This window comes from Rhodanobacter sp. UC4438_H5, from assembly GCF_052978405.1.
In genome coordinates, this window is record NZ_CM129672.1 from 226,080 (window position 1) to 453,329 (window position 227,250).

The 227,250-nt window shown below is 66.6% G+C and carries 206 protein-coding genes and 5 tRNA genes (2 of these 211 running past the window's edge); 133 read left to right on the forward strand and 78 right to left on the reverse strand.

All coding sequences use genetic code 11. The annotated features are described in order from the left end of the window. From ACVCL9_RS01010 to ACVCL9_RS01020, 3 genes are all read right to left on the reverse strand, one after another. Positions 1–37: the beginning of an H-NS histone family protein gene (locus ACVCL9_RS01010; protein ID WP_395116976.1), read on the reverse strand. It extends 284 nt beyond the left edge of the window; the window shows 37 of its 321 coding nt (coding positions 1–37); the start codon lies at positions 35–37; its stop codon lies beyond the left edge, outside the window. A gap of 212 nt (positions 38–249) precedes the next feature. Continuing rightward, complete coding sequence (locus tag ACVCL9_RS01015; RefSeq protein ID WP_395116978.1) at positions 250–1,950, reverse strand: proline--tRNA ligase; 1,701 nt, start codon at positions 1,948–1,950, stop codon at positions 250–252. A gap of 69 nt (positions 1,951–2,019) precedes the next feature. Beyond that, positions 2,020–2,451 carry a DUF4124 domain-containing protein gene (locus ACVCL9_RS01020; protein ID WP_395116980.1) on the reverse strand — a complete coding sequence of 144 codons (432 nt, stop codon included), beginning with the start codon at positions 2,449–2,451 and terminating at the stop codon, positions 2,020–2,022. A gap of 109 nt (positions 2,452–2,560) precedes the next feature. Here ACVCL9_RS01020 and ACVCL9_RS01025 point away from each other — a divergent pair, with 109 nt between their 5' ends. The 3 genes from ACVCL9_RS01025 to rimI are packed head-to-tail and all read left to right on the forward strand — an operon-like array spanning position 2,561 to position 4,293. Further along, complete coding sequence (locus tag ACVCL9_RS01025) at positions 2,561–3,343, forward strand: CDP-alcohol phosphatidyltransferase family protein (RefSeq protein ID WP_395116982.1); 783 nt, start codon at positions 2,561–2,563, stop codon at positions 3,341–3,343. Positions 3,344–3,351: 8 nt separating this feature from the next. Beyond that, the gene (locus ACVCL9_RS01030; protein WP_447099431.1) at positions 3,352–3,807 is read left to right on the forward strand and encodes a hypothetical protein; all 456 of its coding nucleotides are present in this window, start codon (positions 3,352–3,354) and stop codon (positions 3,805–3,807) included. A gap of 3 nt (positions 3,808–3,810) precedes the next feature. After that, complete coding sequence (rimI, locus tag ACVCL9_RS01035) at positions 3,811–4,293, forward strand: ribosomal protein S18-alanine N-acetyltransferase (protein WP_395116986.1); 483 nt, start codon at positions 3,811–3,813, stop codon at positions 4,291–4,293. 51 nt (positions 4,294–4,344) lie between these two features. Here rimI and ACVCL9_RS01040 read toward each other — a convergent pair whose 3' ends face one another. The 3 genes from ACVCL9_RS01040 to proC all read right to left on the reverse strand — a co-directional run bounded on the left by ACVCL9_RS01040 (position 4,345) and on the right by proC (position 8,812). Then, a complete protein-coding gene (locus ACVCL9_RS01040) occupies positions 4,345–7,179 on the reverse strand; it encodes a valine--tRNA ligase (RefSeq protein WP_447099430.1) in 2,835 nt (944 codons plus the stop codon). A 236-nt stretch (positions 7,180–7,415) separates the two neighbouring features. Further along, positions 7,416–7,991, reverse strand: coding sequence for a YggT family protein (locus tag ACVCL9_RS01045; RefSeq protein ID WP_447099429.1), 576 nt, complete (start codon positions 7,989–7,991; stop codon positions 7,416–7,418). Continuing rightward, positions 7,988–8,812 carry a pyrroline-5-carboxylate reductase gene (gene proC / locus ACVCL9_RS01050; protein ID WP_395116991.1) on the reverse strand — a complete coding sequence of 275 codons (825 nt, stop codon included), beginning with the start codon at positions 8,810–8,812 and terminating at the stop codon, positions 7,988–7,990. The genes ACVCL9_RS01045 and proC overlap by 4 nt, the downstream gene beginning before the upstream one ends. Before the next feature lie 348 nt (positions 8,813–9,160). Between proC and ACVCL9_RS01055 the strand changes: the two genes are divergently transcribed. Further along, positions 9,161–10,198, forward strand: coding sequence for a type IV pilus twitching motility protein PilT (locus tag ACVCL9_RS01055; protein WP_395135988.1), 1,038 nt, complete (start codon positions 9,161–9,163; stop codon positions 10,196–10,198). A 147-nt stretch (positions 10,199–10,345) separates the two neighbouring features. Next, positions 10,346–11,515 (forward strand): PilT/PilU family type 4a pilus ATPase, encoded by a 1,170-nt coding sequence (locus tag ACVCL9_RS01060; RefSeq protein ID WP_136256917.1) that lies wholly within the window; start codon positions 10,346–10,348, stop codon positions 11,513–11,515. A 68-nt stretch (positions 11,516–11,583) separates the two neighbouring features. On the opposite strand, the gene ACVCL9_RS01065 is transcribed toward ACVCL9_RS01060, so the two are convergent. The 7 genes from ACVCL9_RS01065 to gshB all read right to left on the reverse strand — a co-directional run bounded on the left by ACVCL9_RS01065 (position 11,584) and on the right by gshB (position 18,154). Continuing rightward, positions 11,584–11,994: a BON domain-containing protein gene (locus ACVCL9_RS01065; protein ID WP_395116995.1), complete on the reverse strand. Its 411-nt coding sequence runs from the start codon at positions 11,992–11,994 to the stop codon at positions 11,584–11,586. A gap of 249 nt (positions 11,995–12,243) precedes the next feature. Then, positions 12,244–14,028: a hypothetical protein gene (locus tag ACVCL9_RS01070; RefSeq protein ID WP_447099428.1), complete on the reverse strand. Its 1,785-nt coding sequence runs from the start codon at positions 14,026–14,028 to the stop codon at positions 12,244–12,246. 272 nt (positions 14,029–14,300) lie between these two features. Further along, on the reverse strand, positions 14,301–15,227 hold the full coding sequence (locus ACVCL9_RS01075) for an aspartate carbamoyltransferase catalytic subunit (protein WP_447099427.1): 927 nt from the start codon (positions 15,225–15,227) through the stop codon (positions 14,301–14,303). 32 nt (positions 15,228–15,259) lie between these two features. After that, positions 15,260–15,709 (reverse strand): Holliday junction resolvase RuvX, encoded by a 450-nt coding sequence (ruvX, locus tag ACVCL9_RS01080; RefSeq protein ID WP_447099426.1) that lies wholly within the window; start codon positions 15,707–15,709, stop codon positions 15,260–15,262. After that, complete coding sequence (locus tag ACVCL9_RS01085; RefSeq protein WP_395117003.1) at positions 15,706–16,275, reverse strand: YqgE/AlgH family protein; 570 nt, start codon at positions 16,273–16,275, stop codon at positions 15,706–15,708. The genes ruvX and ACVCL9_RS01085 overlap by 4 nt, the downstream gene beginning before the upstream one ends. Positions 16,276–16,310: 35 nt before the next feature. Beyond that, positions 16,311–17,180 carry a TonB family protein gene (locus tag ACVCL9_RS01090; protein ID WP_447099425.1) on the reverse strand — a complete coding sequence of 290 codons (870 nt, stop codon included), beginning with the start codon at positions 17,178–17,180 and terminating at the stop codon, positions 16,311–16,313. Next, positions 17,177–18,154: a glutathione synthase gene (gene gshB, locus ACVCL9_RS01095; protein ID WP_447099424.1), complete on the reverse strand. Its 978-nt coding sequence runs from the start codon at positions 18,152–18,154 to the stop codon at positions 17,177–17,179. Before gshB ends, ACVCL9_RS01090 begins: the two co-directional genes overlap by 4 nt. Positions 18,155–18,540: 386 nt before the next feature. Here gshB and pilG point away from each other — a divergent pair, with 386 nt between their 5' ends. From pilG to ACVCL9_RS01135, 8 genes are all read left to right on the forward strand, one after another. Next, positions 18,541–18,906 (forward strand): twitching motility response regulator PilG, encoded by a 366-nt coding sequence (pilG, locus tag ACVCL9_RS01100; protein WP_395121350.1) that lies wholly within the window; start codon positions 18,541–18,543, stop codon positions 18,904–18,906. Between the two features lie 22 nt (positions 18,907–18,928). Then, positions 18,929–19,300 carry a response regulator gene (locus ACVCL9_RS01105; protein ID WP_395117009.1) on the forward strand — a complete coding sequence of 124 codons (372 nt, stop codon included), beginning with the start codon at positions 18,929–18,931 and terminating at the stop codon, positions 19,298–19,300. Next, positions 19,297–19,836, forward strand: coding sequence for a chemotaxis protein CheW (locus tag ACVCL9_RS01110; protein WP_395117011.1), 540 nt, complete (start codon positions 19,297–19,299; stop codon positions 19,834–19,836). The genes ACVCL9_RS01105 and ACVCL9_RS01110 overlap by 4 nt, the downstream gene beginning before the upstream one ends. Positions 19,837–19,970: 134 nt before the next feature. After that, complete coding sequence (locus ACVCL9_RS01115; protein WP_395117013.1) at positions 19,971–22,001, forward strand: methyl-accepting chemotaxis protein; 2,031 nt, start codon at positions 19,971–19,973, stop codon at positions 21,999–22,001. A 103-nt stretch (positions 22,002–22,104) separates the two neighbouring features. Then, positions 22,105–28,035, forward strand: a complete 5,931-nt coding sequence (locus tag ACVCL9_RS01120) for an Hpt domain-containing protein (protein WP_447099423.1) — start codon at positions 22,105–22,107, stop codon at positions 28,033–28,035. After that, positions 28,028–29,818, forward strand: coding sequence for a chemotaxis protein CheB (locus tag ACVCL9_RS01125; RefSeq protein ID WP_447099422.1), 1,791 nt, complete (start codon positions 28,028–28,030; stop codon positions 29,816–29,818). The genes ACVCL9_RS01120 and ACVCL9_RS01125 overlap by 8 nt, the downstream gene beginning before the upstream one ends. Further along, positions 29,815–30,348 (forward strand): chemotaxis protein CheW, encoded by a 534-nt coding sequence (locus tag ACVCL9_RS01130; protein WP_395117019.1) that lies wholly within the window; start codon positions 29,815–29,817, stop codon positions 30,346–30,348. The genes ACVCL9_RS01125 and ACVCL9_RS01130 overlap by 4 nt, the downstream gene beginning before the upstream one ends. Before the next feature lie 182 nt (positions 30,349–30,530). Continuing rightward, a complete protein-coding gene (locus ACVCL9_RS01135; RefSeq protein ID WP_447099421.1) occupies positions 30,531–33,428 on the forward strand; it encodes a TonB-dependent receptor in 2,898 nt (965 codons plus the stop codon). Positions 33,429–33,434: 6 nt separating this feature from the next. Here ACVCL9_RS01135 and ACVCL9_RS01140 read toward each other — a convergent pair whose 3' ends face one another. Both ACVCL9_RS01140 and ACVCL9_RS01145 read right to left on the reverse strand, forming a co-directional pair. Next, a complete protein-coding gene (locus ACVCL9_RS01140; protein ID WP_447099420.1) occupies positions 33,435–34,184 on the reverse strand; it encodes a 16S rRNA (uracil(1498)-N(3))-methyltransferase in 750 nt (249 codons plus the stop codon). A 51-nt stretch (positions 34,185–34,235) separates the two neighbouring features. Next, positions 34,236–35,606, reverse strand: a complete 1,371-nt coding sequence (locus tag ACVCL9_RS01145) for an adenosylmethionine--8-amino-7-oxononanoate transaminase (RefSeq protein ID WP_447099419.1) — start codon at positions 35,604–35,606, stop codon at positions 34,236–34,238. A 65-nt stretch (positions 35,607–35,671) separates the two neighbouring features. Here ACVCL9_RS01145 and ACVCL9_RS01150 point away from each other — a divergent pair, with 65 nt between their 5' ends. From ACVCL9_RS01150 to mazG, 5 genes are all read left to right on the forward strand, one after another. Then, positions 35,672–36,469, forward strand: coding sequence for a type II secretion system protein N (locus ACVCL9_RS01150; RefSeq protein ID WP_395117027.1), 798 nt, complete (start codon positions 35,672–35,674; stop codon positions 36,467–36,469). Beyond that, positions 36,466–37,242: an inositol monophosphatase family protein gene (locus ACVCL9_RS01155; protein WP_447099418.1), complete on the forward strand. Its 777-nt coding sequence runs from the start codon at positions 36,466–36,468 to the stop codon at positions 37,240–37,242. The genes ACVCL9_RS01150 and ACVCL9_RS01155 overlap by 4 nt, the downstream gene beginning before the upstream one ends. A gap of 23 nt (positions 37,243–37,265) precedes the next feature. Beyond that, positions 37,266–37,823, forward strand: coding sequence for an ADP compounds hydrolase NudE (gene nudE, locus ACVCL9_RS01160; RefSeq protein ID WP_395117031.1), 558 nt, complete (start codon positions 37,266–37,268; stop codon positions 37,821–37,823). 2 nt (positions 37,824–37,825) lie between these two features. Further along, positions 37,826–38,632, forward strand: a complete 807-nt coding sequence (gene cysQ / locus ACVCL9_RS01165; RefSeq protein WP_447099417.1) for a 3'(2'),5'-bisphosphate nucleotidase CysQ — start codon at positions 37,826–37,828, stop codon at positions 38,630–38,632. A gap of 94 nt (positions 38,633–38,726) precedes the next feature. Next, positions 38,727–39,530 carry a nucleoside triphosphate pyrophosphohydrolase gene (gene mazG, locus ACVCL9_RS01170; protein ID WP_447099416.1) on the forward strand — a complete coding sequence of 268 codons (804 nt, stop codon included), beginning with the start codon at positions 38,727–38,729 and terminating at the stop codon, positions 39,528–39,530. 49 nt (positions 39,531–39,579) lie between these two features. On the opposite strand, the gene ACVCL9_RS01175 is transcribed toward mazG, so the two are convergent. After that, entirely contained in the window at positions 39,580–40,074 is a 495-nt protein-coding gene (locus ACVCL9_RS01175; protein WP_395117037.1) for a hypothetical protein, read from the reverse strand. A gap of 138 nt (positions 40,075–40,212) precedes the next feature. Between ACVCL9_RS01175 and ACVCL9_RS01180 the strand changes: the two genes are divergently transcribed. Then, entirely contained in the window at positions 40,213–40,992 is a 780-nt protein-coding gene (locus tag ACVCL9_RS01180) for a DUF4097 family beta strand repeat-containing protein (RefSeq protein WP_395117038.1), read from the forward strand. A gap of 132 nt (positions 40,993–41,124) precedes the next feature. Here ACVCL9_RS01180 and ACVCL9_RS01185 read toward each other — a convergent pair whose 3' ends face one another. Genes ACVCL9_RS01185 through ACVCL9_RS01195 form a run of 3 tightly spaced genes read right to left on the reverse strand, consistent with a single transcriptional unit; the run spans position 41,125 to position 45,455 of the window. Beyond that, positions 41,125–42,264, reverse strand: a complete 1,140-nt coding sequence (locus tag ACVCL9_RS01185) for an SLC13 family permease (RefSeq protein WP_447099415.1) — start codon at positions 42,262–42,264, stop codon at positions 41,125–41,127. Positions 42,265–42,270: 6 nt separating this feature from the next. Then, positions 42,271–44,757 carry an ABC transporter permease gene (locus ACVCL9_RS01190; protein WP_447099414.1) on the reverse strand — a complete coding sequence of 829 codons (2,487 nt, stop codon included), beginning with the start codon at positions 44,755–44,757 and terminating at the stop codon, positions 42,271–42,273. Next, positions 44,754–45,455: an ABC transporter ATP-binding protein gene (locus ACVCL9_RS01195; RefSeq protein ID WP_447099413.1), complete on the reverse strand. Its 702-nt coding sequence runs from the start codon at positions 45,453–45,455 to the stop codon at positions 44,754–44,756. Before ACVCL9_RS01195 ends, ACVCL9_RS01190 begins: the two co-directional genes overlap by 4 nt. On the opposite strand from ACVCL9_RS01195, the gene ACVCL9_RS01200 reads away from it, so the two are divergent. From ACVCL9_RS01200 to ACVCL9_RS01210, 3 genes are all read left to right on the forward strand, one after another. Next, the gene (locus tag ACVCL9_RS01200; protein ID WP_395117046.1) at positions 45,454–46,080 is read left to right on the forward strand and encodes an arylesterase; all 627 of its coding nucleotides are present in this window, start codon (positions 45,454–45,456) and stop codon (positions 46,078–46,080) included. The two genes, ACVCL9_RS01195 and ACVCL9_RS01200, sit on opposite strands and share 2 nt — an antisense overlap. A gap of 87 nt (positions 46,081–46,167) precedes the next feature. Continuing rightward, positions 46,168–46,899 (forward strand): response regulator transcription factor, encoded by a 732-nt coding sequence (locus tag ACVCL9_RS01205; RefSeq protein WP_395117047.1) that lies wholly within the window; start codon positions 46,168–46,170, stop codon positions 46,897–46,899. A gap of 31 nt (positions 46,900–46,930) precedes the next feature. Further along, a complete protein-coding gene (locus ACVCL9_RS01210; protein ID WP_447099412.1) occupies positions 46,931–47,953 on the forward strand; it encodes a sensor histidine kinase in 1,023 nt (340 codons plus the stop codon). 69 nt (positions 47,954–48,022) lie between these two features. Here the strand turns inward: ACVCL9_RS01210 and ACVCL9_RS01215 are convergent, their stop codons facing one another. Next, positions 48,023–49,384, reverse strand: a complete 1,362-nt coding sequence (locus tag ACVCL9_RS01215; RefSeq protein WP_447099411.1) for a 3-oxoacid CoA-transferase subunit B — start codon at positions 49,382–49,384, stop codon at positions 48,023–48,025. Between the two features lie 155 nt (positions 49,385–49,539). Here ACVCL9_RS01215 and ACVCL9_RS01220 point away from each other — a divergent pair, with 155 nt between their 5' ends. From ACVCL9_RS01220 to ACVCL9_RS01230, 3 genes are all read left to right on the forward strand, one after another. Then, positions 49,540–49,911: a BlaI/MecI/CopY family transcriptional regulator gene (locus tag ACVCL9_RS01220; RefSeq protein WP_447099410.1), complete on the forward strand. Its 372-nt coding sequence runs from the start codon at positions 49,540–49,542 to the stop codon at positions 49,909–49,911. Beyond that, the gene (locus ACVCL9_RS01225) at positions 49,898–51,484 is read left to right on the forward strand and encodes a M56 family metallopeptidase (protein WP_447099409.1); all 1,587 of its coding nucleotides are present in this window, start codon (positions 49,898–49,900) and stop codon (positions 51,482–51,484) included. The genes ACVCL9_RS01220 and ACVCL9_RS01225 overlap by 14 nt, the downstream gene beginning before the upstream one ends. 98 nt (positions 51,485–51,582) lie before the next feature. Continuing rightward, on the forward strand, positions 51,583–52,584 hold the full coding sequence (locus ACVCL9_RS01230; RefSeq protein ID WP_447099408.1) for an isoaspartyl peptidase/L-asparaginase family protein: 1,002 nt from the start codon (positions 51,583–51,585) through the stop codon (positions 52,582–52,584). A 69-nt stretch (positions 52,585–52,653) separates the two neighbouring features. Here the strand turns inward: ACVCL9_RS01230 and ACVCL9_RS01235 are convergent, their stop codons facing one another. The 6 genes from ACVCL9_RS01235 to ACVCL9_RS01260 all read right to left on the reverse strand — a co-directional run bounded on the left by ACVCL9_RS01235 (position 52,654) and on the right by ACVCL9_RS01260 (position 60,270). Next, complete coding sequence (locus tag ACVCL9_RS01235; RefSeq protein ID WP_447099407.1) at positions 52,654–53,112, reverse strand: hypothetical protein; 459 nt, start codon at positions 53,110–53,112, stop codon at positions 52,654–52,656. Next, positions 53,109–54,275, reverse strand: coding sequence for a sialidase family protein (locus ACVCL9_RS01240; RefSeq protein WP_447099406.1), 1,167 nt, complete (start codon positions 54,273–54,275; stop codon positions 53,109–53,111). The genes ACVCL9_RS01235 and ACVCL9_RS01240 overlap by 4 nt, the downstream gene beginning before the upstream one ends. 63 nt (positions 54,276–54,338) lie before the next feature. Beyond that, positions 54,339–56,627: a TonB-dependent receptor gene (locus tag ACVCL9_RS01245; RefSeq protein WP_447099405.1), complete on the reverse strand. Its 2,289-nt coding sequence runs from the start codon at positions 56,625–56,627 to the stop codon at positions 54,339–54,341. A 93-nt stretch (positions 56,628–56,720) separates the two neighbouring features. After that, complete coding sequence (locus tag ACVCL9_RS01250) at positions 56,721–57,305, reverse strand: response regulator transcription factor (protein WP_395117065.1); 585 nt, start codon at positions 57,303–57,305, stop codon at positions 56,721–56,723. A gap of 70 nt (positions 57,306–57,375) precedes the next feature. Beyond that, positions 57,376–58,668: an ATP-binding protein gene (locus tag ACVCL9_RS01255; RefSeq protein ID WP_395117067.1), complete on the reverse strand. Its 1,293-nt coding sequence runs from the start codon at positions 58,666–58,668 to the stop codon at positions 57,376–57,378. A 66-nt stretch (positions 58,669–58,734) separates the two neighbouring features. Then, positions 58,735–60,270, reverse strand: a complete 1,536-nt coding sequence (locus tag ACVCL9_RS01260; protein WP_395117069.1) for a peptide MFS transporter — start codon at positions 60,268–60,270, stop codon at positions 58,735–58,737. Positions 60,271–60,602: 332 nt separating this feature from the next. Here ACVCL9_RS01260 and ACVCL9_RS01265 point away from each other — a divergent pair, with 332 nt between their 5' ends. The 5 genes from ACVCL9_RS01265 to lgt all read left to right on the forward strand — a co-directional run bounded on the left by ACVCL9_RS01265 (position 60,603) and on the right by lgt (position 64,108). Then, on the forward strand, positions 60,603–60,974 hold the full coding sequence (locus tag ACVCL9_RS01265) for a diacylglycerol kinase (RefSeq protein WP_395117071.1): 372 nt from the start codon (positions 60,603–60,605) through the stop codon (positions 60,972–60,974). Positions 60,975–61,047: 73 nt separating this feature from the next. Next, on the forward strand, positions 61,048–61,668 hold the full coding sequence (locus tag ACVCL9_RS01270) for a LemA family protein (protein WP_447099404.1): 621 nt from the start codon (positions 61,048–61,050) through the stop codon (positions 61,666–61,668). A 1-nt stretch (position 61,669) separates the two neighbouring features. Next, positions 61,670–62,530 (forward strand): TPM domain-containing protein, encoded by an 861-nt coding sequence (locus tag ACVCL9_RS01275; RefSeq protein ID WP_447099403.1) that lies wholly within the window; start codon positions 61,670–61,672, stop codon positions 62,528–62,530. 1 nt (position 62,531) lies between these two features. After that, positions 62,532–63,035: a TPM domain-containing protein gene (locus tag ACVCL9_RS01280; protein WP_447099402.1), complete on the forward strand. Its 504-nt coding sequence runs from the start codon at positions 62,532–62,534 to the stop codon at positions 63,033–63,035. Between the two features lie 188 nt (positions 63,036–63,223). Then, complete coding sequence (gene lgt, locus ACVCL9_RS01285; protein WP_447099401.1) at positions 63,224–64,108, forward strand: prolipoprotein diacylglyceryl transferase; 885 nt, start codon at positions 63,224–63,226, stop codon at positions 64,106–64,108. Positions 64,109–64,252: 144 nt separating this feature from the next. On the opposite strand, the gene ACVCL9_RS01290 is transcribed toward lgt, so the two are convergent. Next, positions 64,253–65,263: a TIGR00266 family protein gene (locus ACVCL9_RS01290; protein ID WP_395117079.1), complete on the reverse strand. Its 1,011-nt coding sequence runs from the start codon at positions 65,261–65,263 to the stop codon at positions 64,253–64,255. A gap of 129 nt (positions 65,264–65,392) precedes the next feature. Here ACVCL9_RS01290 and ACVCL9_RS01295 point away from each other — a divergent pair, with 129 nt between their 5' ends. The 3 genes from ACVCL9_RS01295 to ACVCL9_RS01305 all read left to right on the forward strand — a co-directional run bounded on the left by ACVCL9_RS01295 (position 65,393) and on the right by ACVCL9_RS01305 (position 67,177). Beyond that, positions 65,393–66,208: a thymidylate synthase gene (locus tag ACVCL9_RS01295; RefSeq protein ID WP_447099400.1), complete on the forward strand. Its 816-nt coding sequence runs from the start codon at positions 65,393–65,395 to the stop codon at positions 66,206–66,208. A 91-nt stretch (positions 66,209–66,299) separates the two neighbouring features. Next, complete coding sequence (locus tag ACVCL9_RS01300) at positions 66,300–66,788, forward strand: dihydrofolate reductase (protein WP_447099399.1); 489 nt, start codon at positions 66,300–66,302, stop codon at positions 66,786–66,788. Continuing rightward, positions 66,788–67,177, forward strand: coding sequence for an NUDIX domain-containing protein (locus ACVCL9_RS01305; RefSeq protein ID WP_447099398.1), 390 nt, complete (start codon positions 66,788–66,790; stop codon positions 67,175–67,177). The genes ACVCL9_RS01300 and ACVCL9_RS01305 overlap by 1 nt, the downstream gene beginning before the upstream one ends. A gap of 53 nt (positions 67,178–67,230) precedes the next feature. Here the strand turns inward: ACVCL9_RS01305 and ACVCL9_RS01310 are convergent, their stop codons facing one another. The 6 genes from ACVCL9_RS01310 to ACVCL9_RS01335 all read right to left on the reverse strand — a co-directional run bounded on the left by ACVCL9_RS01310 (position 67,231) and on the right by ACVCL9_RS01335 (position 74,287). Then, positions 67,231–67,764 carry an REP-associated tyrosine transposase gene (locus tag ACVCL9_RS01310; RefSeq protein WP_447099397.1) on the reverse strand — a complete coding sequence of 178 codons (534 nt, stop codon included), beginning with the start codon at positions 67,762–67,764 and terminating at the stop codon, positions 67,231–67,233. Positions 67,765–67,927: 163 nt separating this feature from the next. Continuing rightward, positions 67,928–68,542, reverse strand: coding sequence for a dephospho-CoA kinase (coaE, locus tag ACVCL9_RS01315; protein ID WP_447099396.1), 615 nt, complete (start codon positions 68,540–68,542; stop codon positions 67,928–67,930). Beyond that, a complete protein-coding gene (locus tag ACVCL9_RS01320) occupies positions 68,539–69,396 on the reverse strand; it encodes a prepilin peptidase (protein ID WP_447099395.1) in 858 nt (285 codons plus the stop codon). Before ACVCL9_RS01320 ends, coaE begins: the two co-directional genes overlap by 4 nt. A 156-nt stretch (positions 69,397–69,552) precedes the next feature. Continuing rightward, complete coding sequence (locus tag ACVCL9_RS01325) at positions 69,553–70,833, reverse strand: type II secretion system F family protein (RefSeq protein ID WP_395117093.1); 1,281 nt, start codon at positions 70,831–70,833, stop codon at positions 69,553–69,555. Positions 70,834–70,974: 141 nt separating this feature from the next. After that, positions 70,975–72,696, reverse strand: a complete 1,722-nt coding sequence (pilB, locus tag ACVCL9_RS01330; RefSeq protein ID WP_447099394.1) for a type IV-A pilus assembly ATPase PilB — start codon at positions 72,694–72,696, stop codon at positions 70,975–70,977. A 202-nt stretch (positions 72,697–72,898) separates the two neighbouring features. Then, a complete protein-coding gene (locus tag ACVCL9_RS01335; protein ID WP_447099393.1) occupies positions 72,899–74,287 on the reverse strand; it encodes a Fic family protein in 1,389 nt (462 codons plus the stop codon). 482 nt (positions 74,288–74,769) lie between these two features. On the opposite strand from ACVCL9_RS01335, the gene ACVCL9_RS01340 reads away from it, so the two are divergent. The 3 genes from ACVCL9_RS01340 to ACVCL9_RS01350 are packed head-to-tail and all read left to right on the forward strand — an operon-like array spanning position 74,770 to position 77,628. Continuing rightward, entirely contained in the window at positions 74,770–75,624 is an 855-nt protein-coding gene (locus tag ACVCL9_RS01340) for a glycosyltransferase family 2 protein (protein ID WP_447099392.1), read from the forward strand. Further along, positions 75,617–76,870 (forward strand): glycosyltransferase, encoded by a 1,254-nt coding sequence (locus ACVCL9_RS01345; RefSeq protein ID WP_447099391.1) that lies wholly within the window; start codon positions 75,617–75,619, stop codon positions 76,868–76,870. The genes ACVCL9_RS01340 and ACVCL9_RS01345 overlap by 8 nt, the downstream gene beginning before the upstream one ends. A 20-nt stretch (positions 76,871–76,890) precedes the next feature. After that, complete coding sequence (locus ACVCL9_RS01350) at positions 76,891–77,628, forward strand: methyltransferase domain-containing protein (protein ID WP_447099390.1); 738 nt, start codon at positions 76,891–76,893, stop codon at positions 77,626–77,628. Between the two features lie 21 nt (positions 77,629–77,649). Here ACVCL9_RS01350 and ACVCL9_RS01355 read toward each other — a convergent pair whose 3' ends face one another. From ACVCL9_RS01355 to ACVCL9_RS01375, 5 genes are read right to left on the reverse strand one after another with little or no spacing between them, the layout of a single operon-like run. Next, on the reverse strand, positions 77,650–78,789 hold the full coding sequence (locus tag ACVCL9_RS01355; protein ID WP_447099481.1) for a glycosyltransferase family 4 protein: 1,140 nt from the start codon (positions 78,787–78,789) through the stop codon (positions 77,650–77,652). Between the two features lie 2 nt (positions 78,790–78,791). Further along, positions 78,792–79,202, reverse strand: coding sequence for a type II toxin-antitoxin system VapC family toxin (locus ACVCL9_RS01360; RefSeq protein ID WP_447099389.1), 411 nt, complete (start codon positions 79,200–79,202; stop codon positions 78,792–78,794). Further along, a complete protein-coding gene (locus ACVCL9_RS01365; RefSeq protein WP_447099388.1) occupies positions 79,199–79,468 on the reverse strand; it encodes a hypothetical protein in 270 nt (89 codons plus the stop codon). Before ACVCL9_RS01365 ends, ACVCL9_RS01360 begins: the two co-directional genes overlap by 4 nt. Before the next feature lie 57 nt (positions 79,469–79,525). After that, positions 79,526–80,650 (reverse strand): UDP-galactopyranose mutase, encoded by a 1,125-nt coding sequence (glf, locus tag ACVCL9_RS01370; protein ID WP_447099387.1) that lies wholly within the window; start codon positions 80,648–80,650, stop codon positions 79,526–79,528. Further along, a complete protein-coding gene (locus tag ACVCL9_RS01375; protein WP_447099386.1) occupies positions 80,647–81,720 on the reverse strand; it encodes a glycosyltransferase family 2 protein in 1,074 nt (357 codons plus the stop codon). Before ACVCL9_RS01375 ends, glf begins: the two co-directional genes overlap by 4 nt. Positions 81,721–81,896: 176 nt before the next feature. Here ACVCL9_RS01375 and ACVCL9_RS01380 point away from each other — a divergent pair, with 176 nt between their 5' ends. After that, a complete protein-coding gene (locus ACVCL9_RS01380) occupies positions 81,897–82,832 on the forward strand; it encodes a glycosyltransferase (RefSeq protein WP_447099385.1) in 936 nt (311 codons plus the stop codon). Positions 82,833–83,038: 206 nt separating this feature from the next. Here ACVCL9_RS01380 and ACVCL9_RS01385 read toward each other — a convergent pair whose 3' ends face one another. The 15 genes from ACVCL9_RS01385 to ACVCL9_RS01455 all read right to left on the reverse strand — a co-directional run bounded on the left by ACVCL9_RS01385 (position 83,039) and on the right by ACVCL9_RS01455 (position 97,001). After that, a complete protein-coding gene (locus tag ACVCL9_RS01385; protein WP_447099384.1) occupies positions 83,039–83,857 on the reverse strand; it encodes a glycosyltransferase family 2 protein in 819 nt (272 codons plus the stop codon). Next, positions 83,854–84,756, reverse strand: a complete 903-nt coding sequence (locus tag ACVCL9_RS01390) for an NAD-dependent epimerase/dehydratase family protein (RefSeq protein ID WP_447110623.1) — start codon at positions 84,754–84,756, stop codon at positions 83,854–83,856. Before ACVCL9_RS01390 ends, ACVCL9_RS01385 begins: the two co-directional genes overlap by 4 nt. Then, positions 84,747–85,973: a DegT/DnrJ/EryC1/StrS family aminotransferase gene (locus tag ACVCL9_RS01395; RefSeq protein WP_447099382.1), complete on the reverse strand. Its 1,227-nt coding sequence runs from the start codon at positions 85,971–85,973 to the stop codon at positions 84,747–84,749. The genes ACVCL9_RS01390 and ACVCL9_RS01395 overlap by 10 nt, the downstream gene beginning before the upstream one ends. A gap of 42 nt (positions 85,974–86,015) precedes the next feature. Then, a complete protein-coding gene (locus ACVCL9_RS01400; protein WP_447099381.1) occupies positions 86,016–87,371 on the reverse strand; it encodes a lipopolysaccharide biosynthesis protein in 1,356 nt (451 codons plus the stop codon). Then, positions 87,368–88,297: a GDP-L-fucose synthase family protein gene (locus tag ACVCL9_RS01405; protein ID WP_447099380.1), complete on the reverse strand. Its 930-nt coding sequence runs from the start codon at positions 88,295–88,297 to the stop codon at positions 87,368–87,370. The genes ACVCL9_RS01400 and ACVCL9_RS01405 overlap by 4 nt, the downstream gene beginning before the upstream one ends. Before the next feature lie 4 nt (positions 88,298–88,301). Further along, positions 88,302–89,411: a GDP-mannose 4,6-dehydratase gene (gene gmd, locus ACVCL9_RS01410; protein WP_447099379.1), complete on the reverse strand. Its 1,110-nt coding sequence runs from the start codon at positions 89,409–89,411 to the stop codon at positions 88,302–88,304. 77 nt (positions 89,412–89,488) lie between these two features. Continuing rightward, positions 89,489–91,531, reverse strand: a complete 2,043-nt coding sequence (locus tag ACVCL9_RS01415; protein WP_447099378.1) for a hypothetical protein — start codon at positions 91,529–91,531, stop codon at positions 89,489–89,491. Beyond that, positions 91,509–93,731: a tetratricopeptide repeat protein gene (locus tag ACVCL9_RS01420; RefSeq protein ID WP_447099377.1), complete on the reverse strand. Its 2,223-nt coding sequence runs from the start codon at positions 93,729–93,731 to the stop codon at positions 91,509–91,511. Before ACVCL9_RS01420 ends, ACVCL9_RS01415 begins: the two co-directional genes overlap by 23 nt. Positions 93,732–93,795: 64 nt before the next feature. Then, on the reverse strand, positions 93,796–94,239 hold the full coding sequence (locus tag ACVCL9_RS01425; protein WP_447099376.1) for a pilin: 444 nt from the start codon (positions 94,237–94,239) through the stop codon (positions 93,796–93,798). Positions 94,240–94,578: 339 nt separating this feature from the next. Beyond that, the gene (locus ACVCL9_RS01430; protein WP_447099375.1) at positions 94,579–95,022 is read right to left on the reverse strand and encodes a pilin; all 444 of its coding nucleotides are present in this window, start codon (positions 95,020–95,022) and stop codon (positions 94,579–94,581) included. Between the two features lie 147 nt (positions 95,023–95,169). After that, positions 95,170–95,373, reverse strand: coding sequence for a HepT-like ribonuclease domain-containing protein (locus tag ACVCL9_RS01435; RefSeq protein WP_447099374.1), 204 nt, complete (start codon positions 95,371–95,373; stop codon positions 95,170–95,172). 52 nt (positions 95,374–95,425) lie between these two features. Next, positions 95,426–95,752 (reverse strand): type II toxin-antitoxin system HicB family antitoxin, encoded by a 327-nt coding sequence (locus ACVCL9_RS01440; protein WP_447099373.1) that lies wholly within the window; start codon positions 95,750–95,752, stop codon positions 95,426–95,428. Beyond that, on the reverse strand, positions 95,749–95,997 hold the full coding sequence (locus ACVCL9_RS01445) for a hypothetical protein (RefSeq protein ID WP_447099372.1): 249 nt from the start codon (positions 95,995–95,997) through the stop codon (positions 95,749–95,751). The genes ACVCL9_RS01440 and ACVCL9_RS01445 overlap by 4 nt, the downstream gene beginning before the upstream one ends. 352 nt (positions 95,998–96,349) lie before the next feature. After that, positions 96,350–96,760: a PIN domain-containing protein gene (locus tag ACVCL9_RS01450; protein ID WP_447099371.1), complete on the reverse strand. Its 411-nt coding sequence runs from the start codon at positions 96,758–96,760 to the stop codon at positions 96,350–96,352. A gap of 1 nt (position 96,761) precedes the next feature. Continuing rightward, complete coding sequence (locus ACVCL9_RS01455; RefSeq protein WP_447099370.1) at positions 96,762–97,001, reverse strand: antitoxin; 240 nt, start codon at positions 96,999–97,001, stop codon at positions 96,762–96,764. A 215-nt stretch (positions 97,002–97,216) separates the two neighbouring features. Here ACVCL9_RS01455 and ACVCL9_RS01460 point away from each other — a divergent pair, with 215 nt between their 5' ends. Continuing rightward, entirely contained in the window at positions 97,217–99,337 is a 2,121-nt protein-coding gene (locus ACVCL9_RS01460; RefSeq protein WP_447099369.1) for a prolyl oligopeptidase family serine peptidase, read from the forward strand. 311 nt (positions 99,338–99,648) lie between these two features. Here the strand turns inward: ACVCL9_RS01460 and mutY are convergent, their stop codons facing one another. Genes mutY through ftsY form a run of 3 tightly spaced genes read right to left on the reverse strand, consistent with a single transcriptional unit; the run spans position 99,649 to position 102,960 of the window. Continuing rightward, entirely contained in the window at positions 99,649–100,728 is a 1,080-nt protein-coding gene (mutY, locus tag ACVCL9_RS01465; protein ID WP_447099368.1) for an A/G-specific adenine glycosylase, read from the reverse strand. A 10-nt stretch (positions 100,729–100,738) separates the two neighbouring features. Further along, positions 100,739–101,794, reverse strand: coding sequence for an AsmA family protein (locus ACVCL9_RS01470; RefSeq protein WP_447099367.1), 1,056 nt, complete (start codon positions 101,792–101,794; stop codon positions 100,739–100,741). A 23-nt stretch (positions 101,795–101,817) separates the two neighbouring features. After that, complete coding sequence (gene ftsY / locus ACVCL9_RS01475; protein ID WP_447099366.1) at positions 101,818–102,960, reverse strand: signal recognition particle-docking protein FtsY; 1,143 nt, start codon at positions 102,958–102,960, stop codon at positions 101,818–101,820. Positions 102,961–103,067: 107 nt separating this feature from the next. Between ftsY and rsmD the strand changes: the two genes are divergently transcribed. The 6 genes from rsmD to ACVCL9_RS01505 all read left to right on the forward strand — a co-directional run bounded on the left by rsmD (position 103,068) and on the right by ACVCL9_RS01505 (position 107,880). Continuing rightward, positions 103,068–103,616 (forward strand): 16S rRNA (guanine(966)-N(2))-methyltransferase RsmD, encoded by a 549-nt coding sequence (gene rsmD, locus ACVCL9_RS01480; RefSeq protein ID WP_447099543.1) that lies wholly within the window; start codon positions 103,068–103,070, stop codon positions 103,614–103,616. 25 nt (positions 103,617–103,641) lie between these two features. Continuing rightward, positions 103,642–104,202 (forward strand): pantetheine-phosphate adenylyltransferase, encoded by a 561-nt coding sequence (gene coaD / locus ACVCL9_RS01485; protein ID WP_395117152.1) that lies wholly within the window; start codon positions 103,642–103,644, stop codon positions 104,200–104,202. Beyond that, complete coding sequence (locus tag ACVCL9_RS01490; RefSeq protein WP_395117154.1) at positions 104,195–104,695, forward strand: hypothetical protein; 501 nt, start codon at positions 104,195–104,197, stop codon at positions 104,693–104,695. The genes coaD and ACVCL9_RS01490 overlap by 8 nt, the downstream gene beginning before the upstream one ends. Before the next feature lie 104 nt (positions 104,696–104,799). Beyond that, entirely contained in the window at positions 104,800–105,060 is a 261-nt protein-coding gene (locus ACVCL9_RS01495) for a YfhL family 4Fe-4S dicluster ferredoxin (protein WP_395117156.1), read from the forward strand. Beyond that, positions 105,057–106,775: a gamma-glutamyltransferase gene (ggt, locus tag ACVCL9_RS01500; RefSeq protein ID WP_447099364.1), complete on the forward strand. Its 1,719-nt coding sequence runs from the start codon at positions 105,057–105,059 to the stop codon at positions 106,773–106,775. The genes ACVCL9_RS01495 and ggt overlap by 4 nt, the downstream gene beginning before the upstream one ends. A gap of 64 nt (positions 106,776–106,839) precedes the next feature. Next, complete coding sequence (locus tag ACVCL9_RS01505) at positions 106,840–107,880, forward strand: TMEM43 family protein (RefSeq protein ID WP_447099363.1); 1,041 nt, start codon at positions 106,840–106,842, stop codon at positions 107,878–107,880. Positions 107,881–108,035: 155 nt separating this feature from the next. Here ACVCL9_RS01505 and ACVCL9_RS01510 read toward each other — a convergent pair whose 3' ends face one another. The 4 genes from ACVCL9_RS01510 to cdd form a co-directional block, all read right to left on the reverse strand. Continuing rightward, entirely contained in the window at positions 108,036–108,632 is a 597-nt protein-coding gene (locus ACVCL9_RS01510; RefSeq protein ID WP_447099362.1) for an NUDIX hydrolase, read from the reverse strand. Positions 108,633–108,700: 68 nt separating this feature from the next. Continuing rightward, positions 108,701–109,630 (reverse strand): 5'-3' exonuclease, encoded by a 930-nt coding sequence (locus ACVCL9_RS01515; protein ID WP_447099361.1) that lies wholly within the window; start codon positions 109,628–109,630, stop codon positions 108,701–108,703. Continuing rightward, positions 109,618–110,187, reverse strand: coding sequence for a nitroreductase family protein (locus ACVCL9_RS01520; RefSeq protein ID WP_447099360.1), 570 nt, complete (start codon positions 110,185–110,187; stop codon positions 109,618–109,620). Before ACVCL9_RS01520 ends, ACVCL9_RS01515 begins: the two co-directional genes overlap by 13 nt. 161 nt (positions 110,188–110,348) lie before the next feature. Next, positions 110,349–110,765 carry a cytidine deaminase gene (gene cdd / locus ACVCL9_RS01525; RefSeq protein WP_447099359.1) on the reverse strand — a complete coding sequence of 139 codons (417 nt, stop codon included), beginning with the start codon at positions 110,763–110,765 and terminating at the stop codon, positions 110,349–110,351. Between the two features lie 129 nt (positions 110,766–110,894). Here cdd and ACVCL9_RS01530 point away from each other — a divergent pair, with 129 nt between their 5' ends. Then, entirely contained in the window at positions 110,895–111,995 is a 1,101-nt protein-coding gene (locus ACVCL9_RS01530; RefSeq protein WP_447099358.1) for an NAD(P) transhydrogenase subunit alpha, read from the forward strand. Between the two features lie 30 nt (positions 111,996–112,025). Here ACVCL9_RS01530 and ACVCL9_RS01535 read toward each other — a convergent pair whose 3' ends face one another. From ACVCL9_RS01535 to ACVCL9_RS01545, 3 genes are read right to left on the reverse strand one after another with little or no spacing between them, the layout of a single operon-like run. Next, positions 112,026–112,559: a DUF3106 domain-containing protein gene (locus tag ACVCL9_RS01535; RefSeq protein ID WP_395117172.1), complete on the reverse strand. Its 534-nt coding sequence runs from the start codon at positions 112,557–112,559 to the stop codon at positions 112,026–112,028. A 4-nt stretch (positions 112,560–112,563) separates the two neighbouring features. Then, positions 112,564–112,956, reverse strand: a complete 393-nt coding sequence (locus ACVCL9_RS01540) for a hypothetical protein (RefSeq protein WP_447099357.1) — start codon at positions 112,954–112,956, stop codon at positions 112,564–112,566. Next, the gene (locus ACVCL9_RS01545; protein WP_447099480.1) at positions 112,953–113,552 is read right to left on the reverse strand and encodes an RNA polymerase sigma factor; all 600 of its coding nucleotides are present in this window, start codon (positions 113,550–113,552) and stop codon (positions 112,953–112,955) included. Before ACVCL9_RS01545 ends, ACVCL9_RS01540 begins: the two co-directional genes overlap by 4 nt. Before the next feature lie 213 nt (positions 113,553–113,765). Here ACVCL9_RS01545 and ACVCL9_RS01550 point away from each other — a divergent pair, with 213 nt between their 5' ends. Both ACVCL9_RS01550 and ACVCL9_RS01555 read left to right on the forward strand, forming a co-directional pair. Beyond that, complete coding sequence (locus ACVCL9_RS01550) at positions 113,766–114,071, forward strand: NAD(P) transhydrogenase subunit alpha (protein ID WP_027493531.1); 306 nt, start codon at positions 113,766–113,768, stop codon at positions 114,069–114,071. Then, complete coding sequence (locus ACVCL9_RS01555; RefSeq protein ID WP_395117180.1) at positions 114,071–115,528, forward strand: NAD(P)(+) transhydrogenase (Re/Si-specific) subunit beta; 1,458 nt, start codon at positions 114,071–114,073, stop codon at positions 115,526–115,528. Before ACVCL9_RS01550 ends, ACVCL9_RS01555 begins: the two co-directional genes overlap by 1 nt. Before the next feature lie 81 nt (positions 115,529–115,609). On the opposite strand, the gene ACVCL9_RS01560 is transcribed toward ACVCL9_RS01555, so the two are convergent. Beyond that, a complete protein-coding gene (locus ACVCL9_RS01560) occupies positions 115,610–116,056 on the reverse strand; it encodes a hypothetical protein (RefSeq protein ID WP_447099356.1) in 447 nt (148 codons plus the stop codon). A 213-nt stretch (positions 116,057–116,269) separates the two neighbouring features. On the opposite strand from ACVCL9_RS01560, the gene sufT reads away from it, so the two are divergent. The 3 genes from sufT to ACVCL9_RS01575 all read left to right on the forward strand — a co-directional run bounded on the left by sufT (position 116,270) and on the right by ACVCL9_RS01575 (position 120,957). After that, positions 116,270–116,827, forward strand: a complete 558-nt coding sequence (gene sufT / locus ACVCL9_RS01565; RefSeq protein ID WP_395117184.1) for a putative Fe-S cluster assembly protein SufT — start codon at positions 116,270–116,272, stop codon at positions 116,825–116,827. Between the two features lie 499 nt (positions 116,828–117,326). After that, positions 117,327–119,477 carry a M4 family metallopeptidase gene (locus tag ACVCL9_RS01570; protein ID WP_447099355.1) on the forward strand — a complete coding sequence of 717 codons (2,151 nt, stop codon included), beginning with the start codon at positions 117,327–117,329 and terminating at the stop codon, positions 119,475–119,477. Positions 119,478–120,042: 565 nt separating this feature from the next. Beyond that, the gene (locus ACVCL9_RS01575) at positions 120,043–120,957 is read left to right on the forward strand and encodes a LysM peptidoglycan-binding domain-containing protein (protein ID WP_447099354.1); all 915 of its coding nucleotides are present in this window, start codon (positions 120,043–120,045) and stop codon (positions 120,955–120,957) included. A gap of 85 nt (positions 120,958–121,042) precedes the next feature. On the opposite strand, the gene ACVCL9_RS01580 is transcribed toward ACVCL9_RS01575, so the two are convergent. From ACVCL9_RS01580 to ACVCL9_RS01595, 4 genes are all read right to left on the reverse strand, one after another. Continuing rightward, positions 121,043–122,701 (reverse strand): protein kinase domain-containing protein, encoded by a 1,659-nt coding sequence (locus ACVCL9_RS01580; protein WP_447099353.1) that lies wholly within the window; start codon positions 122,699–122,701, stop codon positions 121,043–121,045. Further along, on the reverse strand, positions 122,698–123,231 hold the full coding sequence (locus ACVCL9_RS01585; protein ID WP_447099352.1) for an FHA domain-containing protein: 534 nt from the start codon (positions 123,229–123,231) through the stop codon (positions 122,698–122,700). The genes ACVCL9_RS01580 and ACVCL9_RS01585 overlap by 4 nt, the downstream gene beginning before the upstream one ends. 105 nt (positions 123,232–123,336) lie before the next feature. Beyond that, positions 123,337–123,831 (reverse strand): asparaginase domain-containing protein, encoded by a 495-nt coding sequence (locus ACVCL9_RS01590; RefSeq protein WP_395117194.1) that lies wholly within the window; start codon positions 123,829–123,831, stop codon positions 123,337–123,339. A gap of 280 nt (positions 123,832–124,111) precedes the next feature. Next, positions 124,112–125,752, reverse strand: coding sequence for an acyl-CoA dehydrogenase family protein (locus ACVCL9_RS01595; RefSeq protein WP_447099351.1), 1,641 nt, complete (start codon positions 125,750–125,752; stop codon positions 124,112–124,114). A 102-nt stretch (positions 125,753–125,854) separates the two neighbouring features. Here ACVCL9_RS01595 and ACVCL9_RS01600 point away from each other — a divergent pair, with 102 nt between their 5' ends. The 6 genes from ACVCL9_RS01600 (at position 125,855) to ACVCL9_RS01625 (ending at position 131,040) form a co-directional block, all read left to right on the forward strand. Beyond that, positions 125,855–126,640, forward strand: a complete 786-nt coding sequence (locus ACVCL9_RS01600) for an acyl-CoA thioesterase (protein WP_447099350.1) — start codon at positions 125,855–125,857, stop codon at positions 126,638–126,640. Between the two features lie 644 nt (positions 126,641–127,284). Beyond that, a complete protein-coding gene (locus ACVCL9_RS01605) occupies positions 127,285–127,650 on the forward strand; it encodes an Imm50 family immunity protein (protein WP_235645110.1) in 366 nt (121 codons plus the stop codon). 20 nt (positions 127,651–127,670) lie between these two features. Next, a complete protein-coding gene (locus ACVCL9_RS01610) occupies positions 127,671–128,006 on the forward strand; it encodes an immunity protein Imm33 domain-containing protein (protein ID WP_447099597.1) in 336 nt (111 codons plus the stop codon). 71 nt (positions 128,007–128,077) lie between these two features. Next, on the forward strand, positions 128,078–128,524 hold the full coding sequence (locus ACVCL9_RS01615) for a 4-fold beta flower protein (RefSeq protein WP_008212477.1): 447 nt from the start codon (positions 128,078–128,080) through the stop codon (positions 128,522–128,524). Between the two features lie 1,365 nt (positions 128,525–129,889). Then, positions 129,890–130,345, forward strand: a complete 456-nt coding sequence (locus ACVCL9_RS01620; protein ID WP_447099348.1) for a GNAT family N-acetyltransferase — start codon at positions 129,890–129,892, stop codon at positions 130,343–130,345. 17 nt (positions 130,346–130,362) lie between these two features. Beyond that, a complete protein-coding gene (locus ACVCL9_RS01625; protein WP_447099347.1) occupies positions 130,363–131,040 on the forward strand; it encodes a GNAT family N-acetyltransferase in 678 nt (225 codons plus the stop codon). 3 nt (positions 131,041–131,043) lie between these two features. Here the strand turns inward: ACVCL9_RS01625 and ACVCL9_RS01630 are convergent, their stop codons facing one another. Then, positions 131,044–131,406: a DUF2069 domain-containing protein gene (locus tag ACVCL9_RS01630; RefSeq protein WP_447099346.1), complete on the reverse strand. Its 363-nt coding sequence runs from the start codon at positions 131,404–131,406 to the stop codon at positions 131,044–131,046. After that, a complete protein-coding gene (wrbA, locus tag ACVCL9_RS01635; RefSeq protein WP_447099345.1) occupies positions 131,403–132,005 on the reverse strand; it encodes an NAD(P)H:quinone oxidoreductase in 603 nt (200 codons plus the stop codon). Before wrbA ends, ACVCL9_RS01630 begins: the two co-directional genes overlap by 4 nt. Positions 132,006–132,110: 105 nt before the next feature. Here wrbA and ACVCL9_RS01640 point away from each other — a divergent pair, with 105 nt between their 5' ends. From ACVCL9_RS01640 to ACVCL9_RS01650, 3 genes are read left to right on the forward strand one after another with little or no spacing between them, the layout of a single operon-like run. Further along, complete coding sequence (locus tag ACVCL9_RS01640; protein ID WP_395117224.1) at positions 132,111–133,388, forward strand: YihY family inner membrane protein; 1,278 nt, start codon at positions 132,111–132,113, stop codon at positions 133,386–133,388. Beyond that, on the forward strand, positions 133,385–133,858 hold the full coding sequence (locus ACVCL9_RS01645) for a TlpA family protein disulfide reductase (RefSeq protein ID WP_395117225.1): 474 nt from the start codon (positions 133,385–133,387) through the stop codon (positions 133,856–133,858). The genes ACVCL9_RS01640 and ACVCL9_RS01645 overlap by 4 nt, the downstream gene beginning before the upstream one ends. After that, a complete protein-coding gene (locus ACVCL9_RS01650) occupies positions 133,858–134,124 on the forward strand; it encodes an acylphosphatase (protein WP_447099344.1) in 267 nt (88 codons plus the stop codon). The genes ACVCL9_RS01645 and ACVCL9_RS01650 overlap by 1 nt, the downstream gene beginning before the upstream one ends. A gap of 113 nt (positions 134,125–134,237) precedes the next feature. Here ACVCL9_RS01650 and prfA read toward each other — a convergent pair whose 3' ends face one another. After that, the gene (prfA, locus tag ACVCL9_RS01655) at positions 134,238–135,320 is read right to left on the reverse strand and encodes a peptide chain release factor 1 (protein ID WP_447099343.1); all 1,083 of its coding nucleotides are present in this window, start codon (positions 135,318–135,320) and stop codon (positions 134,238–134,240) included. A 70-nt stretch (positions 135,321–135,390) separates the two neighbouring features. Beyond that, entirely contained in the window at positions 135,391–136,662 is a 1,272-nt protein-coding gene (gene hemA / locus ACVCL9_RS01660) for a glutamyl-tRNA reductase (protein WP_447099342.1), read from the reverse strand. Between the two features lie 165 nt (positions 136,663–136,827). Here hemA and ACVCL9_RS01665 point away from each other — a divergent pair, with 165 nt between their 5' ends. The 8 genes from ACVCL9_RS01665 to ychF all read left to right on the forward strand — a co-directional run bounded on the left by ACVCL9_RS01665 (position 136,828) and on the right by ychF (position 144,336). Beyond that, a complete protein-coding gene (locus tag ACVCL9_RS01665) occupies positions 136,828–138,519 on the forward strand; it encodes a tetratricopeptide repeat protein (RefSeq protein WP_447099341.1) in 1,692 nt (563 codons plus the stop codon). Beyond that, positions 138,516–139,121 carry a lipoprotein insertase outer membrane protein LolB gene (gene lolB / locus ACVCL9_RS01670; RefSeq protein ID WP_395117233.1) on the forward strand — a complete coding sequence of 202 codons (606 nt, stop codon included), beginning with the start codon at positions 138,516–138,518 and terminating at the stop codon, positions 139,119–139,121. Before ACVCL9_RS01665 ends, lolB begins: the two co-directional genes overlap by 4 nt. 55 nt (positions 139,122–139,176) lie before the next feature. Then, on the forward strand, positions 139,177–140,556 hold the full coding sequence (gene ispE / locus ACVCL9_RS01675) for a 4-(cytidine 5'-diphospho)-2-C-methyl-D-erythritol kinase (protein WP_447099340.1): 1,380 nt from the start codon (positions 139,177–139,179) through the stop codon (positions 140,554–140,556). A 40-nt stretch (positions 140,557–140,596) separates the two neighbouring features. Then, positions 140,597–140,673: transfer RNA gene (locus tag ACVCL9_RS01680), tRNA-Gln, on the forward strand. A gap of 51 nt (positions 140,674–140,724) precedes the next feature. Then, positions 140,725–141,666, forward strand: a complete 942-nt coding sequence (locus ACVCL9_RS01685) for a ribose-phosphate diphosphokinase (protein ID WP_395121353.1) — start codon at positions 140,725–140,727, stop codon at positions 141,664–141,666. A 162-nt stretch (positions 141,667–141,828) separates the two neighbouring features. Beyond that, the gene (locus tag ACVCL9_RS01690; protein ID WP_447099339.1) at positions 141,829–142,524 is read left to right on the forward strand and encodes a 50S ribosomal protein L25/general stress protein Ctc; all 696 of its coding nucleotides are present in this window, start codon (positions 141,829–141,831) and stop codon (positions 142,522–142,524) included. A 53-nt stretch (positions 142,525–142,577) separates the two neighbouring features. Then, the gene (pth, locus tag ACVCL9_RS01695) at positions 142,578–143,159 is read left to right on the forward strand and encodes an aminoacyl-tRNA hydrolase (RefSeq protein ID WP_447099338.1); all 582 of its coding nucleotides are present in this window, start codon (positions 142,578–142,580) and stop codon (positions 143,157–143,159) included. An 88-nt stretch (positions 143,160–143,247) separates the two neighbouring features. Further along, complete coding sequence (gene ychF / locus ACVCL9_RS01700) at positions 143,248–144,336, forward strand: redox-regulated ATPase YchF (RefSeq protein WP_447099337.1); 1,089 nt, start codon at positions 143,248–143,250, stop codon at positions 144,334–144,336. 93 nt (positions 144,337–144,429) lie between these two features. Here the strand turns inward: ychF and ACVCL9_RS01705 are convergent, their stop codons facing one another. The 3 genes from ACVCL9_RS01705 to ACVCL9_RS01715 all read right to left on the reverse strand — a co-directional run bounded on the left by ACVCL9_RS01705 (position 144,430) and on the right by ACVCL9_RS01715 (position 149,204). Then, positions 144,430–147,489 carry a TonB-dependent receptor domain-containing protein gene (locus tag ACVCL9_RS01705; RefSeq protein ID WP_447099336.1) on the reverse strand — a complete coding sequence of 1,020 codons (3,060 nt, stop codon included), beginning with the start codon at positions 147,487–147,489 and terminating at the stop codon, positions 144,430–144,432. A gap of 91 nt (positions 147,490–147,580) precedes the next feature. Beyond that, positions 147,581–148,639: a FecR family protein gene (locus ACVCL9_RS01710; RefSeq protein ID WP_447099335.1), complete on the reverse strand. Its 1,059-nt coding sequence runs from the start codon at positions 148,637–148,639 to the stop codon at positions 147,581–147,583. Next, positions 148,629–149,204, reverse strand: coding sequence for an RNA polymerase sigma factor (locus ACVCL9_RS01715; protein ID WP_395117244.1), 576 nt, complete (start codon positions 149,202–149,204; stop codon positions 148,629–148,631). Before ACVCL9_RS01715 ends, ACVCL9_RS01710 begins: the two co-directional genes overlap by 11 nt. A gap of 132 nt (positions 149,205–149,336) precedes the next feature. Between ACVCL9_RS01715 and ACVCL9_RS01720 the strand changes: the two genes are divergently transcribed. The 48 genes from ACVCL9_RS01720 (at position 149,337) to ACVCL9_RS01955 (ending at position 187,153) form a co-directional block, all read left to right on the forward strand. Further along, on the forward strand, positions 149,337–150,377 hold the full coding sequence (locus ACVCL9_RS01720) for a cyanophycinase (RefSeq protein WP_395117246.1): 1,041 nt from the start codon (positions 149,337–149,339) through the stop codon (positions 150,375–150,377). Between the two features lie 106 nt (positions 150,378–150,483). Further along, on the forward strand, positions 150,484–150,972 hold the full coding sequence (locus tag ACVCL9_RS01725) for an acyl-CoA thioesterase (protein ID WP_395117248.1): 489 nt from the start codon (positions 150,484–150,486) through the stop codon (positions 150,970–150,972). 93 nt (positions 150,973–151,065) lie between these two features. Further along, a tRNA-Tyr gene (locus tag ACVCL9_RS01730) sits at positions 151,066–151,151 on the forward strand. Between the two features lie 48 nt (positions 151,152–151,199). Continuing rightward, positions 151,200–151,273, forward strand: a tRNA-Gly gene (locus tag ACVCL9_RS01735). Between the two features lie 172 nt (positions 151,274–151,445). Beyond that, positions 151,446–151,521: transfer RNA gene (locus ACVCL9_RS01740), tRNA-Thr, on the forward strand. 78 nt (positions 151,522–151,599) lie between these two features. After that, positions 151,600–152,790 carry an elongation factor Tu gene (gene tuf, locus ACVCL9_RS01745; RefSeq protein WP_395117250.1) on the forward strand — a complete coding sequence of 397 codons (1,191 nt, stop codon included), beginning with the start codon at positions 151,600–151,602 and terminating at the stop codon, positions 152,788–152,790. A 106-nt stretch (positions 152,791–152,896) separates the two neighbouring features. Beyond that, a tRNA-Trp gene (locus ACVCL9_RS01750) sits at positions 152,897–152,972 on the forward strand. 81 nt (positions 152,973–153,053) lie between these two features. Beyond that, the gene (secE, locus tag ACVCL9_RS01755) at positions 153,054–153,449 is read left to right on the forward strand and encodes a preprotein translocase subunit SecE (RefSeq protein ID WP_395117252.1); all 396 of its coding nucleotides are present in this window, start codon (positions 153,054–153,056) and stop codon (positions 153,447–153,449) included. 7 nt (positions 153,450–153,456) lie between these two features. Further along, entirely contained in the window at positions 153,457–154,017 is a 561-nt protein-coding gene (nusG, locus tag ACVCL9_RS01760; protein WP_136258106.1) for a transcription termination/antitermination protein NusG, read from the forward strand. A gap of 299 nt (positions 154,018–154,316) precedes the next feature. Continuing rightward, entirely contained in the window at positions 154,317–154,745 is a 429-nt protein-coding gene (rplK, locus tag ACVCL9_RS01765; protein WP_027491701.1) for a 50S ribosomal protein L11, read from the forward strand. Positions 154,746–154,748: 3 nt separating this feature from the next. Further along, complete coding sequence (gene rplA / locus ACVCL9_RS01770; protein WP_395117254.1) at positions 154,749–155,456, forward strand: 50S ribosomal protein L1; 708 nt, start codon at positions 154,749–154,751, stop codon at positions 155,454–155,456. 349 nt (positions 155,457–155,805) lie between these two features. Then, a complete protein-coding gene (gene rplJ / locus ACVCL9_RS01775) occupies positions 155,806–156,339 on the forward strand; it encodes a 50S ribosomal protein L10 (protein WP_136258108.1) in 534 nt (177 codons plus the stop codon). A gap of 51 nt (positions 156,340–156,390) precedes the next feature. Next, positions 156,391–156,762, forward strand: a complete 372-nt coding sequence (rplL, locus tag ACVCL9_RS01780; protein WP_136258109.1) for a 50S ribosomal protein L7/L12 — start codon at positions 156,391–156,393, stop codon at positions 156,760–156,762. A gap of 256 nt (positions 156,763–157,018) precedes the next feature. Beyond that, on the forward strand, positions 157,019–161,182 hold the full coding sequence (gene rpoB, locus ACVCL9_RS01785) for a DNA-directed RNA polymerase subunit beta (protein ID WP_395121355.1): 4,164 nt from the start codon (positions 157,019–157,021) through the stop codon (positions 161,180–161,182). 154 nt (positions 161,183–161,336) lie between these two features. Further along, positions 161,337–165,548 carry a DNA-directed RNA polymerase subunit beta' gene (gene rpoC / locus ACVCL9_RS01790; RefSeq protein ID WP_395117258.1) on the forward strand — a complete coding sequence of 1,404 codons (4,212 nt, stop codon included), beginning with the start codon at positions 161,337–161,339 and terminating at the stop codon, positions 165,546–165,548. Between the two features lie 177 nt (positions 165,549–165,725). Beyond that, a complete protein-coding gene (rpsL, locus tag ACVCL9_RS01795; RefSeq protein WP_007083021.1) occupies positions 165,726–166,100 on the forward strand; it encodes a 30S ribosomal protein S12 in 375 nt (124 codons plus the stop codon). A gap of 203 nt (positions 166,101–166,303) precedes the next feature. Next, positions 166,304–166,771, forward strand: a complete 468-nt coding sequence (rpsG, locus tag ACVCL9_RS01800) for a 30S ribosomal protein S7 (RefSeq protein ID WP_007514548.1) — start codon at positions 166,304–166,306, stop codon at positions 166,769–166,771. A gap of 192 nt (positions 166,772–166,963) precedes the next feature. Beyond that, on the forward strand, positions 166,964–169,081 hold the full coding sequence (fusA, locus tag ACVCL9_RS01805; RefSeq protein WP_395117261.1) for an elongation factor G: 2,118 nt from the start codon (positions 166,964–166,966) through the stop codon (positions 169,079–169,081). A 158-nt stretch (positions 169,082–169,239) separates the two neighbouring features. Beyond that, positions 169,240–170,430 (forward strand): elongation factor Tu, encoded by a 1,191-nt coding sequence (tuf, locus tag ACVCL9_RS01810; RefSeq protein WP_395117250.1) that lies wholly within the window; start codon positions 169,240–169,242, stop codon positions 170,428–170,430. 535 nt (positions 170,431–170,965) lie between these two features. Then, positions 170,966–171,277: a 30S ribosomal protein S10 gene (gene rpsJ / locus ACVCL9_RS01815; RefSeq protein ID WP_007082173.1), complete on the forward strand. Its 312-nt coding sequence runs from the start codon at positions 170,966–170,968 to the stop codon at positions 171,275–171,277. A gap of 20 nt (positions 171,278–171,297) precedes the next feature. After that, complete coding sequence (rplC, locus tag ACVCL9_RS01820) at positions 171,298–171,939, forward strand: 50S ribosomal protein L3 (RefSeq protein ID WP_395117262.1); 642 nt, start codon at positions 171,298–171,300, stop codon at positions 171,937–171,939. 11 nt (positions 171,940–171,950) lie between these two features. After that, positions 171,951–172,553, forward strand: coding sequence for a 50S ribosomal protein L4 (gene rplD, locus ACVCL9_RS01825; RefSeq protein ID WP_395117264.1), 603 nt, complete (start codon positions 171,951–171,953; stop codon positions 172,551–172,553). Beyond that, positions 172,550–172,843, forward strand: coding sequence for a 50S ribosomal protein L23 (rplW, locus tag ACVCL9_RS01830; protein ID WP_395117266.1), 294 nt, complete (start codon positions 172,550–172,552; stop codon positions 172,841–172,843). Before rplD ends, rplW begins: the two co-directional genes overlap by 4 nt. Positions 172,844–172,860: 17 nt before the next feature. Beyond that, entirely contained in the window at positions 172,861–173,685 is an 825-nt protein-coding gene (gene rplB / locus ACVCL9_RS01835) for a 50S ribosomal protein L2 (protein ID WP_395117268.1), read from the forward strand. 12 nt (positions 173,686–173,697) lie between these two features. Beyond that, positions 173,698–173,970, forward strand: a complete 273-nt coding sequence (gene rpsS, locus ACVCL9_RS01840) for a 30S ribosomal protein S19 (RefSeq protein ID WP_108473256.1) — start codon at positions 173,698–173,700, stop codon at positions 173,968–173,970. After that, positions 173,970–174,305, forward strand: a complete 336-nt coding sequence (rplV, locus tag ACVCL9_RS01845) for a 50S ribosomal protein L22 (RefSeq protein ID WP_007082179.1) — start codon at positions 173,970–173,972, stop codon at positions 174,303–174,305. Before rpsS ends, rplV begins: the two co-directional genes overlap by 1 nt. Before the next feature lie 15 nt (positions 174,306–174,320). After that, on the forward strand, positions 174,321–175,073 hold the full coding sequence (gene rpsC, locus ACVCL9_RS01850) for a 30S ribosomal protein S3 (protein ID WP_136259089.1): 753 nt from the start codon (positions 174,321–174,323) through the stop codon (positions 175,071–175,073). Positions 175,074–175,085: 12 nt separating this feature from the next. Then, positions 175,086–175,499 (forward strand): 50S ribosomal protein L16, encoded by a 414-nt coding sequence (rplP, locus tag ACVCL9_RS01855; RefSeq protein ID WP_136259088.1) that lies wholly within the window; start codon positions 175,086–175,088, stop codon positions 175,497–175,499. Further along, positions 175,499–175,684, forward strand: a complete 186-nt coding sequence (rpmC, locus tag ACVCL9_RS01860; RefSeq protein WP_136259087.1) for a 50S ribosomal protein L29 — start codon at positions 175,499–175,501, stop codon at positions 175,682–175,684. Before rplP ends, rpmC begins: the two co-directional genes overlap by 1 nt. Positions 175,685–175,696: 12 nt before the next feature. Next, positions 175,697–175,957 carry a 30S ribosomal protein S17 gene (gene rpsQ / locus ACVCL9_RS01865; protein ID WP_136259086.1) on the forward strand — a complete coding sequence of 87 codons (261 nt, stop codon included), beginning with the start codon at positions 175,697–175,699 and terminating at the stop codon, positions 175,955–175,957. A 15-nt stretch (positions 175,958–175,972) separates the two neighbouring features. Further along, a complete protein-coding gene (gene rplN, locus ACVCL9_RS01870; RefSeq protein WP_395117270.1) occupies positions 175,973–176,341 on the forward strand; it encodes a 50S ribosomal protein L14 in 369 nt (122 codons plus the stop codon). Between the two features lie 15 nt (positions 176,342–176,356). After that, positions 176,357–176,671 carry a 50S ribosomal protein L24 gene (gene rplX, locus ACVCL9_RS01875; protein ID WP_136259084.1) on the forward strand — a complete coding sequence of 105 codons (315 nt, stop codon included), beginning with the start codon at positions 176,357–176,359 and terminating at the stop codon, positions 176,669–176,671. A gap of 8 nt (positions 176,672–176,679) precedes the next feature. Continuing rightward, positions 176,680–177,222, forward strand: coding sequence for a 50S ribosomal protein L5 (rplE, locus tag ACVCL9_RS01880; RefSeq protein WP_395121356.1), 543 nt, complete (start codon positions 176,680–176,682; stop codon positions 177,220–177,222). A gap of 63 nt (positions 177,223–177,285) precedes the next feature. Next, entirely contained in the window at positions 177,286–177,591 is a 306-nt protein-coding gene (gene rpsN / locus ACVCL9_RS01885; RefSeq protein ID WP_447099334.1) for a 30S ribosomal protein S14, read from the forward strand. Positions 177,592–177,815: 224 nt separating this feature from the next. Next, on the forward strand, positions 177,816–178,211 hold the full coding sequence (gene rpsH / locus ACVCL9_RS01890) for a 30S ribosomal protein S8 (protein ID WP_395117275.1): 396 nt from the start codon (positions 177,816–177,818) through the stop codon (positions 178,209–178,211). Positions 178,212–178,222: 11 nt separating this feature from the next. Continuing rightward, positions 178,223–178,750, forward strand: a complete 528-nt coding sequence (gene rplF, locus ACVCL9_RS01895) for a 50S ribosomal protein L6 (protein WP_447099333.1) — start codon at positions 178,223–178,225, stop codon at positions 178,748–178,750. A gap of 102 nt (positions 178,751–178,852) precedes the next feature. Next, positions 178,853–179,206 (forward strand): 50S ribosomal protein L18, encoded by a 354-nt coding sequence (gene rplR / locus ACVCL9_RS01900; RefSeq protein WP_136259079.1) that lies wholly within the window; start codon positions 178,853–178,855, stop codon positions 179,204–179,206. Between the two features lie 151 nt (positions 179,207–179,357). Next, positions 179,358–179,867, forward strand: a complete 510-nt coding sequence (rpsE, locus tag ACVCL9_RS01905) for a 30S ribosomal protein S5 (RefSeq protein WP_136259078.1) — start codon at positions 179,358–179,360, stop codon at positions 179,865–179,867. After that, positions 179,860–180,057 carry a 50S ribosomal protein L30 gene (gene rpmD / locus ACVCL9_RS01910; protein ID WP_136259077.1) on the forward strand — a complete coding sequence of 66 codons (198 nt, stop codon included), beginning with the start codon at positions 179,860–179,862 and terminating at the stop codon, positions 180,055–180,057. Before rpsE ends, rpmD begins: the two co-directional genes overlap by 8 nt. After that, positions 180,057–180,494, forward strand: coding sequence for a 50S ribosomal protein L15 (gene rplO / locus ACVCL9_RS01915; protein ID WP_447099479.1), 438 nt, complete (start codon positions 180,057–180,059; stop codon positions 180,492–180,494). The genes rpmD and rplO overlap by 1 nt, the downstream gene beginning before the upstream one ends. A gap of 4 nt (positions 180,495–180,498) precedes the next feature. Then, the gene (gene secY / locus ACVCL9_RS01920; protein WP_395117281.1) at positions 180,499–181,821 is read left to right on the forward strand and encodes a preprotein translocase subunit SecY; all 1,323 of its coding nucleotides are present in this window, start codon (positions 180,499–180,501) and stop codon (positions 181,819–181,821) included. Between the two features lie 125 nt (positions 181,822–181,946). After that, the gene (rpsM, locus tag ACVCL9_RS01925; protein ID WP_136259074.1) at positions 181,947–182,303 is read left to right on the forward strand and encodes a 30S ribosomal protein S13; all 357 of its coding nucleotides are present in this window, start codon (positions 181,947–181,949) and stop codon (positions 182,301–182,303) included. A 90-nt stretch (positions 182,304–182,393) separates the two neighbouring features. Further along, entirely contained in the window at positions 182,394–182,780 is a 387-nt protein-coding gene (gene rpsK / locus ACVCL9_RS01930; RefSeq protein WP_007513384.1) for a 30S ribosomal protein S11, read from the forward strand. Between the two features lie 67 nt (positions 182,781–182,847). Beyond that, positions 182,848–183,474, forward strand: coding sequence for a 30S ribosomal protein S4 (gene rpsD, locus ACVCL9_RS01935; protein WP_136259073.1), 627 nt, complete (start codon positions 182,848–182,850; stop codon positions 183,472–183,474). A 16-nt stretch (positions 183,475–183,490) separates the two neighbouring features. Then, positions 183,491–184,489: a DNA-directed RNA polymerase subunit alpha gene (locus tag ACVCL9_RS01940; RefSeq protein ID WP_395117283.1), complete on the forward strand. Its 999-nt coding sequence runs from the start codon at positions 183,491–183,493 to the stop codon at positions 184,487–184,489. Positions 184,490–184,693: 204 nt separating this feature from the next. After that, positions 184,694–185,077 (forward strand): 50S ribosomal protein L17, encoded by a 384-nt coding sequence (gene rplQ, locus ACVCL9_RS01945; RefSeq protein WP_395117285.1) that lies wholly within the window; start codon positions 184,694–184,696, stop codon positions 185,075–185,077. Positions 185,078–185,192: 115 nt separating this feature from the next. Beyond that, positions 185,193–185,756 (forward strand): disulfide bond formation protein B, encoded by a 564-nt coding sequence (locus ACVCL9_RS01950; RefSeq protein WP_447099544.1) that lies wholly within the window; start codon positions 185,193–185,195, stop codon positions 185,754–185,756. After that, the gene (locus ACVCL9_RS01955) at positions 185,753–187,153 is read left to right on the forward strand and encodes a class II 3-deoxy-7-phosphoheptulonate synthase (RefSeq protein WP_447099331.1); all 1,401 of its coding nucleotides are present in this window, start codon (positions 185,753–185,755) and stop codon (positions 187,151–187,153) included. Before ACVCL9_RS01950 ends, ACVCL9_RS01955 begins: the two co-directional genes overlap by 4 nt. A 12-nt stretch (positions 187,154–187,165) precedes the next feature. Here the strand turns inward: ACVCL9_RS01955 and ACVCL9_RS01960 are convergent, their stop codons facing one another. Further along, complete coding sequence (locus ACVCL9_RS01960) at positions 187,166–188,773, reverse strand: amidase (protein ID WP_447099330.1); 1,608 nt, start codon at positions 188,771–188,773, stop codon at positions 187,166–187,168. 95 nt (positions 188,774–188,868) lie between these two features. Here ACVCL9_RS01960 and ACVCL9_RS01965 point away from each other — a divergent pair, with 95 nt between their 5' ends. Then, positions 188,869–189,639 (forward strand): c-type cytochrome, encoded by a 771-nt coding sequence (locus ACVCL9_RS01965; protein ID WP_447099329.1) that lies wholly within the window; start codon positions 188,869–188,871, stop codon positions 189,637–189,639. Positions 189,640–189,652: 13 nt separating this feature from the next. On the opposite strand, the gene ACVCL9_RS01970 is transcribed toward ACVCL9_RS01965, so the two are convergent. Next, positions 189,653–190,174, reverse strand: coding sequence for a mismatch-specific DNA-glycosylase (locus ACVCL9_RS01970; RefSeq protein ID WP_447099328.1), 522 nt, complete (start codon positions 190,172–190,174; stop codon positions 189,653–189,655). After that, complete coding sequence (locus ACVCL9_RS01975) at positions 190,152–190,844, reverse strand: Dph6-related ATP pyrophosphatase (RefSeq protein WP_447099327.1); 693 nt, start codon at positions 190,842–190,844, stop codon at positions 190,152–190,154. The genes ACVCL9_RS01970 and ACVCL9_RS01975 overlap by 23 nt, the downstream gene beginning before the upstream one ends. A 163-nt stretch (positions 190,845–191,007) precedes the next feature. Here ACVCL9_RS01975 and rng point away from each other — a divergent pair, with 163 nt between their 5' ends. The 17 genes from rng to ACVCL9_RS02060 form a co-directional block, all read left to right on the forward strand. After that, a complete protein-coding gene (gene rng, locus ACVCL9_RS01980; protein ID WP_447099326.1) occupies positions 191,008–192,507 on the forward strand; it encodes a ribonuclease G in 1,500 nt (499 codons plus the stop codon). A gap of 21 nt (positions 192,508–192,528) precedes the next feature. After that, complete coding sequence (locus ACVCL9_RS01985) at positions 192,529–196,473, forward strand: YhdP family protein (protein WP_447099325.1); 3,945 nt, start codon at positions 192,529–192,531, stop codon at positions 196,471–196,473. Positions 196,474–196,540: 67 nt separating this feature from the next. Then, positions 196,541–197,980, forward strand: coding sequence for a metalloprotease TldD (gene tldD / locus ACVCL9_RS01990; RefSeq protein ID WP_447099324.1), 1,440 nt, complete (start codon positions 196,541–196,543; stop codon positions 197,978–197,980). Between the two features lie 82 nt (positions 197,981–198,062). Further along, a complete protein-coding gene (locus ACVCL9_RS01995) occupies positions 198,063–198,350 on the forward strand; it encodes a PAAR domain-containing protein (RefSeq protein ID WP_395117304.1) in 288 nt (95 codons plus the stop codon). Positions 198,351–198,494: 144 nt separating this feature from the next. Next, positions 198,495–199,808 (forward strand): tetratricopeptide repeat protein, encoded by a 1,314-nt coding sequence (locus ACVCL9_RS02000; protein WP_447099478.1) that lies wholly within the window; start codon positions 198,495–198,497, stop codon positions 199,806–199,808. 112 nt (positions 199,809–199,920) lie between these two features. Beyond that, on the forward strand, positions 199,921–201,882 hold the full coding sequence (locus tag ACVCL9_RS02005) for a type VI secretion system Vgr family protein (RefSeq protein ID WP_447099323.1): 1,962 nt from the start codon (positions 199,921–199,923) through the stop codon (positions 201,880–201,882). Between the two features lie 11 nt (positions 201,883–201,893). Continuing rightward, positions 201,894–202,436, forward strand: coding sequence for a DUF6931 family protein (locus ACVCL9_RS02010; RefSeq protein WP_395117308.1), 543 nt, complete (start codon positions 201,894–201,896; stop codon positions 202,434–202,436). 261 nt (positions 202,437–202,697) lie between these two features. Then, positions 202,698–204,038 carry a type VI secretion system-associated FHA domain protein TagH gene (gene tagH, locus ACVCL9_RS02015; protein WP_447099322.1) on the forward strand — a complete coding sequence of 447 codons (1,341 nt, stop codon included), beginning with the start codon at positions 202,698–202,700 and terminating at the stop codon, positions 204,036–204,038. Positions 204,039–204,239: 201 nt separating this feature from the next. Beyond that, positions 204,240–205,574, forward strand: a complete 1,335-nt coding sequence (tssK, locus tag ACVCL9_RS02020; RefSeq protein ID WP_395117312.1) for a type VI secretion system baseplate subunit TssK — start codon at positions 204,240–204,242, stop codon at positions 205,572–205,574. Positions 205,575–205,578: 4 nt separating this feature from the next. Then, positions 205,579–206,955 carry a type IVB secretion system protein IcmH/DotU gene (gene icmH, locus ACVCL9_RS02025; protein ID WP_447099321.1) on the forward strand — a complete coding sequence of 459 codons (1,377 nt, stop codon included), beginning with the start codon at positions 205,579–205,581 and terminating at the stop codon, positions 206,953–206,955. Between the two features lie 5 nt (positions 206,956–206,960). After that, entirely contained in the window at positions 206,961–210,488 is a 3,528-nt protein-coding gene (gene tssM, locus ACVCL9_RS02030; protein WP_447099320.1) for a type VI secretion system membrane subunit TssM, read from the forward strand. A 4-nt stretch (positions 210,489–210,492) separates the two neighbouring features. Next, the gene (gene tagF / locus ACVCL9_RS02035; RefSeq protein WP_447099319.1) at positions 210,493–212,064 is read left to right on the forward strand and encodes a type VI secretion system-associated protein TagF; all 1,572 of its coding nucleotides are present in this window, start codon (positions 210,493–210,495) and stop codon (positions 212,062–212,064) included. Next, on the forward strand, positions 212,061–212,777 hold the full coding sequence (locus tag ACVCL9_RS02040) for a PP2C family protein-serine/threonine phosphatase (RefSeq protein ID WP_395117320.1): 717 nt from the start codon (positions 212,061–212,063) through the stop codon (positions 212,775–212,777). The genes tagF and ACVCL9_RS02040 overlap by 4 nt, the downstream gene beginning before the upstream one ends. A gap of 16 nt (positions 212,778–212,793) precedes the next feature. After that, complete coding sequence (locus ACVCL9_RS02045) at positions 212,794–217,194, forward strand: protein kinase domain-containing protein (protein ID WP_447099318.1); 4,401 nt, start codon at positions 212,794–212,796, stop codon at positions 217,192–217,194. Beyond that, on the forward strand, positions 217,191–217,562 hold the full coding sequence (locus tag ACVCL9_RS02050) for a hypothetical protein (protein WP_395117324.1): 372 nt from the start codon (positions 217,191–217,193) through the stop codon (positions 217,560–217,562). The genes ACVCL9_RS02045 and ACVCL9_RS02050 overlap by 4 nt, the downstream gene beginning before the upstream one ends. 243 nt (positions 217,563–217,805) lie before the next feature. Continuing rightward, on the forward strand, positions 217,806–219,575 hold the full coding sequence (locus ACVCL9_RS02055) for a ShlB/FhaC/HecB family hemolysin secretion/activation protein (RefSeq protein ID WP_447099477.1): 1,770 nt from the start codon (positions 217,806–217,808) through the stop codon (positions 219,573–219,575). A gap of 14 nt (positions 219,576–219,589) precedes the next feature. Next, positions 219,590–227,250 carry the 5' portion of a filamentous hemagglutinin N-terminal domain-containing protein gene (locus ACVCL9_RS02060; RefSeq protein WP_447099476.1) on the forward strand. The gene runs 3,148 nt beyond the window's last position, so only the first 7,661 of its 10,809 coding nucleotides appear in the window; the start codon lies at positions 219,590–219,592; its stop codon lies off the right edge, out of view.

Consider the following 227,250-nt stretch of genomic DNA (forward strand, 5'->3'; position numbering starts at 1 on the left):
GCTGATTGTGGTTGAGATTCTTGATATCGACGGCCATGGACGGACTCCGGTGAGGGTGACGAATCATGCCCCATTATCGAGGCAATGCGGGCATGGTGAATGCCGGCCAGTGGGGATTCTCCATGATCGGACAAACATTTGTAAAGCGCCAAACTCCCCGACGCGCGTCACAGTTCATATTCGAAACGATTATGAAACAGGGTTGCAAGGGCAAATGTACCGATATTCGAAACCCGCCGGTTTCATTAATCAGGCCAGCAGTGCGAACAACTCATCCTGGCTCAACGTGCGGCTCTCGCTGTCCTCGCGGCCGCGATATTCCAGCGTGCCGGCGGCCAGCCCGCGTTCGCTCACCACCACGCGATGGGGGATGCCGATCAACTCCATGTCGGCGAACATGTTGCCGGGACGCAGGCCGCGATCGTCCAGCACGGTTTCGATGCCGCGCTGGACGAGTGCCTGGTACAGCGCCTCGGCGGCCTCGTTGACCGCGGCGGAGGCGTTCTTCGGGTTGATCACGCACACCGCCACCCGCCACGGCGCCATCGCCTCGGGCCAGATGATGCCCGCGTCGTCATGGCGCTGCTCGATGGCGGCGGCGACGATGCGGCTGATCCCGATGCCGTAGCAACCCATGGCCATCACCTGGGCCTTGCCGCCTTCGTCGATCACGGTGGCGCGCAGGGCGTCGGCATACTTCGTCCCCAGCTGGAACACGTGGCCCACTTCGATGCCGCGGGCCAGGTGCAGTTCGCCGTGGCCGTCGGGCGAGGCATCGCCCTCGACCACGTTGCGCAGGTCGGCGATGCGGCTGATGCGCGCGTCGCGCTCCCAGTTGGCGCCGGTGCAGTGCACGCCGTCGGCATTGCCGCCGCAGACGAAGTCGGCCAGTACGGCGGCGTCGCGATCGACGATCACGGGGATGGAATCGGGCAGGCCGACCGGGCCGATGAACCCGGGGCGCGTGCCGCAGGCGGCGCGGATTTCCTCTTCGCCGGCGAGCACCATCTCGCCCGGCAGCTCGGCCAGCTTGCCGGCCTTGACCTCGTTGAGTTCGTGGTCGCCGCGCAGGCACAGCGCGACCAGCCCTTCGACGCCGCGCACCAGCAGGGTCTTCACGCATTGCCGCGGTTCCACTTTCAGGAAGGCGGCGACGTCGGCGATGGTTTTCTGGGTCGGCGTGTCCGCGCGCTGCAGGCCGGCGGCGGGCGCAGGGCGTTCGACGGACGGGGGCAGCGCTTCGGCTTTCTCGAGGTTGGCGGCATAGTCGGAGCCGTCGGAAAACGCGATCGCGTCCTCGCCCGAATCGGCCAGCACCTGGAATTCATGGCTGGCATTGCCGCCGATGGCGCCGGTGTCGGCCTGCACCGCGCGGAAGCTCAGGCCGAGGCGGGTGAAAATGCGCACATAGGCCTGGTACATCGCGGCGTAGGTTTCCGCCAGCGACTCCTGCCCGAGATGGAATGAATAGGCATCCTTCATAAGGAATTCGCGCGCGCGCATCACGCCGAAACGCGGGCGGATCTCGTCGCGGAACTTGGTCTGGATCTGGTAGAAATTGACCGGCAGCTGCTTGTAGCTTTTCAGCTCGTTGCGGGCGTAATCGGTAATCACTTCCTCGGCGGTCGGCGCATAGCAGAATTCCTGCTCCTTGCGGTCGCGGATCTTCAGCAGCTGCGGGCCGAATTTCGCCCAGCGACCGGTTTCCTCCCAGAGTTCACGCGGCTGGATGGTCGGCATCAGCAATTCGATCGCGCCGGCGCGATCCATTTCCTCGCGCACGATGCGCTCGACCTTGCGCAACACGCGCAGGCCCAGCGGACTCCAGGTGTACAGGCCGGAAGCCAGCCGGCGGATCATGCCGGCGCGCAGCATCAGGCGATGGCTGGCGATCTCGGCGTCGGCAGGGACTTCCTTGACGGTGGCCAGGTGGAATTGGCTGAGGCGCATGCGGGCGATTCCGGCGTGTAAAGCGCCCATTGTAGCGGCGCCACCGCCGCCGGAGTGCGGCCCGGGGGCTTACTTGCCCTGGCAGTACTGGTCGTACTGGGCCTGGGCGGTGGCGATCTGTTGCTGGCGTTGCGAGGCGTCCAGTGCGTTGGGCTTGCCATCCTTCTCCATCACCACTGGACCGCTGCCCTGCAGGGTCGCCAGGTTGGACTGCAGCGAGGCGCACAGCGATTTGCGGTTCTCCGGGGTGTCGGCCATGGTCTTCGGCGCGACGGCGGGCTCGTTGCTGCCGCCCGCGACGTCCTCCGGATTGCTTCGTTCGGCCGGCTTGACCAGCGGCTCCACCGTGCCGGTCGTGGTGACCTTGCTGTACTTGACCCCCTGCGTCGGCGGCGCCTCGGAGTAGTGCACGGTGCCGCTGGCGTCGGTCCACTTGTAGACCTGCGCGGCACACAACGGGGCAAACAGCAGCAGTGCCACGACAATCAGCGAACGGCGCATGGGGGTCTCCGGACAGGGGAAAATCAGTCGTTCCTTGTTATCACTCCGGCGCCCCGGACTCAAGCAGGCAATGGTTTACACTGCGCCTACTCCGTCACGATCCTGCTTCATGAGTCCACCCATGCCCGTTCAACCGCCCCGGCACCGCGGCATTTACCTGTTGCCGAACCTGTTCACCACGGCGGCGATGTTCGCCGGGTTCTACGCGATCATTTCCAGCATCGGCGGCCATTACGTCGAGGCGGCCATCGCGGTGTTCCTGGCGGCGGTGCTCGACGGCATGGATGGGCGCGTGGCGCGCATGACCGGCACGCAGACCGAGTTCGGCGTGCAGTACGACTCCTTGTCGGACCTGGTCAGCTTCGGCCTCGCGCCGGCGCTGGTGATGTACACGTGGTCGCTGTCGGCGCTGCGCGACGTGGGGCCGCTGTGGGGCAAGCTGGGCTGGGCGTGCGCGTTCATCTATGCCGCCTGCGCCGCGCTGCGGCTGGCGCGCTTCAATACCCAGGCAGGGGTGGCCGACAAGCGCTATTTCCAGGGCCTGGCCAGTCCGGCCGCGGCGGCGGTGAACATGTCGTTCGTGTGGACCATGGAGAAGGCCGGCTGGAGCGGCGCCGAGCTGGCCTTCGCCAGCGCGGCGATCGTGGTGGTCACCGGCCTGCTGATGGTCAGCCGCTTCCGCTATTTCAGTTTCAAGTCGCTGCCGATGGGCGAGCGCGGCAACGTGCCGTTCGCCTGGATGGTGGTGGCGGTGCTGCTGCTTGCCTTGCTGTATCTGGCGCCGGCGCGGGTGCTGCTGGCGGGTTTCACCGTGTACCTGTTGTCCGGGCCGGTGTGGACCATCGCGGCGCGGATCGCGCATCGGCGCCGTGCACGGCACTCCGCCAGATGAACGCGCCCATGCCTGCCGCCCACCGCGCCCGCGTCCTGCACGCGCTGGGGCTGACGCCGTGGGTTCGCCGCGTGGCGAAAGTTGTGCCGGCCATGGCCGAGCCGGAGCTGGGCGACGCCGACGTGGCCTGCGTGGTGATCCTGCCGGCGTCGTGCAACGCCCGCGAGCTCGACCTGCTGGGCCGCGCGCTGCATGCCGGCGGTGCGGCGCTGGCGCGCGCGGCGCGCATCAGCGTGCAAGGTGGCCAACTGGCGTCATCGGTGCCGGCGGCGCGCGCCTACCTGGTGTTCGGCGATGCGCAGGCGCATGCACTCGGCCGCGCCTTGCCGGCGGCAGTGATGAGCCAGGCGCTGATTGTGCTTGCCGATGAGCCGAAGCTGGTGCTGGCCGACGCGACGGCCAAGCGTCGGCTGTGGAACGCGCTGCGCAGCGTGCGCCGTGCCCTGGCCAGCGCGGGAGCCTGAACGATGGTCGCCGTGCCGAAGGCGGCGATCCAGGTGCGCGGCATGTACCTGGATGATCTGGCCGCAGTCAGCGCGCTGGAGAACGCCTCGTACGAATTCCCGTGGTCGCCCGGCATCTTCGGCGATTGCGTGCGGGCAGGGCATTCGTGCTGGGTTCTGTGCGTGGATGGCAGCGTGGCCGGCTACGGCATTCTCTCGACCGGCGCCGGCGAGGCGCACTTGCTCAATTTGTGCATCGGCCCGGAGCATCGCGGCCGCGGTCTCGGCCGGCATCTGCTGATGCGCCTGCTCGACGTGGCGCGCTGGAACCGGGCCGAGCGACTCTTCCTCGAAGTGCGCCCGTCCAACCCGGGCGCGAAAGCCTTGTACGAGTCGGTGGGCTTCCACGAAATCGGAAGGCGCCCGCGCTATTACCCGGCACGCGACGGACGCGAGGACGCGATCGTGATGGCGCTCGATATGGCCGCAGGCCATATCGAGAAATAGGCAAGAACCCGATCGCCAAAAAGCCCGAGGCGGCGTGCGGCGGTGCCCGCGCTACAGCTTGCCGGCCTGCTCGCGCAGCGCGCCCAGCGTGGTGTTCCAGTCGGCGATGCGCTGGCGCTCTTGTGCCACGACCTCGGCCGGCGCATTGGCGACGAAGTTCGCGTTGCCGAGCTTGCCTTCGCATTTCCTGATCTCGACCTCGATGCGGCCGATTTCCTTGGCCAGGCGCGCTTTCTCGGCGGCCACGTCGATCAGCCCGGCCAGCGGGATCAGCACGCGCAACGTGCCGACCACGGCGGCCGCGGCGGCGGGTTCGTCGGCGCCAGCAGCGATCCACTGCGGAGTCTCGACGCGGGCGAGGAAGGCGATTTGTGCGGCAAACTTTGCCACCCGCGCACGATCGCCGGAGTCGCCGTCTGCGAGCAACAGCGGGATCGTCTTGCCGGGCGGGATATTCATCTCCGAACGGATCCGGCGGATGCCGGAGAGCACGTTCTTGAACCATTCGATCTCGGTCGTGGCCGCATCGTCGGCGGTGATGTCTTCGGCGCGTGGCCAGGGTCGTTGCAGCAGGCTGCTTTCGCTGAGGCCGAGCACCGGCGCCACTGACGCCCATATTTCCTCGGTGATGAACGGGATCACCGGATGCAGCGCACGCAGCACGCTTTCCAGCACCACCAGCAAGGTGTGGCGGGTGGACGCGGCAGCCGCCGCGTCGTCGCCGTTGAGCGCCGGCTTGGCCAGTTCCAGGAACCAGTCGCAGTACTCGTTCCAGACGAACTCGTACAGCGCTTGCGCCAGATGATCGAAACGATAGCTGACAAAGTGCCGCTCGACCTCGTCCAGCGTCTGCTTGAGCCGCGTCAGAATCCACCGCTCCGCCTCGGTCACCGGCTTTTGATCTCTCCGATTCCCGATTCCCGATTCCCCGTTCCCCGCGTTCAAAAGAACAAACCGCGCCGCATTCCACAGCTTGTTGCAGAACGCCTTGTAGCCCTCGGCCCGCTTGATGTCGAAGTTGATCGTGCGGCTGTAGCTGGCCAGCGCGGCGAAGGTGAAACGCAGCGCATCGGTGCCGATCGCCGGGATGCCGTCGGGGTAGTCCTTGCGGATGCGCTTCTCGACCTTGGCGCGCACCTGCGGAATCAGCAGTGACTTGGTGGATTTCTCCACCAGCGGTTCCAGCGCGATGCCGTCGATCAGGTCCAGCGGGTCCAGCGTGTTGCCCTTGGACTTGGACATCTTCTGGCCTTCCGCATCGCGCACGATGGCGTTGATGTAGACCTCGCGGAACGGTATCTGGCCGGTGAAGTACTTCGTGGTCATCACCATCCGGGCGACCCAGAAGAAGATGATGTCGAAGCCGGTGACCAGCACCGCGCTGGGCAGGAAGATCTTGTCCTGCGCCCAGTTCGCCACGACCTCGCCGCGCTCGTTCTTCACCGGGCCATCGGCCGGCCAGCCCAGCGTGGAGAACGGCCACAGCGCGGAGGAAAACCAGGTGTCCAGCACGTCGTCGTCCTGACGCAGGGCGCCGACCGGCACGGTCGCGGCATGTGCGCGTGCGTCGGCCTCGTCCTCGCCCACGAAGATGTTGCCGGCCTCGTCGTACCACGCCGGGATGCGATGGCCCCACCACAGCTGGCGGCTGATGCACCAGTCCTGGATGTTGTCCAGCCATTGTGTATACGTGTTCGCCCAGTTTTCCGGCACGAACCTGATATCGCCCGAACGCACGGCATCGAGCGCCGGCTCGGTGATCGCCTTGCGGCCGCCCGGGCGGCCATCCGCCTGGACGTCCGAAGTGAGGTCGACGAACCACTGGTCGGTCAGCATCGGCTCGATCACCGCGTCGGAACGCTGGCTCACCGGTACCTGCAGCTTGTGCGCCTTCGTTTCGACCAGCAGGCCGGCGGCTTCGAGATCGGCCAGCACGGCCTTGCGCGCGTCGTAGCGATCGAGTCCGCGATACTTCTCCGGCGCGTTGTCGCTGACCTTCGCGTCCAGCGTGAAGATGGTGATCGGCGGCAGCTTGTGCCGCTGGCCGATGGCGTAGTCGTTGAAGTCATGCGCCGGAGTGATTTTCACGCAGCCGGTGCCGAAATCCTTGTCGACGTAGTCGTCGGCGATTACCGGAATCTGCCGGCCGGTGAGCGGCAAATGCAGCGTCTGGCCGATCAGGTGCGCATAACGCTCGTCCTCCGGATGCACGGCCACGGCGACGTCGCCCAGCATGGTCTCCGGACGCGTGGTGGCGACCACCAGCGACGCGGCGCCGTCGGTGGTCATGTAGCGGATCGACCACATGTGGCCGTCGCGCTCGACGTTGTTCACTTCGAGATCCGACACCGCCGTGCCCAGCACCGGGTCCCAGTTCACCAGCCGGTTGCCGCGATAGATCAGGCCCGCGCGATACCAGTCGATGAACACCTTGCGCACCGCGGCCGACAGGCCTTCGTCCATGGTGAAGCGTTCGCGCGACCAGTCGGCCGCGGCGCCGATGCGGCGCATCTGGTGGGTGATGGTGGAGCCGGACTCCTCCTTCCACTGCCAGACCCGCTGGATGAACGCATCGCGGCCCAGGTCATGCCGGGTCTTTTCCTCGACGGCGAGCTGGTTCTCCACGATCTTCTGGGTCGCGATGCCGGCGTGATCGGTGCCGACCTGCCACAGCGTGTTCATGCCGCGCATGCGCTGGTAGCGCACCAGCATGTCCATCACCGTCTGCTGGAACGCATGCCCCATGTGCAGCGTGCCGGTGACGTTCGGCGGCGGCAGCAGGATGCAGTACGGCTCGCCCTGGCCGCTCGGCTTGAACGCGCCGCTGGCTTCCCAGCGCTCGTACCACTTCGACTCGATCCGGGCCGGCTCGAAACTCTTTTCCATCGGGAAACGCTCGCTGGCGCGCAGGGGCGCGCTTTTGTTGTGGGGTAAAGCCGTGATTGTACGGTGCCGGCAGGGGCCGGCCAAAGATGGTGGGGCCGCCTTGGGGCGTGATGTGTCGTGTGGCCGTTGCCCGCATGGACGAACAAGAGCCGGCGGGCAGTGCCCGCCCTACAGCCGAGGGGAACCCTTCGCGGACGACGGGCAGCGTAGGGCGGGCACTGCCCGCCGCCCTTGTCTCAGCCGCCCACGGCCAGCCCGGCGCCAAGATCCAGCAGCGGCGCGGCGATCAGCATGCGGGCGAGAAACAGCACGATGATCACCGCCATCGGCGCGAAGTCGATCTGGCCGAACACCAGCTTGTCGTCCAGCGGACGCAGCAGCGGGGCGACGATCTTCTCCACCAGTCGCAGCATCGGCTGGCGGCGATCGACGGAAAACATGCTCAGCAGCGACCAGCCGAAGATGAGCACGATGTAGAACAGCAGCACGAAGTCGAACAGCTCGGCAAGCGACAGCACCAGCAGACCGGCAAGGTTGGGCATCGCCCCGACCAGCGCGAACAGCAGCAGGCGCTTGAGCAGCATCGCCAGCCACGCCAGCAGCAGGCCGGCAAGGTTGATCCTGCCCCAGTTCGGCACCACGCGGCGGATCGGCGCCAGCACCGGGTTGGTGGTGCGGTAGATGAACTGGCTCAGCGGGTTGTTGAAATCGGCGCGGCAGGCTTCGGCAGTCACCCGCAGCAGGAACAGGATCACCACGGCGTCGAACGCCAGGCCGATCAGCATCGAGAGTGCGTTGAACAGATAGCTCACGGCTGCGCGTCCAGTTCGGCGGCGAGCTCGGCGCCGCGGCGGGTGGCCGCGGCCACGGCTCTGGCCACGATGCGCGGCAGTCCGTCCGCGCCGAAGCTCTCCAGCGCGGCCTGGGTGGTGCCGTGCGGCGAGGTGACGCGCTGGCGCAGCACGGCCGGGTCGTCGCCGCTCTCGGTGAGCATGCGGCCGGCGCCGAAACAGGTCTGCGCGGCCAGTGCGCGCGCGGTGTCGCGCGGCAGGCCCTGGGCCACGGCGGCTTCTTCCAGCGCTTCCACCAGGGCGAAAAAATAAGCCGGCGCCGAACCGGAGATCGCGGTGACGGTGTCCATCAGGGCTTCGTCGTCGATCCAGCGGGTGAGTCCGGCAGCGTCCAGAATGTGCTGCGCCTGCGCCTTCTGCGCGGGGCTGACGCGCGCGTTGGCGCACAGACCCGTGGCGCCGGCGCCGATCAGCGCAGGCGTGTTCGGCATGCAGCGCACGATCGGCAGGCTCGCGCCGAACCAGCGTTCGAGCTGGTCCAGCCGCACGCCGGCGGCGATCGAGATCAGCAACGGGCGCTGGCGCTGCAGGATGTCCTGCAACTCGCCATGGACGGAGGGCAGCACCTGCGGCTTGACCGCCAGCACGATCACCTCGGCCTCGGCCGCCGCCAGCCGGTTCTCCGCGTAGCAGGCGATGCCGAAATCGCGGCCCAGCTCCTGGCGCCCCTCGGCGCGGGGCTCGGCGACGCTGATCGTGGCGGAGGCGACGCCCGTCTTCAGCAGGCCGCCGATCAGGCTGCGCGCCATGTTGCCGCCGCCGATGAAGGCTAATCGTGTCATGCAGGACTCCTTGATCGTTGCAGCCGCCTACCTTACCGGAAGCCGGCGCGCCGGCGCGCGGACGACGCGCCGCCGCCGCCGCGACGAGGCCGACGGCGGGGCAACCTCGCGTTTTTCGACGGGATGCGCAAATCCCCGTTGCGGTTGCGGCATGATAGGCGGGAAAGGCTGGCCGCACAGCCGCTTGCGCGAGTAGTATCGACGCGGCTACAGGGGGATTCGGGTTGCCGGTCCGCAGGGTTCCAGGGGCAGCGGTTGCGTGCCCGGGCGGCGGCTGGCGGCGACGGTCCGGACCCCTGTGCATCCGCATTCATGCCACCAGACGATCGGTTGAGGGGAAACGACTTCATGGACATTGCCGAACTGCTTGCCTTCTCGGTAAAGAACAAGGCCTCGGATTTGCACCTGTCCGCCGGCCTGCCGCCGATGATCCGCGTCGACGGCGACGTCCGCCGGATCAACATCCCCGCGCTCGAGCACAAGCAGGTGCACTCGCTGATCTACGACATCATGTCGGACAAGCAGCGGCGCGACTACGAGGAGTTCTTCGAGACCGATTTCTCGTTCGAGATCCCCGGCCTGGCGCGCTTCCGCGTCAACGCGTTCACCCAGAACCGCGGCGCCGGCGCAGTGTTCCGCACGATTCCGTCCGAGGTGCTGACGCTGGAAGACCTGGGCGCGCCGCGCGTGTTCAAGGAGCTGATCGAGCAGCCGCAAGGCCTGATCCTGGTGACCGGCCCGACCGGCTCGGGCAAGTCGACCACGCTGGCGGCGATGGTCGACCACATCAACAAGAACGAATACGGGCACATGCTCACGATCGAGGACCCGATCGAGTTCGTGCACACCTCGCAGAAGTGCCTGGTCAACCAGCGCGAGGTGCATCGCGACACGCATGGTTTCAACGAGGCGCTGCGCTCGGCGCTGCGCGAGGACCCGGACTACATCCTGGTCGGCGAGCTGCGCGACCTGGAAACCATCCGCCTGGCGCTGACCGCCGCGGAAACCGGCCATCTGGTGTTCGCCACCGTGCATACAAGTTCGGCGGCCAAGACCATCGACCGCATCATCGACGTGTTCCCCGCCGGCGAGAAGCCGATGGTGCGCTCGATGCTGTCCGAAAGCCTGCGCGCGGTGATTTCGCAGTCGCTGCTGAAGAAGGTCGGCGGCGGCCGCATCGCGGCGCACGAGATCATGGTCGGCATCCCGGCCATCCGCAACCTGATCCGCGAGGACAAGGTGGCGCAGATGTACTCGTCGATCCAGACCGGCCAGCAGTTCGGCATGCAGACCCTGGACCAGTGCCTGCTGGACCTGGTCAAGCGTGGCGTCGTGACGCGCCAGCAGGCGCAGGGCTACGCCAAGAACAAGGACAGTTTCAAGTGAGGCCGGGAATCGGGAATCGGGAATGGTTGAGAAGCGCACAGCGGCACCGGCTCTCGGCTTGAACGTCTCGGCTTCCCGCGGCGGATTTGCAGCGTGCCTCAAACCCCTATTCCCTATTCCCCATTCCCTATTCCCGGACCCAAAGCCATGAGCGACTTCGATTTCACCTCGTTCCTGAAACTGATGGTGCACAAGAAGGCATCGGATCTTTTCATCACGGCCGGCGTGGCGCCGTCGATGAAGGTACAGGGGCGCATCGTGCCGATCACGCAGAGCCCGCTCAGCGTGCAGCAGGCGCGCGACATGGTGCTCAACGTGATGACGCCGGGCCAGCGCGAGGAGTTCGAGAAGACCCACGAGTGCCAGTTCGCGATTTCCGCGCAGGGCGTGGGCCGTTTCCGCGTGTCGTGCTTCTACCAGCGCAACTGCGTGGGCATGGTGTTGCGCCGGATCGAGTCGAAGATCCCCACCACCGAGGAGCTGAACCTGCCGCCGGTGATCAAGCAGCTGGCGATGACCAAGCGCGGCATCATCATCTTCGTCGGCGCCACCGGTTCGGGCAAATCGACCTCGCTGGCGGCGATGGTCGGCTACCGCAACCTCAACTCGACAGGGCACATCATCACGATCGAGGACCCGATCGAGTACGTGCACAAGCACGAGGGCTGCATCATCACCCAGCGCGAGGTCGGCATCGACACCGACAGCTGGGACGCTGCCCTGAAAAACACCCTGCGCCAGGCACCCGACGTGATCATGATCGGCGAAATCCGCACCCGCGAGGGCATGGACCACGCCATCGCGTTCGCCGAGACCGGCCACCTGGTGCTGTGCACGCTGCATGCGAACAACGCCAACCAGGCGATGGACCGCATCCTGCATTTCTTCCCGGAGGATCGCCGCCAGCAGTTGCTGATGGACCTGTCGCTGAACCTCAAGGGCATCGTGGCGCAGATGCTGATTCCGACGCCGGACGGCAAGGCGCGTCGGGTCGCGGTGGAAGTGCTGCTGGGCACGCCGCTGGCGCAGGACTACATCCGCCAGGGCGAGATCCACAAGCTGAAGGAGCTGATGAAGGAGTCGACCCTGCTCGGCATGAAGACCTTCGACCAGGCGCTGGTCGAGCTCTACCACGCCGGCGAGATCAGCTACGAGGATGCGCTGCGCTACGCGGACAGCTCCAACGAGGTGCGCCTGCGTATCAAGCTGGCCCAGGGTGGCGACGCGCACACCTTGTCGCAGGGGCTGGACGGCGTCGAACTGGAAGAAGACCCCAACGACAAGAGCTTCGGCGGCAGCAACCTGCTCAACCGCTGAGCAGATCCTGCGGCAAGGAAAAAGGAGCCTCGCGGCTCCTTTTTCCGTTCACGGGTTGTCGCGATCGATCAGTGGCTGCTCATGCTGGACGAGGGCCGGTCGTGGTGTTTCGTGGCGGCGGGGGTGATCGCCAGCGCGGAGGCGTCGACGCTCTTCACTCCCTTGACGCCCTGCGCCACGCGCACCGCGTTCATCTTCTCGCTGGCGCTGCCGACGTTGCCGGTCAGGGTTACCACGCCATCGTTGGTGGTCACGTTGATGTCGGTGGCGCTCACGCCCTTGGTGGTGCCGAATTCGGTCTTCACCTTGGTGGTGATCCATGCGTCGGCGGCCTTGTCCGGCACCGTCTGGTTGTCCGATGCCTGCGCGGCGGCCTCGCTGCTCTGCGCTGCCACGGCTTGGCTGAGTGGCACGGCGGCGAAGGCGAGCGTCAGGGCGGCGGCGATCATGCTGCGGCGAATCACGGGATGGTTGTGCATGGCAATCTCCTTGGAGAAGGGGTTGTCGGTGGTGACAACGGGGTCGCCGGGTTTGCGATCCTTGTGGCCATGACAGCAGCGGCGGAGTGAACGCCATGTGCGCAGGCGCCGCCGCGATTCAGGTGCCGCCACGGTTTGCGAAGGCGAGGTCACGAGCATGTTGGCGGTACGTTGCGTGCGCAAAAAAAGGCCGGGGTGCGCGCGGCGCCCCGGCCTGGAGTGGAACGACCTGCCCTGGCGTCGCTTATGTCACTTCAGCGTCGTCTGGCTGGTGATCACCATGCCGCCGGCCTCGACATGCATCTCGGCGTGGATGTCTTCCACGCGCTGCGCCTGCTGCTTCATCGCCTCGAACTGCGCCTTGGAACGCGCCGCCGCCTCTGCCGCCTGGGCGGCGCTGTCGTCGGGCTTGTCCGCCGATGCATCACCGCTGTTGTTCATCGCGCTGGCCGCGGCGGTGAGCGCGTCGACCTTGTCCTGCATCAGCTGCACCCAGGACAGGTACATCGCTCCGCTCAGGTGCATCCGCGCCATCTGGCCCGCGTTGCCGCCGGCTTCCTTCAGGGTGTCGGCCAGCTTGGCGTCCTCGCCGGCGCCCACGCCCAGCGCCAGCGCCTTGTCGCTCATCGCCACCCAGCCGGGCTGGCCGAGCATGCCGGCCATCTGCTGCGGCAGCGCCACCGGCTTGCCGTCATTGGTCAGCTTCAGCTGCGCCAGCGCGGGCACCATCATCTGGCCCATCGCCAGCAGGCCGGTCGGGTTGCTGGTGGCCAGCACCAGCCGGCCGCTGAAGGTGGGCAGGCTGGAGGTGGGGTTGTCAGTGAGCGTATCCAGCGCCAGGCGCACGCCCAGCAGGTCGCCGAACGGCGGGATCGCGGCTTTCTGCGTGGCCGGGCCGAGCTTGGCGAAGCCCTCGTTGAGATCGCTCAGCGCCGGGCAGGTGAACGGCTTGGCCGCCACTGCATCGGCCTGGGCCATCCAGAACGTGCGCAGGTTCGCGATCGGCAGCGCCAGGCTCACGTCGAATGGCGCGGTACCGGCCTGACCCAGCCCGGGCAGTTCGACCTTGAGCCCGGAGAACGCCTTGCTGATGTCCTCGGCCAGCGCGATGTCGAGGCGGCCGTCCTGATGACCGGCGTCGAGCCGGGTGTAGCCGAAGCTGATCGTCGGCACCCGTGCGGCGATGCGAGCGGCATCGGTGCTGCACGACGGCGGGACCTGCAACTGATTGGCCACCGGCTCGCCGGTCTTGGCCGACTCGGCTACCGCGTGCGCCTTGCGCATCGCATTGGCCAGTGCGTCCGTGCCGCCGATTGCCAGCGGCAGCACGCGGGTCAGGTCGAGTTCGCCGACCAGCCACTTCTTGTAACCGTTGGCCTTGGCCAGGTCGGCCAGGCGACCGTCGTCCTGCATGCTCTTCTGCGGCCGATCCAGTCCCAGCGCCTCGCGCAGCATGGTTTTCGGCGCGTCGATCGGCAGCAGCGCTGCCACCGCCTGCTTGTCCACCGTGGCCAGGATCACCTCGGCGCCCGATTCGGTGGACGCGTAGCGGCGGTAGCTCTGCTTGCCTTCGCTGGCCACCTCGAACTTCTTGCCGTAGGCGGTCTCCAGGCGGCCCACGAACGCGTCGAAGGCGGCCGCGTCGGCGAGCTGGAAGCGCAGCACGGGCGCCAGGCCCAGGCCGTAGAGGGCCGAGTAGCCCTTCAGGTCGAGGCCGGCGGACTGGGCGAAGCCCTCCACCGTCTTGCCGTTGAACTCGGCGCGCAGCGCGCGCAGCAGGCGGGCGCCGTCAGGGTCCTTCTCGGCGAGCCGGTCGGCCGCGGCGTCCATCTGTTCCAGTTGCGACGGCAACTGGGCGTCGGCCTGGGCCAGGAGAGCCTTGCGGGTGTCGTCGTCGAGCACGTCCAGGTTGGCCACGACGTACGGCGTATCGGCCGGCACGAACGCCAGCGGTGCATCCTTGTCCTTGTGCGAACAGGCAGCCAGCAGGACGCTGGCCAGTCCCATCGCGAGATAGCGGGTTGTCGCGCGCATGTTGATCCCCGTGGTGAGCAGCAGCGGCCATTATGCCCGCTGGGAGCGTGGGCGGCAGAAACTTCGGAGACGAAAAAAAGCTGCGCGAGGACGGGGTATCGACGGTTCGCCGACCCATGGTGGTTCCATGGCTCAAGAAGCGGCGAAGCGCTTTACAACAGCGAAGCTGGTCGAATGCGGACCGCGCAGCCGCTTTTGCAGCCCGGAAGATCTGCGCCGTCGCTCCCGGGTTGCGTCCGTGGCGGGCGCGGCGCCGGCGCTGCAGCGGGCATTCAGCGCGCAAGCACCTCGTTGAGCACGGCCATGCGCACGAACACCCCGTTGCCGACCTGTTCGAGGATGCGTGACTGCGCGCCGTCGGCCACCTCAGAGGCGATCTCGATGCCCCGGTTGATCGGCCCCGGATGCATGACCAGGCAACCCTTGGCCGCGCGCGCCAGGCGGCGACGGTCCAGCCCGTAGCGGGTGAAGTAGGCGGCCTCGTCGGGCAGTTCGATGCGCGCCATGCGCTCCTTCTGCAGGCGCAGCATCACCACCGCATCGGCGCCTTCGATGGCCTGGTCGAAGTCGGTGAAGCGCTGGCCTTCGACGACTTCGTCGGTGGCCGGCATCAGCTCGGGCGGGGCGCACAGGCGGATCTCCTTCACGCCCAGCGCGGTGAAGGCATTGACGTCCGAGCGGGCCACCCGCGAGTGGCTGATGTCGCCGCAGATCACCACCGTCAGATTCTCGAAATCGGGCCGGTGTTGGCGAATGGTGAGCGCATCCAGCAGGCCCTGGGTGGGATGCGCGTGGTTGCCGTCGCCGGCGTTGATCACCGACACGCCGCTCATTGCATGGCGTACCAGTTCGTCCGGCGTGCCGGACTGCTTGTGGCGCACGATGATCGCGTCCAGGTGCATCGCCTCGAGCGTATGCAGGGTGTCGAACAGCTCCTCGCCCTTGCTGGTGGAGGACAGCCCGATGTCGAAGTTGACCACGTCCGCACCGAGCCGCCGCGCCGCCAGTTCGAACGAGGTGCGGGTGCGCGTGGACGGTTCGAAGAACAGGTTCAGCACGGTGCGCCCGGCCAGCACGTCCAGCTTGCGGGTGCCGTGGGCGCAGGCATCGCGCAGCGCCTCGGCGCGGTCGAGCAGGCGCTCGATGGTCTCGCGCGGCAGGTTTTCCAGGGTGGTCAGGTGGCGCAGGCGAGGGCTCATGGGGGTTCGCGGATTGGGGAGGAAGGTGCTGATCAGTGCGGGGTGGCGTCGTGCGGGATCACGGCGGCCTCGAGCAGCCAGCGTTCGAGGATCACTGCCGCCGCCTCGGCGTCGATGGCGGCGCCTTCGCGGCGTCGCCGCAGGCCGGCGGCGCGTCCGGCGGCGAAACGTTCGGCAGCTTCGTGCGAGCTGTGGCGTTCGTCGACCAGCACCACCGGCAGGCGGTAGCGCTCGGTCAGCTTGCCGGCGAAGGCGCGTGCGCGCCGACTGGCGGGTTGTTCGGCGCCATCGAGGGTCAAGGGCAGGCCGACCACCAGGGTGTCGGGCTGCCACTCGCGCTGCAGGGCGTCGAGCCGGTCCCAGTCGGGCTGATCGTCGCGGACGGCGACCACGGCGAGCGCGCGCGCGGTGGCGGTCAGGCGGTTGCCGATGGCCACGCCGGTGAGGCGACTGCCGACATCGAAGCCGAGCACACAGCTCATGCGTGGCCCGCGTAGCCGGACAACTGGCGCGGGTCCACCCCGACCAGGCCGGCGGCGGCGCTCCAGCGCTCCTCCAGCGGCGTGTCGAAGACGACCCGGCCGTTGGCTTCGGCGGTGAGCCAGGCGTTGGCCATCAGTTCCTGTTCCAGCTGGCCGGCATCCCAGCCGGCGTAGCCGAGCACCATGATGGCCTGGCGCGGGCCTTCGCCGGCGGCCATTGCCACCAGGATGTCACGCGAGGTCGTCACCGACCACTCGGCGTTGATGCGGTAGGTCGATTCCCAGTCGCCCGGTTCGTGGTGCAGCACGAAGCCGCGCTCCTGCTGTACCGGGCCGCCGATCAGCACCGGTGCGTCAGCCAGGTCGGCGTCGGCGCATTCGAGCTTCATCTGCGCCAGCACGTCGCCGAAGCGGTATTCGGACAGCTGGTTCACCAGCAAGCCGACCGCGCCGTCCTCGTCGTGCTGGCACAGCAGCGCCACGCCGCGCGAGAACGGCGGCTCGGCCAGGCCCGGCATGGCGATCAGGAAGTGACCGGTGAGGGTCGCGGGTTGCATGGCAGCCATGGCGCCATTGTAGTCGCAGCCGAATCGCGGCGCTCCTAGCGCGTCTGCAGCACGTTGTTGGGCTGGAACTGCCAGGTGCGGGTGATGTTCAGCTCGTCGACGTGCTCGCCGGCCCGCGGTGCCGGCGGAAACGGTGCGGCCAGGCGCACGATGCGTTCGGCCGCGGCGTCGAGCACCGGCTGGCCGGAACTCTGGATCACGTCGATGCTCTTGATGCTGCCGTCGAGGTTGAGCACCACGGTGAGCAGCACGTTGCCGTGCAGGCCGCGGCGACGCGCCTCCTCGGGATAGTTCAGGTTGCCGACCCGCTCCACCCGATCCGACCATCCGCGCATGTAGGCGGCATAGGCGTATTCACGGGTGCTGGCGGTGAGGTATTTCACCTTCGGCCGCTTGGCGTAATCCACCTTCTTGCGGCGCAGTTCGGCGGCGAGCTGGGCGATCGCCTGCTGGCGCTTCAGTTCGGCCGCGGTGGGCGTGGCGTGTTGCGGGTCGACTTCGGTCTGCGCGGTATCGCTGGCGACGCTGAAATCGCTGCGGCCGCTGGTGGTGACCATGCGCGCGGGGGTGGCCGGGTGCGGCAGCGGCGTGGATTCCTGCACCGGTTGCGCCGCGACCCCGGGATCAGGTCGGGGCAACGCGCCGGAGAACAGCTGCGAGGGGCGCGCGGCACGGTCACTCTGGCCGCCGCCGCGGTTGTTGGCCTGGGCCAGGAAATCGGCCTTGTCCGGCGCCTCCTGGTTGGCCACGTTGACCAGCGCGACGTCGAGCGTGGGCAGGCTTGGATCAGGCTTGGCAAAGTGGAAGGTGATGCCCAGCAGCAGCACGCCGTGCAGCAGCAGCGAGAACAGCATGGTGGCGCCGATCGGCTCGGGTCGGGCGGTAACGGTTGCGGTTGCACTCACGCAGGACGATTTCCACTGGCGTGCCGCTCGATGACGTCGAACAGCTGGCCTGCAATGTTAAGCCCGAACTGTGCGTCGAGTTCACGGACGCAGGTCGGGGATGTGACGTTGATCTCGGTCAGGTAGTCGCCGATCACGTCCAGGCCGGTGAACAGCAGTCCGCGGCGACGCAGTTCCGGTGCCACCTGTGCCACGATCCAGCGGTCGCGGTCGGACAGCGGCACGCCCTCGCCGCGACCGCCGGCGGCGAGGTTGCCGCGAAAATCGCTGCCCTGCGGAATGCGCGCGAGCGCGTACGGCACCGGTTCGCCGTCCACGACGAGGATGCGCTTGTCGCCGGCGCTGATCTCCGGCAGGTATTTCTGGGCGATCGTCAGTTGCCGGTGCGCGCCATGGCCGTCGCCACCGAGCAGGGTTTCCAGCATCGAGTTCAGGTTGCTGTCGCCGTGGCGCACGCGGAAGATGCCGCGCCCGCCCATGCCGTCGAGCGGCTTGAGCACCACCTCGCCGTGTTCGGCGGCGAACCGGCGCAGTTCGGCCGGGTCGCGTGCCACCAGGGTGGGCGCGATGCACTGCGGAAACTCGAGCGCGAACAGCTTCTCGTTGCAGTCGCGCAGCGAACGCGGATCGTTCACCACCAGCACGCCGCCGCGCTGGGCCGCTTCCAGCACCATGGTGTCGTAGACGAACTGCGCGTCGACCGGCGGGTCCTTGCGCATCAGCACCATGTCCAGCTCGCGCAGGTCGTGCCAGCGCGGCTGGCCCAGCGTGTACCAGTCGCGCGGATCGTCGCGCACCTCAAGCGGGGCGCTGCGCACCCACGGCGCGCCGTCGCGCAGGGCGAGGTCGCCCTGTTCGAAATAATGCAGGGCGTGGCCGCGTCGGGCGGCCTCCAGCAGCATCGCCAGGGTGGTGTCCTTGGCCACTTTGATGGCGTCGATGGGGTCCATCAGGACGCCGACGGAGAAGGTCATGCGGGGTGCTCCGCGGATTGCCGGGTTTGTGCGGTCGCGCCGGCAGGGGCGCGACGACTGCCGGCTATACTAGCCGCGTCGTTCATGATTGTGCCGGTCGTGGTGCGCGCGGCATGAGGTGCCAATATGCGTCAATTAGTGCGATCGGCGGGCATCGCGTCGCGGCGGTCGCTTGACAGTTTCGACGGGCAGGCAGTAAACAGCAAAGCTTCGGGGATGCCGCCACGGTGCGGGTTTGCAGCAGCCGGATCACCGGGATTTCCACACGCGTACCATTGGGCACAACAGTTGCATGTCCTGATACTTGTCCTGAGCTCGTGGCGAGCCACAGGGGGGAGTGAGTGAATTTGAACGTGAGCGTTACCGATTTGGCGGGCCTCAAGGTCATGGTGATCGATGACTCCAAGACCATCCGCCGCACCGCCGAGACCCTGCTGAAGAAAGAGGGCTGCGAGGTGCTGACCGCGGTCGACGGGTTCGAGGCGCTGGCCAAGATTTCCGACCAGAAGCCGGCGATCATCTTCGTCGACATCATGATGCCCCGCCTCGACGGCTATCAGACCTGCGCCCTGATCAAGAACAACCCCGAGTTCCGCGCCACGCCCGTGATCATGCTCAGCTCCAAGGACGGACTCTTCGACAAGGCGCGCGGCCGCATCGTCGGCGCCGAACAATACCTGACCAAGCCGTTCACCCGTGACGAGCTGCTTGGCGCAATCCATCGACATGTCAGTACTGCAGCAAGTCACTGACTGCAGACCCTGAGGGGGAGCTGTGGCAAACATTCTCATCATCGACGACTCACCCACCGACGTACGCGTGTTCACCACGCTGCTGGAGCGGGCCGGGCACCACGTGGCAGCCGTGAGCACGGCCGAGGAGGGCATCGAGCGCGTGCGCGCCGAACAGCCTGACCTGGTCATCATGGACGTCATCATGCCCGGCATGAACGGCTTCCAGGCCACCCGTACGCTCACCCGCGACCCCAAGACCCAGCACGTGCCGGTGGTGATGATCACCACCAAGTCGATGGAAACCGATCGCGTCTGGGGCATGCGCCAGGGCGCGCGCGCCTTCATCACCAAGCCGGTGAACGAAAAAGACCTGCTGGCCTGCATCAACGATCTGCTGTCGAGCGGCTCATGAACCAGAGCGCCAACCGTACCCCGTTCGAGATTCTGGCGCGCTACGAGCGGCTGTCGCTGGCGCATGCCTCCGATACCCAGGACAAGTTCGAGGCACCGGGCCTGTGGCGCGGCATCGGTTTCCGGGTCGGTTCCAGGCTGCTGGTCAGCGGCATCGACGAGATCAACGAGCTGCTCGCCGTGCCGGTGCTGACCCCGGTGCCTGGCACCCAGCCATGGCTGCTCGGCGTGGCCAACGTGCGCGGCAACCTGGTGCCGGTGGTGGACATCGGGCGCTTCCTGTTCGGCGAACGCACCCAGCATTCCGATCGGAGCCGGTTGCTGGTGGTGCGCCAGGGCGGCGGCAGCGTCGCCTTGCTGGTGGACGAGGTGCTCGGCCAGCGCACGGTGGACGCGGAGCAGCGCCAGCAGGCGCAGGAAGAAGCCGATCCGCGGCTGGCGCGTTTCGTGGACAACCGGGTGGGCGAGCAGCAACTGGCGATTTTCAGCATGAACCGGCTCGTGCGTGCACCGGATTTCCGTCAGGCGGCTGCCTGACGACCGGGTGAAGCCGGCAGGGGATGCCGTGCGGTTGGAGCGGGGAGACCGGAAGGCCGGCACCCGCTTCGGGGCAGCGCGGCAGGGGCCGGTGCGTATGGGCGGCACATATCAGTTAGACCGATGAGGTGAACATGAGTACTACAGGGGGCGTCAGCCGGGAACGCGGATATACCGCACTCATTGTCCTGCTGCTGATCGCGATCGGTTTCGCGGCACTCGACTTCTTCATGCTCAACCAGAAGAACGGCGAGGATCGCCAGGCGGTCGCGCTGACCACGCAGATCCAGGTGCTGTCGCAGCAGACGGCGAAGTTCGCGCTGGAATCCGCCGACGGCAACGTGGACTCCTTCAAGGAACTCGAGTCCACCCGCAATGCCATCGACTCGGCGGTCAAGCGACTGGACAAGGGTGACCCCGACAGCGGCATGCAAGCCTATGCCGACGGCAACAAGTCGCCGGCCGGCCGTGCCGTGACCGCGCTGGACGCGGCCTGGGCGCAGCTCGACGCCGATATCGGCAAGATCCTTTCGAACAAGGCGGTGGTGCTCGACTCGGGCCAGCGCGCGGCGACGATTTCGCAGCAGATGCCGCTGCTCAACTCCAGCATGGAGCAGGTGGTCAACATCCTGCAGCAGCGCAACGGCAGTTCCGAACAGATGCTCGGTACCTCGCGCCAGATGCTGTCCGCCGACCGCATCATCCGCCGCGTGCAGGAGGTGCTGCAGGGCGGCGACAACGCCCAGTCCGCGGCCGACGGTCTGTCGCGCGACGCGCAGTTGTACGGCAGCGTGCTCAAGGGCCTGATCGAGGGCAACCCGGACAGCGGCGTGCGGCCGATCTCCGACGCCAATGCGCGCAAGATCCTTACCGAGATGGACGCCAGCTGGACGAAGCTGGCCGACCCGGTGGCCAAGCTGTCCGCCGCTGCCGCCAACATCGCCGACGTGAAGCGCGCCGGCAACCAGGCCTCGCTGGATTCGCAGACCGTCCTGCTGCGCGCCAACGACCTGTCCGACCAGATCGGCAAGCTGCCGCTGCGCCGGTTGTTCCCGAACGTGTGGTGGGGTCTGTTCGGCGCCATCGCCGCGGTCGCCTTCGCCCTGCTGCTGGTCATCGCCCTGGTCACCGACCAGCGCAAGCGTTTCGCCCAGAGTACCGAGCTGAACCAGCGCAACCAGGAGGCGATCATGCGCCTGCTGGACGAGATGGGGTCGCTGGCCGAAGGCGACCTGACCGTGAAGACCACGGTGTCGGAGGACATCACCGGCGCGATCGCCGACTCGGTGAACTACGCCATCGACGAGCTGCGATCGCTGGTGACCACCATCAACGAGACTTCCGAGCAGGTGTCGTCCTCGGCGCAGGAAACCCAGACCACCGCCCGTCACCTGGCCAACGCGGCCGAGCAGCAGGCGCAGCAGATCACCTCGGCGACCTCGGCGATCAACCAGATCGTGAGCTCGATGGACGTGGTGTCCAAGGATTCCGCCGAATCGGCCGACGTGGCCGAGCGCTCGGTGAAGATCGCCTCGCGCGGCGCCGAGGTGGTGCGCGAGACGATCTCCGGCATGGACTCCATCCGCGACCAGATCCAGGAGACCTCCAAGCGCATCAAGCGCCTGGGCGAATCCTCGCAGGAGATCGGCTCGATCGTGGAACTGATCAATGACATCGCCGAGCAGACCAACATCCTGGCCTTGAACGCGGCCATCCAGGCGGCCTCGGCCGGCGAGGCGGGTCGCGGTTTCGCGGTCGTGGCGGACGAAGTGCAGCGACTGGCCGAACGCTCCACCAGCGCGACCAAGCGCATCGAGACGCTGGTGCAGACGATTCAGTCCGATACCAACGAAGCGGTGAACTCGATGGAGCAGACCACCGCCGAGGTGGTCGCCGGTGCGCGACTGGCCGAGGACGCCGGCAGCGCGCTGGGCGACATCGAGCGCGTCTCGCACGATCTGTCCGCGCTGATTCAGAACATCTCCACCGCGGCGCGCGAGCAGTCCGCGGCGGCAACCGATATCTCGGTGTCGATGAACGCGATCCAGGAAATTACCTCGCAGACCTCGCAGGGCGCGAGCCAGACGGCCGACTCGATCGGTACCTTGGCGCAACTGGCAAGCGACCTGCGGCGTTCCGTGGCCCACTTCAAGCTGCCGGGATGATTTTGCTCGACGTGGGCAGCAGCCGGATGAATACACGCACAGTACGGGGGGCAGTCTCGCTGGTTTCGCAATGCCCGCATGGCGTGACCGCTGAGAGAGGCGCATGAGACTTCAAGACCACATCGATTTCACCACGCTGCAGTGGGTCAAGCCGGAACTCGACGACACCTTGTCGATCGCCCGCGAGGCACTGGAGTCGTACGTCGACAATCCGGGGAAGCGCGATTTCATGCGCACCTGCACGGATCATCTGCATCAGGTGCACGGCACGCTGAAGATGGTCGAGCTGTACGGCGCGGCGGCGGTCACCGCGGAGATGGAGGCCCTGGTCGGCGCGCTGTTGAACGACCAGGTGCTCCAGCGCGAGGAAGCCTACGCCGCCCTGATGCGTGGCTTGATGCAGCTGCCGGACTACCTGGAACGGCTGTCCAGCGGCCATCGCGACGTGCCGGTGGTGCTGCTGCCGCTGCTGAACGATCTGCGTGCCACCCGCGGGCTGGAGCCGCTGCCCGAGTCGTCGATGTTCCATCCGAACCTCGACGCCTTCCTGCCGGAGCAGGCTCCGGCGGCGATGAGCGAGGCTTATGCCGCGGCGCACCGCGTGGAGCTGGCCGGTTTGCGCCTGCGTTTCCAGCAGCAGTTGCTGGCGTGGTTCCGCGGCCAGGATGCGGCCCAGCAACTGGTCGCCATGCGCAAGACCCTGCTGGCGATCACTGCGCGTTGTTATCACGTGCATGGCCGGCGCCTGTGGTGGATCGCCGCCGGGGTGCTGGAAGGTCTCGAACAAGGCATGCTCAGGGGGCACGCCCCCGAAGTGCGCCAGCTGATCGGCAAGGTGGATCGTAACATCCGCCTGCTGATCGAACATGGCGAGAACAGCCTGCGCGCGAGCGATGCCGACGAGGTGGCCTGCAAGCTGCTCTACATCGTGGCCCAGGCCAAGCAGCGCAGCCCGCACATGGAGCTGTTGCGCAGCACCTACGCGCTGGACAGCCTGCTGCCCGATGCCGGTGAACTGGAACACGCCCGCGGCTCGATGGCCGGGCACAACCGCGCCCTGCTCGATTCGGTGTCGCGCGCGCTCAAGGACGACCTGCTGCGCGTCAAGGAAGCGCTGGACCTGTTCCTGCGCGAGCAGGACGGCGATCCGGCCCAGCTTGCCGCCCAGGGCGAAGTGCTCGAACGGGTCGGCGACACGCTGGGCATGCTGGCGCTGGCGGTGCCGCGCCGCGTGGTCGGCGAGCAGCGCCGCGTGCTCGACGAAATCGCCAACCGCCTGCGTCCTGCCGACGAGGAAACGCTGCTGGATGTCGCCGGCGCGCTGCTCTACGTGGAGGCGTCGTTGGACGACCACATCGAGAGCCTCGGCTCCGAAGGCGAACCTGCCGCTGCCGCCGACCCCACGCAGGGGCTGCCGCGCAGCGAAGCGCTCGGCGTGGTCTCCACCCTGATGCAGGAAGCGATCGGCAACACCGGCAAGGTGAAGGACGCGATCGTTGCCTTCGTGGAGTCGGGCTGGCAGCACGATCGCCTGGCCGGTGCGCCGCCGTTGATGGACGAGGTGGCCGGCGCCATGCGCATGCTGTCCTCGCCGCGCCCGGCCGAACTGGCCCAGGGCGTGGGCCGGTTCATCGACTACGAATTGCTGCAGGACCGTCGCGTGCCCAGCGGTGCGCAGATGGATCACCTGGCCGACGCGCTGGCCGCGCTGGAGTACTACCTGGAGGCGGCGCGCGAGCACCGTGGCGGCCTCGAACACATCCTCGACGTGGCCGAGCACAGCCTGGCCCAGCTTGGCTACTGGCCGGTCCCGGCGCAGCGCGCGGCCGTGGAGGAGCCCGCGCCGGTCGCCGAGGCACCGGCTTCCGTTTCGCTCGAAGCCGAGCAGCACCCCGACCTCTCCGAGTCCGTCAGCCTGCTGCCCGGCGCCGATCTCGGCAGCCTGTTCGTCGGCGACGCGCAGGCTTCGCCCGAACCCACGCATGACCTCGACGGGCTGCGACTGGCGGAGACCGGCGCACCGGCGAGCCCGGCCAGCGCCGTCGGCGAGGACTGGGTCGAGATCGAGGAGCAGGTCACCGAACAGGTGCCCGTCGCCGATCCGCTGGCGGCAAACACCCGCTTCAACGCCGATGCCGAAGGCATCGACGACGACATCCGCGACATCTTCCTGGAGGAAATGCAGGAGGAGATCGACAACCTCGCGGTGGCCCAGAAGGATTGGCTGGCCGACCCGGCGCAGACGCCGGCGCTGGTCGGCATCCGCCGCTCGTTCCACACCCTGAAGGGCTCCGGCCGCCTGGTCGGCGCCGGTGTGCTGGGCGAGTTCGCATGGAAGGTGGAGGACATGCTCAACCGCGTCCTCGACCACACCATCGAGCCGGACCAGAACGTGCAGGACGTGGTTCGCCACGCCATCGACGCGCTGCCGCAGCTGCTGGCCGCGCTCAAGGGCGAGGGCGATCCGCAGGCACCGCTCAGCGCGATCATGCAGGCCGCCGAACGGCTCGCGTCGGGCCAGCCGGCCCGCGTGGAAGACTTCATGTCGCGGGGTACCGAGACGGTGACCCGCACCGTGGTACGCCGGGTGCCGCGCGCCGCCGTCGAGGCGGCCGACGTGCCGCGGGCCAGCCTCACCGATGCCGACGTGGCCAGCGCTTCCGTGACGGCCGAGCCCGTGGCTGGCGAGCCGGAATCCCTCGTGGACATGCCGGCGATGCCGCCGATAGACCCGGTGCTGCTGGAGATCCTTCGCAGCGAGGTGGCCCAGTACCTGCAGACCATCCGTGCGGCGACCCAGCGCAGCGAGGGTGCCTTGCCGGTCAGCGAGGAGCTGCTGCGCGCCGTGCACACCCTGCACGGTGCGATCGCGATGGTCGACATCCCGCTGCTGACCCAGTTGCTGTCGCCGCTGGAGGGGCTGTTCAAGCGCTTGCGCGCCTCCAGCGAGCCGCTGTCCCCGTTGGGCGTGCGCCTGCTGGGACAGGCCGCCGACGTGGTCGACCTGGTGATGACCCAGTTCGACGCTCCGGTGTCGCAGCTGCCCGACGTCGACGCGCTCACCGCGCAGATCACCGAGATGCGCGACGACTATCCCGAGTCGCAGGTCGCGCACGTGGTGTTCGAGCCGCAGGCGGGCGAAGGCGCGGCGAACGAGGAGTTCGACGAGGCCGACACGGCCACCGACGAGGCGGGCGCGGCAGCCATGTCGCTGTCTGCGTCGGAGCAGCCGGATGCGGCCGCCGGGGCGGGACAGGACGATCACCTCGATGCCGCCGCCGAGATGACGGCGGCGCTGCATGCGTTCGAGATCGACTCCGCCGTTGCCGCGGCCAAGGCTGCCGAGGAGGCGGCCCGTCAGGCTGCCATCGAGCAGGCGGCAGCCGAACAGGCCGCCGCGGAGCAGGCGGCGGCAGAGCGGGCAGCGGCAGAGCAGGCGGCAGCAGAGCGAGCTGCAGCGGAGCAGGCGGCAGCGGAGCAGGCTGCGGCGGAGCAGGCTGCGGCGGAGCAGGCGGCAGCGGAGCGAGCTGCAGCGGAGCAGGCTGCGGCGGAGCGAGCCGCCGCGGAGCAGGCTGCGGCGGAGAAGGCTGCGGCCGAGGAAGCCGCCAGGGCCACTGCCACCCGCGTGGAACCGGCGCCCGCGTTCGTGCTCCCCGATGGCAGCCGCATCGACGCGGACCTGCTGGAGGTGTTCATCGACGAGGCGCGCGAGATCCTCGACAGCGCCGATGGCGTGCTGGCCAAGTGGCATGCCGAACCCGGCGAGCTTTCCTACGTCGGCGAACTCCAGCGCGACCTGCATACGCTCAAGGGCGGCGCACGCATCGCCGGCCTGGCTTCGGTGGGCGATCTCGCCCATGCCATCGAGACGGTGCTGGAGAAGCCGATCCGCGACCCCGGCAAGACCGGCGAGCTGATCGGCGCGCTCGAATCGAGCTTCGATCAGCTCAACGCGATGGTGCAGCGGGTGTCGCAGGGACACATGCCGGATTACCCGCAGGCCACGATCGACCGCCTGCTGGAACTGGCCGGTGCCACGGCCCTGGTCGGCGACGGCGACGATACGCCCGGGAGCGCGCAGGCGCCGGTGGCCGAGGCGCCGCAGCCCGCCGCCCACGGCGACGACGCGCGCGGCTTGCCGGAGTTGCTGCCCGAGACGGCGCCGGAATCGCGCTCGCCGCAGGAACAGATCCGTGTCCGCGCCGATCTGCTCGACAACCTCGTCAACCACGCCGGCGAAGTGGCGATCTACCGCTCGCGGCTGGAACAGCAGGTGGCGGGCTACCGCTTCAACCTGGTCGAGCTGGAACAGACCGTGGCGCGCCTGCGCAGCCAGCTGCGCATGCTGGAGATCGAAACCGAGGCGCAGATCATCGCGCGCTTCCAGCGCGAGCATCGCGAGGCGGGCCTGACCGCGTTCGATCCGCTCGAGCTCGACCGCTACTCGCAGCTGCAGCAGTACTCGCGAGCGCTGGCCGAGTCGGTATCCGATCTGGTGTCCATCCAGAACATGCTGGACGAGCTGACCCGCCAGGCCGAAACCCTGCTGATCCAGCAATCGCGTGTCAGTACCGAACTGCAGGACGGCCTGCTGCGCACGCGCATGCTGCCGTTCGACACCATGGTGCCCAACCTGCGCCGCACCCTGCGCCAGGCCGCTCAGGAAGAGCACAAGCAGGCACAGCTCTACGTCGACGGCGCGCACGGCGAAATGGACCGCAACCTGCTCGATCGCATCAAGGCGCCGTTCGAGCACATGCTGCGCAACGCCATCGCGCACGGCATCGAAAGCCCGGCCGAGCGCCGCAAGCTGGGCAAGCCGGCCGAGGGCGCGGTGCGGATCAAGGTGGCGCGCGAGGCGACCGAGGTGGTGGTGCGGGTCAGCGACGATGGTCGCGGCCTCAATCGCGAGGCGATCCGCAAGCGCGGCATCGAACGCGGCATGCTGCGTCCCGAGACGCGGCCCACCGACAACCAGCTGCTGTCGCTGATCACCCAGCCCGGCTTCTCCACCGCCAGCCAGGTCACCCAGCTGGCCGGTCGCGGCGTCGGCATGGATGTGGTCGCCAACGAGATCAAGCAGCTGGGCGGCTCGCTGTCGATCGAGTCGGAGGAAGGCCAGGGCACCACCTTCGTGCTGCGCCTGCCGTTCACCCTCGCCGTCACGCAGGCCATCCTGGTGCGCATCGGCGAGGCGACCTTCGCCATCCCGATGACCTCGGTGCAGGGCGTGGCGCGGGTCAACCCGGAAGAACTCGCCGCGCTGCTGGCCGCCGACGAGCCCTCGTTCCAGCACGGCAACGAGGACTACGGCATCCACGACCTGGCCGAACTGCTCGGCCTGCCGCCCGGACTCGCCACCGAGGACGAGCAGCAACCGCTGCTGCTGACCCGCGCGGGCGACCTGCGCGCGGCGATCCGCATCGACGCCGTGCTGGGTTCGCGCGAGATCGTGGTCAAGTCGGTCGGCCCGCAGATCAGTTCGGTGCCCGGCCTGCTCGGCGCCACCATCATGGGCGACGGTTCGGTGCTGATCATTCTCGACCTGGCGCCGCTGGTGCGCCACGGCATGATCCGCCGCGAGCAGCGCCTGGCCGAAGGCCTCAGCGCGGTGGAAGCGCCGGTCGTCGAGGAGGTGCAGGTGCGTCCGCTGGTGATGGTGGTCGACGACTCGATCACCATGCGCAAGGTCACCGGCCGCGTGCTGGAACGCCACGAGTACGAGGTGAGCACCGCCAAGGACGGTGTCGACGCACTGGAGAAACTGCACGAGCGCGTGCCCGACCTGATGCTGCTGGACATCGAGATGCCGCGCATGGACGGCTACGAGCTGGCCACCCAGATGAAGGCGGACCCGCGGCTGCGCGACGTGCCGATCATCATGATCACCTCGCGCAGCGGCGACAAGCATCGCCAGCGGGCCTTCGACATCGGCGTGGATCGCTACCTCGGCAAGCCGTACCAGGAGGCGGAATTGCTGCTGCAGATCGCCGAGGTGCTGGAGCAACGTGCCGCGGAGCCGATTCATGACTGATACGCCACCCGCGGTCGCGCTGCTGTTCGACGACAGCGAACTCGGTGGGCATTTGCGCGATGCGCTGCACGAGCGCGGCGCGCGGATCGTCCACGAGGGCGGCGTGGCCGGGCTGAACCGCGAACTGCTGCAGCAGGTGGGCGCGGACGTACTGGTGATCAACCTGGACGACGACGCCGACGATGCGCTCGACCAGTTGTACGACATCATCGACGGCGACCGGCCGCGGGTGGTGTTCAACGATGCCCAGGCCAGCCGCGCGCTGTCCGGCTGGGATCGTGCGCGCTGGGCGCGCCACCTGGCGGTGAAAGTTCTGGCGATGGGCGACATCGACCCGCCGCGGCCCGAGGATGCGCGCGAGGTGCAGGTCGCGCCTGCGGTGGTCGCACCGGTTGTGCCGGTTGTGCCGGTGGTGACGGAGGCCCTTGATCGCGACGCGGTCGACGAATCCGCGATCTTCGCCACGCCGGCAGAAGACGATCTGGCAGCGCCGATCGCGCAGGACGCGGCGACGCCGGTGACGGCAGACGAGCCGCCGCCGGACCTGCCCGCCGACGAGCCGCTGCAGACCGCGGCCAGCGAAGACGACGCTCCCGGCGCTGCGTTCGATGCGCACGCCGGCATTCCGTTCGATGACGAGATCGAGCCGGCGGCCGACCCCGGCATCACCGCCGAATCGGATGACCTGGCTGCCGAACTCGAGGCGCTGCTCGCCTCCGGCGAATTGCCTGACGAAGAGGACGAGCAGACGGTCGGCGCGGGCTTGCGCTTCACCGGCGACGAGGAACTGCCGCCGTTGCACGACGGCGACTTCGGCGTGGTGGAACTGGCCGATTCCGACGACGACCGCATCGCACTGGACGAAAGCGCGCCGTCATCCGCGGTCGATGAGCTGGACTTTTCGGCGCTGGATGCCCCGGAGCTGACCGCCGAGGCGATGGATGCCGCCGCGTCGGTCGTGCCCGCCGCACCCGAGACGCCGGTGCGCGCGCCGGACAACTGGGCCTTGCTCGACGAGGAGGCGCCGGTCGAATCAAATGACAAGCCTGACGCCGCCGTGTTCGGCATCGAGAAACTCAGCGCCGCGGAATTCCTGGCGCCCGACGTGGAGCCGGTCGCCGCCGATCTGCAGCCGACCATGAGCCTGGAACTGGTCTCGATGGAGGAGGCGATTGCGCCGCAGGCCTTCGTGCCGGATCACGAGATGGTGCTGGACGAACTCGGCTCGGCGCTGAGCCGGATCGTGTTGCTCGGCGCGGCGGTCGATGGCGTCGACTCGGTGTGCGAGTTCATGCGCAGCTTGCCCGCCAGCACTCGCCTGACGTTCCTGCTGACCCAGCACCTGGGCAGCCACACCGAGCAGGAAATGCTCGCGCGGCTCGCCGAAAAGAGCCCGCTGCCGGTACGCGTGGCCGAAGCCGGCCGTCGCGTCGGCATGGGCGAGGTGCTGATGGTGCCCGCCGGCCAACAGGTTCGCCTGCGTCGCGACGGCAGCGTGGAGCTGCTTGCCGACGCCGCGCCGGAACCGTCGATCGACGCCAGCCTGAGCATGGCCGCGAACGGCTTCGGCCGCGATGCGGTGGCGATCGTCTTTGCCGGGCGCGGCAACGACGCGATCGCCGGCTCACAGGCGATCCATGATCGAGGCGGCCAGGTCTGGGTCGAATCGTCGTCCGGGGATCATTTCGCCGACATGGTCAGCGGGATCTTCGCCGAGCGACTGGTCAGTTTCTCCGGTACGCCGTCCGAACTGGCGGCGCACCTGATCGAGGTGTTTCCATGAGTGATCCGTTGCCGCGTGAAATCCGCTGCGTGCTGGTGCCGGTCGGCGAAGCGCGCATGCTGCTGCCCAATGCCACGATCGCGGAGGTGGTGACGTACAGCGCGCCCGAGCCGGTCGAGGGCGCGCCGCACTGGCTGCTTGGCCGCATCGCCTGGCGTGGCTGGCGCGTGCCGCTGGTGTCGTTCACGCAGCTCGCCGGCACCGCCGAGGGCGACAGCGAGCTGGTGGTGCGCGTGGCCGTGCTCAAGGCGCTGGGCGGCGATCCGCGCCTGCCGTTCATCGCGGTGCAGACCCAGGGTTTCCCGCGCCTGACCACGCTCAATGCCGAGCTGATCATCCCCACCCACGACGGCAAGGGCTTGCCCGACGGCGTGCGCGCGCACGTGCTGGTACGCGACGACGTGGCGATGATCCCCGATCTGGAGTGGATCGAGGCGCATCTGCTCGACCTGCTCGATGCCGGCCAGGATGACGCTGCCGCCGGCGAGATGCCGCCGGACGCACCCGGCGCGGCCGACATCCTGCACTGAGTCCACGGCATCGGCGCGACTGCGCGTCGGTGGCGGGCCGTGTACATCCCGGCCCGCAACATCCGGATGGCGAAATTTGACGCGTTGTGCACCTTGTTGGGGTGATCGTTCGCCCCGGCGAACTTGCTCGGGCCACCGGGCAGGGGGCTCGCCTGTGGGGTCCACTTCGAGGAGCCGTTGCCATGCCGAGTTCGTGCCTGTCGTTTCCTGCTGCTTTGCGTCTGGCCCGCCGTCACCCGGCGGGCCTGCTTTTGGCGGCCTTGACCTTCGCGCTGACGCCACTGCCTGCCGGCGCCGCGACGCCGCAGGACAGCGCCGGGCCGGCCAGCGCATCGAGCACGCCGCCACCGGCGGATGCGACGAACCCGCGCCTGCCGGTGAAGAACCTGCAGCGCGTCGTCGTCACCGGCATTCGCGGCAGCATCGAGAAATCGCTGCAGGTCAAGCAGCAGTCCAACGAGATCGTGGAGGTCGTCTCGGCCGAGGACATCGGCAAGCTGCCCGACCCGAGCATCGCCGACAGCCTGTCGCGCCTGTCCGGCCTGGCCACCCAGCGCGGGCTGGACGGGCAGGCCAACCAGATCTCGATTCGCGGCCTGTCGCCGGACTTCACCGCCACGCTGTTGAACGGCCATGAACAGGCCTCGACGGGCGAGAACCGCGGCGTGGAATTCAACCAGTATCCGGCCGAGCTGATCAACCAGGTGGTGGTCTACAAGACACCCGATGCCAGCCTGCTGGGCCAGGGGCTGGCCGGCACCGTCGACATGCACACCATCAAGCCGCTGGACTTCGATGGCATGAAGCTGGCCGCGAACCTGCGCGGGCAACGCGGCAGCAACGGCTCGCTCAACCCCGGCTCCGGCGTGGGCGACTGGGGGAACCGCTTCAGCCTGTCCTGGATCGACCAGTTCTTCGACCACACGCTGGGCATCGCGCTCGGCGCGGCGCGCGAGGACGCGCCGATCCAGCAGCGGCAGTACCAGGCGTGGTGGTGGAGCGTGGACAACGGCACGGCCGGCATCGACCAGAACTGGGGCGGGCCGCATACGCCGGGCATGCCCGACAACGTGATCTCGCAGGAAGGCATGCAGTTGCGCGCGCTGTCGCAGGACCAGGTGCGCGACGGCGTGATGGGCGTGCTGGAGTGGGCGCCGAACGACACCTACTACTCGACGCTGAATCTGTTCTACTCCCGCTTCGACAAGCGCTCGTACAAGAACGGCCTGCAGTGGTCCAGCAGCCCGTACGACAACGTGTCCTACGCCAACGTCGGCACCGTGCCGCTGCAGCCCTATCCGCTGGTTACCTCGGGCACCCTCATGGGCATCGCGCCGATCCTGCAGAACGGCTACAACCGCGAGCGGGATTATCTGTTCTCCGCGGACTGGAGCAACCAGATCCATTTCGGCGATGACTGGGTCGTCAGCGGCGACGTGGCCTATTCCTCGGCGCGGGTGAAGCTGCTCGATGCCTACACCTTCACCGGCCTGCCCGGCGGTGCGCTCGGCGACGTGCAGTTCACCACGCCGCGCGATTTCGGTTTCCCCGACTTCCGCACCTCGTTCAACCCCGGTGACCCGGCCAGCCTGGTGTTCACCGACCCGGACAACTACAGCTACAACGGCCGCCAGGAATTCGACCGGCAGAAGGACCACCTGAAATCCGCGCGGCTGGCGATCTCCCATCCGCTGGGCTGGATCTTCTCCAGCGTCGAGGCCGGCATCGCCTGGTCCGACCGCGAGAAGACCAAGCAGGCCGACGTGTTCTTCGCCTACCTCAACGGCAACGGTTCCGACCCCGGCACCTACGACCACGCCTACGGCGTGCCGATCGACCCGGCGGTGCTGCGCGGCAGCACCTCGCTTGGCTATGGCGGCATCGGCCCGATCGTGGACTACGACGTGCTGGCCGCGCTGGAGCGGCAGTTCTACCTTACCCAGCGCAACGGCGCTGGCGACTACGACCGCAACTACACGGTACGCGAGAAAGTGCCGGTGGCCTACCTGAAGTTCAACCTGGACACCACGCTGGGCAGCATTCCCCTGCGCGGCAACGCGGGCGTGCAGGTGGTGCGCACCGAACAATCCTCGCAGGCATTCCAGACCACCGGTGACGACAAGGTCGGCACGCTCACCGGCGGCGCCACGTACACCAAGGTGCTGCCCAGCCTCAACCTGGTGGCCGAGCTGGGCGACAAGCAGTACCTGCGCTTCGGCTTCGCCAAGACGCTGACCCGCGGGCGCATCGACGACGAAAAGGTGGCTTCGTCCGCCTCGGTCTCCGAAGTCCAGAACGGTCCGGGTGCCGGCCAGGTGCGCTGGTCGGGCAGCGGCGGCAACCCGAAGCTGCGCCCGTACATCGCCGTCGGCACCGACCTGGCGTGGGAGAAGTATTTCGATGACGCCACCTATGTCGGCATCGACGTGTTCAACAAGAACATCCTCAATTACATCTACACCCGCACCGTGGCCGATTACGATTTCAGCGGCTACACCAACAACAACCCGCTGCTGACGCCGAGCAGCAATATCGGTACGTTCTCCACCCCGCAGAACGGCACCGGCGGCCGCATGCAGGGCGTCGAGCTGGAAGGGGCGCTGTCCGGGGCGCGGCTGTCGCCGGCACTGGCCGGGTTCGGCGTGCAGGCCAATTTCGCGCTGACCAACAGCACCATCCCCGACAGCACCATCTCGAACATTCCAGGTGGGCCGAAATCGCTGCCGGGCCTGTCGCGCAAGACCGCCAACCTGCAGATCTACTACGAGGCCCACGGTTTCGCGCTGCGGGTGGCCGAGCGCTACCGCTCCAGTTTCACTGGCGAGGCCGTGGCGCTGTTCGACCAGATCGGCTACACGCGCATCCGCGCCAACAAGGAGACCGACCTGCAGGCCAGCTACGAGTTTCCGGACGGACGGCTGAAGGGTTTGTCGCTGCTGCTGCAGGTGTCCAACCTGACCAACGAACCGTTCGAGTCGGAACAGGTCAGCGGCCTGCCCAACGGCGTGGAAGTCGCGCGTCCGCTGGAGTACGACACCTGGGGCCGCACCGTGCTGCTCGGCGTCAACTACGCCTTGTAGCGCGGCTCACGCGCCGTCGATCGCCAGATCGCCGTGGCAGGCCTGCAAGGCGCTGAGCGCCGCCAGGCCTGCCGTCTCGGTGCGCAGGATGCGTGGGCCCAGGCGCAGGCCGAGGAAGCCGTGCTGCGCCAGTGCGCGGGTGTCGGCTTCACCCAGGCCACCTTCCGGCCCGATCACCAGCACGCCGCCGGCGGCACCGAAGCGCAGCGCGCCGATCGTCTTCTCGGCGCCCGGCAGCAAGGCCAGTCGCAGCGCGCCATCGTCAGCCAACCCGCCCAGCCATGCCGCCAGCGGCTGGATCGGCGCGATGCGCGGAATGCGTGCGCGGCCGCTCTGCTCGCAGGCGCTGACCGCCACCGACTGCCAATGCGCCAGCCGCTTGGCGGCCCGTTCCGCGTCCAGGCGCACTTCCGATCGTTCGGTCAGCAGCGGCACGATGCCGGTCGCGCCCAGCTCGGTGGCCTTCTGCACGATCAGGTCCATCTTGTCGCCGCGCGCGATGCCCTGGGCGAGCAGCAGCGGCAGTGGCGACTCGTTGTACACGGGGCTGCACGCCGTCACCTGTACCCGCACCGCGCGCTTGTCGATGCTGCCGATGGTGGCCGCGTAGTCGCAGCCGTCGCCGTTGAACAGCACCACCGGCGCGCCTGCGGGCAGCCGCAGCACCCGCGTGGCGTGCTCGGCCGCGTCGGGCGGCAGCACCAGGTCGGCGCCCACGGCAAGCGGCAGGTCGGCGTGGAATCGGATGGTGCGCATGCGTCAGGGCCGCAAAAATCCAAGCATAACGGAGCGCGTGGACGGTGTCGGTCAACCGGCCACGGCGTGCTTGATGCCCTGGATGGCGGTATCCACCAGCAGGTCGATCTCCTGCTCGGTGACCACGTACGGCGGCATGAAATAGACGACATTGCCCAGCGGGCGCAGCAGCACGCCGTGCTGCAGGCCGTGCAGGTAGACGCGCAGGCCGCGCCGCTCGTCCGCGGGGTACGGGCGTCGGCTGGCCTTGTCGGCGACCAGCTCGACGGCCGCGATCATGCCGGTCTGGCGCACGTCGGCGACCTGCGGATGCTCGCGCAGCGGCGCCAGCCGGCGCGCCAGGTGCGTGGCCAGCTGCCGGTTGCGTTCCAGTACCGGCTCGTCGCGGAAGATCGCCAGCGTCTCCAGCGCCACCCGGCAGCCCAGCGGATTGCCGGTGTAGCTGTGCGAATGCAGGAAGGCCTTGCCGGCACGGTACTCGGCGTAGAACGCGGCATAGACCTCGTCGGTGGTGAGCACCGCCGACAGCGGCATGAAGCCGGCGGTGAGTCCCTTGGACAGGCACATGAAGTCCGGCGACACGTGGCCCTGCTCGCAGGCGAACAGCGTGCCGGTGCGGCCGAAGCCCACCGCGATCTCGTCGGCGATGAAGTGCACCGCGAACTCGTCGCACAAGGCGCGCAGTCCGGTCAGGTAATCCGGGTGATACATGCGCATGCCGCCGGCGCACTGCACCAGCGGCTCGACGATCACCGCGCAGGTTTCGCGGGCGTGGCGTTCCAGCAGCGTGCGCAGCTCGGCGAGCCGGCGCGCCGCTATCTGTGCCGGTGTCTCGCCCGGTTCGCCTTCATAGGTGTCCGGCGAGGGCGCCAGCAGCGGGGTCAGCAGCAGCGGTGCGTAGGTCTTGCGATACAGCGCCACGTCGCTGACCGACAGCGCACCCAGGGTTTCGCCGTGATAGCTGCCGCTGAGCGCGATGAAGCGGGTCTTCTCGCCATGACCGCGGTTGAGCCAGTAGTGGAAGCTCATCTTCAGCGCCACTTCGATCGCGGACGAGCCGTTGTCGGCGTAGAACACGCGCTCCAGTCCGGGCGGCGTGATGCGCACCAGTTCCTCGGCCAGCCGGATCGCCGGTTCGTGGGTGAAACCGGCAAAGATCACCTGTTCCAGCGTGCGGGCCTGGTCGGCCAGTGCGGCGGCAATGCGCGCATTGGCGTGGCCGAACAGGTTGACCCACCACGAGCTGACGCCGTCGAGATAGCGCCGGCCCTCGGCATCGACCAGCCAGGCGCCTTCGCCGCGCACGATCGGCAGCATCGGCACCGCGCCTTCGCCGTGGTCGTGCATCTGCGTGCATGGATGCCAGACGTGCCTGAGATCGCGCTCGGCAAGCGCGGCGTTGTTGTTTGCGGGAATGGTCATCCGGCTATGATCGACGCTGCGCCCGGGATGCTCAAGCGGTGCGCGGGACATTCGGAACTGGACGCTTGATTCGACTTCGAAAAATTCTCGTCGCCCTGGCGGTGCTCGCGGCAGTCGTGCTGGTGCTGGCGTGGTTTCTGCCGGCGCGCTGGGTGATGCCGTGGGTCGAGCCGCAGTTGCACGGGCTGCGGCTGCAGCAGGTGCAAGGCACGGTTTGGAACGGTGCTGCCGGTAACGTCTTGGATGCCGATGGGCGACGGTTGGGACAGGTGCGCTGGCAGTTGTCGCGCCGCGCGCTGCTCGGCCGGCTGCAGATGCAGCTGGCCTTCGACGGACCGCAGGCGGATTTCTCCGGAACCGTGCGGCGCACGGCGCAGGGTCGCGTCGAGGGCGAAGGCTGGCGGCTGCATGCCGATCTCGCCGCGACGGATGTTCCGCTTCCGGTCGACTGGGGCGCGCCGCTGGGCGAGCTGCAACTGACGGTCGATCATGTACTGCTGCAAGGCGGCTGGCCGCTGCAGTTGCAGGCGCAGGGCCGGTGGCAGCGGGCCGCCGTGCACACGACCGAAGGCGAGCTGGCGCTGGGTGAATTGCAGGGAAGCGCGCAGGCGCAGGGCGGCGTGATCCACGCGCAATGGCACGATCAGGGCGACGGGCCGCTGCAGGTGCGCGGCGAATTGCAGCTGAGCCCGCTGGGCTGGCGTCTGGACAGCACGCTGCGCGCCCGCCATGGCGATCCGGCGTTGCAGCGCTGGCTGGCCCGGCTCGGGCCGGTCGCGCCGGACGGCAGCGTGCACATCCGGCAGGCCGGTGGCCTGGCCGCCAACCCTCCATCGAACCGCCAGGACGCCACGCTGCCATGAACCCCGAGACTACCGCCGTCGCGCTGGCCGCGGCACGCGAGGCTGCCGCCGCCGCCGCCGAAATCATCACGCACTACTGGCGTCGCGGCGTCGAGGTGGAGCTGAAGGCCGATGCCACGCCGGTGACGGTGGCCGATCGCGAGGCCGAGCAGGCGATTCGCCGCGTGCTGCAGGCCGCGCTGCCGCAGGCGGCGATCTACGGCGAGGAGTTTGGCCTGGAGGGCGAACGAGACGCTTTGCTGTGGCTGGTCGATCCGCTCGATGGCACCAAGAGCTTCGTGCGCCGCACGCCGTTCTTTTCCACCCAGATCGCGTTGATGGACCGCCACGAACTGGTGCTGGGCGTATCCAGTGCGCCGATCTACGGCGAGACGATGTGGGCCAGCGCCGGCGGCGGCGCCTGGTTCGAGGGCGAACGCGTGCGCGTGGCGGACACCACCGACATGGCGCAGGCGGCGATCTCGACCGGCAACATCAGGACGCTCGCCGGCGATGCCCGCTGGGCGGCGCTGGGCGGGCTGATCCGTGACAGCAACCGCATCCGCGGCTACGGCGATTTCTGCCACTACCACCTGCTGGCGCGCGGCAGCCTGGACCTGGTGATCGAGTCGGACGTGAACATCCTGGACATCGCCGCGCTCGCGGTAATCGTGCGCGAGGCCGGCGGTGTGTTCACCGATCTCGACGGCGCCCCGCCGACGCTGGATACCACCAGTGTGCTGGCCGGCACGCCGGCGCTCCACGCGCAGGCCTTGCAACGCCTGCGGCGCTGAGGCGCAAAGGTTAGAATCGCCGGATGCGCAAACTGCCGATCATCCACGCCATCCGCGACGTCACCGACAGCCGATTCCTGCAGGTCGAGCAGCTGGACCTGGAATTCTCCAACGGCGTGCGGCGCACCTACGAACGACTCAAGGGCAGCGGCCTGGGCGCCGTGATCATCGTGCCGATGCTCGATGACGAGACCGTGCTGCTGGTGCGCGAGTACGGCGGCGGCGTCGGTCGCTACGAGCTGGGCCTGCCCAAGGGCCGGCTCGACCAGGACGAAACCGCCGAGCAGGGCGCCGAGCGCGAGATGAAGGAAGAAATCGGCTACGGTGCACGCAAGCTGAAGATCCTGCACAACCTGTCGCTGTCGCCGTCGTACATGACGCACATGGCGCACGTGGTGCTGGCGCAGGATCTGTATCCGGAGAAACTCGCCGGCGACGAACCGGAGGAACTCGAAGTGGTGCCGTGGAAGATGTCCGAGCTGCACACCCTGCTCGGTCGCGACGACGTCACCGAGGGGCGCTCGATCGCTGCGTTGTTCATGGCCCGCGAATACCTCGCCGGGCGCTTCCAGAGGACCTGAGCTTGCCCCCCGAATTGGCACGGCAGGTGGGCGCGATTGCCCGCGCGGCGGCGGCGGCGATCCTGCAGGTGTACCACGGCGACTTCGCCGTGCAGACCAAGGGCGACGACTCGCCGTTGACCGCCGCCGATCTCGCCGCGCAGCGGGTGATCGTGGCCGGCCTGGCCACGCTGCAGGAGCAACTGCCGGTGCTGTCGGAAGAGGCCAAGGCCCTGCCCTGGTCCGAGCGCCGGCACTGGACGCGCTACTGGCTGGTCGACCCGCTCGACGGCACCCGCGAGTTCGTCAAGCGCAATGGCGAGTTCACCGTCAACATCGCGCTCATCGACGACCACCGCAGCGTGCTGGGCGTGGTGCTGGCCCCGGTCACCGGCGAGCTGTACGCCGCCGCTCAGGGCCAGGGTGCGTGGCTGCAGGAGCGCGAGGGTGGCCCGTGGCGGCGCATCCGCACGCGGCCGCTGGGCTCTCCGCCGCGGGTGGTCGGCAGCCGTTCGCATGGCGGCGCGCAGGGTGGGCTGCTCGAACAATTGATCGGCAACGACTACGACCATGTGCCGCTCGGCTCCTCGCTGAAGTTCTGCCTGATCGCGCGCGGCGAGGCGGACATCTACCTGCGCCTTGGCCTCACCAGCGAATGGGACACGGCCGCGGCGCAATGCGTGCTGGACGAAGCCGGGGGCGCGGTGCTCGATCTCGCCGGCCGGCCGTTCCGCTACAACCGCGGCGAGTCCCTGCTGAATCCGGAGTTCGTCGCGGTCGGCGACCTCTCGATCGACTGGACCGTGCGACTGACCAGGAGCGAGGAGTGAGTGAAGAGGAGTGAGAGATGAGAGGGGTTCGTCCTCCGCCCGCTCCACCCGCGCACGCTTCTGCTTTCTCTCACTTCTCACTCCTCTCCACTTTATGACCCGACACAGTCTCGACGACCTCCTCGCCATCATGGCGCGCCTGCGCGATCCGCAGCATGGCTGCCCGTGGGACGTGCGGCAGGATTTTTCCTCGATCGCCGCCTACACGATCGAAGAGGCGTACGAGGTCGCCGATGCGATCGACCGGCGCGACTGGACCGACCTGTGCGACGAACTCGGCGACCTGCTGCTGCAGGTGGTGTTCCACGCGCAGATGGCCGCCGAGCAGGGCCTGTTCGAATTCGCCGACGTCGCCCACGCCATCAGCGCGAAGATGGTGCGCCGCCATCCGCACGTGTTCGGCGACACGCGTTACGCCGACCTGACCGAGCAGATGCAGGCGTGGGAGCAGATCAAGTCCGCCGAGCGCGTGGCGAAGGGCCGGACCGCCGATGACAGCGCGCTGGCCGGCGTCTCCACCGGGCTGCCGGAGTGGAAACGCGCCCACAAGCTGCAGCAGCGCGCTGCCGCCACCGGTTTCGAGTGGCCCGGCCCGCAGCCGGTGCTGGAGAAGCTGGCCGAGGAAGTGGAGGAGGTGCGCGTCGAGTTCACCCACGGGGCCGACCCGGCGCGCCTCGAGGACGAGATCGGCGACGTGCTGTTCGTGATGGTGAACCTCGCACGCCATGCCGGCGTCGATTTCTCGCAGGCGCTGCGGCATGCCAACGCGAAGTTCGAACGGCGCTTCCGCCGCATGGAGCAACTGGCTGCGGCCGATGGCGCGGCGTTTGCCGGGCGCACGCTGGAGGAGCAGGAACAGTTGTGGCGGCGCGCCAAGCAGGACGAGGCCGGCCACTGACAGACGCGGCGGCCGTGGCCGCCGCGTCGTCCCGTTTTTGCTGTCGCGACTACTTCGCTGGAGCTGTCGCGTCGCTGGCGGCGCGCGGCTGCCATGCCGCACGCATCTTCTCGCGCTCGGCGCGCATCTTCGCCTCGTTGGCCAGGTTTTCGTCCAGCCCCTTGCGCAGCGTGGCGATCGCCTGGTCGACATTGGTCGGCTGTGCCTGCAGGCGGGCCAGTCGCTGGTAGACGTAGTCGCGCACGCGCGGGTCCTGCGACTTGGCCAGCACGTCGTTGTAGACCGCCGCCATGTCCTTGCTGCGGCCGGCCTGCTGGTACAGCCGTTCCAGCGCGCGCAGGTCGCCGATCACGCCGCTGCGCTGGTGGTGCATGTGATGGCCCGCCATGCCGTGGTCGCGGTCGCCGGGAAGGATGCGTGCCTGCTTGGTGACGACCATGTGCGGATTGGCGGGCGACGCCGGCGCGTTCTGGGCCATCGCGAACGTGGCCGACCCGGCCAGCAGGGCGACGAGGGCGGAAGCGAGGAGGGTCTTGCGTTGCATGGGCTGTCTCCGTGGGTAGTGGGATGATCAACGCGCCGGCCGCGCAGGAGTTGACTGCGGTGTGCAGACTGCTGTCATCCTTGCAACCCTTTTGCGATCCGCTGCATCCAAGCCTGACCGACTACCGAGGAGAGTCCCATGCGCCGTCTTTTCATCGCCGCCATGCTGTGTGCCCCGTTCGCCGCGTTTGCCGCCGGATCGTGCGAGTTCGAGGCCCCGCGCAACCTGCAACTGGACCTGGCTGGCGTCCGCAGCGTGCAGATCGACGTCAACAGCCACGACCTGCACCTGATCGGCGGCGCCGACACCAGGGGCCTGACCCTGGTCGGACGCGCCTGTGCGTCGAAGAAAGCCGCGCTGGACAAGCTCACGGTCACCCAGCGACGCGACGGCGACCAGCTGTTGATCGACATCGGCGGCGACCACCAGGGTTTCAATTTCAACCTGTTCGGCGGCAACGTCAGCATGAGCCTGGACGTCACCGTGAACCTGCCGGCGAACGTGCCGGTCACCGTGCGCGTGGGCTCCGGCGACGCCGACGTGCGCGGCGTGCAGGAGCTGCGCAGCACGGTCGGTTCCGGCGACCTGCACGTGCGCCAGATCGCCGGCAAGTTCGCCACCAGCGTGGGCTCGGGCGATGTCGACGCCAGCGATGTCGGCAGCCTGCAGCTGGGTTCGGTGGGCTCGGGTGATTTCAAGATCGATGGCGTCAAGGGCGACGCCAGCATCGGCAGCATTGGCTCGGGCGACGTCACGCTGCGCAACGTCGGCGGCAGCGTGCACGCCGACACGCTGGGCTCCGGCGACCTCACCGTGCACGATGTCGGCGGCGATCTCACGCTCGGCGCCAAGGGCAGCGGCGATGTCGACCACTCCGGCATCAAGGGCAAGGTCAGCGTGCCGCACGACGACGATTGATTCCGCCACAAGCCGGCATCCCGTAGGGCGGGCACTGCCCGCCGCTCTTGATCGCGTGCATCACCGAAAGGCATGGCGGGCAGTGCCCGCCCTACGAAGCTGGAGCGAACAACATCGGGCACTTCGGTGCGTCTACGGCTGAATTCCGCGCCAGACCAGATACACCAGCGGCGCGCACACCAGCAGGAACGGAATCGACACCCGGTGCAGTTGCCGCAGGCCGTGCGGCTGCCCTGCCAGGCGCAGGGCGATCAGGTTGGCCAGCGAACCGATCGCCACGCCGAAGCCGCCCACATTGACCGCCACCGCCAGCGCGATGGCATCCGGCGCTCGCTCGAGCAGCAGCACGGTCGCCGGCACGTTGCTGATCAGCTGCGCGGCGACAATGCCGCTGGCGAACAGCACCATCGGTTGATCGAGATGGAGCCCGTCGAGCACGCGCTGCATCAGCGGCAGCTCGGCGAAGTGGCCGAGGCCGAGGAAGATCGCGGCGAAGGTGAGCAGCAACAGCCAGTCGATCCGCACCAGCGAGGCGCGGGCCAGCGCCCCGAACAGCACCAGCAGCGCCACGGCGCCCAGCGGCGCCAGATCGTATTCCATCGCCACCACCATGCCGATCAGCGCAATCATCGACCACGCGCCGAGGCGGCCCGAGTGCACCGCGCCGTCGATGTGCCGGGGGCCCAATGCCACCCGATCGCGCGGCAGCCAGTACCAGGTGAACGCCGCCACCAGTGCCAGCATGACGGCCGCGGCCGGCAGCATCGCCAGCGCGAAATCGAGGAACGACAGCCGCGAGTGCTGCCACAACAGCAGGTTCTGCGGGTTGCCGATCGGGCTGAGCGTGGAGCCGGCGTTCACCGCTAGCGCCTCCAGCACCACCATGCGCAGCACCGGCAGGTTGGAGATCGCGCCGATGGACACGGTCAGCGGCACGATCAGGAACAGGCTCACGTCGTTGGTCAGCACCATCGAGAGCAGCGCGCTGGCGGCCACCAGCAACAGCCCCAGGCCGCGCAGCGAGTGCGCCCGCGCCAGCGAAGCGGCCGCTGCGTGCTGCACCAGGCCGCTGTCGCGGATGCCCTGGATCGCGATCAGCAGGCCGGTCAGGCCGGCCAGCGTGGGCAGTTGCAGCCAGTGCCGATAATCGTCGACCGGACGCGGATCGAGCAGCGCCAGCAACAGCACCAGCGCGGCGAACACCAGCAGCAGCCATTCGTGCTGCAGGCGTTTGCGCCAGCCGGTGGCGGGTGACGACGCGGCAGGTTCCACGCGCGCTCAGCCCTCGCGCAGCAGGCGCATCGGTGGCGTGCGGCTGACCCGGCGCGTGCCGGCCAGTCCCAGCAGCATCACCACCAGCGCGGCGGCGGCCGCGCTGGCGACCAGCGGCCACGCCGGCGGCACGAAGCCCTCGATGTGGAATACCGCCCGACCCAGCCACCAGCCGCCGCCGGCGGCACCCAGCGCGGCGGTCAGGCCGGCGACCAGGCCCAGCATGGCGAATTCGCAGGCGGCGGCCACGCGCAGCTGTGCACGGCGCGCGCCCAGCGTGCGCAGCAGCGCGGCCTCGTGGCGCCGCTCGGCCGCGCTGGCGGCCAGCGCCGCGGCCAGCACCAGGATGCCGGCCAGCAGGCTGAAGCCGAGGATCCAGCGCACCGCGCTGCCCACGCGGTCGATGATCTCGCGCACCCGATCGAGCAGCGAGTCGACGTCGACCAGGCTGAGGTTGCCGTATTCGCGCGACAGTTGCGCCAGTTCCGCCGCGTGTCCGGACGACAGGTGGAAGCTGGCCAGCCAGGTGTGCGGCAGCTCGCTGGCGTGGGCCGGGTCGAGCAGCAGGAAGAAGTTGACCCGGAACGAGCTCCAGTCGACCTTGCGGATGCTGCCCACCCGCGCCTCCAGGCTCCCTTCGCCGACGTCGAAGCGCATCGTGTCGCCGAGCTTCAGGCCGAACATGTCGCGCCACATGGTGTCGATCGACACCTCGGGCCGATCCGGCGCAGCCCCATGCCAGTGGCCGGCCACCACCTCGTTCGCCGGCGGCAGCGCGGCGGACCACGACAGCCGCAGCTGGCGATCGGTCCACTCCTTGGCGCGCGGGTCCGCGAACTGCAGTCGGTCGATGGCGTGGCCGTTGATCGCGGTGAGCTTGCCTACCGCCAGCGGCAGCATGTTGAGCTGGTCGGCGCCGATCCGCGCCAGCGATTGCGAAAAGCCGGCGCGCTGGTTGCTTTGCAGGTTCAGGGCGAACCAGTTGGGCGTATCCGCCGGCAATTCCTGGCGCCAGCCCTGCAGCAACGCCGGTGCCACCACCGCAAGCAGCAACAACGCGCACAGACCCAGGCTGAGCGCGGTCGCCTGGATCACGCTCAGCGCCGGTCGTCGCGCCAGTGCGGCCAGGCCCAGCCGCAACGCCGGATGCGCGCCCGGCGCAATGCGCCGGGCCAGCCACAGCAGCGCGCCGGCCAGCAGCGCCGCGAGCACGCTCACGCCGAGCAGGCTGCCGGCGAGGATACCGGCCAGCTGCAGCGAGCCGCTCTGGCCCCAGATCAGGCCCAGCGCCACCAGGACGGGGATCAGGTACAGCGCATCGAAGCGCCGCACGCGGCGCGACAGGCTCTGCCGGAACACCGCCACCGGAGGTACCTCGGCCAGCCGCGCCAGCGGCGGCAGCGCGAAGCCGACCAGCACCGCGATGCCCATCGCGGCCGCGGCGAACGCCGGCGCCAGCGGCAGCACCGTGGGCACGTTGCCGAACAGCTGGCTGGCCAGCAGCCACGCCAGCTGCGCCAGGCCCAGCGCCAGCGCGATGCCCAGCGCGGCCGCCGGCAGGGCCAGCGCGCCCAGGGTGCCCAGCAGCAGGCCCAGCACGCGCGGGCGCGAGGTGCCCAGCGCGCGCAGCAAGGCCACTTCGGCGGTCTTGCGCCGGGCATAGCGCTGGGCGGAAAGGGCGATGGCAATGCCGGCTAGCAGGGCGGACAGCAGCGCGGTCAGCCACAGGAACGAGCCGGCGCGGTCGAAGGCATTGCGCATGCGTTCCTGGGTCTGCTCCGGCGTGATCAGCTGTGCGCCCGCGGGCAGCTCGGTCGCCGCCGCCCAGTCGCGCCAGGCGCGCACCGCATCCGGCGCGCCGGCCAGCAGCAGCCGGTGACGCGCGCGGCTGCCGCGCCCGAGCAGGCCGGCCTGCTCGGCATCGGCCAGGCTCATCAGCGCGCGCGGCGCCAGCGCGAGCAATTCGCCGCCGTCGGGCTGGCGCAGCAGTTCGGCGCCGATGGTGAGCGTGCGCCCGCCCAGTTGCAGGCGGTCGCCCACCGCGAGGCCCAGCGCGACCAGCGCGCGATGATCCAGATAGACCTCGCCGGCGACCGGCGCGCGGCTCGGCGGCAGCGCATGGCCGTTGCGATCGCGCAGCTCCAGCGTGCCGCGCAGCGGATAGTGCGCATCCACTGCCTGCACGTCGAGCAGTTGGGTGCGTTCGTGGGCGAACGCCACGCTGGGAAAGCCGGCGGTGCGCGTCAGCTGCAGGCCGTCCTGGCGTGCCTTGTCGGCGAAGGCGGCAGGCAGGGCCTGCGGCGCGGATACGCCGATGTCCCCGCCGATCAACTCCGCGGCGCTGGCCAGCATGCCACGCTCGATCCGGCTCGCCAGCGTGGCGACCACGCCCAGCGCCACCACCGCCAGCACCAGCGAGGCGGCCAGCGTGCGCAGTTCAGGCAGGTGCCATTCGCGACGCAGGCTGCGCAGCGACAAGCGCAGCAGGCTCATGCCGGCACGCCCGCGTCGGTCGACGCCACGCGCCCTTCCTCCAGCTCGATGCGGCGATCGCAGCGCGCGGCCAGGCCGGCGTCGTGGGTGACCAGCACCAGGGTGGTGCGGTGGTCGCGGTTGAGCGCGAACAGCAGGTCGCAGATGTGGTGGCCGGTGCGCTGGTCGAGGTTGCCGGTGGGCTCGTCGGCGAACAGCACGCGCGGGCCGTGCACGAAGGCGCGGGCGATCGCCACGCGTTGCTGCTCGCCGCCGGAAAGCTGCGCGGGGTAGTGCCGCCGCCGCGCGCTCAGGCCCACCGCCTCGAGCGCCTCCCGCGCACGGCTGCGCGCCGCGCTGCTGCCCTCCAGTTCCAGCGGCAGCATCACGTTCTCCTCGGCAGTGAGCGCCGGCAGCAGGTGGAACGACTGGAACACGAAGCCGACCAGTCGCCGCCGCAGTTCGGCGCGGGCTTCCTCGTCCAGCTGCTCCAGCGCGTGGCCGTCGAGGGAGATGCTGCCGCGGTCGGGCGTGTCCAGCCCGGCCAGCAGGCCGAGCAGGGTGGTCTTGCCCGAGCCGGAAGCGCCCACGATGGCGAAGCTCTCGCCGGGCATCACGCGCAGGTCCACGCCGTCGAGGATGTCGAGCCGCCCCTCGGGGCCGTTGACCGACTTGCTAACATCACGGGCTTCGAGGACGGGACGGGAAGAATCATTCATGCGGCGCTGCCTGTGGTTGCTGGTTCTGCTCTGCGGTTTCGGCGTCGCCCACGCGGCGGCGCCGAAGACCGTCCTGGTGCTGGGCGACTCGCTGTCCGCCGCGCACAACATTCCGGTCGAAGCCGGCTGGGTGCATCTGCTGGATGTCCGTCTGGGCAAGATGGTGCCGAAGTGGCGTGCGGTCAATGCCAGCATCAGCGGCGAAACCTCGCTGAGCGGCCGACACCGCTTGCCCGCCTTGCTGCAGACCTACCAGCCGGCGGTGCTGGTGATCGAACTGGGCGCCAATGACGGCCTGCGCGGGTTGCCGCTGCCGGCCTTGCGCGACAACCTGACGGCGATGATCGAGCTGGCGCAAAAGCACAAGACACGCGTGCTGCTGCTGGGCATCGAGCTGCCGGTGAACTACGGCCCGCAGTACCGCGACGGCTTGCGTGCGATCTACGCCGACCTGGCGCGCCAGCGGAAGGTCGCGCTGCTGCCGTTCCTGCTCGACGGCGTCGCGCTGGACCCCGGCCTCATGCAGGCCGACGGCCTGCACCCGGTGGCCGCCGCCGAGCCGCGCGTGCTGGAAAACGTGTGGAAGGTGCTGCAACCGCTGCTGCAAGCGCCCAACGTCCACTGAACGGCGCCGCGGCCAGTTCACGCCGTCGTCACCGTGGCTCCGGGTATACCTTCACAAATGTGAAACCGGACCACAGCGAGGCAAGACATGACGACTCATGACGAGCAAGCGGGCCTGATCCTGCTGGTTGAAGACAACCGCCAGATCGCCGAGATGGTGGGCGAGTTCCTTGAAATGCGGGGTTATTCCGTCGATTACGCGGCCGACGGCGTGAGCGGGTTGCACTTGGCCGTATCCAACAGTTACGACGTGATCGTGCTGGACCTGATGCTGCCCGGACTGGACGGCCTGGAGCTGTGCCGCAAGCTGCGCAAGGAGGCGAAGAAGTCCACGCCCGTGCTGATGCTCACCGCGCGCGACACGCTGGAAGACAAGCTGGTCGGCCTGGAGGCCGGCGCCGATGACTACCTGGTCAAGCCGTTCGAGGTGCGCGAACTGGTGGCGCGGCTGCGCGCGCTGATCCGCCGCGACCGCCGCCAGGTATCCACCGAAGTGCTCACCGTGGGCGACATGACGCTGGACACCGCCACGCTGCGGCTGACCCGCGAGGGCCAGGATCTGGTGGTGTCGCCGATCGGCCTGAAACTGCTCGCGATCCTGATGCGCGAATCGCCGCGCGTGGTCAGCCGGCGCGACATCGAGCGCGAGATCTGGGGCGACACGCTGCCCGATTCGGACACGCTGCGCTCGCACCTGTACAACTTGCGTCGCGTCATCGACAAACCCTTCGCACGACCTTTGCTACATACCATCCATTCCGCTGGCTACCGGCTGGCCGACCTGGAATCGGAAATGGCGTCGGCGCAGCAACCTGCGTGATGGCGAGGCGGCGAGGGCAATGAACAGCAGGGTGTCGAACGCGATCACATTCCGCACGGGAGCCTTCAAGCGACGCATCGCCTGGGTGTTCGGCTTGCAGTTCGTGGCCCTGCTGATCATCGGCGCGATGGGCATTTTCAACGTCGCGCCGTGGGAAGCGGTGATCGTGCTGATCCTCATCACCACCGTGCTGGCGTGCCTGGCCGCCCAGCACGAGTGGGTGCAGATCCGCTCGCTGGCGCGATTGATGGCCGGCTGGAACGATGCCCGGCCCGACCCGGAAGCGTTCCACCCGCAACGCCTGTCACGCCGCACGGATGCGGACGTGGCGTCGCTGGCGCGCGGCCTGCACGGCTTCGCCACGCGCATCGCCGGTTACGGTCAGCGCGAGCGCAACTTCACCCGCGACGCCAGCCACGAACTGCGCAGTCCGCTGACGGTGATCCGCATGTCGGTCGACATGCTGGTCGACGAGCAGGGCCTGAGCGATTTCGGCTCGCGCTCGGTGCGCCGGATCAAGCGTGCCTCGCGCGAACTGGAAATGCTGGTCGAGGCGCTGCTGGTGCTCGCACGCGACGCCGGCACGCCGGTGGATACCGAGCGCTTCGTGGTGAACGACGTGCTGCAGGGCGAACTTCAGGCCGCGCGCGAAATGCTCTGCGGCCGGCCGATCGAGTTGCGCCTGGAACAGCCGGCGACCTTTGCGCTGGACAGCTCGCCACGGGTGTTCTCGGTGCTGTGCTGGCAGTTGCTGCGCAATGCCTGCCAGCAGGCCGAGCGCGGCAGCGTGGTGGTCAGCGTCGAACCCGGCATGGTAAGCGTGCGCAACCTCGCCCCGGCGAAAGGCGCTGGCGTTGGCGATGCCGATGCCGTTGCCGATGCGGGCGCGCCCGGTGCCGATCGGCACGGATTCGAGCTGGCGATCGCGCGGCAGATCAGCGACCGCTTCGGCTGGCCGCTGGAGCTGCAGACGCATGCAGGAGGCGAAAGCATCGCGCGCATCCGTTTTCCCGACGCCCTGCCGGCCGACGCCACGTCGCGACCCGCTCCGTAGGGCGGGCACTGCCCGCCGGCTCTTTCGGTTCCGGAGCAAAACGGCGGACAGTGCCCGCCCTACCATCAATCAGCCCGCTTGCAGCGCCGGCGCCACGGCGAACGCGCAGCCGGTCTTCGCCTTCACGTCGCCCAGGCTCACGCCGTCGTTGAGCTCGATCAGGGTCAGGCCCTTGCCCTTCTCCACCGAGAACACGCACAGGTCGGTGATGACGAGGTCCACGCATTCCTTGCCGGTGATCGGCAACTCGCATTGCTGCTTGATCTTCGGCGAGCCGTCCTTCGCGCAGTGCTCCATCAACACCACCACGCGGCGCACGCCGCTGACCAGGTCCATCGCGCCGCCCGGGCCCTTGACCATCTTGCCGGGCACCATCCAGTTGGCGAGATCGCCGGTGGCGGAGACCTCCATGCCGCCGAGGATCGACAGGTCGATGTGGCCGCCGCGGATCATCGCGAAGGAATCGGCGCTGGAGAAGAACGCCGAGCCGGGCAGGGTGGTGATGGTCTGCTTGCCGGCGTTGATCAGGTCGGGGTCGACCTGATCCTCGGTGGGGAACGGGCCGATGCCGAGCAGGCCGTTCTCCGACTGCAGCACCACGTTCACGCCGGCCGGGATGTGGTTGGCCACCAGGGTGGGGATGCCGATGCCGAGGTTCACGTAGTAACCGTCGCGCAATTCCTTCGCGGCGCGCTGTGCCATCGCGGTGCGCGTCGGGTTTTCCTTGCCGGTGTTGGCGCCGGCGAGGGTGCGGATCTCGATGCGCTTCTCGTACTTCTCGCCCTGCACGATACGGTCGACGTAGATGCCCGGCACGTGGATGTTGTTCGGGTCCAGCTCGCCGACCGGCACCAGGTGCTCCACCTCGGCCACGCAGACCTTGCCGCAGGTGGCGATCATCGGGTTGAAGTTGCGCGCCGTCTCGCGGAACACCAGGTTGCCCATCGCGTCGCCCTTCCACGCCTTGACGATGGACAGGTCGGCGGTGATGGATTCCTCCAGCACGTACTCCTTGCCGTTGAATACCTTGGTCTCCTTGCCCTCGGCCAGCTTGGTGCCGAACGCGGTGCGCGTGTAGAAGCCGGGGATGCCGGCGCCGCCGGCGCGCAGCTTCTCGGCCAGCGTGCCCTGCGGCGTCAGGTGCAGCTCCAGTTCGCCGGCCAGCGTCTGCCGCTCGAACTCCTTGTTCTCGCCCACGTACGAGGCGTACACGCGCTTGACCTGGTGGGTCTTGAGCAGCGGGCCCATGCCGAAATCGTCCACGCCGGCGTTGTTGCCCACGATGGTCAGGTCCCTGGTGCCCGCCTGCAGCAGGCCGCCGATCAGGTTCTCGGGGATGCCGCACAGGCCGAAACCGCCGGCGGCGATCGTCATGCCGTCGAACAACACGCCCTCAAGGGCTTTCGTCGCGCTCGGGTAAACCTTGTCCATTGCCGTGCCTTCCTCATGGAGAGTCAGCTGCCAAGGATACGACGGAATCGCGCCGGCCGGCCTTGTACCAAGGTCGCAGACAGGCAGGCACATGGCTTGACGCGAACAATTACGCATGTAAACATGGATTCACTTACACGCGTAAACGGTGACTCATGGCGATCAGCGAAGCCGAAGCGGTGGTGATGGACGTGCTCTGGCGCGAGGCCCCGCGCACGGCCGAGGAGATCCTGGCCGAGGTCGGGCCCGCGCAGGGCTGGCAGGAGGGCACGGTGAAGTCCCTGCTCAACCGCCTGCTGAAGAAAAAGGCCGTGCAGGCCGAACGCGACGGCCGCCGCTACCTCTACACGCCGCTGCTGGCGCGCGAGCAATACGTGCAGCAGGAGAGCAAGGGCCTGCTCGATCGCCTGTTCGGCGGCCGCGTGGCGCCCTTGGTGGCGCACTTCTCCGAGCAGCGCAAGCTGTCGAAGAAGGACATCGCCGAACTGCGCAAACTGCTGAAGGAGCTCGACGATGAGCAGCATTGATGCGCTGGTGACCGCATGGACCGCCCGCGGCTGGCTGGCACTGCTGGCATTCACCGCTGCCGTGCTGGTCGTCGCCGCCGTGCGCAGGCCCTGCCGCCGTCTGTTCGGCACCGGACTCGCGTTCCAGCTGTGGCTGTTGCCGCCGCTGGCGGTGCTGGCTAGCCAACTGCCGCATGCGGCAGTTGCTCCGGTCGTGGTGTGGTCGCCGGTGATATCCGCAATCACCTCGGCCGCCGCGTTGCCGGTACAAGCCGCCGGGTCGGCTGTCATCGACTGGCGCACATGGGTCGTGCTGGCATGGCTGCTTGGTAGCGTGCTAAGTCTGCTGCTGGCGGCGCTCGCGCAATCGCGTTACCGCGCGCGGTTGCGTGGTGCCACCCGTATCGTTGACGAGCACTCGCACTGGCCGATGCTGCGCGCGCCCGGCTCGGATATCGGCCCCGCCCTGGTCGGTGCCTGGCGCAGTCGCATCGTGCTTCCGGCCGATTTCGAATGTCGCTACGACCCCACCGAGCAGATGCTGATCCTCGCCCATGAAACTACCCACGCGCGCCGCCGCGATGGCTGGTGGTGCTTGCTGGCGCAACTCGTTGTCGCGTTGTTCTGGTTCCATCCTCTGGCCTGGTGGGCACTCGCCGCGTTACGCCATGACCAGGAACTGGCCTGCGATGCCGCGGTGTTGCGCGCGCATGGCACGCAGCGGCGCAGTTATGCGAATGCGATGTTGAAGACCCAGTCGGCCGCGCTCGCATTACCGGTGGGTTGCCCCTGGTCACCCCGTCATCCCATCACGGAGCGAATCGCCATGTTGAAAATGCAACAGCCTGATCTATTCCGCCGGCGTGCCGGTGGCGTTCTCCTCGCCGTTCTCGCCATCGGCGTGGCCGGTGCCGTCTACGCCTCGACACCTTCGCCACAGGCAAATGTCGGCGGCGGCATCAGTGATCGCTACACGCTGAAGATCGACGTCGCCATGGCAGGCCATTCCGACTCGATGCATTTCATCCGCTGCCTGAAGCCGGGCGAATACGCCGAGCTGAGCGGAACCGACGCCAGCAAGCTGTCGTGGCAGGGCCGTTTCGCGGTGTCGCCGGAGGCCAGCGGTCAACTGGAAATCAGTGCGGAGGTCGATACCCGTTTTGATCGCGGTGGCGGCAATGTGCGAACGCAGTCGGCCAAGCCGATCGTGCGGACCATGCCTGGCCAGCAGGCGAGCATCGTGTTCGGCCAGGTCGTTGACGGTGGACCCCAGCAAAGTGGGAAGCTCGAAGACAACACCATCAACATCGCGCTCACGCCAAGCATGGGCTGCGATGGTGAATCGCTGTCTTCTGCCGCGGCCCAGCCAGGCACGATCAGTCTGAAGCTCAAGAATGTTTCCGCGCGGGCTGCCGCTGAATATGTCGCGGCCAAAGTAGGGTTTGTACTGGTCGATCCGGAGGTGCTGGATGAGCGCCAGATGACTTTTGATTACGCCGAGATATCGGCTGAGGCAGCCCTCCATATGATCGGAATGATCGAAGGCAAGCAGGCAGTGATTGAGGGCAAGCAGGTGCGTTTCGTGGATAAGTGACCGAGCAAGCTGGCTATACTCATCCGATCACTATTTCGGAGAGCGTCGTGAAGCCGCGTCATCTGCTTGTTGCCCTTGCCACCCTCGGAATCACCGCCATGAGCCATGCCGCCGTTTCGCCCGTGCTGGTCATCCATGGCGGCGCCGGCGTGGTCGTGCGTGACATGACGCCGGCGAAGGAGCACGCCGTGCGTGCGGCGATGACCCAGGCGCTGCAGCAGGGTCATGCCCGGCTCAAGGCCGGCGACAGCGCGCTGGACGCGGTGACTGCGGCGATCACCGTGCTGGAGGACGATCCGAACTTCAACGCGGGCAAGGGCGCGGTGTTCACCCATGACGGGAGAAACGAGCTCGACGCGGCGATCATGGATGGCTACACCTTGCGTGCCGGCGCGGTGGCCGGAGTCGAGCACGTGAAGAATCCGATCCTGCTGGCGCGCGCGGTGATGGAGCATTCGCCGCACGTGATGCTGTCCGGCGCCGGTGCCGAAGAGTTCGCGAAGGAGCAGGGCATCACCCTGGTCGATGCCGCGTATTTCCGCACCGATGCGCGCTGGCAGCAATTGCAGCGGGCGCTGAAGGAGGATGCGGCAAAGCAGCCGCATGCGGACGTCGAGACGGCCAAACACTTCGGCACGGTGGGTGCGGTGGCGCTGGACGCGCGCGGCCACCTGGCCGCCGGCACCTCCACCGGCGGCATGACCGACAAGCGCTGGGGCCGCATCGGCGATTCGCCGATCATCGGCGCCGGCACCTACGCCAACGAGAGCTGCGCGGTCTCCGGCACGGGCTGGGGCGAGTTCTACATCCGTGCCGTCGCGGCACATTCGATCTGCATGAAAGTGACCCAGATGCGCGTGCCGCTGAAACGCGCCGCCGCCGAGGTGATCAACCAGCAGATCCCGTCGATGGGCGGCAACGGCGGCGCCATCGCGCTGGACGCGGAGGGCCACATCGCGATCCCGTTCAACACCGACGGCATGTATCGTGGCTGGATCGGCGCCGACGGCGTGCCGCACGTGGCGATCTACGGTGACGAGGATGACGGCACCACGGAAATCCCGGAGCCGGTTCCCGCCGAGAGCGACGCCCAACCCTGACGCGCTGGGCGGACACCGTCCGCCGCTCCCGGCCGCGGTGCACGGAAGAGCCGGCGGGCAGCGCGAGTCCTACCTGATTTTGCGCATCTGCGCGGGAGTGAGTTCGCCGCTGATGCCCAGGCGACTGCCGTCGGCGCGAATCACCAGTACGCGCGGGGTCTCGCCGCCCCAGGTCGGATCGAGCAGGAAGTTGAGGCGCTCGGGCATGGCTTCGGCGTAGGCGCGATTCGGGAGGCCGTCCACTTTCATGTGCTGCAGCCGTGCCTCGATCGCCCGGCGGCGTTCGATGCTGTCGGTGGTGACGATCACCAGTTCGATGTCGCGCGGGTGGGTGCGCTGCAGTTTGGCCAGCGCCTCCAGATTGGGCTCGCAATAGGCACAGTCCAGCGCCCACAGCGCGATGATCCGCTCGCCGTGCGTCGGCGGCTTCAGCAGCGCGGCGATGTCGCCGGCGGCCAGCGGTTGCAGCGTGCCGGCCATGGCCAGCACGGGGAACAACAGGGCCACGATCAGCACCAGTCGCTTCATGGCGTCACCCGGATCAGGCGAAAGCCTTGGGCCGTGTTCCATGCGACGAAGGCGTGGCCGTCCTTCTGCAACAACTGCGGCGAGCCGGCGGCGCCGGCGCTGCTCGCGATCTCGCGGGCAGCGTCGAAGTGTGCGCCGTTGTCGGTCGATCGGCGCAGCATCAGGCGATAGCCATCCGCATCGACCTGGTTCCAGGTCACCCAGACAGTGCGGCCATGCACTGCCACGTCGGCGTGGCTGGCGCCGGCCCCGGCGAGCTTCAGCAACTGCTGCGGCCGCTGGCCGGGATCGAGCTGGCCGTACCAGATTGCGGGACCGTGGCCGGCCTCGTACCACACCGCGTGACGCACGCCGTCGGCGCCGACGCCCAAGCCCGGACCATGGTGCGGGCAGCCGGCGATGTGCCAGTCGCTGAAGGTCGCACGCTCGACATGGGGTGCACGGCCGTCGGTGTGCAGCACGGCAAACGCGTGGTCGCGGATGTTGTCGCCATAAATGCCGCGGAAGAACGCGGCGACCTCGCCGTCGGGCATGCGCGCCAGCGCGATGCGGCAGCATTCGCAACTGTGGTCGACCAGCCTGCGTTCCGGCACGAAGCTCTTGCCGCCATCGTCGGACCAGCTGTAGTACACCGCGGCACCTTCGTACGGCCGGCCGGCTGCCTTTGCGGCCTCGAGATCACGCTTGTCGATCCAGGCGACCACGATGCGGCCGTGGCCATCCACGGCCAGCGCATCGAAGCGATGGGTGATCTCGGCGCGGTCGTGGTGCACGGTGATCGGCGTGCTGAAGTGTTCGCCGCCGTCCACCGAACGGGCGAACCGCACGAAGCCGGTCCACGGCGCGGCGCGCGGCTGCGACCAGCTCACGTAGAGCTCGTCGTGCGGACCGAAGGCGATCTTCGGCCGGTTCTCGCCTTCGCTGTAGATGCGTTCGGCGACCGCGTTCACCGGCATCGGCGCGCTCAGCGTGCGACCGTCGTCGTCGGAGCGGCGCAGCCGCACGTGGCCATCGGCCGCGTCCACGACGTACAGGCCGCCATGGCTGTCGAACGCCGCGCTGGCGCCCAGCGCGGGGCTTTTCGGCATCTCCATGTGCATGCCGTCGTGGGCGAAGGCGACGGCCGAGAGCAGGCAGAGCAGGGCGATCAGCAGGTGGCGCATGGAGTGTTCCTCGGGTTTTCGGCCTTGCTTCCCCTGCCCGCAAGGGGAGGGCGGGAGTGGATGTCACAACTCCCAGCGCAGCTCGCCGAACCAGGTACGACCGGCGTAGGGATGGTAGACCCAGTAATGTGTATTGCCGATGTTGTCCACGCCCAGCGCGGCAGTCCAGGCCGGCGCGAATTTCCAGCGCAGCTTTGCGTCGGCGACGGTGAAACGGCTCACCGCGCCGTAGCTGTCGACGTGGTCGCTGTTGTCCAGGCTGCCGTACTGGCGGCCGGAGTGGCGGATGCCCAGCGAGGCGTCCCACTGTGGCGCGAACCGGTAATCCGCGAACACGCTGGCGCGCAGCTTCGGGATGCGCGGAAATACCTTGCCCTCGGCCAGCGGGTACTGGCGATCGCGCAGCGTGCGGGCATCGTTGAAGGCGAGGCTGGCGGACAGGTCGAGCCCGTCGAGCCAGACGTCGTGGAAGTCGAACGCGCCTTCGATGCCGCGTCCGCGCATGCGGTCGATGTTCTGCACGCTGGTCACGCTGGGGCTGACGGTGATGTCCGTCTGCGTGTACAGCGAATCGGCGATCAGGTCCTGGTACAGCGAGACGCGCCAGTGGCCGTTGCCCGTGTGGCGGGTCAGGGTGAGGTCGGTGGAGCGGTCGACTTCCGGCGCGAGCGCGGGATTGTTGTTGACGATGGCGCCGGCCGAGATGCTGCCCTGGAACAGTTCGGACGCGGTGGGGTAGCGCACCGCCTTGCCCCAGGCCAGTCGCAGCTCCCAGTTCTGTGCGAAGTCCCAGGTCAGCGCAGCCTTGGGCGAGAAATCGGTGCGCTTGCGGTCGGCGTAGCGCAGCGTGTCGACGGCGTTGGCGAGCACGCCGCGGTAGGCGCGCCATTGCTCCAGCCGACCGCCGAGGGTCAGCGTCCAGGTGTCGGTGAAGCTCCACACGTCCTGCAGGTAGGCGGCGCGGGTCTGGGTGCGGCCGGCGTAGACGCTGCGCAATGCTCCGTCGGCGCCGCTGCGCCAGTCGCTGGCATCGCGCACGCGCGTCGTCAGCACGTAGCGGTCGCCGTGCACGCCGGCGTACAACAGGTGGCGCTCGCCGAGCGGGCCGGAGCTGCGCAGGTCGAACGTGTCCCAGCCCGAACCATCCTTGCTCGCCACGGTGCCGGGGCCGCCGCGTGGCCTGCCGGGCTCGGCCAGGCTGGCGCTGTGCAGTCGCGAATGCCGGAAATCGTAGTGGCTGGCGACGGCGGTCCAGCGCCAGTCGTTGTCCAGCGTGCCGTTCAGTTCGAGCCCGTACAGCAGGTGGGTGTCGCGCGCATTCGACGGCGCCAGGCCGCTGGCGGGCAAGGTCCAGGTTTTGCCGGCCGCGTCGATCACGCCGCCGCTGACCAGGGTGCCGTCGGCATCGCGGATCAGGCTGCGGGTGCGATCCTCGGCGCGGTTGTGCCACCAGCCCACGGTGGCCAGCGCCGCGACATGCTCGCCGAGGTCGAAGCCGAGCTTCAGCTTGGCCTGGTCCTGCACGGTGTGCTCGATGCTGTTGGCGCCGTAGACCAGCCGCGGCGAACCGTTCGGGTTGCGGTCGGCGGTGGCACCGGTCACCGGCACCGCGAGCGCCGGATCGCCGCCGGCCCGGGCGGTGGCGTACTGCATCGGTTGGCCGTGGTTGTCGAGGCGGCTGTATTCCAGCAGCCAGCTGAAACGCCCCCGCTTGTCGCCCAGGGTGAACGCGGCCTGGTGGCCGTCGTAGTGGCCGCCGGCGCCGTAATCGTCGGCATAGTCCTGGCTGAAGAACCTCGCGTCGACGCTGGCGGTGAACTGCTGCGGCAGCACGGTGTGGATCAGCACCGTGGTGCCCAGCGAGTTGCCCGGATACAGCGCGGAATACGGTCCGTACAGGATGTCGACCGCGCCGATCTCGCCGGGCGCGACCATGCCCCAGCGCGGTGCGCCATCCCAGCCGTTGGTCATCAGGTTGGAGAGCAGCAGCCCGTCGGCATAGACCAGGCTGCGCGCGCTCTGCAGGGTGCCGGCGTTGCGGCCGCTGATGACGGCGTTCGGATCGCCGATGTAGCGCTTGCGCACCTGCATGTTCGGCACGTACTTCAGTGCATCGGCGCTGTCGGTGCTGTTCTGCCGCTGCAGTTGCAGGCGCGTCACGCGCACCTGCACGGCGGGCGTCTCGGTGACCATGGTGTCGCTGGCGTGTACCGAGACCGGCGACAGCGTCACCGGGTGGGTGGGATCGGAGGCCAGCGCGGGGCTGGCACACAACACGAGCGCAAGTGCGCAAAAGCCGGAGGGGAGGCGTTTCAAAGTGAAACTCTGGATGGGGGTCCAAGGTTCAATCATAGTCCGCTGCACGCGGTGCGACAGACGGCAACTTGTCGCAGCATGGAGCGTGCATGGGATGCGCGCGGCACCAAAAGGTGCCGGCGCCGAACCTCACTCCTCGCCGGGGCGCTCGCGCACCGGGTGCTTGCCGAGCTTGCGCTGCAGCGTGCGGCGGTGCATGCCGAGCCGGCGCGCGGTCTCGGAAATGTTGCCGTCGCATTCGGTGAGCACGCGCTGGATGTGCTCCCACTCGAGCCGGCGCAGGGCCAGCGGCTGTTCGGGGGCGTCCGGCGGCTCGTTGTCTTCGGGCGCGGCGGCATCGCCGTCGAGCAGGGCGCGCACCACCGCGTCGGCGTCCACCGGCTTGGCGAGGTAGTCGTGCGCACCTCGCTTGATCGCCTCCACCGCGGTGGCGATCGAGGCATAGCCGGTCAGCAGCAGCACGCGCAGGTCCGGCACCAGGGTATGCAGCTCGGGGATCAGTCGCAGGCCGTTCTCCTCGCCGAGTTTCAGGTCCAGCACGCAGTAGCGCGGGCGATGGCGGCGGGTCAGCGCGCGTGCCTCGTCGAAATTGCTGGCGGTGATGACCTCGAAGCCGCGCGAGCCGAGCGCGCGGGCCAGCACGCGCAGGAACGTGGCATCGTCGTCGACCAGCAGCAAGGGGCGCACCGGATCGGCAAGGGGCGACTCGGTCATGGTTCGGTTTCCTTCACTCGGGCAGGCGTCCATTCTTGCCGGAAGCGGCGCCGGTTGCACGCCTGGCGCGTCAGCGCCCGGTATCGACCGGTTCGGCGATCACCGCCAGCGGCAGCCGCAGGCACATCTCGGCGCCCTGTTCGACGTTGCGCGCCACCAGTTCGCCGCTCAGGCGCTCGGCCGTGGCCTCGGCCAGCGCCAGGCCGATGCCGAGCCCGCTCTGCTTGCGCGAATAGCCGAGCCGGGTCAGTTCGTCGGCGGTGTCGAAACCCGGGCCGCGGTCGGACACGCTCAGCTCCAGCCAGCGGTCGTCGCGGGTGATGCGCAGCGACACGGCATTGGAGCCGTTGGCCGCCGAGGCGTCGGCGGCATTGTTGAGCAGGTTGATCAGCGCATGGCGCAGCCCGGCCGGCGTGCGCAGCACCAGCGCCGCCAGCGTCTCGTCGAGGCTCAGGGCAAGCTCCGCTTCGGGCCGCAACAGCTGGAAGCGCTCCAGGCAACCGTGGATGAACTTGTCCACGCGGATGCGCTCGGGGTCCTGCGACAGCTGCGCCTTGCCGAAGGCGATCATCTCGCGCAGGATCGTGCGGCAGCGATCCACCTGGTCCTCCAGCAGCGCCAGATCCTCGTCCAGCAGCGGGTTGCCGGCGTGTTCGCGGCGCAGCTCCGGCAGCAGCGTGCGCATGGTCGACAGCGGCGTGTTCAGCTCATGCGCGGCCCCGGCCGCCTGGGTGGCGATGGCCAGGATGCCCTCGCCGCGCAACGCGCGTTCGCGCACGCGCTGCACCTCTTTCTGCTGCTCGCGCAGCACCCGCGCCAGGCGGCTGATGAAGAAGCTGAGCAGCAGCGCCATGATGACGAAGTTCACGCCCATCCCCGCCACGTGCAGCGAGAACCGCCCGGGCGCGCTGCCATGCGGGGGCAGCGGCAACGGAACATGCGCGTAGAGCAGGATCACGTAGGCCACGCCGGCCAGCGCCGACACCGCCAGCACCGAGCGCCCGGGCAACGCCGCCGCGGTGAGCGCTATCGGCACCAGCAGCAGGGTGATGAACGGGTTGCTGGCGCCGCCGGTGAAATACAGCAGGTAACCCAGCACCAGCGTGTCGAACGCGATGTGACAGACCGCTTCCCACTCGCGCAGCGGCCACGGTTGCGCCAGCCGCCAGGCGGCAAACACGGCGAACACCGCCAGCACGCCGATGCCCAGCAGCAGCGGCAGCAGCGGAATCTGCAGATCCATCCACCATGCGCACACCAGCACCGCGGTGCTCTGGCCGGCGATCGCGCACAGCCGCAGCCACGCCAGCGCGCGGGTCAGTGCGTGGGGTCCTACCTGTCGGATGACGATCTGCTGTGGCATGGCAGGCAATGTGTTGCGCGGTGTCGCGACCCGCCGGGTCGGCGGGTCGCCTGATCGCCGCCGGGCTTACTGCTCCGAACCGATCGTCGGCAGCGGCGCCGGGTTGTTGTGCGCGTGATGCTGTGCCGACAGCTTGCGCATCAGCGGCAGCACGGCCAGCGCGATCACGGTGCAGGCGATGCCGGCCCAGCCCAGCTTGCTGAACAGGCTGGTGTAGATCGGCATGGTCTGCAGCGGGTCGGTGATGTTCTCCGGAATGCTGGCGAAGTTGGCCACGATGCCGCCCAGGTACTGCGACACGCCCGAGGCGACGAAGTACGCGCCCATCATGAAGCCGCCCATGCGCTCGGGCACGTAGCGCGCGATCATCGCCAGGCCCAGGCCGCTGACCAGCAGCTCGCCCAGCGACGAGGCGCCGTAGCCCCACACCATCACCCACGAGCTGGTCTTGCCATCCACCGCGAAGTGCGCGGCCCAACTGTAGATGAAGAAGCCCAGCGCCACCGCGGCGAAGCCGAGCGCGAACTTGGTGGCGATGGAGATGTCCTTGCCGCTGCGCCCGGCGGCGTTGTAGAGCAGCGCCAGGATCGGGCTCAGGATGAAGATCCAGATCGGGTTGAACGACTGGAACTGCGCCGGCGCCCAGTTCCACAGGTGGACGCCGAATACGTCGAAGCTCGGGTTCACGTTGCGCAGCGCGAACAGGTTCAGCGAGGTCGACATCTGCTGGTAGAAGATGAAGAAGAACACCGTCTGCACGGTGAGCACCAGCGCGGCGATCAGGCCGGCGCGCTCGGAGCGCTCGCTGGTGCCGATCAGCCAGGCGAAGATGCCCAGCACCACCGCGGCGGCCACATAGACGAAGATGCGCGCCACTTCTTCATGGGCCAGCACGTAGGCCGAGGCGAACACGGTCAGCACGCCGACGCCCAGCACGGCCAGCAGCTTGCCCACGTGCATCGGCTGTTCGTCCGGCGCCGAACCGACGTGGTTCAGCGTGTGGCGCATCACCAGGTAGTTGGCCAGGCCCACCAGCAGGCCGAACGAGCACACCGCGAACGCGGCATGCCAGCCCAGCTCGTTGCCGTAGTGCAGGTTCACGTAATCCTTGATCCACGGCGTGAGCAGCATCGAGAACGTCGAGCCGATGTTCACCGCCATGTAGTAGATGGTGAACGCGCTGTCGATCTTGGAGTCGTCGCCCTCGTAGATCTTGCGCACCAGGTTGCCGGCGTTCGGCTTGAACAGGCCGTTGCCGACCACGATCACGCCCAGCGAGCAATACAGGAACCAGACGCTTTCGGTCGGTACGGCCATCAGCCCGTAGCCGACCGCCAGGATGGTGGCGCCCAGCAGCATGGTGCGCCGCGTGCCGAGGATCTTGTCGCCCACCCAGCCGCCGATCGCCGGTGCCACGTAGATCAGCGCCGCCGCGGCGCTCCACACCAGGTTGGCCTGCTCATCGGGGAAGCCCAGGCGCTGGACCATGTAGTAGACGATGAGCGCCTGCATACCGTAGTAGCCGAAGCGCTCCCACATTTCGATCAGGAAGACGGTGCTGAAGGACTTCGTCTGCGAGACGGCTGGGTTCTGGGTGGCCATGTTTTCCCCGGGCATTGGTTCAAATCCTGGTGGCGTGCGCACACGCACCGGTGCCGCTGGACCCTGAACGGATCACAACCGGGCAAGGGTAGCGCATCCCCCCAAAGGTCATAGCTGCACCGCCGCATGACAATTCGTGCGCTGCGTGCTTGCGCTGTGTGCGCCCGATGGGGCGGAGGAACGGCTGTGGCATCATGGCGTGCCCGCGTTCCGCGGCGCGACAGGAGCCCGTTCGCCATGCCCCAGGCAAGCTTTCCCCGGACCGCGCGCGTCCGCGTTTCCTCCCGCACCGGCGCCGCGTCGCCGGTGTCGGCCTGAAGCGGAGGCGCAGCATGCCGGCCGAGGGTTTTCGGGGTCCGCGCCAGGTCTGGAACGCGTTTCGCTGGTCGATGAAGGGGCTGCGCGCCGCCTGGCGCCACGAGGCCTCGTTTCGGCTGGAGGCGATGCTGGCGGTGGTGCTGATTCCGCTCGGCCTGTGGCTGGGCGAGGGTGGCGTGGAAAAGCTCCTGCTTGTCCTCGCGCCGCTGCTGGTGCTGTCGGCGGAGCTGCTCAATTCGGCGATCGAGGCAGTGGTGGACAAGGTCAGCCCCGATTTCAACGAGCTGGCCGGCCGCGCCAAGGACATGGGTTCGGCGGCCGTGTTCGTGCTGCTGGTGCTGGTGGCGTTGAGCTGGGGCCTGATCCTGCTGCCGCGCTGGTTTTAGCTCCCGGTCGTGCTCATTGCGCCGGGACAGGCCGGATGCTGCAATGCAGATCCGTCCGCTCAGGAGCGATGCCATGAAAATCTTGCGTACCTTGATGATTCTGCTGCTGGTCGGCTTGATGTCCGGCTGCGGCTACAACGCCATGCAGCGTCAGGACGAGGCGGTCAAGGCAGCCTGGTCCGAAGTGCTGAACCAGTACCAGCGCCGCGCCGACCTGGTGCCGAACCTGGTCAACACGGTCAAGGGCTATGCCCAGCACGAGGAGAAGGTCTTCGTGGAGGTGACCAACGCGCGCGCCAAGGTGGGCAGCCTGCAGGTCAACGCCGACACCATCAACGATCCGCAGAAGCTGCAGCAGTTCCAGGCCGCACAAGGCGAGCTGGGCAGCGCGTTGTCACGGCTGATGGTGGTCAGCGAAAACTATCCGCAGCTGAAGGCCGACGGCCTGTTCCAGAACCTGCAGGCGCAGCTGGAAGGCACCGAGAACCGCGTCACCGTGGCGCGCAACCGCTACGTGCAGGCGGTGCAGCAGTACAACGCGATGATCCGCACCTTCCCCAACAACATGACCGCCAAGATGTTCGGCTACAAGGTCAAGCCGAACTTCAGCGTGGACAACGAGAAGGCCATCTCCACCGCGCCCAGGGTGGATTTCGGCACCAGTGCGCCAGCGCCCGCGACTTCGGCGCACTGAAGTGATCCGCCGCCTGCTGCCGCTGCTGGCGTTGCTGCTGTGCCTGCCGGCGGCGCTGCAGGCGGCGGTGCCGCAACTGGCGCGGCACGTGACCGATCTCACCGGCACGCTCAACGCGGCCCAGGTCGACCAGCTCGACGCGCAACTGGTGGCGCTGGAAAAGGCCAAGGGTGCGCAACTGGTGGTGCTGATGGTGGGCAGCACCGGCGAGCAGCCAATCGAGGAGTACTCGCTGGCGGTCGCCGAAGCCAACAAGATCGGCCGCAAGGGCACCGATGACGGCGTCCTGCTGCTCGTCGCCAAGAACGACCGGCGCGTGCGCATCGAGGTCGGTTATGGCCTGGAGGGCGCGATCCCCGACGCCGCCAACGCGCGCATCATCCGCGAGTACATCGCGCCGAAGTTCCGCACGGGCGACTATTTCGGCGGCATCCACGACGCCGTCGGCGCGCTGACCCAGCTGATTGACGGCGAGCCATTGCCGCCACCGGTGGAAGGGGCGCCGCGCGAGGATCGCGGCCTCGGGCTGCAAGGCATGTTGATGATTGCGTTGTTCGCCGCGATCTTCCTGCGCGGCGTGCTGGGCCGGGCGCATGCGCTGGTACGGGTGCCGCTGGGCGGCGCGCTGATTGGCGGCCTGTTGTGGCTGCTGGTTTCCGTCGGCGCCGGCGTGCTCGGCGCGGTGGTGGGCGGCATCGTGATGCTGCTGCCTTCCGGCGGCGGGCGCTCGATCGGCGGTGGCGGCTGGGGCGGTTTCGGTGGCTTCGGCGGCGGCGGCTTCGGCGGCGGAGGTTTCGGCGGCGGAGGTTTCAGCGGAGGCGGCGGCAGCTTCGGCGGCGGCGGTGCCTCGGGGAGCTGGTGACATGACGCGCATGCAACGAGTGCTGGCAAACATGTTCGAGGGCTGGTTCCAGCTGCGGCGGCGTTTTCCCGCCAGCTTGCTGGACGAGATCACGGCTGCCATCGCCGCCGGCGAACGCGGTCACCACGGCGAAGTGCGCGTGGCCATCGAATCGCGACTCCACCCGCTGGCCGTACTGGGCGGACTTGACGCAGCCATCCGCGCGCGCCAGCTGTTCAGCCAGCTGCGCGTGTGGGACACCGAGCACAACAGCGGCGTGCTGCTGTACGTGCTGCTGGCCGAGCATCGCATCGAGATCATTGTCGACCGCGGCATTGCCGCACGCGTGTCGCCGGCGGCATGGGCCGGCATCTGCACCACCATGCGCAACCACTACGCAAACGGCGAATGGCGCGAAGGCAGCCTGGGCGGCATCGCCGCCACCCACGCCCTGCTGCTGCAGCACTTTCCCGCCCACGACAAGGCCAATCCCGACGAGCTGCCGGATCGGCCGGTGTTGCTGTGAACGCGCGCGGGCGTGTCCCGTGGCCAGACCGGCACTCGTAGGAGCCCGCTCGCGGGCGACGTTTTTGCAGGTCCCTGGTCCGAGACAAGAGCATCGCCCGCGAGCGGGCTGCGTGCCTGCGCCCGCGGCATCTTTCCGAATCCTTGCGTGACGCTACACTTGGCCTTTGCCCGATCGGCCCCTTCCGCATGTCGCAGCCTTTTGTCGCCCAATTCGATCCGGTCGCCTTCCATGTCGGCCCGGTGCAGGTGCACTGGTACGGCCTGATGTATCTGCTGGGCTTCCTCTTCGTCGCCGTGCTGGGCGAATACCGGCGCCGCCGCGGACGCCTGCCGGTGAGCCGCGACGCGCTGGGCGACTTGCTGTTCTACGGCATGCTGGGCGTCATCGTGGGCGGGCGCATCTGGTACATGCTGTTCTATTACGAGGGCGGCATCGGCTGGATCTGGCGCGAGCCGCTGGTGCTTTTCAAGGTGTGGGATGGCGGCATGAGTTTCCACGGCGGTCTGCTCGGCGTGCTCGCCGCAGGCTGGTGGTGGTCGCGGCGCAACGCGCTGCACTTCTTCGACACGGTCGATTTCGTGGCTCCGCTGGTGCCGCTCGGACTGGGCCTGGGACGGCTCGGCAACTTCATCAACGGCGAACTGTGGGGCAAACCCGCGCACCATGCATGGGCGATGATTTTCCCCGGCGCACAGGCCGAGGACATCGCCTGGGCCACGGCGCACCCGGCCTGGCTGCCGCAGCTGCAGCAGTTCGGCGGGCTGACCCGACATCCCTCGCAGCTCTACGAACTGTGCCTTGAAGGCGTGGTGATGTTCGTGGTGCTGTGGCTGGTGTCGATGAAACCGCGGCCGCGTTACCTGGTGTCGGGTTTGTTCGCGCTGCTGTACGGCGTGTTCCGTTTCGCGGTGGAGTTCGTGCGCGTGCCCGACGCGCAACTGGGCTATCTGTTCGGCACCGACTGGGTGACGATGGGACAGATGCAGTCGCTGCCGCTGATCGCGGTCGGGCTGGTGCTGATCGCCATGTCCCGCCGCGCGCCCACCTTGGCACTGGCGAATCCGGCGTAGGGCGGGCACTGCCCGCCAAGTTCCTGACGTACGTGCGGCGGGCATTGCCCGCCCTACAAACTGGCCGGCCCCTCGTAGGGCAGGCACCGCCCGCCGGCCGTTCCCGGCACGGCAATGGTGGCATCGCCCGAACTGCGGGCGACGTCAGAAGTTGCGGTCGCCGCCCAGGATGTCGCCCAGGCCGCCGAGGATCGAGCCCTCGCCGCGACGTTGCCCGCCGCCCTGCGGCGCGGCTGCCAGCATGCGACCGGCCAGTCGCGAGAACGGCAGTGATTGCAGCCACACCGTGCCCGGGCCGGTCAGCGTGGCCAGGAACACGCCCTCGCCGCCGAACAGCATGCTCTTGATGCCGCCGACCGCTTTCACGTCCATGTCCACGGTGTCGTGGAAAGCCACCACGCAGCCGGTGTCCACGTCCAGCCGTTCGCCGGCGGCCAGCTCGCGTTTGATCATGGTGCCGCCGGCATGCACGAATACCCAGCCGTCGCCTTCGAGCTTCTGCATGATGAAGCCTTCGCCGCCGAACAGGCCGGTGAGGATCTTGCGCTGGAAGAAGATGCCCAGTTGCACGCCGCGCGCGCCGGCCAGGAACGCGTCCTTCTGGCAGATCAGCCGGCCGCCGTGGTCGGAGAGTTTCATCGCCAGCACGGTGCCGGGGTAGGGCGCGGCGAAGGCGACCCTGGCCTTGCCCTGGCCGCGGTGGGTGAACACCGTGGTGAACAGGCTCTCGCCGGTGATCACGCGCTTGCCGGCGGAGAGCAGCTTGTCCATCAGGCCGCCGCCGCTCTGGCCGCCGCTGGAGCCGTCGCCGAACACGGTATCCATCTGCACGCCGGCCTCCTTGTACATCAGCGCGCCGGCCTCGGCGATCGCGCTTTCGCCCGGATCGAGTTCGATCTCGACGAACTGCATGTCCGTGCCCACGATCGTGTAGTCGATCTCGTCGGCGCGTCCGCTGCCCAGCGTCGCCGGCACCGGCGGCGGACCCATCGCCGCGCCCAGTTCGGCCACGCTGCGGATCGCCTTCCACTCGGTGAAACCTTCGCGCCAGCAATAGCCGTCCGGCTGGCGCCGGGCCTGCGCCATCGCGGCGGCGTCATCCAGCGGGCCGACGCGTTCGGTATTCTTGCCGTAGCTGAAAAACCACGCTGCCATGACCGTCTCCGTGCGGAAAAGCCAGAGTCTAGCCGTGGCCCCTGCAGGAGTGCACCTTGTGCGCGATGCTCTTGTGCCGTGCCTCGAAGAGCATCGCGCACAGGGTGCGCTCCTGCCTATACTTGGCCGATGCATCCATACCTCGACCTGCTCCGCCACGTCCTCGACCACGGCACCCCCAAGGCCGACCGCACCGGCACCGGCACGCGCAGCGTGTTCGGCTGGCAGATGCGGTTCGACCTTGCGCAGGGTTTTCCGCTGGTCACCACCAAGAAGCTGCACATCAAGTCGATCGTGCACGAGCTGATCTGGTTCCTGCGCGGCGACACCAACATCGCCTACCTCAAGGAACACGGTGTGCGCATCTGGGACGAGTGGGCCGACGCCAACGGCGATCTCGGCCCGGTCTATGGTCAGCAGTGGCGCGCGTGGCCGACGATCGACGGCGGCACGATCGACCAGATTTCCTGGGTGGTGGACGAAATCAGGCGCAACCCCGATTCGCGGCGGTTGATCGTCAGTGCCTGGAACGTCGGCGAGTTGCCGAAGATGGCGCTGATGCCGTGCCACACGCTGTTCCAGTTCTACGTGGCCCCTTCGTCGGGCCCGGGACAGGCTGCCAGGCTCAGCTGCCAGCTCTACCAGCGTTCGGGCGACATCTTTCTCGGCGTGCCGTTCAACATCGCGAGTTACGCGTTGCTCACGCACATGATTGCGCAGGTCTGCGGCCTGGCCGTGGGCGATTTCGTGCATACCCTGGGTGACGCCCATTTGTACGACAACCATGTCGAGCAGGCACGCTTGCAGCTGAGTCGCGAGCCGCTGCCGCTGCCGCGGCTGGTGCTCAATCCCGAGGTGCGCTCGGTGTTCGATTTCCGTTGCGAGGACATCGCGATCGAAGGCTACCAATCGCACCCGGCGATCAAGGCCGCGGTGGCGGTCTGATTCCGTGCGCGGCGCGGCCTGCTAAGATTCCAGACATCCCGCGGCGCCCGAGTGGCCGCCTTTTCGATGATCACGATTGCAAGGATTTCCCATGGCCATCTCGCTCATTGCCGCACTCGATGAAAACTTCGCGATCGGCCGCAAGGGCCAACTGCCATGGCACCTGCCGGACGATCTGCGCTGGTTCAAGCAGCTGACCGTCGGCAAGAATGTGCTGATGGGCTACAACACCGCCGTCTCGATCGGCCGCGCGCTGCCGGACCGGGTCAACATGGTGCTCACCCGCCGCCATGAGGCGCCGTTTCCCGGCCAGATCACCGTGCGCTCGATCGAGGAGGCGCAGGCGCGTTGCAGCAACACCGGCCTGTTCGTGATCGGTGGCGGCATGGTGTTTGCCGAGGCGCTGCCCAACGCGCGGCGGATGTACCTGACCTGGGTCAGCGCGGCAATCGACGGCGCCGACACGTTCTTCCCCGGCGTGCACTTCAGCGATTGGACTGAAGTCTCGCGCGTGCACCACAAGGCCGATGCCGAGCACGCCTACGACTTCGACATGGTCGAGTACCTGCGCAACGCGTGATGCCCGCAACGGTCATGCACGTGATGGCTGGCGTCCTGCTGGACGACAATGGTTGCGTGCTGCTGGCGCAGCGCCCGGCAGGCAAGCATCTGGCGGGATTCTGGGAGTTCCCCGGCGGCAAGCTCGAAGCCGGCGAGACACCGCTGGCGGCACTGGCGCGTGAACTGCTGGAAGAGCTGGGCATCCACGTGCGCGACGCCGAGCCCTTGGTCTGCTTGCCGTGGCGATACGAGGATCGGGAGCTGCTGCTCGATGCCTGGCGCGTCTCGTCGTGGCGCGGGGAACCCCGTTCGCTCGAAGCACAGCCGTTGCAGTGGATGCTGCCGGCAAGCGTCGACCCGATGATCCTCGCTCCCGCGGACCGGGTGATTCTGGCTGCGCTCGGGTAGGGCGGGCACCGCCCGCCGCTTTTCTGCACAGCAGCCAGCGGGCGGTGTCCGCCCTACTCGCCGAAGTTGCGCCCTCCCGAGTGGCGCGGTTCGACGCAACCCCAGTCTGGGGGATAGATACCTTCTCGAACCGCGCGGTGAAAACTGGAGTATGGCCAATCTTTCACCTGCGCCACGAGCCCATGTTTGGCCGGGTTGTAGTGTGTGTAATCCATATGGGCGTGGTAATCGCGGATATTGCGAATCCTGTGCTCCCAGAACCGGGGTTGCCACAAGCCGCTGTCGCGACGTGGACCGGTTGCGTGCGGCAGATCCGAGTGTCTGGAGAAGCTCGCCTTGATGAGGCCCCAGCGAGTGGAAAAATCCTGGTCGCCAGCCGGCAACGTCCAGATGGCATGCATATGGTCGGGCAGGATCACCCAGGCATCGATGTGGAACGGCATCCGTCGAAGTACCGCGGCTACGCTTTGGCGCAAGATGGACGCCGAGTGTTCATTCGCCAGAAAACGGCGTCGCTGCGCAGTGACCACGGTGAAGAACCAGGTGGCGCCGTTGACCCGGGCTCGTCGATAGTTCGGCATGTACATGAGGCTAACCGGCCGGCGTGTGGGGGCAACGTCGGCGCGCGACCATGGATGTTGTCGGGGGTTGCGGCCAAGGTTGGCGGGCGGTGCCCGCCCTACACGGCGATCCTGTAGGGCGGGCACCGCCCGCCGCTCCTTCGCACGAGGTCGGTGGGCGTTGCCCGCCCTACGCGGTGGCCAGTGCCAGGTACCGCTGGTGCAGTTCGGCCACGGGCTGATCCAGCGCGCTTTCGTCGCCGCTGTTGTCGATCACGTCGTCCGCGAGGGCGAGGCGCTCGGCGCGAGTGGCTTGCTGCTCGATCATGCGCCGGGCCAGGGCCTCGTCGACGCCGTCGCGGGCGATCAGGCGAGCCAGTTGCACCGACTCGGGGACGTCGACCACCAGTACGCGGTCGACCCAGCGGTACTGCGCGATGTTCTCCGCCAGCAGCGGGATCGCCAGCAGGCAATACGGCGCGCTCCCGCTCTGCGCGCGTTCGCGCAACCAGGCACGCACGCGCGGGTGGATGATGGCTTCCAGCCTGCGTCGCGCGGCGGGATCGGCGAAGACGCGCCGGCGCATCGAGGGACGATCCAGCTCGCCGCGGTCGTCCAGCACGTCCGCCCCGAATGTGGCAACCACCTCGGCAAGGCCTTCGCTGCCGGGTGCGATCACCTCGCGGGCAGCCACGTCGGCGTCATGCACCGGCACGCCCAGCGCCTCGAAGCGCCGCGTCACCGCGCTCTTGCCGGCGGCCACGCCGCCGGTCAACGCCACCACGAGGCGCGGCCCGCCGCTCATCGCAGGCCGGTGAAGTGCATGTAGCCCTGCAGCAACTGGGGACCGGCCATGAACCACACCCAGCCGGCGGCGGCCAGGAACGGTCCGAACGGCATCGGGATTTCGCGCCCGTGCCTGCGCAACGCGATCAGGCTGCCGCCCACCAGGGCGCCGATCAGCGAGGACAGCAGGATCACCGGCAGCAGGGCCACCGGCCCCATCCACGCGCCCAGCGCCGCCAGCAACTTGAAGTCGCCGTGGCCCATGCCTTCCTTGCCGGTGAGCAGCTTGAACGCCCAGTAGACGCTCCACAGGCTCAGGTAGCCGATCGCCGCACCGATGATCGCCGAAGGCGCGCTGGCGAACAGCGGGATCAGCGACAGCACCATGCCCAGCCACAGCAGCGGCAGGGTCAACTGGTCCGGCAGCAACTGCGTGCGGAAGTCGATGCCGGCCGCGGCGATCAGCACCCAGGTGAACACCAATCCTGCCAGCGCGGTCCAGGACGGTCCGAATTTCCAGACCACCAGCGCGCTCAGCACGCCGCTGAACAGTTCCACCAGCGGATACTGGATCGAGATCTTCGCCTTGCAATAGCGGCAGCGTCCGCGCAGCAGCAGCCAGCCGAACAGCGGAATGTTGTCGGCCGCCGACAACGGATGCTTGCAATGCGGGCAGTGCGAAGGCTCGCGCACGATACCCGGCGGCAGCGGCGCGTCATCCGCCGGCAACTCCAGCACCTCGCGCGCCTCCCGGCGCCAGCTTGCGGTCATGCGCTCGGGCAGGCGCAGGATCACCACGTTGAGGAAACTGCCCACCAGCAGGCCGAGCACGGCGGCGAGGGCGATCCAGACGGCGAGGGGTAGTTCGGGCATGCGTCGGCCTTGTGCGTTCATGGTCCCCGGGCGGGGCAGGGTTCAAGGGTACGGTGCCGGGGCGCCGCCCACAAACGAAAGCGGCGGGCAGTGCCCGCCCTACGAGATATCACGCCGTAGGGCGGGCACTGCCCGCCGCTTTTTGTTTCGAGCGCTCTAGAACGTGCCGGCCAGCTTGAAGATCGGCAGGTACAGCGCGATCACGATGCCGCCGACCAGGGTGCCCAGCACCACCATGATGAGGGGTTCGAGCAGGGTGGAGAGGGTGTCCACCGCGTTGCTGACCTCTTCCTCGTAGAACTCGGCGACCTTGAACAGCATGCTGTCCAGCGAGCCGGACTCCTCGCCGATGCCGGTCATCTGTACCACCATGTTGGGGAACAGGCCGGTCTGTTTCATGGCCAGCTGCAACTGGTGGCCGACCGAGATGTCGTCGCGCATCTGTCGCACGGCGTCGCCGTAGACGATGCTGCCGGTGGCACCGGCCACGGCATCCAGGGCTTCCACCAGCGGCACGCCGGCGCGGAAGGTGACGCCCAGCGTGCGGGCGAAGCGGGCGATCGCGGAGTTGCGCACGATGTCGCCCATCACGGGCATTTTCAGCGCAAGGCGATCCAGGAAGTGGGCGAACTTCGGCGAGCGCTTCTTGCCGATGACGATGGCGGCGATGCTGCCGACGATGATGCCCACCACGATGTACCAGTAGCCCTGCATGAACTCCGAGGCGTCGACCAGGAACTGGGTCGGCGCGGGCAACTGCGCACCCGCGTCCTGGAAGGTCTTGGCGAACACCGGCACCACGAACAGCAGCATGATCAGGATGACGATGAACACCACCGCCAGCACCATCATCGGGTAGAACAGCGCCTTCTTGATCTTCTTCTTGATCGCCTCGGTGCGTTCCTTGTAGGTGGCCACCGTGTCCAGCACGGTGTCCAGCACGCCCGAGGTTTCGCCGGCATGCACCAGGTTGCAGTACAGCTCGTCGAACTGCACCGGGTAGCGGCCCAGCGCCTCGTGCAGCGAGGCGCCGCCCTCGATGTTCTGCTTGACGTCGAGCAGCACGTTCTTGAAGCGGACGTTCTTCTGACCGTCGGCGATGATGTCGAAGGACTGCACCATCGGCACGCCGGAAGCCATCATGGTGGCGATCTGGCGGCTGAAGATCGCCACGTCGCCCGGCTTGATCGTGCTGCCGGAGGCGCCGAACAGCGGCTTGGCCCGTTCGCGCACGGTTTGCGGGTTCATGCCCTGGCGGCGCAATTCAGCCTTGACCAGCGAGGCGTTCTTGGCGGGCATGTCGCCCTTCATGCGCTTGCCGCGCTTGTCCAGCGCCACCCATTCGTAAGTGGTCAGTTGACTGACCTCGGCCCGCTGGGCGCCGAGCGCACGCGTCTTGTCTGCCCTTGCTTTTGCGGTTGCGGTAGCCGTGGCCATGCGCATCTTCCCCCGATGGTTCGATCTCGAAGCCGGCGCGCGGGCCGGCTGGCAAGTCATTTTCTACAGCTTAGGTCATTTTCGGCGCTGCAAACCGTGGCGCCTTGCGCAAGTTCCGCAGCGCTGCAGCCCCGCCGGGCGTCATTCCTTGGTCACCCGGTCGATCTCGGTGAGACTGGTCAGCCCCTGCTTCACCTTGAGCAGGGCCGAGGCGCGCAGGTCGTTGACTCCGGCGGCCTTGGCCACTTCGGCGATCTGCATCGCATTGCCGCCCTGCAGGATGATCTTCTGGATATCCTCCAGCATCGGCATCACCTGGTAGATGCCCACGCGGCCCTTGTAGCCCTCGTTGCAGCCCTCGCAACCCACGGCCTGGTAGATGGTCAGGCCGGCGTCGATGTCGGCCTGGCTGAAGCCGGCATCCAGCAGCACCTTCGGCGGCAGCTCGATCGGCTTCTTGCATTCGTGCAGGCGCCGGGCCAGGCGCTGGGCGATGATCAGGGTCACCGACGAGGTGATGTTGTAGGGCGCGATGCCCATGTTCATCAGGCGCGCGATCGTCTGCGCCGCGTCGTTGGTGTGCAGGGTGGACAGCACCATGTGGCCGGTCTGCGCGGCCTTGATCGCGATCTCGGCGGTTTCCAGGTCACGGATTTCGCCGACCATGATCACGTCCGGGTCCTGGCGAAGGAACGAACGCAATGCGCTGGCGAAGGTCATGCCGCGCTTGGCGTTCTGCTGCACCTGGTTGATGCCCTCGACGCGGATTTCGACCGGGTCCTCCACCGTGGAGATGTTGCGCTCGGCGGTGTTGAGCATGTTCAGGCCGGTGTACAGCGACACCGTCTTGCCCGAGCCGGTGGGGCCGGTGACCAGCACCATGCCGTAAGGCTTGTGGATCGCATCGACGTAGAGCTTCTGCTGCTCCGGCTCGTAGCCCAGTTTCTCGATGCCGATCTTGGCCGCCGAACCGTCGAGGATACGCAGCACGATCTTCTCGCCGAACAGCGTCGGCAGCGAGCTGACGCGAAAGTCGATCGCGCGGGTCTTGGAGAGGTTGAGCTTGATGCGGCCGTCCTGCGGCACGCGCTTCTCGGCGATGTCCAGCTGCGCCATCACCTTCAGGCGCGAGGAGATCCGGTTGGCCATCTTCATCGGCGGGCTGGCCACGGCCTTCAACATGCCGTCCATGCGCAGGCGCACCCGGTACTGGGTTTCGAACGGTTCGAAATGGATGTCCGAGGCGCCGCGGCGAATCGCGTCGACCAGGATCTTGTTGACGAACTTCACCACCGGGGCGTCGTCCGTGGCATTGGCGTCGATGCCGGTGGATTCGGCCTCGTCGCTGCCCACCTCCAGATCCAGCTCGTCGAACTCGCCGGTATCCATGTCCGGCATGTTGTCGCGCATGGAGTTCAGCAGGTTCTCGATCGTCCGCTGCAGCGAACTGCGCTCGACCAGGATCGGCTCGACCAGGCAATTGGAATGGAACTTGATCTCGTCCAGCGCGTGCGACTGGGTCGGGTCGGCGATGCCCACGAACAGGCGCTTGCCGCGCCGGAACAGCGGCAGCGCCTGATGCTTGGTCATCAGCGCCTCGCTGATCAGGTCCAGCGGCATCGTGGTCGGGTTGAGCGAGGTCACGTCCATCATCGGCATGCCGAACTCGAGCGAAAGCACCCGCGTCAGCTGCGCGTTCTCGACCAGGTTGTGATCCAGCAGCCACGCGCCCAGCGACACCTTGCGTTGCGTGCTGTCGACCATCGCCTTGCGAACGTCATCCTCGGGCAGCAGCCCTTCGGACACCAGGCGGCGCGCCATGCCGGTCAGGCCTGCGAGCGACGGTTGCGGTTGCGATGACATAACTTACGTGACCCTTTCCCCGTATGTGGTTGAATCTACCGCAGTCTGGCGCTCAGGTCATCCTTTGCCTGCGCTTCGATCCGATAGGGTGATGCAGCGCACAAGCCGGCAGCCGCGCCAGGCTTGGCGCAGGCGTCGGACGGCTTGCCGAATGGACAAGCAAGAATCGAACCGCATCGGCACGCCGTGTGATCGAATCGCATCATGGGTGTCCCCCGGCTTTCCAGGCAGCGAACTCCGAAGGGCGCAATTGATACCGCGCAATATTGCCTTCGTGCAATTGCAGCAACTCATTGAGGGCCATGGCAACGAAAGCTTCCCTGTCCTCGGCGGCCACGTTATCGCCAGCCAGGGGCTGGATCACCTCGGCTGTGGCGGCGAGGCCGTCACGAACCACTCGGCCGACGACTCGCAACAGCTCGTCGCGATAGCGCAGGCGCAGTGGATCGGGTTCGGGCAGCGCCTGCTTGATCAGGGTGTAGCGGCGGCACGAGCGTTCGTAGGCCCAGGCAAAAACATCGCGCAACAATTCGACGCGGTTGAGTTCATACACGGCCAACGTGCCATCGACATACGCGGCCTTGGGGACATCCACGAACGACAGCGGCGCCAGGTTTTGCTTGATCAAGGGGATGTTCGCCGCGAGCCGGGACACGCGTTTGTTGACGTCAACGAAAGGTTGCAGATAAGGCAGTTGCACCATCACGAAAAACGCTTGTTCAAAAGCATCCTCGATGGCGGTTGCCTTGGCCAGCAAGGTATCGAAGCCGTCGACGATCTGCTGAGGAATGGCGACAGGGTGGTAAACCGTACCCGTGATGCCGATGTCGATCCCGCGCAAGCGTCCACCGGCCCCAGTGTCCGTCAGCAGGTTCTCCGCCAGCAGGGCGTGCAGGTTCTGCAGGGTGTAACGGTTGAACCCGATCAGATCCGCTTGGCCCACCAGCATCTCGATGGCAGCCTTGTGGTTCAGGATCATCTGGGCTTCCAGGCGATCCTTTCCCGCGGCATAGCGGCCGAACTCGACCAGGTTCTGCGTGTCCAGCCGTGAATAGGTGTTGCCTTCCAGGCGGCTCGATGACCACGAAAGATCGACCAGCAGGCGATCCATGACTTGGCGTGCGTACGTTCCGGCCGGTTGCAGATCAGCTTGCGAACGGCCGAGTTCATGCAGATGTGCACGCAGGTCACGCGCCAGGTAGAAGCTGTGGTTGGGCTGGTAATCGTCGAGAAATTTTCGCTGGTAGCCGACCGGCGTGCGCTGGAACAGGGGGCGGCGCATCAGGGTGCGCAGCTCGCTCCCTTCAGGGGAAAGGGGAATGTCGTCGTCGATGCCCGATGGATTCGTGCCGCTGCTGTCGCGAATATCCAGTGCCGAGGATGGCAGGGGGGGGTGGTAACGCCGGGCCGGTCCCTTGCCCTCCGCTCGTAGCCGCCCGTCCCGCACCAGTCGAGCCAGCCTGCGTTGCAGGGTTCGCCGGGGCAGGTTCGGAAAGCGCCGACCCAACATGTCTATGGATGCGCCGTGGCCGCCGTCTTCGATGGCGGCGACCAAGGCGTCCAGTTCTGCCGCAGGCAAGGTTTTTGGCATGACCGGTGTCTCTCGCAAGAAGTGGCGCAATCGGCATCATGGCCACGATTGCGCCATATAAAGTGGCGCGATGCAAGCGGAAAGGGCTATTGCGCCATATACAGTGGCGCGATACAGGCGGAAAGAGCTATTGCGCCACATAAAGTGGCGCGATAGGCACAAGGTCGTGTGCGGCAACACAGCCTGCGCGAGCTGACAGCTCAGGGCGGGCGGCGCGTCACACCTGCTCGAAGGGGAATCAGCGGGAGTTGTCGTCAGCAACTTTTTCGCCGCCGCCAACGCGGCCCCAACCAACTGATCCAGGTTGTAGTAGCCGCTCCACGAAAGTCACGTGCGGTTTGTCCTTCGCCAACTCCGCGTACTGCTTGAACAAGGCCCCGTTCTCCGCACGTGGTACGGGGTAGTGCCTGTTTCGAAATGTGCCGCCGCCGACCACCAATTGGCCTTCACGCTATGATCCCTTTTTCCCGGGGAGCCCGATCTTGAACCAGCTCAGCATCATCCTGCCTGCCAAGAACGAGGCGCCCGCGCTCGCGGTCTTGTTGCCGCAACTGCGCGCGGCGCAGCCGCAGGCCGAGATCATCGTGGTCGACGACGGTTCCACCGACGACACCCGCAGCATCTGCGAAAGCCACGGCGTGCAATGCCTGTCCTCGCCGTACTCGATGGGAAACGGCGCGGCGATCAAGCGCGGCACCCGCGCCGCCACGGGCGACATCCTGGTGTTCATGGATGGCGACGGCCAGCATGATCCCGCCGACGTCGCCCGCCTGCTCGACCAGTTGAACCGCGGCTACGACATGGTGGTGGGCGCCCGCGACTGGAGCAGCCAGGCCGGTGTCGGTCGGGGCATCGCCAACACCTTGTACAACTGGCTCGCCACCAAGATGACCGGCCACCCCGTACTCGACCTCACCTCCGGCTTCCGCGCCGTGCGCGCCGACAAGTTCCGCGAATTCCTGCACCTGCTGCCTAACGGCTTCAGCTACCCCACTACCAGCACCATGGCGTTCTTCCGCAGCGCCTACGCGGTCGCGTACATCCCGATCAAGGCCGCCCAGCGCGTCGGCACCAGCCACATCCGACCCCTGCGCGACGGCATTCGCTTCCTGCTGATCATCTTCAAGATTGCCACGCTGTATTCGCCCCTGAAGCTGTTCGTGCCGGCGAGTGCGGTGTTTTTCCTACTGGGGTGCGCGAATTACGCGTGGACCTACAGCCATTACGGCCGGCTCACCAACGGCAGCATGTTGATGTGGAGCGCGTGCGTGATCGTGTTTCTGATCGGGCTGGTTTCAGAGCAGATCACGGGACTGACCTACCGGCGCCATGACTGAATACCCCAGGCCCACTGTACTGGTGCTGGCTTCGACCTATCCGCGTTGGCGTGATGATCCGGAACCGGGCTTCGTGCACGAGTTGTGCCGTCGACTGGCCGGCCGCTTCCGTGTCATCGCCTTGGTTCCGGATGCGCCGGGTGCCGACGCCAGCGGCGAGCTAGATGGCGTCGACGTGGTGCGGTATCGCTATGCGCCCCGTCGCCTAGAGACGCTGGTGAATCACGGCGGCATCGCGACCAACCTGCGCCGTAGCCGGTGGAAATGGCTGCTGGTTCCCGGCTTCCTCATCGGCCAGTACGTGGCGGCCCGGCAATTGCTGAAGCGCCACCGCGTGGACGTGATCCATGCGCACTGGCTGCTGCCACAAGGGCTGATCGCACACCGGCTCAAGCGTGTTGCCGGTATTCCCTACCTGGTGACCTCGCATGGCGGCGACCTTTTCGGCCTGCGGGGCCGTACGTTGAATACACTCAAGCGTCGTGTGGCTGCTGCTTCCTCGGCGATGACCGTCGTCAGCAGTGCCATGTGCGAAGAGGCGGCGCGTGTGGGCCTGCACCCGCCGCGCATGACCGTGCTTCCGATGGGCGTGGACATGCGTGAGCGGTTCATACCCGATCCGACGATCCAGCGGGGCAATGACGAACTGTTGTTCGTCGGGCGGTTGGTGCCAAAGAAGGGCCTCGTCCACTTGCTTGATGCCATGCCTGCAGTCCTCGCGCAGCGGCCTGCCACGACCCTGACCATCGCGGGGTTCGGCCCGGAAGAGGACGCGCTGAAAGCACAGGCGAGCCGGCTGGGCATCGCGGCGAGCGTGAAGTTTCTCGGTGCCACAGCTCAATCCGCGTTGCCCGCACTCTATCGAGGCGCGAGCCTTTTCGTGGCGCCGTTCGTACGCGATGATTCGGGCAACCAGGAAGGATTGCCGGTAGTGCTGATGGAGGCCATCGGCTGCGGGTGCCCAGTTCTCGTGGGTGACGTTGCCGGCATCGGGGATCTGCTGGGCGAGACTCGTGCCGATGTCTGCGTGAGGCCCGGTGACAGCCACGCGCTGGCCATTGCGATTGTCGCCTCACTTGGCAATCCGGAGCAGGCACGCCTGCGTGCCGCCGCCATCCGCAAGGCTGCTGCAGAGCGCATCGACTGGCAGAACATCGCCGACGGCTATGCACGGCAATTGCAGCAATGCGTCGATGGTGCGGGCACGACCGCTCGTCGCGCGGCGTATCCGTCCGGGCGGGAATGATCGAAGGTTCCGGGGCATCCATGCAGAAGCAACCCAAGCTGATCCTGCGAGAAAGTACCATTCGGGACGTAAGCCGTTCATGGCCGACGGGACGGTTCGTCGAGATGGGCGCCGGAACCGGTCACATGACGCGACTCTTCCTTGAGCGAGGGTTCTCCGGCGCGTGTCACGACTTGGGCGAGGACAGCCGGAAGCTGATCCGCCGCAACCTGGCCGATGCCGGAGAGCGCATGCGGGTGGTCGACGAGTTGTCCGAGCTTCTGCCCGAGGAGTTCGACTATCTGTTTGCTTTCGAGGTGCTTGAACACATCGAGAACGACCTGGACGTGTTCCGCGAATGGATGCGCTACCTCAAGCCCGGCGGCAGGGTCCTGCTCTCCGTGCCGGCGCATTCCAGGAAGTACGGCCGTTCCGACGAACTCGTCGGGCACGTGAGGCGGTACGAAAAGGATCAGCTTCACCAGCTGATGCGCGATGGAGGTGTTGATGACGTCCGCATCATCAACTACGGCTACCCGATCACCGAACTTACCCGGCGCCTGTCCAATCGCATCGTGCGCAACGACAGCAGTTACGACGGTCTGAGCGCCGAACAGCGCAGCATCCGCAGTGCCCAGGCGAAACCCAAGGCGATCAATCGCACGTTGTCATTGCTGAGCGACAAGCTGGTCCTGCCGTTTTGCGTAGCGCAGCGCTGGTTCTACACCCGGGACCTGGGTGACGGTTACGTGGCTTGCGGCATCAAGCGATCGGGTTGATCGGTCGGCAAACCCGGCTCTTCACTCTCGGGATGCACCGGGGGAAGGGAAGCCTTCCATGATCTGCCCAAGCCGCTGTTCCATCACCCCCACGAGATGTGCCCAATCGTCGATCGGCACGGTGGCCACGGCAGGGCGGTCAAGCAGATCCAGCACTGCCCGCGCAAGGTCGGCCGGATTGTCTGCCGCGTACAGTCCTTCCGGTGCCGAAGCGAGCAATTCCGGCATCACGCCGACTCGTGCCGAAGCAATCGGCAGGCTGCACGCCAGCATTTCGTAGGCCTTCTGCGGAAAGCAGTAGCGACCGAACGGGGTGTCGCGCAAGTAGATCACGCCGACATCGAGAGCGTTGAACAGTTCGGCGGTGCGCGCATGCGGCAGCTGGCCCAAGTAGTGCACACGCGGATAGGCCGGTGGTGGAAAGCCCGTATCGAAAGGGCCGGCCAGCACCAGGTGCGCGTCGGGATGTCGTGAGGCGATCGTGGGCCACGCCGCGTACAACGCATCCACGCCCTTGTCCCGATGCAACCCGCCCGCCGTGCCGACCAGTAGGGCGTCCTCTGGCAAGTCCAACGCACGGCGACAGGCAGTGCGATCCCGGGGATGGAACACACTCTTGTCCACAGTGCTCGGCATGGCAAGGACCTCGCCACGTGCGCGGTAGGTATCCACGACCAGTTCCTTCAACGGCTCGCTCGTGGTGGTCACCAGCGCGGCCCCCCGCACGGCGTGGCGAAGCGCCGTCACCATGCCCGGAATGCGCGCCTGGCCGAAGCCTTCGAAATTGTCGTAGAGATCGGCGGCATACGGCGCACCGAGACGCTTGGCCAACCATCCCGCAAGAGCAACGTGGGGAATGTCCGAAGCGCCAATCAGCACGTCGGGTGTCCAGCTGTGCAACTGCCGCAGCAGATGCCGTGGATAGCCCGCCAGTGCAGGCAGCACAAACCGGCCCAGCGAGTGCGACCCCCAATGCAACTTGCCTGGCTCGCCCTCATGCTCCCATTCGCCATCGTCGTGGCCCTGGTAGCTCAGGCAGAAGCCCCGCACGTCGTGACCAAGCCGCGCCAACTGGAAGGGAATCTCGTACAGCCGCGCATAGCGATCGAGGATCACGTCCTTGCCCATGTAACGGCGTTTGCACAGAAAGGCGATGCGCATCGTCAACCAAGTATTCGGGTGTTCAGCCCCGCCACGCGGCGGAAGCCGGTGTCGCCGGTAAGAAATACATGATCCTTGCCAAGCTGGAGGCAGCAAGCCGCCTGCAGGGCGTCTGGCGTCTTCAGTCCATGCCGGGCGCGGATTGCCGTGGCCAGGTCGACGACATCGGCGCCCATTTCCACACAGATCAGATCCGCCCGCGCGAAAAATTCGTCATAGGTGGCCAGCGTTTCAACGTCTCCGGCTTTCATCGGTCCCGTCCGGCACTCCAGCCACGCAAGCCGGCTGACGGCGGTGCGCAACGCCGGTTCGGCGAGCGTCAGCGTCTGCAGTTGTCGGCGAACCTTGTCGACAAAAGGCTTCTTGCCTTCGACGAGGTAGATGATTGCGCTGGAGTCAAGAAAGGCGATCACCAGTCGCGGTCGTTACGCAGGCGACGGTTGATCTCCCGCTTGCCCAGTCGCCCGGTGCCCGGATGCGCCAGCAACCACTGCATGGCAGTCAAGCCAGGTACTTTCTTGCGTTGTTCGCCAGCCAGGCGCCGGTATTCGGCTTCCGAAAGCACCACTGCCGCCGTCTTGTTGTGTTTGAGCAAGTGGATAGGGCCATGCTCAAGGCCGTCCTCGATGGCGGCGGCACCACGGCGCTTGAGTTCAGCGACGGTCAGCGTGTTTTCCATGGCAATGCAGGAGGTTGAGTGGGCTTGGAACAAGTTTAGTACGGAAATCGGTACTGTTCAAACATCGTCGCCCTTGCCCAGGAATCGCTTGGCCGCCACTAGTGCGGCTCCCACCACCTGGTCCATGTTGTAGTAGCGGTACTGCGCCAGCCTGCCGACGAAAGTGACTCCCTTTTCCTCCCTGGCCAGTGCCGCGTAGCGTTTGAACAACGCTTCGTTTTCCTCGCGCGGCACCGGGTAGTAGGGGTCGCCATCGGCCTGTGGATATTCGCGTACGATCGACGTGCCTGCATGTTGTTGGCCGGTCAGATGCTTGAACTCGGTGATGCGGGTGTAGGCGTGGTCGTTCGGGTAGTTCACGGTGCCCACTTCCTGGTACCGGTCGACAGCGGGCAGGTGCTCGTGCTCGAAGCGCAGCGAGCGATAGGGCAGGCGGCCGAAACGGAAATCGAAGTAGGCGTCGATGGGCCCCGTATAGACCACGTGGCCGTACGTGTCACGCCCGCGCGCATCGGCGAAATCGACGCCCAGCTCCACCCTGATGTTCGGATGATCCAGCATGGCCTCGAACATCTTCGTGTAGCCGTGCAGCGGCATCGCCTGAAAGGTGTCGGTGAAGTACCGGTCGTCCGTATTGGTGCGCACCGGAATACGCGCGGCCACGCCCGCCTTCAGTTCCGATGGATCCAGGCCCCACTGCTTGCGTGTGTAATTGAGAAAAAACTTCTCGTATAGGTCGCGTCCCACCGAGTTCAGCACCACATCTTCGCTGGTCAAGGTTGGCTCGCGTGGTTCGCGTACCCGGTCGAAATACGCTGCCGCACCTGCCTCATCCAGGTCCAGCCCGTACAGCTGGTTCAGGGTGTCGCGATTGATGGGAAATGGATAGCGCACTCCACCCACCACGCCGCGGACCCGGTGCTCATACGGGCGCCACTCCGTGAAGCGCGACAGATACTTGAAGATCCGCTCGCCATTGGTATGGAAGATGTGCGGTCCGTAGCGATGCACCAGCACGCCGTGCTCGTCCAGTTCGTCGTAGGCATTGCCGGCGATATGCGGGCGCCTGTCGATGACGTGCACGCGGTGGCCGGCATCGGCGAGTTCGCGCGCCATGACGCTGCCGGCGTAGCCGGCGCCGACGATGAGGAAACTGGCATGAATCTTAGTCAATTTGGTCAAGCACTCAGGCCGAGGCGACGTAAGGCAGCAAAAAGTGAGGACTGATAGTCGAGCTTCATGGTCGCCAATATGAAAAGATCGATCGACGTACGTGTTCCCGCATCTGCGAGTATGCGTAATGGTGAAGTTCGATAAGCACTCAACATACGCATGCCTAGTGGTGCTGCGCGTACGCATGCGCGAATCCATTGCGACGCGATGATCTGCTTTGCTTCAGGACTCTCGTAAAATGAAACAAGTCTCAGCAGCCACGCTTCGATACCATCCAAGTCTTCGCGTTTGCTTATGGACTGGGGCGCGCGGATCAAGTTGTGCAGGCGCCGTTCTTCATTGGATGCGTTGATCCCTTGGTTGGCCAATATTTCAAGCCGGATACCTCTGGTCACCTCCTCCATCGCTTTACGTTGTGTCTGGGTAGCCTGATTTGAATGGCGACGATAACGCAGGAGCACCTCTGGAACGTTCGCCATCCGGAAATCAGCCATTGCTCGAGCGAACAGATCGTAATCCTCGGCCAATCGATACTCCTCACGATAGCGGTAACGGTCGAATACTTCACGGCGAGCCATGACCGTTGGGTGGCAAATGGTGCTCTGGAACAACATCGCTGCGCGGAGTGCCGGCTCAGTATGTGGCCAGCGCGCTGTACGCGCTGGACCCTGTCCGAATTCCACAAACCAGCTGCCACACAGATCCAGGCCGGCCTCTTGTAGAAACTGAACTTGTCGGGCGAAACGATCTGGCAGGCATAGGTCATCAGCGTCCAGAATGGCAATCCAGTCGCCTCGCGCTTGATCCAAACCGACGTTACGAGCCGTTGACGGGCCAAGGTTATGGGGAAGCTTGATGAGGCGAACCCGTCCGTCCACTAGCGCCAAATTTTTAACTAACGCCGCAGTTCCGTCCGTGGAGCCGTCATCAATGATCAAAATCTCGAGTGCCGGTAGCGATTGTTCAAGTGCAGAGGCTATCGATTTGGGAAGAAAACTTGCCCCATTGTAGGTTGCGATGATCACTGAGACGGAAGGTCTGTCACTGACACAAACAGGCTGCGGGGATGCCGGATCCATGAACTGCTCCAGTATTTCAGGTGAAGCCGTCGGTTGAGTCTTTGTTTTGGAAACACGTTCCAGAAATGCCCACCTACCTACCACAACCGTCGGTCGCGAAGCACCAATGTTGGCGGGCCACTGCAAATTCGCTCGTAAGATGGCGCCTGCGCGCTCGACATCGTCAAATTCCCCGGGTGTACATCAACCGAGCCAATGGTGTCATCATTTCGCTACTAGGTTACTATTTTCTCGCAATGAAAAACTTCCATCTACAGCAAACTAAGCAAGTTCAACGTACTGCGGCGCATTGCCGAACTGGCGCCGGAACGAAAGATGATGCGTCTCCAGCACCGCGATTCAGCATCATCACAGCAACCTTCAATGCGTGCGACGCGCTGCTGATTACCTCCCGCTCGCTGGAGGCGCAGACTTGCAAGAGCTTCGAGTGGCTCATCACCGATGGTGCGTCGACTGACGGTACGCTGGCTGCGGCACGTGGGCTCGGCGAACTTGTGACCATCTTGATGTCTGAGCCGGACACAGGGGTCTACAACGCTTGGAACAAAATGCTGCCTCATTCGCGCGGGGAATGGGTATTGTTTTTGGGCGCTGGTGATGTTCTGTACGACGTCGATACGCTGGCCAAAGCCGCTGACGCACTTGATAAGCTGCCACTGGAAATCACTACCGCTTACGGTGGTACCATCGTATTTGATGCAGCTTCAGGTATCGATCTATGCGCGCGCAGCCCGGAGTGGCGGGGCTTGCTTGGACCTTGGGGGGGCGCTCGGCCGTGGATGCCATGCCATCAAGGCGTCTTCCAGCGTGCGACTGTGTTCCGGGGGTTTCGCTTTGACGAGCGGTGCCATATTTGCGCCGATGCTGAGCCGCTTCTGGGAGAACTACTGGCCGGACGTGGCGCGAAGCTCGATCTCATGGTGGCACGCTTCGACGCCGGTGGCATTAGCTCACAACCGAGAAACCGTCTGCGGATGGTCTCCGAGTCCGTATATATCAACTGGAAGCTCGGCATTTTTCACGTGCGACCTTTTTATCAAATGGCCGTGGTATTTGTTAATGGGCTACTTCATCCATGGCGTGTCTGGCGCACCTGGAGAAAGCGAAGATAGTTCACAACGGTATCTAGTCATGCAATGCCCTTCCCATTAGATCCATCAGTTCTTAACCATCCAAGGTGTTCCACCTTGGAGCGAACGGTGGACTTCATATGCTCGGTGTGTCGGGGGTGGGCTTCTTGGGGCTTGTCGCCATAATGCCTCAAACGGAGAAGAGATCAGGCCATCCTTAGGGGGCCACTAGAATCGCTGTGCTTCCATTAGAAGAATGATCTGAGCGCCCAACGAAGCTGGAATAACATTTTGCGAGTACCGCTCATGGTCTGGTGTGCGCCAGGTTGAGCTAAGTAGAACGCCTTCGCTACACCATACGATTCGGCCAGTGCGACGCTTTGACCCGTGCGCTGCGCATTGACAGTAATGCTTCCGGGATGCGCGAGGAAGTCTGCAAGTGGCTCCGCCACGTGCGCGTACTGGCTGTAGCTTAACGACGTGAGCAGGAACAGCAGTAAATCTTCCCCAACGCCGGACTTCTTTCCGTATTGACCGGTCGCTCCTGGAACTTCGAGCAATAGGTTCTCCAAAACGTCCGCACGCCGAAATATCGCACAACCGGGGCTGATGGTCAGTGGTGACAGCAGCAGATATTGCACCAAGTCCTTGATCGCATTTTTTCCCGATGGGTGACGCAGCAATACGCCTTGTTTGCCAGCGCTGAGGTCATGTAGCGCCGCCCGCGAGTAGACAAAAGCGACGTCATCGCTGAACCGATCAAGGCACTTTTCTATAAATTGTGGCTCCAACCAGTCGTCGTCGTAGGTGAAATGCAGGTACTTGCCCGTCGCGCACTCCGCGCCATCGCGCCACGCTTCAATAGGGCCTCGATCGTCGTCGCGACGTATGTAGCGAATGCGAGTGCCGTACCTCTTGACCACTGTGGAAATATCGTCAGTACTTCCGTGGTCGACCAAAAGTACTTCGCACGCGATCGTTTGGTCGAGGGCGCTGTCAATCGCGCGGTGAACAAGATGGGCACGATTGTAGACAGGTATTATGATAGAGACTGAAGTAGACGTCATACAGTGAGCCCTGTCGATATCAATTTACGCAACTTTGAGGTATTGGCGACAAGTCCCCCTGGATTCGCCGCAGGTAGATATTGGAGCGAAATATTTTTCCGTGAGAAAAAACGGACTCGGTCAGCGATTTCCCCAATACTAGTCGCTTGGCCCGATCCGATGTTCACCGTAGTGGTTGCGCGCCGCGCGCAGAGGAGCAACATGGCGTCGACGACCATGTCTGCGTACAGGAAGTCGCGGATGGCGTCAGCATCTCTTACTTCGATCACGGAGCCGTCGTCTGCATCGTTGATTCGCGAAAGCAACCCGGGGACGAGGAAGGAGGATGGCTGTTGTTCGTGGAAGTAGCTAAAAATTCGCCCAATGCAAAGTTGTGTCCTTGAATGTCGTGCCAACGGCTCAAGAACACGTTCGCCCGCAAGCTTCGTAGCACCATACAGACTTAGGGGTTCGACGGCAGACTTTTCGGAGACTCGTCGACAGTTTCCCCGCAGACTTGCGGTTGCGGCGTAGACGTGGCTCGTAGATCCGAGGAATAACCAACTGTCAGGAATGAATTTGGCGACCGCTTCTTGAATTGCCACCAACGCCGTCGCATTCACTTTCATGGCAGCGAAAGGATCGGCTTCAACCTTTGGTAGAGGAACAATAGCTGCGAGGTGAAATATGGCTGTTGGTCGGGTTAGATCGATCCACCGCGTGATGCCGGCGATGTCACAGACGTCTCCCGGATATGTGTCTACGTGGATGGCATGATCCCGCAAGCGGTGAGCGAGCAGAGAGCCTAGAACTCCACGGTGCCCCGTAACAGCAATACGTGACCCTTCCAGCGTATTCCAAGCGCGGAAGCTCGGCAGGAATTGGGGTCGGGGAACGAGGGAGGAGAGGTTCACTTGCATGCGGCCGTGAGGGCATCCAGAACAGTTTCGGCCAGCCATGTCATACGATCGGCTTCGATCGGCTTGGCATGAACACCTATGAAAACTCCGTGGTCATGTACTTGTTGGGCCCCGGCGAATGGTGCCAGCGAGCGTTCGATGTTGAATAGGCGAGTCGCAGGCTGCAGATCCATGTTTCCCGAAACAATAGGACGTGTGTCAATATGGGCATCCATCAGCAGCTCGGTGAAGCGCTTGTAATCTATTGAAAGTTCGGGATTGACTAGGAATGGAAAGCCAAACCAACATGCATCTACGCCTGCAGGGGCAGTCGGAAATTGGAGCTGCGATCGCCATTTCGTGCTGTGCTCAAAGGATTTGCGCATCAGGATGGCGTTCTGCTTTCTGTGGCTATTCATTTCGTTCAGCCTTCCCAATTGTTCGATGCCAAATGCTGCTTGGATTTCCATCGGCCGAACGTTATAACCGACGTTGACGAACAGGAATCGCGGATCGATGGCCGAGTTTTCGGCCTCCAATTCACTACGATTACTTTGCTCACGGCTCCAGCCATGAGAGCGCAGGCATCGAAGCAGGTCGTAATCCTCGAGAGTTCGCGCGACGACCATACCACCCTCAATGGTCGTCATATGGTGCGAAAAGTAAAAACTATAAGTGCCGAAATCCCCCAGAGTTCCCAGATGCCGTTGTTGGAACGTTGTGCCCAGGGACTCGCACGTATCCTCTATTAACAGCAGTCCCTTGTCATCTACGATATCCAGCAGTTGTTGCAAATCGGTGCTGTTGCCAAGTACATGCACCATCATGATCGCTTTAATCGGAAGTCGGCGCATCGCCTCGTGTAGGGAAGCTATGGACAAATTCAACGTAGAAGGGTCCACATCTATTAGTACAGGCTTCAAGCCGAGCTGCACGAGAGGCCAAATCGATGTCGACCAGCAGACGGCTGGCACCGCCACATAGTCGCCGATGTCTAACCGCTTCGACCGCAGAGGGTTAATGATCGCGGACGCAGCCAAAAGGTTGGCAGACGACCCAGAGTTCACCATGACTGCATAGGGAGCCCCTATGTGCTCCGCAAATGCAACCTCGAAATCATGCACTCGCTGTCCCATGGTAAGTTGACCGCTGAGCAACGTTTCCATGCAACGCAGGATTTCCTGGTTGTCGTAGCTTGAATCTACAAGCGGGAATTCGTAATTGGGGTTGGTCGTCATTGTAGTTGGAATCCGTAGCAATTGTTCATCGGCGCAAAGCTGTCAATAAAGTTTCGAGTGAGTGAACGCGATGATGCGTGGCCACAAAAGGAGGGTTGGAATTAAATTAAGGCACAAGAACGTAGCCGCTGTTATCCAAGGAACGATCCAAATCCCGAGATGGCTGATTGCCCAGGCCTTCAATCCAAAGCATATGATCGCGAAGATGGAGGCCGTGATTACCTGAAATCGCATGATGCTCGCCGCATTGAGAAAGGTGGCAACAGCAGTTCCCAGAGCGTCTATGGTCAACCACACTGCAAATCCTGCCAGCAGGGTTCCACCAACGGCTAAGGGTTGGTGCACCCAGAGTTCGGCGATGTGGTGAAAGCCCAGTGCCAGAGCGAAGCCTGTACTCATTGCAGCGACTACTGCCAACAGCACGGAGCGTCGCAACGTTCGCTTGACCCATCCATGGTCGCCAATCGCGAGCGCCTGCCGGTAGATCGGCCATAGTGGCACCCAGACTAAGCCAAGGGCGAGAGGAATGACTGAGAACAGGCGCTGGACGATTGCGTAGGTGCCAGCCTCTGTGGATCCCTTAAGGGTGGAAATTAAGGGAAGGTCGGTTGAATAAGCGAGCGCTGCAGCCAACTGGAGGATGAAGAATAGTAATCCTTCCTTGCGGATGTGGGCGGCGATTGCAGGATATCGCTGCTGGGTCGGGGTAGCCATCTGAGGGTCGAGCCATAACAACCAAGTGTTGGCGACGGAGCTAAGCAGGGGGGTGGCGACAGCCGCTAACACGAGAAATGGAAGCGGCGCACCTGATTTTGCGAGCGTGATCACGGTCACAAGGGTTAGTAGTTGGCCCAGTGCTTGCCATTTAAAAGCGCGATCACCATGCCCTAATCCGAGTTGTACTCGGTTCGCGAGGTTTAGCGGAACCGCGAGTACGACGGCAAAAAATATCGCGGCGACGGCCGCGCGGCTGGTGGCTGCCATTTGCTCTGGAAGTCCAAGCAATCGTTGCCATGGGATCAGCGGTACTGCAATCGAGGCGGCGACAGCCAACCACAGGGCAAGCCAAAGCAACGTACGACGCCCTTCGTAAAGTATACGGCCAACCTCGTCATGTGCGCCGCGCCCGTGCGCAGCAGCGATGAGGTTCATGGTGCCATTGCCGAGACCGAAGTCTAGAAAACCTGCAAAGGTTACCAGCGAGACCAAGGTCACCCAAACGCCGAAGAGTGCTGGCCCTAAAGCATGCAAGACGAACGGTACGGTCAGGAACAGGTTGGCTGCGGCGGATGCTTTCGCTACCATCGACCACGCACCGGTATGAATGATACGTCGACCACGTATGCCGACCCACCGGGACATCACGTCGACCGGGGTGGTCGGGTCGTCATTGCTCATGGGGACACAAGCGAGAACGCATCGACCGTTTGCTTCAATCCTTGCTCCAGTCCGATCTGTGCTTTCCACCCGAGCGCATCCATTCGGGCGGTGTCTAGTAGTTTGCGCGGGGTGCCATCCGGCTTGGTTGTATCAAACACGAGTTCGCCCGCGTAGCCGACCGCTCGCGCAATTGTACTTGCCAGTGCGGCAATGGTTATCTCCCGGCCGGAACCCACATTGATCGGGTCCCTATGGCTGTAACTACGCATTAGAAACAACGCTGCATCGGCGAGGTCGTCGACATGCAGGAATTCGCGCAGCGGCTCGCCGCTTCCCCAAATTGAAACCGTGGGCGCATTGGTGGCTTGTGCCTGGCGGACACGGCGGATCAATCCAGGTACGACGTGGGCGTTTTCAGGGTCGTAGTTATCGCCTGGTCCGTACAGATTGGTTGGCATGGCACAGATCGCATCGAACCCGTACTGTTTAAGGTATGCCTGACACATCTTGACCCCGGAAATCTTGGCAATGGCATACCACTCATTGGTGGGTTCCAGTGGCCCGGTCAGCAGGTATTCCTCTTTGATCGGCTGCGGGCAATCGCGAGGGTAGATACACGATGAGCCGAGGAACAGCAACTTTCTTGCGCTGTGCTTCCATGCGTTGTGGATCACGTTGGTTTGGATGGCAAGGTTGTCGTGGATGAACTCGGCGGGATAGGTGCTGTTGGCGCGGATGCCCCCGACTTTGGCTGCCGCCAGGAAAACGTATTCAGGGCGTTCAGTGGCAAAGAATGTTTCGACGGCCGCTTGATCGACCAGATCGAGTTCGTGGTGCGTACGCAGGATGAGATTGGTTGCGCCATCGGCCTGCAGTCGTCGGACAATGGCGCTGCCGACCAGACCACGATGGCCGGCAACATAGATGCGTGCGTCGAGATTCATCACTTCATTCCTGTGGCGAGTGCGCGTTGAAGCCGGCGTTGATCATCAGCGCATCACGTTGCGCAAGCGCCAAGTCATTTTGCGTCATCTCGCGTACCAGTTCGGCAAAGCTCGTGCGGGGAGTCCAGCCGAGGATTTCGCGCGCCTTGCTTGGGTCGCCGAGCAGCGTGTCTACTTCGGCAGGTCGGTAATAACGCGAGTCAACGCCCACAACATGTTGTCCTGGTTTTGCCGCGGAGTGATCCGGTGCGGTCGCGATGAGTGCACATTCATTTGCGCCAGATCCCTGCCACGCCAAGGTAATACCCAGTTCACCTGCGCTGTGTTCGACAAATTCGCGAACCGAGTGCTGCACACCCGTGGCGATCACATAATCCTCGGCACTAGGTTGTTGCAGCATCAACCACTGCATCTCAACGTAGTCGCGCGCGTGGCCCCAGTCACGCCGAGCGTCGAGGTTTCCGAGATAGAGACAATCCTGCAGTCCGAGGTGGATACGGGCTAGCGCCCGGGTGATCTTGCGTGTGACAAAGGTTTCGCCGCGCATGGGCGACTCATGGTTGAACAAGATGCCGTTGCAGGCATACAGGCCGTAAGCCTCCCGATAGTTGGCGGTGATCCAGTACGCATACAGTTTGGCTACGCCGTAGGGCGAGCGTGGGTGAAATGGGGTGCATTCGGTTTGCGGCGTCTCTACCACCTGACCATACAATTCTGATGTTGACGCCTGGTAGAACCGCGTCTTGCTTTCAAGACCAAGAATGCGAATTGCTTCTAGCAATCGCAGTGTGCCCATGCCGTCGGCGTTGGCGGTGTACTCGGGGGTCTCGAAAGACACTTGCACATGACTTTGCGCACCAAGGTTGTAGATCTCATCCGGCTGCACTTGTTGGATGATGCGGATCAGGTTGGTGGCGTCAGTCAGGTCGCCATAGTGCAGGAATAGCCGGCGATCTGGATCGTGCGGATCCTGATACAGATGGTCGATACGCGCAGTGTTGAACGAAGAGGCGCGGCGCTTGATGCCATGCACTTCGTAGCCCTTAGCCAGAAGAAACTCTGCCAGATAGGCTCCATCTTGGCCGGTGATTCCCGAAATAAGTGCACGCTTCACTTGGTACTTGTCCCCTCGAATAACCTATGGGCGGGTAGTTTAAACGCTACGCAAGCTTGTAGAGCGGATATCAACTATCAATGCAGGCCGGGGAGTGCTTGCAACTCCTTCAGGCTGCTGTCCAGCCGCCCGCCGATATCCAGCGATCGCAGACCTTGCAGTGCGGCATTGGCCTCGGCCTTGCGTCCCTGCGCGGCCAACATGCGAACGTGAGTGATGCGGTATGCGGGCTCATTCGGTGCGGTCTTCACAGCATCGGCCGTCATACGCTCGCCGAGATCGTGGTCGTCCAAGACGTTCCAGGCATAGTCACCGTACATCGCCAAAAGTCGGGCACTGGGATCCGGGTGGGACAATGCGGCCAGATAAGCCCCGACCATGCGCTGCTTCGACAGATCGCAGCGACCTTCGCGCGCGCATTGGGTCAGCGCTCCAAGCGAGCTTTCATCTTGCACGCCGGGGCGGCGGGCCTCGAGTTTGGCGATCAGGCTGTCCCACCAAGCATCCTTGATGGGCTGGTGCATGCGCGAGTTCATGAAGATCAGCGCCTGCTCGGGAAGGATCGAGGCCTCGGGCAGGGCGGCTGCCTGCTCGAGCGGCGCATAGGCCAATTTGGTGAAGGGCGAGGCCGGGTCGTAATGGGAGTAGATGATGTAGGTGCGGCCCAGTTCGTATTGGGCGCGTGGGGATTGCGGGGCACGGCTGGCCAGGTCTTCGGCCAATCGCAGCGGGTTGCCCCAGGCATAGGCGGTGAGCGCGGTCAGCGCGGTCCAGCACGCCAGCAACGCGCCAAGGAGAACGTGGCGCGGCAAGGCAAACGCTTCGCCTCGTGATGCAGCGAGCAACGGCACGATCGCCAACATCAGGCCGAAGCTGGCGAAGTAGTTGCGATGTTCGTAGATCAGTTCCAGCGGCAGGATGGTACCGGTGAGCAGCTGGCAGCCCAGGAACAGGCCGATGCCCAGCGCGGCCAGCGGCTGGTGCTTGCGCAGCCAGATCATCAGCGCGACCAAGGCACCGAGAGCCACGATACTGGCAAGCGTCGTCCACGGCGAAAGCAGGCCTTGCGAGGTGCGGAAGTCGTCGTGGTAGAACGACAACGCATCCGGTGTCGGCAGCAGCGTCCAGCGGATGTAGTCGACCACGATGCGCGCTTCGCTGAGCAGGCGCGTGCGCAGGCCAAAGTCGCGTGTCGACCAGTAGCCTGGGTTGAACACCTGCGGCAGCAGCCAGATCAGACCCACGATCATCGGCAACAGCAGCAGCACGACAAACAGGCCGATGAGGCGTCTGTCGCGTCGGCCGGCAGGCGAGCGGAAACCGAATACCAGCCATTCAATCAGCACCGCATACAGCGGCAGCATCACCGCGGTTTCCTTGGCCAGCACGCCCATGCCGGTGCAGGCCACGAGGCTTGCGGTGCAAAGCAGGAATCCGCGAAGGCTGGGCGACCAGCGGGAGGCGGGCACGTCCGAGAGGCCACTGGGGCCGTAGTGAGCATCCCCCAGCATGCGCTGGCGCCCGGCGACATAACCAAGCAGGCCCAGCAGCACGAACAGGTTGGCCATACTCTCCATGCGCTGCACCACGTAGAGCACGCCGGTAAGGTTGATCGGCAGCAGCATCCAGCCACCGGCGATCAGGGCGGCAATCATCCCCGTGCGGGCCCTTGTAGGAGCGCACCCTGTGCGCGAAGGCCTGCCATTCAACCTGGAGGAAGAGCGTTCGCGCACAGGGTGCGCTCCTACAAGGGCTTGCAGCAGGGCGCGAGTGAGCAGGAATATCAGCAGTCCGTTGAGCAGATGAAGCACCACGTTGGTCAGCTTCATCCAGTACGGATCGAGCCCGCTGATCAGGTAGTTCGCGGCGAAACTCAGCGAGGCCAGCGGTCGCTTGAATTCACTGGAGGGGGAGGAAAGCGCGGCGCCCACCAGGGAGGAGAAGCTGCCATTGGTTGGCTGCACGCCGTGGTTGTCGACGATGTTGGGGTAGTCGTCAAACAGGAAACCGCCGGACAGGCCGGGCCAGTACACCACCACGGTGATTGCGAAGGCGGCCAGCAACAGCCACCAGCCCAGGCGTTTGGTCGTGGCGGCGTTATCGGGCGGAGTGGGTGTCATCGGTGACAGGCGCTTGCTTGGTGGCGTCATCGCGCAGTGTAGCGCGCAGGTGCGCCAGCTCCTTGGGCCAGTATTGTTGTCGTCGCAAAACCCACGCATGCACTCGCGGCATGCCGAAGCCGGGTTGGTAGGCCTGTTCGGGTTCGGCAGCCAGATGATCCAGATGCGCCAAGCCTTGGCGTGGGAAACCGTTCGCACCGAGCAACGCGGCCTGCTTCAGCGCGGCCGATGTACGTACCTGCAGATCCAGCGCCTGGTTGAACTCGGCCAAGGCCGTGTCTGCGTCACCCTGGTGGAGGGCGAGACGCCCCAGCAGGTAATGGATATCTTGCTGCCGGCCGGGATTGCTGGCGAGGTGGGGATTGGCCAGCGCCGCCTGCAGCAGACCGTGCAGGGTGGCATAGCTCAATTGTGGACACGACGGATGGACCACCTGCTCCATCGCGCGCTCGAACCAGCTCGTCAACAGGGTGCCCGGGTCGCGCGTGGTAAGCAGGGCGGTGCGCGATGCAGCCAGCGTCGATTCATCAATGTTGCCCAACAGGCATTCCGCGCCGAACAGGTTGAGCGCCAGCTGCACCTGGTCGGGCGCCCTGGTCAGCGGGCCGAGCAGCCGGTCGACCGCCCGCTCTGGATGACCGGCGCTCGACTCGACCTGCGCTGCATTGGCCTGGGCGCGCGGGGAGTCGGGGTTCAGACGGGCCCACATCAACGCCTGGTCATGGCTGTTGCCCCACAGGTTGGCGCGTGCGTGGGTCATCAACCCAAGCCCCAGCAGGATGACTGCAGCCAGTGCGAGCTTGGCCACGCGTACTGCTCTATTCGTACCGGTTGCATTGCTTGTCAAATAGCGGCTTCTTTGGCCGTCATTCCCGCGAACGCGGGAATCCAAATTGTTGTTCCGTGAGATCAAAATGGATTCCTGCTTTCGCGGGAATGACGTCACGACTGATTCTTCGACATTTCTCGTAGGAGCGCTTTCAGGTGCGATGGGACTCTCAACAAGTGCCGCATCCGGACGAGTGCGCACGTCGCACAACCACAGTGCCAATGGCCAGAACATCAACATCGCCGGCAGGTAGTTGCGGTGTTCGAAATAGAGCTCCAGCGCCACGGTGCTGGATTCCAGCGACTGGCCCACGAAATAGAACAATACGGCCACAGCCAGCGCGGGCCAGCGGCGGCGCAACAGCCACGCACCGATGATCAGGCCAACTAACGCGAGGATGGCAGGCAGCGTTGTCACCGGAGACAACCAGGAAGTCGACGCCTGGATGTGGTCGTTGAACAGACCCGGCGTGAACGGTCGCGGCAACCACAACAGTTCCAGGTAATCCAGCAGCACGCGCGGTTCGGTCAACAGGCGTTGGCCCAGCGTCCAAGGACGTACCGATGAGATGCCGCGAGTGAGCCCGCTCCAGCCTTGTTCCAGCAGGTAGCCGGCCACTATTGCCGTCGGTAGCCAGCCGAACAACCACATGCTGCGACGGTAGATGTATCGCCGGTGCTGTTCCATCGGCGTGGTGGGGTGTTCTGGCGACCGCAGCAGCACATATTCCACCACCAAAACCAACGCAGGCAGAAGGATGCCATTGGCCTTGCTCAGCACGCCGAGTACGGTGCAGCCACCCAAGCCCGCAGCGATCCACACCAACCCCCGCCAGACATCACCGCTCGCGATGCGCGCCCGGCCGTGCAGCCATGCCAGCAGGCCAAGGAGCGTGAAGGTCGCTGGCAGCATCGCTTCGCGCTGAACTATGTAAAGCGTGGTGGAGACGAATAGAGGATGCAGCAACCACATGCCGGCGCCGATGGCGGCGGCGAGATCGACGCGACGTTGGTCGGCGGTGCTGAAAACCGTGCGACCCAACCGGCGTAGCAACAGCGCCAGCAGCGCGCCGTTGAGCAGGTGGAGGATCAGGTTGGTGCGCTTGAACGGATAGGGATCAGCGGGCCAGTCGTGCGCGTCAAGAAGAAACATCAGCAGGGTCAGGGGCCGTCCGGTGGGGTCGGCCGTACCGGAAGTGAGGTAGCGCCAAAAGGTCGGCCACGTGTCGACGGGGCCGGTGGCGCCCAGCGCCGGTAGATTGCTGTAATCGTCGAACAGAAACGGTCCGTGCAACCCTTCGTGATAGCACGCCCAAACCATGGCCAAGATCGACAGGCCAATCAACGCGGTCAGGTTGGGATATCTGGTCATCCGGGTGGTCTGCAAAAGAAAGGGCCGCACAGGGCGGCCCTTTCTGTTTGAAGCGATACCAAAATTACTGGCGGCAAGACGTCGGCAGGTACTTGCTAGGGACGGTACCGCCCGTGCAATGCCACTCAATGCTGCCACTGTTGGTGACGGCGGAGAAGATCAGCGTCTTGGGGCCAGTGCTGATCGCGGAGTTGGCTTTGACACCACCGTAAGACACGGTAATTTTGCCCACCGCCGTCGCCACGTTCACCTGGCTAACGTACTGCCCCTTGATACTGGTTGCGCTGGCGAGACCGGCGGAACCATTGTTGGAGGGGAAATGGCCAGTGTTGCTGTAGAACTCGGCCATCGCCGTCTTGGCACCATCCGCGAGAACGGAGCCTTCCGACACCTGCGAGCGAACCAGGTAATCCTGGTAGGCCGGGATGGCGATGGCGGCGAGGATCGCGATGATCGCAACCACGATCATCAGTTCGATCAGGGTAAAGCCTTTCTGCATGCTCTTCATGGTGGTTCCTCTTTTGCGATTGGTTAGCTAACCGGTGATGCCCCCTGAGCCCCAGTCCTGGATCCCCCTAGGCAGGATCGGACCCCATCTCGTGGTCAGGAACGACCAGGAAGCTCGCGGCGAAGCGAAGCAGGTTGTGTGCCACTTGCGCCGCTGGTGTATTCCCGCATATCACGGGCATCGAGATTGTGCCTTTCGTCACGTATGGCCGCAAGCGTTGCTGAATCTCGGCTTGCAGGGATTCGTCCATCCTGTGTCATGTCGTCTCAGTGGTTGGCGTGATACGTCAAATTGTGACCAATTGGGTCAGTTCGTGGACGTCCATGGGCCGACAAGCACCTATGTACGGCAGGAAGTCGGAAGATACTTTCGGTCCACCGTGCTGGGCGCGCATGTCCACAAGATGCTGCCTGCTTGAGTGACGGGCGACAGCATCACGTACTTGGTGCTAGGCCGGATGGCATCGTTGGCCTTTGGGCCATTGAACAACACTTTGATGACACCGTTGGTGACATCCACGCTTGATACGTATTGGCCCTTGATCGATACGTTCCTTGCGAGGCCGGCGGATTCGTTGTTCGGTGGAAAACGCCCCGTGTTGGAAACGAAATCCCAATCAGCAGCCTTGGCGCCGCCCGCCAGAACGAACCCTTCGGAGACCTGTGCCCGGATCAGATAGTCCTGATACGCCGGGATGGCGATGGCGGCAAGAATGGCGATGATCGCCACGACGATCATCAGTTCGATCAAGGTGAAACCGGCGGACAGGCGCTGGCGTGACATTGGTGGATTCCCCCTGGAAGTCGCCAGTGGATCAAGCACGTTTTGTACCGAAGTCGAGGACGACGATGTGCTGCCGGTCACGGTTCCGTATCGACCCGCCGGCGCGGGTCGTTTGTACGTTTCCAGGCCAAGGCGTCGCGGTTTCGATCAACGCCTGCCTTGATCTATAAGGCGAGCGAAATCCTCGAAGTCACCGAGGTGGCAGGTGGCGATCGCGTGGACGATGGCCCAGTCGATGGCGTTGTAGCTGTGCACGGCGATGTTGCGGAAACCCACGGCCACGTCGCTTTTTTTGTAGGAGCGCACCTTGTGCGCGATGCCTTTCGCGACGTGACGGAGGGCATCGCGCACAGCGCACAGGGTGCGCTCCTACGGGTTATGGGCGGGCCTGCGCGGGCCTCGTTCACGCGCAAAGCTTGTCCGTGACGTATCGGTTGAGGCTGATGCCTTGTTCCGCTGCCTGCATGGCGAGCGCTTTGTGGCGCTCGGGCGGGATGCGAACCTGGAACTTGCCCGAATAGGACTTGGCGCTTATCGGCTCCGGCGGTGTTTCGCCATTGGCTTCCATGTCGCTGACGGTTTCATCCACCAGACGCACGATGCCCGCCAGCGCCTTCGCCTGGTTGCCGTGCAGCCATGACAGGCCCGGGAACTCGGCGCACAGGCCTACGTATTCGGCGTCTTCCGGGGACCAGATGACGCGGTAGGTGTAGTGACGAGCGTCCATCATTTGTCCTCCAGCTTCTTGATTGCTTGCAGCACTTGCCGTACCTGGTACGGCTTGGCCTTCCCGGCGTCACCTTTCTGGATGTTTACGCGGGGATCGCCATGCCAGGGCGTCTTGTATACGCGATGGCTTGTGCCTTCCTGCCTCGCTTTTCCGAAATGGTGGTCGCAAACCTTGCAGAGGTCGGTATAGGCCACGTTTTTCGGTGCCTGGCGCATCCGTTCGATCAGATCCGTGATCTTGTCCATGCGAGCAATATAGTATCAATAATGATACTGTTCAAGTAGGCCGGTCGTGTATGTCGTTGCCACGGTCATTCAGGAACACGCTCTCGTGAATGCTGTCGCTGCGTTGACCTCGCTCCCCTGCGCGCCGGACCTGCTGTTGCGAAGCTGCGCCTTGCCGTGGCTGTTTCACCGCACAGTTTCGCGGTATGGCGATGGCGGGCATTGCCACTCTGCGGTTTGCTTGCGTTGTGCGCGATGCTCTTCGCCAGCGCGCCGAAAGGCCCCGCGTGTAGAGCCTGTCCCGGACTCGACCCGGGGGCGGGCACCGCCCGCCGGCAGTTCCGGGATGCGACTGCATGTGGGAGGGGCGGTTTCAGCGGGCTATCCAGTTCTCGATGACGAGCCCGGGTACTCGTTCGAACTCTGCGGTGTTGTCGGTTACCAGCACCAAGCCCAGCGCACGGGCGTGCGCAGCAATGAACAGGTCATTCTGGCCGATCGGTTGCCCCAGTCGCGCCAGTTCCGCGCGGATGCTCCCGTAATGCTGGTCGACGGGTTCTTCCAGCGGCAGGATGTCAATTCCTTCCAGGACGGTTTCGACCTGCGTTGCCAGCCTGGCCGAGTGTTTTCGGCAAACGCCGAAGCGCAATTCGGCGGCGACAACGATGCTGGTGCAGAACACCTCTCGCGGCATCGCGGCCAATTGGCGGGAGACGTCACAGCCGGGCTGCCTGATTACGGCCGAGATGATGTTGGTGTCGAGCATGTAGCGCAGCGAGGGCATCTCAGAAGATGTCCTCGTCCGTGCTTGGCATGTCCTCGATAGGCGGGAAAGACTCATTGAGTGGCAGCAGTGTGGGCAGCAGCTCACGCAAATCGCGGCGTCGGGCGATGGGCTCGATCACCAGCCGTCCGCCTTCCTTGCGCAGAATCGCCTCATCACCCGGCAGCTCGAACTCGCGCGGGATGCGCAGAGCCTGATTGCGGCCATTTCGAAACAGGCGCACGTGACGTTGGCTTTCCATGGGGCACCCTCATTGTCGCTGACATATGCCAAGCATATGCCGTGCAACGGAGGGTGTAAAGCGCGATACCTCCATGGTCAGTCACAGGACTTCATACCATGCGCCGGGCGCTGCCCTGCGCGGCTGCACGAGGGCGTGCGCAACCAAGCCAGGGCTTGCCTGCCGCCCGCCTGCGACTTACCGTCAACGTTTCCGCCCGCCTGCAAGGACCCCCCATGAAACCCCTGATAGCTGCGTTGCTTCTCGCCCTGGCCGCGTCCCCTGCCCTGGCGGGCGATGTCGTCGACACCACCTTTGCCAAGGCCCAGGGTCCGCACGCCTTCAACGTGCGTGACCTGGTGATGATGGATCGGGTCAGCGACCCGCAGCTGTCGCCGGATGGGCGCCATGCGGCGTTCAGTGTGCGCAGCACGGATTACGCGGCGAACAAGGGCGTCACCGCGATCTACGTGCTGGACCTGGAGCGCAAGGGTGCGCAGCCGGTGAAGGTGGTGGACAAGGGCTCGTCGGCGCGCTGGTCGGCCGATGGCAAGAGCCTGTATTTCGTGGCGCCGGCGAAGGACGTGGCGCAACTGTGGCGCGTGGACCTGGGTGCGGACCTGTCCCACCCGGCGGCGCCGGTGCAGGTCAGCCATGCGCCGCTGGACATCGTCGATTACAAGCTGGGCCCCGACGGCAAGCAGGTGCTGCTCTCTTACGAGGTGTTCACCGATTGCGCCACACTGGCGTGCACCGAGCAGCGCATCGAGAAGCGCGCGCAGGACAAGGCCAGCGGCACCTTGTACAACAAGCTGTTCGTGCGGCACTGGGATACCTGGGCCGACGGCCGGCGCAACCAGTTGTACGTGGCAGCGTTCAACGCCGATGGCCAGCTGCCGGCGGAGCCGACGCTGCTGAGCCGCGGTATCGACGGCGACATTCCCAGCAAGCCGTTCGGCGATGCCAGCGAGTTCGCCTTCGCGCCGGATGGCAAGAGCGTGTATTTCGACGTGCGCATCGCCGGCACCACCGAGCCGTGGTCGACCAATTTCGACGTTTATCGCGTGCCGGTGGATGGCTCGGCCGCGCCCGTCAACCTCACCGCCGACAACAAGGCGTGGGATGCCTACCCGGTGCCCTCGCCGGACGGCAAGACGCTTTATTACCTGGCGATGAAAACGCCGGGCTTCGAAGCCGACCGCTTCGCCATCACGGCGATGGACCTGGCCACCGGCGCGAAGCACGAAGTCGATCCGCGCTGGGATCGTTCGCCCGGCGGCCTGGCCATTTCCGCCGACGGCAAGACCCTGTATGCCATTGCGGACGACGAAGGCCAGCGCCCGTTGTTCGCGATCGACCCGGCCAACGGCGAGGTGCGCAGCCTGTCCGGCGCCGGTGACGTGAACGCGTTTTCGCTGGCGGCGGGCAAGCTGCTGTTCGCGCGCGACGACCTGAAGCGCCCCGCTGATTTGTACCTGGCCAAGGCCGACGGGCGCGGCCCGAAGCAGGTTACCCATTTCAACGCCGAGGCTCTGAAGAACGCCAGGGTCGGCGACTTCGAGTTCTTCCAGTTCCCGGGCTGGAACGATGAAACCGTGCAGGGCTACGTGGTCAAGCCGGTCGACTACCAGAAGGGCAAGACCTATCCGGTGGCCTTCATCATTCACGGAGGCCCGCAGGGCGCGATGAGCAACGGCTGGAGCTACCGCTGGAACCCGCAGACCTATGCCGGCCAGGGCTTTGCGGTGGTCACCATCAACTTCCACGGTTCCACCGGCTACGGCCAGAAGTTCACCGACTCGATCTCCGGCGACTGGGGCGGCAAGCCGCTGGAGGATCTGAAACTGGGCTGGAAGGCCGCGCTGGACAAGTACAAGTTCCTCGACGGCGACCGCGCCTGCGCGCTCGGCGCCAGCTACGGCGGCTACATGGTGTACTGGATCGCCGGCGTGTGGAACCAGCCGTGGAAATGCCTGGTCGACCACGACGGCGTGTTCGACGCGCGCATGATGTATTACGCCACCGAGGAGCTGTGGTTCGAGGAGCGCGAGAACGGCGGCACGCAATACGACGTGCCGCAGAACTACGAGAAGTTCAACCCGATCGACCACGTCAAGGACTGGCGCGTGCCGATGCTGGTGGTGCATTCGGGCAAGGATTTCCGCATCCCGATCACCCAGGGCCTGGGCGCCTTCACCGCGCTGCAGCGCCGCGGCATCCCCAGCGAGTTCCTCACCTTCCCGGATGAAAACCACTGGGTGCTGAAGCCGCACAACAGCGTGCAGTGGCATGACACGGTGAACGCGTGGTTGAAGCAGTGGACGGCAAAGGACGCACCATCGGGCGCGTCGAAGTAGCGTCGTAGGGCGGGCACTGCCCGCCGACGGTTCCCCGGTACGCCGATGGGCGGGCACTGCCCGCCCCACGCTTCGCTTCGCTTTTGTAGTGCGCGATGCCTTCCATCACGTGACGAAGAGCATCGCGCACAGGGTGCGCTCCTACACAGGTTTGACAGGCTCGTTGGCACGGACGCACCGTCCGGCGCGGCGAAGTAAGCACCGTAGGGCGGGCAATGCCCGCCGGTGACGTCGCGGCACGCCGATGGCGGGCAGTGCCCGCCCTACGATCGAGCCGCATTTTTTGTAGGGGCGCACCGTGTGCGCGATGGTTACACGGGATGGGCAGGTTCGTCGGTGACGAGGCGTTGGAGCAGCTTGCGCACGGGGGCGGGCAGGCCGAGGGTGTCGAGGTCGCTGGTGCTGCACCAGCGCAGTTGCGCTTCGTCGGCAACACGCTGCCGCGCGGTTGCCTGGTCGAACAGCAGCGGCTCGATATTCAATCGGTAATGGCTGAACACGTGGGTGAATGGCGCGAGCGCCTGGGCGTCGTCGATGCGTGCGAGTTGCTGGGCGATGCGCCAGGCGCCATCGGCATCGGCGGCTTCGGGGAGGCTCCACATGCCTGACCACACACCTTGGGGACCACGCCGCTCCAGCAGGATGCGTTGCCGCGTGTCACGCAGCACCAGCATGACCGTGGCGCGGGTGGGGACGGATTTGCCCGCCTTGCGCGTGGGCAATTGCGCAGTGCGGCCTTCGCGGAAGGCAACGCAATCGCCAGCCAGCGGACAGGCATCGCAACGCGGGTTGCTGCGCACGCAGACGGTGGCGCCGAGATCCATGATGGCCTGGGTGTAATCGGCCACGCGGCGCACGGGTGTATGCGCCTCGGCATGCAACCACAGTTGCCTCTCGACCGCGCCGGTGCCGGGGTCGCCGTGGACGCCGTGGTAGCGCGTCAGCACCCGCTTGACGTTGCCGTCGAGGATGGGAAAGCGCAGCCCGTGCGCCTGCGCCAGGATCGCACCGGCCGTGGAGCGGCCGATGCCGGGCAGGGCGGCGAGGGCGGCGAAGTCGCGCGGCAGTTCGCTGTCGTGTTGCGCCACGCAGATCTGCGCGGCGCGATGCAGGAAGCGCGCGCGACGGTAGTAGCCGAGGCCCGACCACAGCGCGAGCACGGTGTCCTCGTCGGCGTTGGCCAGGTCGCGCAAGGTCGGCAGGGCGGCCACGAAGCGCTCGAAGTAGGCAAGCACGGTGGCGACCTGGGTCTGTTGCAGCATCACTTCGGACAGCCACACGCGGTAGGCGTCGCGCTGGCCCGGCGAAGTCTCCGACTGCCACGGCAGATCCTTGCGGCCGTGCCGGTCGAACCAGTGCAGCAGGCGTGCGGCCACGTCGGTATTCGCCATGGACCCTGATCTACTTCGCGGTCGCGGCGGCAGGCGTCGCGCTGCTGGACACGGTCGCCGGCACGTTGTCGCCGGCCCGCAGGGTCAGCCCTTCCACGCGCACGCCACCGGCGTCGATGCTGTCGAACTCGGCGTGTCCGCTGCCGGGCGGCACACCGAGTTGCGGTGCCTGCGGATCGCCCAGGCGACCCCACCAGCGCGCCAGTGCCAGCGGCGGCAAGCGCAGGTCGGCGTGGTTGCCGGGGCCGTCGAGTTTCAGCGCCAGCAGCAGCGGGTTGTCCTGGTTGGCGGGCGTGAGCGTCAGTGACAGGTCGTACTGGCCCGCGCCGGTGCGGTCGAGCTTGCCGGCCAGGCTGGCCGCGGCATCGGCTGCGCCGTGCCAGTGCGCGCGGCCGTTCAGCGCCAGCGTCACCGCATCTTCCTGCGCCAGGTGCAGGCTGATGTTGTCCAGTTGCAGGGCGTTGCCCTGGATGCGCGGCGTCGCCGACAGGTGCAGCTGCCACGGCTTGCCGGCGACGAAGGCGTTGATGCTGAGCGGAAACGGCTGCCCGGAAACGAGGCTGCCGGCCCTGATCGAGACGTTGTCCAGCAAGACTTCATTGCCGCGCACCACGCTGCCGTGGGTGATTTCCACGCCGGTGTCGATGCGCGGGATGTTGAGCGGCGCCTGCTGTGTCTGCGCCGGCAGCGCGGCCATCCATGCCTGCAGGGCATCGAGGTCGACGCGCGGCGAGTCGATCTCCAGTTGCGAGATCACGGCGGGCCCGCCGAACAGGGTGTGCCACGGCAGCACCAGCCGGCCGCGCGCGGCGAGCAGGATCGGTGCGCTGGCGCCTTGGGCGTTGAGCGTGATACCACGCAGGTCCAGCGCCGGCCGCGGGAACAGGCTGGGGCTGGCGGGGCTGGCCAGGTTCAACTCCAGCCCGGCGGCGCGCGCCTGGCTCTGCAGCATGGCGGTGAAGCGGTCGGGCTGCAGCAGCAGGTAGACGGCGGCCACCACGACGAGCGTGGCCGCCACGACCACACCGCCGAGCACCGTTGCGATCAGGCGCAGTCGGCGCGACACCGGATCAGCCCCGCCAGCCGGCGTCAGCCATGGTCTCGAACCTGGCCGAGGTTGGCGGGCAGCAGGCCGTCGACGAAGGCTTCGGCCTCGAACGCGCGCAGGTCGGTGGCGCTTTCGCCCAGGCCCACGAAACGGATCGGCAGGCCGAACTCGCGCGCCAGCGCAAACACCACGCCGCCCTTCGCGGTGCCGTCGAGCTTGGTCACCACCAGGCCGGTGACGCCCACGATCTGGCGGAACTGGCGCACCTGGTTGACCGCGTTCTGTCCGGTGGTGCCGTCGATCACCATCAGCACTTCATGCGGTGCGTCGGCGTCGAGTTTCTTCAGCACGCGGGCGATCTTGCCCAGTTCGTCCATCAGGCCACCCTGGGTGTGCAGCCGTCCGGCGGTGTCGGCGATCAGCACATCCATGTGGCGCGAACGCGCGGCCTGCAGGGCGTCGAAGATCACGCTGGCCGAATCGGCGTCCTGGCCCTGCGAGATCACCGGCACCGCGTTGCGCTCGCCCCAGGTCTTGAGCTGCTCGACCGCGGCGGCGCGGAAGGTGTCGCCGGCAGCCAGCATCACCGCGTGCTTTTCGTCGCGCCACCTGCGGGCCAGCTTGCCGATGGTGGTGGTCTTGCCGGCGCCGTTGATGCCGACGACCAGCACCACGAAGGGTTGTCTGTCGCGTACGTCCAGCGGCTGCTCGACCGGCTTGAGCAGCTCGATCAGCGCCTGGCGCAAGGCCGCCAGCAAGGCCGCGGCGTCGGCGAACTCGCGTTTGTGCATGCGCTTGCGCAGGCCATCGACCAGCGCGCTGCTGGCTTCGACGCCGACGTCGGCGGTGATCAGCACGGTTTCCAGCTCGTCGAGCAGGTCGTCGTCGAGCTTCGGGTTGCGCACGAACAGCGAACCGAGGCTGCGCGAAAACACGCTGCCGGACAGGCGTTCGCGCCAACTGCGCTTCGGCGGCGCTTGGGCGGGTTCTTCCGCCGGCGCCACGAAGCGCTCGGTGTCGCGGCGGATGTCCTCGGCCGAGGGCATTTCCGCCAGCGCCTCGCGCAGGCCCGATGCCACGGCTTCCGGCAGGCCCGCGTCGACCGCCGCATCCGGCGCGGCAGGCGGCACTTCCTTGCCGTGGGCATCCGTCTCGGCGGATTTTTTCTTCCAGAACTTGAGCATGGCCGGGGCGATTCAAAGACAATGGCCGGCATGCTAACACCCCGACCCGTACTCCCAGCTGAGGGCCCGCGCGCGTGAGTGGCGGGCGAAAACCGTCGCCTGGCCAGGTGCGCATCATCGGCGGCAACCTGCGCAATTCGCGCCTGCGGGTGCCGGAACTGCCCGGCTTGCGGCCGACCCCGGCGCGCGTGCGCGAGACCGTGTTCAATTGGCTGGCGCCGATGATCGCCGGTGCGCGCTGCCTGGACCTGTGCGCCGGCACCGGCGCGCTGGGCATCGAGGCGTATTCGCGCGGCGCAGCCAGCGTGCAGTTCGTGGAGCGCGACGCGCAGGCGGCGCAGGCGCTGCGCGCGAACCTGGCGCGGCTCAAGCTGACGTCCGCGGTGGTCACCACCGCGGAGGCGGCGACTTTCCTGCGCGGTCCGGCGCAGCCTTGCGATCTGGTCTTCCTCGACCCGCCGTTCGCGCTCGACCTGTGGGCACCGTTGGCCGCGCAGTTGGAAGCGGGCGGCTGGCTGGCGGCGCAGGCACTGATCTACGTCGAATCGCCCCGCGCCGGTGTCCCCGGGCTGCCGCCGAACTGGTCGTTGCATCGCGAGGGACAGGCCGGCGAGGTACGTTTTGCGCTCTATCGGCGTTCGCTTCCGTTAAGCTAAGGGTCACACCGTCGTCGGCGACTGCATGCCTTCCGTGAGAAAAAATCTGGGGAATCCCCGCCTGGCCATCTATCCGGGCACTTTCGACCCGATCACCAACGGCCATGCCGATCTGGTGACGCGCGCCGCGTCGCTGTTCGACCGGGTGATCGTGGCAGTGGCGGACAGTTCCACCAAGGGGCCGCACTTCAGCATCGGCGAGCGGGTGGCGCTGGCGCGGCTGGCGCTGGCCGACCTGCCCAACGTGGAGGTGCGCGGCTTCGATTGCCTGCTGGCGACCTTCATCGGGCAGGTGGGTGCCGGGGTGATCATCCGCGGGCTGCGGGCGGTGTCGGATTTCGAGTACGAATTCCAGCTGGCCAGCATGAATCGGCATCTGATCCCGCAGGCGGAGACCTTGTTCCTGACGCCGGCCGAAGAATACAGTTTCATCTCCTCGTCACTGGTGCGCGAAATCGGCCGCCTCGGCGGGGACATCTCCGGCTTCGTGCATCCGGCCGTGCAACAGGCGATGCGCCAGCGCTGGCAGAAGTCGCTTCATCCATCCAACCAGCAACCCGAAGCAGAAGGTGATGACCATGCGTAAATTCGTTCTCATTGCGGTTGTCGCGCTGAGCGCTTGCCTGGGCCTGAGTGCCTGCAACAAGCAGGGCGACGACCAGCAGGCCCAGGAACAGGTGCAGAAGGCGCCCAAGCCCACCGACGTCAATGACGCCAAGGGCTGGAATGCCTATCTCGGCCAGTTGGTGCAGGCCAACCTGCAGGGCATGAAGGCGCCGCAGCCGTATGCCTACATGGTCACCCCCGGCCTGACTGAGGACCAGCAGGCGCAGAACGCGCGGCAGTTGCAGGGCGTGCAGGACACCGTCGCCCGCGGCGTGCTGCCGGGCAACCTGCTTGCCTTCGGCGGCCCCAGTTCCGCGGCGACCTCCGAGTTCGTGATCGACGCGTTCAAGAACGCCAACCCCGGCTCGTTCAAGGACGTGATCGTGGTGTTCATCGGCGACAAGGCCGACGAGCAGAAAGTGACCGACGCGCTGAAGCCCACCGGGGCGACATTCCGTTTCGTCGAAATGTGATGAGGCGGGAGTGAGAAACGAGGAGTGAGAAATGAGAGAGAGCATGGCGAGGTCCTGCCTTCTCTCGTTTGGCACTCCTCTTCACTCACTCCTGGCTTGCCCTCATGTCGCTCAAGATCCTCGACTCCTGCGTCAATTGCGACGTTTGCGTACCGGCGTGCCCCAATCAGGCAATTTCGCTGGGCGAGGAGTACTACGTGATCGACCCGGCGCTGTGCACCGAGTGCGTGGGCCATCACGACGAGCCGCAGTGCGTGGAGGTGTGCCCGGTGGAGTGCATCATCGGCGACCCCGACCATGTCGAATCTCCGGCCCAGCTTGAGTTGAAGTATCGACACCTGATGAGCAAGGAGTCCGTGGCATGAGCATCTCCTTCGATTGGCGCGCGCTGGCGCTGGGTCTGTTGCTGAGCGGTACCGCCGGCCTTGCGCCGGCGGCTTCGGCGAAGCAGGCGCCGCCGGCCGCGCCCGCCGCGCAGCGGCCGGGCCATGCGGCGATCGCCAGCGCGAATTTCCTGGCCACGCGCGCCGGCCTGGAGGTGTTGCGCAAGGGCGGCAACGCGTTCGATGCGGCGGTGGCGGTGGCTTCCACGTTGTCGGTGGTGGAACCGGAGAGCTCGGGCATCGGCGGCGGTTTCATGGCCGTGCTGCACCGCGCCAGCGATGGCCGCAACCTGTTCATCGACGCCCGCGAGACGGCGCCGGCGGCGGTCGATCCGAAGGATTACCTGAAACCCGACGGCAGCCCCAACCGCGATACCGCATTGACCGGCCCGCTGTCCGCCGGCATCCCCGGCGAGCCGGCCGGGCTGGCGCTGCTCGCGAAGGATTACGGGCGGTTGTCGCTGCAGCAGTCGCTGGCGCCGGCGATCCGCATCGCGCGCGACGGCTTCGTTCCCGATCCGCGCCTGCATGGCGCGATCGTCTCCGAGCAGAAATCGCTCGCGCGCTGGCCCGCCTCGGCCGCGAAGTACCTGGTGAACGGGCAGCCGCCGGCCGAGGGCGCCACCTGGCGCGATCCGGACCAGGCCCGCACGCTGGAGGCGCTCGCGCGCCATGGCCACGATGGTTTCTATCGCGGCGAGACCGCGCGCAAGCTGGTCGACGCGGTGCGTGCGGCCGGCGGCAACTGGACGCTGGCCGACCTGGCCGCGTACCAGGCGAAAGAGCGCACGCCGATCAGCGTCGACTACCGCGGCTACCAGGTCATCACTGCGCCGCCGCCGTCTTCCGGCGGCGTGGCGATCGCCGAGATCCTCAACATCCTGTCCGGCTACGACCTGACGAAGATGGATGCCGCCACGCGCGTGCATTACGTCGTCGAGGCGATGCGGCGGGCGTTCCGCGACCACAACGATTACCTGGGCGACCCGGATTTCGTGAAGATGCCGCTGGACATGCTGCTGTCGCCGTACTACGCCGACGGCCTGCGCCAGAGCATCCTGCCCGACCGCGCGACGCCCTCCTCGATGCTGCCGCGCGCCGAGCCGGCCGATGCGGGCATGCACACCACGCATTTCTCCATCATCGACGCCGACGGCAACATGGCCGCGGTGACGCTCACCGTCAACACCACGTTGGGCTCGAAGTTCGTCGCCGCCGGCACCGGCGTGCTGCTCAACAACGAGATGGACGACTTCGCTCTGGTGCCGAACAAGCCGAACGTCTACGGTCTGCTCGGGAGCAAGGCAAATGCGCCGGTGGGCGGCAAGCGCATGTTGTCGTCGATGTCGCCCAGCATCGTGATCGGGCCGGAGCGCACCATGGTGATCGGCTCGCCCGGCGGCTCCACCATCATCACCCAGGTGCTCGAAGGCATCTTGCATTTCATCGACGGGCAGGGCGCGCAGCAGATCGTGGCGCACAAGCGCTTCCATCATCAGTACCTGCCCGACGTGGTCATGACCGAGCCGCAGGCATTCGATGCGGGCACCGAGGCGGCCTTGACGAAAATGGGCTACGTCCTGAAACAGCGCGAGCCGTGGGGGTTCATGAACGTGGTCACCTGGGATCGCAAGACCAACCAGCTCGACGCTGCCAGCGACCCGCGCCGACCGTCGGGCCTGGGCCAAGTGCAGTAGGCGCCGGCATGGAGCATTCCGCCTTGCATCCCGCCTGCCCGTCGCCGCCGGTGCGGTGCGCCTGATGGAGCTGGGCAAGGGCATGTCCTGGCGCCTGCTGGCATTGAACGTCATCGGCGCCCTGCTGGTGATCGCCGGCATCGGCCTGGAGGCGCTCAACGCCAGCAGCCTGATCGATTTCCGCCAGGCGTCCGTCCGGCACGGCGGCGAGGCGATCGAACTGGGCGCGGATGCGCTGCCGCAACCCGGCCAGCACGGCTACATGGCACGCCTGGCCGGGACGCCACGCGTGGTCGAGGCGCCGCACGACCCGGAGTTCAACCAGACCGCCAATACACCCGTGCTGGTGCGGCATGTCGAGATGTTCCAGTGGCGGGAGATCAGCATCGGCGGCAGCGTCCACTACGAACTGGACTGGGTCGACCAGCCGGTGGATTCCAGTCGGTTCCGCGACGCCCGCGGGCACGCCAATCCCGGCCGTTTCCCGATCGAAAGCAAGCAGTTCGACGCTGGATTGGTGCAGATGGGCGGCTTCAAGCTCGGCCGCGTGCTGGTGCACGCCTTGCCCGGTTCGGAACTGATCGAACCCGACCCGGCGGCGCTGCCGCAGAACCTTGCCGTCACCTTCAGCCGTTATCAGGATTACCTGGTGACCAGCGCCCATCCCGGCGATCCGCGCCTGGGCGACCTGCGGGTGAGCTGGAGCGCCGTGCCGCTGCAGCAGGTCACCATCGTGGCACGCCTGGATGGCGCCCGGCTGGAAGCGGCCGCCGATGCTCCCGACGGCAAGGGCTACCAGGTGCAGGTCGGCGACGTGCCCTTGCTGGCGCTGTTTCCCGACCTGCCGGTGCCGCCGCAACACGTGACGCTGTGGCGGGTTCTCTCCGTGCTGCTGGCGGCGCTGGGCGCACTGGCGCTGCTCGCGGCCCAGGGGCGCCGCCGTGACCCGCTGCTGGCGCTGGGCCTGGGTTCGATCGGCGTGGGCGCCGTCGCCAGCGTGTTGTGGCTGGGGGGCGAGAACGCCCACGTGCTGGGCGGCTGGGTGGTGGTGACCCTGGTCGGCGTGGCGCTGTCGGTCTGGTGTCTGCGCCGGCAAGATCACTGACTTGGACCCGTTCACCCTGGGCGCAGGCCGAAGGCCGCACGCGGAGAATGGCCATGGACAGCCACAGTCCTGAGGAGCGAGGAAGTCGAAAGGCACGCCGGCGACGGGCTTCCCGATAGGCGCCGCTTCGACTCCGCCCGCTGCGCGGGCTACGCTCAGCGCGAGCGGTCGGACATCACGGACTGCTTTTCTGCACCGTCGTGCTCGATGAACCACAGCCCCGCGAACAGCTTCGGGTCGATCGAGTAGCCCTCGGCCGCGCGCGCGAACAGCCAGGCGCCGGCCTCGCGCCGCGGCACCTCGTGCACCACGATGTTCTCCGTCTCGTCGCCGCCACCAGGGCCGATCTTCTGCAGGTCGCGCGCGCGCACGAAGGCGATCATCTCGGTGCTCATGCCCGACGACGACGGGCCGCGGTGGATGAACTCCACGCTGGCGCAGCGGTAGCCGGTCTCCTCCTCCAGTTCGCGTTGCGCCGCCACCAGCGCGCTTTCGTCGGCCTGGTCGGCCAGGTCGCCGACCAGGCCGGCCGGCATCTCGATCGTGTTCTGCAGGATCGACACGCGGTACTGCTCGACGAACAGCACGCGGTCTTCCGGAGTCACCGCCACGATGATCACCGCGCCCGCCGGATTGTTGCGCTCGGCGTACTCCCAGCGGCCGCGTTTGCGCAGACTCAGCCAGCGACCCTCGTACAGGGTTTCCACCGGTGCGCCGGCGTCGGCGGGAATGGGGTGGGCGGTGTCGTTCATCGGTGCTCGCAGGTCCGGGCTGAAACATCCATGGTGGCCCGTCGGGCGTGCCGCGACAAGCGATCAGCTCAGATCGCCAGCGCGCGCAGGCGGCTGCGGGTCAGCGGGCCGAAGCGCAACTGCTCGCACAACGCATCGAGCTGATCGACCGGGCGAGGCCGGCGCTGCAGGAGGTCGACTTCGCCGGCGCCGGGAGCGTCCAGCGCGATCCGGGTCAGCCGGCGGCACATGCGTGCCTGTTCGGCATGCTGGCGCAGCCGCGCCGCGCAACTGGCCGCGCCACGAAGGCGCAGGAAGGCCACTTCGTCGATGCGTTCGAGCAGGGCATCCAGGCTGCCGAAGTGGGCGAGCAGGGCCGCGGCGGTCTTGGCGCCGATGCCGGGCACGCCGGGGATGTTGTCCACCGCGTCGCCGCACAGCGCGAGATAGTCGGCGACCTGGTGCGGATGCACGCCAAGCTTGTCGTGGACGCCGGCCGGCCCCCAGCGCAGGTTGCGGGCGTAATCCCACTGCTCGTCGTGCTCGCCCAGCAGTTGGCCGAAGTCCTTGTCCGCCGACACGATCACGCTGCGCCAACCCAGCGCGCGCAGGTTCCACACCGTGCTGCCGATCAGGTCGTCGGCCTCGTATTCGTGGTCGATCATCAGGTGCACGCCGAGCGCTTCGGTGAGCGCCCGGCACTGCACGAACTGCCGTTCCAGGTCCGGCGGCGGCAGCTCGCGGTTGGCCTTGTAGGCCGGGTAGATCGTGTTGCGGAACGAGCTGGTCAGCGAGGCGTCGAACGCCACCGCGACATGCTCCGGTCGCGCCCGCTCCAGCAGCTCGCACAGGAAGCGCGCATAGCCGTGCACGGCGTTTACCGGATGACCGTCGACGTCGTGGAACTCGTCCGGCATCGAGTGCCAGGCGCGGAACACGTACAGGCTGCCGTCGACGAGATGGGCAGTGGGAAGATGGACGTCCGGACGTCCGTCTGGCGAGCTGGTCATGGCGTCCATGTGGTGAGCAGGTCGGCCAGCGCCGGTCGGTCGCGGTCGGGAACCTCGACCTGCGGCGTGCCCAGGTGGACGAAGCCGACCACGTGCTCGTCGGCGTCCAGGCCCAGCAGTGCGGCGACTTCGCGGTCGTAGGCGGCCCAGCCGGTCAGCCATTGCGCGCCGTAGCCAAGCGCGAAGGCACCGAGCAGGATGTTGTAGGCCACGTTGCCGGTGCACAGCTTCTGCTCGATTTCCGGCACCTTGCTGTCGGGGTCGATGCGTGCGACCACGGCCACCACCAGCGGCGCGAAGGTGTAGCGGTGGCGCTCCTTCTCCAGCTTGGCGCCGATCATCGCCGGGTTGTTGCGGATACCGATCGCGGTCACCTGTTCGCCGAACGCCAGCTTGGCCTCGTCGCGCAGCAGAATCAGCCGGAACGGCACCAGCTTGCCGTGATCGGGCACGCGGATGGCCGCTTCGAGCAGGGTGTGCAGCGTGGCGTCATCCGGCGCCGGCTCGCCGAGCTGGCGTGCGGGGACGGAATGGCGTTGCTGCAGCAGGGAAAGCGCGTTGGTCATGGGGTGGTTCGACGGGGCGGAACGCTCCATCCTAGCTGGCGGGTCGCCAAGGTGCGAACCGTCGAACGTAGGGCGGGCACTGCCCGCCGGCATTCTGCTTCGCGACGGCGTGACGGGAAGCGGCGGGCAGTGCCCGCCCTACGCTATTTCCACACAACCTCTCAAGCTCGCAGCGGCAGCTTGAACGAGCCGGGCAGCAGCGCGGCCACGCTGGTTTCGCGGATGGCGCCGGTGAGGTTGGCCAGCAGCACCGGGGTAGCCTCGTCACACAATTCGGCCATCACCTGGCGGCAGGCGCCGCAGGGCGTGACTGCCTCCGGGGTATCGGCGACCACCGCGATGGCAGCGAAATCGCCGGGTCGGCAACCGGCGGCGACCGCACTGAACAGGGCCGTGCGTTCGGCGCAGTTGCACAGGCCGTAGGCGGCGTTCTCCACGTTGCACCCGCCGAACGTCCGGCCGTCACGGGTCAGTACCGCGGCACCCACGTGGAAGCGGGAATACGGCGCGTAGGCGTGTTCGCGCGCGGCGCGCGCCAGCGTGAGCAGGTCATCCAGGGCGGGGGGGCTTGCGGGCATCGTGATCTCCGGTGATGACCCCGGCGCTGCGTGCAGCGCGATCCGGCGGGCCAGCTTACTCTCGTGCGCGCGCCCGGATCAAAGCCAACTGCCGCTAAGATGGCAGGAACATTCCACGGGGATCGCACCATGCCTGTCACCATTGCCGCCTTGCGAGAGACTGCCGCCGGTGAGCGGCGCGTGGCGATCACTCCGGAGATGGCGAAGAAGCTGCGCGGCAAGGGGCTGCGCGTGCTGCTGGAGCACGACGTCGGGCGCGCGGCCGGCTTTCCCGACCAGGCCTATGCCGACGCCGAGTTTGCCGATGCCAGCGACGTGCTGGCGCAGGCCGACGTGCTGGCGTGCGTGTTGCCGCCCGAGGACGCGGTGTTCTCCAGCCTGCGCGAGGGCAGCGTGGTCGTCGGCCAGTTGCGGCCGTACGGCGCCGCCGAGCGCATCGCCGCGCTGACCGCGCGCAAGCTGACCGCGTTCTCGCTGGAGCTGCTGCCGCGCACCACGCGTGCGCAGGCGATGGACGTGCTCAGTTCGCAGGCGGCGGTGGCCGGTTATCGGGCCATGCTGATCGCGGCCGAGGCGTCGCCGAAGTTCTTTCCGATGCTGACCACCGCGGCCGGCACGATCCGGCCGTCGAAGGTGCTGGTGATCGGCGCCGGCGTGGCTGGGCTGCAGGCGATCGCCACCGCGCGCCGGCTCGGCGCGCAGATCGAGGGTTACGACGTGCGCCCGGAAACGCGCGAGCAGGTGGAATCGCTGGGCGCGAAGTTCCTCGACCTGGGTGTCAGTGCCGCCGGCAGTGGCGGCTATGCACGCGAGCTGTCGGCGGAGGAACGCGCCGCGCAGCAGCAGGCGCTGGCGAATCACCTGAAGTCGTTCGACGTGGTGGTGAGCACCGCGGCGGTGCCAGGTCGGCCGGCACCGAAGATCCTCACCACCGCGATGGTCGAGGGCATGAAGCCCGGCGCCCTGATCGTCGACCTCGCCGCCGAGGGCGGCGGCAACTGCGAGCTGACCCGTCCCGGCGAGCACGTCGAGCATGGCGGCGTGACGATCATCGGGCCGCTGAACCTGCCGGCCGGCGCGCCGCTGCATGCCTCGGAGATGTACGCGCGCAACGTGTACAACTTCGTCGAGCTGCTGCTGCACGACGGTGCGCTGAAACCGGATTTCGACGACGAGCTGCTCGCCAGGAGCTGCCTGGCGCACGCCGGGGAGACCCGCTTCCAGGGCTGATGGCCGCGGTCATCCGCGGCCCGGCGTGAGTTACCGGGGCGGATGCCCGGTGCCGGTGCCGCCGTCGCGGTCGTGCTGCTGGATTCGCTGCTGCCGCTGCTCGGGCGACAGCTGGCGCCATTCGCGTTTCAGCTGTTCGCGCTGCGCGGGAGGCAGGCTCTGGAAGCGCTCGAAGCTGCGGTGCACGCGCTGGCGTTCTGCCGGCGACATCTCGCGGAACCGGTGCTCGTTGGCGCGCGCCTGACGGCGCTGCTCCGGCGTCATCTGCTGCCAGTGGACGATGCGCTGGCGGATCTCCTCGCGGCGCTCGGGTGGCAGCGTGGTCCAGTACCGGGTGCGGTGCAGCAGGTGCGCCTGCTTGCGTGGCGACAGCTGATCCCATTCGTCCTTGAGCGGCGCCAGCATCTCGCGCTGGCTCGGTGCCAGGCCGTTCCACGGGGTGCGTGCAGGCGCGTCCGCGCTCGCCGGTGGCGGCGTGGGCGTTTGCGCGCACAGCGGCGTGGCCGCGACCCCGAGCAGGGCGGCAAGCAACAGCGACAAAAGGGAAGGCAGCGGCTTGTTCATGGGGTCAGCGTGAGGTCGGGTGCCGGTCGTTGGCGGCGAGCCAGGCGTAGAAATCGAGGTTCTGGTACAGGCCCGGATCGACCTGCTCGGCGTCGGGCGGCAGCTCGTTGTCCACGTCCTGCGGGGCGCTGCTGGCCGCCTGGTTCGCCGATGGCGCGTGCGCGTGCGGCAGCGGTTGCCACACCATCATTACCGCCAACGCCATGGCCGCCAGCGCGCCGGTGGGGATCAGCCAGCGCACCGCCTGACGCTGCGGTGCGGTTGACGGCTGCAGCGCTTCGCGACGGGCGGCGCGCAGCCGCGCGGTCGTGCTCGCGTCAAGATGGTGTGCGGCCTCGCGCCACAGCTTGTGCGCGCGCCGTTCGATCGGTTCGTGCTCGTGCTCGGGCGAGTTCATCGCCAATCCTCCAGTTGGTCGCGCAGCTGATGCATGGCGCGCGACAGATGGGTTTTCACGCTGCCTTCGCCGCAGCCCATGGCGCGTGCGGTCTCCGCCACGTCAAGCCCTTCCAGCATGCGCAGGATGAACGCCTCGCGCTGGCGCCTGGGCAAGCGCTGCACCGCCGCGGCCATGTCCGCGTACGACTGCGCGTCGTGCAGCCGGCCCAGCGGGTCCTTGCCCGGGTCGGCCGGCTCCCACACGGGCAGCTCGTCGCCGCCGTCGTCATGCCCGCCGCCGAGCCAGCCGACCACGATCGAGCGCACCTTGCGCCGGCGCTGCAGGTCCACGATGCGTCGACGCAGGATGCCCCAGAACAGCGGCGCCCATTCCGCGGCCGGCTTGTCGCGATAATGCCGTACCAGTCGCAGCATGGCGTCCTGCACCGCGTCCATGGCGTCCTCGCGATGGCGCAACTGCAGCTCGGCCATGCGGAACGCGCGGCGCTCCACGTCGGCCAGGAACGCATCCAGCGTGGCCGGCACCGCGCGCGCAGCGCCCGGCTCGCCCGCGGCGAGCAGGTCGGCCTCGAGCATGCCGGCGGCGGCATTCACGGCCGACGCTCCGCTGCCATCGGTGATGTCATCGACGGGCTCCATCGGTGGTTCCTGCCTGTTCAACGCGGCAGGCCCGCCAGGGTTGACCGCCTGCGCGAGTCGCGCGGCGCCGTGCGCCGATCGGCGGCCCGGCCTCGACGCACGCCGGGCTTCCCGTATGATGCAGGTTCGGATGCATCCTGGCGGGCGGCTCTCACGGGGGATGGGCTCATGATCGACGGTTTCCTGGCGCTGTACATCTTCATGCTGGCCGCCTTTACCGGCTATGAAATCATCGCGCGGGTGCCGGTGATCCTGCATACGCCGCTGATGTCCGGTTCCAACTTCGTGCACGGCATTGTGCTGGTCGGGGCGATGATTGCGCTAGGCCACGCGAACACACCGTTCGAGATCGCGATCGGCTTCATCGGCGTACTGCTTGGTGCGGGCAACGCCGCCGGCGGCTACGTGGTGACCGAGCGGATGCTGGAAATGTTCAAGTCCAGCAAGCCGGACGCCGGCAAGGGGGCCAAGTGATGAGCTGGCTGCCCACCGTCATCAAGGCCTGCTACTTCCTCGCCGCGCTGCTGTTCATCCTGGGCCTGAAACGCATGAGTTCGCCGCGCACCGCGCGTGGCGGCATCGTGTGGGCCGGTTACGGCATGGTGCTGGCGGTGCTGGCCACGTTCTTCCTGCCGGACATGCACAACCGCGGGCTGATCCTTGCCGCGGTGCTGATCGGCGTCAGCGCCGCGTGGTGGACCGGCCGCCGCGTGGCAATGACCGCGATGCCGCAGATGGTGGCGCTGTACAACGGCATGGGCGGCGGCGCGGCGGCGGCGATCGGCGCGGTCGAGCTGATCGGCTACGCGCGTTCGTCGGGACTGCTGCACGCGGTGCCGGATACCTCGCCGCTGCGGCCCGAAGCCTGGGCGGTGAACGGCCTGCCGCCGGCGCTGTCGCCGACCGAACTGGCGCTGGGCGTGCTCGGTGCGCTGATCGGCGCGGTGAGCTTCTCCGGTTCGCTGGTCGCGTTCGCCAAGCTGCAGGGCTGGATGGACAAGCGCTTCGTGTTTCCCGGCCAGCGCGCGGTGAATCTGTTGCTGCTCGCCGCGGCGGTGGTGGTCGGCGTGCTGCTCGCCACCGGGCATGCCAGCCCGGCGCTGATCGCGGCGTTCTTCGCGCTGGCGCTCGCCTTCGGCCTGATGATGACGCTGCCGATCGGCGGCGCCGACATGCCGGTGGTGATCTCGCTGTACAACGCGTTCACCGGCCTGGCGGTGTCCTTCGAGGGTTTCGTGCTGGGCAACGAGGCGATGATCATTGCCGGCATGGTGGTCGGCGCGGCGGGTACCTTGCTGACCCAGTTGATGGCCAAGGCAATGAACCGCTCGATCGGCAACGTGCTGTTCGGCAGCTTCGGCGCGGCCGGCGGCGAGGCGCAGGCGATCGAGGGCGCGCAGAAGCCGATCGACGCCGCCGACGCGGCAGTGATGATGGCCTACGCCGAGCGCGTGGTGATCGTGCCCGGCTACGGCCTGGCGGTGGCGCAGGCGCAGCACAAGGTGTGGGAGTTCGCGCAACTCCTGATGAAGCGTGGCGTGAAGGTGAAGTTCGCGATCCACCCGGTCGCCGGTCGCATGCCCGGCCACATGAACGTGCTGCTGGCCGAGGCCGGCGTGCCGTACGACCTGATCGCCGACATGGACGACATCAACCCGGAGTTCGCCACCACCGACGTGGCGCTGGTGATCGGTGCCAACGACGTGGTCAATCCGGTAGCCAAGACCGACCCGGCCTCGCCGATCTACGGCATGCCGATCCTGGACGTGGTGAACGCGAAGCAGGTGATCGTGATCAAGCGCGGCAAGGGCACCGGCTTCGCCGGCATCGAGAACGCGCTGTTCTACGCCGACAACACCCGCATGCTGTACGGCGACGGCCAGGCGGCGGTGGGCGAGCTGGTCAACGAGGTGAAGGCGATCGACGGCTGAGGCCGCCTCGCTGCATGCCGTAACGGGCACGGCCCGCCGGCTCTTGCTTCGCGGAATGAAAGGCGGCGGGCGGTGCCCGCCCTAGGTGTTCTTCACGGGTGGGAGTGAACGCCGTTGGCGGGAGGCCAGCCACCCGGCCAGCAGCATGGCCAGCAAGGTCCAGATGAAATCGGCGGGGGTCAGGCCCATGCGCGCCAGCTGCCACAGCATGCCGATGCCGGCGGTGCGCATCGCCTCGATCAGGTCCAGGCCCATGCTGCCCGCGACCTTCACGCCGGCGATCAGCAGGTTGACGTAGATCGCCGACAACGCGGTGGCGCCGGCGGCCAGCAGCAGCGCGCCGATGCCGGGGCGATGCACGCCGGCGCGGATGACCCACGCCAGCATGACGCCGATCGGCACCACCAGCCAGGGCAGGGGATGGCGCGAGTACAGCGCCACCACCATCCACGCGGCGCCGGCGGCAAGCCCCAGCATGGCGGCGCTGAACAGCGCAAACAGCAGGGCCGGCACGCTGCGCGCCCTCATTGGTGGCGTCCCGCCAGGTGGGTGCAAGGCATCGCTTGATCCGTCGGCAAAGCGGCCATCATACCGTGCGTTGTGCGCCGGGACGGGCGGGCAAAACGTCGCCTCATCTCCCGCCGGGCTGATCTGGAACAAGCGGTCGCGCGTCGCGGGCGGCATAATGGGCACTTCGGTACGGCATGTGGCCGCGCCTGTGGATACGGGAAAGTCGTTGGCATGAGTGGTTTCAGTCTGAGCAGCGAACCGGTCACCCTGGTGCGCGATTGCAGCGCCGTGATGGTGCCGCAGGGCGAGGTGGTGACGTTGCCCGCGGGCCAGATCGGCTACATAACCCAGGCCCTCGGCGGCAGTTTCACCGTCTACGTCGAGGGCAACCTGTTCCGCGTGGCCGGCGACGATGCCGATGCGCTGGGCAAGGATCGGCCGGTGCCGATCGAAGTGCCGCCGGACGCCACCGATGCCGACGTGGAGAAGCTTGCCTGGGACCAGTTGCGCACGGTGTTCGACCCGGAGATCCCGGTCAACGTGGTCGATCTCGGGCTGGTCTACGACCTGAGCATGGAGCACGGCGAATCCGGCGAACGCAAGGTCTACGTCAAGCTCACCCTCACCGCGCCCGGTTGCGGCATGGGCGACATCCTGGTGGACGACGCGCGCACCAAGCTGGAGATGATCCCCACCATCTCCGAGGCCGACGTGGACCTGGTGTTCGACCCGCCGTGGAACCACTCGATGATGTCCGACGAGGCGAAGCTGGAAACCGGCATGCTCTGAACGGCGCGAGGTCGGTGTCGGAAAATCTTGCGTCGCGCTGACGCGCAGGAACAGTTCGGTACCATCGCGCCCGCAGCGCTCGTCGATGGACTTTCGCGTTCGCGAAAGTGACCACGGACAAGCCATCCGAAAGCTTCCGAAGCATCCGCGACGCTGCGGCGTCGATGTCGTGCGCGCATCCGGCAGGACGTGACCGCGATCACCCGGCGTAGGAAAAAGTCGGATTGTCAGGCGGTATCGCAAGTAATAACGTCGCCGGGTCCACCATCTGGGAGGCTGGGGGATGATCCCGTGGCGACGCCTTTGTCGTCTTGCAGTTACGCGTCCATGTGCTGTCCCTGCAGGGAACCTCAGGGGGAAGGCAGCCACCGGCGGACGTAGTTCGGGATCGCCGGACCGCTGACGAATACCAACGCCGTGTCTCGCACGGAAATTCTTGCATGGGGCTTTGCGGCCGCATCGGGCGCGTTTGTCCCCAATTTTTCCAGGAGCTCATTACATGCCCTATCCATCCCGCCTGAAATTGCTGGTGGCCGCCATCGGCATGGCCACCGCCACGGCTGCCACCGCCGCCAACACGCAATCCCTGCGCGCACAGAACCTGGGCGCCGTACCCGTCGCCTCGCTCGCCACCCAGTTGAACCTGGGCCCGGGCATGACGCTGGCGCCGCACGGCGCCGTGGCGCTCGCCGGCCAGCACCGCGTGGTGCGCCAGCAGCAGATGTACCAGGGCGTGCCGGTGTACGGCCGCAGCATCGCCGTGGTGCAGGACGCCCAGGGCAACGCCTTGCGCGCCACCGGCGAGCTGATGCAGCAGGGCCAGCAGCAGATCTCGGTGCGCCCCCGGCTGAATGCCGCGCGCGCTATCGCGGCGCTGAAGGCGCACGCGCACACCGTGCTGGTCGCCGGTACGGCGATGGAGAACGCCCGCGCCGACCTGTTCGTGTATCCGCAGGAAGGTGCGGCGCCGCGACTGGTCTATCGTGTCTCGTACTTCGTCAACGGCGCCAACCCGACGCGCCCCACCGCCATCGTCGACGCCAACACCGGCGCGGTGATCAAGAGCTGGAACGGTCTCACCGATGCCTCGGCCAACGGCCCGGGCGGCAACCAGAAGACCGGCATGTACACCTACGGCACCGACTACGCGGCGCTCGACGTCACCCAGTCGGGCAGCACTTGCACGCTGCAGAACACCAACGTCAAGACCTACAACCTCAACCACGCCAGCAGCGGCGGTTCGGTGGTCAGCTTCACCTGCCCGACCAGCAACACCGACGCGATCAACGGCGCCTATTCGCCGGTCAACGACGCCCATCACTTCGGCGGCGTGGTGCACGACATGTACCAGTCCTACACCGGTGCGCCGCCGCTGAGCATCCAGCTGCTGATGAAGGTGCACTACCAGTCCAACTACGAGAACGCGTTCTGGGACGGTTCGGCGATGTACTTCGGTGACGGCGCCAGCACGTTCTACCCGCTGGTGTCGCTGGACGTGACCAGCCACGAGATCAGCCACGGCTACACCGAGCAGAACTCCGGCCTGGAATACAGCGGCCAGTCCGGCGGCATGAACGAGGCGTACTCCGACATCGCCGGCGAGGCGGCTGAATACTTCGATCGCGGCTCGGCCGATTTCCTGGTCGGCGCGGACATCGTCAAGGCCAGCGCCGGCATCGGCGACGCGCTGCGCTACATGTGCAACCCGCCGCAGGACGGCGGCTCGATCGACAACGCGGCCGACTACACCTCCAGCCTCGACGTGCACTACTCCAGCGGCGTCTACAACAAGTCGTTCTGCCTGCTGGCCAAGACCACGGGCTGGGACGTGAAGAAGGCGTTCCAGGTCTACGCGCTGGCCAACAAGGTGTACTGGACGGCCACGTCCACGTTCAACTCCGGCGCCTGCGGCGTGGAGTCGGCCGCGACCGACCTGGGCTACGACAAGAATGCGGTGATCGCCGCGTTCAACGGCGTGGGCGTGGCTTGCCCGGGTACCGGCGGCGGTGGCGGCGGCAGCACCACCGAGCTGCAGAACAACGTCGGCGTCACCGGCGTGTCGGGTGCCGCCGGTGCCGACAACGACTATTTCATCACCGTGCCGACCGGCGCCAGCAACCTGGTGATGTCGATCTCCGGCGGCACCGGCGACGCCGACCTGTACACCAAGTTCGGCAGCGCGCCGACCACCAGCAGCTACGATTGCCGCCCGTACAAGGCCGGCAACTCGGAAAGCTGCAGCGTGGCCTCGCCCGCCGCCGGCAAGTACTACATCAAGGTGCACGGCTACTCGTCGTACTCCGGGGTAACCGTCAAGGCTTCCTATTCCACCGGCGGTGGCGGTGGTGGTGGCAGCTCCGACTCGGTGAGCCTGCCGACGGTAAGCACGGGCAACTGGTCGGCCACCTACAGCGAGACGGTGCAGGCCGGCCACACCGCGACCTTCGCGATCTCCGGCGGTAGCGGTGATGCGGACTTGTATGTGCGGGCGGGCGCGGAACCGACCACCAGCTCCTACAGCTGCCGCCCCTACAAGACCGGCAACAGCGAGAGCTGCACCTTCAAGCCGTCGACGACCACCACCTATTACATCAAGGTGCGGGCGTACAAGACGTTCTCCGGCGTGACCTTGACGGAAACGATGAACTGAGGGTTGGTGGATTTTTCCACCTCGAAGCCCGGCAGGGACATGGCGAGGGCAAGGATGCCCGAGTTGAGGCAACGCTTCGGGCAGTTGCCCGATAGGCGGGCGCGATGGGTGCGCCACTGCATGATGCGCCTGAGCGCGTCCGGACGTGTGCCGGGCTCGCGATCGAAGAAGGCCGCAGGAAGCGGCTTTCTTCATCAGCCTGGACGGGCCATGGACAGCCCGTTGTACTGATCGGGGGAGAAGTACCTGCAAGGCAGGCCTGGCTGGTTCGAGCAGGCCTTCCTTGCCTTGTCCTGGAACCGCCGCTGGCGGCATGACGGGAGTTCACGAACATTCGTCGCGGCCCCGCGCCGCGGCAATCCGGGCGCCCGCCGCTATAATGGCCTTCGCCGAACGCATGGCCCGTCCCCGGGACGGATGCGGCGCAGGGGGACTGCCGGATGATGTTCGAACACCTTGGATTTCCGCGTGTCGCCACCCGCGCTTGCCGCGCCGGGCACGAGCGCGCACGCCGAAGCCGCCACTGGTCGTGGCCGGCGCGTGATGGGCTGACGAATCAATGGGCATGAGCCATGCGCATCGCCTGGCCTCGACACGCCACGTTCGCCTGCCTTGGCGGCCGGCGACGACGCTGATTCTCGCCGCACTGGCCGCCGTGTGCGTGTCCGGCTGCCGTTCGTTGGGCGGCTATTCCTCGGCCGTGGTCACCCCGGCGCAATCGTCGGCGCCGCCGACACCGGCCGTGCCCGCGGCGACAGCCCCGGCACCGTCGCTGGCCTCGATCGTCAAGCACCAGCTGCAGCCTGGCCACTACGCCGAAGGCGAGCAGGCGCTGCGGCTGTACGTGGAGCAGCATCCGCAGGATCGCGCCGCGCGCGGCATGTTGCGCCAGCTCACTGCCGATCCGGAGCGTTGGCTCGGCAGCCGCTCGCGGGCGCATGTGGTGCAGTCGGGCGAGTCGTACAGCACGCTGGCGGCGCGCTATCTGGGCGACGCCAACCTCTTTCTGATCCTCGCGCGCTACAACCACTCCACCAATCCGTCGCTGCTGCGCACCGGCCAGACGCTGCGCATCCCGTTGTCGGCGCGAGGCGCATCACCGGCGGCGGGAGCGGCGGCCAGCAGCGCGGCGCCTGCCGGCCAGGCCGTCGCCGAATCGTCGGTGGCTAAGGCGCGCCGCTTGCAGGACGAGAGCGTGTCGCTGTTCGACCAGGGCCATGCGCAGCAGGCGCTTGCCCGCATGGACGAGGCGTTGCGCCTCGATCCGCGGCTGCAACCGGCCGGCGCCGAAGCTGCCAGTCTGCGCAGTCGCCTGCTGGACTCGTACCACGAGCAGGCCGTGGTGCTGTACCGCGACCAGCAACTGGACAAGGCCATCGCGCTGTGGAACCGCGTGTTGGCGATCGCCCCGAACTACGAGCCGGCCGTCGCCTACCGCGCGCGTGCGCTCGAGCTCAAGCAGCGGCTGAAACAATACTGATTCACGCCACCGCAGGAGCCCGCTCGCGGGCGATGCTCTTGTGTCGGTACTCGGCAAAAGAAAAGCATCGCCCGCGAGCGGGCTCCTACGGTGGTGCGGGCGGAACGGGCGTGAGGGTGACCTCGGCCGCTACCGTCGACATGATGCGGGTCGGGCGGGTGACGTCCGCCTCGCCGGCTGGCGGTGCGGCTTCGGCGGTGCGGCGCCGGCGGGCCTGCAGGGTGCTGTTCATCAGGTTGAAGGTGGCGAACAGGCGGCCGAATTCGTCGCGCCGCACCAGGCGGATGCGGTGGCCAAAGTCGCCGCGGGCCACGCGCAGCAGGGCGTCGCCGAGCAGGCCCAGCATCATCAGCGGGCGGCGGAACAACCAGTATGCCGCGCCGACCACGGCAGCCAGGGTCAGCGCCAGCACCAGCGCGATCACCCACAGCGTGGTCTTCTGTGCCGCGCGCAGTCCCGCATTGCTGATGCCCAGGCGCAGGCTGCCGATGGTCTTGGTCTGGTACTGGATCGGCACCTCGAACAGCAGCATGTCGCCTTGCCGCTCCGCAGCGGGCAGCTTGCGGCCGACCTCGGCCTGCTGCGTGCTGGCGATGACTTCGCCGCTGCGGTCGGCGATCGCCAGGTAGTGGATCTGCCGGTTGCGCGAGACATCGGTAACCAGCGCGCGGGTGGCGGCGTGGTCGCCGAGCAGCAGGTTCTCGGCCGATTCGCCGGCGATCATGCGCCCCATCGAACTGCCGAAATCCAGCGCCAGGCCGGTCACCGCGGCATGCTGCTTGGCGTAGATCGCGGCCAGCCCCAGCACCAGCACCAGGCTCAGGATCGCGCCGAGGCTGCTGGCCCAGCGCAGTCGCAGCGAGATGATGCGCTTGGCCAGCGGCTTTTCGCGTTCGCGTTCGTACTCGCGTGCGGCCAGGCGCAGGTCGTCGATGACCTCCGCGCCGCGCTGGTAGCGCGACTCGGCCGCGCTCGCCAGCAGCGTGCGCGCGATGCTGATCAGCATCGACGGCGTGGCCGGGTCGCGCGGGCGGATCGGCGGCAGCGGCGAGCGCAGCCGCTTGCGCATCAGCTGCTGCACATTGCCCGGCTCCGGCCACGGCAGCTTGCCGGTGAGCAGCCAGTACAGCACCACGCCCAGCGAGAACAGGTCGCTGCGCGCATCGCTGCGTTCGCCGCGCAGGCGCTCCGGCGCCATGTAGGCCGGCGTGCCGCCGACTTCCTTCGCTCGCCGCGGCGTGTCGCGGGGCGAGGCGCGGCGTTCGGCGATGCCGAAATCGCTGATCTTGGCGTAGCTCCAGCCGTCGAGCAGCATGATGTTCTCGGGCTTGATGTCGTGGTGCAGCACGCCGCGCGCATGCGCGTAGTCGAGCGCGGCGGCGAGCTGGCCGATCAGGTCGATGATCGCCGGCAGCGGCGGGAATCCCTCGCGGCTGACCTTGCCGGCCAGCGTCTCGCCCGGCAGTCGCTCCATCGCGATGTACGAACGGCCGTCGTCGGTCTCGCCGACGTCGAAGATGGTGACGATGTGCGGGTGGGTCAGGTGGCCGGCGGCGCGGGCCTCGACCAGGAACCGGCGCCGGTACGCGGGGTCGGCAGCGACCTCCTGGTGCAGGCACTTGATCGCGACATTGCGCTGGATCTCCGGGTCGAAACCGGCATAGACCACCGCCATCGCGCCTTCGCCGAGCACGCCCTCGACGCGATAGCGGCCGACCCTGGGCGGCAGTGCGCGCGCGCTCACGGCGAACGCAGCCACCACCAGGCCACGGCACCGGCAACCAGCAACAGCGCCACGGCGCCGCCGATCCAGCGCCCGTACGAGTGCCTCGGCTGGCCGTGTTCGCGGGTGAGGAACACGAACTCCGCCTGACCGAGGCGGATGTGGTCGCCGTGGCGCAAGGCCACTTCGTGGATGCGCCGGTCGTTGACGAAGGTGCCGTTGGTGGACAGCGTATTCATGATGATGCAGCGGCCATGCTGCTGGGTGATCCACGCATGGCAGCCGGACACGCTCAGGTCGTCGACGACGATGTCGTTGTCGAGCCGGCGGCCGATCGCCTGCCGGCCGGGGCGGATGACGAAGCGACGCCCTTCGATGCCGGGGCTGCTGCCTTCCAGCACCGGCGTGCGCGCGCTGACTTCGCTGTCCCGCCCGTTCGCGGCATCGCTGGCGTATTGCCGCAAGGCCTCGGTCGAGAAGAAGCGGGTGCCTTGCGGCCCGGAAGATCGCTTGCCGGAATGGCGAGACGGTTCTTGCTTGCTGTCACTCATTGATTCCCCGGATGGCCCCTGCCTGTCGGCACTATAGCCAAGCCGCGGGTGCGGCAAGCGTGATCGCCACCTCAATGGCGTCCGGCCGGCCCGGCTGCCGGGGGATCAGGAGGGCTTCGCTTCCTCGAAGCGGTTCTCCGCGCGGTTCTTGCGCACCTTGGCCGGATCCCACACGCGGCCGTTCATGGCGATGTAGACGCCATCGGGCAGGGTCTGCACCGCGGCCACCGCGCAGCCGATGTTGAACACCGCGTCGGAGCCCTGGAAGCGCGCCGGGTTCAGCGCGCCGGTCAGCACGATCACCTTGCCCTTGATGCTGGCCAGCTCGCGCGCGGTCTCGACCATGGTGTCGGTGCCGTGGGTGACCAGCACGTGGCGGTGCGGCTGCGCCTCGATCGTCGAGCGCACCAGCGCGCGGTCCTCGGCGCCCATGTGCAGGCTGTCCTTGCGCAGGATCGGGATCACGTCGAACTCGAACGCCACGCCGAGGTGGCCCAGGATCTCGCCGATCTGCGGCGCGCCGATCTTGTAATCCGACTTGTCGTCGAAATAGACCTTGTCGATGGTGCCGCCGGTGGTGACGATGGTCAGGTGCTGCATGTCGGTGCGCCAGGGAGGGAATCGCCGCATTTTAGCCCGCGCCGGCCAGGCGCGCCCGCGGGAGCGTACCTGGGCGATCCGTGCCGCCCCGACGTCCCGGTAGGAGCGCACCCTGTGCGCGATTCTCTTGCTGCGGGGATTCGGGATTCGGGATTCGGGATTCGGGATTCGGGATTCGCAAGAACATCGCGCACAGGGTGCGCTCCTACGGCGAGGCGCTTCAGGGTAGGGCGGGCACTGCCCGCCGCTCTTGGTGCCGGCGCGCGGCGCCCGCCCTGCGTCAGCTCAGCAGCGACGCGGTGTTGCCGGCATCGGGTGCGACCAGCCGGTCGAGGCCGCGGCCGACGAAGCGGTGCAAGGCTGCGGCGGGGCGCGGCTCGCCGCGACCTTTCGACCATGTGGCCTGGCGCGCCAGCAGCGCCGCGGCGGCGCAACGCGCGAGGGTGAAGGCGAGGCCGCGTGCGCCGGCTTCCAGCGTGTCGCGCGCGGACGCGTGCTGGTCGAGCCAGCGCGCGGCGGCGTCCAGCGTCTGCCGGATCGCGCTGGCCGCGTGCATGTCGTCGTTGCCGTCCAGCCAGCGGCCGGTCGCATGGCGCAGGGCGCCGAGGCTGTCGCCGGCCAGCGCGCGCAGGCTGTCCAGCGAAAGGACATTCGTGGTGCCTTCCCAGATCGCGTAGACCTGCGCGTCGCGCAGCAGCTGCGGCAAGCCGGTGTCCTCGATGTAGCCGGCGCCGCCAAAGCATTCCAGCGTTTCGGAGCAGGCCTTCACCGCCAGCTTGCCCGTCCACAGTTTGGCCAGCGGCGTGAGCAGGCGCAGCACCGCGGCTTCTTCCGCGCTGGCCGCACCGTGCTCGACGCGGCCGAGCAGGTGGGCGACCTCGAAGGCCAGCGCGAATGCGGCCTCGAAATCCGCCTGCATGTCGGCCAGCGTCTGCGCATGCAGCGGCTGCTCGATCAACGGACGGCCAAACGCGCGGCGGCGGGTAGCGAAATCCCGCGCCAGGCTGATCGCGCGAGCCATGCTGGCCACCGCGCAGATCGCGTTCCAGCTGCGGGTGACATTGAGCATCGGCGCCACCTGGCGCACGCCGTGGGCAAGCTCGCCCAGCGGCCAGGCGGGCAGGCCGTCGAGATGGATTTCCGCGGTGGGCAGTTCCTGCGTGCCGAGCTTGTCCTTCAAGCGATCGATCACCAGTTCGCTCTTGCGTCGCGCGCCGTCCATCGTCTCCACGTAGAACAGCGCCAGCGCGCCGGTGCCGCCGCTGGCGCCTTCCGGCCGTGCCAACGCCAGCGCTGCCTCGCCGACCACTGCCGAGCTGAACCACTTGCGGCCGTACAAGCGCCATTGGCCGTCTGCGTCCTGGCGCGCGATTGTCTCGGTATTGCCCACGTCGGAGCCGCCGGCGGTCTCGGTCATCCACTGGCCGCTGAGCCAGAACGTGGCCGGGTCGCGACTGAGGAAACGCGGCAGCACGCGCGCGATCAGTTCGCGGTTGCCGGAGGCCTTGATCGCGGTGGCGGCACCGTCGGTCATCGCCAGCGGGCAGGTGTAGAACCCGCTGGCGAGGTGGTACAGGTAGACGCGGGCGAATTCCTCCAGCCGCGCGTGCTCGCTGTCCGCATGGCCGGCGGCGAGCACCGCATGCCGCGTCGTCATCGCCGCGCCTTCCTGCCACGCCGGTGTCAACTCGATGCGGTCCACCCGTTGTCCCCACGCGTCCCACTGGGTCAGTACCGGCTTGCGCCGCGTCGTGGTGCATGCGCGCTGCCAGGCCATCAACGCGTAGTCGCCCAGCGCGTCGAGGTCGGCGTCCAGCGCGGCGCGGCGCTCGGCCGGCAGCGCACGATCGAGCAGGGCCAGCAGAACGCGGTCGCTGCGATACGGGTGCGGCAGTTGCGGTGAATCCTGCAGGAAGGCCATGGCACGCTCCGTCCAGAGTCGAGGTGTCGAGTATAGGCATGCGGGCATTCGGCGCGTGGCGCTGGCATCATCGAAAGCCATTCCCCGGCGCAGGCGCCTTCCATGCGATTTTCCGAAGCGATGCCTACGGTCACGCGCCATGGCGATGGCTGGCAGGCCACGGTCAGCGAGGACTGGCTGCAGGGGCGCAGCGCCTTCGGCGGACTGCAGGCGGCGCTGGCCCTGCGTGCGATGCGCGAGTTGGTGCCGGCGGACATGCCGCTGCGCACCCTGCAGGTGACGTTCATCGCGCCGGTGCCGGCCGGCAGCGTGGCCATCCGCGCGCGATGCCTGCGCACAGGGCGCAGCGTCATCCAGGTCGAGGCCAGCCTGTGCGACGGCGAGCAGACGCTGTGCCGGCTGCTCGGCGTATTCGGTAGCGCGCGCCCCTCGGTGCTGGACTTCCAGCCCGAACAACCTCACGTCGAGGCGCCGGCGCCGCAGGAACTGCACTACGTCGAAGGCCGCATGCCCGCCTTCACCCAGCACTTCCGCGCCAACTGGCTGCGCGGCGACCTGCCGTTCAGCGGCGGCCACCAGCGCGACAGCGTGCTGCAGCTTTCCCTGCACGACGACGGCCCGCCCGACGAAACCCACGTGCTCGCCTTCGCCGACTTCATCCCGCCGATCGCCCTGTCGATGTTCGCCGCGCCCACCCCCGGCAGCTCGCTCACCTGGATGCTCGAACTGCTGCGCGACCGCTACGACGACCTCGGCTTGGACGACTGGCGCGTCGACGCCAACCTCATCGCCGCCCGCGACGGCTACACCAACCAGAGCGTGATGCTGTGGGGGCCGGGCGGGGAGGCGGTGGCGTTGAGCCGGCAGAGTATGGTGGTGTTTGGGTGAGGTGGGGTGATTCGGGTACGGCGTTCGCGCCTGGATCGTGCGCGTGGAAACACGGCGGGATTAGGCGGCGGGATTAGGCTGCACCAAGCGCAGCAACTCGTTGATCTGTTTAGGCCTGAGCCCGGTCGTGTAGGGTGACGAGCGCGGGATAGGCTGCGGGGTTACACTTCATTTCGTAATCTACATAGCGTTAGACGTAGAAAAGTATGGGTAAATACATGCACTGCCCACATTGCAAGCACTTCATTGAGCTTCGATACTTGGGGCTGTGTCGCGTAACCATGCGGGGCTCCAAGGTCTGGTCGATGCAGTGCCCTCGCTGCAAACAGAAAATAACCGTGTCAAAGATGCGTGACATTGTTGCTTGCATTTTGCCTTACTTGTTCGTGACGGTTGCTGCTGGAAGCCTAATTCCATACCACCCCAATCCACCTATCTTTCTTGTTATAGCGACTACGGCGCTATTTTTTCTGGCGGTGTACTTCCTCACCGGCTTGAGTCGGATGTTTTTCTTTCCCAAGATTGGCGTCAAGGCGAGTGAAGATTAATAGCTGGCCCAAGCGTAGGTCGTCGCAACCGTCTAACATCTCGTTCAAGGCGGACGGCTTCGCCGCCGCTTAACTCCAGCGTTAGGCGCCTTAGAAATGATTTCGCACGCCGAAACCGTCGAGTCCATCTTTGGGTACTGGCCCGAGTTCGCTGATGGCCGCATCGAGCTCTTCTCGTTCGTGTGGCCTGGCATCATCTGCCTCACAATTTCCTACGTCGACTCCAACATCCAAAAGGCAGCTTTTGTCAGCCTTCGGTTCTCGGGCGTTACCGACGTAGATCTCTCTGAGCTCCGCTCCGAGAACATTGTCGACGTCCTAAGCATCTCTTCCGAATCTCCTACTGTCGTTACAATCGAGGGCTGCTACGGTTTGTGCGGCACCTTCAAGTGCGACGCGGTGGAGGTTGCGGATGTGGTGCCTAACCACTCGTTCAAGGCGGACGGCTTCGCCGCCGCTTAACTCAAGCGTTAGGCCGCATGATGCAGCTCACGTCTCAACCGGAAATCTGTGCGCAGTTCGGCTCGTTGTTCGAGCCTCCCAGCGCAGATCAGCGATTAGGTGTTGCGCTTGCCACACTCTCGCAGCTTCCACTGAATGCGCTTCGTCATCCTCCGCAGAATGGGTCATGTGGCTGGTATATCTGGGGCGGCGAGTTGTGTGACGATCCTGAGTTCTTTCAATCGCTGCATGTCCATCATCTTGTTGCACACGCTCCCTCCTTAGTCCCGTTCCTGGCCCTTGCTCCTGGCTGGCGTGTTCTCCTCGCGCCAGAGCAAACTGAGGTCTGGTACGACCCCGCGCTTTTGGCCGTGTAGCATGCGGTCTAACATCTCATTCGAGGCGGACGGCTACGCCGCCGCTCAATTCTAGCGTTAGAGGTCACAACATGTCCGCGATGGCGAGAGGAGTTTTCACTGCGCTTTTTCTGCTCATCGCGGCGTTCCCGGCATTGGCGCAAGACGAGGTCACGCTTTTCAACGGCGCGGGCAAGCCAGAGGCGTACATCGCCGTCGATGACGAGCTCACCATTTACTTGTGGAGCGGCAAGCCCGTTGCGTACCTCAAAGAAGATAGTGCGGGCGGCTACGATGTCTATGGCTTCAACGGACAGCATCTTGGCTGGTTCCTCAAAGGCATCGTCTGGAGCCACGACGGCACTGCGTCCTGTGCCGTCAAAGAGGTCTTGCAGTCCACCGAATATGAGCCGTACAAAGCATATAAACAGTACAAACCCTACAAGGCTTACACTCAGTACGCGCCCTACCGTCCATATTTCTCTAACTCCTTCGGCGATACCCCGTGCCGTTTTCTCTTGGGGTCTGGCGCGCAGTGACCTCTAACCACTCGTTCGAGGCGGACGGCTACGCCGCCGCTCAACTCAAGCGTTAGCTACGAGGGGATGCAAATGTACAGGGTAGCGTTGGTTCTCGTGATCGCAATGGCGTCTACTATCAGCTATGCGAATGCGGCTGGGCCTAATTATCTCGACTATGACTCGCTAACAGCGCAGCAGCGCATGGCGCTTGGTATTTACGTCATTGGTGCCAGTGAGGCATACGGCTGGGCGAATGTTTCACTTGTGCAAAGAGGTGACGCACCGCTGTTCTGTGTGCCAGCTAACTTGCACATCAATGGAAACAGATACCTGGAAATATTCAAAGCAGAATCTGCAAATCACCGATCAGCTTACAAGCAGATGGTTGATAGATCAGGACACAAAAGCATGGCCTTCGTCGACATAGTGTTGCTAGATGGACTGAAGTCAACGTTTCCATGTGGAAAGTAGCTAACAACTCGTTCAAGGCGGACGGCTTCGCCGCCGCTTAACTCCAGCGTTAGGGCTCATGACCGACCAATCAGATCTCCGTGAACTCTATCGGCTTCATTCGGACGGCCAGTCCAAGTACGTGTACTTCTTGCTCGCCGCTACTGGTGCAGCTCTCGGCTACGGATTGCAAAAGCTCGATGGACTTCCTATCTCCTGGTGGGTTGCCCCTGGATTACTGGCACTAGCATTTTGGCTCGCGAGCTTCTTTTGCGGTTGCAAGCGCATAACTTGGGTGCATTCCGCTATCTACGCAAACTATGCATTGCTTCAACTCAAGCACGGACTTCACCCTGAGCAACCTGCCCATCCTCAGGCAGCACAAGCTGCAGCGGACGGCACTCGGTCAGCTGTGGAGCGCAACACCAATCGCGCACGTACCTACCAGAGACTCCAGTTCCGGCTCCTCGCGCTTGGAGTTGCTCTGTTCGTGGCATGGCGCATCATTGAGATGGTTAGGGTGACGTATGCGCCCTAACAATTCGTTCAAGGCGGACGGGATAGTTCCTACGCTTTAGTGGACACCCTGAACTAACATTTCAGGAGCGTTCCATGCCCAAGCCAGGCCCCCGAACCACCACTCGCTACCGCCGAACGGGGTCTACCGCCGAACGGGGTCAGGTTCACTTACCCACTCAATCCGGACGGGATTAAGCAAGCCTGACCACGCTTTTACCGCGCGCCATTGCGCCGGAAGCACGCCATCGAGCAGCGCCAGTAGCCAGGCGGTTGCCGCATTGAGGGGCGAGTCGCGGGGCGTCCTGCCGAAAGGCCATGGCATCCTCGGCGAGGCGAAGCGGGGAGTTCGAGTACAGGCGCAGCGATCAGGAGGCGATCCCGCTCGCGGACTTGGCTGCGCTACCATCCGCGCACATGGATATCCGACCCGACGATCTCACCGCGCCTGCCGTCATCGACCTGCTGCGCGAGCACCTGCAGGGCGTGGCGTTGCACTCGCCGCCGGAGAGCATCCATGCGCTCGACGTCGACGCATTGCGCCGGCCGGAAATCAGCTTCTGGACGGCGTGGGAGGAGGGCGAACTGCTGGGTTGCGGTGCGCTGAAGCAGCTCGATGCGCAGGAGGCGGAGGTCAAGTCGATGCGCACCGCCGCGCGCCATCTGCGCAAGGGCGTCGCCGCGGCGCTGCTGCGGCACATCATCGACGAGGCGCGGCGACGCGGCTGCCGTCGACTGTGCCTGGAAACCGGATCAGCCGCGGCGTTCGCGCCGGCCCATCGCCTGTACGCCAGCTTCGGCTTCGTGCGCTGCGAACCGTTTGCGGATTACGTCGCCGATCCATACAGCGTGTTCATGAGTCGCGAGCTGTAGTGGTCGCGGGATCACCGGTGCCAGCCATCCTCGACAACATCTTCTGGCATGCGCTCAGCGGGCCGCAGGCGGGCTTTGCCCAGGGTGCGGGCGGTGCGCGGCGGTTCGCGCCGGGGTTCTCGCCGATCCTCGGCTTTGCCGATCCGGCCGAACCGGCATTCGGCGAACTGCAGCCGTTCTGCGCGTCGGGCGAATCGTTCTACACCGATGGCTGGTCGGGGCCGGCGCCGGTCGGGTGGAGCATCGAACTGGAATCGACCATGTTCAAGATGCGCTGGGCCGGCGAGCTGCCCGCGCGGGACGATGCGCCGGAGGCGTTGCCGCTGGAGCCGCAGCATGCGGAGCAGGCCATGGCACTGGCGGCGCTGACCAAGCCGGGGCCGTTCGGCCCCCGCACGCTGGAGCTGGGCGATTACTTCGGCGTGTTCGACGGCGCGCGGCTGATCGCCATGGCCGGCGAGCGTGCCTTCGCTGGCGGCTGGCGCGAGGTGAGTGGCATCTGTACCCATCCCGACGCGCAGGGGCACGGGCTGGCCCGCCAGCTCACGGCCAGGCTGATCCGACGCCAGCTGCTGCGTGGCGAAACGCCGTTCCTGCACGTGATGCGCGCCAATGAAGGGGCCCGCGCGCTGTATCGGAGCATGGGCTTCGTCGATTACCGCGAATCGGTGGTGCGGGTGATCCGGCGCGCGTGACGATCAGTGCGGCGTGCTTCGCCGCTTGACGCCGGCGCCCAGCACGGCGATCAGGCCGACCGTCAGCACGATCTCCGCCCATGCCAGCACGCGTTCGCCCGGCGCGCTCCATGCCTCGGCCACGCCGTGGCAGAAATAGAACAGGCTGAGGATGCCGACCCAGAGCAGGGCGCGGCGCACGTTGCGGATCGCCAGCAGCGGCAGCAGCAAGGGAATCACGGTGATCGCCAGCACCAGCCAGGCGGACAGGGTTTGCGATGGCACCAGCCAGGCATGCCAGACGAGCTGCAGCACGACGAGCAAGGCCCAGGCGGCCAGGCCGACGCGATAGACGGGCAGGATGGGCGCGTGCGTGGCGGCGGTCATGGCGTATCCGCCAGGCGGCTGGCCACGTCGGCCAAGCGGCGGCCCAGCGCGCGGGCCAGCTCGCGCTCGTGTTCGCTGATCGGGTTGTCGCCCTTGGCGCCGGCGACGTGGCTGGCACCGTAGGGGGTGCCGCCGCTCTGCGTGCTCGTCAGCGCCGGCTCGGTGTACGGCACGCCGACGATCAGCATGCCGTGATGCAGCAGCGGCAGCGCCATCGAGAGCAGGGTGGATTCCTGGCCGCCGTGCATGGTGCTGGTGGAGGTGAACAGCGCCGCCGGCTTGCCGGCCAGCGCGCCGCTGGCCCATTCGGCGCCGGTGGTGTCGAGGAAATATTTCAGCGGCGCGGCCATGTTGCCGAAGCGGGTGGGGCTGCCCATGGCGAGTGCGACGCAGTCGAGCAGATCCTGCTTGGTCACGTATGGCGCGCCGTCCTCCGGTTCCGGCGGCTGCGCGATGTCGGTCACCGGCGCCACCGGCGGCACCTGGCGCAGGCGCGCGCGCATGCCGGGTACCTCCTCGATACCACGCGCGATCAGGCGCGCCAGTTGGGCGGTGTGTCCGCTGCGGCTGTAATACAACACCAGGATTTCTCGGGCCATGCGGCGATTCCACGCGTTGAGGCGTTCACGGGCAATGGGCTAGTGTACCGGCCGATACCCCGAACACCGGAAGCGGCAGGCTGCCGCGACAACCCGAGGATAGCGATGGCCCGCCGCTTCGATCCCGATCGCATGCGCTATTTCCGCCGCTTCGTGTGGCAGCGCTTCATCGACGACAAGTGCTTCGAGACGGCCGGCGCGCTGTCCTACACCACGCTGGTGTCGCTGGTGCCGCTGACGGTGGCGGTGCTGGCGATGTTCGCGGTGTTCCCGGTGTTCGCGGGCGCGCGCGACACGCTGCTCAATTTCGTCTTCAACAATTTCGTGCCGACGGCCGGCGAAAAGGTGCAGGCGGCGCTGCAGAGTTTCGCCGACAACGCCAAAGGGCTCACCGGCGTCAGCATCCTGGTGATGCTGTTCAGCGCGCTGTCGATGATGATCAGCATCGAGGACCGGCTCAACCGGATCTGGCGCGTGCACCAGGCGCGTCGCTGGAGTTCGCGCCTGCTGCTGTACTGGGCCGCGCTGACGCTGGGGCCGATCCTGGTCGGCGGCGGCATCGCCACCACGTCGTACGTCACCGCGATGCCGTTCCTCAGCGTGGCGGCCGGCCAGATCCACTCGATCGGCGCCAGCCTGCTGGCGACGCTGCCGTTCCTGGTGACCTTCTGCACGTTGTGGCTGATGTACGCAGTGATCCCCAACACGCGGGTGTCGCGTCGCGACGCGGCGATCGGCGCGCTGCTGGGCGCGGTACTGTTCGAGATCGCGCGCTGGGGCTTCGGCCAGTTCGTGGGGCACGCGCAGACCTACCAGCAGATCTACGGCGTGCTGGCGACGATCCCGATCTTCCTGCTGTGGATCTACCTGTCGTGGGTGATCGTGATCCTGGCCGCCTCGGTGGCGGCGTCGATCTCCGCCTACGAGTACGTGCCGCCCTCCGCAACCCTGCCGGCAGGGGCCGAGTTCCTGGGCCTGCTGGTGGTGCTGGGGGTGTTCGTCGACGCGCAGCGCAAGGGTGCGTGCGTGGACGTGGCCGAGGTGCGCCTGGGCGCGCCGAGCCTCAGCGCAGGTGCGGTCGCCGGCTATTTCGACGACCTGCAGGACGCCGATCTGATCCAGCGCGGGGAGGCGGGCGGCTGGCTGCTCTGTCGCAGCCTGGACAGCACCGACCTGCTGCGGCTGTATCGTTGCACTCATCACCGCCTGCCGCTGCAGCCGCGCGAGGAAGCCGCGGCGATGAACGTGGTGTTGCCGGCGGAGCTGCTGCTGCTGCTCGACGAGGTGGCCGCCGCGTTGCATTCGAAGCTGGGCACCCGGCTCGACCAGATCTATCCCCCGGCCGCCGACCCGGCCGCCGACACCGAGGAACTCCCCGCATGATGTTGCTGAGCCGTTTCGCCGCCGTCGCCCTGGCGCTGGCTTTCGTCACTCCGTTGCAGGCCGCGATGCCGGAGCAGCCAACGCTCAAGGTCAGCACGCTCGATGGCAAGAGCTTCGACCTGGCCGCGCAGCGCGGGCACTGGGTCATCGTCAACTACTGGGCGACCTGGTGCGTGCCGTGCATCAAGGAAATGCCGGACATCTCGCACTTCGTCGCCGCGCACCAGAACGTGCGCGCGATCGGGCTGGCCTACGAGGACAGCGACACGGCCGACATCAAGGCGTTCCTGGCCAGGCACCCGGTGGTCTATCCGATCGCCCAGGTCACCGTGGACAAGCCGCTGAAGGATTTCGACGCGCCGCGCGGCCTGCCGATGACCTACCTGATCGACCCGCAGGGCAAGGTGGCGCAGCGGAAGCTGGGGCCGGTCACCGAGGCCCTGCTCAAGCAGTGGATCGGGGCGGACTGATGCCGACGGCGCGGTTTCTCGTGGACGGTCGCGTGCAGGGCGTGTTCTTTCGCGCCAGCACCCGCGAGCAGGCGCTGGCGCTGGGCATTGCCGGTCACGCGAGGAACCTGGATGACGGACGCGTCGAAGTGCTGGCCAGCGGCAATGCCGAAGCGCTCGACGCGCTGGGGCGGTGGTTGTGGCAAGGTCCGCCAGCCGCCGCCGTGACCGCGGTCAGGCGCGAGGACCTTTCCGACCGGCAGTTGCAGGGTTTCCACACCGCCTGAGGTCGCCCGAACCCTGCGGCATGACTGTTTCTGCGGTAGGTGGACTTCAGCGCGTAGGGCGGGCACTGCCCGCCGGCGGCTTCGAGGCGCGACGGTGGCGGGCCGTGCCCGCCCTACGAGGCGCCGCCGAGAGCCTGGAGCTGGTCGGCCTGGTGCTCACGGGTGAGCGTGTCGATCAGTTCGCCCAGGTCGCCCTGCATGATCTCGGGCAGGCGGTAGAGGGTGAGGTTGATGCGGTGGTCGGTGATGCGGCCCTGCGGGTAGTTGTAGGTGCGGATGCGCTGGCTGCGGTCGCCGGAGCCCACCTGCAGGCGCCGTTCCTGCGCCTGCGCGGCGGCCTGCTTGCCTTGCGCCTCGTCGAGCAGGCGCGCCTTCAGCAGGCTCATCGCGCGCGCGCGGTTCTTGTGCTGACTGCGTTCGTCCTGGCACTCCACCACGGTGCCGGAGGGCAGGTGGGTGATGCGGATTGCCGAGTCGGTCTTGTTGACGTGCTGGCCGCCGGCGCCGGAGGCGCGGAAGGTGTCCACTTTCAGGTCGGCCGGGTTGATCTCGATCTCGTCGATCTCGTCCAGCTCCGGCAGGATCGCGACGGTCGCGGCCGAGGTATGGATGCGGCCCTGCGATTCGGTTTCCGGCACGCGCTGCACGCGGTGCGTGCCCGATTCGAACTTCAGTTGCGAGTACGCGCCCTTGCCCTCGATGCGCGCCACGATCTCCTTGTAGCCGCCGTGCTCGCCGGCGTGCTCGCTGAGCACCTCGACGTGCCAGCGGCGGCTCTCGGCGTAGCGCACGTACATGCGGAACAGGTCGCCGGCGAAAATCGCCGCCTCGTCGCCACCGGTGCCGGCGCGCACTTCCAGATAGAGATTGGCCTCGTCGCGCGGGTCCTTCGGCAGCAGCAGCAGCTGCAGTTCGCCGTCGAGATCCTGCAGGCGACGCTCCAGGCGGGCGACGTCGTCGACGGCCATCTCTCGCAATTCGGGATCGTCCAGCATCGCGCGCGATTCGGCCAGATCGCGCTCGGCGCGCTCGTGCTCGCGCAGCGAACCGGCGATCGGTTCCAGCTGGGCGTACTCCTGCGACAGCTCGCGAAAGCGGCTGTTGTCGGCCAGCACCTCGGGCTGCGACAGCAGCAGGCCGATTTCCTGGTGGCGCTCGGCGAGTGCTTCGAGCTTGCGGCGGATCGAGGGGGTCATGGGGAGCGGCGAGAAGTGAGTGGAGAGGAGTGAGAAAAGAGAGGACCGGAGCGATGCTTTCTCTCACTTCTCACTTATCTTCACTCGCTTCTGAATCAAGCCCGTACAGCCGCCCCGCGGCGTGCAGCAGGTCGAGATCGCCGCTCAGGGCGGCTTCGCGCAAGCGCGCGCTGGGATGGTGCAGCAGCTTGTTGGTCAGCGTGTTGGCGAGAAAGGCCAGTGCCTCGTCCGGCGACTTGCCGTGGGCGAGCATCGCGCGGGCCTTGCCCAGCACCTCGTCGCGGTAGACCTCGGCGTGCTGGCGCATGTCCAGGGCGGGGTTCTTCGTGGTCAACGCGCGGCGCCAGGCCATGTAGCGGTCGACTTGCAGGTCGATGATCGCATCCGCCTCGCGGGCGGCCGTTTCGCGCGAGCGGCGGTTGTCGTCGATCACCTGGCGCAGGTCGTCGATGCCGTAGAGATAGACGTCCGGCAGTTCGGCGACGGATTCCTCGATGTCGCGCGGCACCGCGATGTCCACCATGAACATCGGCTTGCGCCGGCGGCTCGCCATTGCCTGCCCGACCATCGCGCGGGTGACGATCGGCTGCCGCGCCGCAGTGGAGGAGATCACGATGTCCGCCTCGGCCAGGTGTTGCGGCAGGTCGGCCAGTGCCACCGCGTAGCCGCCGTAGCGGCCGGCCAGATCCTGCGCGGTTTCCAGCGTGCGGTTGGCCACGATCAGGCGGCGGGCGTGGCGTTCGGTCAGGTGGCGCGCGGCCAGCTCGATGGTGTCGCCGGCGCCGATCAGCAGTATGCAGGCCTGTTCCAGGTCGGTGAATACCTGCTCGGCCAGGCGCACCGCGGTGAATGCCACCGACACCGTGTGCGCGCCGATGCGGGTGTCGGTGCGCACCCGCTTGGCCACCGCGAAGGTGTGCTGCAGCAGGCGATCCATGGGCGCCTTCAGCGCATGCGCCAGGCGCGCCTGCTGGTAGGCGTCCTTCACCTGACCCAGGATCTGCGGCTCGCCCAGCACCATCGAATCCAGCCCGGTGGCGACGCGGAACACGTGGCGTACCGCATCGCGTTCCTCATGCCGATAAAGGAACTCATCGAGTTTGCCGGGGGTCAGATGATGATGACGGTTCAACCACACCTGCGGGATGTCCTCGGCACCTTCGGCCACGCCCACGTACAGCTCGGTGCGGTTGCAGGTGGACAGGATCATCGCCTCCTCGATGCCCGGCTCGCTGGCCAGCTCGCGCAGCGCTGCGCTGGCGGCGTCCTCATCGAACGCCACCTGCTCGCGCAGGCTGACCGGCGCGGTGAGGTGATTGAGCCCGAGGGCGATCAGTGGCATGGGATGGCGGATATCTCGGCGGCAGGAGTTTGGCGGCGTAGGCTAAGCTTGGCGCGAGCGCCGATCATCGCGGATACGGCTGCAGCAGGTCGGTTGACGGAGAACAGTGTGCGGAGCGGGTCGAACAAGTTCAAGCAACTGCGGCATTTTACGGCACTGGCCGCAATGGCGCTCGCGCTGGGCGCCTGCACCACGGCGCCGCTGCGTCCGCAGGCCGCGCCGACGCCGCAGCCGCTGGCGCACCTGGTGGTGGCCACGCCGGATGCCGACCACGACTTGCTGGCCCAGTTGCTGGCCGGCGAAATGGCGTTGGGAAACACCGATCTGCCCGCCGCGTCGGCTCATTACGACAAGGCGATGGCCCTCAGCACCGATCCCGCCGTTGCCGAGCGGGCAGCGGAGCTGGCCATCGCCGTGCATCACGGCGAGGCGGCCGGCCGCGCGCTGGACCGCTGGCAGGTCTTGGGCGCCAAGCCCGCATCCATTGCCCGCGCGCGCGCCGAGCTGGCACTCGACCAGGGCAATGCGACCGAGGCGGAACAGCAGCTGGAACGCCTGGTCACCAGCGGCGACAAGGATGCCTGGCGCCAGTTCGGCCGCGTGCTGCTGGGCGCGCGCGACCAGGCGCAGGCGGCGCGCCTGTTGGAGGCGCTGGCCGTGCCTGCGCGATTGCCGGCCGACCCCAAGGCCTGGCTGGCGATGAGCGAACTGGGCGACAAGCTCGGCCGCCATGCCTATGCGCAGCAGATCGCCACGGCGGCGGTGCAGCGCTTCCACAACGCCGAGACCTACGCCTGGGCCGCGCAAATGAAAGCCAAGGACGGCGACCGTGCCGGCGCGCAGGAACTGTTGCGCAAGGCGCTGGCACAGGCACCGTCCGATACGCGCCTGCGCCTGGCCTACGCCGGCCTGCTCAGCGCGTCGGGTGACGACGCGGCCGCCCGCCGGCTGCTCGCGCACGGCACGCAGAACGCCGACACCTACGCCATGCGCGCGGGGCTGGCCGCCCGCCACCAGGACGCGAAGGCCCTGGCCACGCTGTACCGCCAGTTGCAGCAGGCCGCGCCCGACGTGCGCGTGCAGAGCAGCTACCTGCTCGGTCAGCTGGCCGAGATGCAGCATCGCGAGGCCGAGGCGCTGGACTGGTACGAGCAGGTCGGCGACGACGATCCGCATGCGTTCGACGCCGCGATACGCAGTGCGCTGATCCTGCACACGCAGGGCAAGCACGAACAGGCGCATCAGTTGCTCGCCCAGCTGGAAATCGACTACCTCGAACAGCCCGAGCAACTGAGTCAGGCCTTGCAGGCCGATGCCGAGCTGTACCTGCGCGAGCAGGACTACGCGCAGGCGGAAACCGCGTTCGGCCGCGCCCTGCAGGTGATGCCCGACGATCCCGGCCTGCTCTACGGTCGCGGCCTGGCCTATGCCCAAGCCGGCCAGATCGACCTGGCGGTGAAGGATTTCCAGCACCTGCTGAAGATCAAGCCCGGCGACATCGACGCCAGCAACGCGCTGGGCTACACCCTGGCCGACGCCAATCGCGACCTGGCCGAGGCGAAGAAGCTGCTGCAGGTCGCGCGCGCGGCCAAGCCCGACGATCCGGCCATCGCCGATTCGTGGGGTTGGCTGCAATATCGCCTCGGCCATCTGGCGCAGGCCGAGCAAACCCTGCGCGGCGCCTGGCTGGCGCGCAAGGACGCCGATGTCGGCGTGCATCTGGGCGAAGTGCTGTGGAAGCAGGGCCGTCGCCACGATGCGCAGCAGGTGTTCGACGAGGTGCGCAAGCTCGACCCGCACAGCCTCGCCCTGCGCGATGCCCTGAAGCGCCTGCTGCCGGTCGGAGCGCATCCTTGAGCCGGATCACCGCGTACGGCGCGGCATTGCTGCTGCCGTTGCTGCTGACTGCCTGCGCGCCGGCGGTACGCATGCCCGGCGACGCCGGCCTGCTTGCCGCCCAGCGCGCGCGCGAACACGCGCTGTCCGACGCCGGGCACTGGTCGCTGCAAGGCCGGCTGGGTGTATCGGATGGCCACGAAGGCGGCAGCGGCAGCTTCAGCTGGAGCCAGGACGGCGCGCGTTACGAGTTCGTGCTGCGCGCGCCGGTGACCGGCAAGAGTTTCCGGCTCAGCGGCGATGCGCACGATGCCTTGCTCGAAGGGCTGGACGGCGGGCCGCTGCGCGGCAACGACGCCGAGGCGCTGATGCGCAAGGCACTGGGCTGGGAAGTGCCGCTGCGCGAGTTGCGCGCGTGGGTGCTGGGCCTGCGTGCCGCTGGCGGCCCGGCGGAAATCCGCTTCGGCGAAAACCGGCTGCCGTCGCTGCTGCGGCAGGACGGCTGGTCGGTGGAATACCGCAGCTGGGACGAAACCCGCGATCCGCCGTTGCCGACCAAGGTCTACGCCGCGCGACCGCCGTACAAGGTGCGGCTGTCGATCGAATCCTGGCAGTTTCGGTAAGCGCCATCGGTTGGGTTAGGCTTTGCGCCCTGCCGACGGTGCGCCGCTGCCATCCATGAACGTCCACATCGACCGTGCCCAGCCGGGCCATGTCGCCGCCCTGTGTGCGATCGAACGCAAGGCCGTGCAGATGTTTCGCGGCCATCCGGCGTGGCCGGCGTACGCGGCGGTGTCGATGCCGGTCGAACTGCTGCGGCAGGCTGTCGAGCGCGGCCTGGTCTGGGTGGCGCCGGATGAAGCGGGCGATCCGCTCGGCTTCATCTGGCTGGACGAGGAGCCGGGCGACGGTGCGATCGGCGTCGCCGAGATCGACGTGCTGCCCGGGCATGGTCGCCGCGGCATCGGCGCGGCCCTGCTCGAACACGCCTGCAACTGGGCGCGCGAGGCGGGCTATCGGCGGGTGGATCTGGGCACCCTTGCCGACGTGCCGTGGAACGCGCCGTTCTACGCACGGCATGGTTTCGCGGTGGTCGACAAGAACGCCCCGGCGTTCGCCAACGCCCGCCAGCGCGATCGCGAGCACGGTTTTCCCGACGACCTGCGCGTCTTCATGAGCCGCCCGCTGGCCACGCCGGCGCGCGGTGAATGGACCGCATGGCCCGCGCCGGCCAAGCTGAACCTGTTCCTGCGCATCACCGGTCGCCGTGCCGACGGCTACCACGAACTGCAGACCGTGTTCCGCCTGCTGGACTGGGGTGACGAAGTGCGCCTGCGAGTGCGCGACGATGGCGAAGTGAAGCGCCTGAACGGCGCGCGGGGGGTGGCCGAGTCGGACGACCTGGTCGTGCGCGCGGCCTGCTTGCTGCAGCAGCATGCCGGTTGTGCGCTGGGCGCGGATCTCGCCGTCGACAAGCGCATCCCGATGGGCGGCGGCCTCGGCGGCGGCAGTTCCGACGCGGCCACCGTGCTGGTGGCGCTCAATCACCTGTGGCGGCTGGATCTGGACGAGGACAGCCTGGCCGCGCTGGGCGGCCAGCTCGGTGCCGACGTGCCGGTATTCGTGCGCGGGCGTTCGGCCTGGGCCGAGGGTGTCGGCGAGCGGCTCAGTCCGATCCATCTGCCGCGAAGGCATTACGTGGTGCTCGACCCGCGCGAGCAGGTGCCTACTGCAGCGCTCTTTCAAGCGCCTGAATTGACACGAAATGCGCCGCGGGCGACAATTTCGTCCTTTGTTTCCGGCGCAACGGTCGAGAACGCCTTCGAGCCGGTCGTGCGGGCGCGTTACCCGCGGGTCGCGGCGGCGCTGGCGTGGCTGGGCGGTTTCGGCACGGCGAGGCTTTCGGGTACCGGCGGCTGCGTGTTCCTGGAGCTGCGCTCGCTCGCGCGTGCCCACGCCATCGCAGAACGTTGTCCGGCGACATTCAGGGTACACGTGGCGAGCGGGATGGATGTCTCGCCGCTGCATCAGGCGCTGGCGCGGCAACGCGCAAGTTGACGGATTTCAGGCAAAGGCACGACCGAATACACCAAGACACTGGGGCGTCGCCAAGCTGGTTAAGGCACGGGATTTTGATTCCCGCATTCGCAGGTTCGAATCCTGCCGCCCCAGCCACTTCATTGTTGGCTGAGTTTTCGAGGTAGCACCGTGGACACGTCCACCCCGATGATGCTGTTCACCGGCAATGCGCATCGCGCATTGGCCGAGGATGTCGCCCACCGCCTGGGCGTGCCGCTGGGCAAGGCCCTGGTCGGCACCTTCAGCGACGGCGAGGTGCAGATCGAGATCGAGGAGAACGTGCGCCGTCAGGAAGTGTTCGTGATCCAGCCGACCGGTGCGCCCAGCGCGGTGAACCTGTTCGAGCTGCTGGCGCTCACCGACGCGCTCAAGCGCGCCTCGGCGGCCAGCGTCACGGCGGTGATCCCGTACTTCGGCTACGCCCGGCAGGATCGCCGGCCGCGCTCGGCGCGGGTGCCGATCACCGCCAAGCTGGCCGCCCGCATGATCGGCGCCGCGGGCGTGGACCGGGTGCTGACGGTGGACCTGCATGCCGACCAGATCCAGGGCTTCTTCGACATCCCGGTCGACAACGTGTACGCCTCACCGGTGCTGCTGGCCGACATCTGGCGCAAGTACAGCATGGAAGACCTGATCGTGGTCAGCCCGGACGTGGGCGGCGTGGTGCGTGCCCGGGCGATCGCCAAGCGGCTGGACGACGCCGACCTGGCGATCATCGACAAGCGCCGTCCGCGCGCCAACGTCTCCACCGTGATGAACATCATCGGCGACGTCGAAGGCAAGACCTGCGTCATGGTCGACGACATCGTCGATACCGCCGGCACCTTGTGCGCGGCCGCTGCAGCTCTCAAGGAGCGTGGCGCCCGCAAGGTGGTCGCCTACTGCGTGCATCCGGTGCTGTCCGGCGCGGCGATCAGCAACATCGAAGGCTCCCAGCTCGACCGGCTGGTGGTCACCAACACCTTGCCGCTGCGCCCCGAAGTCCAGGCCTGCAGCAAGATCCGCCAGCTCTCCGTCGCCGAACTGCTGGCTGAAACCATTCGCCGCATCGCCTTCGGCGAGTCGGTGAGTTCGCTGTACGTGGATTGAATCCGGGAATAGGGAGTAGGGAATAGGGAATCGAAGAGCCGCACCCACGCTTTTCCTATTCCCTAATTCTCCATTCCCTATTCCCCTCCAAGGGCTCTCCTGGTCGCGGGAGAGTCACCCATCCGTCGCAAGGCGGAAAACGCAACCCAAGGTAATAAAACAATGACCCAGACTCATGAAATCAAGGCGCAGAGCCGCAAGGACGAGGGGAAAGGTGCGAGCCGCCGCCTGCGTCGCGCGAGCTTCGTGCCGGCCGTCGTCTACGGTGGCAGCCAGCCGCCGGAAAGCATCCAGATCGAGCACAACACCATCCTGCTCGCCGCCAAGAACGAATGGTTCTTCTCCTCGATCCTCGACCTGAACGTCGATGGCAGGGTGCAGAAGGTGCTGGTGCGCGACTGGCAGAAGCATCCGTTCAAGCAGCTGATGATGCACATGGATTTCCAGCGCATCGACGAGAACGCCAGGCTGCGCGCCAACGTGCCGCTGCATTTCCTGAACAAGGAACTGTCGCCGGCCGGCAAGATGTCCGGCGTGGTGATCTCGCACAACCTGACCGAAGTGGAAGTCAGCTGCCTGCCGAAGGATCTGCCGGCGTTCATCGAGCTGGATCTGGGCGCGCTGCAGGCCGGCGACATCATCCACCTGTCGCAGCTGAAGCTGCCGGCGAACGTGGAACTGCCGGCTTTGCTGCTGGGTGAAGCCCACGACGTCGCCGTGGTGACCGTGAACGCGGTCAAGGAAAGCGCCGCGGATGTCGCGGAAGACGCTGCCGAAGCCGAGGCCGAAGCGACCAAGGCCGCGGCTGCCAAGCCGGGTGCGAAGTCCGACGCCAAGCCGGCTGCCGACAAGAAGTAAGTCGTGCGGCCCCGCGCCCGACCGGCGCGGGGCCATGCATGGCTGGCTGCGCAATGGCTGGATTGAAACTCATCGTCGGGCTGGGCAATCCCGGCGCCGAATACCTCAGAACCCGGCACAATGCCGGGTTCTGGCTGGTGGACGCCCTTGCCGGCGGCCAGGGCGAGCGGTTCGCCTTCGACGGCAAGCTGCATGGCGAGAGCTGCCGCGTGCGCCTTGGCGGCGAACCGGTCTGGCTGCTCAAGCCCGCCACCTTCATGAACAAGAGCGGCATCGCCGTGGTTTCGGCGCTGCGCTATTACAAGATCGAACCCGAACAATGTCTGGTCGCGCATGACGACCTGGACCTGCCGCCCGGTACCGTGCGCCTGAAGTTCGACGGCGGCCACGGTGGGCAGAACGGCCTGCGCGACATCATGGGCCACCTCGGCCACGGCAAGTTCCATCGCTTGCGCGTGGGCATCGGCCACCCCGGCCACAAGGATCAGGTCACGCCGTGGGTGCTGGGCCGGCCTTCCGCCACGGACGAAACCGCCATCCTGGACGGCGTCGCGCGCGCCCTGGACGTGCTGCCGCTGGCGGTGGATGGGCAGTTCGACAAGGCGATGCAGCAGTTGCACACGACGAGGGAATAGGGAATGGGGAATAGGGAGTCGCAAGAGCATCCCGACCCCCGCTTTTCCTATTCCCCATTCCCTATTCCCTATTCCCGGAATCAAATCCATGGGCATCAAATGCGGCATCGTCGGACTGCCCAACGTCGGCAAGTCCACCCTGTTCAACGCGCTGACCAAGGCCGGCATCGCGGCGGCCAATTTTCCGTTCTGCACGATCGAGCCGAACGTGGGCGTGGTGCCGGTGCCGGACCCGCGGCTGAATGCGCTGGCGGCGATCGTCAACCCGCAGAAGGTGGTGCCGACCGCGGTGGAGTTCGTCGACATCGCCGGCCTGGTCGCCGGCGCGTCGAAGGGCGAGGGCCTGGGCAACAAGTTCCTGGCCCACATCCGCGAGGTCGACGCGATCGCCCACGTGGTGCGCTGCTTCGAGGGCGACGTGATCCACGTCGCCGGCAAGGTCGATCCGATCGCCGACATCGAGACCATCGACACCGAGCTGGCGCTGGCCGACCTGGAGTCGGTGGACAAGGCGCTGAACCGCGCCGAGCGCGCGGCCAAGGCGAACGACAAGGATGCGTTGGCGAAGAAGCCGGTGCTGCAGAAGCTGGCTGCCGGGCTCAACGAAGGCAAGTCCGCGCGCAGCCTCGGCCTGGACGAGGAAGAGAAGGCGCTGGTGCGCGACCTGTTCCTGCTCACCCTGAAGCCGCTGATGTACATCGCCAACGTCGCCGACGACGGCTTCGAGAACAACCCGTTGCTGGACGCCGTGCGCGAGCGCGCCGTCGCCGAGGGTGCCGAGGTGGTGCCGGTGTGTGCGGCCATCGAGGAGGAACTGGCGCAACTCGACGAAGCCGACCGCGACGAGTTCCTGAAGGACATGGGCCTGGACGAGCCGGGCCTGAACCGGGTGATCCGCGCCGGCTACAAGCTGCTCGACCTGCAGACCTATTTCACCGCCGGCGTGAAGGAAGTGCGCGCGTGGCAGGTGAAGCGCGGCGCCACCGGGCCACAGGCTGCCGGCGTGATCCACAGCGATTTCGAGAAAGGCTTCATCCGCGCCGAAACCGTCTCCTACGACGACTTCATCCAGTACAAGGGCGAAGCCGGCGCCGCCGCCGCCGGGCGTCTGCGCAAGGAAGGCAAGGAATACATCGTCAAGGACGGCGACGTGCTGCACTTCCTGTTCAACGTCTGACCGGCGCGTAGGGCGGGCACTGCCCGCCGCTCCCGATGGGTGCGTTGAAGCGCCGGCGGGCAGTGCCCGCCCTACCTCGCCGCAAAGAGTCGCCTACAGCGCGCTGCCGCCGAACTTGTAGGTGAACTGCACGAAGTAGCTGCGGCCGGCAGCGTCGAACCATGAGATGTCGTAGTACGGATACGACGTATAGGTGGGGTCGCGCGGGGGCATCTTGTCGAACAGGTTGTCCACTGCCAGCGACAGCTGGGCGTGGTCGCTGAACTTGTACTGCAAGGTGGCGTTGTAGCGGTAAGTGGCGTGAACCCAGGCGGGATCGCCGGCCGAGGTGTCGACGACCTGATCGTACGACCACGAGTTTGGCAGGCGGCCCAGGCGGGTGCCGAACAAGGTGGCCGACCAGGCCTTGCGCTCCCACGAGATGCTGGCGCTGGTCTTTTCACGCGGGATGTCGAAGCCGCTGTTGACCGCCAGTTCATCCCGGGTCGGGTCACCGGGGTATTGCTGGAACAGGTGGTTGCGGGTCCAGGTGTAGTTGCCGGCGAAACGGAAGGTGCCGATCGCGGTTTCCAGCTTGTAGTGCGCGCTGGCGTCGATGCCGCTGGTGCGCTCGTTGGCGACGTTGATCGGGTTGACAAAGATGCCGTACAAGCGACCCGTACCAGCGGTGCGGGTGACGCGCGCCACCGCGTCGATGCAACTGGGCGAGTTCGGGTCGACCGGATTGCCGTTGACGTCCTTGCCGATGCGGCAATCGGCTTCCAGTTGCAGGATGCGGTCGGTGCTGAGGTCCTGCACCTGGTTCTGCATGCGGATGTTGAAATAGTCCACCGACAGATCCAGGTTCGGCGTCGGTGACCACACGAAGCCGCCGGTCCAGGAGGTGCTGGTCTCGGAGTTCAGGTCGCGGTTGCCCTGGCGCGTGCGGATCAGACCTTCGTCGGAATACGAGCAGTCGGTGATGTCCTCATCCGGCTCCTCGGTGCGGCAGCGGTAGTAGTCGTTGCCGGAGGTCTCGTCGTTGCCGATGCCGGCGTAGACGTAGTGCAGGTCCGGCGCACGGAACGCGGTGCCGTAGGAGCCGCGCAGCAGCAGGCTGTCGAGCGGGCGCCATTCCAGCCCGGTGCTGTAGGTCAGCTTGCCGGTCTTGTGGCCGGAGAAGCGGTACTGGTCGTAGCGGCCGGCCAGGCTGAGGTTGAGCGATTCCAGCAGCGGCAGGCGCAGCTCGCCGGCGGTAGCCCAGCGGTTGCGGCTGCCGTGGCCGTCGGAATCCTTCCAGCTGTAGTAGTAGTACTGGGTGGCCAGCGGGTCGGGGTTGAGGTCGTAGGCCTGGTTGCCGAACTCGACCACGCCGGCGAAACCCGCCGGCCCGGCGGGCAGGTTGAACAAGGCGGTGTTGGTCAGGGTGAACGCCAGCGTGTCGCTGCGCGATTCGGGGTGGTAGTTGGTGCGCGCGGTGATCGCGTCGTACTCGGCGCGGGTCAGCGGCGTGTACAGGCGGACGGGATCGGCGTCGAAGATCGGCAGGCCGCTGTCCGGGTCCACGCCCAGTTGCGGGCCGAGGTAGAGATCGTTGGCCTTCGCGGCGACGGTTTGCGGCCAGCTGATCAGCGCCTTGTACTGCGAGTGGCTGAGCGAGGCCTCGTAATCCCAGGCCTGGCCGAACGTGCCCTTGAAGCCGGTGGTGAGGCTGAAGGTCTTCTGCGTGTTCTCGATCATGCCGCGGCCGAGGCCGCCCATTTCCTCGGGCGTGAACTGGCGATACCAGTTCTCGATGCCGCCGCTGTGCGCGTTGTAGAAGTAGCCGTCCTCGTTGCCGTCGGGCGCCTGGTAGTTCCATTGCTCGACGTCGCGGAACAGCTCGACCTTGCTCCAGCCCAGCTGCATGTCGCCGAACCAGCTCAGGTTGTCGTTGATCTTGAAGTTGGCCGAGGTGTAGGTGTTGATGCCGCGGCGCTGGCTGAGGATGGTGCCGTAGCCGATCGACTCGGCGCTGCCACAGAAATTGCCGTAGCGCGGCCGGTTCGCATACACCGTGGTGCCGCCGTTGAGGTACGACAGCGCGTCGCAGGTGGCCTGGCCGGGGTCGATGTAGTCGTCGTTCCAGTCGCCGTTGAGGAAGGTGCGGCGCGGCACCTGCGAGCGCGCGGTGGGCGCGTCGGCGGTGGAGTCCTGGATCTTGCGGTCGTAGGCCCACAGCGGCTTCTGGTCGATCAGCTCGGCGCCGAACACCAGGTTGAAGTCACCCTGCGAGAAGCCGGTGGAGAAGTTCAGCTTGGTCGACGCGCCGCCGCCGCGGGTGGTGTCGCCGTAGCGCAGGTCGATGGTGGTGCCGTCGGCGTGGTCCTTCAGGATGAAGTTCACCACGCCGGAGATCGCATCCGAACCGTACACCGCCGAGGCGCTGCCGGTGAGCACCTCGATGCGGTCGATCATGCCGATCGGAATGTTGGAGATGTCGGTGAAGTTGCTGCGGCCCTTGAACGGCAGCGGAAAATCGGCGATGCGCCGGCCGTTGACCAGTACCAGGGTGTGGTTGGGGCCGAGCCCGCGCAAGTCGACTTCCTCGGCGCCCGGCGAAAAGTCGGCGCCGCTGGAGGATTGCTGGCTCTGCGTCTCGCCGCTGTTCTGGGTGATCGCGCGCATCACGTCGGGCACGCTGGCGAAGCCGGCGGCCTTGATCTCCTGCGCGGTGACCACGGTGACTGGCGCCGGGCCCTCGACCTGCACCCGCGGAATGCGCGAGCCGGTGACCTGCACTTCGTCCAGCCGTGTGGCCTGTTCCGGGTCCGGTTCGGCGGAGCCGCTGCCGGCAGGCGCGGGTGCGGTTGGCGGCGCGGTTCGGCGGGCCGCCTTGACGATCACTACCGCGCCGGACTCGTCGTGCTGCGTGGTGAAGCCGCTGCCGGCCAGCAACCGCCGCAGCGCCTCGTCCGTCGACAGCGTGCCGCGCACGCCGGCGGTGCGCAGTCCGCGCAGCTGGTCGGCCTGGTAGATGAACTGCGCGCCGGACTGGCGGGCCAGCGTATCCAGCGCGGTGACCAGGTCACCGGCCGGGATGTCGACCGGCCGCGTCGCCGGGGCCTGTGCGGCGGCGAGGGCCGGTGCCGAGCAAGCAAGGATCAACAGCGCGCCGCGTAGCGAACGAGTCATGTGCAGTTCTCCCCGGGCAGGCGCGCACGATGCGCACCGCGTAGATGCCATGACGAGCGGACGCGGAAAATCCCCCCAGGCACCGCTCCGCTCAGCGCGGACTCAACACGATAGTGTTCCCGCGCGCGGCGGCCTTGACCGGGAAGCCGCGCGTCAGCAGCCGCACGAAGGCGTCGGTGTTGGACCAGCGGAAGTTGCCGCCCACGCGCATGGCGCCGACCCGTACATCGTCGATCACGATCTTGCGCTGGTTGTAGCGGTTGAACTCGGCCACGGCGGTGGCCAGCGGGGTGTCGTGGAAGCTGACGAAACCGTTGCGCCAGCTCAGGTATTCCTGCGCCTGCTGCACGGTTCCCGAATGCACGACCACGCCGCCGTCGCTGGCGATGGCCACGCTGCCGGCCGGCAACAGGGTGGTGGCCTGGTGCGGGCCGTCGGGACGACCGTCGGATTCCAGCCGCACCAGGCCCTGGGTGACCACCACGCGCAGATCCGCCACGTCACGGCGCACCGCGAAGCGTGTGCCGACGGCGATCACCCGGCGCGCGTCGGCGCTGACCACGAACGGTCGTGCGCGATCCTTGGCCACGCTGAAGAACGCCTCGCCTTGCTCGAGATCGACGTGGCGTTCGCGGCGCGACCAGGTCAGCCGGATGCGGCTGTCGCTGCTGAGCGTGGCCACCGAGCCGTCCGCCAGTTGCACCTCGCGCAGCTCGCCGACGGCGGTTCGATAGGACGCCTGCTCCACCGCGCCGTACCCATGCCAGGCCAGCGCCAGCGTCACGACCGCCAGCAGCGAAGCGGCGACCGCCAGCAGCCGGGCGTGCGGCCAGGATCGGCGTCGCGTGGCTGCCCGCCAGCCGCGCGGAGTCGCGGCAGGGTGCGGTTGCGCCAGCGCAGGTGCACCGGTGTGCGGCGTCGCCCAACTGCCACGCGGCGGCACGCCGCCGGCGCGCCAGCCGGCACCCAGCGCCTGCAGCCGGCCGCTTTGCTGCCACGCCGCGTCGAGCCGCACGTAGGCCACCCGGTGCGCGGTTGACGCATCCAGCCACGCGTCCAGCCGGCGCTGGTCGCGCTCGTTCCAGTGCTCGCCGTCGCGTCGGGCCAGCCAGCTCGCGGCGATGTGTTCGATCTCCCTGCTACTGGTCATGACCAAGCTCGATGGCGGTTTCCTGTTCGCCTGCACGGGTGTGGCGATGGGCGTGGCGATCGCCGTGCACATACTGAGCGATCAGCCGCGCGCCCTTGGCGATCTGCTTCTCCACGGTCTTCTCGCTGATGCCCATGCGGGCGGCGACCTGTTTCTGCGACAACTGCTCGACGCGGCGCAGCCAGACCACCTCGCGGCAGCGGTCGGGCAGGCGGTCGAACGCGTCGGCGAGGCGTTTCAACTCCTGGTGTGCGTCCAGCCGGCGGTCCGGCGTGACCTCGTCCACCGAGACGTTCAACGCGTCGATATCACCCACGGCCTCGATCGAGACCACCCGTTCGCGGCGCAGGCGGTCGGTCATCAGGTGGCGCGCCGTGGTGAACATGAACGACTTGGGTTGGGTCGGGCGCGACCGTGCCGCGGCTTCGTAGACGCGAACGTAGATCTCCTGGCGCAGGTCGTGGACCTCCTCGCGACGGAACCAGCTGCGCCGCAGATAGCGCATCAGGGCGCCCTCGTGGACGAGGATTTCGCGGGCAAACCAGCTGTTGAGGGAATTGTCCACGTGGCGACCTTAGCGCCAATCCGGGGCGGCTGGACAGCGGGGCGAACGTGGGGGATATCCGCGGGCCGCTCGTCCCGGACGATAACCACGGACGGGCATGCGCCCGCTCTGTCATGGCCCGGGGAAGTGCCGATGAAAACGTTCCGACCAACTTTCCGCTGGCTGTGGCTGGCGTGCTGCCTGCTGTTGGCGGGCTTCGGGCCCGGCAGCGTGGCCAAGCCGTCGGGTGCAGGCTACGACTATTACCGGATCGGCAAGCTCGACGCCGCGCGCCCCGGAACCACCGAGCCGGCGCTGCTGCTGATGGGCGGTGGTGACTGGCCGCCGGCGGCGTTCGCATGGTTCGCCGCCAGGGGCGGGCACGGGCATTTCGTGGTCCTGCGCGCCTCCGGTGCCGATGAATTGCAGAAGGAGCTGTACGAAGACATCGGCGGCGTGGCCTCGGTGCAGACCCTGGTGTTCCACGACCGCGCGGCGGCCAGCGATCCGCGCGTGCTGGAGATCGTGCGTTCGGCCGACGGCATCTTCATCGCCGGCGGCGACCAGGCCAACTATGTGCGGTTCTGGAAAGGCACGCCGTTGAACGCCTTGCTGGAACGCCATGTGGCGCAGGGCAAGCCGCTGGGCGGCACCAGTGCCGGCCTGGCGATCCTCGGCCGCTTTGCCTATGGCGCGCTGGACGGCGGCAGCATCACCTCGGATGAAGCGCTGGCCGATCCGCTGGGCAAGGCGGTGACCGTGGTCGAAGGTTTCCTGCATCTGCCGTACCTGCGGCACGTCATCACCGACACCCACTTCCATGCGCGCAAGCGGCTGGGCCGGTTGGTTGCGTTCATCGCCCGGTTGCGCCACGAGGGGCATGCCGACGTGATCGGCCTGGGCGTGGATGAGGATGCCGCGTTGTGCGTGGAGGCCGATGGACAAGGGCATCTGGTCACCCTGAACGACGGTTTCGCCTGGCTGGTGCGCCCCGCGGGTCCGCCGGCGCGGGTCGTTGCCGGCCAGCCGCTGGACTATCGGGGCATTCGCGTGACCGGCATCGGCCCGCACAGTCGGATCGACCTGCGCGATCTGAGCGTGCAACGCCCGGCGTTCGAGGTCACCGCTGACGTGCGCGACGGCAAGCTTGAGTTGCACGGCGATGCCGTGCCGGCCGCGACGCCGGCACGTTAGCTGGCTTCGGCGCGCGCATGGCGACGCCGGTTGCCGGCGTAGCGATCGTGGTGAGTGGGTGAAGCGGGCATAATCGCCCTTCCGATCTTGCTTTCGCGGACCCGCCATGCCCGGAAAACAGCAGGAAGTCAGTTTCCGTTTTCTCGCCCAGCCCACCGACGTCAACTTCGGCGGCAAGGTGCACGGCGGCATGGCGATGAAGTGGATCGACCAGGCCGGTTATGCCTGCGCGGTTGCCTGGAGTGGAGCGTATTGCGTCACGGCCTCGGTCAGCGGCATCCAGTTCGTGGCGCCGATCCTGATCGGCGACCTCGTCACGGTGAGGGCGCGCCTGATCCATACGGGCCGCAGCAGCATGCATCTGGCCGTCGACGTGATGGCCAGCGACTTGCGCAAGGGCGACCAGCGCCTGGCGACCAGCTGCGTGATGGTGTTTGTGGCGCTGGACGGCGCCGATGGCAAGCCCACCCCGGTGCCATGCTGGGAGCCGCGCAACGAGGCCGACCGGCGCCTGCAGGCCAAGGCCCGGCAACTGCTCGAGTTGTCCCGGGGGATGGAGCAGTTGGTCGATCCGCAAGACCTTGCCGACACCTGACGGGCACGGCCGGATGGCGCGCCGACATGCGATATGCGTGCCATGAGGTGTTGACAGTTCCCGGCACGATCCACACAATACGCGTTCTTTGTTGGAGGGATACCCAAGCGGCCAACGGGGGCAGACTGTAAATCTGCTGGCTTACGCCTTCGGTGGTTCGAATCCACCTCCCTCCACCAGCAACAAGCGACGCGAAAGCGGCGCGCAAGACACGATTTCCGCGCAGGGCGGGAGTAGTTCAATGGTAGAACCTCAGCCTTCCAAGCTGATGATGCGGGTTCGATCCCCGTCTCCCGCTCCATTGCACTGCAAGTGTCAGAAGCTGTTGATCGACGCGATCGCGGCATAAGTTTCGAATCATCCGGCAGGACGCCGGTCTGTTCTTCGTCATCATGGAGGATGGCTGAAGTTATGAAGAGTCCGACAGGATGTCGGTCTTGTCTTTGCCGTCATGGAGGACGGCTGAAATACACGCTCATGTAGCTCAGTCGGTAGAGCACTTCCTTGGTAAGGAAGAGGTCACAGGTTCGATTCCTGTCATGAGCACCAGCTTCCGGCCTTCACGGCCAGCCCGTAAACGGGCTGTTCTTTTCTACAATTGATTGACTCCATCGGGGTTTAGCGCGCATGGCAAAGGGTAAATTCGAACGCACCAAGCCGCACGTCAACGTCGGCACGATTGGTCACGTGGATCACGGCAAGACGACGCTGACGGCGGCGCTGACGAAGGTCGGTGCCGAGCGTTTCGGTGGAGAATTCAAGGACTACAGCGCGATCGACGCGGCGCCGGAAGAGAAGGCGCGCGGCATCACGATCTCGACCGCGCACGTGGAATACGAGTCACCGACCCGTCACTACGCGCACGTCGACTGCCCCGGCCACGCGGACTACGTGAAGAACATGATCACCGGTGCGGCGCAGATGGACGGCGCGATCCTGGTGTGCTCGGCCGCGGACGGCCCGATGCCGCAGACGCGCGAGCACATCCTGCTGTCGCGCCAGGTCGGCGTGCCGTACATCGTGGTGTTCCTGAACAAGGCGGACATGGTCGATGACGCCGAGCTGCTCGAACTGGTCGAGATGGAAGTGCGCGAGCTGCTGAGCAAGTACGACTTCCCGGGCGACGACACCCCGATCATCCATGGTTCGGCGCTGAAGGCGCTGGAAGGCGACCAGAGCGAAATCGGCGTGCCGGCGATCATCAAGCTGGTGGACGCGCTGGACAGCTACATCCCCGAGCCGGTGCGCACGATCGACAAGCCGTTCCTGATGCCGGTGGAAGACGTGTTCTCGATCTCCGGCCGCGGCACCGTGGTGACCGGTCGTATCGAGCGCGGCGTGATCAAGGTGGGCGACGAAATCGAAGTGGTCGGCATCCGCGACACGCAGAAGACCACGGTCACCGGCGTGGAGATGTTCCGCAAGCTGCTGGACCAGGGCCAGGCGGGCGACAATGCCGGCCTGCTGCTGCGCGGCCTGAAGCGCGACGACGTGGAGCGTGGCCAGGTGCTGGCCAAGCCGGGCACGATCACCCCGCACACGGATTTCGAGGCCGAAGTGTATGTGCTGTCGAAGGACGAGGGTGGCCGTCACACGCCGTTCTTCAAGGGCTACCGCCCGCAGTTCTACTTCCGCACGACCGACGTGACCGGTGCCGTGACCCTGCCGGAAGGCGTGGAAATGGTGATGCCGGGCGACAACGTGAAGATGGTGGTGAGCCTGATCCACCCGATCGCGATGGACGAAGGCCTGCGTTTCGCCATCCGCGAAGGCGGCCGCACCGTCGGCGCCGGCGTGGTGGCCAAGGTCATCAAGTAAAATACATCGGGAGTAGGGAATCGGGAATCGGGAATCGCTGGAGCGAAGCACGACACGCTCCGGATCGTTTACCATTCCCGATTCTCTATTCCCTGTTCCCGTTTTTACGCCAGTAGCTCAATTGGCAGAGCAGCGGTCTCCAAAACCGCAGGTTGGGGGTTCAAGTCCCTCCTGGCGTGCCACTTTTCCCGAGGATTCGGACGGGTGACGATGGCAGGGTCGACCGCAAGGCTCGGCGTGCTGCCGCCACTCGACAAGCGCACATGATTACCAAGGCAGAACAGCCCAAGGGCACCAACGCTGGCGACATCGGCAAGCTGATACTGGCGGGGCTGGTGCTGGCAGCGGGCATCTTTGCCTATTCCTGGTTCGGTCGTGACGGCAGCGTCCCCGTGTCGATGCGCCTGCTGGGCGTGCTCGCCGCGCTGGTGATCGCCGTGGCGATCGCCGCGTTCACCGGGCTGGGGCGGCGGGTCAGGAATTTCCTGGCCGAATCGCAGTTCGAGATGCGCAAGGTGGTCTGGCCCACGCGCGACGAGACGATCAAGACGACCGGCGTCATCCTGCTGGTAGTGATCGTCCTGTCGCTGCTGCTGGGGTTGATCGACCTGATCCTGAAGTCGGTCATCCTCGACTGGCTGTTGAAGCTGGGTGGTTGAGATGAGCATGAGCAAGCGCTGGTACGTGGTGCACGCCTATTCGGGCTTCGAGAACCAGGTCAAGCGTTCTCTCGAGGAGCGCATCAAGCGCGCCGGGATGGAAGAGAAGTTCGGCGAAGTGCTGGTGCCGACCGAGGAAGTCATCGAGATGCGCGGCGGGCAGAAGCGCCGCAGCGATCGCAAGTTCTTCCCCGGCTACGTGCTGGTGCAGATCGAGTGCAGCACCGAGGGCAAGGCGCCGCGCATCGACGACGAGTGCTGGCACCTGATCAAGGAAACCCCCAAGGTCATGGGGTTCATCGGCGGCACCGCCGATCGCCCGTTGCCGATCAAGGACAGCGAAGCCGACGCCATTCTCAGTCGCGTGCGCGAGGGCGTCGAGAAGCCCAAGCCGAAGGTGCTGTTCGAGCCGGGCGAGATGGTGCGCGTCACCGAGGGCCCGTTCAACGATTTCAACGGCGTGGTCGAGGAAGTCAACTACGAGAAGAGCCGCCTGCGCGTGGCCGTGTTGATCTTCGGGCGTTCGACCCCGGTGGAACTGGAGTTCGGTCAGGTCGAAAAGGCCTGAGTCCAGAGAAAAGATTGCCCGGAGCGCACTCGCTCGGCATCTTCGTCTTTTCCTCCGCTGGCGGGGGAGGGTAGCGCCGGTCAGGCCGACACTCTCCGCTTCCGATTTCGGTCTTGGTGCCGCAACTGGCACGGGGCTTGCTGATGATCCGGTAAATCTCTATACTGCGCGGTTCACGCGGGGTCTTTTTGGCCCGGCGTGTCCGCGTTTCGGATCTGCACGAGGCAGGTCTTCCTTCCATCCACGGAGCGGTGAACAGCGAGGAGCCGCAAGGCGCCTGGACTCGCGAGGAAAATCCCATGGCAAAGAAAGTTGTCGGTTACATCAAGCTGCAGGTCAAGGCCGGTCAGGCCAACCCCTCGCCGCCGGTCGGTCCCGCCCTCGGTCAGCGCGGCCTGAACATCATGGAGTTCTGCAAGGCGTTCAATGCCGCCACGCAGAAGCTGGAGCCGGGTCTGCCGATCCCGACCATCATCACGGCCTATTCCGACCGCAGCTTCACCTTCATCACCAAGACCCCGCCCGCCACCATCCTTCTGAAGAAGGCCACCGGCGTCGCCAAGGGTTCGCAGAAGCCGAACACCGACAAGGTCGGCAAGGTCACCCGCAAGCAGCTGGAAGACATTGCCAAGCAGAAGGAGCCGGATCTGACGGCTGCCGATCTCGACGCCGCGGTGCGCACCATTGCCGGTAGCGCCCGCAGCATGGGCCTTGTGGTGGAGGGTTAAGACATGGCAAAGCTCACGAAGCGCATGAAAGCCGCGCAGGCCGCGGTGCAGCCGGGCAAGTTCTACGGCCTGGAAGAGGCCCTGAAGATCGTCAAGGACAACGCCAAGGCGAAGTTCGCCGAGTCGGTGGACGTGGCGGTGCGCCTGGGTATCGACGCAAAGAAGTCGGACCAGGGCGTGCGTGGCTCCTCGCTGCTGCCGCATGGCACCGGCAAGACCGTCAAGGTCGCCGTGTTCTGCCCGCCTGGCGAGAAGGCCGAGGCGGCCAAGGCCGCCGGTGCCGACGCGGTCGGCATGGACGACCTGGCCGAGCGCATGCAGGGCGGTGATCTCGACTTCGGTCGCGTGATCGCCACGCCGGACGCGATGCGCGTGGTCGGCAAGCTCGGCCAGTTGCTCGGCCCGCGCGGCCTGATGCCGAACCCGAAGGACGGCTCGGTCACCGCCGACGTCGCCACCGCGGTGAAGAACGCCAAGGCCGGCCAGGTGAAGTTCCGCAACGACAAGGCTGGCATCGTCCACGCCACCATCGGCAAGGCCAGCTTCGAGGCCGCCCAGCTGGCGGACAACCTCAACGCGCTGATCGCCGATGTGATCAAGGCCAAGCCGTCGACGGCCAAGGGCGTGTTCCTGCAGAAAGTGGCGTTGTCCAGCACGATGGGCGTCGGCGTTGCCGTCGATACCTCGTCGCTGACGATCGCCGCCAAGTAATCAAGCCCCGCGTCGACCTCGAAGTCGACGCGGGCAGTTTTTGAGGGCAGTCCCGGCCCGTTCGCGAAGCCGGGATCGCTGTCAAAGACCGCAGGCGCAACCAACGCGCGACGACGACGGGCAGGGAGCTCGAACCTGGCAGGGAATCGCCGCGTCGCCAACGGGGTTGCTTAATCGGAGTCGCCACGATCCGGCCTGCGCAGATGGTGCTGCCCCTACTGGAACGGTTCGTTGTTCAGTTCTGGAAAGGCCAACACCCGGGGCACGAGGTGTCCCCGGCGCCAGGGACGGCGTCGCCCAGGACCGCAAGCGGCAGGAGCCGCGAGCGGAGTTCATTTGGAGGAGTGCAATGGCTCTCAATCTGTCTCAGAAGCAAGAAGTAGTCGCAGAGCTGGCTGAAGTTGCCGCGAAGGCTCACTCCCTGGTCGCTGCCGAGTATGCGGGCACCACGGTCGCTCAGATGACCGCGATGCGCAAGAAGGCCCGCGAATCCGGTGTGTACTTGCGAGTCGTCAAGAACACGCTGGCGTCGCGCGCCGTGGCCGGTACCGAGTTCGAGGTCGTCAAGGACGCCCTGGTCGGTCCGCTGCTGTACGCATTCTCGACGGAAGAACCCGGCGCTGCCGGGCGTCTGATCAAGGAGTTCGCCAAGGACAACGACAAGCTGCAGGCGAAGCTCGTCTCGGTCGAAGGCAAGCTGCTGCCGGCCTCGCACGTCGACGTGCTGGCCTCGCTGCCGACCCGCGAACAGGCGCTGGCCATGCTGGCCCGCGTGCTGGCCGAGCCGGCCACGATGTTCGCCCGCGTCGTCAAGGCGGTGGCCGACCAGCAGGGTGGTGGCGAAGTCGCCGCCGAAGCCCCGGCTGAAGCCGAACCGGCCTGATCGATCTGCGTCTCATCAAACCGAACCGAAATATATCCAGAGGTAAATGCAATGTCCCTGACCAACGAACAGATCGTTGAAGCCGTCGCCGCCAAGTCGCTGATGGAAGTGATGGACCTGGTGAAGGCGATCGAAGAGAAGTTTGGCGTGACCGCCGCCGCCCCGGTGATGGTCGCTGCCGGCCCGGCTGCTGCCGGCCCGGCTGCCGAAGCGCAGACCGAGTTCGACGTGATCCTGAAGAGCGCCGGTGCCAAGAAGGTCGACGTGATCAAGGCTGTCCGCGCGATCACCGGCCTGGGCCTGAAGGAAGCCAAGGACCTCACCGAGGCCGGCGGCGTCCTGAAGGAAGCCGTGTCGAAGGAAGACGCCGACAAGTTCAAGAAGGATCTGGAAGCTGCCGGCGCCACCGTCGAATTGAAGTAATCGGCGTTTGTACGCCGCTGCTTCGACTTGATGTCAAGCGAGCCTGGGAGCGAAAGCTCCCGGGCTTTGCCCGTTTGAACGGGAATGGGGAATGGAGAATGGCGAATCGTCAGTAACGGCCTTCGGGCCTTGACCGATTCCCCATTCTCGATTCCCGAATCCCCGGCCCGGATGGCGTTGGCCGTCCGGCAAAGACAAATCATCCCTTCAGCCGGTGTGTGCACCGCCGGCGTCACTGCGAACCGAGGCGCTACCGATCATGGCCTACTCGTTTACCGAGAAGAAACGCATCCGCAAAGACTTTGGCAAGCGTCCGCCCGTACTGGGCGTGCCCAACCTGCTGACCATCCAGACCGATTCCTACCGTGAGTTCCTGCAGGAGCACGTCGCGCCGAAGCAACGCGGCGAGAAGGGTTTGCATGCCGCGTTGAAGTCGGTGTTCCCGATCTCCAGCTATTCGGGCAATGCCGCACTCGAGTATGTCGACTACCGCCTCGGCGAGCCGGCGTTCGACGAGCGCGAATGCCGCAACCGCGGCATGACCTTCGGCGCGCCGCTGCGCACCACCGTGCGTCTGGTCATCTACGACAAGGACAGCCCGGCCTCCAAGAAGGTGGTCAAGTACATCAAGGAGCAGGAGGTCTACATGGGCGAGATTCCGCTCATGACCGACACCGGCACCTTCATCATCAACGGCACCGAGCGCGTGATCGTCTCGCAGCTGCATCGTTCGCCGGGCGTGTTCTTCGACCACGACCGCGGCAAGACGCACAGCTCGGGCAAGCTGCTGTTCTCGGCTCGCGTGATCCCCTACCGCGGCTCATGGCTGGACTTCGAGTTCGACCCGAAGGACGCGCTGTTCACCCGCATCGATCGTCGCCGCAAGTTGCCGGTGACGGTGCTGCTGCGTGCGCTCGGCTACAACAACGAAGAGATGCTGGGCATCTTCTTCGAGCACAACGTGTTCCACCTGGGCAAGAAGGGCGGCACCACGCTGGAGCTGGTTGCCGAGCGCCTTCGCGGCGAGACGCTGAGCTTCGACCTGGCCATCGGCGGCAAGGTGCTGGTGGAAGCCGGCAAGCGCATCACCGCGCGCCACGTGCGCCAGCTGGCGGCCGAGAACATCACCGCGCTGGAAGTACCGGATGACTATCCGGTCGGCCGCATCGTGGCGAAGGACATCGTCGACAGCAAGACCGGCGAGCTGCTGGCCTCGGCGAACGACGAGATCACCGCCGAGCAGTTGGAGAACTTCCGCAAGGCCGGCATCGAGATCGTGCCGACGTTGTACGTCAACGACCTGGACCGCGGCGCCTACATCTCGCACACCCTGCGCATCGACAACACCACGACGCCGCTGGAGGCGCTGGTGGAGATCTACCGCATGATGCGTCCGGGCGAGCCGCCGACCAAGGACGCCGCGCAGAACCTGTTCTTCAACCTGTTCTTCACCTTCGACCGTTACGACCTGTCGAGCGTGGGCCGGATGAAGTTCAACCGCCGCGTGGGCCGCAAGGAAATCCTCGGCCCGGGCGTGCTGTACGACTACAAGTACTTCAGCGAGCGCAAGGAAGAGGAGTCGCAGCGACTGGTCGCCGAGCAGGGCGAGAGCTCCGACATCCTCGACGTGCTGAAGGTGCTGATCGACATCAAGAACGGCCACGGCACCGTGGACGACATCGACCACCTGGGCAACCGCCGCGTGCGTTCGGTGGGCGAAATGGCGGAGAACACCTTCCGCATCGGCCTGGTGCGCGTGGAGCGTGCGGTTCGCGAACGCCTCAGCCTGGCCGAAGCCGATGGCCTGACCCCGCAGGACCTGATCAATGCCAAGCCGGTCGCGGCGGCGGTGAAGGAGTTCTTCGGTTCCTCGCAGCTGTCGCAGTTCATGGACCAGAACAACCCGCTGTCGGAAGTCACCCACAAGCGCCGCGTCTCCGCGCTCGGGCCGGGTGGCCTTACCCGCGAACGCGCTGGCTTCGAGGTGCGCGACGTGCATCCGACCCATTACGGCCGCGTCTGCACCATCGAAACGCCGGAAGGCCCGAACATCGGCCTGATCAACTCGCTGGCCGTTTACGCGCGCACCAACGCCTACGGCTTCCTCGAGACGCCGTACCGCAAGGTGGCCGGCGGCAAGGTCACCGACACGGTCGATTACCTGTCGGCGATCGAGGAGGGCGACCACGTGATCGCGCAGGCGAACTCGCCGCTGGACAAGCATGGCGCCTTCATCGAGGACTTCGTGTCCTGCCGCTTCCGCGGTGAATCCGAGCTGCGCCCGGCGTCCGAAGTGGACTACATGGACGTCTCGCCGATGCAGACCGTGTCGGTCGCCGCGGCGCTGGTGCCGTTCCTGGAGCACGACGACGCGAACCGCGCACTGATGGGCGCGAACATGCAGCGTCAGGCGGTACCGACCCTGCGTTCGCAGACCCCGCTGGTCGGCACCGGCGTCGAGCGCGCCGTGGCGCGCGACTCCGGCGTCATCGTCTCGGCCAAGCGCGGCGGCGTGATCGACCAGGTCGACGCGGCGCGCATCGTGGTGCGCGTGAACGAGGACGAGGTGGGCGACAACGACGCCGGCGTCGACATCTACACGCTGACCAAGTACACCCGCTCCAACCAGAACACCAACCTCAACCAGCGTCCGCTGGTCAACGTCGGTGACGTGGTGGCAAAGGGCGACACGCTGGCCGACGGCTCGTCGACCGACCTGGGCGAGCTCGCGCTCGGCCAGAACATGCTGATCGCGTTCATGCCGTGGAACGGCTACAACTTCGAAGACTCGATCCTGCTCTCCGAGCGTGTCGTGCAGGAAGACCGCTACACCTCGATCCACATCGAGGAGCTGTCCTGCATCGCGCGCGACACCAAGCTGGGCGCCGAGGAAATCACCGCCGACATCCCGAACGTGGGCGAGCAGGCGCTGGCGCGCCTGGACGAGTCGGGCATCGTCTACATCGGTGCCGAGGTGAAGGCCGGCGACATCATGGTCGGCAAGGTCACGCCGAAAGGCGAGAGCCAGCTGACCCCGGAAGAGAAGCTGCTGCGCGCGATCTTCGGCGAGAAGGCATCCGACGTGAAGGACAGCTCGCTGCGCGTGCCGCCGGGCATGGACGGCACCGTCATTGACGTGCAGGTGTTCACCCGTGACGGCATCGAGAAGGACAAGCGCGCCAAGCAGATCGAGGAAACCGAGGTCAAGCGGGTGCGCAAGGATCTGGACGACCAGTTCCGCATCCTGGAAGGCGCGATCTACAGCCGCATGCGCACCCAGCTGGTCGGCAAGACCGCACAGAGCGGTCCGGGCGGCCTCAAGCGCGGCACCGAGATCACCGACGCCTACCTCGACGGCCTGAAGAAGGACGACTGGTTCAAGATCAACGTCAAGGACGAGGACGTCACCGAGTTCCTCGAGCGTGCCGCCGACCAGATCAAGCGCCACAAGGAAGAGTTCGACAAGCGCTTCAAGGAGAAGCAGGGCAAGATCACCCAGGGCGACGACCTCGCGCCGGGCGTGCTGAAGATGGTCAAGGTGTTCCTGGCCGTGAAGCGCCGCATCCAGCCGGGCGACAAGATGGCCGGCCGCCACGGCAACAAGGGCGTGGTTTCCAACGTGGTGCCAGTCGAGGACATGCCGTACATGGCCAACGGCGAGGCGGTGGATATCTGCCTCAACCCGCTGGGCGTGCCTTCGCGCATGAACATCGGCCAGATTCTGGAAGTGCATCTGGGCTGGGCCGCCAAGGGCCTGGGCAAGAAGATCCAGAAGATGCTCGAGGCGCAGGAGAAGGTGGTCGAGATCCGCAAGTTCCTCGACCAGATCTACAACACCCACGTCGCCGGCGCGGTGCAGCACGTCGACCTGAAGTCGCTCACCGACAAGGAGATCCTGGCGCTCGCCACCAACCTGCAGGAAGGCGTGCCGATGGCGACGCCGGTGTTCGACGGCGCCGAGGAGACCGAGATCAAGGCGATGCTGAAGCTGGCGGATCTGCCCGAGTCGGGCCAGACCACGCTGTACGACGGTCGCACCGGCGAGGCGTTCGATCGCCCGGTCACCGTGGGCTACATGCATTACCTGAAGCTCAACCACCTGGTTGACGACAAGATGCACGCACGCTCCACCGGCCCGTACTCGCTGGTCACCCAGCAGCCGCTGGGCGGCAAGGCGCAGTTCGGCGGCCAGCGCTTCGGCGAAATGGAAGTCTGGGCGCTGGAAGCCTACGGCGCGGCCTACACCCTGCAGGAAATGCTGACGGTGAAGTCCGATGACGTGCAGGGCCGCAACCAGATGTACAAGAACATCGTCGACGGCAACCACGAGATGTCGGCAGGCATGCCGGAGTCCTTCAATGTGCTGGTGAAGGAAATCCGCTCGCTCGCCATCAACATCGACCTGGAAGAGGTCAAGTGATCGACGGGGTTCGGGATACGGGATTACCAGACATTCGTCTGTTAAAAGCCGGGATTTGCAAAAGCAAACCCGGTCCCGGCCCCGGATCCGGCGAACCTGATCTTGTTCGAACTGCGGACCTCGACCCAAGAATTTGCTCCGACCGGAGATTCAAATGAAAGACTTGCTCAACCTCTTCAACCAGCAGCGTGCGACGCCGGATTTCGACGCGATCAAGATTGCGCTCGCGTCGCCGGAGCTGATCCGCTCGTGGTCGTACGGTGAAGTGAAGAAGCCGGAGACGATCAACTACCGTACCTTCAAGCCGGAGCGTGACGGCCTGTTCTGCGCGGCCATCTTCGGTCCGGTGAAGGACTACGAGTGCCTGTGCGGCAAGTACAAGCGCATGAAGCACCGCGGCGTGGTCTGCGAGAAGTGCGGCACGGAAGTGACGCTGGCCAAGGTGCGTCGCGAGCGCATGGGCCATATCGAGCTGGCCAGCCCGACCGCCCACATCTGGTTTCTCAAGTCGCTGCCCTCGCGCATCGGCCTGATGCTGGACATGACCCTGCGCGACATCGAGCGCATCCTGTACTTTGAGGCCTTCGTGGTGATCGACCCGGGCATGACCGCGCTGGAGCGCGGCCAGCTGCTCAGCGAGGACCAGTACCTGGAGGCGACCGAGGAACACGGCGACGAGTTCGACGCGCGGATGGGTGCCGAGGCGGTATTCCACCTGCTGAAGTCGCTCGACCTGCCGGGCGAAGTCATCCGCCTGAAGGAAGAGATCGCCTCCACCAATTCCGAGACCAAGCTGAAGCGGCTGACCAAGCGCGTCAAGCTGATCGAGGCGTTCCTGGAATCCGGCAACAAGCCGGAGTGGATGGTGCTGACCGTTCTTCCCGTGCTGCCGCCGGATCTGCGTCCGCTGGTGCCGCTGGATGGCGGCCGCTTCGCGACCTCCGACCTGAACGACCTGTACCGCCGCGTCATCAACCGCAACAACCGTCTGAAGCGGCTGCTCGAGCTCAATGCGCCGGACATCATCGTGCGCAACGAGAAGCGCATGCTGCAGGAATCGGTCGATGCGCTGCTCGACAACGGCCGCCGCGGCCGTGCCATCACCGGCACCAACAAGCGCGCGCTGAAGTCGCTGGCCGACATGATCAAGGGCAAGCAGGGCCGCTTCCGCCAGAACCTGCTGGGCAAGCGCGTTGACTACTCCGGTCGTTCGGTGATCGTGGTCGGCCCGACCCTGCGCCTGCACCAGTGCGGTCTGCCGAAGAAGATGGCGCTGGAGCTGTTCAAGCCATTCATCTTCGCCAAGCTGCAGGCGCGTGGCGAAGCCACCACCATCAAGGCGGCAAAGAAGCTGGTCGAGCGCGAAGAGGCCCAGGTGTGGGACATCCTCGAAGAGGTGATCCGCGAACATCCGGTACTGCTGAACCGTGCGCCGACCCTGCATCGCCTCGGCATCCAGGCGTTCGAGCCGAAGCTGATCGAAGGCAAGGCGATCCAGCTGCATCCGCTGGTCTGCACCGCGTTCAACGCCGACTTCGACGGCGACCAGATGGCTGTCCACGTGCCGCTGTCGATCGAGGCGCAGCTGGAAGCGCGCACCTTGATGATGTCGACCAACAACATCCTGTCGCCGGCGAACGGCGAGCCGATCATCGTGCCGACCCAGGACGTCGTGCTGGGCCTGTATTACCTGACCCGTGAGCTGATCAACGCCAAGGGCACCGGCATGGTGTTCTCCGGCATTGGCGAGGCACGTCGCGCATACGACAACCGCGCAGTCGAGTTGCACGCCAAGGTCAAGGTGCGCATGAAGCTGGTGCACATCGCCGAAGACGGTACCCGCACGCAGCAGACCAGGATCGTCGATACGACGGTCGGTCGCGCCTTGCTGGCCGAGATCATGCCCGAGGGCCTCCCGTTCGAGCTGGCCAACACCGAGCTGACGAAGAAGAACATCTCGCGTCTGATCAACTCCAGCTACCGTCTGCTGGGCCTGAAGGACACGGTCGTGTTCGCCGATCAGCTGATGTATGCCGGCTATCGCTACGCGACTCGTTCGGGCATCTCGATCGGCATCGACGACATGCTGATTCCGGCCGAGAAAAAGCCGATCCTGGAAGAGGCCGAGAAGGAAGTCGTCGAGATCCAGCAGCAGTACCAGTCCGGTCTGGTCACCGCCGGCGAGCGCTACAACAAGGTGGTCGACATCTGGTCGCGCACCAGCGAGCTGGTGGCCAAGGCGATGATCGACGGCATCGGCACCGAGAAGGTGGTCGATGCCGACGGCAAGACGGTCAACCAGAAGTCGATGAACTCGCTGTACATCATGGCCGACTCCGGCGCGCGTGGCTCGGTGGCGCAGATTCGCCAGCTGGCCGGCATGCGCGGCCTGATGGCGCGCCCGGACGGCTCGATCATCGAGACCCCGATCAAGGCCAACTTCCGCGAAGGCCTGAACGTGCTGCAGTACTTCAACTCGACCCACGGCGCCCGCAAGGGCCTGGCCGATACCGCGCTGAAGACCGCCAACTCCGGTTACCTGACCCGTCGCCTGGTCGACGTGGCGCAGGACGTGGTCATCACCATGGACGACTGCGGCACCGAGGACGGCATCACCATGCAGCCGATCGTCGAAGGCGGCGACGTGGTCGAGCCGTTGCGCGACCGCGTGCTCGGCCGCGTGGTGGTCGAGGACGTCTACGCCCCGGGCGACGACGACCAGCCGATCGTCACCCGCGACACCCTGCTCAACGAGGCACTGGTCGAGAAGCTGGACAAGGCCGGCGTGCAGATCATCAAGGTGCGTTCGCCGATCACCTGCGAAGCCGAACATGGCGTGTGCAAGCTGTGCTACGGCCGCGATCTGGCCCGTGGCCATCTGGTCAACATGGGCGAGGCCGTGGGCGTGGTGGCCGCGCAGTCGATCGGCGAGCCCGGCACCCAGCTGACCATGCGCACCTTCCACATCGGCGGTGCGGCTTCGCGTGCGGCGGCGGTGGACAACGTGACGGTGAAAACCACCGGTTCGCTGAAGTACAACAACCTGAAGTCGGTGCAGCACAAGCAGGGCCATCTGGTGGCGGTGTCGCGTTCCGGCGAACTGAGCGTGATCGACGCCAGCGGCCGCGAGCGCGAGCGCTACAAGGTGCCGTACGGCGCCACCATCGCGGTCAAGGACGGTGCGGCGGTCAAGCCGGGCCAGACCGTGGCCAACTGGGACCCGCATACCCACCCGATCGTCACCGAGGTGGCCGGCGTGGTGCGCTTCATCGACTTCCTCGACGGCGTCACCGTGCAGAGCCAGACCGACGAACTCACCGGCCTGGAGTCGGCGGTGGTCACCGATCCGAAGCGCCGCGGCGCACAGGCGAAGGACCTGCGTCCGATCGTGCGCCTGGAAGACGCCAAGGGCCGCGAGCTGAAGCTGCCGGGCACCGACATTGCCGCGCAGTACTTCCTGCCGGCCGGTGCCATCGTGTCGATCCAGAACGGCGCCGAGGTGGGCGTGGGCGACGTGATCGCGCGCATTCCGCAGGAGAGCTCGAAGACCCGCGACATCACCGGCGGTCTGCCGCGCGTGGCCGACCTGTTCGAGGCGCGCAAGCCGAAGGAGCCGGCGATCCTGGCCGAGCGTTCGGGCATCGTCAGCTTCGGCAAGGACACCAAGGGCAAGCAGCGCCTGGTCATCAAGGACGTCGACGGCAACGAGCACGAGGAACTGATTCCGAAGTGGCGTCAGGTCATCGTGTTCGAGGGCGAGCATGTGGAGAAGGGCGAAACCGTCGTCGACGGCGAGCCGAGTCCGCATGACATCCTGCGCCTGCTGGGCGTGGAGCCGCTGGCCGGTTACCTGGTCAAGGAGATCCAGGACGTGTATCGCCTGCAGGGCGTGAAGATCAACGACAAGCACATCGAGGCGATCATTCGCCAGATGCTGCGCAAGATCGAGATCGTCGAGCCGGGCGACAGCCATTACCTGCGCGGAGAGCAGATCGAGCGCGTGCGGATCAACGCCGAGAACGAGCGGGCCGTGGCCAAGGGCGAGCGACCGGCCGAATACCAGTCGATCCTGCTTGGCATCACCAAGGCTTCGCTGGCGACCGAGTCGTTCATTTCGGCCGCCTCGTTCCAGGAAACCACCCGCGTGTTGACCGAAGCTGCGGTGCGCGGCACCCGTGATACCTTGCGGGGCCTGAAGGAAAATGTTATTGTCGGCCGTCTCATTCCGGCAGGCACGGGCTTGGCGTACCACGCATTGCGTCGTCGCCAGGGCGGTTTGACCGCCACGGAGCTCGAGACGCTTTCCGGAACCACGCCTGCGACCCCGGTCGCAGAGGTGACCGGTGCAGATGGTGGTGCCGAGTAAGCCCGTTCGAGGCTTCACTCGCTGACATACGAAATGAGGCGCAGGGACGCGCCTCGTGTTCGGGTCAAGGACGGCAGGGCGTCAGCTTGCCCATGGCAAGCGGCTCATGTTAAATTCCCGCTTCTTGGCAGACCGAGCTTGATCGGGCTGCCTTTATGTTTTCAGGAACAGCTACGCATGACGACAGTCAACCAGTTGGTGCGCAAGAACCGCAGTCCCAAGACCTACAAGAGCGGTTCGCCGGCCTTGCAGAGCAGCCCGCAGCGCCGCGGCGTCTGCACGCGCGTTTACACCACCACCCCGAAAAAGCCGAACTCGGCCCTGCGCAAGGTCGCCAAGGTGCGCCTGACCAACGGTTTCGAGGTCATCAGCTACATCGGCGGTGAAGGGCACAACCTGCAGGAGCACTCCGTGGTGCTGATCCGCGGCGGCCGTGTCAAGGACCTGCCGGGTGTGCGCTACCACACGGTGCGCGGCAGCCTCGATTGCGCCGGCGTGACCAAGCGCCGCCAGTCGCGTTCCAAGTACGGCGCCAAGCGCCCGAAGAAGTAACGCCCGGGCCTGCCAGGCAGGCGGGCAGGGTCGACCGCCCGGGTTGCCGGGTCGGGCACCTGCAAGAGTGAGACATCTGGAAAGTGCGGCCATGGACGGGCGCTTTGGCTTCGCAGGCGGGATGCCTGCAAAAACATCGATGCGGCCATAACGGCTGCTTTTCGTGCGGGCAGGGTTGCCTGCGAAAACAACGGACAACAAACATGTCGCGCAAAGGTTCACATCCCGCCCGTCTGGTTCTGCCGGATCCCAAGCATGGCAGCCAGCTGATTGCCCGCTTCATCAACATGGTGATGAAGAGCGGCAAGAAGTCCGTGGCTGAGAGCATCGTTTACGGTGCGCTGCAGCACATCGGCGAAAAGAATGCCGAGCCGGTGGCCCTGGTCGAGAAGGCACTGAACAACATCGCCCCGGCGGTCGAGGTGAAGTCCCGCCGCGTGGGTGGTGCCACCTACCAGGTGCCGGTCGAGGTGCGTCCGGGCCGTCGCATGGCGCTGGCGATGCGCTGGGTCATCGATGCTGCCCGCAAGCGTGGCGAAACCTCGATGCCGCGCAAGCTGGCTGCCGAGCTGCTGGAGGCCTCCGAAAGCCGCGGCGGCGCCGCCAAGAAGCGTGAAGAGACGCACCGCATGGCCGAGGCCAACAAGGCCTTCTCGCACTATCGCTGGTAATTGAAGTTGCGCTTGCCGCCAAACAGTGGCGGCGAGCGACAAAAGCCGCCGTCCATGGCGGACCAGGGATACCGGGCCGCTTCAATGGCGGCCAAAAGCAAGCCGCCTTCAAGGGCGGATTTCTCACAAGCTCTCGGCCCGGACGGCCGCGTCCAGACATGGGGCAGGGCTGCCCGGCAAAGGTAATCATCCATGGCACGCAACACTCCCCTCGACCGCTACCGCAACTTCGGCATCATGGCCCACATCGATGCCGGCAAGACCACGACCACGGAGCGCATCCTGTTCTACACCGGCGTCAGCCACAAGATCGGCGAGGTGCATGACGGCGCGGCCACCATGGACTGGATGGAGCAGGAGCAGGAGCGCGGCATCACCATCACCTCCGCGGCTACCACGGCCTTCTGGAAGGGCATGGATGGTTCGATGGAGCAGCATCGCTTCAACATCATCGACACCCCCGGACACGTCGACTTCACCATCGAGGTGGAGCGCTCGCTGCGCGTGCTCGACGGCGCCGTATTCGTGCTGTGCGCGGTCGGTGGCGTGCAGCCGCAGTCCGAGACCGTGTGGCGCCAGGCCAACAAGTACAAGGTGCCGCGCCTTGCGTTCGTCAACAAGATGGATCGCACCGGCGCCAATTTCGAGAAGGTCGTCGGCCAGCTGAAGTCGCGCCTCGGTGCCCACCCGGTGCCGATGCAGGTGCCGATCGGTGCCGAGGACAACTTCACCGGCGTGATCGACCTGTTGCGCATGAAGGCGATCAGCTGGGACATGGAAACCCAGGGCATGAAGTTCGAGCTGAACGACATCCCCGCCGAGCTGGCCGACAAGGCGGCCGAGGCGCATTCCTTCATGGTGGAATCCGCTGCGGAAGCCACCGAAGAACTGATGAACAAGTACCTCGAAGGCGGCGACCTCTCCACCGAGGAGATCATTGCCGGCCTGCGTCAGCGCACGCTCGCCAACGAGATCATTCCCGTGTTCTGCGGTACCGCGTTCAAGAACAAGGGCGTGCAGGCGATGCTCGACGCCGTGGTGCAGCTGTTGCCGTCGCCGGCCGACCGCCCACCGGTGGCCGGTATCGACGAGAACGAGCAGGCGGCCACGCGCAAGGCCGATGACGCCGCGCCGTTCTCCGCGCTGGCGTTCAAGATCATGACCGACCCGTTCGTGGGCTCGCTGACGTTCTTCCGTGTCTACTCGGGCACGCTGAACTCGGGCGACGCCGTGTACAACCCGGTCAAGAGCAAGAAGGAGCGCATCGGCCGCATCCTGCAGATGCACGCGAACGAGCGTCACGAGCTGAAGGAAGTGCGTGCCGGCGACATCGCCGCCGCGGTCGGCCTCAAGGACGTGACCACCGGCGACACGCTGTGCGCGCAGGATCACGTGATTACCCTGGAGCGGATGACGTTCCCGGAGCCGGTGATTTCGATGGCGGTCGAGCCGAAGACCAAGTCGGACCAGGAAAAGATGGGCATCGCGCTGGGTCGCCTGGCTGCCGAAGATCCGTCGTTCCGCGTCCGTACCGACGAGGAATCCGGTCAGACCATCATCTCCGGCATGGGCGAGCTGCACCTGGACATCCTGGTCGATCGCATGCGCCGCGAGTTCAACGTCGAGGCCAATGTCGGCAAGCCGCAGGTGGCTTACCGCGAGACGATCCGCGCTTCGGACGTCAAGTCGGACTACAAGCACGCCAAGCAGTCGGGCGGCAAGGGTCAGTACGGCCACGTCGTGATCGAGCTGTCGCCGATGACGGAAGAGGAGCGCAAGAGCCCGGACGTCAAGGACGATTTCCTGTTCGTCAACGAGATCACCGGCGGCGTGATCCCGAAGGAGTTCATCCCCTCGGTCGAGAAGGGCCTGCGCGAGACCATCACCAGCGGTCCGCTTGCCGGGTTCCCGGTGGTGGGCGTCAAGGTGAAGCTGGTGTTCGGTTCGTACCACGACGTCGACTCGTCGGAAATGGCGTTCAAGCTGGCCGCCTCGATGGCGTTCAAGCAGGGCTTCAACAAGGCCAATCCGGTGCTGCTCGAGCCGATCATGAAGGTCGAGGTGGTGACTCCGGAGGAATATGTCGGTGACGTGATGGGCGACATGAGCCGCCGTCGCGGCCTGCTTCAGGGCCAGGACGACACGCCGTCGGGCAAGACCATCGACGCGATGGTTCCGCTGGGCGAGATGTTCGGCTATGCGACCACCATCCGCTCGCTGACCCAGGGCCGTGCAACCTTCACGATGGAATTCGACCACTACGCCGAGGCACCGAACAACATCGCCGAGCAGGTGATCAAGAAGGCCTGATTGGCGCGATCGTCCTGATCGCAAGAGCAAGATCAAACAGCGGCCATCCATGGCCGTACTCTTCAAGAAAAGCAGTGCGACCTTCGACGGGTCGCGTAGATTGAAAGCGACGCGGCGGACGCCGCACTGACGAACGTTCCAGCTAGAGGTCTCAAGTCATGGCAAAGGGTAAATTCGAACGCACCAAGCCGCACGTCAACGTCGGCACGATTGGTCACGTGGATCACGGCAAGACGACGCTGACGGCGGCGCTGACGAAGGTCGGTGCCGAGCGTTTCGGTGGAGAATTCAAGGACTACAGCGCGATCGACGCGGCGCCGGAAGAGAAGGCGCGCGGCATCACGATCTCGACCGCGCACGTGGAATACGAGTCGCCGACCCGTCACTACGCGCACGTCGACTGCCCCGGCCACGCGGACTACGTGAAGAACATGATCACCGGTGCGGCGCAGATGGACGGCGCGATCCTGGTGTGCTCGGCCGCGGACGGCCCGATGCCGCAGACGCGCGAGCACATCCTGCTGTCGCGCCAGGTCGGCGTGCCGTACATCGTGGTGTTCCTGAACAAGGCGGACATGGTCGATGACGCCGAGCTGCTCGAACTGGTCGAGATGGAAGTGCGCGAGCTGCTGAGCAAGTACGACTTCCCGGGCGACGACACCCCGATCATTCATGGTTCGGCGCTGAAGGCGCTGGAAGGCGACCAGAGCGAAATCGGCGTGCCGGCGATCATCAAGCTGGTGGACGCGCTGGACAGCTACATTCCCGAGCCGGTGCGCACGATCGACAAGCCGTTCCTGATGCCGGTGGAAGACGTGTTCTCAATCTCCGGCCGCGGCACCGTGGTGACCGGTCGTATCGAGCGCGGCGTGATCAAGGTGGGCGACGAAATCGAAGTGGTCGGCATCCGCGACACGCAGAAGACCACGGTCACCGGCGTGGAGATGTTCCGCAAGCTGCTGGACCAGGGCCAGGCGGGCGACAATGCCGGCCTGCTGCTGCGCGGCCTGAAGCGCGACGACGTGGAGCGTGGCCAGGTGCTGGCCAAGCCGGGCACGATCACCCCGCACACGGACTTCGAGGCCGAAGTGTATGTGCTGTCGAAGGACGAGGGTGGCCGTCACACGCCGTTCTTCAAGGGCTATCGCCCGCAGTTCTACTTCCGCACGACCGACGTGACCGGTGCCGTGACCCTGCCGGAAGGCGTGGAAATGGTGATGCCGGGCGACAACGTGAAGATGGTGGTGAGCCTGATCCACCCGATCGCGATGGACGAAGGCCTGCGTTTCGCCATCCGCGAAGGCGGTCGCACCGTCGGCGCCGGCGTGGTGGCCAAGGTCATCAAGTAACGGTTCTTGCGGGAATTCCGGCATGGATGCCGGTTTGATCTTTGCCATCAGGGAGGATGGCTGAAGTAAAGGTCACGAGGTCGCGGGACGAACGGAACCACGCGCTGCCGGGACAACTCCCGCCGTTGAACCGGCCGCGGCTGCGCCGCGCCGGTTCACGCCGGGGCGAGTCGAGGGCGAAGTTGTTTCGCACCTCTTCACTAATCCCGGATTTACCGGTATACTTCGCAGCTCACTTGTCGGACAGACGTGTTTCTGGACGACCAACCGCGAAATGAGGCACAGGACGTGCTTCGAGTTCGCTGGCCGTGGATCGGCCTTCGCAAGTCGACGTGATCGCGGGGCTAGCCCTGTTGACACGTCGTTTTGCGCGAGATTCGGATTGTGCCAGGCGAGCGGATCGATGCTCGCCTGGTGTTTTTCAAAGGGGCCGGCAGATCATCGAGGGCCCCGGACAAGTGGCAAAAGGGCAGTGCGGAGTGGTGAGAAGCCGCTCCGGCATCACAGAACGTTCTTTCGACAACAGGACACGGTTATGGCGAACCAGAAGATTCGCATTCGGCTGAAGGCATACGATCATCGACTGATCGACCGCTCCGCCAGCGAGATCGTCGAGACGGCTAAGCGCACGGGTGCCACGGTACTCGGCCCGATTCCCCTCCCGACCAAGATCGAGCGTTACACCATTCTGACGTCGCCGCACGTCGACAAGGATGCACGCGACCAGTACGAGACCCGTACGCACAAGCGTGTACTCGACATCGTCGACCCGAACGACAAGACCGTGGACGCGCTCATGAAGCTTGATCTCGCCGCTGGCGTCGATGTTCAGATCAAGCTCGGTTGAGCGACAGACAGGATACGAAGATGAGTATCGGATTGGTTGGCCGCAAATGCGGCATGAGCCGACTCTTCACTGAAGACGGCCGCTCGATTCCGGTGACGCTGATTGAAGCGACGCCGAACCGCGTGACCCAGGTGAAGACGGACGACAACGATGGCTACAGCGCCGTCCAGGTTTCCGCAGGCAGCAAGCGTGCGAACCTGCTGACGCAGCCGCTGAAGGGCCACTACGCGAAGGCGAAGGTCGAGCCGGGTCGCGGTCTGTGGGAGTTCCGCGTTGCTGCCGAGGATCTCGGCAAGTACGCGGTGGGCTCGGAGATCAAGGCGGACGACGTGTTCTCCGTCGGCCAGATCGTGGATGTCGCCGGCGTGTCGAAGGGCAAGGGCTTCCAGGGCACGATCAAGCGCTGGAACTTCAAGATGGGCGACGCTACCCACGGCAACTCGCTGTCGCATCGCGCACCGGGCTCGATCGGTCAGCGCCAGACCCCGGGTCGCGTGTTCCCCGGCAAGAAGATGGCCGGCCAGATGGGCAACGTGAATCGTACCCAGCAGGGCCTGGAAGTGGTCAAGGTCGACGCCGAGCGTCATCTGATCGCGGTCAAGGGTGCGGTACCGGGTGCCACCGGTAGCGACGTCGTCATCCGCCCGACGACCAAGAGCTGAGGAGAGACACCATGGAACTCAATGTCATGGGTGCCAAGCCGCTCAGCGTGTCGGACGAAGTGTTCGGCGGCGAGTACAAGAAGGCCCTGGTGCACCAGGTCGTGGTTGCCTATCAGGCCGCTGGCCGCGCCGGTACCAAGGCGCAGCTATCCCGCGGCGAAATGTCCGGCACCACCAAGAAGTTCAAGAAGCAGAAGGGCGGCGGCGCCCGCCACGGTGACTACCGTGCCCCGATCTTCGTCGGTGGTGGTGTCACGTTCGCCGCCAAGCCGCGCAGCTACGAGCAGAAGGTCAACCGCAAGGCTTATCGCGTCGCGATCCGCTCGATCTTTTCCGAGCTGGTTCGCCAGGGTCGCCTGAAGGTGGTCGAGAGCTTCGGCATCGAGACGCCGAAGACCTCCGCGATGGTCGCCAAGCTGGCCGAGCTGGACGTGTCCGGTCGCGTGTTGCTGGTGTCCGAGGATGCCTCCGAATCCGTGTTCCTGGCTGCGCGCAACATCCCCTACATCCATGTGCTGGATGTCATGGGCCTGAACCCCGTCAGCCTCGTCGGCTCCGACCACGTGGTGGTCACGGTCGATGCGGTGAAGAAGATCGAGGAGTGGCTGGCATGAGCAACGAACGCATTCTCGATACGCTGCGTGCGCCGCATATCTCCGAGAAGTCGGCGCGTCTTGCCGAGCACAACCAGTATGTGTTCCTGGTCGCCCCCGCGGCGACCAAGGCCGATGTCCGCGCTGCGGTGGAAAAGCTGTTCGACGTCAAGGTCGAGCAGGTGAACCTCGTCAACGTCAAGGGCAAGGTCAAGTCCTTCCGTTTCCGCGCTGGCAATCGCCAGGGCAAGCGCAAGGCCTACGTGCGTCTTGCCGATGGCCAGGCCATCGACGTGTCCGCCAAGGCCTGAGCCAGGAGTTCTGTGAAATGGCACTAATCAACCACAAGCCGACCTCGCCGGGTCGCCGCGACGCAGTCAGCGTCCGCACGGAAGGCCTGTACAAGGGCGCGCCCTACGCTCCTTTGACCGAGGCGCAATCCCGTACCGGCGGCCGCAACCATCATGGCCGGATCACCACGCGTCATCGTGGCGGCGGTCACAAGCAGCATTACCGCATCATCGACTTCAAGCGTGACAAGGAAGGCATCGCCGCCCGCGTCGAGCGCATCGAATACGATCCCAACCGCACCGCGCACATCGCGCTGCTGTGCTACGCCGATGGCGAGCGTCGCTACATCATCGCGCCCAAGGGCGTGCAGGTGGACGATCGCCTGGTGTCGGGTCGCGAGGCGCCGATCAAGGCCGGCAACTGCCTGCAGCTGCGCAACATCCCGATGGGCAGCACGATCCACTGCGTGGAGCTGCGTCCCGGCAAGGGCGCGCAGATCGCCCGCAGCGCCGGCGCCTCGGTGCAGTTGGTTGCCCGCGAGTCCGGTTACGCCACGTTGCGCCTTCGCTCCGGCGAGATGCGTCGCGTCTCGGTCGATTGCCGCGCCACCATCGGCGAAGTCGGCAACGGCGAGCACAGCCTGAAGAAGCTGGGCAAGGCCGGCGCCAAGCGCTGGGTAGGTATTCGCCCGACCGTCCGCGGCGTGGTGATGAACCCGGTCGACCACCCGCACGGTGGCGGCGAAGGCAAGACCTCCGGCGGTCGTCATCCGGTCAGCCCGTGGGGCACGCCGGCCAAGGGCTACAAGACCCGCAACAACAAGCGCACGCAGCACTTCATCGTGCGTCGTCGTACCAAGTAACAGGAAGCCGACATGCCTCGCTCTTTGAAGAAAGGTCCCTTCGTAGACCTTCACCTCGCGAAGAAGGTGGAAGCTGCGGTTTCCGCCAACAACAAGCGCCCGATCAAGACCTGGTCGCGCCGCTCGATGATCCTGCCGGAAATGGTCGGCTTGACCATCGCCATCCACAACGGCCGTCAGCACGTGCCCGTCCTGATCAACGAGAACATGGTCGGGCACAAGCTCGGCGAGTTCGCGGTGACCCGCACGTTCAAAGGCCATGTCGGCGACAAGAAGGGCAAGTGATGAGCACTGAAGCCAAAGCGATCCTGCGCGGCGCCCGCATTTCGGCGCAAAAGGCACGCCTGGTGGCCGACCTCGTCCGCGGGCTTCCCGTGGGCCGGGCCAGCGACGTGCTCACCTATACCAACAAGAAGGCTGCGCACCTGGTTCGCAAGGTGCTGCTGTCGGCCGTCGCCAACGCCGAGAACAATCTCGGTGCCGACGTCGACGAGCTGAAGGTGTCCAGCATCTTCGTCGACGAAGGTCCGGCGATGAAGCGCATGTACGCCCGCGCCAAGGGCCGCGGTTCGCGCATCCTGAAACGTACCAGCCACATCACTGTGGTTGTCGGCAACTGACTGAGGATATAGACGATGGGTCATAAAGTTCATCCCACCGGTATCCGCCTCGGCATTGCCAAGGACTGGAACGCGAAGTGGTTCGCCAACAAGGGCGATTACGCCAAGTATCTCGTGGCCGACATCAAGGTCCGCGACATGCTGAAGAAGAAGCTGGCCGCCGCCGGCATCTCGAAGATCCAGATCGAGCGCCCGGCCAAGACCGCGCGCGTGACGATCCACACTGCCCGCCCGGGCGTGGTGATCGGCAAGAAGGGCGAGGACATCGAGAAGCTGCGCAAGGAAGTCAGCGACATGATGGGCGTCCCGACGCACATCAACGTCAACGAGGTGCGCAAGCCCGAGCTGGACGCGCAGCTGGTGGCAGAGTCCATCGCGCAGCAGCTGGAGCGCCGCATCATGTTCCGCCGCGCGATGAAGCGCTCGGTCGGCAACGCGATGCGCCTGGGCGCCCTGGGCATCAAGATCAACGTCTCCGGCCGCTTGAACGGCGCCGAGATCGCCCGCTCCGAGTGGAGCCGCGAGGGTCGCGTGCCGCTGCATACGCTGCGCGCCGACATCGACTACGGTTTCGCCGAGGCGAGCACCACCTACGGCATCATCGGCATCAAGGTCTGGGTGTACAAGGGCGAGATCTTCGATCTGGCCGCTGCCAGCCAGGAGTCGAAGGACGAACCGTCGCCGTCGCGCCGTGAAGGTGGCGAAGGCCGTCGTAATGATTCGCGTCGCGAGGCCGGTGAAGGCCGTCGCGAGCGGTCTGCGAAGTAAGGGAGAGTTGCCATGTTGCAACCCAAGCGAACCAAGTACCGCAAGCAGTTCAAAGGCCGCAACGACGGTCTGGCCCAGTGCTCCAACCTCGTCAGCTTCGGCGAGTACGGCCTGAAGGCGACCACGCATGGTGCGCTCACCGCGCGCCAGATCGAGGCGGCTCGTCGTTGCATCACCCGCTTTGTCAAGCGTGGCGGCAAACTGTGGATCCGCGTGTTCCCGGACAAGCCGATCACCAAGAAGCCGATCGAAGTGCGCATGGGCGCGGGCAAGGGCGGCGTCGAGTTCTGGGTCGCCCCGATCCAGCCCGGCCGCATGCTGTATGAAATCGAGGGCGTCGACGAGACGACGGCACGCGAGGCGTTCCGCCTGGCCGCCGCCAAGCTCTCGGTGCAGACCCAGTTTGTGACACGGGCGGTGATGTGATGGCCAGCAAAGATATCAACAACCAGTCGGCCGACGAGCTGAACCAGCATCTGCTGGACCTGCGCAAGGAGCAGTTCAACCTGCGCATGCAAAAAGGTTCCGGCCAGCTCACCCAGCCGCACCAGCTTCGCCGCGTTCGGCGTGACATCGCCCGCACGAAATTCGTGCTCGGCAGCAAGAAGTAAGGGACGGCCGAGATGAGCGAGAACCAGAAGAAGGCACGCACCCTCGAGGGTCGCGTCACCAGCAACAAGATGGACAAGACGGTCACCGTCCTGGTCGAGCGCCAGGAGCAGCATTGGCTGCTGGGCAAGACCATTCGTCGGTCGACCAAGCTGCATGCGCAGGACGACCTGGGCGCGAACGAGGGTGATCTCGTGCGTATCGCCGAGTGCCGTCCGTTGTCCAAGACCAAACATCACCGCGTGGTTGAAATCATCACGCGCGCCAACGTCTAAAGGGAGGGTGCAGCCATGATCCAGATGCAAAGCACGCTTTCCGCAGCGGACAACAGCGGCGCCAAGGAAGTGATGTGCATCAAGGTGCTCGGCGGCTCCAAGCGCCGTTACGCCTCGATCGGTGACGTGATCAAGGTCACCGTGAAGGATGCCATTCCCCGCGGCAAGGTGAAGAAGGGCGAGGTGTACAACGCAGTGGTGGTGCGTACTGCCAAGGGCGTGCGCCGTCCCGACGGTTCGCTGATCCGTTTCGACGGCAATGCGGCTGTCCTCCTCAACAACAAGCTCGAGCCGATCGGTACCCGTATCTTCGGGCCGGTTACCCGCGAGCTGCGCAACGAGAAGTTCATGAAGATCGTCTCGCTCGCGCCCGAAGTGCTCTGAAGCGGAGTCAAGACAATGAACCGTATCCGCAAGGGTGATCAGGTCCTCGTGATCACCGGCAAGAACAAGGGTCAGCGCGGCGACGTGCTGCGTGTTGCAGGCGATCGCGTATTCGTCTCCAACGTGAATCTGGTCAAGCGTCACACCAAGCCGAACCCGCAGGCCAACCAGGCTGGCGGTATCGTCGAGCGTGAAGCCTCGATCCATCTCTCCAATGTGCAGCTGTTCAACCCCGCCACGAACAAGGGTGAACGCGTCGGTTCCAAAACGCTCGCTGATGGGCGCAAGGTCCGCGTGTTCCGTTCGAATGGCGAGGTCGTGGACGCGTAAGGAACACGATCATGACGCGCCTTGAAAAATTCTATAAAGACCAGGTAATCGGCAAGCTCACCGAGCAGTTCGGCTACCAGAACGTGATGCAGGTTCCCCGCATCACCAAGATCACGCTGAACATGGGCGTGGGCGAAGCGGCGGGCAACAAGAAAGTGCTCGAGAACGCCGTGGCCGACATGGCCAAGATCGCCGGCCAGAAGCCGATCACCACGAAGGCCCGCGTTTCGGTGGCTTCGTTCAAGATCCGCGACGGCTGGCCGATCGGCTGCAAGGTCACGTTGCGCCGTGCGCAGATGTGGGAGTTCCTCGATCGCCTGATCAACATCTCGCTGCCGCGCGTGCGCGACTTCCGCGGTGTTTCGGCCAAGGCGTTCGACGGTCGCGGCAACTACAACTTCGGCATCAAGGAACAGATCATCTTCCCCGAGATCGATTTCGACCAGGTGGATGCTCTGCGCGGCATGGATATCTCCATCACCACGACGGCGCGAACCGACAACGAGGCGAAGGCCCTGTTGACGGCCTTCAGCTTCCCGTTCCGGAACTGAGCGGTCATCCTTGACGAACCCGGCCGTCCGCGGCCGGACTCTTTGAAAGAGCAGCGATAAATTATGGCCAAGAAATCAATGGTGAACCGCGACGTCAAGCGGGCCAAGCTGATCAAGAAGTACGCCGCCAAGCGCGCCGAACTGAAAGCGATCGTGCTCAACCCGACGGCTTCGTACGACGAGAAGATGGAAGCGCAGGCGAGCCTGCAGAAGCTTCCGCGCGATGCCAGCCCGGTTCGCGTGCGGACGCGTTGCGCCCTGACCGGTCGTCCGCGCGCCGTCTACGCGAAGTTCGGCCTGGGTCGCAACAAGCTGCGCGAAGCCACCATGCGCGGCGACGTGCCGGGCCTGCGCAAGGCCAGCTGGTAATTCACAACCTGCAGGATCGGCGCGTCGGCTGTTCCGGCGCACCGATCCGACCGGCGGCACCGCATGCCACCGGTGGATGCGACTAACGCATCCGATGTTCGCCAAAACCCGAAATTGCTGCTATAGTCGGCGGTCTGCGCAACGCAGGCTGGCTTCTTTGCCGGCTCACAATCTGATTGATTTCCGGTTTTATCGGATATCGGTGCACTCTGAAGGATGTTTTCATGAGCATGACTGATCCCATCGCCGATCTGTTCACGCGCGTCCGCAATGCCCAGGCCACGGGCAAGCCGGTCGTGCGTATGCCGTCGTCGAAACTGAAGGTGGCCATCGCCGACCTTCTCAAGAACGAGGGCTACATCCTCGACGCCAAGACTTCCGTCGAGGAAGGCAAGCCGGTGCTCGAGATCAAGCTCAAGTATTTCGACGGTCAGCCCGCCATCGAGAACATTTCCCGTGTCAGCCGTTCCGGCCTGCGCGTTTACCGCGGCAAGGACGAGCTGCCGAAGGTCCTCGGCGGCTTGGGCATTTCGATCATCTCGACTTCCGCTGGTCTGTTGACCGATGCGCAGGCCCGTGCCAAGGGCCTGGGCGGCGAAGTCATCGGCCAAGTGGCATAAGGAGTCTTTCAATGTCACGTGTAGCCAAACAACCCATTTCCCTGCCGAAGGGCGTCGAGCTGACGATCGCCGGAGGCAACATTTCGGTGAAGGGCCCGAAGGGCACCTTGTCCGTGCATCAGCTGCCGGGCGTCACGGTCGCCGTCGACGGCGGCGTGGCGAATGTCACGCTGGGCGAAGGCGTGGACGACAAGTTCGGCGGTACGGCGCGTGCGCTGATCGCCAACATGGTCACCGGCGTCTCGCAGGGTTACGAGCGCAAGCTTGAGCTGGTCGGCGTCGGTTATCGCGCCGCCATGCAGGGCAAGGCGCTGAGCCTCAGCCTGGGCTTCTCCCACCCGGTGGTGTTCGACGCGCCCGAGGGCATCAGCATCGAAACGCCGACCCAGACCGAAGTGCTGATCAAGGGCACCGACAAGCAGGTCGTCGGCCAGGTCGCAGCCAAGATTCGCGGCTTCCGCCCACCCGAACCCTACAAGGGCAAGGGCGTGCGCTATGCCGGCGAGAAGATCACCCTGAAGGAAGCCAAGAAGGCGTAAATGCGCTGTCCCTGCGCGTAGAGACCGGTCATCCATGGCCGGACTTTTCACAAAGAGCAGATGACAGCCATCCGAGCCGATCCGCTTTCGAGGAATTGAGAGATGAACAAGAACGAAAATCGCCTGCGCCGCGCCAAGTCCACCCGCAGCCACATCCGCAAGCTGGGCGTGGCCCGCCTGTCGGTGCATCGCACCGGGCAGCATCTTTATGCGCAGGTGTTCGACGCCTCCGGCAAGAACGTGGTAGCGGCTGCCTCCACCGTGCAAAAGTCGGTCGCCGAAGGCCTGAAGGGCACCAAGAACCTGGCTGCTGCGGCGGCCGTGGGCAAGGCTGTGGCCGAGCGCGCGAAGGCTGCCGGTGTGGAGTCGGTGGCGTTCGACCGCTCCGGTTTCCGCTATCACGGCCGCATCAAGGCGCTTGCCGAGGCGGCGCGCGAGGCGGGCCTGAAGTTCTGAGGCGCCGGGATGCGGGGCGCGGGATTCGGGATTCGAAAGAGCCCGCTTCCGCGAGTCGCCAATCCGGTTGCTGATCCTGGCAGCACATACAACTACAAGCGGCCAAGCCGCAAGCAAAAGTCCCGGATGGTCCGGGCACACGGAATAGAACATGTCTTCTAACGATCGCGAAAATTCGGACGGCCTGCTCGAGAAGCTGATTGCCGTCAACCGGGTGGCCAAGACCGTCAAGGGTGGCCGCCAGATGAGCTTCACCGCACTGACCGTGGTCGGTGACGGCGAGGGCAAGGTCGGCTTCGGCTATGGCAAGGCGCGTGAAGTGCCGGTGGCCATTTCCAAGGCGATGGAGCGTGCCCGCCGCCAGATGGTCAACATCGAACTGAACAACGGCACCCTGTGGTACGCCATCAAGGCGAACCATGGTGCGGCCCGCGTGTACATGCAGCCGGCTTCCGAAGGTACCGGCGTGATCGCCGGCGGCGCCATGCGTGCGGTGCTGGAAGTGGTCGGCGTCAAGAACGTGCTGGCCAAGGCCGTCGGTTCGCGCAATCCGATCAACCTGGTGCGCGCCACCATCAAGGGCCTGCAGGCGGTTGCCTCGCCCAAGAAGATCGCCGCCAAGCGGGGCAAGAGTCTGGAAGAGGTGCTGGGCAATGGCTAAGAAGAACGAATCCGCTGCCACCGTGCGCGTGCGCCTGGTCAAGGGCCTGCGCGGCGTGCAGGCGCGCCATCGCCTCAGCGTCAAGGCGCTGGGTCTGGGCAAGGTCAACGACGTGCGCGAGCTGAAGGACAGCCCGCAGGTGCGTGGGCTGATCAACACGGTCTACTACCTGGTCCGGGTCGAGGAGTAATCATCATGCGTCTGAATGACATCAAGCCGGCCGCCGGTTCCCGCAAGACCCGCCTGCGCGTGGGTCGCGGCATCGGTTCGGGCCTGGGCAAGACGGCCGGTCGCGGCCACAAGGGTCAGCATGCCCGCGCGGGTGGCACCCACAAGTTCGGTTTCGAAGGCGGCCAAATGCCGCTGAACCGCCGGTTGCCGAAGGTCGGCTTCCGCTCGAAGCTGAAGGCGCAGAGCCAGGAAGTCTTCCTGTATCAGCTGGCCAACCTCAAGGGCGACGTGATCGACGTGGTCGCGCTGCATCAGGCTGGCCTGATCGACAGCCGCGCCAAGAAGGTCAAGGTAGTGCTGAAGGGCGAGATCGGTCGCGCGGTGAAGCTGTCCGGTCTGCTGGCCACGGCGGGCGCGAAGGCGGCCATCGAGGCGGCCGGCGGAAGCGTGGAGTAAGACGGTGGCCGTAGCCAAGGGCAACGCACTGGGCAAACTCGGCAAGCTGACGGAGCTTCGTCAGCGCATCCTGTTCGTGGTGGGTGCGTTGATGGTGTTCCGTCTCGGCTCGTTCATTCCGGTTCCGGGCGTCAACCCGGAGGCGATGACGAACCTGGTCAACGGCAACGGTCTGATGGACATGTTCAACATGTTCTCGGGCGGCGCGCTGGAGCGGTTCTCGGTCTTCGCGCTCGGCGTGATTCCGTACATCTCGGCGTCGATCGTGTTCCAGATGATGGGCGCGGTGGTGCCGAGCCTGCAGGCCCTGCGCAAGGAAGGCGAGGCCGGCAAGCGCAAGATGACGGCGTACACCCGTTATGCCACGGTGCTGCTGGCGGCGTTCCAGTCCTTCGGCATTGCGGTTGCCTTGCAGGGCCAGGTGGCCGCGGGCGGCGCGCCGGTGGTGTACACGCCGGGCTTCGGCTTCGTGTTCTCGTCCGTGGTCGGCCTGACCGCCGGCACCATGTTCCTGATGTGGCTGGGCGAACAGATGACCGAGCGCGGCATCGGCAACGGCATCTCGCTGCTGATCTTCGCCGGCATCGTGGCCGGCTTGCCCGGCGCGGTGGTGCACACGCTGGGCATGGCCAACAACGGTGAGCTGTCGCTGCTCATGCTGCTGGTGGTGTTCGGGCTGGTGCTGGCCGTGACCGCCTTCGTGGTGTTCGTGGAGCGCGCCCAGCGGCGCATCACGGTGAACTACGCACGACGTTCGGGCGGACAGAAGGCCTACCAGAACCAGAGCTCCAGCCTGCCGCTGAAGATCAACATGTCGGGCGTGATTCCGCCGATCTTTGCGTCGAGCTTGCTGATGTTCCCGGCCACCGCGGTGAGCTGGTTCAGCACGGGTCATTCGTCGCGCTGGGTGCAGGATCTGACGCAGTCGCTGAGTCCAGGCAACCCGTTGTATGAAATCACCTTTTCGGTACTGGTGATCGGTTTTGCATTCTTCTACACCGCGATCGTGTTCAACGCGGAAGAGACGGCGGACAACCTGAAGCGCTCCGGCGCCCTGATTCCCGGCATTCGTCCGGGCAAGGCCACGGGCAGCTACATCGACGCGGTGATGACACGCCTGACGGCGGTCGGCGCGATCTACCTGGTGCTGGTGTGCCTGGTGCCGTCGTTCATGCAGCAGGCGTGGCACGTACCGTTCTATTTCGGCGGCACCTCGCTGCTGATCGTGGTGGTGGTGGTGATGGATTTCACGGCGCAGATCCAGGCGCATCTGGTCAGTCACCAGTACGAAAGTTTGCTCAAGAAAGCCAACCTCCGTCGCAGTTGACGCGGCGAGGGACGCTCCAGGTCGGAGAGTTGCGGTGCCTTGGCGCCGCAGGGCTTTCCTGTTCGGGTAATTCAGGTTAAAATTGCGCGTTTACCGCGCACGAAACGCATTCGGAGAGAGTACTCATGGCGCGCATTGCGGGTGTCAATTTGCCGGTTCAGAAACACGTCTGGGTCGGTCTGCAGAGCATTTATGGTATCGGCCGCAGCCGCGCCAAGCAGGTTTGCGTGGACGCGGGCGTGGTCCCCACCACCCAGATCAAGTCGCTGAGCGAAGGCGAAGTGGAAAAGATTCGCCTGGAGATCGCCAAGTACACCGTCGAAGGCGATCTGCGCCGCGAGGTGGGCATGGCGATCAAGCGGCTGATGGACCTTGGCTGCTACCGCGGCCTGCGTCATCGTCGCGGCCTGCCGGTTCGCGGGCAGCGTACCCGTACCAATGCGCGTACCCGCAAGGGTCCGCGTCGCGCAATCAAGAAGTGATTGCCTGCGGATTTGTGCGGTCACCGATGACCGCGAAGATCAAAAAAGCGGCCATCCGTGGCCGCACTCATCGAGAAGAGCCTTCAAACCATGGCTAAGCCGGTCAAGACCAAGAAGAAGATCAAGCGCGTTGTCACGGATGCCGTGGCCCACGTGCAGGCCTCCTTCAACAACACCATCGTTACCATCACCGATCGCCAGGGCAATGCCCTGTCGTGGGCGACCGCCGGCGGTGCCGGTTTCCGCGGCTCGCGCAAGTCCACCCCGTTCGCTGCACAGGTCGCCGCCGAGAAGGCCGGCCGCGCCGCGGGCGACTACGGCGTGAAGACGGTGGAAGTGCGCATCAAGGGTCCCGGCCCGGGCCGCGAGTCGGCGGTGCGTTCGCTGAATGCGCTGGGCTACAAGGTGCTCAACATCATCGACGTCACGCCGATCCCGCACAACGGCTGCCGTCCCCCCAAGAAGCGGCGTGTCTGAGGGCGGTCGTCTTCGATCGCGAGAATCAAGCACCGGCCGCGGCCGGACTATCTGAAAGAGAAGAAACATGGCCCGTTATCGTGGAGCTACCTGCAAACTCGCCCGGCGCGAAGGTGCGGATCTCAGCCTGAAGAGCCCGGCGCGTGCGCTGGATTCAAAGTGCAAACTGGAAAACAAGCCCGGCCAGCATGGCGCGAACAAGCGCATGCGCATGTCCGACTACGCCGTCCAGCTGCGTGAGAAGCAGAAGGTCAAGCGTATCTACGGCGTGCTCGAGCGCCAGTTCAGCAACTACTACACCAAGGCGACCACGCTCAAGGGCAATACCGGCGAGAACTTGCTGCGTCTGCTCGAGAGCCGCCTGGACAACGTCGTGTTCCGCATGGGCTTCGCGGTCACCCGCGCCCAGGCCCGCCAGCTGGTTGCCCACAAGGCGGTGCTGGTCAACGGCAAGAAGGTGAACATTCCTTCCTACCAGGTGCGCCCGGGCGACGCGATCGCGCTGACCGAGAAGGCGCGCAGCCAGCTGCGCGTGCAGGAAGCGGCCACCGTGTTCGACACCATGGACCTGCGCCCGGTCTGGGTCGAAGTGGATTCCAAGAAGTTCGAAGGCACGTTCAAGTCGGTGCCGGATCGCGGCGACCTGCCGTCCGACATCAATGAAGCATTGATCATCGAGCTTTACTCGAAGTAATTAACCGGAGCTCTGCATGGCAGTTTCGTCAACTAGTGTGCTGCGGCCACGTGGCCTCAGCGTCGAACAGCTCGGAGCCAACCGCGCCAAGGTGGTGGTCGAGCCGCTCGAGCGTGGCTTTGGCCATACCCTGGGCAACGCGCTGCGCCGCGTGCTGCTCTCCTCGATCCCCGGCAGCGCCATCGTCGAGGTGGAAATCGACGGCGTGCTGCACGAATACACCACGCTTGAAGGCCTGCAGGAGGACGTCATCGAAGTCCTGCTGAACCTCAAGGACGTGGCGATCCGGCAGCATTCGGGCGATGAAGTGACCCTGACCTTGTCCAAGAAGGGCAAGGGCGTGGTGACCGCCGGCGACATCGTGGTCGACCATACGGTGGAGATCGTCAACCCCGAGCATGTCCTGTGCCACCTGACCAAGGACATCGCGCTCAACATGCGCCTCAAGGTGCGTCGCGGCGTCGGCTACCAGCCGGCCAGCGCGCGCCAGCATCCTGACGACGAGGCGCGCCCGATCGGCCGCCTGCAGCTGGATGCCTCGTTCGCGCCCGTGTTGCGGGTGGCCTACGAGGTGGACGCCGCGCGTGTCGAGCAGCGCACCAACCTTGACAAGCTGGTGCTGGACATCGAGACCAACGGCACCATCGACGCCGAGGACGCGGTGCGCAAGGCCGCCGAGATCATCAACGACCAGCTGTCGGTGTTCGGTGACTTCTCGCGTCGCGAAAGTGCCACGGACAAGGCCGAGAAGAGCGGCTTCGAGCCGCTGCTGCTGCGTCCGATCGACGATCTGGAGCTGACCGTGCGTTCGGCGAACTGCCTGAAGGCCGAGAGCATCTACTACATCGGCGACCTGGTGCAGAAGACCGAGGTCGAGCTGTTGAAGACGCCGAACCTGGGCAAGAAGTCGCTGACCGAAATCAAGGATGTCCTGGGCGGGCGCAGCCTGTCCCTCGGCACCAAGCTGGAAAACTGGCCGCCGCCGGGGCTTTCGCACGGCATGCAGCTGGGCTAGGGCGATCCTCCTTGATCGCTGTTGTAGCCGGATATTGGCCGGGGTGTGTACAGCACCTTGGCCATGCAGCAGAAGCGGCCATCCATGGCCGCACTTTTCACAAGAGCCTGCTCCGATGGGGCTCACATAAAAGCGGGTAACCGCGGGGTGTCGGACACAAGCGCCGACACTTCATAACAACAGACCTACAGAGAGTATTCCGTCATGCGCCACCAGAAATCCGGACGCAAGCTCAACCGCACCAGCAGCCACCGCGAAGCGATGTTCAAGAACATGGCCTCGTCGCTGTTCAAGCATGAGCTGATCCGCACCACCCTGCCGAAGGCGAAGGAACTTCGCCGCGTCGCCGAGCCGCTGATCACGATGGCCAAGACCGATGGCGTCGCCAATCGCCGCCTTGCGTTCTCGCGTCTGCGCGACAAGGAAGCGGTGGGCAAGCTGTTCGTCGAGCTGGGCCCGCGTTACAAGGAGCGTCCCGGCGGTTACCTGCGCATTCTCAAGTGCGGCTTCCGCGACGGCGACAACGCGCCGATGGCGTACGTCGAGCTGGTGGGCCGTCCGCAGGTCGAGTCCGTCGACGCGGAGTGAGATGCCGGCCGGACGACCTGACGGTCGCCTGCAGCGTCATGCAAACCCGGCCTGGTGCCGGGTTTTGCGTTTTCGGCCCGACGCCGGTCCGTCTTCGCGGTTGCTGCAGCATTGCGTGCTGACAGCGCTGCGCCGAACGGGTAATGTCATCGTTTCGCATCGCAGCAAAGCCCCTATGAACCCATTGCGCTGGTCGTACCGCTTCAGTTTCGCCGTCGGTTTCCTGGTGTGCGCCGCCCTCATGGGCTTCGCGCTGTATGCCGAATATGCCTGGGAAATGACGCCGTGCCCGCTGTGCATCTTCCAGCGCGTCGGCTTCATCGTGATGGGCGTGTTCTTTCTGCTTGGCGCCTTGCATGCGCCGCGCGGCGGGCTGCGCTGGATCTATGCCGCGGGCGTGTGGATCGGTGCGGTGTTCGGCATCGTGGTGGCGGCGCGGCACCTGTGGATCCAGTCGCTGCCCGCCGACCAGATTCCGTCCTGCGGGCCGCCGCTCGATTACATGTTCAGCGCGTTCCCGTTTGCCAAGGTGTTGCGCATGGTGTTTACCGGTTCCGGCGAATGCGCGGCGGTCGAGCCGATCCTGGGCTTGCCGATGCCGGCGTGGACGCTGCTTTGGTTCGTGCTGCTCGCCGTGCTGACGGTGGTGGCGGTGCGCCGCCGGACGTCGCACGCATGAACAAGCTGCGGGATTCCGGCGTCGGCGTCGTGGCTGCTGATGTGGCTTGTGCCGGCACGGCGCCGTGGACGCCGGATTCCTGGCAGCGTCGTCCGGCCCTGCAGCAACCGAGCTACGACGACCCGGTCGAGCTGGCCAAGGCAGGTGCGCTCCTGGCCCGATTGCCGCCGCTGGTCACCTCGTGGGAGATCCTGGCGCTCAAGGAGGCGGTGGCCGAGGCGCAGGAAGGGAAGCGCTTCCTGTTGCAGGGTGGCGATTGCGCGGAGAGCTTCGCCGACTGCACCAGCCCGGTGATTTCCAACCGGCTGAAGGTGCTGCTGCAGATGAGCCTGGTGCTGGTGCACGGGCTGAAGAAGCCGGTGCTGCGGGTGGGGCGCTTTGCCGGGCAGTACGCCAAGCCGCGTTCGGCCGATAGCGAAACGCGCCACGGCGTGAGCCTGCCGAGTTTTCGCGGCGACGTGGTCAACAGCCAGGAGTTCACCGCCGCCGCGCGGCGTCCCGATCCGCAGCGGTTGATCCAGGCGCATGCGCATTCGGCGTTGACGATGAACTTCGTGCGCGCGTTGATAGACGGCGGTTTTGCCGACCTGCGCCATCCCGAATATTGGGACCTGGCCTGGGTCGAGCATTCGCCGCTGGCCGCCGAGTACCGGCAGATGGTCGCCGCGATCAGCGATTCGCTGCACTTCATGGAGACGCTGGCCGGCCCGATCGCCGGCTTCTCCAAGGTGGATTTCTTCACCTCGCACGAGGCGCTGCTGCTGCATTACGAACAGGCCCTGACTCGCCAGGTACCTCGCAATCCGGGCTGGTTCAACCTGTCCACGCATTTCCCGTGGATCGGCATGCGCACCGCTGCACTGGATGGCGCGCACGTGGAGTACTTCCGAGGCATCCGCAATCCGGTGGCGGTCAAGATCGGCCCCTCGGTGACTCCCGATCAACTGCTGCCGCTGATCGACGCACTCGATCCGCACGCCGAGCCGGGCCGGCTGACCCTGATCCACCGGATGGGCCAGGCGAAGATCGCCGATGCGCTGCCGCCGCTGCTGGACGCGGTGAAGCGCGAAGGTCGACGCGTGCTGTGGGTGGCGGACCCCATGCACGGCAACACCGAGAGCACCTCGAACGGCCACAAGACGCGCCGCTTCGACAACATCCGTGGCGAACTGGATCGAGCCTTCGACATCCACGCGGCGGCTGGCACGCGGCTGGGTGGCGTGCACCTGGAGCTGACCGGCGAAGACGTGACCGAGTGCATCGGCGGCGCGCGCGACCTCAAGGAGGGCGACCTGGATCGCGCCTACAGGTCGATGGTCGATCCGCGCCTGAACTACGAACAGTCGCTGGAGCTGGCGATGCTTATCGTGCGCAAGTCGACCGGCGGGGCGGGCTGACGCACTGCATGCTCAGCGCGGGGACGCCGCGGGCGGATCGCCCACGGTGGGCAGAAACTGCGGCGCTTGCCATGCCTTGGCGTGCTGCTCGAAACCGTAGGCGATCGAGATCAGCACCGGTTCGCTCCACTTCGCGCCGAACAGCACGATGCCGACCGGCAGGCCGTGGGCGAAGCCGGCGGGCACGGTGATCGACGGGTAGCCGGCCACGGCTGCCGGTTGCGAGGCGCCGCCCACGGTCGGATCACCGCTGACGATGTGATCGCCCAACACCGGGTCGGTGACGAAAGCCGGGCCCCACGACGGCGCCAGCAGCGCGTCCAACTGCTGCGATTGGAGCGCCGCGTCGATGCCTTCCGGCCCGGACAGGCGCTTCGCCGTGGCCAGCGCGTCCGCATAGGCCTTATCCGTGAGCGGCCCCTTCTGCTCGGCCTTTTCGAACAATTCCTGACCGAACCACGGCATTTCTTCGGCGGCATGCGCCTGGTTGAACGCGATCAGGTCGGCCAGCGTATGCACCTTCAGTCCGCGGCGGTTGGCCAGATAGGCGTTGACGTCGTGCTTGAAGTCGTACAGCAGCACGGTGAATTCCCGGTCGCCGAGTTCGGCCAGGTGCGGCAGCGTGACCGGATCGACGACGATGGCGCCCTGCGCTTTCATCAATGCGATCGACTGCGCCAGCACGCGGTCGGCGTTCGGCTCGGCGCCGGCGAGCTGACGCACCACGCCGATGCGCTTGCCCCTGAGTCCGTTCGGGTCGAGGAACTTCGTGTAGTCAGTGGCGTGCCGGTCGGCCTCCAGGGTGGCCGGGTCGCGCGGGTCGCTGCCGGCGATCACGCTGAGCAGGGTCGCAGCGTCGGCGACGCTGCGCGCCATCGGGCCGGCGGTGTCCTGGTTGTGACTGATCGGCACGATGCCGCGGCGGCTGACCAGGCCCAGGGTGGGCTTGATGCCGACGATGCCGTTCATTGCCGCGGGGCAGATGATCGAGCCGTCGGTTTCGGTGCCGATCGCCACCGTGGCGAGCCCGGCCGCCACCGCGACGGCGGAACCGGCGCTGGAACCGCAGGGATTGCGATCGAGCACGTACGGGTTCTTCGTCTGCCCGCCGCGCCCGCTCCAGCCGCTGCTGGCGTGACTGGAACGGAAGTTCGCCCATTCGCTCAGGTTGGTCTTGCCGAGGATCAGCGCACCGGCCTTGCGCAGCCGCTCGACCAGGCTGGCGTCGCGTGCGGCCGGTGCATCGATCAGTGCGAGCGAGCCGGCGGTGGTGAGCATGTGGTCGCCGGTCTCGATGTTGTCCTTGAGCAACACCGGGATGCCGTACAACGGGCCGTGGGATCTCGTGCGCTTGGCGTCGAGCGCGTCGGCCAGCGGCAGCACGTCGGGGTTCGTCTCGATCACTGCGCGCAGGGTGGGGCCGGAGCGATCGATCCGCTGGACGCGATCGAGCAACGCGCGGGCCAGCTGGCGGCTGTCCAGCGCGCCGGCATCCATGCGTTGCTGGAGTTGGTCGATCGACGCGTAGGCGACATCCGGCGACGTGGCTTCCGTGGCCAACGCGAGGCCCGGGAGCAAGGCGATGGTCAGTGCGGCGATACGGACGGCTGGACGGTTCACGGTAACCCCCGATTTCGGGACACGGCGTGTGGTCGCCCGGCCAGCTTAGCGCCGTTGCGGTTTGGGCGCTGCGGCCGTCAGCGTACAATCGTCGGATGATCACGAACCTCAGCCTGCGTCACGCCAAGCCGTTCGGTGTCGCCATGCTGTTTGCGGCCGCCCTCGGGTACGGCGCCGCCAGTTGCGCCGCCGACCGACTCCCGATTCCCGATACCTTGCAGCAGCGCATCGCCGCCTGCACCACCTGCCATGGGAAGCAGGGCGAGGGGCGTGCGGCCAGCGGATATTTCCCGCGCCTGGCCGGCAAGCCGGCGGCCTACCTGGCGCGGCAGCTGCAGGATTTCCAGGACGGTCTGCGCAAGTACGCTCCGATGGAATACACCGTGCGCGAGCTGACGCCGACGTACATGCAGGAAATCGCCGAGTACTTCGCCGTGCAGCGCGTACCGTTCGCGCGCTCGCCGACGCCTGCCGTGCCCGCCGCGGTGTTGCAGCGTGGTGCACAATTGCTGGACAAGGGCGATCCGTCGCGACGCATTCCCGCCTGCAGCAGCTGCCACGGCAGCCAGTTGACCGGCGTGGAACCGTCGATTCCCGGGCTGGTCGGTCTGCCTTACGACTATGTCAGCGCGCAACTGGGTTCATGGCGCACGCACACCCGCGCCACGGTGGCGCCGGACTGCATGGCCGAGGTCGCCAGCCGGTTGAGCGAGCCGGACATCAGCGCGGTCGCCGCCGCGCTGGCCAACCGTGAACTGCCGACCGATACCCATGCGCTGCCGGCCGGTTCGGTGAAACCGCCGCTGCATTGCGGGGTGCTGGATGCGGCGATCGAAGCGGCACCGCCGGCCACGACGGTCAACTGAAGCTGCGGACGCGTCAGCGCGCGCCATCGCCCCGGTACAACGCACCCAGTGCCAGCCACGGCTGCAGGTTCCAGTGTCCGCGAGCCTGGCCGGAGGGCGAAGGCAGCACGAACAAGCGCGTGGCGCCGAAGGTTTCCTCCTGCATGCCGTAGTCGAGCGCGCCACCCAGCACCGCGCGGGCGGCGTTCTTGCTGGTGAAGGCGAGCAGGCGCGGTCGACAGCGCCGGATCTTGCGGCGCAGCGCGGCGGCGTCGAAGGCGTCGCGGGGCAGTGCGGCGTCGTTGCCGCTGTGGTGTTTGGCCAGGTCGGTGAGGCCGATGCCGAGCGGCAGCAGGTGCCTGAACTCGGCCGGCGCAAACAGGCGCGGGGTGAGCCCGGCGTCGAACAATGCGCGCCAGAACAGGTTGCCGGGATGCGCGTAGTAGGCTCCTTCGGCAGCCGAGCGCGCACTGGCGGCGGTGCCGCAGAACACCAGGCGCAATCCGGGTGCCAGCAGGTCGGGCAGGATGGTGTCAGGCCGGGCCGGCATGCTCATCGAGCAGGAAATCGGTGTACTGGAAGCGCCCGTCGCGCAGCACCGACTCGCCCCGGCGCAGCCGCAGCGGGTGGCGGAACAGCGGTCCGGCGTAGCTCAGCGTGTGGAACTCGCCGTGTTCGCCGCAGGGATCCACGCCGGCCGGCAGGGCGTCGAGCAGGCCCGCATCGTAGTCGCGGCCGCAGAAGCCGGCGTCCAGTTGCCCGGTGTCCACGCAGCACAGCACGGCGCGGTGGCCCTCGCCCACGAAGCGGCGCGACAACGCCGCCGTGTCCTCGCCCCACAGCGGGAACACCGCGCGCCAGTTCTCGCGGCCGAGCTGGCGCACGCGGTAGTCGCGCACGTCCTCCAGGAACAGGTCGCCGAACGCGCAGTGGCGGATGCCGGGCCAGCGCATGCGGGCCTCGACCAGCGCGCGGGCGTGGGCTTCCTCGTAGGCTTCGTTGCTGCCGGGCCAGTCCAGCAGGACTTCGACCAGCGGCAGGCCGAGCGCGGCGGTCTGCGCCAGCAGCACTTCGCGATGGACGCCGTGCATCGCCACGCGCTGATAGTTGCGGTTGAGCGTGGTCAGCAGGCCGACCACCTGCCAGGCCGGATCGGCCTGCAGCCGCTGCAGCGCCAGCAGGCAATCCTTGCCGCCGCTCCAGGCCAGCAGAATCGGGGTGGTCATGCGCGACTGGCTCCAGAGGGGCGGGAACGTCTCGCGCCGGAAGCGAGACGAAAACGGACCCATTTTGCAGTATCGGTGCGGCCGGGTCGATTTCCGCGCGCCGTTCATCGACAGCCTGCATGGCCAACGGCTATAAAGATGGCTTGTATCCTGGGGGTGTGCGGTGAGTGAAGAAATCCTGATCAACGTGACACCGCGTGAAACCCGGGTCGGCGTGGTCGAGAACGGCATGTTGCAGGAGGTGCACGTCGAACGGGCCTCGCGGCGCGGCTACGTCGGCAACATCTACAAGGGCCGCGTGCAGCGCGTGATGCCGGGCATGCAGGCGGCGTTTGTCGAGATCGGGCTGGAGCGCGCCGCGTTCCTGCATGCCTCGGACATCGTGCGCCCGGCGCTGTCGGCGGTCGAGGATGACGATGCCGGCAGCAACGGCAACGGCCACCTGCCCTCGATCAGCGAACTGGTGCACGAGGGCCAGGAGATCGTGGTGCAGGTGGTGAAGGACCCGATCAGCACCAAGGGCGCGCGGCTGTCGGCGCACCTGTCGATTCCCTCGCGCTACCTGGTGCTGCTGCCGCATTCGCGCACGCTGGGCATCTCGGCCCGCATCGAGGATGAAGTCGAGCGCCAGCGCCTGCGCGAGGTACTCGGCACGCTGATCGGTGCCGATGCAACCGATGGCAACCGCCTCGGCTACATCGTGCGCACCAATGCCGAGGGCCAGGGCGCGGAGTCGCTGGCATTCGACGTGACCTACCTGGGCAAGGTGTGGCGCGTGGTGCAGGAGAACATCGCCAAGGCGCGCGTGGGCGAGCGGGTCTACGAGGAGTTGTCGCTGCCGCTGCGCAGCCTGCGCGACATGCTCAACGAGGACATCGAGAAGGTGCGCGTCGATTCGCGCGAGACCTTCGAGCGGGTGGCCCGGTTCGTGCACAAGTTCATGCCGCAGCTGGACGATCGCGTCGAGCACTACGATGGCGAGCGACCGATCTTCGACCTGTACGGCGTCGAGGACGAAATGCAGCGAGCGCTGAAGAAGGACGTGCCGCTGAAATCCGGCGGCTACCTGATCGTCGACCAGACCGAGGCGATGACCACCATCGACGTCAACACCGGCGCCTATCTCGGCACGCGCAACCTCGAGGAAACCGTCTACCGCACCAATCTGGAAGCCGCGCAGGCGGCGGCGCGCCAGCTGCGCCTGCGCAACCTGGGCGGCATCATCATCATCGACTTCATCGACATGACCGATGAGGAGCACAAGCGCCAGGTGCTGCGCATGCTCGGCAAGGGGCTGGCGCGCGACCATGCCAAGACCACGGTGTACCCGATGTCGGCGCTGGGCCTGGTCGAGATGACCCGCAAGCGCACCACCGAGAGCCTGGCCCGCCAGCTGTGCGAGCCTTGCCCGGCCTGCAACGGCCGCGGCGCGCTGAAGACCGCCGAGACGGTGACCTACGAGATCTTCCGCGAGATCACCCGTGCCGTGCGCCAGTTCAACGCGGAGAAACTGCTGGTGATGGCCAGCCCCTCCGTGGTGAACCGCATCCTGGAGGAGGAGTCCGCGGCGGTCGCCGAGCTGGAGGAGTTCATCTCCAAAAGCATACGCTTCCAGGCGGAAGAGCATTACTCGCAGGAACAGTTCGATGTGGTCTTGCTGTAAGTCGACGCCGGCCCACGGCGCATGAACAAGGTGTGGCGTCGTCGATTGCACGGTGGCGCGCGCGGCCTGGGTTGGGTCGCGGGCGTGCTGGTGATCCTGTTCGCCGTGCTGACGGCGCTGGCGCAGTTGCTGTTGCCGCTGCTGGCGCGCCATCCCGAATGGGTGGCCGCGCAACTGAGCCAGCGCCTGCAGCGGCCGGTGGGTATCGCCTCGATGGCGGGGCGATGGACGGCGGGCGGTCCGGAATTCGTGCTGCATGACGTGCGCATCGGCCCGGCCGCCGGGACGAATGGCGCGGCACTGCAGTTGCCGGAGTCTCGCCTGAAACTGGACCTGGGTGGTTGGCTGCTGCCGTCACGGCATCTGTTCAACGTGTACCTGCGCGGCTTGCAACTGGATCTGCTGCACGACGCCAGCGGCTGGCGCGTCAGCGGGCTTGGCACCGCCGCCGGCGCGGACCAGCCGGCGCTCTCCCTGCGCCACCTGTCGCTGGATCTGTGGCTGGATGACCTGCGCGTGGTAGTGACCGATGCCACGCTGGGCGAGCACTACGCCTTGCTGTCGCGGCAGTTGCGGATCAGCTTGCAGGGTGACCGCATCCGCTTCGGCGGCAGCCTGCGGCGCGAGGGCGTGGCCGAGGCCAGCGTGCGCGCGGTAGGCGACCTGCGCCAGGACGAACGCTCCGGCAAGCTGTGGGTCAGCGCCGATGCGGCCCATCTGAAACCCTTGCTCGACGGCCTCGACCTGAAAGGTTACGGGATCGAACACGGCACCGGCCGCCTCAGCGCATGGCTCGACTGGCGCCAGGGTCAACTGGGCGACAGCGTGGTGCGTGTCGACCTTGACACGCTGTCGGTGCGCGGACCCGCCGGCGGCGTGGCCGAGGTGGCGACGCTGCATGGCTTGGCCGGCATCCATGCCGAGGGTGCCGGTTACGCGCTGCGCTGGGCCGGCGACGACGGCAGTGCCGCGGTGGTGGAACTGGATCAGCCGGGCACGCCGCAATTGCGCGTGGAGGCCGCCGCGCACAAGCTGCAGTTGGCACCGCTGCTGCCATGGCTGGCGTTGAAGCCGGATCTGCCCCCGGGCCTGGCGCGCTGGCTCGGTCGCGGGCATCCGCGTGGCGAACTCGAGCGGCTCGCGCTGCACTGGACGCGGGCCGGCGGATTGCAGCGCCTGGCAGTGGCGTTCGATCGGCTCGGCATCGATCCGGTGGACAAGTCGCCAGGCTTGAGCAACCTGCGCGGCACGCTGCGTGGGGACGCCGAAGCCTTCTCGCTGGAGCTGCCGGCGCAAGCCACCACGGTGACGTTTGCGCAGGTGTTCCGCCACCCGTTCGCGTTGTCGAACCTGTCCGGCACGCTGGCGTTCTGGCCGCAGGATGGCGACTGGCACATCGGTGCCGACAGTCTGGAATTCGTCGGCGCCGGCTATGCCGGCAGCGCGCGCGGCGAGGCGGTGCTGCCTGCCGGCGGCGGCGCGCCGTGGCTGGGTCTGTACGCGTCGATCGACCACGCCGAGGTTCCCGCGGCGAAACTGTTCTGGCCGGTCAACGTGATGCCGCCGGCGACCGTGGCATGGCTGGACCGCGCGCTGGTGGCCGGCACCGTCGAGCAGGCGCAGGTGCTGGTGCGCGGCGATCTGGCGGACTGGCCCTTCCACCACAACGAGGGTCGCTTCGAAGCGCGGGCCGAGATCCACGGCCTGACCCTCGACTACGGCGACGAGTGGCCGCAGGCCGAAGGCGTCGATGCGGTGGCCAGCTTCGTCAACGGCGGCATGCTGGTGCAAGCCGGCGCCGGCCATTCGCTGGGCGTGAAAGTGGACAGCGCGGTGGCGCTGATCCCGGACTTCGGCCAGCCCCTGCTTGACCTCAACGTGCGCGGTGGCGGCAGCGGTGCGAGCCTGCTGAACTTCTCCCGCAGGAGCCCGGTCGCCCGCCGCGCGTCCGATACGCTGGCCAAGCTCACGCTTGGTGGCCGCGGCACGTTCGAGTTCCATCTCAGCCTGCCGTTGACGCACATTGCCGATGCGCAGCTCGACGGCACCGCGCAGTTGCATGATGCCGACCTCGCGGCACCGGACTGGCAACTGGCATTGGCCGGCATTGCCGGTCCGCTGCGCTTCGACCTGCACGGCCTGCAGGGCGGGCCGCTGGATACCGTGTTCCATGGCCAACCCGCGCAGTTGCAGCTGGCGATTGCCGGCGCCAACGCCGCGCCGGACACGGTGTTCTCGGCGACCCTCCAGGGCAATTACCAGGTCGCCGAGCTGGTGCAGGGTTATCCCTCGCTGGCATGGCTGGCGGACCTGGCGCACGGGCGTGGCCCGTTCAGCATCGGCTTCACGCTCGCCCATCCGCCGGGCAGCGAGGAACTCGCGCAGACGCTCAGCATCGATTCGCCGCTCAGCGGCATCGCGCTGGCGCTACCCGCGCCGCTGGACAAGCCCGCCGCGGGCAACCTTCCGCTGCATCTGCAGATGAGCCTGCCGACCGCCGGAAGCGACGTGCAACTGGAGCTGGGCCAGGTGCTGCGCGGCCACCTGCGGCTGGCCGATGACGCCGCCGGACGACCGCTGGCCGGCACCTTGGCATTCGGCAGGCAGATGCCGCCGGCGCTTCCCTCGAAAGGCTTGCGCATCCGCGGCCATGCGGCCCGGCTGGATGTCGCCGGCTGGGTCCAGCGTGCGGTGGCGGGTGCGGGCGGCGACGGCCCGGCGCTGGAAAGCATCGACGTCAGCACCGACCAGGCGATCGGTTTCGAGCGCCCCCTCGGTGCGCTGACCGTGCGTGCCGCGCCCCAGCCCGGCTTGCTCAGCGTGGACGTGGATGGCCCCGCCATGGCCGGCAACATCAAGGTGCCCACCGACGAACTGGACAAGCGTGGCGTCACTGCGCGCATGGAACATCTGCACTGGCCACGGCAGCCCGCCGCGTCGGCCACGGCGGCGAGTGCGCCTGCCGTCGCGGCGACCGCGGCCGCCCCCGGGCCGGCACCGGCGGCAATCGTCGATGACCCGGCGAACACCGGCATCAATCCCGCGGCGCTGCCGCCACTGCATCTGTGGGTGCGCGACCTGCGCCTGGGCGATGCCAGACTGGGCGAAGCGCGGCTGGAGACGTGGCCCACGCCCAAGGGCATGCACATCGAACAGCTGCGCGCGCTGTCCGAGCGCGTGCAGGTCACCGCCAGCGGTGATTGGGACGGCACCGCCACCGACAGCCGCACCCACATGCGGATCAGCTTCTCCGCCGAAGATCTCGGCGCGATGCTCTCTGCATTCGGCTACGACGGCCTGGTCGATGGCGGCCGGACCCGCGACGAACTCGATGCCAGCTGGCCCGGCAGCCCCACCGCGCTGTCGCTGGCCACGATGGACGGCACGCTCAAGGTGCAGGTCAACGATGGCCGTATTCCCGAGGCAAGCTCGCCCGGCGTGGGGCGCCTGCTCGGCCTGGTCTCGCTGGCCGACCTGCCGCGCCGGCTCACGCTGGATTTCGGCGACGTGTTCGGCAAGGGGCTGGGCTTCGACACGATCAGCGGCGATTTCCGCCTGGCCGACGGCAACGCCACTACCGACAACCTGATCATCAAGGGGCCGGCGGCCAACATCAGCGTCACCGGTCGCACCGGCCTGCGCGCCCGCGATTACGACCAGCAGATGGTGGTGGTGCCGCACGTCGGCAACAGCCTGCCGGTGGTCGGCGCGGTGGTCGGCGGCCCGCTCGGCGCGGCGGCCGGTTTCGCGGTGCAAGGCCTGCTCGGCAAGGGGCTGAACAAGGCGGCCAGCGCGCGCTACCGGATCACCGGGAGCTGGGACGACCCGAAGATGACCCTGGTCGAGAAGCACGACGTGGTGGTGCCGCCGAGCCTGTTGCTCGAACCCGCGCCGGCTTCGTCCGGCGGCATCGCGCCGACCGGGTCCGTGCCTGCTCCGGCCAGCGCCGGTTCGTCGGGGCCGTGAAGCTTTAAAGCCGCCCCCGCCAGCCCCATGTGGGGTAGTTCCGGATCGACCACAGGCACGCTGACCCATGGATTCACTGATCAATCTCGCCGAAAGCAAGCTGCTGTCCCCCGGCGGCATCGCCACCGGCGACCTCGACCGCGTGTTCGGCCAGCTGATGGGTCCGTCGATCGACGCCGCCGACTTGTACTTCCAGCATTCGCGCAGCGAGTCGTGGACGCTGGAGGAGGGCATCGTCAAGGACGGCAGCCACTCGATCGAGCAGGGCGTGGGCGTGCGCGCGATCTCGGGCGAGAAGACCGGCTTCGCCTATTCCGACGAGATCGTGCTGCCGCAACTGCTGGAGGCGTCCAGGGCAGCCCGCGCGATCGCGCACGGCGGCAACGGCGCCGGCAAGCCGCTGGCACTGCACGACGCGCGCGCGCTGTATCCGGCGATCGATCCGGTGGAGAGCCTGCCCAATCCCGACAAGATCGCGCTGCTGCGCGAGGTCGACGCCTACGCGCGCTCGCGCGACCCGCGCATCAAGCAGGTCATCGTCAGCCTCGCCGCGACCATGGACACCATCCTGATCGCTGCCTCCGACGGCACCCTGGCCGCCGACGTGCGCCCGCTGGTGCGCATCAACGTGCAGGTGATCGCCGAAGCCAGCGGTCGCCGCGAGCAGGGCTATTCCGGCGGTGGCGGCCGTTACGGTTATCGCGAATTGCTCGAGAACGGACGTGCGCTGCGTTTCGCCGACGAGGCCGTGCGCCAGGCGCTGGTGAACCTCGATTCAACCGACGCGCCCGCCGGCCAGATGACCGTGGTGCTCGGCCCCGGCTGGCCCGGCGTGCTGCTGCACGAGGCAATCGGCCACGGCCTGGAAGGCGACTTCAACCGCAAGGGCAGCTCCGCGTTCTCCGGTCGCATCGGCCAGCGCGTGGCCGCGAAAGGCGTCACCATCGTCGACGACGGCACCCTGGCCGGCCGCCGCGGCTCGCTCAGCATCGACGACGAAGGCACGCCGACCGAATGCACCACCCTGATCGAGGATGGCATTCTGAAAGGCTACATGCAGGACAAGCTCAACGCGCGCCTGATGGGCATGGCGCCGACCGGCAACGGCCGCCGCGAATCGTTCACCGCGCTGCCGATGCCGCGCATGACCAATACCTACATGCGGGCCGGATCGCACGATCCGGCCGAAATCATCCGCTCGGTGAAGAAGGGCCTGTACGCGCCGAACTTCGGCGGCGGCCAGGTCGACATCACCAACGGCAAGTTCACCTTCTCCGCCTCCGAGGCCTACCTGATCGAGGACGGGAAAATCACCCGCCCGGTGAAGGGCGCCACGCTGATCGGCTCCGGCCCCGACGTGCTCAACCGCGTCTCGATGATCGGCAACGACCTGGCGCTGGACGAGGGTGTGGGTGTGTGCGGCAAGGACGGCCAGAGCGTGCCGGTGGGCGTGGGCCAGCCGACACTGAAGATCGATTCGATGACGGTGGGCGGCACGGCCTCGTAATCCGGGCATGCGACGCGGCTGACTCCGTGCGCCGAACTGGCGTACCATCGCCGGGTCACGCCATCGAGCCACGGAGTTCGCCATGCCTCCCGCCGCACGCCTCACCGACATGCACGTGTGCCCGATGGTGACCGGCGTGGTGCCGCACGTCGGCGGCCCTATCGTCGCGCCGGGCGCGCCCACCGTGTTGATCGGCGGCTTGCCGGCCGCACGGGTGAGCGACATGGTCACCTGCGTGGGCCCGCCGGACACCATCGTCATGGGCGCACCCAAGGTGTTGATCGGAGGCCTGCCTGCGGCGCGCATGGGCGACAGCACCGCACACGGCGGCACCATCGTGCTCGGCTGCTTCACCGTCATCATCAACTAGACGTCGTTCGGTTCCGGTATCCCGTCCGCGGCGGACGGGGCTTGTGCCGGACGCGACTGCGCGTGGCAAGGGGGCGACTTGAAGCGTGTTTCGTCGGATCGAAGCCGACGCCGGCCGCACGGCAGTGCGCTGGCTGCCGGTGTGCTGGCCACCCTGGGCGACGCGATCGCCGCGCATCGCGACGGCCAGCTCGACGCGGCGGAGGCGCTCTACGGCAAGGTCCTGCAGCGACAATCCGGGCAACCCGATGCCCTGCATTTCCTCGGCGTGCTGTGCCACCAGCGCAACCGCAGCGAGGAAGGCATCCGGCTGATCCGCATGGCGCTGCGCGCGACCCCGCAGCATGCCGATGCGCACAACAACCTGGGCAACATCCACAAGGAGTGCGGCCAGCTGGCCGAGGCCGAGGCCTGCTACCGGCGCGCGCTCGGCCACCAGCCGCGGCACCACGACGCGCTGAGCAATCTGGCCCTGGTGCTTGAGGCGCAGGGCCGCGTGGACGACGCTGGCGAGATCTACGCCCGCTTCCTGGCGCAGGAGCCGCAACTGGGCCACGCGCACTACCTGATGGGCATGTTCCGCCGTCGGCACATCAACCAGATCGAAGACGTGGAGGAAGCGGTGCGCTGCTTCACGCGTGCATCGCAGCTTGATCCGCAGAACCTGCGCGCGCGTGATGCGCTCGGCGTGTCGCTGTACATGCTCGGCCGCAGCGGCGAGGCGATCGAGGTCTACCGCGACTGGATGGCGCGCGAGCCCGACAACCCGGTGCCGCGGCACATGCTGGCCGCGTGCGGCGGCGAGGCGGCGCCTGCACGCGCGGAGGACGCTTATGTCCGCCAGGTGTTCGACGGCTTCGCCGCAAGCTTCGACGAGATGCTGCTGAAGAACCTCAACTATCGCGCGCCGCAGGTGCTCGTGGGCGCGCTGGCGGATCGTCTCGGTGCGCCGCAGGCCATGCTGGACGTGCTCGATGCCGGTTGCGGCACCGGTCTGTGCGGGCCGCTGATCGGACCGCATGCGCAGCGCCTGGTGGGCGTGGACCTGTCCGGCGGCATGCTGGAAAAGGCGCGCCAGCGCGGTGGTTACGACGAGCTGGTGGAGGCGGAACTGGCCGGGTGGCTGCGCGCGAGCCCGCCCGTCTGGGATGTCGTGCTGTCCGCCGACACCCTGATCTATTTCGGTGACCTGGTGCCGGTGCTGTCGGCCGCCCACCACGCGTTGCGCCCGGGCGGCTGGCTGGCCTTCACGCTCGAAGTGCTGGACGGCGAAGGCGATCGTCTGGAGCTGTCCGCCAGCGGACGTTATCGGCACACGCGCGGGTGCGTCGAACGTGTGCTGTCCGCCGCCGGATTTCCCGATCCGTCGATCAGCGCGGATTCGCTGCGCAAGGAGTTGGGCAGGCCGGTGGCCGGCTGGGTGGTGCTTGCGCAAAAGCCCGCCGCGAACGGCAATTGAAGGGGCGCGCAAGCGCCGCAGGGCGCCAATGGACTCCCCAAACAGGCCAGACGTATGATACCCGGACTGGTTTGCCGGCCCATGCCGTCGGGACCGTTGGGGGAGGACGGACATGCCGCATCAAATGACACTGAAGTCAGATCTCGGTGACAAGCTGCAACCAGCCAGCTTTTCCGGCAGCGAACAACTGGGGCAGCTGTTTTCGTACAACCTCAAAGTACTCAGCAAGGATGGCGAAGTTGCGCTGCTGCCGTTGCTGGGCAGCTCGATGACGGTCACGTTCGACACCGGCGACTACACCCGGCATTTCAATGGCATCGTGGCGGAGATTTCGCAGACGGGGTTCGAGAGCTTTTCCGGCAAGCGCCAGGCGGAGTACGCGTTGACCCTGGTGCCGAAGCCCTGGTTGCTGCTGCACAAGATCGATTGCCGCATCTATCTCAAGAAGTCCGTGCCGACGATCGTCAAGGACGTGCTCGCCGAAATCGGCTACAGCGACGTCAAGCTGAGCCTGAGTGGCGACTACCCGGAGCGCGATTACTGCGTGCAGTACCGCGAGAGCTACTTCAACTTCATCAGCCGACTGATGGAGCAGGAGGGCATCTACTATTTCTTCCAGCACCGTGATGGCGTGCACACGATGGTGCTGGCCGATTCGCTCGGTGCGCACGGAGCCACCGGCGGCTTCGACGAATTGCCGTATCGGCCGCAGACCGGCACCAGCAAGGCGTCAAGCGAGCCGGCGATCACCGAGTTCAGCACCGCGCGTTCGGTGCAGACGATCAAGTATTCGCTGACCGACTACGACCCGCTGGACCCGAAGAAGTCGCTGCTGGGGTTCGAGTCGATCAGCAACGCCGACGGCAACCATCGGGTGCCCAAGCTCGATTCGTTCGACTACCCCGGCGACCACCTGACCGCCGCCGCCGGCAAGCATTACGCGCAGGTTCGGCTGGAGGCGATCAACGTCGCGCAGTCGCTTTGCACCGGCGCGACCAACGTCTGCGGCGTGCTGACCGGCGCGCTGTTCAAGCTGACCAAGTTCCCGCGCGCGGAGTTGAACCAGGAATACCTCGTGGTCGGCTCCACCGTGCACATCGAGAATGCCGCCGAGGTCTCCGGCGTGCAGGGCAGCAACCAGTTCTTCTGCCATTTCTCGGCGATCCAGAGTCGCCAGCCGTTTCGCAGCATGCCGACCGCGGTCAAGCCCGGCATCGTCGGCCTGCAGACCGCGGTGGTCTCCGGCAGCGACACCGCCGAAGACATCTCGGTGGACAAGTACGGCCGCATCCAGGTCACGTTCCACTGGAACAAGCCGGACAAGGAAAACTTCCACATCTCCTGTCCGGTGCGCGTGGCCTCCTCGTGGGCCGGCAAGAACTGGGGCGCGGTGAGCATTCCGCGCGTCGGCCAGGAAGTGGTGGTGAGCTTCCTCGAAGGCGATCCGGACCGGCCGCTGGTCATCGGCAGCGTCTACAACGCCGACAACATGCCGCCGTACACGCTGCCCGACAACATGACCCAGAGCGGCATCAAGAGCCGCAGCCACAAGGGCGGCGGCGCGGAGGATTTCAACGAGCTTCGCTTCGAGGACAAGAAGGGCAGCGAAGACTTCTTCATGCATGCGCAGAAGGACATGCATGTGGAAGTGGAGAACGACCGTGTCGTGACGGTGGACCACGACGAGAAGATGACCGTCAAGAACGACCAGACCGAGGACGTCACGGGCAAGCGCACGACCACCGTGGGCAAGGACGACAAGCTTGACGTCACCGGCAACGGCACGACCACCATCGGGCAGAAGTTCAAGCTCAGCGCGGGCACCGAGATCGAGCTGGTGACCGGTGCGGCGAGCATCGTGATGAAGTCATCCGGCGCCATCGACATCAAGGGCGTGAACGTCAGCATCAAGGGCGTGAGCGTCAAGATCGACGGCGACGCCACGGTGGCGGCCAAGGCCGGTGCCTCGGCGGAGTTTTCCAGCAGCGGTGCGACCACGGTCAAGGGCACCATGCTGTCGCTCAAGGGCGACGCCATGGCGCAGTTGTCCGGCGGCATCATCATGATCGGCTAGAGGGCGCACAGATGTCATCCGTGATGCAGGCATCGATCCAGATGGAGTTGTCCGAGCCGGCCAGTGCGCTGCTGCGGCCGGAGATGACCGCGCACGCGGCGGTGCAGGCGCTGGTCGAGGCCGGCCAGGTGCAGGATGCGCTGAAACTGCTGGCGCGGATGCTGCCCAAGCGCTACGCCGTGGCATGGCTGTGCCAGTGCGCACGCGACCAGACGCTCGATGCGGAAGACCGCGCCGGCGCCTCGCTGGCCGAGAAGTGGGTGCGCGAGCCGAACGAGAGCAATCGCCGCGCGGCGTTCGAGTTCGCCACCGCAGGCGGTTACAAGTCCGCCGGCGCCTGGGTCGCCGCTGCCGCGGGCTGGTCCGGCGGCAGTCTCGCGCCCGCCACGCAGGAGGCGCCGGTGCCGCCGGCCGACCATCTCACGGCATGCGCGGTGGTGGCCGCGATCAACATGCTGGCGGCGCTGGATGTCGATACCTTCGCCGCGCGTCGCGCCGCCTTCATCAAGCCGGCCTTGAGCCTGCTCAACGGCGACGGCGCGGCGGGAGCCTGAGGCCGGTCGCGCGCGTTCGCGGCTTGCCCGCTGCACCTCGGGACGATACGATGGCGCGGACGGTTTCCGCGCGTCAGTCAGGCCATGCCGGCAGTTCCGATCACGCGCTTCGCGCGTGGCGGCGACCGATCCACGGAGCCGCGGTTTTTCGCGAACAGTCAGCAGCCAGGCCGGACGGCGAGCCCGGTCGGGACGTGGATGGAATCCATCGTGCGCGGCGCCGGCTGATTCACCTTGACCAGGGAACACTCGAGCAAACCGATGTCGCAGAGCCTGATCCTCGCCGTTGCCGGTCATCAGGCTGCCCAATTCGGCAGCCGCAGCAGCGGGACGTTCGCGGGCGTCGGCGGCAGCATCGGTCGTTCCGAGGATTGCGACTGGGTGCTCGGCGCCTCGGGCGTGTCGCGCGTGCACGCGATGGTGCGCTACCTCAACGGCATCTACTTCATCGAGGATCGCAGCACCAACGGCATGTTGCTCAACGGTGCGCCGCTGGTGAAGGGCGAACCCTCCGCGCTGACCGACGGCGATCGCCTGCTGATCGACACCTTCGAGGTGGAAGTGCACCTGGGCGATGCCGGCGCCACGATCCCGCCGCCCGACCTGCTGGCGCCGCCGACCTCCGCCGCGATCGGTGCCGACATCGACCCGCTGGATTTCGGGCTGTCTTCGCCGATGGCGTCGCTGCCGCCGCAGCCCTCGCCGAACACGATTCCGGCCGATGCCGACCTGATCCCCGGTGCGGTCGGTGTCGGTGGTGCGCTGGACCCGTTGAGTTTCCTCGGCCCGGGCGATCCCGCTTCCGAACTGCTGTCCGGTGCCACCACCGGCAATGCCAGCGCCAGCTGGAACCACACCGCCAGCACGCAGGATCATTTCCACCCGCCGATGACCAACGAGCAGCGGCAGGCCAACCAGCTCCCGGAGAACTGGGACCTGACCATGGGCGACTTCTCCGCGCCGGTGCCGCCTGTGGCGGCGGCGCCGGTCGCCGCGGCGCCGCGCGTGATGCCCGCCGCGCCGATGCCGATGGCCGCGGTCGATCGCGCCGAGGCCACCGGGCCGCACGCCTTGCCGACCGGCGTGGACGAGATCTTCCGCGTCGTGGTCGACGGCGTGATGGACGTGCTGCGTGCGCGCGCCGAGATCAAGAACACGTTCCGGCTGCCGGTCACCATCATCCAGCGCTCGGAGAACAACCCGCTGAAGTTCGCGCCCAACCCGGAGGAGGCGCTGCAGAAGATCATGGCGCCCAGCGGCGGCGCCTTCATGTCCGGCACCGCGGCGTTCGAGGATGCCTTCGACGACATCCGCTGTCACCAGATGGCGATGCTGGCAGGCGTGCGGGCGGCATTCGAGTCGTTGCTGGTGCATTTCAACCCGGATCGCTTCGAGCAGGAGGCCGATGGCGGCTCCAAGCGTTCGGCGTTCGCCGGCAAGGGCAAGTACTGGGAAAGATATCGCGAGCATTTCGAAGGCTTGAACAAGGACCCGGACGATTGTTTCCGGCGCCTGTTCGGCGACGAGTTCGCGCGTGCGTACGAAGAACAGTTGTCACGCCTGAAATCGGCGCGGAGAATGCGGCAGGCAACGCATCGCTAGCGGGTACATGGCGATTGCGGACGCGCCGCGTTCGATGGGGTGCAGGAAGGGCAGGGCTGCTCTTTCTCGACGGATTTCCGGGCGCCGGGGGCGCCACGGACGCGGATGTTTTTCCATGCAGCATCGGTCGGCGACAGCGGGTCGACGCGGCATATCCCGGCAGCGCAGCCGGGGGAACTTCTGACAGGGGCAGCGCGACGCATGGAAAACAACAAGGTTGTGTGGAGTGAGGGGCTGTTCCTGCGCCCGCAGCACCTGCAGCAGCAGGAGCGTTACCTGGAGCGTTTCGTCGAACTGCGCGCCGGCAGCCTGCGTCCTTACACCTGGGGCTTCTCCGAACTGGAGCTGGAAACCGACCTGCTGGCGATCGGCAAGCTCGGCATCAAGCGCGCGCGTGGTGTGTTTCCCGATGGCACGCCGTTCGACATGCCCGGCGACGATCCGCTGCCGCTGGCGCTGGACGTCAACGACAACTGGCGCGACCAGACCGTCTTCCTGACCCTGCCGCTGCGCTCGCCGGCGCAGCCGGACAGCGGCCGGCCCGAGGCGCCGGCGGAAAAGCTGTTCCGTTATCGTGTGCGCGAGACCGAGGTGCGCGACGCCTCCGGCAGCGTCGACGGGCTCACCGTGCTGGAGGTGGGCGGGCTCAACAGCCGGCTGTTGCCGCAGTCGCAACCGCTCGAAGGGCTGGCGCAGATTCCGGTGGCGCGCATCGTCGAATGCCGCTCCGATCGGCGGGTGATCCTGGAAGAGGCGTTCATGCCGACGGTGCTGAGCTGCCAGGCCGCGTCGCGGTTGAGCACGTTTCTGTCCGAACTGCTGGGCCTGCTGCACCAGCGCGGCGAGGCGCTGGCCAGCCGCGTGGCGGTCACCGATCGCGGCGGCGCCGCCGAGATCGCCGACTTCCTGCTGCTGCAGGTGGTCAACCGCTATCAGCCGCTGATCGCGCACCTCTGTGCCGCGCCGATCCTGCATCCGGAGGATTTCTACCGGGTGCTGGCCGAGATGGCCGGCGAGCTGGCCACTTTCACTGCTGCCGGCAAGCGTCCACCGGCATTTCCGGCGTACCGCCATGAGGCGCTGTACGCGAGCTTCGAGCCGCTGATCGCGGCGCTGCGCACCAGCCTCAGCGCGGTGATGGAGCAGACTGCGATCCCGATCCCGATGCAGCAGCGCAAGTTCGGCGTGTGGGTGGCGGTGGTGCCGGACCTGAGCCTGATCGATACCGCAGCCTTCGTGCTGGCGGCGAAGGCGGACCTGAAGTCCGAAGACTTGCGCCGCCAGCTGCCGGCGCAGTCGAAGATCGGTCCGGTGGAGAAGATCCGCGACCTGGTGAACCTGCAGCTGCCGGGCATCCCGGTGGCGCCGATGCCGGTGGCGCCGCGGCAGATTCCGTACAACTCCGGCTACCTGTATTTCGAGTTCGACAAGAATTCGCCGATGTGGCGGAGCCTGAAGACGTCGGGCGGCATCGCGTTCCATTTTGGCGGCGAGTTCGCCGGTCTCGACCTGCAACTCTGGGCGATCCGAGGTTGAGCGCATGAGCAGCAATGGTCCCCACGACGACGATCCGCAGCAGGACCGGACCATAGTCCGCCCGCGCGGCGCACCTGCACCGGCTGCGCCGACCCCCGCGCCCGCTCCTGTTCCCGCAGCGCCTCCCGCTACCCGGCCGACTGCCGCGCCGGCACGGCCGGCGGCGGGTCACGTGCAGGTTCCCGCGGCTGCAATCGGCGATTTCCTGGGGGCCGGGCTCAATACCCTGGTTCAGGCGGCCAGCCCCTTGCTGCTGTTGTCGGTGCAGTTGCGCAACAGCGCGTCACAGCCCGATGCGGCGCGCCTGCGCGAGCAGGTCATCGCCCAGGTGCGCCAGTTCGAGAGCAACGCGCAAGCCGCCGGCATTGCGGCGCAAACCATCACCGCCGCGCGTTACGTGCTGTGCACCACGCTCGACGAGGCGGTGATGAACACGCCGTGGGGCGGGCAGAGCGGCTGGGCGGCCAAGACGCTGCTGGTGGCCTTCCACGGCGAATCGTACGGTGGCGAGAAGTTCTTCCTGATCCTGGATCGCCTGTGCGCGGATTTCTCGCGCCACATCGACCTGATCGAACTGATGTACATCTGCCTCACGCTCGGTTTCGGCGGGCGTTACCAGATCGAGGCCGACGGCCGCGCCAAGCTGGCCGACATCCAGGAGGAGCTCTACCGGCGCATCAAGGCGCAGCGTCCGCCGGCGGCGGACGAACTGGCACCGCACTGGAAGGGCATCGAGGACCGGCGCAACCCGCTGGTGCGTTACGTGCCGCTGTGGGTGATCGTGGCGGCCGGCGCCTGCATCCTGCTGGGCGCGTTCCTGTACTTCTACACCCGCCTGAACGAGTTGTCCTCGCCGGTCAGCGCGCAGGTGGCGCAGATCGGCTTGCGCAGCGCGGTGCCGCCGGACGAGTCGCGGCTGCGCCAGACCCAGCCCAAGGTCGAGCGCAAGAGTCTCAAGCAGCTGCTGGCGCCGCAGGAGCAGGCCGGCGCGCTGACCGTGGAGGAGAAGCCCGACGGCTCGGCGCTGGTGCGGCTCGATGCACCGGCGATGTTCGCCTCCGGCGGTACCGAGGTTACAGCGCGGCAGATCCCGATGCTGCACGCGATCACCGCGGCGCTGAACCAGGTACCGGGCCGGGTGGTGGTGGTTGGCCATACCGACGACCAGCCGGTTCACTCGCTGAAGTTCAAGGACAACTACGCGTTGTCGGCGGCGCGCGCGCGTTCCGTGGTGCAGATCCTCAGCGAGGGCATCGACAACGCCGGGCGGCTCGAATCCAGCGGTGCCGGTTCGTCGCAGCCGATCGCGCTGCCGCCGGACCTGCCAGCCAACCGGGCGCGCAACCGTCGCGTCGAAATTCTCTACAGCCCGGAGGACTGAACATCGTGGGCAAGCTTCTTGCGCTGTTCAAATCCCGCCTGTTCATCACCCTCGTCGGCCTGCTGCTGCTGGGTTTGCTGATCTGGTTCGGCGGCCCCTACCTCGGTTTCGGCGAGTCGCATCCGCTGGAAAGCCAGGTCGTGCGGCTGCTGGTGATCCTGGTGATCGTGGTGATCTGGGCGGTGTGGCTGCAGGTGCGGCAGATGCGCGTGCGCGGCAAGGCGCGGCAGATGGCCAGTGACCTCAGCGAGCAGGGTGCGCCGGCGACTGCGGGCATCGACGATCGCGCCGCCAACGAACGCGCGCAATTGCAGGGGCGCTTCCAGGAAGCGGTGGACACCTTGCGCAAGAACCGCAGCGGCGGCACCAACCTGTACGCGCTGCCCTGGTACGTGGTGATCGGCCCGCCGGGTTCGGGCAAGAGCACCCTGCTGCAGAACTCCGGCCTCAACTTCCCGCTGTCGAACAAGTTCGGCAAGGAAGCGATCCGCGGCGTCGGCGGCACCCGCAACTGCGACTGGTGGTTCACCGACGAGGCGGTGTTCCTGGATACCGCCGGACGCTACACCACCCAGGACTCCGACCGCGGCGCGGATGCGTCGGCGTGGACGGAGTTCCTCAACCTGCTGCGCAAGTACCGCAAGCGGCGGCCGATCAACGGCGTGATCGTGGCGATGAGCCTGTCGGACCTGCTCACCCTGGATGAGGCCGGGCGGCAGCAGCACATCATGGCGGTGCGGCAGCGGCTGGACGAGCTGGCCAAGCACCTGCGCATCGGGGTGCCGGCCTACCTGGTGTTCACCAAGTGCGACCTGGTGGCCGGCTTCACCGAGTTCTTCGACGACCTCACGCCGGAGCTGCGCAGCCAGGTCTGGGGCATGTCGTTCCCGGTCGACCAGACCATGGCCGGCACCGCGGCCAAACAGTTCCTGGCGGAGTTCAACCTGCTGCTGGAGCGGCTCAACACGCGCATCCTCGATCGCCTGCATCGCGAGCGCGACCGCCAGCGGCGCGCGGCGATCCTGTCGTTTCCGCAGCAGCTGGGCGCCTTGCGCGAGATCACCCGGCAGTTCGTCGAAGGCGTGTTCACGGGCCATCAGTACGACGCGCCGCTGCTGCTGCGTGGCGCGTATTTCACCTCCGGCACGCAGGAAGGCACGCCGATCGACCGCATGATGGGCGCGGTGGCGCGCACCTTCGGGCTGGACGCCTCGCGCCTGCACGTGCCCGGCGCGCAGAGCCGCACTTTCTTCGTCGAGCGTCTGCTCAAGGACGTGCTGTTCCGCGAATCGGGCTTCGCCGGCACCGATCCCAAGCTGGAGCGCCAGAAGGTGCTGCTGCAGGCGGCCTGCTACATCGGCGTGCTGCTGGCCTGCGGCCTGCTGGTGTTCGGCCTGGCCACCAGCTATCGGCGCAACGGCAATTATCTGGCCGACGTGCACACGGCGCTGGCCAAGTATCCGGCGCAGAGCGATCTCTCGCTGGCGCCGAACCAGCAGGCGTATTTCGCGCTGGTGCTGGAGCGGCTGGAAGCGCTGTCCGCGGCGGTCGACGTGGCCGACCAGCACCAGGGCGACGTGCCGCTGTCGATGCGCCTGGGCCTGTACCAGGGCAACGCGGTGGGCGACGAGGTGCGCGATGCGTACTACCGCGAGCTCAACGCGATCCTGCTGCCCGGCGTGGCCTCGCAGTTCCGCGCCGGGCTGGCCGCCAACGCCGGCGACCCGCAGATGCTTTATTACTACCTGAAGGGTTACCTGATGCTGGGCGAGCCCAAGCATCTGGACCACGACCAGATCGTGGCGCTGGCCGGGGTCGAGTGGCAGCGCCTGTTTCCGAACGACCCGGTGCTGCAGAAGGCGCTGAGCAAGCACTTCGACGCACTGGTCGCGCACGAGGGGCGCCTGCGCCCGCTGAGCCTGGACGACAACCTGGTCGAGCAGGCGCGCAGCACGCTGCGCACCGCGGACCTTGCCACGCTGATCTACGGAAACCTCAAGCTCACCGCCGGCAGCGGCAACTACCCGCCGCTGCGGCTGGACAAGGAACTGGGCCTGCTCGGCAACGTGTACCAGCGGCGCAGCGGCAAACCGCTGTCCGATCCGATCCCGGCGTTGTTCACCCAGCCGGTGTTCAAGCATGAGGTGGACAAGGGCATCGAACAGTCGGTGGCGCAGTTCGCCGCGGACGACTGGGTCTTCGGCGCCACCAAGATCGACGCGGTGCAGAAGGCTCAGCTCGCGCAACAGGTGCTCGGGCTTTACGAGCAGGACTACATCAAGGCCTGGGACGATGTTCTCGCCGACCTGCAACTGCAGCCGATCAACAACATCCAGGACGCCAGCGCCATCGCCGCCAAGCTGGCCGGCCCCAACTCGCCGCTGAAGCTGCTGCTCAAGGTGGTGCGCGACAACACCAGCGACCTGATGCGCGCGCCGCCCGGCGATGCCGCCGACAAGGCCGAGGACGTGGCCAAGAAGCTGGCGCAAAAGCGTGCCACGCAAACTGCGCTGGCGCGGGCGCTGGCGCAGGCCGGGGCCACCGGTGCGGCGGGTGGCGATGCAGCCAGCGAGAAACCGGGCAAGGTCATCAGTGACCATTTCGCCGAGATCGACAAGCTCACCGAGGGCGCGCCCGGCGCGCAGCCGATCGACCAGACCCTGAAGACGCTGGACGACCTCAGCAAGACCTTGCTGACCATGGGCGATTTCAGCAACGCGGCCGGCCAGCCCAACCCGCAGTTGCTGCTGGCCCAGCAGGCTGCGGCGCAACTCCCGCCGCCGGCCTCCAACTGGTTTGCCGCACTCACCGGCAAGAGCCAGGCGCTGGTGGCCAGCGGCACCAAGAGCGCGCTGGACGACCAGTACCAGCAGGCCGTCGGCAAGGACTGCGCCGACTTCACCCGCGGACGCTACCCGTTCTCGCCGTCGAGCAACAACGACATCCCGCTGCAGAACTTCGGCGAGCTGTTCGGCTATGGCGGTCGCTTCGACAGCTTCTACAACCAGACCGCCGGCAAGCTGATCGACGCCAGTGGCCGCAACTGGCAATGGAAGACCGGGCCCGGCGCGATCAGCGGCTCGGCCGGAATGCTGGGTCAGTTGCAGGGCGCCGACCGGATCAAGCAGATGTTCTTCCGCAGCGGCAACCTGCCGGAAGTCGATTTCACCTGGCTCACGCCGGTGCTTGATGCCGGCATCGGCAAGCTGGTGATCGACGTCGACGGGCAGAAATACGAATACCAGCCGGGTGGCGCGACCAACGTCAGCATGAAATGGCCCGGACCGCAGCCGGGCCGCGTCTCCATCTCCGCCTACGACACCGCCGGCAACCTGCTCACCACGTTCGACTATCGCGGCGACTGGGCGTTCTTCCGCGCACTGCAGGCGGCCAACCTGCAGAAGCAGTCCGACCTGCGCTTCGTGGCCAGTTTCAATTTCGGCGGCCACGTGGCGAAGGTGACGCTGCAAGCCAACAACCTGAAGAATCCGTTCCTCAGCAACGCCCTGTCCAGCTTCCGGTGCGGAGGCTGAGCGCGTGCCGTCCGCGGCCGCAGGCTTCTTCGGCAAGCTGCCCTGCGCGGGAGACTTCGTGCAGCGACGGCTGCCGGCCAGCTTCGTCGATGCCTGGGACCGGCACTTCGAGACAGCCGTGGCGCACAGCCGCGACGCGTTGGGCGATACCTGGCACGAGGCGTTCCACGCCAGCCCGGCGTGGCGTTTCGCACTCGCGCCGGGCGTATGCGGCGAGGCGGCGTGGGTTGGCGTCATGGGGCCGGGCGCCGATCGCGTGGGTCGCTGTTTTCCGATGGTGATCGCTGCGCCGCTCTCCGACGTTGCTGCAGCCATCGGCGATGGCGCGGAATGGTTCGAACGCGCCGAGCAGTTGCACCGCGCGGCGCAGGCCGATGCGGGCATCGGCGTGGACGACTTCGACGCGCAGGTCGCGGCCCTGGGCAGCCCGCTCGATGCCGGCCAGACGCGGCCCGATCCGTGGCGTGAGGTGGACTGGACAGCGGCCAGCCACTGGCGCCTGCCGTTGCCTGCGCATGGCGGTGCGACAGCCTTGGCTGATCTGTGGAAGCGCCTCGGCGCCGTCCCCGGGCGCTGGTGTCTGTGGTGGACCGATGGCGCGGGGCGCGTCCCGGCCAGTGTGCTGGCGACCGATGGCTTGCCCGGCGCCGAGGCTTACGCCGGCTTGCTCGACGCCGGGCAGGGCACGGCCGCGTGGCAGACGCTGGGCAGCTTCGAGCTTGCAACTCCGCGCGCAACCGCGCCACTGACGATGGACGCGCCACCACCGGTGGCCTCCATCAACTCCTGGCTGCCGGACGATCTCGACCTGCTTGCCGACCTGGGCGGCAGCTCGCCCGCCGCATCCACGGCCATGCCGCTCGGCGACGTGACCCTCGCGGCGGATGTCGCCGCGGCAGCGAACACGCCGGTCGCCGCCCTCGCCGTGCTGCAACGGCCGGAGGTCGGCCTGAGCCTGGTCGCCGCCGAGGTCGGCGTGGCCGATCCGCGCCAGCAGGCCGTGGCGGCAGTGGCGGCGATTGCCGGCGACATGCTCGGCGCCGAACTGATCGGCGGCATGCAGGTGCTGCGCACGCGCATCATGGCGTTGAACCCGCAACTGCGGCAGTTCGGCGAGGATCTCGTCGACCCGGTGCCGGAGGATTGCGCGGTGATCGCCGCGCACGTGGCCGACGGCCAGGCCGCATTGCTGCGTATCGGCGCGGCGGCAGGCTGGCATTGGCGGCACGGCCGGCTGCAACCGTTCTTCGCGCGCAGCGATGCGCCACCGGCCGCCAGCGCGAGCAACAGCAGCGACGACCTCGACGACCTGCTGTTCAGTCCCGTGTCGCTGGCTGCGCCCGGCCTGGGCGCGACCGCGCAGCCGACTTGCGGCGAAGTCAGCTGCGCGCTGCAGGCCGGCGACCGGCTGCTGCTGATGGCCTCGCACCCCTTGCTGCAGCTGCCGCCGGACTTGCTGGCGCGCAGCCTGGCCGCAGGCACCTGCTGCGATGCGCGCGCACGCATCGCGGCGGCTGCCGGACTGGGCGCCAGTCCCGACCACTGGCCGTTGGCGGTCATTGAGGTGCACGCATGACCACCCGTTATGTTTCCGCCGGCCGCACGGTGACCGGCAAGGTGCGCAAGCACAACGAGGACGCGATCCTGGTGCGCGATGAAGTCGGCCTGTGGGTGGTGGCCGACGGGTTGGGCGGGCACGCTGCCGGCGACTACGCCAGCAACATGATCGTCGAACGCCTCGGCGCGTTGCCGCGTGCCGGCAGCGTGTTCGATTTCATCGAGTCGATCGAGGACACGCTGGTCGGGATCAATGCGGAGCTGCTGCAGACCGCGGCCTCACGCGGCGTCGACCTGATCGGCTCGACCGTGGTGGTGCTGGTGCGCGACACCGATTTCACGCTGTGCGGCTGGGTCGGCGACAGCCGCGCCTATTGCTACGAGAACGACCGCCTGCGCCAGATCACCCGCGACCACGTGCATGGCGGCGACGTCGACGTCACTCATTTTGGTGCCGCACCGCCGCCGGCTGCCGGTTCGGGCGTGCTGACCCGCGCCGTGGGTGCCGAGGACCAGTTGTTCGTCGACTGGGTGGTGGCGGGCAGCCAGCCCGGCACCACGTTCGTGCTTTGCTCCGACGGCATCAACAAGGAGATGTCCGACAGCGAGCTTCACGAACAGTGCCGCGTGCATCCGCAGCCCCAGGATCTGGTCGAGAGCCTGTTCGAGCTGGCCATGGGCCGCGCCGGGCGCGACAACATTTCGGCCGTCGTCGTCGGCCTGCAAGCATGAAGACAGCAACCAATCCATGAATTCCATTGCCGAACTGGTCAGCGCCTACCAGGCCGAAAAAATCAAGCTGCCCGCGCTGTTCGAAGCGCTGGGCGCGCTGCCGTCGTTGTCCGCCGACGAGCATCGTGCCGGCGTCGAATGGATCGGCCAGGAGCAGGCGGCGGGCCGGATCGATCCGCTGATCGCCAAGGCCTTGCTGGCCAAACTGGCGACACTGCAGCCGGGCCCGGCGAGCCCGGACGAAGACGTCACCATGGTCAAGCCGACCACCCGGCGACCGCCACCGCCGTCCGCGGACGACGAGGCCACCCGCGTGGCGCCGCCCTCGCGCCCGCCGGCGCCGCCGCTGGACGAGGCCACCGTGGTCAAGCCGGCCTCGCGGCCACCGCAGCCGCCGACCGACGAGGCCACCATCGTCAAACCGGTGTCCAGCGCGCCGCTGCCGCCGCGCGAGGGACAGATCACCAGCCATACCGGCACCCAGGGCACGCGTCAGGGCATGACCGGCACCAGCTCCAGCATGGGCAGCCAGTCCAGTTGGCAGCACATCGGCGATGCGGAGGCCGCCGATTTCGTCGCGGTCGGCTCGCTGCTCAAGGGTCGCTTCTATCTCGAACGCGAGATCGGTCGCGGCGGCATGGGCGTGGTGTACAAGGCGCGCGACGAACGCAAGGTGGAGGCGCGCGATCGCGATCCGTACGTCGCGGTCAAGGTGCTGAACGACGAGTTCCGCCGTCACCCCGATTCGCTGATCTCGCTGCAGCGCGAGTCGCGCCGCTCGCAGCAGCTGGCGCACGACAACATCGTGCGCGTCTACGATTTCGACAAGGATCGCACCATCGTCTTCATGACGATGGAGTACGTCGACGGCTCCGACCTCAAGCAACTGATCCGCGAAAAGGCCTACAACGGCATGCCGCTGGAGCAGGCGCGCCCGCTGATCGAAGGCATGGCCCGCGCGCTCAGTCGCGCGCATGCGGCCGGCGTGGTGCATTCGGATTTCAAGCCCGCCAACGTGATGGTCACCCGCGAGGGCGTGCCCAAGGTGTTCGACTTCGGCATCGCCCGCGCTGGCAAGCACATGGGCGATGCGGTGGGCGAGCAGACCGTGTTCGACGCCGGCACGCTCGGCGCGCTGACCCCGGCCTACGCCAGCCTGGAGATGATCCAGGGCAAGGACCCGGTACCCAGCGACGATGTCTACGCGCTCGGCTGCGTGGCGTTCGAACTGCTTACCGGCACCCATCCCTACGGCAAGGTCAGTGCCGAGGTGGCGATGCGCGAAGGGCGCAAGCCGCCGCCGGTGAAGGGCCTGACCAAGCAGCAGTACAAGACGCTGTGCGCCAGCGTGGCGTTCCGCGCCGAGGACCGCCTGAAGAGCGCCACCGAGCTGGTGGACGGCCTGCGCGACGTGGGCTTGCGCGAGCGCGCGCTGCCGTTCCTGATCTACGGCGTGCCGGCGGTGCTGATCGTCGCCGGCGGCGTGTGGGGCTGGGTCACCTGGCGCCACGACCATCACGTCAACGAAGTGATCCAGCGTTTCACGTTGACCCGGCCGGATCGCTACGCCAGCGAGTCGCAGGCGCTGCAGGCACTGGACACGCTCAGCGACGACGACCGCAAGCGCATCGTGGTCGACCAGAGCGACCTGATCCAGAAGTTCCTGCTCAGTCGGATCGACGCGTACTGGAACCCGACCGAGGGTCGCTACGACTACGCCGGTACGCAGAAGGTGTTCACGCTGCGCGACGACCTGAAACTGTATTCGCCCGCGCTGGACATCAAGCGCAGCGAGATCGAGAAGCAGCGCAACGACCTGCTCAACGCGCTCGACACACAACTCAGCCAGCAGATCGGTGCCGGGGCGATCTTCGAGAACCAGCCGGACAACGTGGTCGCCACGCTGGACAAGATCCGCGCCATCGACCCGACCAGCGCGCTGCTGAAGAACACCGAGCTGGAACTCAAGTACGACGCGGCGATCGGCAAGTCGCTGGATGCCGGGCAGGTCGACCAGGCCGCGACCGAATTCAAGCTGGCCAGCCGCCTGTTCCCCGATTCCACGCGGATCAAGCAGCGCGGCGCGCAACTGGATGAGCTGGGCAAGGCGCTCGCCGCGCAGCAACTGGCGCAACAGCAGGCCGCGCAGTTGCAGCAGCAGCGCGAGCAGAGCCTGCTCTCGCTCAGTGGCCTGCTCGATCATCCCGACAACAGCGACGACTGGCGCAACCGCGCCGCCACTGCCTACCAGGGCGCCGCCAAGCTGCTGGCCGACGACGCCCGCCTGCCGGCGCAGGCCGAGCGCCTCAAGCAGGCGCTGGCCGCCCAGGCCACCGAACGCCAGGGCGCCGGCGATCTCGACGGCGCCATCGCCATCGCCGGTTTCGGCGTCAACCTGTTTCCCGGCGATGCCGATCTGTCCTCGACTCGCCAGAAACTGCTGGAGCAGCAGAACCAGCTGGCGCAGAAGGCCGCCAGCGAAGCCCAACGCAATGCGCTGGCCAAGCGCCGCGTCGACGACCTGCTGGCCAAGCCGCTGGGCACGGCCGTGTGGTTGCAGGACGTCAGCAGCGCGCTGGGTACCGCGCGCGAGCAGATGGGTGTCGGCGCACCGGCTTACGCCGAGGTGCGCGGCAACGTCGATGCCAGCCTGATCAAGCTGGCGCGCGAGCGGATCGCCGCTGGTGATCTCGATGAAGCCCAGCGCATCGTCCAGGCCGGTCAGCGAATGGACCCGGCCGAAGCCGGCTACGCCACCGTGCTGGCCGAGGTCGGTGCGGCCCGCAGCGCCGCGCAGGCGCGCCAGCAGCAACAGCAGGTGCAAGCCATTGCCGCTGCTCGCGCCACCCTGGCCGGGCTCGCCGCCAAGCCGTTGCTCACGCCCGACTGGCAGCAGGCCGTGGCCAGCGCGATGGCCTCACTCAAGGGCGATACCTCGCCGGAAACCACCCGCACGGTCGGTGCGTTGGCCACCTCGATTGCCGACGTGGCCGCCTCGCAGGCTGATCCGCAGCATCTGCCGCAGGCGCGCCTGGCGGTGGACTTCGGGCTGAAGTATGTGCCGAAGTCGCCACGCTTGCTGGCCGAGAGTGCCAAGCTGGATGCGCTGCAGGCCGACCTCCAGGCCAAGGCGGCGCGCGACAGCGCGGATGCGGAAGTGAAGTCGCGCATCGAGTCGATGCGCAGCGCGGCGGCCGCGGCGGACGTCGGCAAGGCGAGTCAGTCGCTGGCGCGGATCAAGGCGCTGCAGCCGGACAACCCGTTCCTGCAGAACGAGGGTCCGAAGCTGCTGGCCGATGCCTATCTCCGCCTGGGCCAGGAAACGTTCCAGAAGGGGCGCTACGAAAAGGCCGCCGAGGTGCTTGGCCAAGGCCTGCAGGTGCTCGGCGGCAATGCCCAGTTGCGTGGCGCGAAGGCACGCTACGACGTGGTGGCGGCGATCATGGCCGCGGCCCGGCAGCCGACCAGCACGGCCGATTACGCACGGTTGAAGCAGCAGCTGGCGAGCGTGCGGCGCAACGATCCGAAGGCGCTGGCCGCGCTCGAGTCGGACATGCGCATTCGTGGCCAGCTGACCGGCAAGACGCTGGAGGAGCAACTCGACCGGGTCAAGCCGAGTGCCGCGGCGGCACCGGCGCCGGCACCCGCACCCGCCACGCCCGTTGAGCCGACGCCGGCCGCGGAGCAGGGCGCCCTGCCGGGGCGGCCCGTGCCGATCCCCCGGCCCGGCGCACCGACACCGGCGCAGCCGGGCAAGGTCGCCAATGTGCCGAGCGGGCCGAGCGGCCCCGATCCGTGCGCCAAAGCCGGGATGGCCGGGACCGGCAAGTTCTGCCGCGACAGCTTCGGGACGTCGTATGGCCCCTTCATGGTGGTGGTGCCTGGCGCGGGCGGTGGACGGCCGTATGCGATGTCGCGTGCGGAGGTATCGATCAACGAGTTCAACGCGTTCTGCCGCGCATCCGGCAAGTGCGCAGCCAAGTCGGTCAGCGATCCGGATCTCGGCAATGCGCCGATCACCAACATCCCGCTCGGCCAGGCGCAGGCTTATGCGCGGTGGCTCAGCGATGTCAGCGGCTTCAGCTATCGCCTGCCGACGGATGCCGAATGGCTCAATGCCGCCAGCGCCGGCGGCCGCTTCAAGCAGGCCGAGGACAGCAACTGCGTGCCGCCTTCGGCTGGCGGCGGCGACGGCAGCGGCGCGCTGGTTTCCGCCCGCGGGCGTTCGCGCAATCCCTGGGGTCTGGTCAACATGACCGGCAACGCCTGGGAATGGGTCGTCAGCGGTGGCAGCGTGGCCGTGCGCGGCGGCAGCTACACCAGCTATTGGTCCGATTGCAGCGTGGGCACCCAGCGCAGCGATGGCGGCTCGCCGCAGCGCGACGTCGGCTTCCGCATCCTCAGGGAGGTGAAATGATCGATTTCGCTGAACGCGGGCGTGCCGTGAACCAGGATCTGCGTGTGCTCGACGACGCCCATCGTCTTGGCCGGATCACCCGCGCCGAGTATCGCGCGCGTCGCCGGCGATTGCTGGAAAGCCTGTACGACCCCAGTGCGGTGGTCACCGCCCGCAACACCCTGGTGCCGCCGACGGCCACCACCACCCCGCGACCGCGCAGGGCGCCGGCGGCACCGCGTGACGATGCCTCCGCCGACTCGGCCAGCCATGCCCTGACCAGCCTGCTGGCGATGCGACCGGCCACGCGCTGGAAGTCGGTGGCGGGCGGCGTGCTGCTGCTCGTCATCGCGTTGGGTGCGCTCGCCTACTGGTTGTTGCGCGGCTAGCTTGCGCCGGGCTTGCCGGTTCCGGCATCGGCTGCTGCGGCGCGTCACGAGGGCGGGACGGAGGGCGGAAAATCGCCCGCCAAACCGTCGCGTGCAGGCCTGCGGTGACTGGTTCCGCAGCGCGACGAGGGTGTATCCTGATCGGACGATCCAAGCCCGGGGGCAGCAATTGCCCGATCCGTGGGGGGCTTCGATTTCGCAGCTGGCGTGCCTTCGATGTCCAGGCGTGCCGTCAATGGAAAGATGATGCAGCCGGGGGAGTGTATCGTGCGAATTGTCCGTCTCGCCGCAGCGTTGACATCGGCCTTGGCATTCACCGGCGGCGTGGTTCACGCCCAGGAAGCAGCAACGGCTGCGCCAGGTCAGTCTTCACCCGCACCCACTTCGACTCCCGCGCAGACGACGCCATCGCCGCCGCCGGGCGGCGTCGTTCCGCCGGTACGCGATCGCGATGCGGCGGCCGTGCAGACGGTCGCGGTACGCGGCTTTCGCGTCAGCGGCGTCGGCAGCCATGCGCAACTCGGCATCACGCCGGCCAGCATCCAGGCACTGGCCGATGCGCAGTTCCGCGAGCTGGCCGCAGGCGCGGGCACGGCCGAGTTGAGCTTCGCCCAGATGCAGGGCGTCGCCGACAAGATCACCGAGCGTTATCGCACCGCCGGCTTCATCGTCTCCAACGCGTTCCTGCCGGCGCAGACCATCGGCTCCGACCAGGTCGTCGGCATCCAGGTGCTGGAAGGGCAGATCGGCAAGATCATCGTCAAGGGCACCAAGCGCTATCGGCCGGACGTGATCTCGGCGGCGGCGCAGGAATTGCGCGGCAAGCCCCTGCTGAAGAGCGACGTCGATTCCGCCTTGCTGTATGCGCGCGACCTTCCCGGCGTCACCGTGGCCTCGACCTTCCAGCCCGGCGAGCAGACCGGCGACACCGACCTGATCATGATCGCCCACGAGAAGCGGCCGGTTCAGTTCACTCTCGGCGCCAACAACTACGGCACCGACCTGACCGGCAAGTACCGCGTGCAGGCCGGCGTGGAATGGGCCAATCCGCTGCACCTGGGCGACACCTTCACGGCCAACGTCGATTACGCGCTCGACCCCAACGACAACATCTACGGTGCGCTGACCTACCGGGTGCCGTTCACGAGCACGCCGGGGTTGTCGGCGGTGGTCGGCGCCTCGCGCAACGAGCTGCAGATCAATACCGGCACCTTCGCCGCGCTCGACGTGAAAGGCCCCAGCTCGCTCTACTACGGCGGCCTCGACTGGAAGTACATCAATCGTGACGACCTGCAGCACGTGGCCACCCTGCACCTGCTGAGGGAACGCTCCCAGCTCGACAGCCTGGGCTTCCACCTGTCCGACGAGAAGTTCACGGTGGCGGAAGCCACCTGGGGCATGCTGCATACCGATCGCCGCTTCCACGGCGTGGACATCATGCAGGTGGCCCTGCGCAAGTCGATCAGGGACGATTCGCGCGAGCCCGACCTGATCAGCCCGCAGCATGACCGCAGCTTCCTCGTCGCGAAGCTCTCCTACACCCGGTTGCAGTTCCTGACCAAGTCGCAGCGCCTGAACTTCAAGTTCATCAGCCAGTACACCCGCGACGCGCTGGTGCCGCTGGAGCAGTTCGCGATGGGCGGCCCGGACAGCGTGCGCTCCTACCCGATCGCCGACGCACTGCGCGACCGCGGCTTCTACACCGCGCTGGAATACCACGTCGATGCTCCCGGTTTCGGCGACAAGGTGTCGCCGTTCTACGGTAGGCCGTGGCGCGAGCTGCTGGAGTTCGAGGTGTTCTACGACTACGCCAGGGGCTACTCGGCGGGCGCCAACCGCATGACCACGCCGGACAGCGCGGAGCTGAGCGGGGCCGGTGCGGGCTTCATCTTCCGCCTGCCGCGATTCAAGCAATTCGAGCTGCACTTCGACGCGGCCAAGACCACCAGTTCGCAGAACGCGTCCAACGGCAAGGGTTTCCACATCTATACCCGCTTCAGCTTCACGTTCTGAGGGATGACGACGACATGAGCAAGCACATCAGCACCCGGCGTGAATCGCGCAACGGCGCTTCCGTGGATCGGATCGCACGCTTGCCCTCCGGCAGCCTGCCGCTGCACAGGACCTGGCCGATCAGCTTGTGCATCGGGCTCGCGATCGGCTCGATCGCCGTCAGTCCTGACGCCTTCGCCGGCGGCCCCACCGGCGGCACGGTGGTCGGCGGCACCGGCAGCATCACCCAGAACGGCAACGAGACGGTGATCAACCAGATCTCGCAGCGACTGGCGCTGAACTGGGAGACATTCAACCTCAAGGCCAACGAATCGGTGCTGTTCAACCAGCCCGGCCGCTCGGCAGTGGCGCTCAACCGCATCCTCGATCAGAACCCCAGCCAGATCTTCGGCAAGATCAACTCCAACGGCCAGGTCTTCCTGATCAACACCCACGGCATCATCTTCGGCGCCACGGCACAGATGAATGTCGGCGGCCTGATGGCCAGCACGCTGGACCTCACCCCGAAGGATTTCCTTGCCGGCAACTACAGCCTCAACGCGGTCGGCGCGGGCGCGGGCATCGTCAACCACGGTCTGATTCAGGCCGCCAGCGGCGGCTCCGTCGCACTGGTCGGCGGCAGCGTGGCCAACGACGGCGTGATCCTGGCCAACTACGGCAGCATCAACCTCGACGGCGCCGAACACGCCGTACTCGACTTCGACGGCAACGGCCTGATCAACATCCAGATCACCGGCGAACTGAAGCAGCGTCTGGACGACAAGGAAGCGGCAGTCAGCAACTCCGGCACCCTCAAGGCCGAAGGAGGCACCGTGGTGCTGCAGGCCTCGGCAGCCAAGGATCTGTTCACCAACCTGGTCAACAACTCCGGCGTGATCGACGCCAGCGGCATCAGCACCGACGGCGGCGTGGTGCGGCTGGTGGGCAACGGCGGCAATGTACAGAGCAGCGGCAGTGTCGCCGCCACGGGCGACCATGGCGGGCGCATCGAATTGCTGTCGGACCATGACGTGATGGTCACCGGCGGCACGGTGGATGCTTCGGGTCGCCTGGGTGGCGGAGCCATTCGCATCGGTGGCGGCGTCCGTGGAGGCGAAGGCCTCGCCGTGGCCGCGCGCACGTACATCGGGCCGGATGCGTCGCTCAACGCCGATGCAACCGGCAAGGGCGACGGCGGCAGCATCGCCGTGTTCTCGCGCGACAACTCGGTCATCGCCGGCGGCTTGTCCGCGCGCGGCGGCATTGACGGCGGCAACGGCGGTTTCGTCGAGACGTCGAGCCACGGCGCGCTCACCATCACCGGTACGCCGCAGGTCTTCGCGCGCAGCGCCGACGGGTTGGGCGGCAACTGGCTGATCGATCCGAACAACATCACGATCGTCGCGGGCGGCGGCAATACCAAGATCAATGCCGCCAACCCCTTTGTGTCGACCAACGACGGAGCGTCGCTCGGCGTCGACCTGATCACCGCCGCCTTGACCGGTGGCGCCAGCGTCACGGTCACGACGGGTACGGGGGGCGCCAATTCCGAAGCTGGCGACATCACCCTCAATGCCGACCTCGACTACAACGGCAAGGGAACCAACTCGCTCACGTTCAATGCGGCGAACGACATCGTCATCAACAACAAGATATTCGATTCGGTGCTTGGCGGCGACGTGCTGAACCTGTCGTTGCTCGCCGGCCGCAACATTTCGCTCAACAACGATATCTCGCTGGGCGGTGGCACGGCCACGCTGACTGCGACTGCAGGCAGCATCTCGCGCACTGCGGGCACGATTTCCGGCAGCGCCCTGACTCTCACGGCGGGCGGCACCAATGGCGCGATCGGCGCATCGGGTGCCATCCAGACGGACGTCGACAGCATCGTGTTCAGCGCGAAGGGTACCGGCGCGGTCAACATCGTTGATGCCAATGGCGTGAATGTCAGCGGTACCGCCGGCAGCGGCAATGTCGGCATCACCACCACCACGAGCGATCTGGGCGTGGTGGGTTCGGGCATCGTCACCGCCGGTGGTGCGGTGACGCTCGGAGCCGCCGGCGGCGGCGCGCGCATCAACATCGGCACGGGCGTCGCAGTGGATACCACCAATGGTGTCGCTACCGGCGCAAACGTCAGCCTGGTTGCAGACAACGCCGACATACTCGGAACCATCAATGCCGGCACCGCCGGTATCGTGGCCATCCGGCAGGCTACGGCGGGACGGCTCATTTCGCTGGGCCCCGACGCTCCGTTTCCCGCAGATCCCCAGCTTGGCGTGACGAGTGCCGAACTGGATCAGATCACCGCCAACACGATCGTGATCGGTGACGCCAACAGCGGTGACCTGGGTATCACGGCGGCCATCGCTCCGGCCCACGCCACCACCCTCTCGCTGAATACCGGAGGGACCATCTCGCAAGTGGGGGGAGCCACCATCACGGTCGGCACCCTGACTGGCAGCTCGGCCGGTGCCACCACGTTGGGAGAGGCCAACCAGATCGGCAATCTCGGAAGTTTCACCGCCTCAAGCTTCAGTCTGACCAATGCCGCTGCGCTCACGCTTGTCGGCAACGTGACGACCAGCGGAGCACAAACCTACAACACGGCATTGGTGTTGGGCGGCGACCGCGTGTTGAGCGGTAGCGACATCACCTTTGCCTCGACTGTCGACGGCGCGCATGCGTTGACCGTGAACGCCAGCGGAGTCACCAGGTTCGACGCTGCGGTCGGCGGCACGACGGCGTTGACCAGCCTGATCACGGATGCCGCCGGCAGCGCCACGTTGAGTGGCAATGTCGCCACCAGCGGCATGCAGAGCTGGGGCGACGCGCTGACGCTCGGTTCCAATGTCATGCTGACTGGAACGACGATCAGCCTGGCGGCCGTGACAGGTGCCGGCAACAACCTGACGGTGACCGGCAATGCGGTGCTGGCAGGGGCGGTGGCTGGTGTGGGCGTGCTGCAGGTCAGCGGCACGACGAATCTCAATACCGCCAGCGTGAGCACCAGCGGTGACCAGGCCTACAACGGCTCGGTGACGCTGGGTGCCAATGCAACGCTGGCCAGCAGTGGCAGTGGCACGATCGGCTTCGGCTCCACGGTGAATGGCGCGCACACGCTGGCGGTGAACACCGGCGGCGCCGCCAGCTTCGGCGGCGCGGTCGGCGCAACGACGGCACTGACCAGCCTGACGACGAACAGCGGCACGTTCAGCGCGGTCGACCTGACCGTCAACGGCCCGTTGTCGGTCACCACCACGGCCGGAGGGATCACGCAGGGAGCCGGTTTCTACACGGTCAACGGAACATCGACTTTCAACGCCGGCAGCAACGCGATCACGCTGACCTCGCTCAACGACTTCATCGGTACGGTGAGCCTGACCGGCGGCACCACGCAGATCACCGATGCCAACGCGCTGGCGCTGGGTACCTTGCAAACAGGCAGCCTGACGGTCAGCAGTGGCGGGGCGCTTGACCTGGGCCATGGTTCGGTTGCCGGCGACCTGTCGGCAACTTCAGGGACGTCCATAACGCTCAATGGAGCGCTTGCCGGACTCGGCAACGTGGCGTTCAGCGGATCTGCGCCAAGCGGTACTGGAAGCATCGCCGGCACCGGATCGATTACAGGCATCGGTGGGTCACCGTTTGCGCTTGTCGGCGCCAACCAGGGCACCTCCGGCGGGATCAGCTTCACGGGTTTCATCGCGGCCGACGCCACGGCGGTCACCGGTGCTGCGGGTTTCGACGATGCCAGCAAGGTCAGCCAGGGCATGACCTTCGTCAACGCCACCAGCGTGGGCGGCAGCGGCACGATCGCGAACGTGGTCGGCAGCTTCGCCGACAACACCGGGACCTCGTCGGCGAGCGGCATCGTCTACAGCGGCTTCGATGCGGTGACGGGCACCGGTGGCAGCGTGACCGGCGTGACCGGCAGCTTCAATCTCGGCACGAAGGTGTCCAGCGCGTCGACGCTCGACTACAGCGGCTTCGGCGTCACCACGCTGACCGGCAGCGGGGCCGGTGCCACGATCGCGGGCAGCGGCCAGACCTACACGCTGGACAACACGGTCATCGACCAGGGCAGCAGCGGTGGCGTGACCTGGACGGGGTTCGGCAACATCGCCGATACCAGCGGCACGGTGGCCTTCGGCACCGGCGGCAGCGTCAGTGGCAACGTGACGGCGGCGACGCTGAACTACGGCAGCCACAGCGGTGCCGTGACGTTCGACCTGGCCGATGGCAGCGGCGCGACCACGGGCATCGGCGGGACGTGGGCGGGCGTCACGGCGGTCACGGGCAACGGCAATGGGGCGATTACGGGCAGCAGCACCTTTGCCCTGAGCGGAGCCAACGCGGGCTCGGCGGGCGGTGTTGCCTTCACCGGCTTCACGGCCGCCGACGCGGCGACCATCACCGGTGCCGCGGGTTTCAACAGCGCGGCCAAGAGCAGCCTCGGCATGACCTTCGCCAACGCCACGAGCGTGGCGGGCAGTGGCGCGATCACGAGCCTGGGCGGCACCGCGTTCAACCTGAGCGGCACCAAGACGGGCAATGCCGGCGGTGTCGGCTATAGCGGCTTCACCGCGGCCGACACGACGACGGTGACCGGCGCCGCGGGTTTCGACGATGCCAGCAAGGTCAGCCAGGGCATGACCTTCGTCAACGCCACCAGCGTGGGCGGCAGCGGCACGATCGCGAACGTGGTCGGCAGCTTCGCCGACAACACCGGGGCCTCGTCGGCGAGCGGCATCGTCTACAGCGGCTTCGATGCGGTGACGGGCACCGGTGGCAGCGTGACCGGCGTGACCGGCAGCTTCAATCTCGGCACGAAGGTGTCCAGCGCGTCGACGCTCGACTACAGCGGTTTCGGCGTCACCACGCTGACCGGCAGCGGGGCCGGTGCCACGATCGCGGGCAGCGGCCAGACCTACACGCTGGACAACACGGTCATCGACCAGGGCAGCAGCGGTGGCGTGACCTGGACGGGGTTCGGCAACATCGCCGATACCAGCGGCACGGTGGCCTTCGGCACCGGCGGCAGCGTCAGTGGCAACGTGACGGCGGCGACGCTGAACTACGGCAGCCACAGCGGTGCCGTGACGTTCGACCTGGCCGATGGCAGCGGCGCGACCACGGGCATCGGCGGGACGTGGGCGGGCGTCACGGCGGTCACGGGCAACGGCAATGGGGCGATTACGGGCAGCAGCACCTTTGCCCTGAGCGGAGCCAACGCGGGCTCGGCGGGCGGTGTTGCCTTCACCGGCTTCACGGCCGCCGACGCGGCGACCATCACGGGCGCTGCAGGTTTCGACGACATTGCCAAGACCAGCCAGGGCATGACCTTCGTCAACGCCACCAGCGTGGGCGGCAGCGGCACGATCGCGAACGTGGTCGGCAGCTTCGCCGACAACACCGGGACCTCGTCGGCGAGCGGCATCGTCTACAGCGGCTTCGATGCGGTGACGGGCACCGGTGGCAGCGTGACCGGCGTGACCGGCAGCTTCAATCTCGGCACGAAGGTGTCCAGCGCGTCGACGCTCGACTACAGCGGCTTCGGCGTCACCACGCTGACCGGCAGCGGGGCCGGTGCCACGATCGCGGGCAGCGGCCAGACCTACACGCTGGACAACACGGTCATCGACCAGGGCAGCAGCGGTGGCGTGACCTGGACGGGGTTCGGCAACATCGCCGATACCAGCGGCACGGTGGCCTTCGGCACCGGCGGCAGCGTCAGTGGCAACGTGACGGCGGCGACGCTGAACTACGGCAGCCACAGCGGTGCCGTGACGTTCGACCTGGCCGATGGCAGCGGCGCGACCACGGGCATCGGCGGGACGTGGGCGGGCGTCACGGCGGTCACGGGCAACGGCAATGGGGCGATTACGGGCAGCAGCACCTTTGCCCTGAGCGGAGCCAACGCGGGCTCGGCGGGCGGTGTTGCCTTCACCGGCTTCACGGCCGCCGACGCGGCGACCATCACCGGTGCCGCGGGTTTCAACAGCGCGGCCAAGAGCAGCCTCGGCATGACCTTCGCCAACGCCACGAGCGTGGCGGGCAGTGGCGCGATCACGAACCTGGGCGGCACCGCGTTCAACCTGAGCGGCACCAAGACGGGCAATGCCGGCGGTGTCGGCTATAGCGGCTTCACCGCGGCCGACACGACGACGGTCACCGGCGCTGTGGGCTTCGACAGCTCGGCCAGGAGCAGTCTCGGCATGACCTTCGCCAACGCCACGAGCGTGGCGGGCAGTGGCGCGATCACGAATCTGGGCAGCACCGCGTTCAACCTGACTGGTACCACGGCAGGCAACGCCGGCGGCATCGACTACAACGGCTTCACCTCAGCCGACACCACTACGGTCACCGGTGCCGCGGGCTTCGACTACACGGCCAAGACCAGCCTGGGCATGGCCTTCGCCAACGCCACGAGCGTGGCGGGCAGTGGCGCGATCACCAACCTGGGCAGCACGGCGTTCAACCTGACCGGCATCATGGCAGGTACGGCAGGCACCACCAGCTTCAACGGCTTCGACGCGGCCGACACCACGGCCGTCACCGGCGCCGCAGGTTTTGACAGCTCGACCAGGAGCAGCCTGGGCATCGCCTTTGCCAATGCCACGAGCGTGGCGGGCAGCGGTGCGATCACGAACCTTGGGGGTACCGCGTTCAATCTGGTCGGCACCAAGACCGGCAATGCCGGTGGCGTCAACTACAGCGGCTTCACCGCGGCCGACACCACGTCCGTCACCGGTGCCGCCGGTTTCGACAGCGCGGCCAAGAGCAGTCTCGGCATGACCTTTGCCAACGCCACGAGCGTGGCGGGCAGTGGCGCGATCACGAACCTGGGCGGCACCGCGTTCAACCTGAGCGGCACCAAGACGGGCAATGCCGGCGGTGTCGGCTATAGCGGCTTCACCGCGGCCGACACGACGACGGTCACCGGCGCCGTGGGCTTCGACGACAACGGCAGGACCAGCGAGGGCATGGCCTTCGCGAACGCCACCAGCGTGGGTGGCAGCGGCTCGATCGCGAACGTGGTCGGCAGCTTCGCCGACAACACGCGTATCTCGTCAGCTAGCGGCATCGCGTACAGCGGTTTCGGTACGGTTACGGGCACCGGCGGCAGCGTGACCGGGGTGACCGGCAGCTTCGATCTCGGCACGAAGGTGTCGAGCGCCTCGGGCATCGACTACAGCGGCTTCAACCTCACCACGCTGGCCGGAAGCGGCGCCGGCGCCACGATTGCCGGCAGCAACCAGACCTACAACCTGACCGGCACAGACGCCGGCAACAACGGCACGCTGAGCTGGACGTCGTTCGGGAACCTGAGCGACAGCGGTGCCGGCACCTTCATGTTCGCGAACGGTGCGGGCGTGTCGGGCATGCTGACTTCCGCTGCCGCAGGCACATTGGATTACAGTGCGTACACGACCGCGGTGAATGTGGACCTGGGAGGCACGGCGACCGGTACCGGGGGCTGGAGCGGGATCACCGCGGCGAAGGGCGGTTCTGCCTCTGACACGATCAGCGGCAGCAGCCAGACCTACAATCTGACCGGCCTCAATGCCGGCAACAGCGGCACCGTGAGCTGGACCTCGTTCGAGAACATTGCCGATGCGGGTATCGGCACGTTGACCGCCAGCAACCAGACCTGGAGCCTGACCGGGCACAACCAGGGCACGGCGACCAATCT

Excerpts from the sequence above, each read along its gene's own strand:
- ACVCL9_RS01445 (WP_447099372.1), bottom strand. The coding sequence starts at position 95,997 with ATGGACAAGATCACGGATCTGATCGAACGGATGCGCCAGGCACCGAAA.
- tssK (WP_395117312.1), top strand. The coding sequence starts at position 204,240 with ATGGAAAACAACAAGGTTGTGTGGAGTGAGGGGCTGTTCCTGCGCCCG.
- ACVCL9_RS01645 (WP_395117225.1), top strand. The coding sequence starts at position 133,385 with ATGATGTTGCTGAGCCGTTTCGCCGCCGTCGCCCTGGCGCTGGCTTTC.
- rplA (WP_395117254.1), top strand. The coding sequence starts at position 154,749 with ATGGCAAAGCTCACGAAGCGCATGAAAGCCGCGCAGGCCGCGGTGCAG.
- rplC (WP_395117262.1), top strand. The coding sequence starts at position 171,298 with ATGAGTATCGGATTGGTTGGCCGCAAATGCGGCATGAGCCGACTCTTC.
- ychF (WP_447099337.1), top strand. The coding sequence starts at position 143,248 with ATGGGCATCAAATGCGGCATCGTCGGACTGCCCAACGTCGGCAAGTCC.
- coaE (WP_447099396.1), bottom strand. The coding sequence starts at position 68,542 with ATGAGCGGCGGGCCGCGCCTCGTGGTGGCGTTGACCGGCGGCGTGGCC.
- secE (WP_395117252.1), top strand. The coding sequence starts at position 153,054 with ATGATTACCAAGGCAGAACAGCCCAAGGGCACCAACGCTGGCGACATC.
- ACVCL9_RS01245 (WP_447099405.1), bottom strand. The coding sequence starts at position 56,627 with ATGATTGAACCTTGGACCCCCATCCAGAGTTTCACTTTGAAACGCCTC.
- rpsJ (WP_007082173.1), top strand. The coding sequence starts at position 170,966 with ATGGCGAACCAGAAGATTCGCATTCGGCTGAAGGCATACGATCATCGA.
- ACVCL9_RS01075 (WP_447099427.1), bottom strand. The coding sequence starts at position 15,227 with ATGAGCCCTCGCCTGCGCCACCTGACCACCCTGGAAAACCTGCCGCGC.
- ACVCL9_RS01955 (WP_447099331.1), top strand. The coding sequence starts at position 185,753 with ATGAACAAGCTGCGGGATTCCGGCGTCGGCGTCGTGGCTGCTGATGTG.
- ACVCL9_RS01575 (WP_447099354.1), top strand. The coding sequence starts at position 120,043 with ATGAGCCATGCGCATCGCCTGGCCTCGACACGCCACGTTCGCCTGCCT.
- ACVCL9_RS01355 (WP_447099481.1), bottom strand. The coding sequence starts at position 78,789 with ATGCGCATCGCCTTTCTGTGCAAACGCCGTTACATGGGCAAGGACGTG.
- ACVCL9_RS01555 (WP_395117180.1), top strand. The coding sequence starts at position 114,071 with ATGAGCTGGCTGCCCACCGTCATCAAGGCCTGCTACTTCCTCGCCGCG.
- ACVCL9_RS01070 (WP_447099428.1), bottom strand. The coding sequence starts at position 14,028 with ATGCGCGCGACAACCCGCTATCTCGCGATGGGACTGGCCAGCGTCCTG.
- proC (WP_395116991.1), bottom strand. The coding sequence starts at position 8,812 with ATGACACGATTAGCCTTCATCGGCGGCGGCAACATGGCGCGCAGCCTG.
- ACVCL9_RS01720 (WP_395117246.1), top strand. The coding sequence starts at position 149,337 with ATGAAAACGTTCCGACCAACTTTCCGCTGGCTGTGGCTGGCGTGCTGC.
- ACVCL9_RS01415 (WP_447099378.1), bottom strand. The coding sequence starts at position 91,531 with ATGACACCCACTCCGCCCGATAACGCCGCCACGACCAAACGCCTGGGC.
- ACVCL9_RS01420 (WP_447099377.1), bottom strand. The coding sequence starts at position 93,731 with ATGACCAGATATCCCAACCTGACCGCGTTGATTGGCCTGTCGATCTTG.
- pth (WP_447099338.1), top strand. The coding sequence starts at position 142,578 with ATGGCTGGATTGAAACTCATCGTCGGGCTGGGCAATCCCGGCGCCGAA.
- wrbA (WP_447099345.1), bottom strand. The coding sequence starts at position 132,005 with ATGGCCCGAGAAATCCTGGTGTTGTATTACAGCCGCAGCGGACACACC.
- ACVCL9_RS01540 (WP_447099357.1), bottom strand. The coding sequence starts at position 112,956 with ATGAACTCGCCCGAGCACGAGCACGAACCGATCGAACGGCGCGCGCAC.
- pilB (WP_447099394.1), bottom strand. The coding sequence starts at position 72,696 with ATGTCATCGCAACCGCAACCGTCGCTCGCAGGCCTGACCGGCATGGCG.
- ACVCL9_RS01020 (WP_395116980.1), bottom strand. The coding sequence starts at position 2,451 with ATGCGCCGTTCGCTGATTGTCGTGGCACTGCTGCTGTTTGCCCCGTTG.
- ACVCL9_RS01405 (WP_447099380.1), bottom strand. The coding sequence starts at position 88,297 with ATGAATCTCGACGCACGCATCTATGTTGCCGGCCATCGTGGTCTGGTC.
- ACVCL9_RS01560 (WP_447099356.1), bottom strand. The coding sequence starts at position 116,056 with ATGAGGGCGCGCAGCGTGCCGGCCCTGCTGTTTGCGCTGTTCAGCGCC.
- ACVCL9_RS01620 (WP_447099348.1), top strand. The coding sequence starts at position 129,890 with ATGGATATCCGACCCGACGATCTCACCGCGCCTGCCGTCATCGACCTG.
- ACVCL9_RS01060 (WP_136256917.1), top strand. The coding sequence starts at position 10,346 with ATGAGCGACTTCGATTTCACCTCGTTCCTGAAACTGATGGTGCACAAG.
- rplW (WP_395117266.1), top strand. The coding sequence starts at position 172,550 with ATGAGCAACGAACGCATTCTCGATACGCTGCGTGCGCCGCATATCTCC.
- rpsQ (WP_136259086.1), top strand. The coding sequence starts at position 175,697 with ATGAGCGAGAACCAGAAGAAGGCACGCACCCTCGAGGGTCGCGTCACC.
- tuf (WP_395117250.1), top strand. The coding sequence starts at position 151,600 with ATGGCAAAGGGTAAATTCGAACGCACCAAGCCGCACGTCAACGTCGGC.
- hemA (WP_447099342.1), bottom strand. The coding sequence starts at position 136,662 with ATGCCACTGATCGCCCTCGGGCTCAATCACCTCACCGCGCCGGTCAGC.
- prfA (WP_447099343.1), bottom strand. The coding sequence starts at position 135,320 with ATGACCCCCTCGATCCGCCGCAAGCTCGAAGCACTCGCCGAGCGCCAC.
- ACVCL9_RS01610 (WP_447099597.1), top strand. The coding sequence starts at position 127,671 with ATGCAGCTCACGTCTCAACCGGAAATCTGTGCGCAGTTCGGCTCGTTG.
- ACVCL9_RS01685 (WP_395121353.1), top strand. The coding sequence starts at position 140,725 with ATGATGCTGTTCACCGGCAATGCGCATCGCGCATTGGCCGAGGATGTC.
- rplQ (WP_395117285.1), top strand. The coding sequence starts at position 184,694 with ATGCGCCACCAGAAATCCGGACGCAAGCTCAACCGCACCAGCAGCCAC.
- ACVCL9_RS01265 (WP_395117071.1), top strand. The coding sequence starts at position 60,603 with ATGCCGGCCGAGGGTTTTCGGGGTCCGCGCCAGGTCTGGAACGCGTTT.
- ACVCL9_RS01650 (WP_447099344.1), top strand. The coding sequence starts at position 133,858 with ATGCCGACGGCGCGGTTTCTCGTGGACGGTCGCGTGCAGGGCGTGTTC.
- ACVCL9_RS01425 (WP_447099376.1), bottom strand. The coding sequence starts at position 94,239 with ATGAAGAGCATGCAGAAAGGCTTTACCCTGATCGAACTGATGATCGTG.
- ACVCL9_RS01665 (WP_447099341.1), top strand. The coding sequence starts at position 136,828 with ATGGCGCTCGCGCTGGGCGCCTGCACCACGGCGCCGCTGCGTCCGCAG.
- mazG (WP_447099416.1), top strand. The coding sequence starts at position 38,727 with ATGACCCGACACAGTCTCGACGACCTCCTCGCCATCATGGCGCGCCTG.
- ACVCL9_RS01965 (WP_447099329.1), top strand. The coding sequence starts at position 188,869 with ATGATCACGAACCTCAGCCTGCGTCACGCCAAGCCGTTCGGTGTCGCC.
- rpmD (WP_136259077.1), top strand. The coding sequence starts at position 179,860 with ATGGCTAAGAAGAACGAATCCGCTGCCACCGTGCGCGTGCGCCTGGTC.
- rpsH (WP_395117275.1), top strand. The coding sequence starts at position 177,816 with ATGAGCATGACTGATCCCATCGCCGATCTGTTCACGCGCGTCCGCAAT.
- rplX (WP_136259084.1), top strand. The coding sequence starts at position 176,357 with ATGAACCGTATCCGCAAGGGTGATCAGGTCCTCGTGATCACCGGCAAG.
- tagH (WP_447099322.1), top strand. The coding sequence starts at position 202,698 with ATGTCGCAGAGCCTGATCCTCGCCGTTGCCGGTCATCAGGCTGCCCAA.
- fusA (WP_395117261.1), top strand. The coding sequence starts at position 166,964 with ATGGCACGCAACACTCCCCTCGACCGCTACCGCAACTTCGGCATCATG.
- ACVCL9_RS01305 (WP_447099398.1), top strand. The coding sequence starts at position 66,788 with ATGCCCGCAACGGTCATGCACGTGATGGCTGGCGTCCTGCTGGACGAC.
- rplR (WP_136259079.1), top strand. The coding sequence starts at position 178,853 with ATGAACAAGAACGAAAATCGCCTGCGCCGCGCCAAGTCCACCCGCAGC.
- ACVCL9_RS01125 (WP_447099422.1), top strand. The coding sequence starts at position 28,028 with ATGACTGATACGCCACCCGCGGTCGCGCTGCTGTTCGACGACAGCGAA.
- ACVCL9_RS01115 (WP_395117013.1), top strand. The coding sequence starts at position 19,971 with ATGAGTACTACAGGGGGCGTCAGCCGGGAACGCGGATATACCGCACTC.
- ACVCL9_RS01995 (WP_395117304.1), top strand. The coding sequence starts at position 198,063 with ATGCCTCCCGCCGCACGCCTCACCGACATGCACGTGTGCCCGATGGTG.
- ACVCL9_RS01510 (WP_447099362.1), bottom strand. The coding sequence starts at position 108,632 with ATGAACGACACCGCCCACCCCATTCCCGCCGACGCCGGCGCACCGGTG.
- ACVCL9_RS01300 (WP_447099399.1), top strand. The coding sequence starts at position 66,300 with ATGGCCATCTCGCTCATTGCCGCACTCGATGAAAACTTCGCGATCGGC.
- tldD (WP_447099324.1), top strand. The coding sequence starts at position 196,541 with ATGGATTCACTGATCAATCTCGCCGAAAGCAAGCTGCTGTCCCCCGGC.
- nusG (WP_136258106.1), top strand. The coding sequence starts at position 153,457 with ATGAGCAAGCGCTGGTACGTGGTGCACGCCTATTCGGGCTTCGAGAAC.
- icmH (WP_447099321.1), top strand. The coding sequence starts at position 205,579 with ATGAGCAGCAATGGTCCCCACGACGACGATCCGCAGCAGGACCGGACC.
- ACVCL9_RS02005 (WP_447099323.1), top strand. The coding sequence starts at position 199,921 with ATGCCGCATCAAATGACACTGAAGTCAGATCTCGGTGACAAGCTGCAA.
- ACVCL9_RS01350 (WP_447099390.1), top strand. The coding sequence starts at position 76,891 with ATGCAGAAGCAACCCAAGCTGATCCTGCGAGAAAGTACCATTCGGGAC.
- ACVCL9_RS01040 (WP_447099430.1), bottom strand. The coding sequence starts at position 7,179 with ATGGAAAAGAGTTTCGAGCCGGCCCGGATCGAGTCGAAGTGGTACGAG.
- ACVCL9_RS01260 (WP_395117069.1), bottom strand. The coding sequence starts at position 60,270 with ATGGCCACCCAGAACCCAGCCGTCTCGCAGACGAAGTCCTTCAGCACC.
- ACVCL9_RS01065 (WP_395116995.1), bottom strand. The coding sequence starts at position 11,994 with ATGCACAACCATCCCGTGATTCGCCGCAGCATGATCGCCGCCGCCCTG.
- ACVCL9_RS01520 (WP_447099360.1), bottom strand. The coding sequence starts at position 110,187 with ATGACCAACGCGCTTTCCCTGCTGCAGCAACGCCATTCCGTCCCCGCA.
- ACVCL9_RS01270 (WP_447099404.1), top strand. The coding sequence starts at position 61,048 with ATGAAAATCTTGCGTACCTTGATGATTCTGCTGCTGGTCGGCTTGATG.
- ACVCL9_RS01190 (WP_447099414.1), bottom strand. The coding sequence starts at position 44,757 with ATGAGCCTGCTGCGCTTGTCGCTGCGCAGCCTGCGTCGCGAATGGCAC.
- ACVCL9_RS01015 (WP_395116978.1), bottom strand. The coding sequence starts at position 1,950 with ATGCGCCTCAGCCAATTCCACCTGGCCACCGTCAAGGAAGTCCCTGCC.
- ACVCL9_RS01495 (WP_395117156.1), top strand. The coding sequence starts at position 104,800 with ATGTCGCTCAAGATCCTCGACTCCTGCGTCAATTGCGACGTTTGCGTA.
- ACVCL9_RS01205 (WP_395117047.1), top strand. The coding sequence starts at position 46,168 with ATGACGACTCATGACGAGCAAGCGGGCCTGATCCTGCTGGTTGAAGAC.
- rpoC (WP_395117258.1), top strand. The coding sequence starts at position 161,337 with ATGAAAGACTTGCTCAACCTCTTCAACCAGCAGCGTGCGACGCCGGAT.
- ACVCL9_RS01220 (WP_447099410.1), top strand. The coding sequence starts at position 49,540 with ATGGCGATCAGCGAAGCCGAAGCGGTGGTGATGGACGTGCTCTGGCGC.
- ACVCL9_RS02010 (WP_395117308.1), top strand. The coding sequence starts at position 201,894 with ATGTCATCCGTGATGCAGGCATCGATCCAGATGGAGTTGTCCGAGCCG.
- ACVCL9_RS01025 (WP_395116982.1), top strand. The coding sequence starts at position 2,561 with ATGAGTCCACCCATGCCCGTTCAACCGCCCCGGCACCGCGGCATTTAC.
- ACVCL9_RS01535 (WP_395117172.1), bottom strand. The coding sequence starts at position 112,559 with ATGAACAAGCCGCTGCCTTCCCTTTTGTCGCTGTTGCTTGCCGCCCTG.
- ACVCL9_RS01085 (WP_395117003.1), bottom strand. The coding sequence starts at position 16,275 with ATGGCTGCCATGCAACCCGCGACCCTCACCGGTCACTTCCTGATCGCC.
- rplD (WP_395117264.1), top strand. The coding sequence starts at position 171,951 with ATGGAACTCAATGTCATGGGTGCCAAGCCGCTCAGCGTGTCGGACGAA.
- ACVCL9_RS02050 (WP_395117324.1), top strand. The coding sequence starts at position 217,191 with ATGATCGATTTCGCTGAACGCGGGCGTGCCGTGAACCAGGATCTGCGT.
- ACVCL9_RS01225 (WP_447099409.1), top strand. The coding sequence starts at position 49,898 with ATGAGCAGCATTGATGCGCTGGTGACCGCATGGACCGCCCGCGGCTGG.
- rpsK (WP_007513384.1), top strand. The coding sequence starts at position 182,394 with ATGGCTAAGCCGGTCAAGACCAAGAAGAAGATCAAGCGCGTTGTCACG.
- ACVCL9_RS01325 (WP_395117093.1), bottom strand. The coding sequence starts at position 70,833 with ATGGCCACGGCTACCGCAACCGCAAAAGCAAGGGCAGACAAGACGCGT.
- ACVCL9_RS01395 (WP_447099382.1), bottom strand. The coding sequence starts at position 85,973 with ATGACGACCAACCCCAATTACGAATTCCCGCTTGTAGATTCAAGCTAC.
- nudE (WP_395117031.1), top strand. The coding sequence starts at position 37,266 with ATGCGCAAACTGCCGATCATCCACGCCATCCGCGACGTCACCGACAGC.
- ACVCL9_RS01705 (WP_447099336.1), bottom strand. The coding sequence starts at position 147,489 with ATGACTCGTTCGCTACGCGGCGCGCTGTTGATCCTTGCTTGCTCGGCA.
- ACVCL9_RS01725 (WP_395117248.1), top strand. The coding sequence starts at position 150,484 with ATGCCCGGAAAACAGCAGGAAGTCAGTTTCCGTTTTCTCGCCCAGCCC.
- ACVCL9_RS01140 (WP_447099420.1), bottom strand. The coding sequence starts at position 34,184 with ATGCGCACCATCCGATTCCACGCCGACCTGCCGCTTGCCGTGGGCGCC.
- rimI (WP_395116986.1), top strand. The coding sequence starts at position 3,811 with ATGGTCGCCGTGCCGAAGGCGGCGATCCAGGTGCGCGGCATGTACCTG.
- ACVCL9_RS01215 (WP_447099411.1), bottom strand. The coding sequence starts at position 49,384 with ATGGACAAGGTTTACCCGAGCGCGACGAAAGCCCTTGAGGGCGTGTTG.
- lgt (WP_447099401.1), top strand. The coding sequence starts at position 63,224 with ATGTCGCAGCCTTTTGTCGCCCAATTCGATCCGGTCGCCTTCCATGTC.
- ACVCL9_RS01460 (WP_447099369.1), top strand. The coding sequence starts at position 97,217 with ATGAAACCCCTGATAGCTGCGTTGCTTCTCGCCCTGGCCGCGTCCCCT.
- tuf (WP_395117250.1), top strand. The coding sequence starts at position 169,240 with ATGGCAAAGGGTAAATTCGAACGCACCAAGCCGCACGTCAACGTCGGC.
- ACVCL9_RS01030 (WP_447099431.1), top strand. The coding sequence starts at position 3,352 with ATGCCTGCCGCCCACCGCGCCCGCGTCCTGCACGCGCTGGGGCTGACG.
- ACVCL9_RS01505 (WP_447099363.1), top strand. The coding sequence starts at position 106,840 with ATGGAGCTGGGCAAGGGCATGTCCTGGCGCCTGCTGGCATTGAACGTC.
- mutY (WP_447099368.1), bottom strand. The coding sequence starts at position 100,728 with ATGGCGAATACCGACGTGGCCGCACGCCTGCTGCACTGGTTCGACCGG.
- ACVCL9_RS02045 (WP_447099318.1), top strand. The coding sequence starts at position 212,794 with ATGAATTCCATTGCCGAACTGGTCAGCGCCTACCAGGCCGAAAAAATC.
- ACVCL9_RS01335 (WP_447099393.1), bottom strand. The coding sequence starts at position 74,287 with ATGCCAAAAACCTTGCCTGCGGCAGAACTGGACGCCTTGGTCGCCGCC.
- ACVCL9_RS01450 (WP_447099371.1), bottom strand. The coding sequence starts at position 96,760 with ATGCCCTCGCTGCGCTACATGCTCGACACCAACATCATCTCGGCCGTA.
- ACVCL9_RS01345 (WP_447099391.1), top strand. The coding sequence starts at position 75,617 with ATGACTGAATACCCCAGGCCCACTGTACTGGTGCTGGCTTCGACCTAT.
- ACVCL9_RS01280 (WP_447099402.1), top strand. The coding sequence starts at position 62,532 with ATGACGCGCATGCAACGAGTGCTGGCAAACATGTTCGAGGGCTGGTTC.
- ACVCL9_RS01985 (WP_447099325.1), top strand. The coding sequence starts at position 192,529 with ATGAACAAGGTGTGGCGTCGTCGATTGCACGGTGGCGCGCGCGGCCTG.
- ispE (WP_447099340.1), top strand. The coding sequence starts at position 139,177 with ATGAACGTCCACATCGACCGTGCCCAGCCGGGCCATGTCGCCGCCCTG.
- cdd (WP_447099359.1), bottom strand. The coding sequence starts at position 110,765 with ATGCCCGCAAGCCCCCCCGCCCTGGATGACCTGCTCACGCTGGCGCGC.
- ACVCL9_RS01180 (WP_395117038.1), top strand. The coding sequence starts at position 40,213 with ATGCGCCGTCTTTTCATCGCCGCCATGCTGTGTGCCCCGTTCGCCGCG.
- rpsS (WP_108473256.1), top strand. The coding sequence starts at position 173,698 with ATGCCTCGCTCTTTGAAGAAAGGTCCCTTCGTAGACCTTCACCTCGCG.
- ACVCL9_RS01630 (WP_447099346.1), bottom strand. The coding sequence starts at position 131,406 with ATGACCGCCGCCACGCACGCGCCCATCCTGCCCGTCTATCGCGTCGGC.
- rpmC (WP_136259087.1), top strand. The coding sequence starts at position 175,499 with ATGGCCAGCAAAGATATCAACAACCAGTCGGCCGACGAGCTGAACCAG.
- ACVCL9_RS01110 (WP_395117011.1), top strand. The coding sequence starts at position 19,297 with ATGAACCAGAGCGCCAACCGTACCCCGTTCGAGATTCTGGCGCGCTAC.
- sufT (WP_395117184.1), top strand. The coding sequence starts at position 116,270 with ATGAGTGGTTTCAGTCTGAGCAGCGAACCGGTCACCCTGGTGCGCGAT.
- ACVCL9_RS01585 (WP_447099352.1), bottom strand. The coding sequence starts at position 123,231 with ATGAGTGACAGCAAGCAAGAACCGTCTCGCCATTCCGGCAAGCGATCT.
- ACVCL9_RS01605 (WP_235645110.1), top strand. The coding sequence starts at position 127,285 with ATGATTTCGCACGCCGAAACCGTCGAGTCCATCTTTGGGTACTGGCCC.
- ACVCL9_RS01130 (WP_395117019.1), top strand. The coding sequence starts at position 29,815 with ATGAGTGATCCGTTGCCGCGTGAAATCCGCTGCGTGCTGGTGCCGGTC.
- ACVCL9_RS01240 (WP_447099406.1), bottom strand. The coding sequence starts at position 54,275 with ATGCGCCACCTGCTGATCGCCCTGCTCTGCCTGCTCTCGGCCGTCGCC.
- ACVCL9_RS01640 (WP_395117224.1), top strand. The coding sequence starts at position 132,111 with ATGGCCCGCCGCTTCGATCCCGATCGCATGCGCTATTTCCGCCGCTTC.
- ACVCL9_RS01235 (WP_447099407.1), bottom strand. The coding sequence starts at position 53,112 with ATGAAGCGACTGGTGCTGATCGTGGCCCTGTTGTTCCCCGTGCTGGCC.
- ACVCL9_RS01145 (WP_447099419.1), bottom strand. The coding sequence starts at position 35,606 with ATGACCATTCCCGCAAACAACAACGCCGCGCTTGCCGAGCGCGATCTC.
- rplK (WP_027491701.1), top strand. The coding sequence starts at position 154,317 with ATGGCAAAGAAAGTTGTCGGTTACATCAAGCTGCAGGTCAAGGCCGGT.
- ACVCL9_RS01255 (WP_395117067.1), bottom strand. The coding sequence starts at position 58,668 with ATGCCACAGCAGATCGTCATCCGACAGGTAGGACCCCACGCACTGACC.
- ACVCL9_RS01155 (WP_447099418.1), top strand. The coding sequence starts at position 36,466 with ATGAACCCCGAGACTACCGCCGTCGCGCTGGCCGCGGCACGCGAGGCT.
- ACVCL9_RS01175 (WP_395117037.1), bottom strand. The coding sequence starts at position 40,074 with ATGCAACGCAAGACCCTCCTCGCTTCCGCCCTCGTCGCCCTGCTGGCC.
- ACVCL9_RS01430 (WP_447099375.1), bottom strand. The coding sequence starts at position 95,022 with ATGTCACGCCAGCGCCTGTCCGCCGGTTTCACCTTGATCGAACTGATG.
- ggt (WP_447099364.1), top strand. The coding sequence starts at position 105,057 with ATGAGCATCTCCTTCGATTGGCGCGCGCTGGCGCTGGGTCTGTTGCTG.
- ACVCL9_RS01200 (WP_395117046.1), top strand. The coding sequence starts at position 45,454 with ATGCGGCGCTGCCTGTGGTTGCTGGTTCTGCTCTGCGGTTTCGGCGTC.
- ACVCL9_RS01615 (WP_008212477.1), top strand. The coding sequence starts at position 128,078 with ATGTCCGCGATGGCGAGAGGAGTTTTCACTGCGCTTTTTCTGCTCATC.
- rpsN (WP_447099334.1), top strand. The coding sequence starts at position 177,286 with ATGGCCAAGAAATCAATGGTGAACCGCGACGTCAAGCGGGCCAAGCTG.
- rplL (WP_136258109.1), top strand. The coding sequence starts at position 156,391 with ATGTCCCTGACCAACGAACAGATCGTTGAAGCCGTCGCCGCCAAGTCG.
- ACVCL9_RS01195 (WP_447099413.1), bottom strand. The coding sequence starts at position 45,455 with ATGAATGATTCTTCCCGTCCCGTCCTCGAAGCCCGTGATGTTAGCAAG.
- ACVCL9_RS01455 (WP_447099370.1), bottom strand. The coding sequence starts at position 97,001 with ATGGAAAGCCAACGTCACGTGCGCCTGTTTCGAAATGGCCGCAATCAG.
- ACVCL9_RS01120 (WP_447099423.1), top strand. The coding sequence starts at position 22,105 with ATGAGACTTCAAGACCACATCGATTTCACCACGCTGCAGTGGGTCAAG.
- rpsE (WP_136259078.1), top strand. The coding sequence starts at position 179,358 with ATGTCTTCTAACGATCGCGAAAATTCGGACGGCCTGCTCGAGAAGCTG.
- ACVCL9_RS01490 (WP_395117154.1), top strand. The coding sequence starts at position 104,195 with ATGCGTAAATTCGTTCTCATTGCGGTTGTCGCGCTGAGCGCTTGCCTG.
- ACVCL9_RS01590 (WP_395117194.1), bottom strand. The coding sequence starts at position 123,831 with ATGCAGCACCTGACCATCGTCACCACCGGCGGCACCATCGACAAGGTC.
- ACVCL9_RS01295 (WP_447099400.1), top strand. The coding sequence starts at position 65,393 with ATGCATCCATACCTCGACCTGCTCCGCCACGTCCTCGACCACGGCACC.
- ACVCL9_RS01530 (WP_447099358.1), top strand. The coding sequence starts at position 110,895 with ATGCCTGTCACCATTGCCGCCTTGCGAGAGACTGCCGCCGGTGAGCGG.
- ACVCL9_RS01550 (WP_027493531.1), top strand. The coding sequence starts at position 113,766 with ATGATCGACGGTTTCCTGGCGCTGTACATCTTCATGCTGGCCGCCTTT.
- ACVCL9_RS01250 (WP_395117065.1), bottom strand. The coding sequence starts at position 57,305 with ATGACCGAGTCGCCCCTTGCCGATCCGGTGCGCCCCTTGCTGCTGGTC.
- ACVCL9_RS01710 (WP_447099335.1), bottom strand. The coding sequence starts at position 148,639 with ATGACCAGTAGCAGGGAGATCGAACACATCGCCGCGAGCTGGCTGGCC.
- pilG (WP_395121350.1), top strand. The coding sequence starts at position 18,541 with ATGGTGATCGATGACTCCAAGACCATCCGCCGCACCGCCGAGACCCTG.
- ACVCL9_RS01690 (WP_447099339.1), top strand. The coding sequence starts at position 141,829 with ATGACCCAGACTCATGAAATCAAGGCGCAGAGCCGCAAGGACGAGGGG.
- rpsL (WP_007083021.1), top strand. The coding sequence starts at position 165,726 with ATGACGACAGTCAACCAGTTGGTGCGCAAGAACCGCAGTCCCAAGACC.
- ACVCL9_RS01940 (WP_395117283.1), top strand. The coding sequence starts at position 183,491 with ATGGCAGTTTCGTCAACTAGTGTGCTGCGGCCACGTGGCCTCAGCGTC.
- rplB (WP_395117268.1), top strand. The coding sequence starts at position 172,861 with ATGGCACTAATCAACCACAAGCCGACCTCGCCGGGTCGCCGCGACGCA.
- ACVCL9_RS01135 (WP_447099421.1), top strand. The coding sequence starts at position 30,531 with ATGCCGAGTTCGTGCCTGTCGTTTCCTGCTGCTTTGCGTCTGGCCCGC.
- ACVCL9_RS01440 (WP_447099373.1), bottom strand. The coding sequence starts at position 95,752 with ATGATGGACGCTCGTCACTACACCTACCGCGTCATCTGGTCCCCGGAA.
- ACVCL9_RS01515 (WP_447099361.1), bottom strand. The coding sequence starts at position 109,630 with ATGGACGCCATGACCAGCTCGCCAGACGGACGTCCGGACGTCCATCTT.
- ACVCL9_RS01400 (WP_447099381.1), bottom strand. The coding sequence starts at position 87,371 with ATGAGCAATGACGACCCGACCACCCCGGTCGACGTGATGTCCCGGTGG.
- ACVCL9_RS02040 (WP_395117320.1), top strand. The coding sequence starts at position 212,061 with ATGACCACCCGTTATGTTTCCGCCGGCCGCACGGTGACCGGCAAGGTG.
- ACVCL9_RS01570 (WP_447099355.1), top strand. The coding sequence starts at position 117,327 with ATGCCCTATCCATCCCGCCTGAAATTGCTGGTGGCCGCCATCGGCATG.
- ACVCL9_RS02055 (WP_447099477.1), top strand. The coding sequence starts at position 217,806 with ATGATGCAGCCGGGGGAGTGTATCGTGCGAATTGTCCGTCTCGCCGCA.
- ACVCL9_RS01375 (WP_447099386.1), bottom strand. The coding sequence starts at position 81,720 with ATGGATCCGGCATCCCCGCAGCCTGTTTGTGTCAGTGACAGACCTTCC.
- rpsD (WP_136259073.1), top strand. The coding sequence starts at position 182,848 with ATGGCCCGTTATCGTGGAGCTACCTGCAAACTCGCCCGGCGCGAAGGT.
- ACVCL9_RS01600 (WP_447099350.1), top strand. The coding sequence starts at position 125,855 with ATGCGATTTTCCGAAGCGATGCCTACGGTCACGCGCCATGGCGATGGC.
- rplF (WP_447099333.1), top strand. The coding sequence starts at position 178,223 with ATGTCACGTGTAGCCAAACAACCCATTTCCCTGCCGAAGGGCGTCGAG.
- ruvX (WP_447099426.1), bottom strand. The coding sequence starts at position 15,709 with ATGAGCTGTGTGCTCGGCTTCGATGTCGGCAGTCGCCTCACCGGCGTG.
- ACVCL9_RS01310 (WP_447099397.1), bottom strand. The coding sequence starts at position 67,764 with ATGTACATGCCGAACTATCGACGAGCCCGGGTCAACGGCGCCACCTGG.
- rpsM (WP_136259074.1), top strand. The coding sequence starts at position 181,947 with ATGGCGCGCATTGCGGGTGTCAATTTGCCGGTTCAGAAACACGTCTGG.
- rpsC (WP_136259089.1), top strand. The coding sequence starts at position 174,321 with ATGGGTCATAAAGTTCATCCCACCGGTATCCGCCTCGGCATTGCCAAG.
- rpsG (WP_007514548.1), top strand. The coding sequence starts at position 166,304 with ATGTCGCGCAAAGGTTCACATCCCGCCCGTCTGGTTCTGCCGGATCCC.
- coaD (WP_395117152.1), top strand. The coding sequence starts at position 103,642 with ATGCCTTCCGTGAGAAAAAATCTGGGGAATCCCCGCCTGGCCATCTAT.
- rplN (WP_395117270.1), top strand. The coding sequence starts at position 175,973 with ATGATCCAGATGCAAAGCACGCTTTCCGCAGCGGACAACAGCGGCGCC.
- ACVCL9_RS01320 (WP_447099395.1), bottom strand. The coding sequence starts at position 69,396 with ATGCCCGAACTACCCCTCGCCGTCTGGATCGCCCTCGCCGCCGTGCTC.
- ACVCL9_RS01595 (WP_447099351.1), bottom strand. The coding sequence starts at position 125,752 with ATGGCCTTCCTGCAGGATTCACCGCAACTGCCGCACCCGTATCGCAGC.
- rplJ (WP_136258108.1), top strand. The coding sequence starts at position 155,806 with ATGGCTCTCAATCTGTCTCAGAAGCAAGAAGTAGTCGCAGAGCTGGCT.
- ACVCL9_RS01390 (WP_447110623.1), bottom strand. The coding sequence starts at position 84,756 with ATGCAAGTGAACCTCTCCTCCCTCGTTCCCCGACCCCAATTCCTGCCG.
- ACVCL9_RS01975 (WP_447099327.1), bottom strand. The coding sequence starts at position 190,844 with ATGACCACCCCGATTCTGCTGGCCTGGAGCGGCGGCAAGGATTGCCTG.
- ACVCL9_RS01230 (WP_447099408.1), top strand. The coding sequence starts at position 51,583 with ATGAGCCATGCCGCCGTTTCGCCCGTGCTGGTCATCCATGGCGGCGCC.
- ACVCL9_RS01365 (WP_447099388.1), bottom strand. The coding sequence starts at position 79,468 with ATGGAAAACACGCTGACCGTCGCTGAACTCAAGCGCCGTGGTGCCGCC.
- rplV (WP_007082179.1), top strand. The coding sequence starts at position 173,970 with ATGAGCACTGAAGCCAAAGCGATCCTGCGCGGCGCCCGCATTTCGGCG.
- ACVCL9_RS01055 (WP_395135988.1), top strand. The coding sequence starts at position 9,161 with ATGGACATTGCCGAACTGCTTGCCTTCTCGGTAAAGAACAAGGCCTCG.
- ACVCL9_RS01290 (WP_395117079.1), bottom strand. The coding sequence starts at position 65,263 with ATGGCAGCGTGGTTTTTCAGCTACGGCAAGAATACCGAACGCGTCGGC.
- rplP (WP_136259088.1), top strand. The coding sequence starts at position 175,086 with ATGTTGCAACCCAAGCGAACCAAGTACCGCAAGCAGTTCAAAGGCCGC.
- ACVCL9_RS01385 (WP_447099384.1), bottom strand. The coding sequence starts at position 83,857 with ATGACGTCTACTTCAGTCTCTATCATAATACCTGTCTACAATCGTGCC.
- ftsY (WP_447099366.1), bottom strand. The coding sequence starts at position 102,960 with ATGCTCAAGTTCTGGAAGAAAAAATCCGCCGAGACGGATGCCCACGGC.
- ACVCL9_RS01970 (WP_447099328.1), bottom strand. The coding sequence starts at position 190,174 with ATGAGCATGCCGGCCCGGCCTGACACCATCCTGCCCGACCTGCTGGCA.
- gshB (WP_447099424.1), bottom strand. The coding sequence starts at position 18,154 with ATGACCTTCTCCGTCGGCGTCCTGATGGACCCCATCGACGCCATCAAA.